Origin of the sequence: Streptomyces sp. NPDC049541 (genome assembly GCF_044465725.1) — a bacterium.
Lineage (GTDB): Bacteria > Actinomycetota > Actinomycetes > Streptomycetales > Streptomycetaceae > Streptomyces.
This window is the reverse complement of sequence record NZ_JBITLY010000003.1, coordinates 402433-631633: the sequence shown is the minus strand read 5'-3', so window position 1 is coordinate 631633 and position 229201 is coordinate 402433. Positions and strand designations below refer to the sequence as shown.

Genomic DNA, 229201 nt, shown 5'->3' with positions numbered 1-229201 from the left:
CCGCGAACGCGCTGCTGGAGCTGGGCGTTCAGGCGGGCGACCGGGTCGCCGTCTACATGCCGATGATCCCCGAGACGGCGATCGCGATGCTGGCCTGCGCGCGGATCGGTGCCGCGCACTCCGTCGTCTTCGGCGGTTTCTCGGCCGACGCGCTCGCCACCCGCATCCAGGACGCCGACGCCAAGGTCGTCATCACCTCCGACGGCGGCTACCGGCGCGGCAAGCCGTCCGCGCTCAAGCCGGCCGTCGACGAGGCGATCGGCAAGGTGGACAACGTCGGCCACGTGCTGGTGGTCCGCCGTACCGGCCAGGAGGTCGCCTGGACCGAGGGCCGCGACGTGTGGTGGCACGAGATCGTCGAGCGGCAGTCGGCCGAGCACACGCCGGAGGCGTTCGGCGCCGAGCATCCGCTGTTCATCCTGTACACGTCCGGTACGACGGGTAAGCCGAAGGGCATCCTGCACACCTCCGGCGGCTACCTCACCCAGACCGCGTACACCCACCACGCCGTCTTCGACCTCAAGCCGGAGACCGACGTCTACTGGTGCACGGCCGACGTCGGCTGGGTGACTGGGCACTCGTACATCGTCTACGGTCCGCTCGCGAACGGCGCGACGCAGGTCATGTACGAGGGCACGCCGGACACCCCGCACCAGGGCCGCTTCTGGGAGATCGTCCAGAAGTACGGGGTGACGATCCTGTACACAGCGCCGACGGCGATCCGTACGTTCATGAAGTGGGGCGACGACATCCCCGCGAAGTTCGACCTGTCCAGCCTGCGGGTGCTCGGGTCCGTGGGTGAGCCGATCAACCCCGAGGCCTGGATCTGGTACCGGAAGAACATCGGCGCCGACCGGACGCCGATCGTGGACACCTGGTGGCAGACCGAGACCGGCGCGATGATGATCTCGCCGCTGCCGGGTGTCACGGCGACCAAGCCGGGCTCCGCACAGACACCGCTGCCCGGTATCTCCGCGACCGTCGTGGACGACGAGGCGAACGAGGTCCCCAACGGCGGCGGCGGTTACCTCGTGCTGACCGAGCCGTGGCCGTCCATGCTGCGCACCATCTGGGGCGACGACCAGCGCTTCCTCGACACCTACTGGTCCCGCTTCGAGGGCAAGTACTTCGCCGGTGACGGGGCGAAGAAGGACGACGACGGCGACATCTGGCTGCTGGGCCGCGTGGACGACGTCATGCTCGTCTCCGGGCACAACATCTCGACGACCGAGGTCGAGTCGGCGCTCGTCTCGCACCCGTCGGTGGCCGAGGCGGCCGTCGTCGGCGCGGCGGACGAGACGACGGGCCAGGCGATCGTCGCCTTCGTGATCCTGCGCGGCACGGCGAACGCCGAGGACGAGAACCTCGTCGCCGAGCTGCGCAACCACGTCGGCGCCACCCTCGGCCCGATCGCCAAGCCGAAGCGGATCCTGCCGGTGGCGGAGCTCCCGAAGACCCGCTCCGGCAAGATCATGCGGCGACTGCTGCGGGACGTCGCGGAGAACCGCCAGCTCGGCGATGTGACGACGCTGACGGACTCGACGGTCATGGACCTCATCCAGGCGAAGCTCCCGGCGGCGCCCAGCGAGGACTGACGTTTCACCGGCTCCCAGGGGCGCCCGGCGCGAGAACGCGCCGGGCGCCCCTTTTAGGTAAACTAAGCAAAACTGCGTGACCCTCAAGGTGTGCCGGGAAGTCTGGTCGGCAAGCAGCACTCCCCTGCCCACCGACCGGAGGTCTCTCCCCGTGACCGCGCCCCGCACCACCGCCCCCCGCAAGGTCCTCGGACGTCTGTCCCTGCCCGAGCGGACCTTCGTCGCGGACGCGCTGCGCACCGAGACCGTCGGCGGTGTGCTGCTGCTCATGGCCGCGATCACGGCTCTGATCTGGGCGAACATACCCGCGCTGCACCACAGCTACGAGAGCGTCAGCCACTTCCACCTCGGCCCCGGCGCCCTCGGCCTGCATCTGTCGGTCGCGCACTGGGCCGCCGACGGGCTCCTCGCGGTGTTCTTCTTCGTCGCCGGCATCGAGCTCAAGCGTGAGCTGGTCGCCGGTGATCTCCGCGACCCCAAGGCGGCCGCGCTGCCGGTCGTCGCGGCCCTGTGCGGGATGGCCGTACCGGCGCTCGTCTACACCCTCACCAGCCTGAGCAGCGGCGGCTCGCTCCAGGGCTGGGCGGTGCCCACCGCCACCGACATCGCGTTCGCACTGGCGGTGCTCGCCGTCATCGGTACCTCGCTGCCGAGCGCCCTGCGCGCCTTCCTGCTCACCCTCGCGGTCGTGGACGACCTCTTCGCGATCCTGATCATCGCGGTCTTCTTCACGAGCACCATCGATCTCGCCGCGCTGGGCGGCGCGGTCGTGGGTCTCGCCGTCTTCTGGCTGCTGCTGAGGAAGGGCGTGCGCGGGTGGTACGTGTACGTCCCGCTCGCGCTCGTCATCTGGGCGCTGATGTACAACAGCGGCGTCCACGCGACGATCGCGGGCGTGGCGATGGGCCTGATGCTGCGCTGCCACCGCCACGAGGGCGAGGCGCACTCGCCGGGCGAGCACATCGAGCATCTCGTACGCCCCCTGTCGGCGGGCCTCGCGGTCCCCCTCTTCGCCCTGTTCAGCGCTGGTGTCGCCCTCTCGGGCGGCGCGCTCGGCAATGTGTTCACCAGGCCGGAGACGCTGGGCGTGGTCCTCGGGCTCGTCGTCGGCAAGGCGCTCGGGGTCTTCGGCGGTACCTGGCTGACGGCCCGTTTCACCCGGGCCTCGCTCAGCGAGGACCTCGCCTGGGCCGACGTGTTCGCGGTGGCGACGCTGGCCGGGATCGGCTTCACCGTGTCGCTGCTGATCGGTGAACTCGCCTTCGACGGGGACGCCGTACTGACGGACGAGGTCAAGGCCGCCGTACTGACGGGCTCGCTCATCGCGGCAGGACTGGCGACGGTGCTGCTGAAGATACGGAACGCCAAGTACCGCAAGCTGTGCGAGGCCGAGGAGCGCGACGAGGACCTCGACGGCATCCCGGACATCTACGAGGAGGACGACCCGGCGTACCACCTGCGGATGGCCGCGATCTACGAGAACAAGGCCGCCGAGCACCGCCGCACCGCCGAACGCAAGGCCGCCGAACGACGCGCGGTTGCCGAAGTGCCGGGCAGGGCAGGCGACGATGACGACCGTCCGGCATGATCTGACGGGACGGTACAAAAAGAGAGTGAGGGAGACCGCGATGAGCGCACCCGACGGCAGCCCGGTCGGCGCCGAACGCAGCATCGGCCAGCTGTTCGCCTCCGCGACGACCGAGATGTCGGCGCTGGTGCATGACGAGATCGCGCTGGCCAAGGCGCAGCTCAAGCAGGACGTCAAGCGCGGCGCGACGAGCGGCGGCGCGTTCACCGTGGCCGCCCTGGTGCTCGTGTTCTCCCTGCCGATGCTCAACTTCGCGCTGGCGTACGGCATCCGGACCTGGAGCGGCTGGAACCTCGCCGTCTGCTTCCTGCTGTCGTTCGCGGCGAACGTACTGGTCGCCGTCTTCCTCGCGCTGATCGGCGTGGTCTTCGCGAAGAAGGCGAAGAAGAGCAAGGGCCCGCAGAAGGTCGCGGCGTCGATGAAGGAGACGGCGGGGGTCCTGCAGAAGGCCAAGCCGCACCCGCGGCCGGAGCTGCCCGAGACCCCGGCGCTCGAGGACCGGGCCCCCGCGGCCATCGAGGCTGTGGCACGCTCGTCCTCATGACGGGTTCCTCCCCCTCCGCGGGGCAATCACCTTCGGCGCAACCCACCTCGGTCGTACGGCCGGACGCCCTGCCCGACGGGACAAAGGTGACCCATCGGGACGTGGCCGCCAACGGCGCCCGTTTCCACATCGCCGAGGTCGGCGACGGGCCGCTGGTGCTGCTGCTGCACGGCTTCCCGCAGTTCTGGTGGACCTGGCGGCACCAGCTGACCGCGCTGGCCGACGCGGGCTTCCGGGCCGTCGCCATGGATCTGCGCGGTGTCGGCGGCAGCGACCGCACCCCGCGCGGCTACGACCCCGCGAACCTCGCCCTCGACATCACCGGCGTGATCCGCTCCCTGGGCGAGCCGGACGCCGCGCTGGTCGGCCACGACCTGGGCGGATATCTGGCGTGGACGGCGGCCGTGATGCGCCCGAAGCTGGTCCGGCGGCTCGCGGTCGCCTCGATGCCGCATCCCCGGCGCTGGCGCTCCGCGATGCTCTCGGACGTCAAGCAGACCCGCGCGGGCTCCTACATCTGGGGGTTCCAGCGCCCCTGGATCCCCGAGCGGCAGCTCACCGCGGACGACGGGGCGCTCGTCGCCGAGCTGATCCGGGAGTGGTCCGGGCCGAACCTGCCGGACGAGGAGGCGGTTCAGACGTATCGCCTCGCGATGTGCATCCCGTCGACGGCACACTGCTCGGTCGAGCCGTACCGCTGGATGGTCCGCTCCATGGCCCGCCCGGACGGCATCCAGTTCAACCGCCGGATGAAGCGCCCCCTGCGGGTGCCGACCCTCCATCTGCACGGCTCACTCGACCCCGTGATGCGCACCCGCAGCGCGGCCGGATCCGGCGAGTACGTCGAAGCACCCTACCGCTGGCGGCTGTTCGACGGTCTTGGACACTTCCCGCACGAGGAGGACCCGGCCGCCTTCTCCACCGAGTTGGTCAACTGGCTCAAGGACCCCGAACCGGACCGGTGAACCGCGGCCACGCCGAGCCCTGCCGGGGGTCGCCCCCCGGGAAAGCACAGCCCGCACGAGGAGGACCCGGCCGCCTTCTCCACCGAGTTGGTCAACTGGCTCAAGGACCCCGAACCGGACCGGTGACGGGTGAGGTTCGGGTGGTTTTCCATGCAGAACCGGTCAATTGACCGAAAGACCCCGAGCCCGGTCCGTGACCGAGCCGATGCGCCCGGTATCCGGACCTGAACATGTGTCCTACGAACAGCCAATTGCCCGGCGCATAGGCCAATTGGGGGCTCAGGGGGCGGTTATCGACCTTGGGGTGGGGGCAGACGTCGGGGTATGGGCTGGACGCACGACTACAGTGACGCAGCACGCAATCGCCGCTCGGCCAGTGGCCTGAGCTCCCACCAGCGAGGCGGTGCACCGCAGATGGCGGGCACGGACCTCAGGGTGGGCATTCCGCGCATTCTGCGCCGCCGGGCCCGCTGGGTCTCGGTACGCCTGCGCCATCCTCGGGGCTGACCCGCCCCGCTCCACACAACGGCGGCTCACAGCGCGCAGCTGTCGCTGTCCACCTGCTGGTTCGCGGTACGCCCCTTGACGATGTCCTCCTGGATCTCGTCCGCGGTGAGGGCGTACCCCGTCTTGGCGTCGTCGAGGGACTTCGCGAACACCACGCCGTAGACATGGCCCTTGGGTGTGAGCAGCGGACCGCCGGAGTTGCCCTGGCGGACGGTGGTGTACAGCGAGTAGACGTCCCGGCGGACGGTGCCACGGTGGTAGATGTCCGGGCCGTTGGCCGGCAGGCGGCCACGCACGCGTGCGGCCCGGACGTCGTACGACCCGTTCTCCGGGAAGCCCGCGATGATCGCGTCGTCGCCGCTGCGGGCGTCCGTGGTGGTGAACTTCAGGGCGGGCGCCTTGAGATCGGGCACGTCGAGTACGGCGATGTCGCGGTGCCAGTCGTAGAGGACGACCGTCGCGTCGTACTTCCTGCCCTCGCCGCCTATCTGGACGGTGGGCTCGTCGACGCCTCCGACCACATGCGCGTTGGTCATGACGCGGCGGTCGCCGAAGACGAAGCCGCTGCCCTCCAGGACCTTGCCGCAGCTCTGCGCGGTGCCCATGACCTTGACGATGGAGCGCTTCGCGCGCTGGACGACGGGGCTGTTCGCGAGGGCGGGGTCGGGGGGCCGGACGTCGTTGATCGGCTCGTTCGAGAACGGGCTGAAGACCTGCGGGAAGCCGTTCTGCGCGAGGACCGAGGAGAAGTCCGCGAACCAGGTGTCGGCCTGGTCGGGCAGGGCTCGCGCGACACCGAGGAGCACCTTGGAGCCGCGGACCTCCTTGCCGAGGGTCGGCAGCGTCGTACCGGCCAGGGCCGAGCCGATCAGCCAGGCCACCAGGAGCATCGCCACGACGTTGACCAGGGCGCCGCCCGTCGCGTCCAGGGCGCGGGCCGGGGACCAGGTGATGTGGCGGCGCAGCTTGTTGCCGAGATGGGTGGTCAGGGCCTGGCCGACGGAGGCGCAGACGATGACGACGACGACCGCGACGACGGCGGCCGTCGTGCTCACCTCGGCGTTGTCGGTCAGTGCGTCCCAGATGACGGGCAGGACGTAGACGGCGACGAGACCGCCGCCCAGGAAGCCGATCACCGACAGGATGCCGACGACGAACCCCTGGCGGTAACCCACGATCGCGAACCACACGGCGGCGACCAGCAACAGGATGTCCAGCACGTTCACCGGTTCGAGCCTCGCCTCATCACTTTTCGGTCACCTCAGGTCGGCCGGGGGCCGGCCCGCCGCGCAGCGGCGACCGATCACAGTGTCCCCCGGGAAGACACAGCACGGCAGACACCCTGTCATGACCGCCAGTCGAGCGGGACCTGCTTGTCCCGGTCCCAGGGCCGCTCCCAGCCCGCATAGTGGAACAGACGGTCGATGATTCCCGCCGTGAAGCCCCAGACCAGGGCCGATTCGACCAGAAATGCCGGACCTCGGTGGCCGCTGGGGTGGACGGTGGTGGCCCGGTTGGCCGGGTCCGTGAGATCCGCCACGGGGACGGTGAACACCCGGGCCGTCTCGTTCGGATCGACGACCCCGACCGGGCTCGGCTCGCGCCACCAGCCCAGCACGGGGGTCACCACGAAGCCGCTGACCGGGATGTACAGCCGGGGCAGCACCCCGAAGAGCTGTACACCGGAGGGGTCGAGCCCGGTCTCCTCCTCGGCCTCGCGGAGAGCGGCCCGCAGCGGCCCGTCGGCCTTCGGGTCGCCGTCCTCGGGGTCGAGGGCACCGCCGGGGAAGGACGGCTGCCCGGCGTGCGACCGGAGCGAACTCGCCCGCTCCATCAGCAGCAGCTCGGGGCCGCGCTCCCCCTCGCCGAACAGGATCAGTACGGCGGACTGCCGCCCCGCCCCGTTCTCCGGCGGCAGGAAGCGGCTCAGCTGCAGCGGCTGCACCGTCTCCACGGCCCGCACCACCGGGTCCAGCCACTCGGGCAGCCCCTCCTTGCTGAGGACCACCGGCCCACCCTGCGTATTGCTCGCCTTACTCGTGCGCGTCATCGCCACCCCCGTCCTGCCGAGTCCAACGCCCCGAAGGCCCGAGATCGTTCCTGACCCCGCACCGCCGGTCCCGGGCCTGTGCCGTGCCGCCCGTCATCCGGCCCCCAGCGGCGGCGCCGGCTTGCCGCCCGCGTCCAGGTAGGACTGCGGGGGCTTGAGGCGCTGGCCGGGGAAGCCGCCCTTCTCGTACTTGAGCAGTTTCTTCGCCTTCTCCGGGTCCGTCTCGCCCTCGCCGTACGCCGGGCAGAGCGGAGCGATGGGGCAGGCGCCGCAGGCGGGCTTGCGGGCGTGGCAGATGCGCCGGCCGTGGAAGATCACATGGTGCGAGAGCATCGTCCAGTCGCTCTTGGGGAAGAGCCCGCCGACGGCGGCCTCGATCTTGTCCGGGTCGGTCTCCTCCGTCCACTGCCAGCGCCGCACCAGCCGCTGGAAGTGCGTGTCCACGGTGATGCCGGGCCGCCCGAAGGCGTTCCCGAGCACGACGAAGGCGGTCTTGCGGCCGACCCCGGGCAGCTTGACCAGGTCTTCCAGACGGCCGGGGACCTCCCCGCCGAACTGCTCCACCAGCGCCTTCGACAGCCCCATGACCGACTTGGTCTTGGCCCGGAAGAAACCGGTCGGGCGGAGGATCTCCTCGACCTCCTCGGGGTTCGCGACGGCCAGGTCCTCCGGCGTCGGGTACTTGGCGAACAGCCCGGGCGTCGTCTGGTTGACCCGGAGGTCGGTGGTCTGGGCGGACAGGACCGTGGCGACCAGGAGCTGGAAGGGGTTCTCGAAGTCCAGCTCGGGGTGGGCGTACGGATACACCTCGGCGAGTTCGCGGTCGATACGGCGGGCACGGCGGACGAGGGCGGTGCGCGACTCGTTCTTCGGCGGCCGGGCGGCCGCCTTCGCGGGAGGGGCGCCCTCGACCGCGGCGGACGCCTTCTTGGGCGCGACGGCAGCTTTCTTGACGGCCGCGGCCTTTTTCACGGCCGCTTTCTTGGCAACGGCCTTCTTCGTGGCGGCCTTCTTCACCGGAGCGCTTTTCGTCACCTTTGCCGGTTTCTTTCCGCCACCGGAGTTCTGTTCGCCCACAGCGGAATCACGACGTACAACCACCCGCCCAGCCCCCTTGGCCTGTGCTCTCACCGGCGATTTGGACACCCGGCCAGCCTAAAGCCCGGCACTGACATCCGCCCCGGCCCCGGAAGATCGGCCCCCAATTGGACCCCTGCCGCTTACCTCGGGACAGGTGTGCGGCATCCTTGTGACAGATCACACTGTTTGGACCGTCCGGCAAAATGGGGAACACGGTCCCCTGGTACCAAGGGGGAGCAAGATCCCCTGAGCAGGTCGACAAGGAGAGAACTCGTGGACGACGTTCTGCGGCGGAACCCGCTCTTCGCGGCGCTCGACGACGAGCAGGCCGCGGAGCTCCGCGCCTCCATGAGTGAGGTCACCCTCGCGCGCGGTGACTCGCTCTTCCACGAGGGCGACCCCGGTGACCGGCTCTACGTGGTCACCGAGGGCAAGGTGAAGCTCCACCGCACCTCCCCCGACGGCCGCGAGAACATGCTCGCCGTCGTCGGCCCCAGCGAGCTGATCGGCGAGCTCTCGCTCTTCGACCCGGGCCCGCGCACCGCCACGGCCACCGCCCTGACCGAGGTCAAGCTCCTCGGCCTCGGCCACGGCGATCTGCAGCCCTGGCTGAGCGCCCGCCCCGAGGTGGCCGGCGCCCTGCTGCGCGCCGTCGCCCGCCGGCTGCGCAAGACCAACGACGCCATGTCCGACCTGGTCTTCTCCGATGTTCCCGGCCGTGTCGCCCGCGCCCTGCTGGACCTCTCGCGCCGCTTCGGCGTGCAGTCCGAGGAGGGCATCCACGTCGTCCACGACCTGACGCAGGAGGAGCTGGCCCAGCTGGTCGGCGCCTCGCGCGAGACGGTCAACAAGGCGCTGGCCGACTTCGCACAGCGCGGGTGGCTCCGCCTGGAGGCACGGGCCGTGATCCTGCTCGACGTCGAGCGGCTGGCGAAGCGGTCCCGCTGACGCTCGGTCTGGACGGCGCTTCTGGGGACTCCGCCCCGGGACCCGCGCTTCGGCCGGAACGGCCTCGTCCTCAAACGCCGGACGGGCTGGTGCAGTGAGCCCATGTCCGGAAACGCGACCTCCCGAGGCCTCGACGCCCAGGGCTTCATCGAGCGCGAAGGCTCCCTCGCGCGCGTCCCGCACGCCTTCCGGCCCGTCGTGGCCGCCGCGCGCGACGGGCTGCTCGAGGTGTTCAAGACGCGGCTGGACAGCGCGTACCTCTACGGGTCCGTTCCGCGCGGCAACGCGCGCGTGGGGCGCAGTGATCTGGATCTGCTGGTCGCGCTGCGGGAGGAGCCCACGGACGCGGACCGGGAGGCCGTCCGGACCCTCGGTGAGGCCCTCGACAAGGACTTCCCGCAGATCGACGGGGTCGGCACGCTGCTGTACGGCCGGTCGCGGCTGCTGAGCGAGCTGGAGACCTACGACCTGGGCTGGTTTCTCGCCTGCCTGTGCACGCCGCTGCTCGGTGAGGACCTCGCCGAGTACCTGCCGCGCTACCGCCCCGACTCCCTGCTCGCCCGCGAGACCAACGGGGACCTGGCCCTGCTGCTGCCCCGCTGGCGGCAGCGGATCGCGGACGTCGAGGACACGGACGAGGCACGGCTGCCGCTCGTACGGTTCATGTCGCGGCATCTCGTCCGCACCGGATTCACGCTCGTCATGCCCCGCTGGAACGGCTGGACCAGCGACCTCACGGAGATGGCCGAGGCCTTCGGCGCGTACTACCCGGAGCGGGCCGAGCAGATGCGCGCGACGGCCGTCCTCGGGTACGAGCCCCGGGGCGATTCCGCGGTACTGCGGTCGTACGTGGACGACCTCGGGCCGTGGCTCGCCGAGGAGTACGCGCGCGTGCACGGCATCAAGGCGCCGCGCCCGGACTAGGACCTGTCGTTTGGATCAGCTCGGCGTCGAGGGGTCTGGCGCACGCACTCCCCCACTGCCTTAAGGGCGTGGGGCCCCCAGTGGCGTTGTCGTCACTCGCCGACGCTCCGCGTCGACTCCCTCCTCCGCCTTGCAGCAGTACCCACCAGACCCCGCTCGGGGCGGGCTGCAAGGCGAGGTTCTCTACGCCCGACCTGATCCAAACGACAGGCCCTAGATGAGCCCGTGCTCCTCCAGATAGTCCAGCTGCGCCCGCACCGACAGTTCCGCCGCCGGCCACAGGGAGCGGTCCACGTCCGCGTACACATGTGCGACGACCTCGTGCGGTGTGCGGTAGCCGTCCTCGACCGCCGTCTCGACCTGGGCGAGGCGGTGGGCGCGGTGGGCGAGGTAGAACTCGACGGCTCCCTGGGCGTCCTCCAGGACGGGGCCGTGGCCCGGCAGGACCGTGTGGACGCCGTCGTCGACCGTCAGCGACCGCAGCCGCCGCAGCGAGTCCAGATAGTCGCCCAGGCGGCCGTCGGGGTGCGCCACGACGGTCGTGCCACGGCCCAGGACGGTGTCACCGGTCAGGACGGCCCGGTCGGCCGGGAGATGGAAGCAGAGGGAGTCCGAGGTGTGACCGGGGGTCGGCACGACCCTCAGCTCCAGGCCGCCGACCGAGACGACGTCCCCGGCGCCGAGCCCCTCGTCGCCCAGCCGCAGCGCCGGGTCGAGGGCCCGCACCTTCGCGCCGGTCAGCCCGGCGAAGCGGACGGCGCCCTCCGCGTGGTCCGGGTGGCCGTGGGTCAGCAGGGTCAGCGCGATGCGCTTGCCGGCCTTCTCGGCCGTGTCCACGACGTTGCGCAGGTGGCCCTCGTCCAGGGGGCCGGGGTCCACGACGACCGCCAGGTCGGAGTCGGGCTCGGAGACGATCCAGGTGTTCGTGCCGTCGAGGGTCATCGCCGAGGCGTTGGGCGCCAGGACGTTGACGGCCCGGGCGGTGGCGGGGCCGGTGAGAACCCCGCCCCGCGGCTGGCCGGGAAGGGCTGCTGCGTCGGTCATGCGGTGTTCTCTTCCCTCGGCGTCGTCGGTCCGTCGAGCCGTCCGTCGGAGGCTCCACCGGCGGACAGGTCGGTAGGGCAGGCGGTCGGGATGTGCTTGGTGAACTCGTCGTGACCGGGCCAGGACAGCACGATCTCACCGTCCTTCAGCCGGGCCTCGGCCAGCACGGGGGTCAGGTCGCGGCCGGGTGCCGCCGCGAGGGCGTCGGCGGCCGAGGCACAGGAGGCGAGCTGGCGCAGGGTCGCGATGGTGGGCGGCATCATCGTCAGCTCGCCCTTGTCGTACGAGGCCGCCGCCTCCCCGGGGTGGATCCACACCGTGCGGTCGGCCTCCGTGGAGGCGTTGCGGGTGCGCTGGCCGTGCGGGAGGGCGGCCACGAAGAACCAGGTGTCGTAGCGCCGGGATTCGAACTCCGGGGTGATCCACCGGGTCCAGGCGCCGAGCAGATCCGAGCGCAGGACCAGGCCGCGGCGGTCCAGGAACTCGGCGAAGGAGAACTCGCGCGCGGCCACGGCCGCGCGGTCGGCCTCCCAGTCCTCACCCGTGGTGTCACCGACCACGGAATCCGCGGACGGCCCGGCGAGCAGGACGCCCGCCTCCTCGTACGTCTCACGCACGGCCGCGCAGACGATCGCCTGGGCCGCCCGCTCGTCGACGCCGAGCCGCTCGGCCCACCACGCGCGCGTGGGGCCCGCCCAGCGGACGTGCTGCTCGTCGTCGCGGGGGTCGACGCCGCCGCCCGGATATGCGTACGCGCCTCCGGCGAAGGCCATGGAGGCGCGTCTGCGCAGCATGTGCACCGCGGGGCCGCGGTCGGTGTCCTTGAGGAGCATGACGGTGGCCGCGCGCTTCGGGACGACCGGGGTGAGCGTGCCGTCCGCGAGCCCGCGGATGCGTTCCGGCCAGTCCTGCGGAAACCACTGCCCATTCGCCATGGCCGGAGGCTATCCCGTGGTGCGCGAATGTTCGAGAGGTCCCCGAGGTCAGAGCGCCGCTACGGGACGAGCTCGACCTGGATCTCGACCTCGACCGGTGCGTCCAGCGGCAGCACCGCCACACCGACCGCACTGCGCGCGTGCACGCCCTTGTCGCCGAGGACCTCGCCGAGCAGTTCGCTCGCGCCGTTGACCACACCGGGCTGACCGGTGAAGTCCGAGGCCGAGGCGACGAAGCCGACGACCTTCACCACGCGCGCGATGCGGTCCAGGTCGCCGGTGACGGACTTCACGGCGGCCAGGGCGTTCAGCCCGCAGATTCGGGCGAGTTCCTTGGCCTCCTCGGGCGTGACCTCGGCGCCGACCTTGCCGGTGACGGGCAGCTTGCCCTCCACCATCGGGAGCTGTCCGGACGTGTACACGTAGGAGCCGGACTGCACGGCCGGCTGGTAGGCGGCCAGCGGCGGTACGACCTCGGGCAGGGTCAGGCCGAGCTCGGCCAGCTTCGCCTCGACGGCGCTCATGCCTTCTCCCGCTTCAGGTAGGCCACCAACTGCTCGGGGTTGTTCGGCCCGGGCACGACCTGGACCAGCTCCCAGCCGTCCTCGCCCCAGGTGTCCAGAATCTGCTTCGTTGCGTGGACGAGCAGTGGCACAGTCGCGTATTCCCACTTGGTCATGTGGCCGACTTTAGCCGCTGCCCGCCCATCGCCCGCTGTCGCGTTGTCCACAGGCTGTCGCGTGCTTGGCACACAGACTGGTTAGGCTCGAAGACGTGAGCAGGCTCCAGGTCGTCAGCGGCAAGGGCGGGACCGGAAAGACCACGGTCGCCGCCGCTCTCGCGCTGGCCCTCGCGACCGAGGGGAAGCGGACGCTTCTCGTCGAGGTCGAGGGGCGCCAGGGCATCGCGCAGCTCTTCGAGACGGAAGCGCTGCCCTACGAGGAGCGGAAGATCGCCGTCGCTCCAGGGGGCGGGGAGGTGTATGCCCTCGCCATCGACCCCGAACTGGCCCTTCTGGACTATCTCCAGATGTTCTACAAGCTCGGGGGCGCAGGAAGAGCCCTGAAGAAGCTCGGCGCGATCGACTTCGCCACCACCATCGCGCCGGGCCTCAGGGACGTGCTCCTGACCGGCAAGGCGTGCGAGGCGGTACGGCGCAAGGACAAGGCCGGGCGGTTCGCCTACGACTACGTCGTCATGGATGCGCCGCCCACCGGCCGCATCACCCGCTTCCTGAACGTGAACGACGAGGTGGCGGGCCTCGCCAAGATCGGCCCGATACACAATCAGGCGCAGGCCGTGATGCGGGTGCTGAAGTCGCCGGAGACGGCCGTGCACCTGGTGACGCTGCTGGAGGAGATGCCCGTCCAGGAGACCGCGGACGGGATCGCCGAACTGCGCGCCGCGAAGCTGCCGGTGGGCCGGATCATCGTGAACATGGTGCGGCCCGAGGTGTTGGACGCGGAGGATCTGGAACTCGTACGCAGCGTGCCGCGTTCTTCCGTTGCCAGGTCGCTGTCGGCGGCAGGACTCGGCGGTGCGCGCCGCGGCGGGAACGCGGAGAAGCTGGTGGACCCGCTGCTGCAGCAGGCCGACGAGTACGCCGAGCGGTATGCGCTGGAGCACGAGCAGCGGACGGTGCTGGCCGAGCAGGGCCTGCCGCTGCACGAACTGCCGCTGCTCGCCGAGGGCATGGACCTGGCGGGGCTGTATGAGCTGGCCCGCGAGCTGCGGGAGCAGGGCCTGTCATGAGCCGGGGCACAGGGAGCACGAGCCGTCAGCAGCACGAGCAGCAGAAGCAGGGGATGTCATGAGTCCGGAGCCGGCCCACACACAGGACACCGCCCGCCACCACCTGACCCCCGCGCGTGTGCTCGACGTGGACCCGCTGCTCGACGACCCCGAGACGCGGATCGTGGTGTGCTGCGGCTCGGGCGGGGTGGGAAAGACCACGACCGCGGCCGCCCTCGGCCTCAGGGCCGCCGAGCGCGGGCGCAAGGTGGTCGTGCTGACCATCGACCCGGCACGCCGGCTCGCCCAGTCCATGGGCATCGACTCGCTGGACAACACCCCGCGCCGGGTGAAGGGCGTCGACGGCGACGGTGAGCTGCACGCCATGATGCTCGACATGAAGCGCACCTTCGACGAGATCGTCGAGGCGCACGCGGACGGCGAGCGGGCCGCCGCCATCCTGAACAACCCCTTCTACCAGTCGCTCTCCGCGGGCTTCGCGGGCACGCAGGAGTACATGGCGATGGAGAAGCTCGGGCAGCTGCGCGCGCGGGACGAGTGGGACCTGATCGTCGTCGACACCCCGCCGTCCCGCTCGGCGCTGGACTTCCTGGACGCGCCCAAGCGGCTCGGCTCGTTCCTCGACGGCCGGCTGATCCGGCTGCTCACCGCCCCGGCCAAGCTGGGCGGGCGGGCAGGCATGAAGTTCCTGAACGTCGGGATGTCGATGATGACCGGCACCCTCGGCAAGCTGCTGGGCGGTCAACTCCTCAAGGACGTCCAGACGTTCGTCGCCGCGATGGACACGACCTTCGGCGGGTTCCGCACCCGCGCGGATGCGACGTACCGGCTGCTGCAGGCGCCGGGGACGGCGTTCCTCGTGGTGGCGGCCCCGGAGCGGGACGCACTGCGGGAGGCCGCGTACTTCGTGGAGCGGCTGGCCGCCGAGAACATGCCGCTGGCCGGTCTGGTGCTCAACCGGGTGCATGGCAGCGGCGCCGCCCGGCTGTCGGCCGAGCGTGCGCTCGCCGCCGCGGAAAATCTTGTGGAGCCCCGCATTGTCGATCAGGACGGCGGGAAAGCTGGACTTCGTAACTCTCCCGACACGTACGGCAGTTCAGGCTCCCCCGCTCCCGAATCCCCTGCTGACGGGGCCACCGAGCCTCTCGCGTCCGAGAACCACTCCCCCGGTCCGGATCAGGAGGACGAGGGCGCCCAGGGCGTCGAGCGGCTCACCGCAGGCCTGCTCCGGTTGCACGCCGAACGTATGCAGCTGCTCTCCCGCGAGCAGCGCACGCGTGACCGCTTCACGGCGCTCCACCCCGAGGTGGCGGTGGCCGAAGTGGCCGCGCTGCCCGGCGATGTGCACGACCTCGCAGGGCTCAGGGACATCGGGGACCGGCTCGCGGCCAACCGGCCGGAGCTGCCCGAGGCTGCCGTCGACTGAGCCGAGGGGTGCCCTCAGCTCACCGCCGCGTAGTTCTCGTACACCTCGTCGTCGTCGAGCGGCAGGATCCCCACGCCGCGTTCGTACTCCAGACGAGCCGTCTCAAGGAGCCGGCGCCAGGAGGTGACGGTGGGTCGCCTGCGCAGCAGTGCGCGGCGCTCCCGCTCCGTCATGCCTCCCCACACGCCGAACTCGACGCGGTTGTCGAGCGCGTCGGCCAGGCATTCCGTGCGTACCGGACATCCGGTGCACACTGCCTTGGCCCTGTTCTGCGCTGCTCCCTGAACGAACAGTTCATCCGGATCGGTAGTGCGGCAGGCAGCCTGCGCACTCCAGTCGGTTACCCAGCCCATACCGGCGCCGTCCTCTCCCGAATCGAGGCTCCCCCACGGCGGCAGCGGCATATTCACCGCCGCCAGTTGAGGACGTTACGGAAGGTGGGCACAGCGCAACACCCCCTTCGGGCCCAATCTTGAATGGCCCGAACGGACTATGCGTAAGCGGCAGATCACCCGGGGGAGTGAGCTGGTGACATACGTGACCTTCCCGGCAGAACGGGACGGTTCAGTTGAGTCACAACGGACGCCAGGTGACACACAAGGCGGATTCGGACACGCCCCCATCAAAAAAGTTGGGGAACCTCCGGAACGATTCGGGGTCGCCGGACGTATTGATACGTGGCCCTACTGCTGTGACAGTTGAGAGCAGCTTAGGCCAAGGCATATACGCGTGTCCGGCGAATGAGAACGTAGGCTGCCCTCATGCCAAAGAAGCGCTCGGGCGGTGGCCTGTCCCCCACGCAGCAGGCCGCCAAGTTCCTCGGTGTCAGTGTGCTCGCGGGGGCCGTCCTGGCCGGTATCGCGCTGCCGGCCGTCGGCGCGCTCGGACTTGCCGCCAAGGGTTCGGTGGAGAGTTTCGACGAGCTGCCCGCCAACCTCAAGACGCCGCCCCTGAGCCAGCGCACCACGATCCTCGACGCCGACGGCGGTCAGATCGCCACGGTCTACTCACGTGACCGCACGGTGGTCCCGCTCAAGGACATGTCCCCGTACATGCAGAAGGCGATCGTCGCGATCGAGGACTCGCGCTTCTACCAGCACGGCGCGGTCGACCTCAAGGGCATCCTGCGCGCGCTGAACAAGAACGTGCAGAGCAGCGGGGTGGCCCAGGGCGCTTCCACGCTCACCCAGCAGCTCGTGAAGAACGTCGCCATCGAGGAGGCCGGCGACGACCCGACGAAGGTCGCGCAGGCCACTCAGCAGACAATGGGCCGCAAGATAAGGGAGCTGAAGTACGCGATCCAGCTCGAGGAGGAGCTCGGCAAGAAGAAGATCCTCGAGAACTACCTGAACATCACGTTCTTCGGCGAGCAGGCCTACGGTGTCGAGGCCGCGTCCCAGCGCTACTTCTCCAAGCACGCCAAGGACCTGAACGTGCAGGAGGCCGCCCTGCTCGCCGGCATCGTCCAGTCGCCCAGCCGGTACGACCCGGTCAACGACTCGACGGAGGCCACCCGGCGCCGCAACGTCGTCCTGCAGCGCATGGCCGACATGGGTGACATCTCGCAGGCAGAGGCCGACAAGGCCAAGAAGACGCCGCTGGGCCTCCACCCGAGCCAGCCGAAGAACGGCTGCATCACCGCGGTCAAGGGCGCCGGCTTCTTCTGCGACTACGTGCGCGAGGTGTTCCTCACCGACCCGATGTTCGGCAAGACCAAGGAAGCCCGGGCGAAGGTCTGGAACCAGGGCGGTCTGACGATCCGTACGACGCTCGACCCGCAGGCCCAGACCTCGGTGCAGGCGTCCATCAAGGACCACGTCTACAAGACCGACGACGTGGCCACCGCGGCCACCCTCGTGGAGCCCGGCACCGGCAAGATCCTCGCCATGGGCCAGTCCCGTCCCTACGGCTTCGGCAAGCACGAGACGCAGATCGACCTGTCGGTGAACCAGGACATGGGCGGCGGCGCGGGCTACCAGCCCGGTTCGACGTTCAAGCCGATCGTGGCCGCGGCCGCCATAGAGGGCGGTACGCCGGCGACACAGTCGTACTCCTCGCCGTACGAGATGGACTATCCGAGCCCCGTCTCGATCTGCAACGGCCGGCAGTGGCGTGACGATCCGAACAATCCGACCAAGGTGTCGAACGAGAACAAGTCGGAGCACGGCCCCTACAGCATGAAGCAGGCGACCGCGAAGTCGGTCAACACCTACTACGTGCAGCTGATCAGCGACATCGGCATCTGCCCGGTCACCGAGATGGCCAAGAAGATGGGCGTGGAGCGCGCGGACGGCGGCAAGATGCAGCAGGCCCCCTCCATCGCGCTCGGCACCCAGGAGATGTCGCCGCTGACGATGGCGAACGCATACGCCACCTTCGCCTCGCGCGGCATGTACTGCACGCCGGTCGCCATCGAGTCCATCAGCCAGCGGATCGGCGACCGGACGAAGTCGCTCCCGGTGCCCAAGACGAGCTGCACGCGCGCGATGTCGCAGAAGACCGCCGACACCGTGACGACGCTGCTGAAGGGCGTGGTCGAGGACGGTACGGGTCAGCAGGCGGGCCTCAGCGACCGCCCGAGCGCCGGTAAGACCGGTACGACGGACAACCGCTACGCGGCCTGGTTCGTGGGCTTCACGCCGAACATGGCCGGCGCGGTGTGGGTCGGCGACCCGACCCACAAGCGCCAGATGAAGCAGATCACCATCGGCGGCGTCTACCACGACCTCGTCTACGGCGCCGACACGCCGGGCCCGATCTGGAAGGACGCCATGACGGGCGCCCTGGACGGCAAGCCCGTCGAGAACTTCAACCTCGTCGACATCCCCGACGGCAAGAAGGACAAGGGCAACGACGACGGCCACAACGGTGACAACGGCGGCAACACCAACGGCGGCCTCATCGGCGGCCTGACCACCGGCGGCGCGGACGGCGGCGCGAACGGGGGCACCTTCCCGACGCCCACCTTCTCCTTCCCGGACAACCTGTTCCAGGGCACGAGCAACGGCAACGGCAACGGCAACGGGGGGCGGCGCGGCTGAGGCCACGCTCCGGAATCGGCTGACGGCCCCTGTCCCACCGGCTCGCCGGGACAGGGGCCGTCGGCCGTCCGGTTCAGCCGCGATGGTCCCAGTTGCACCGCATCGACGCTGTCGTCCCTTGAAGCGCAGAAGGCAGCTCCGGCGAACGAGCCACTGCGGTAACGAAGTTGAGCGACAAGGCAGACCCGCGCCGTGGGCGGCGGCCCTCGGTGCGGGTCTGCTCGCCCTGGCATGTCAGGGCTTCTCAGCCGGCCAGCAGCTTCTTCACCACCGCCGCGACCCTGCCGCCCTCGGCCAGGCCCGCGACCTTCGGGTTCACGATCTTCATGACGGCGCCCATGGCACGCGGGCCCTCGGCGCCGGCGGCCCTGGCCTCGCCGACCGCCTGGGCGACGATGTCGTTCAGCTCCTCGTCGCTGAGCTGCTTGGGCAGGTACTCGGCGAGGACCTCGCCCTCCGCCTTCTCCCGCTCGGCGCTCTCGGCGCGACCACCCTGCGCGAAGGCATCGGCCGCCTCCCGGCGCTTCTTCGCCTCCTTGGTGATCACCTTCAGCACCTCGTCGTCGGAGAGCTCGCGCTTCTCCTTGCCCGCGACCTCCTCCTTGGTGATCGCGGCGAGCGTCAGCCGGAGCGTCGAGGAGCGGAGCTCGTTGCGCTCCTTGATCGCGGCGTTGAGGTCTTCCTGCAGCTTCGACTTGAGCGTGGTGGTCATGGATCCGATTGTCGCAGGTGCCAAACGTCCGACGCCCGTCCATTTAAAGGGTGGTGAGGCCCGGGCGCCCAAGGGGCAGCGCGGCTCAGGAGGTCCCGCGGGTCTGACACGATGGATGTATGCGCGCTCGATACGGAGTACCTCTGGGGATCGCGGCGGCCGGTGCCGCCGGTGTGGTGTACGCGGCGGGATTCGAGGCCCGCTCCTTCCGGCTGCGACGGGTGACCGTTCCCGTCCTGCCCGTCGGCATGCGCCCCCTGAGAGTCCTCCAGGTCTCCGACATCCACATGGTCGGCGGCCAGCGCAAGAAGCAGCGCTGGCTGCGGTCGCTGGCCGGCCTGCGCCCCGACCTCGTGATCAACACGGGCGACAACCTGTCCGACACGGAGGGCGTACCCGAGGTCCTGGACGCCCTCGGCCCCCTGATGGAGTTCCCGGGCGCATACGTCTTCGGCTCCAACGACTACTACGGCCCCAGGCCCCGCAACCCCGCGCGCTACCTGCTGGAGAAGGTCCAGGGCCGGCACGGTCTGAACGGCAACCCGCCGGTGGTCGGCGCGATCCACAACCCGTGGGAGGACCTGCGGGACGGCTTCGACGCGGCGGGCTGGCTGAATCTCACCAACACGCGCGGCACCCTGAAGATCGAGGGCGTCACCCTGGAGCTGACGGGCCTGGACGACCCGCACATCAAGCGCGACCGCTACCCGCAGGTCTCCGGCGGCCCGTCCGCCGGCGCGGACTTCTCGATGGGCGTCGTGCACGCCCCGTACCTGCGGGTGCTGGACGCCTTCACGGCGGACGACTACCCCCTGATCCTGGCCGGCCACACCCACGGCGGCCAGCTCTGTGTCCCCTTCTACGGTGCCCTGGTCACCAACTGCGACCTGGACCCGGCGCGGGTGAAGGGCCTGTCCAGGCACACGGCGGAAGGCCGTACGTCGTATCTGCACGTCTCGGCGGGCTGCGGCACCAACCGCTACACGCCGGTACGGTTCGCCTGCCCGCCGGAGGCGACTCTGCTGACGCTGGCACCCAGGGAGTAACCCGGTCGCGCCACCCACATCGCGGCATATGCCCCCTTTGCCTAGCTTGGGGGCATGACCGCACCCATACCCAGGGACATACCGGACCTCCCGGCACTGCCCGGCGGGTCCCTGTTCACGCCCTCCTACGTCCCCGCCTCCGCGGTGCTGGCCCCCGTACGCCGCCCCCTCGCCGCCGTGTACCGCCTGCTGGTCGCCCTGGCGGCAGCGGCGGGCGTGACGATCGAGCTGCTCCTCGGCAGCCCGGTCCACGTCCTGAGCTACTTCGCGATCCAGAGCAACATCCTGCTGGCCCTGGTCTTCACGCTCACAGCCCGCCGCGCCTGGACGGCCCGCCGCCCGCTCCCCTCCGCCCTGACGGGTGCGACGCTGCTGTACATCATCATCACGGGGCTGGTGTACCACCTGCTGCTGAAAGGGGCCTCGCCCCCGTTCTCCATGACGGGCGGGAGCACGCCCCCGGCCGGCCTGCAGTGGATCAGCAACCAGATCCTGCACACGGCCGTCCCCGTCGCCGCGCTTCTGGACTGGCTGCTCCTGACGGCTCCCGCCCGCCTCCACCTCCGCCAGGCGCCGTCATGGCTGCTGTACCCCCTGGCCTACCTGGCGTTCTCCCTCGGCCGGGGCGAACTGATCATCCCCGGCACGCCGGGCCGCTATCTCTACCCGTTCCTGGACGTAGGCCTGCACGGCTACAAGAGCGTCCTCGGCAACGCCCTCCTCCTCGGCCTCGCCTTCTACGGCCTCGCCCTCCTCATGGTCGCCCTCGACCACATCCGCCCGAACCCCGTCCGCCACCGCGCCAAAACCGGATTTCGTCTCCAGCCACCAGTGGGCTAAAGTAAACGACGTCGCCGCGACAAGCAGGACATGCGACGACATCGGGGTGTAGCGCAGCTTGGCAGCGCGCTTCGTTCGGGACGAAGAGGTCGTGGGTTCAAATCCCGCCACCCCGACGCAGGTCAGAGGGCCAATCGCATGATCGCGATTGGCCCTCTTTCATGTCCGGGGGGCCAAACAGGGGGCCAAACGAAATTTGATCAGGCCACCGCGTCGCCCTCTTCGTCGTCCTCCGGGTCCTCCCCTTCCTGATCTTCGGCGAAGATGTCATCCATCGCTTCGGCGCCCTGCGTGATCACGGGCCGAAGCTGCTTGCGGTAGACCGCCTCTGTGGTCGCCTGACTGCTGTGACCGACCAAGAGCGCGATCCGCTCCAGGGGGATGCCGTGGTCAGAGAGCAAGGACACGAAGCTGTGCCGGAGCTCCCGCGGCGTCCACTCCGGCTTCAGCCCGGCCTTTTTCACGATGGCCTTGAAGTCACGCCGGACGTTGGCCGCATCGAGCGGCTCGCCGCTCCGGGTCGTGAAGACGCGGCCGGTTGGACTCCACTCCATCCCTCTCGATGCCCGCTCCTGCTTCTGCCATCGCATGTGCTCTTCGAGAACCTCGACCACCTGTTTCGGCAGAGCGATGGTCCGGCGGCTCTTCCTGGTCTTGGTCTCGCCGTGCTTGCGCACCGAGCGCCACACGGCGACGTGCGGCGGGATGCCATCCTTCGTCTCCAGGAACACGTGATCCCAGGTGAGGGGCCGCGCCTCTTCCGTGCGTACGCCACTCAGGAGCGAGAGCACAAGATAGGCGTACAGCCGCGACGGGCGCGCGGCTGTGAGCACGGCTTTCGCCTGCTCCAAGTTCAGCGCCTTGCTCGGTCGGCCGGGGCGCCCTTCCGGTGCGGTGACGAGTAGGGCGACATTCCGCGCGGCCTTGTCCCTGCGCTGAGCGTGCGCGATGGAGCGGCGCAGGATGGCGAGCAGATCACGCAGGCTTCGCGTGGCGAGGAATTCGGCCCTGTCGTCCAACCAGTCGTCGACGTCGTCCGCGCTGAGTTCCTTCAGCTTGGCCTTGCCAATAAACGGGATCAGGTGCTTGTTCGCCTGGCGCCTCCTTGGGCTCAGGGGCAAGGTCTTCCGCCAGGGCCTTGTACGTTGACATGCCCCTGCAGCAAGGCACCAGTCATTGCGGGATCTTCGCTGTCTGCCCGCGGCGAACTGAAGTGCCTGCCTCTCACCGCCCGCTTCAAACGGGCTGCACTCTCCGTGTTCCTCGATGGACTCGCCCCCTGCGCACGGCACATCGAACTGGCCGGCGAGCCCCGCCGCAGCACCTCCCACCTTGTCTGGGAGTTCGCCTCCCTGCCCGTCTCACTCTCCGCGCACGGATCACGGGTGAGTTATCCTCCGCGCATGCGTGGACAGTTCACCGGCTGGCCGGAGCAGGCCACGGACGTGTTGTGGCAGCTCCAGGGCGAACCGACCCACGCGACCCGCGAGCACTACCGCGCGGACCGCGAACGGCTGGTCCGGCAGCCGATGATCGCCCTGCTCAACGAGGTCGCGGACACCGACCCCCGGTACGAGGACTTCTCCGTCTGGCACTACCGCACCAACTCCTGGTGGTGGCAGCACCAGGGCGCGGTGATCCGGCTCGGCCGCAAGATCGAGATCGGTCTCCGGTTCGACCTGGACGGCCTGCGGATCCAGGGCGCCTGGTGGTACCCCGATCCCGGCCAGGTGGACATGTTCCGCAAAGCCGTCGCCTCCGAGGGAAGCGGCCGCGAACTGTCCGCCATCGTCGAGGACGTGCGGAAGAAGGGCTACGACATCTCCGGGGACGTGATGAAACGCCCCCCGCGCGGCTATCCGACGGACCACGCCCATGCCAACCTGCTGCGCCACCGTTCACTGATCGCCGCCCGCCCCCTCGGCTGCGAGGAGTGGCTGCACACCCCCGAGGCGGTCGACCGGGTCCTCTCGGCCGCCGCCGACCTGGACCCCCTGCTGATGTGGCTGGTCCGCCACGTGAAGCGCACCGCCTGACATCACCCATCGGCGTCGTCACCGGTGGAGCCTGCTCACGTCCGACACGACACCGGCCAGTGAGCGAACTCACGGCCGGCGAATGGATCTTTGCTCCGGCTTTACGTGACTCACAGTGGTGAACCACCAACCGGCGGCTAGGGTCGAATGCCCGTGCGGTCAACGGAGGGGGAGAACGCGAAGTTATGGGCGGCAAGGACGAGATACTCGACATCAAGGTCGACGACATCAAGACGGCGGCGCCCGCCTTCCACCGCGAAAGCGTTGCCCTCGCACACGCACTGACCAAGCTGAAGCAGGGCCTGGCCGCGGCGGGTAGCCCGTGGGGCGATGACGAGCAGGGCGAGAAGTTCCACAACGCGTATGGCCCGCACGTCACGCAGATCGAGCACTCCACCCAGATCCTCATCGAGGGCCTCGCCAGCATCCACACGGGTCTGGTCGACATGGCCGACAAGCACATCGACAACGAAGAACTCATCCGGGGCATGTTCGGCCGGATCAAGGGCGGCCACCACAGCACGGGTGACGGCGAGTGAGCGTCGCGGACAAGGCCCGCAAGGCCGTTCAGGACCTGACGGGCATGTGGTGGCCCGCCGCCGACGAAGACGGGCTCCGGGATGCCGCCAAGACGTGGCGGGCCTTCGCCGACGACATCGACGACATCGCCGCCGCCGCGAACAAGGCCGCTCTTGCGCTGATCGAGGACAACAAGGGCGAGTCGATCACAGCGTTCGACAAGTTCTGGCGCCGGTACTACGACCATGGCCACGGCTGGCTGAAGGACCTCGCGGATGCGGCCCGCGATATGGCCAAGGCGCTGGATGCGTATGCGGATGCCGTGCACGGCGCGAAGAAGCATCTCGAACACGAACTGGAGATCGTCGGTGCGACCCTGGTCGCCGGCACCGCCCTGGCTATCTTCACCGCCGGCATCTCCGAGGGCGCCGCGGCGGCCGCCGCGGTGGGCGTCACCGAACTCGCCGCATCCCTGGGTGTCACCGTCTCCACCGAGGTCGCAACCATCGCGGGCACCACCCTGGCCACGGCCGCCTTCGGAGGTATCGAATCGGTCACCGTGGACCTGGCGGTCGCCCAACCCATCGCCATCGCGACCGGTGAGAGCACGGGCGTCAACCTTGACGAGGTCGGCCAGGCGGCCAAGGACGGGATGCTCTTCGGCGGTCTCCTCGGCGCAGGAGCCGGCGGTGCGAGGGCCGCATCCGAAGCGGGCGGTTGGCGCGGCCTCCTCGGCAGCGACATGCCCGCTCTCACGGATCCGCGACTGCTCCTGGCCGGCATGCCGGACGAAGCCGCCCCCGCCCTGACGGCGACACGGAGCGGCGATGAGTGGCTCACCGGCGCCCGCCGGCGCCCGCGTGACATCCTCGACGATCCCGCGCAGACGAAGTGGGCGGAAGCCGCGTACGACGACTTCCGTCGGGACTCCCGCGACATCGCAGCCATCAGCCGCAACACCGAAGGCGTACCTCGGGGGAACGGAACGACAGGGTTCACGGAGGAAGAGATCTCCGCCATCAAGAAGCACGTCTTCGACACCGAGCACCCGATCGAGGACTACGAAACCGGCGAGGTCGTCACACGCAAGTTCGACGCGGACGCCGAGATCGCCGATGCCTGGATCCGCCTCCGCTCCGGCAACGCTCTGCCGGAAGACCACGTGCTGCTCGAACACGAAGTCACCGAGCTTGAGTACCTGCGCACCCACCCGGGCGCGACCTACCAGGAAGCACATCGGGTGGCCAACCAAAACTACAATTGGCAGAGCAAGGTCCCGCTCAACAAGCGGGAAGACTTCGAGAGCGAGTGGTAATGGCGTCCTTGGTCTACTTCAAGAAGCTGTCCGAACAGCCGGACTCCATTCGCTACTCCTTCGGTGAAGACCCGGCTGAAATGGACCGTACGCTCACCGTAGACACGGCCAGCCGCACCTCGACTTCCGACGACGGCATCGCCGACTACACGTTCCTCAAGGCGTCACGGAAGATCAACTCCGTGTTCGAGGAGCGTAGGCAGTGGCCGGAACGGGGTATGAGCGCCAGCTGACAGTTCGGTGATGGCAGGCGTGAACCCCGAGTTACGCGCACTGACATGGTCGACAAGCGCGGCACCGCCCCACAGCGCATCGAATCCGCCCGCGCTCTCATCGCCATCGCCGACCTGTTCCAGGTCGGCCGGCATCGCGGAAACTGATGCAGCACGACGAGGGGGAGGCCGGTCAGGGTCGGCGTGCACGTCGACGGGCGTCATGAAGTCGCTGACGCCATTCTCATGCACGGCGACTGCGCACGAGCCCCGCTCACCGTCATCTGGAACCGGTTCGGCGTCGCCACCAGCTGAGCCTGAAAGACTGTTTGACCCTGGATCCCGCCATTGGCACCCAAACCCACCGTTCCCATAGAGGCCGGAAAGAGACGTGAGCGCTCTGCACTGTCTGATGCAGCCGATAAGATTGCTAGCGCTATCAGTCGTACGGGGACAGGGGGCACTCGCGGTGGCGAGCGGCGAGCTGAAGGTCGATCTGAGCGCACTGGACAGTGTGGTCACGCAACTCAACCGAATCATCTTGAATCTGGGCGATACCACCTCCGACTCGCGCTATCAGACGTACCTGCCGGCCGGCGCACTGGGCAGTGCGGATTTCACTGAGGCGAACGATCTGCACATTGCTCACACGGAGATGAAGCAGCACCTCGAGGACATCGTCACCCATATCCACGGCTTGGTGGACGACTTCGGGACGAAGACGAAGAAGAATCACGGCGCATACCAGGACCAGGAAGCGGAGATCGCGGCGGCACTCTCGGACGGGGGTAAGTCATGAGCTCAGGCGGGAAGAAGAGCGACGGCTACGCGTACGAGTACGTCCCGGCGGCGATGTGCTACGACGAGAAGGCCACGACCCCGTTCGCCGACCTGAACATGGACCAGATGAAGGCCATGGTCATCAACGCGAAGCCGGGCGTGGTTCACGACGTGGCCCGAGGCTGGCGCAAGGTCAACGATGATCTGGTGGGCGAGGACGGCGGCGGTGGATCGCGGCAGGATTTCCTGGCAGCGGTGCACGGGGTGCTGGAGCACTGGGAGGGCGAGGCCGCCGACCGGTTCAAGGCGCGAGCCGAGGTCATCGCGAAGAAGATGCAGGACGGCGCCCAGTACGCCCAGTACACCTCCATCGCGCTGGGCAGTGCGGCCACGGTGCTGGAGACCATCAAGCCCGAGGTCGAGGCGATGGAGAAGCCGGGGACGATCTCCAGCGGCCTTGACTTCGTCGGGGACGGGTTCTCGCACGACGACAGCGGCTACCAGGCGGACAAGCGGGCCGGGATGTCCACCCAGGAGGCCCTGGACAGGAACAAGGACGACCTCTCGGCTGGCAAGGAGGCCCAGCTGAAGATGGCCGTGAAAATGGAGCAGTTGGGGGCGGCTTACGCTTCGCAGACCAGGGCCATGGGGTCATGGAAGCGCGCTCCGGTTGAAGACAATGAGGACTACCCCGGTGATCCCGGAGGCACGGCGCCGGTCCCGATCGTCGCGATCCCGACCGAGAGCGGCCCCAGGCTGGTGGGCCGGACTTCCACCGGCAGCGGCACGTCGAGCGGCTCGGGCCGGTCTACCGTCGCTGCGTCCCCCAGCATCCCCCACCGCGTTACCGGTGCAGGTACCGCTTCCTCTTCCAAGGCGTCATCGCCCTCCGGGGTCGGTACGGATGTGGACGGACTTGCGACCACCAGCCCCGGTGGCACCGGCGGCGGCCACGGAGGTGGAGTCACCGCCCGAGTCGGCGCGGGCGGCGGATCTGGAACAGGTGCCGGTTTGCCCGGTGTGCCCAGCAGCCCGGCGGGCGGCTTTGCCCGTGGTGGCAGCGGCGCAGGCTCCGAGGCGGGCAGCGGCCGCGCGGGAGTGGGCGGTGTGGCAGCCGGGACAGGGGCAGGTGCCGAATACGGCAAACAGCCCGGTGGCCGGGGCCCGCTGGCCCGTACGAAGGGCGGGGTGATCGGCGAACCCGGAGAGGCCCCCTCCACTGGGTCTGGGGCCGGTTCCGGTCTGCACGGCAGCCGCGGTGGCACGACCGAGGGCCGCAGGGCGGCGGGCCTGTCAGGCTCCGGACAGGCTGGCGTGACCGGCCAGGGCCGCGACAAGAAGAAGAAAAATGGTAAGCCGGTTCCGGGCTATCTCGTCGAGGACGAGGAGACCTGGGTGCCCAAGCGGGACGACACCACCCCGCCGCTCATCGAGTAGACACGATCGCGGCAGGACAGAAACGGGGCTCGCGTCATCCACCGCGCAGGCCCGCCCGGCGGGACGAAAGAGGGAAACACGGCATGGGTCTCACGCGGATGCTGCGCATCGCGGGCTGCACGGCAGCGGCGGGAGCAATGCTCTTCTCCACCGCGCCCACCGCATCAGCGGACCAGGTGAGGAACGACCAGTGGCCGCTCCAAGCCCTTGACGCCGACGCTGTCTGGAAGATCGCGACGGGCAAGGGCATCACCGTCGCCGTCATCGATGTCGGTGTTGACGCCTCGCACCCCGACCTGAAGGGCAACGTCCTGCCGGGCAAGGACTTCGTCGACGGTGACTCCGATGCCTCGCCAGCTGCAGGCGACAAGCATGGAACAGCCATAGCTGGCATCATCGCCGGGCACGGCCACGGCGCCAACGGTGCTGACGGCGTGAAGGGACTCGCTCCTGACGCGAAGATCCTGCCCCTGCGTGATGATGGCGGGCAGTTGGACGGCTTTGCCCCGTCGATCAGATACGCAGTGGACCATGGGGCATCGGTCATCAACATCTCACAGGCCGGAAGCTTGCCAACCTCCGGAGGCGAGGAGCAACAGGCGATTGGGTACGCGCTAGAGCACAACGTAATCGTCGTGGCGGGGTCGGGCAACGACGGTATGAGCGGCTCCGAAGGCATTAAATACCCGGCCAGTTATCCAGGTGTGGTGGACGTCGGCGCCATCAAGAAGAGCAACGAGATCTGGGAGAAGTCCAACTCGGGTCCGAACCTCCTGTTGACAGCCCCCGGCGAGCACGTCGTCTCCGCCAGCACAGACTCCGACGGCTACGGCATGGCCAGCGGTACCTCCGACGCCACCGCCTACGTCTCCGCCGCCTGCGCCCTGCTGCGCGAAAAGTTTCCCGACCTCACCGCGGGCCAGATCGTCAACCGCCTCACCAAGACAGCCGGCCTCCCCGCCTCGGCCAAGGGTCTGAAGCTCCCTGACGAGAAGTACGGCTATGGCTACATCCGGCCCCTCGCCGCCCTTCAGCAGAACATCCCGGCCGGCTCCAAGAACGGCCCGCTCACCATGCCCGCATCCAATTCCACAGCAACGCCCGAGGGCAGCACGGCGGCGTCCTCCGCGTCCGATGATTCGAGCAGTGGACTGACCACCAACTCGGTCATCGCGCTCAGCACGCTGGCAGCCCTCGGTGTGCTCATCGTGATCGGTGTGCCTTTGTTTCTGGTTCGGCGCGCGAAGCGCCGTCGGGCGTCGCAGCAGAGCCAGTTCAATCAGCAGTCCGGATACGGAAGTTATCCCCAGAATTCTTACCCCGGTTCCACTCCGTACCAGCAACAGCCGCCGTCCGACCACTATCCGCACCAGTAGTGGACGGCTGGACAAACCGCCGGGCCGCCCATCTCACTCTCGCATGCGAAGAAAGGGTGCAAATAAGACTCTGCCGCGTGTGTTGAATGTGACTGCGGTAGCTTGGAGATGCGGTCGGTGAGCGGTTGTACAGCAATGCCGCGCAGCATGTCCTCCTTAGAGTCTGCAGCAGCAGTTTTCGGCCATCGCCTCCCGCAGATGCCACTTCGGAGACCGATGACGGGGAGATGAATCGACCGCGTGACTGACGACATAATTCAGGAACTGCAGCGTTTTCAGCAGTACACCAGTCAGCTCCACGGCCTGATCGCACGGATTCAGGAGGGAATGCCGCAGAGCGCCGAGGGCGAGGACGCACAGGGAGCTGTGCGGGTGCGGGTGGGCCAGGACGGCCTTCCTGAGTCGGTGGCCGCGGTGCGGGACTGGCAGCGACGACGAGGTCCCGAACAGATCGGTGCCGCCGTCGTCGAAGCGTACGGATCGACCGTCGCCGAGTTCATGTCCGCGCAGTCCCAGGCGCTCTCCTCAAGTGACTGGCGTGAGAGGGCCGACGGGCTGCAGCAGGACATGAGCGCTCCGCGCTCCTCGGCAGACACCACCCCGCCGCCCGAGGTGTCCCAGCGGGACCTGCGGCACGTCGTGCCGCGCAGCATCGACGAAGTTGCCGAGGCCGTGATCTCGTCCTTCGACGATCTCGCCCGTCAGGATCCCGGGGCGGTGGAACGCATTCAGGCGGAGGGCTCGGACTCCACGGGGCGGGTCACCATGACGCTGTCCCTGGGCTCCCTGGCGGGGTGCACAGTGGATCCGGGATGGGCGGCCAAGCAGTCGGCGGTGGGCCTGAACCGCGCCTTCGAAGAAGCCCTGCGCGATGCCCGTTCCGCACTCACGCGGGCAGTCGAGGCCAACACCACGGGCGGAGAGAGCCAACAGCTGGACACGCTCCTGGACGAGGCACTGGCCATTCTCAGCGATCCGCGACGCATCACCGACTTCTGAGGGAAGTGATATTCCGTGTCTGACCCCACATTGAAGGTCACTACCGATGCCCTGCGTACGGACGCGAGGATGTGGGACCGGGAGAGCGAACGGATGGGGAACATCCACCGGACCGTGGAAGGTCTGCGCGTGTCCCGTGTCCAGGCGGGCCTGTTCCAGGTCCTCTTCTCGGCCTACGAAGAGGCGATCGACCAGATCTCGGCACGATGCGCCGAGGGGCAGCACCGTATGGATGAAATCGCCACGGCACTGATCAAGAACGCGAACGCCTACGACAGCCGCGAAGCGGACGTGAAGCAGTCCATCGACGGCGCGTACTGACCGAGAGAACGGAACACCATGCCCTTCAGTTCAGCTCAGTACGAAGCCGTCACGGCGAAGCTCAGCTCCGGCATGCAGGACCTGTCAGCGAAGCTCAACCAAGTCGGCCCCACGGCCGAGTCGACCGCCAACCAGTGGTACGTCCCGAACCCAGTGGCTGATGCGCTGCTCTGGGTGAGCCACAAGCTCGTCGAGCTGGGCTCCTGGGTACTCAACAAGATCAAGGAACTCCTCGAAGGAGTAGGCGCCCCGGTTGCCATGTTCTCCTATGCCATGGACTGGCAGAGCCACGTCCGGGGCCCAGCCTCTTCCGTGGCCGGCGAGACCGCACCGGAAGCACTCGTCGCCCCCAAGCACTGGTCGGGAGACGCAGCCACCAAGTACACCGCTTCGGTCAAGGGACAGCCCACCGCGGCCACCCAGATCGAGACGAGCGCCGACAAGATCGCCACAGGGCTCAACATCTGTGCCGCCGCGGGCCTCGCCTTCTATGTGGCGCTGGCCGTGATCCTCGCGAAGTACATCGCTACCACCGTTTCAGCCATCGCAGCCCTGGGATCCGTGGTGTTTTCGTGGGCTGGTGCTGCCGCCATCGTCGGAGACACCAGCGTGAACGCGGGGTTGATCTGGGCCGCTGTCGCCGCGCTGGTCGCACTCCTCGGGGTTCAGGCACAGCAGATGACGACCATCAAGGGGGAGTCGGTGGATAACAGCACGTTCCCTGGTGGTCATTGGCCGGACGCCCTGGCTTGATGCCCGGCTGCGCCTCTTCTCCGATCCGTCCAGCCACAGGAAGGCGGCAAACGCATGTACGGACCCCGTGCAGCCATGTGGGGCCTGGCGGGATGCTCCTTCTTCCTGGCCTTCACGTCCATCGCCAACTGGCCGGTGATCCTCGGCGAGGCGTTCTTCGTCGTCGGACTCGTGCTTATAGGGAGCGCGGAGGTGTACGGCGACCGCAGAAGGAAGCGCGAGAAGTTCAACCAGCAGTTCGCCAGCGTCGACGACTTCTTCCAGACGGTCGACAAAGAAGCGCTGCTCCGGATCCGCGAGGAGCGAGGGGTCGCGGTCGCGGTGCGTGAGCTGAAGCGCCAGTACCCGTCCGTTTCGTTCGCTACGGCGGCCCAACTGGTCAAGGGGCTGTGAGCCTCTTGTACTCCCTCGGTCCGATCGGCGCGTGCCGAGGCTGAACCACACGCTTGGAAGGCGTTCCAGCCTCGGCACAGTTCAGGCGGACGTGCGCCGCATCACCGTAATCATCAGCTGTGTCGGATTCCCTGAATGAAGGCCATGTAGGGGGCCGGGTCGATGAGCAGCGCGGGCCCGTGGGGATCCTTGCTGTCACGGATCGCGACGCCGGCGTACGCCGTGTCGGTGAGGTCAGCGACCTCTATGCAGTTGTTGCCGGAGCCGTCGGAGTACGACGACTTGAACCAACGCGCTCCCGCGCTGGTGAACTCGGGGGCCATGTGGGCACGGGTGTGGGTCATTTGGTGATCTCTCGCGTGAGTTGTTGGAGGAATTCGGGTGTGTCCTCCGGCGGCAGCGCTGACGCCGTGAGGGCGTTGAACTTGCGGGTGAACCGGCCGACCTCGCGTGGCTTGTCGGACACCGAGGCGGCGCCCCACGCGTTGTCCACCTGCACCGAGGTCGGCATTCCGTCGTCCAGGTGCAGGACCGTGAAGTCGTGCACGGAGAGGTATCCGCGGAGGGTCTGCGGGAGCACCTGAACGCTCACGTTGGGCAGGGACGCCAGTCTCGCGATCTCCTCGTACTGCTCCCGCATCAGATCCGTATCGCCGACGACGTATCGCAGGGCCGGCTCGTACAGCACCGCCCTCAGCCGCAGTGGATCCAGTCCCCCTGGTAGGACTGGGCTGCCCTGACCGGTCCGGCGATCAGCCGCCCAGGAGCATCACCCTCTGTGACACGTAGATCCGCAAGCGCGACCAGGAATGGCGTTGGGTAACGGATGTAGCGCAGACCCCGGCCCGGGGCCAGCTCCGTGTGGCTCAGCCGAATGTCGAACTCGTCGGCCTCCGCGGACGCGGCGCGAAACCCGGACAGGTGGCCGTTGGCTGGGAGCCATCTGGGAGCCAACCTGCTCCCCAAGCCCCTCCCAGACCACCCAAGACCACCGCACCCCAACGCCCTGAACAGGCAAAACACGAAACCGCCCGGTGTCGATCACGCCCGACCCTCATTCGGGACGAAGAGGTCGTGGGTTTAAATCCCGCCGCCCCGACAGCCAAAACAGCCGCCGTCCGAGCTAGGCCCCATACGCCCTCGCTTCAGGGACCACGCCGCATAACTTTCCACCCGGTTGCCTACAGAAGTGGGTCGGATCAAACCGAGGGCCGCGCCGCCTCCACGACCTCAGTTCTGACTGTTGCGGAATCCGATGACCACGGCACCCCACCAGCAGGCCTGAGACACGAGAGCTGTCGCGGCTCCCCGGGCGAGGAAGTGCGAGGCAGGCGCGGTGGAGCACTGCTGCGTCATGCGTCTGTTCAGGAGCCCGGCCTGGAGGCCGTTGAGCGTGAGGACGAGCACCAGACCCAGCTTGATGCGTGTGAGGGCGGAGCCAAGGTCTGGGTGGAGCATCATGCCGCTGGCCACGAGTCCGACAAGGCCCGTCCATATGGGGACGTGGAGGCGGCCCGTGCTGTGCAGGGCCTCACGCAGGGTGCAACGCCCCGTCAGACTCAGGAGAGCGTAGTAGTCGGCCACCAGGACGGCTCCGAAGCCGAGCACGAGCGAGGCCAGATGGGCAAAAAGCGCCACGGTGTGGAGGGCGGCATCCACACGCAGGTGCAGGGATATCCAGGCGCATGCCGAGAGGCCCAGGCAGGCGGCGAGTGCGGCGGCTCCGACCGTCCACCAGGTGTCGTACAGCCCCAGCCGCTGAGTGGGCTCCGTCTGAGGGGACGTAGACGACTCCGAGGGCAGTACGGACACAGATGACTCCTAGGACAATCACAGGTGAGACTTAGGCAAGGCTCACCTAACAGTGATTTCAAGTCAAGGCCGGAAAGGTGATCGGGTTCCAGTCGCGACGCAAGTGTGATCAAGGTGTGCCGCTCCCGCGACGTGCCCTTGAAGGTCGCGGCTGTACGGCAGCGAAGTACAGCAACCCCGAGGTTCATGTCGATCTCGGACCACTGTCCATCCCTGCTGCGACCTGAGATGATTCGGCCCGAATCGTGATCACGAGAGAGTCCAGGCATGCAACCTCTGAGACCAGGCAGGCCCAGCACTGTGTCCTGCCGGAGCGGGCAACTGCCGCGTATTTCGCTGATGGTCGCCGCGCTGGGCATCGTTGCCTTCTCCGTTACGGGGTGCGGCAGTTCCGATGCCGGAGGACTGCCGGTGCGAGTGGTCAACGAGTCGGCCTGGGATGCCCACGTGTTCGGTTGTCCGCAGTGCGGAAAGCTCGGCCTCGTGGTCGTAGGGGATCCTGACCGAAAGCCTGGCGAGGGCGGTGCCTTCTTTGGGTGGACCGAGGGACGCGCGTGGCCGACGACGTACAAGGTCGTTGTCCGAGGAGTGGGGTCGGTCTGCCCATTCATCGACCCCGAGCGCGGCAAGGAGAAGGGCGCAGTGGGGACCCGTGACGTCATCTACGTGGTGGACAAGGACGGGAAATGCGTCGCAGGCCCGCCGAGCCTGGACGACATCTGACATCAGCGGCTGACACCAACAGGCGCTAACAGCGGCGGTCAGCACCAGATCTCGGTGGACACTCGACCGAGGCGCCGGACTGGTCGACCGGCGTCGACCGGCGTCGACGGCTACCCGTGTTCGACCTGATGAGGACGAGGCGGACGTCCCGTGACCGGGCTACCGCTGTGTCCTGCCGCGCCGGTACCGGGCGACGGCGAAGCCCGCGAGTGCCAGCACGGCGATGGCGCCGGCTGTGGCGGTGGTGACCGCGGTGGTGTTCGGCGCGGACGACCTGGACGCCTGGGAGCAGTACGAGCCGCCTCCCGCGACGGTGATGGTCGTATGCGTCTGCTTGGGGGTGAGTCCCTTGCGGGGGGCGGCGATGTCGACGGCGTAGCTGCCCGGCTCGATCCCGCAGCGGAGCCGCCCTTCGCCCTGCCCGTAGCTGTTCTTCTGCAGGGTGACCCGCACGGGGTGGCGGAATGCCGGGGAGGTCACCGTGAAGCTGCCGTTCTCGTCGGCGGCCAGGGACGTCACGTCGACCCCTGAGGTGACCTCGACGGGCGCGCCCGGCCGCAGCGGCTCCTCGGGGGTGCTGTCGCTGTCCGTCGGGGCGAGGCTGACGGCGAGGCCCGGGTCCTCGGCCGCGTGGGCGCCGGGTGCGGCTGCGAGACCGAGGGCGGCTGCGGTGCACAGGATGCCGGCCGCGCGCAGGTGCATCCGGGTACCTCGCCTTCCTGAAAGGTGATCAGACCTGAAAGGTGATCAGGCGGCCTTCGGCGGGACCAGCATGTGTTCGCGGCCGACGGTCGTCGTGGTGTCGGTGTAGAGGGTGGTCTCGCCGTCGGACCAGCGTACGAGGAGGTCGTCGGGGTCGCCGGGTGTGTACGCGCCGGCGGTCATGACGGCGGCGTGGGTCCACAGTGTGTTGGACGGCTTCAGCTTGATCTCCGTTCCCACGCCGGAGGCGGAGGAGTCGCGGTACAGGCTCAGTCTGCCGTCGGACCAGCGCACGAGGAGGTCCCAGTCGGCGCCTCCGGTGAAGTTTCCGGCGGCGAGCTGGGTGGCGTGGCGCCAGGTGTCGTTGGGCGGCTGCAGCCGGTGTTCGTGCAGGAATCCGCGACTGTCGACGTCGGTGTAGAGGGTGGTTTCGCCGTCGGTCCAGCGGACCATGACGTCGTCGGGCGACGGGTTGGCGCTGTAGCGTCCGGCGGTGATCTGGACGGCGCCCTTCCAGACGCTGCTGGGCTTGGCCAGCTGGGTCTCCCCGGAGAAGCCGCCCTTCCCGTCCCCGGTGTACAGGGTGACTTCGCCGTCCGACCAGACCACCATGAGGTCGGAGGCGTTGTCGTCGTCGAAGTCCCCGCCGGCGATGGTCCTGGCGTGGGTCCAGGTCGAGGACTTCGCGATCCGGTGCTCGCCGGAGAAGCCGCCGTTGCCGTCCCCTGCGTAGAGGGTGACCTCGCCGTCCGACCAGACGACGATCATGTCGTTCCTGCCGTCGCCGGTGTAGTCGCCGGAGGCGGTCTTCATGGCCCCCTGCCACCGGCCCCCGCCGGTCGGGTACATGCTGTAGCCGCGCGGGTACTGGGTCGGCGTGGTGTTGTTCTGCGCGGCCTGGTAGATCTCGAGGGCCCGCTGGTCGAAGGTCGTGGAGAACGAGATGCGGTCGCTGTTGTTCTCCAGGCCGCCGCCGTAGTAGCCACCGAGGTTGCCGATGACGGTTCCGCTGCCGGTGCTCTTGTTCAGGCCGGTGATCCAGGGGCTTCCGGAGGTGCCCCCGTAGAAGCCGCCGCAGTCCATGCGCATCTGGTGGTAGCCCGGCAGTCGGCTGGTGGTGACGCCGGCGCACATGAAGGGCCGGTTCATCGGGTTGTGGCTGCCGGGGTAGCCGATGACGGTGACGTTCTGCTTGTACTGGCCGTTCACCTGGCCGAGGCGGAGCGCCGCGCCGACGGCCTTCTGCACGCTCTGCCCTTTCCCGTTGACGTCGACGCGGGCGAAGGCGTAGTCGAAGTCGGAGTAGGCATCGCGGGTGGGGTGGCCTGCGGCCTGGTACCAGCGTGCGTCACGGACCCAGTTCTGCACCGCGAAACGGCCGTAGGGAGCGGGGTTGTTCGCGCCGCCGTCGTAGCGGGGCACGAACATGCCCTTGGAGCCGCCGGAGCAGTGCGCGGCGGTCAGGATGACGTTGCCCTGCGGGCTGTCGACGACGCTCGCGGAACAGAAACGTCCCGTCAGCTGGTCGGTCGCCGGGTCCCGCACGTAGTGGAAGAACGTTCCGACCGTGGGGACACCCGCGAAGTAGACGCCGTTCTTCGGCGCGGCCGCACCCTTGACGAGGGATACGGCCTTCCCCCCGGCCGGGGCCTCGCCGCGCGGGCTGTCCGGGGTGGCCAGGGCCATCCGCTCAGGTGTCCAGAACTTCTCGGCCTCCGCACTCGTCCACGCCCTTGACCGGCCCGCGTCGGGCGCGGTCGACGCGGCCGGCACCGTCCCGGGCGCGGCGTCGGGGCGCGCGGAGGCGGGAGACGCCGCCGCAAGGAGGAGAGCGGAGACCGCTATCGCGGCACAGGTGGTGAACGTGTCACGAACGGTGGGTATTCGCACGGTTTCCTTGTCTGTCAGCGCACGTATGGCGAGAGGCGGCCGGTCTCAGCTCGTGAAGATGAAGTACTTCCACGTTCCGTAGGTCGTCGAGTTCACGTTGTCGCCCGAGGTCGTGTCGATGTAGGACGAGCGGATGCGGAAGCGGACGCCCGTCGGCGGGGTGCCGGTGAGTTCGAGGGTGTCCCGGCCGTCCGAGCCGAGGACGAGGTACTCGCTGTGCGTGGCGCGCCAGGCGCCCTGGGAGTAACCCTGCACCTCGACCCGGTACTTGCGGTTCGGGTACGGCGTCATCGTGGTGTCGAAGACGGGGTCCTTGGACTTGTGGAAGTAGCGGTACGTCTGGTTCCACGCCGTCTGGGACTTGTAGTAGCCGCTGAGCGCGGTCGAGACCTGCACCCGTGCGCCCACCGTGCTCGTGACCGTCGCGGGCGCGTAGCGGGTGTCGCCCGTGAACTTGGCGGTCAGCTTGGTGTCGCGGGTCAGGTAGAGGCTCACGGACAGGTTCCCGGAGGAGTCGACCGCGCCGGACTTGACCAGCTTGTTGGGCTTGTCGCCGCCGTACGGGTCGGCGTAGATCTCGACGGTCCGGTTCTTGTACGTCGTCCCCAGGTGCGCCGTGAACTTGACCTGGGTGTTGTACGAGTAGACCTTGCCGTTGCCGTCCAGGGTCAGGGCGGTCGCCGTCTTCGCGACGTTCACCGTGCTGGTGGCGGTCGCGCTCGCGTGGTAGTCGTCGCCCGCGTAGCCGACCGTGTACGTGACCTGGCCGCCGACCGGCGGGGTGTCGGCGAAGGAGTACGAGCCGTCGGCGCCGACCGTCGCCGTGCCGAGCGGCTTGCCGGACGGGGACTCGTCGTCCGCGCGGCGGACGGAGACGCTGGTGCCGGGCGGGAGGGACGCGTTGGAGGTCAGCTTGCCCGTGACCGTGAGCGGCTTGGCGCGCGGCGCGGTGGCCGGGGCGGTGGCCGTCAGGGTGGCGGCGGCCTTCAGCGGGTCGTCGTAGATCCGCAGCGAGTAGGTGTTGTTGCTGTCGTACGACACCGCGAACAGTTTGCTCTCGTCCGGTGCCCAGGCCAGGCCGCTGCCGGCCAGCTCGTCCGAGGCGGTGCCGCCGGTGGAACTGGGGAGGTCGTACTCCCGGGTGGGCGTCGAGGCGCCCGCCTTGAAGAGGTGGACGTCGGAGCCGTAGAGGGAGTCGGTGCCCGCGGCCACATCGCCGTTCGGCGCGATGTCCACGGCGTCGGGGTAGTTGGTGGTCTCGTACTTGCCGTCAGCCGTCAGGTCGGAGAGCTTGTAGACGGCCTGGTAGTACGGCGACCCGCTGGCCGTGACGACGTCCTTGCCGTCCGGTGTGACCGCGAGGTCGCGCAGGTTGCCGCCGCCGGTGCTGCCCGGGTCGAAGGCGTACGCGGTACGGCTCGCGGTGCCCGACGAGACGTCGTACACGGCGAGTTCGACCGGGCTCTGGCCGGGTGCGCCCGCCACCACAGTGCCCGGGGCGCCGGGCGAGGCGTCCAGGATCGGCGCCTGGTAGAAGGTGTTCCCGTCCTGGTTCAGAGCCACGACCGGGTCGGTGCCGCTCAGATCGAGCGAGCCGATGTTGCCATTGGCCGCGCCGCCGTAGCCGAACCAGAGCTTGCCGCCCGTGTAGGCCACGTACTCGGGGTGGGTGCCGTCACCCGTCGGGTAGGCGTGGGTCTCAGTGGCGGTGGCCGTGTCGATGGCCACGACGGCGTTCGCGTCGGCGACGGCCGCGTACAGGGTGCCGGAGTCGGCGGAGAGTTCCAGGCCGCGGACACCGGGAAGGGACTCGATCGTGCCGACCACGGTGCCGCTGTAGTCGGTCGCGACGACCTTGCCGCTCTTCGGGTCGCTGATGAAGACCCGCTGGTGGACGCCGTCCACGACGAGGTCACCGGTCGAGGTGACCGGCAGCACGGTGCTGGAGTCGGCCAGCGCGGGCGCGGCCGACGTGAGAGCGAGCGCGGTCGAGCCGAAGAGGACCGCGAGTGCGGTCGCGGCCGTGAGAGTGCGGGTGCGCACGGTGGTTTCGAACCCCCCGGAACGAAAAAGAGCCCCTGTGGAACTGGGGAAGTGAGCGGAGCGTAGGTCACGCCGGTGACGGCTGATGAAAGAGAGGGTCAACGGTGATCAAAAAGGCTCTGGAAGGTGATCAATCTCGCAGCGAGTCAGCCACACGATGATGGGACGGCGTCAAAAGCACTCCGCGCCGTTCGGCTCCGGTCCCTCCCCTCGTGGGGACCGGTGTCGAACGGCGCGGATCTCGGAGGCTCGGACGACGGGCCTGGCGCCGCCTCCCGTGGCTTCCGCTGAAGCCTGGCCGAGAAGGTTCGGCGCCGTGCGCTGTCGTCCTGAGCGCTGAGCTGATGGCCTGCGCGGACGGTGCCCGACGGGTTCGCCCTTGCGTCGTGATCCTGCCATTTGTGGCTTCCCGTGAGGAGATTCCGGTGCCGGTCCGGAGGCTTTCGCCGCAGGTCAGCCGTATAAAGTGAGTTTTCCGGTCCGGATGTCCAAGCGCGGGGGGAGTAAGGGGTGGAGGCCTTGGGTTCCGACTCAGGGGCGCGTACCGCCTTCGCGGAGCGGCTCGCTCTGCTGTACAAGGAGGCGGGCAACCCTCCTCTCGCGCGGGTGGCCGAGGCGGTCGTACAGCTTCAGCGGGTGGACGAGCGGGGGCGGCCCGTACGGGTGTCCGCCCAGCGGATCAGCGACTGGCGGCGGGCCAAGAACGTGCCGGCCCAGTTCGCCGCGCTCACCGCGGTACTGCACGTCCTGATCCCGCAGGCCCGCCGGGCGCGGCCGACGCCGGTCTCCGCCGGTCTGTACGACCTGGGGCAGTGGCAGCGGCTGTGGGAGCGCGCCCTGGCCGACCCGGCCGGTGACCGTCCCGCGGCGGCCGCAGAAGTGGACGAGCGGCCTCCGGCCGAGGATCCGGTCGCTCCCAGTGTGTGTCCGTACCGGGGGCTGGCCTCCTACCGGCAGGAGGACGCCCGGTGGTTCTTCGGCCGGGAGCGCAGCACCAACGCCCTGGTCGACCAGTTGCGGGCAGCGGAGAAGACCGGTGGCCTGGTCATGCTCGTCGGTGCCTCGGGGGCGGGGAAGTCGTCCCTGCTCAACGCCGGGCTGGTGCCCGCCGCTCAGAACGGCGCACTGGGCGACGACGACAGCCGTCCGAGGACGGTCGTGCAGCTCGTGCCGGGGGCGGATCCCGTCGGGGAGCTGACCCGGTGCATCCCCGAGCTCGCATCCGTCATGTCCGAGGCGGACGGCTCCGCGGCCACGGAACCCGGCACTCCCGCGTTCGCGCGCGCCGTCCGGGCTGCCGTCGCAGAGTGGGCCCGGCGCGAGGCGCCCTCCGGTGAGCGGCCGGTCCTCATCGTGGACCAGTTCGAGGAGGCCTTCACCCTCTGCGCCGACGAGGCGGGCAGGCACGCCTTCGTGCAGATCCTGCACGCCGCGGGTTCGTCCGCGGGAGCGGACGAGCCGGCCGCCCTGCTCGTGGTCCTCGGTATCCGCGCCGACTTCTACGAGCAGTGCCTGCGCTATCCCGAGCTGGCCGACGCGCTGCAGCACCGGCACATGGTGCTCGGGCCGCTGAGCACGGCCGAGCTGCGGGAGGCGGTGACCGGGCCGGCCAAGGCCGTGGGCCTCGAGCTCGAACCGGGTCTCGCGGAGCTGATCGTCCGGGAGGTGAGCGCCGACGGGCCGCGCGGGGCGCACGACGCCGGGGTGCTGCCGCTGCTCTCGCATGCGCTGCTCGCCACCTGGCAGCGGCGGAAGGCGGGACGGCTGACGCTGGCCGGTTACCGGGCCGCGGGCGGCATCCAGGGCGCGGTGGCCGCGACCGCCGAGCGGGCCTGGTCGAGCCTGGACCCGCCCGCCCGTACGGCCGCGCGACTGCTGCTGCTGCGGCTGGTCCGGCTCGGCGAGGACACCCAGGCCACCCGCCGTCGGGGGACCCGACGGCAGCTGGCGCAGGAGTCGACGGACCCCGGCAAGACGGAGGAGTCGCTGGAGGCGCTGGTCCGCGCCCGGCTGGTGACGCTCGACGCGGAGACCGTGGAGATCACCCACGAGGCGCTGCTGACCGCCTGGCCGCGGCTGCGCGACTGGATCGACGAGGGCCGAGGCGACCATCTGCTGCGCCAGCGGCTGGAGGAGGACGGCAGGGCCTGGGAGGGCTCGGGGCGCGACTCCTCGCTGCTGTACCGGGGTTCGCGGCTGGCCCAGGCCCGCACCTGGGCGAAGTCCGCCGGCGACACCTTCCTCACCCGCAGCGCGGTGGAGTTCCTGGCCGCTTCGGTACGGCTGCGCAAGCGGACCCTCGTGATGCGGCGCGGGGCGGTGTCCGCGCTGGTCGTCATGTCCGTCCTGGCGGTCGGCGCGGCGGTCATGGCCTGGCAGCAGCGCAATGACGCGGTGTTCGAGCAGGTGGTCGCGGAGGCCGACCGCGTCCAGTACACCGACCCCTCGCTCTCCGCCCAGCTGGACCTCGTCGCCCACGATCTGCGGCCGGACGACGCGGGCACCAACAACCGGCTGATCTCGATCGTGAACGCGCCGCTGGCCACGCCACTCCTCGGCCACACCGGCGCCGTCTACCTCACCTCCTTCAGCCCCGACGGGAAGGTGCTCGCCACCGCCAGCTACGACCGCACGGTCCGGCTGTGGGACGTCAGCGACCGCTCGCACCCGAAGCCGCTGGGCAAGCCGCTCACCGGCAACACCAGCTGGGTGAGCACGGCCCTCTTCAGCCCGGACGGGAAGCTCCTGGCCAGCGCCGGCGACGACGGCACCGTCCGGCTGTGGGACGTACGGGATCCCGCGCACCCCAAGCCGCTCGGCACGCCCCTGACCGGCCGCACCGGCACGATCTATCTGCTGGCCTTCAGCCCGGACGGCCGCACGCTCGCCGCTGCCGGCGAGGACCACACCGTACGGCTGTGGGACATGACCGACCCGGCCCGGCCCAGGACGATCGGTGCCCTGACCGGGCACTCCGCCGCCGTGCGGTCCGTGGCCTTCAGCCCCGACGGCCGGCTGCTGGCGGCAGGCGGCGACGACGACACGATCATGTTGTGGGACACGTCCGATCCGCATCGCCCGAAGCCCGTCGTCAGGGTGCTGAAGGGCCACACGGACACCGTGCACTCGGTGGCCTTCAGCCCCGACGGCCGCACCCTCGCCAGCGGCAGCGCGGACGACACCATCCGGCTCTGGGACGTCACCGACCCGCGCAACGCCACCGAGCTCGGCTCGCCGCTCACCGGCCACACCGGTCCCGTGTGGTCGGTGGCGTTCAGCCCGAAGGGCGGCTTGCTCGCGGCCGGCAGCGCGGACAGCACGGCGAGCCTGTGGAACGTCAGCGATCCGGCTTCCCCCTCGCAGATCGGCGAGCCGCTCGCGGGCAGCAGCGGCGAGATGTACGCCGTGGGCTTCAGCCCCGACGGCCGCACCCTCGCCACCGGCAGCGGCGACAGCAAGGTCCGCCTGTGGTCGGTGCCGACGTCGGACATGGTCGGCGCCTTCGGGGCGTTCCGCCCGGACGGGCGGGTGCTCGCGATGGCCGCCCGCGACGGACGGATCCGGCTGTGGAACGTGAGGGTTCCCGGCCGGCCCGTGGCGATGGGCAAACCGTTCATGCCCCCGGACGGCGGCCAGCGCCAGCTGGCCTTCTCCCCCGACGGCCACACACTGGCCGTGATGAGCGGCCGCCAGAAGCTGTATCTGTGGAACGTCACCGACCCGGCCCGGCCGATCCCCTACGGGACGCCCCTCGCCATAAGGACCCGCTTCACAGGCACCGACGCGCTGGCCTTCAGCCCGGACGGGCGCATCCTGGCGAGCCCCTACGACGACCGCACCATCCAGCTGTGGAACGTCGCGGACCCCTCCCGTGCCGTCAAGTTCGGCGCACCGCTCACCGGTCACAAGGGCTTCATCAACAGCCTCGTCTTCAGCCCGGACGGCCACACCCTCGCCAGCGGCAGCGCGGACGCCACCATCCGCTTCTGGAACGTCACCGACCCCCGCCGTGTCACCTCCCTCGGCAGACCGCTCACTGGACACGGCGGACCGGTCAACGTCCTCGTCTACCGCCCGGACGGCTCCACGCTGGTCAGCGGCAGCGACGACGACACGGTCCGGCTGTGGAACGTCAGCGACCCCCGCGAGGCGGCCGAGGTCGGGGGCCCCCTGACCGGTCACACCGAAGCGGTCGTGTCGCTCACCCTCAGCCAGGACGGCCGCACCCTGGCCAGCGGCGGCAACGACAACACCGTCCGCCTCTGGAACGTCGCCCACCCCTCCGAGGCCGCGCCCATCGGGCAGTCCATGAGCCCCAACGCCAAGACCGGCAACTTCCTCCTGTTCAGCCCCAGCAGCCATCTGCTGGGGGTGTCCAGCGGCTCCGACACCGTGCGGCTGTGGAACCTGGACACGGACGACGCGATCCGGCACATCTGCTCGGCCACACAGGGCGTGCTGACACCGGAGAAATGGCACGAATATCTGCCACGCCTCTCGTACAAGCCTCCGTGCGGCCCGTAGTCCGACCCGTGGAAGCCCTGGTGGCAGCCCTGGTCAACGGGGCCGACCCAGTGATACCGGCCACATCCCCGCGACGCGGCGGAACCGTCGACTCCCGTCGGGCCCGCGGCCTTGTTACGCTTGGCCACAGCCCGATCGCTGGTGCATCCCCCGTCGCCAGCGGTCGGGCATTCTCATGCCCTCCCGGCGGTCAGCCACTGGGCGACCCTGCGCACCGTGGTCTCGTCGAGCCGCTCGACGAGGACCTGCACGGCTGCATGGTCCTCCGGTGCGAGGTCGTAGAGCCCCGCCTTGCTCAGCCCGGCCATGAGCACCTGCTGCCGCCGGCCGCTCATCCGCTCCGTCAGCGTCCTCGGCTCCTCGGGGCCGGACGGTGCCTGTGGCGCAGTGGCGTTCGTGGCCGCGGTCGACACGTCGAACCGCTGCCACGCCCCGTCCTTCGGACCCCACAGGCTGACCGCGAAGTCACCGCCGCGCGCCCGCACGGTGTGGGCCATCTCGCCGAGCGCGTACTGCACGGGGGCGCGGTGCGCCGCCTCGGCACACACCTCCCAGGAGGCCGAGGAGGGCCGGTAGCACTGCGCGACCCAGCGGGGAGCCCCGGTCGGCTGCGGACTGGCGGGACGTGTCGTGGTCTCCACTGCGCTCACCCCTTCTTTCACCCGTTTGCTCACCTGCTTCCAGGCGGCACAGCAGGGGACGGTAACTGACGGACCGTCAGATATCCAGGGTAAGTCGTCCTGGGTCGGTTGTCCTGGGTCAGTTCTCCTGGGTCAGTTGTTCCAGGACTCGTCGTACGGATCCTTCGGCGTCGGCACCGGTGTCGCCGCCGTGACCCGGAAGTACGGTATGGGGCCGTTGTTGACGGGGTCCTTGGTCTGCTCGGCGGTGTAGGTCCCGGTCACCTGGAGCCACTTGTCCGGCTGCAGGACCGGCGGGATCGTGCCGGTCAGGGCGATCTTCACCGGCTGGGCGTCCGCGGCACAGCAGTTGAGGGCCATGCGCACCAGGTAGGGGGCGCCGGTGTGGTCGAGAGCGACGAAGCCGGTGATCCGGATCGGGCGGCCCGCTATGTGCCGACCGCGGTCGTAGACGGCGCGGGTCGCATAGTCGACCACGTTGAGGTCGAGCGGGCCGGAGGCGGGCAGCTTGTCGAAGCCGTACGGCTGTTGCAGGGCCGTGCCCGTGCGCATGGCGCTGTAGGAGCCGAGGGCGGGCGGGGCAACCAGGATCAGGGCGAGGAGGGGGAGGACGAGGAGCCAGGAAATGCGGGGTTCGCGGTGGACGTGACCCTCTCCATGGTCATGGGCCTCGCCGCCGTGCTCGTGGGTTTCGGCGCTCTTGCGGCTGCGCCACTCGTACCAGACCGTCGTCAGCGCCGTCACGATCAGTACCGCGCCCGAGGCCAGCAGCAGCGGTTGCAGTCCGGCCTTGACGTAGCGCAGATAGAGGTTGGTGAGTCCGGCGTGCAGCAGGGCCGCGCCGGTCAGGAACAGGATCGCCGCCTGGGCCTGCCGGTTCACAGGAGCACCGCCCCGGTCAGGACCGCGCCCGCGATGGCGAGGCAGAAGGTGGCGGGGGCGAAGCGCAGGGCGAAGCCGCGGCCGAAGGTGCCGGCCTGCATCGCGAACAGCTTGAGGTCGATCATCGGTCCCACCACCAGGAACGCCAGCTTTGCCGTCAGCGAGAACTGGGTCAGCGAGGCCGCCACGAACGCGTCCGCCTCCGAGCAGATCGACAGCAGGACCGCCAGGACGGCGAGCGCGAGGATCGCCACCAGCGGGTTCTCCGCGGCCGTGCGCAGCCAGCTCGCCGGGGCCACGGCCTTGAGCGTCGCGGCGGCCATCGCGCCCACCACCAGGAAACCGCCCGCGTGCATCACGTCGTGCCGGACCGAGTTCCAGAAGGCGGCGCCTTTGCTCGGCCCCTCGTAGTGGGAGCGTTCCGGTGTGCGCAGCCAGTCCGTGCGGCCCAGGCGCTGCCACAGCCAGCCCATCACGCACGACACGAGCAGACTGGCGACGAAACGGCCCGCGACCATCTCGGGGTCGCGGGGGAAGGCCACCGCGGTCGCCGTCAGCACGATCGGGTTGATCGCCGGGGCGGACAGCAGGAAGGCGAGGGCCGCCGCGGGGGTCACGCCCCGGCGCACCAACGCTCCGGCCACCGGCACCGACGCGCACTCGCAGCCCGGCAGCATCGCGCCCGCCATCCCGGCGACCGGCACCGCGAGGGCGGGCCGGCCGGGCAGGGCGCGCGCGAAGAACGCCGGCGGCACGAACACCGCGATCGCCGCCGAGAGCAGCACCCCGAGCACCAGGAAGGGCAGTGCCTGCACGAGCACGGCCACGAACACCGTCATCCAGCTCTGCATGACGGGTGCGGAGAGCGCTCCGCGGATGGGGCCCTGGAGCAGCACCAGCAGGAGCAGCAGCATGGTGAGGACGAGAGGGGACTTCGAGTCCTGGCTGCTGTGCCCCTGCCCGGTGCCGGTCGGCTCCTCCGGCTCCGGGGCGCCACGCACCGGCTCATGGCTGTCCGCCCCCGTAGGGGCTGCTTTGGTGATGGCCACGGGCGTGGTACCTCCGGTGGTGCGTGAGGGCGCTGGTTCCCTCCCCGTCCATACGGCGGGGAAGGGGCGTTCGTTCAGTGACTGTTCGGTGACCGCGCTCGGTCGCTGCTGGAACCACCTCTCCCGGTGAGGCACTCTTCTCACTCGTGGGGAGCGTTCCTAATCAAGGCGTGGCGAGTGGTGACGTGTCGGCGCACATGGTGGTGTGCGGTGACGACGGACTGGCGCACCGGCTGGCCGCGGAACTGCGGGGTGTGTACGGCGAGCAGGTCACGCTCGTCGTGCCGCCCGCCGACCGCGGGGTGCGACCGCCGGTGGTCGGGCGCGCGCGGGCGACCACGGCGGCACTCTTCGACCGGATGGTGAACGCGGCCGTCAGCCGGGCGAACGGCGCCGCCGCCGAACCCGTCGCGAACGCCCAGGTCGTGGAGGCCGCCGAGGCGACCGAGGAGGTGCTCGGCGCGGCGGGCGTGGAGCGGGCCGCCGCGCTGGCGCTCGTGTACGACGACGACGAGACCAACATCCGTGCCGCCCTCACCGCCCGTCGGCTCAACCCGCGGCTGCGGCTCGTCCTCAGGCTCTACAACCGTCGGCTCGGCCAGCACATCGAGGAACTCCTCGACCAGGCGGCCGCGTTGGCGACCGGCGACGACGGCTCCCCCGGCAGCGACACCTCCACCACCGTGCTCTCCGACGCCGATACGGCCGCGCCCGCGCTGGCCGCCACCGCGGTCGCCGGCACCAGCAAGGTCGTACAGACCGACGGGCTGCTGCTGCGGGCGGTGGAACGGACGCCGCTCGCGGGGCAGTTGGCCCGGCCGGGGCTGGCCACGCTGGCGCTGCTCTCCACGGACGGTGCCGACAGCGGGGGCGAGCAGGGGCCGGAGCTGCTGCCCGACGCGGCGGCGGTCCGGGCCGCGACCGGCCGCGGGACCGTCGTACTGGAGCAGGTCTCGTACGCCGGGCCCCAACTGCCTCCGGCCCGCGGGGCCGTGGCGTTCTCCTCGCTGTTCTCGCGGCGGCTGCGGTGGTCGCTGGCGGGCATGGTGGGGTGCGTGGTCGCGCTCGCGGTGGCGTTGTGGCTGGTGACGGGGGTGCATCCGCTGAGCGCGTTCTATCTGACGCTGCTCGACCTCTTCGCCATCGACAACCCCGCCATCGGGGAGCCCGTCGGGCGGCAGATCCTCCAACTCCTGTCCGGGCTCACGGGGTTGTTGCTGCTGCCGGTACTGCTGGCGGCGGTGCTGGAGGCACTGGGCACCTTCAGGACCGCGGGTGCGCTGCGGAAGCCGCCGCGGGGGCTGGGCGGGCATGTGGTCCTCCTCGGGCTCGGCAAGATCGGTACGCGGGTGCTGACCAGGCTGCGGGAACTGCACATCCCCGTGGTGTGCGTCGAGTCCGACCCGGAGGCCCGGGGGCTGGCCACGGCGCGGCGGCTGCGGGTTCCTGTGGTGCTCGGGGACGTCACCCAGGAGGGCGTTCTGGAGGCCGCCAAGATCCACCGTGCTCATGCGCTGCTGGCGGTGACCAGCGCGGACACGACGAACCTCGAGGCCGCGCTGTATGCGCGGTCCGTGCGGCCCGATCTGCGGGTCGTGCTGCGGCTGTACGACGACGACTTCGCGACCGCCGTGTACCGCACGCTGCGGGCTGCTCATCCGCGTGCCTCCACGCGGAGTCGCAGTGTGTCCCATCTGGCGGCGCCCGCTTTTGCCGGGGCGATGATGGGGCGGCAGATTCTGGGGGCGATTCCGGTGGAGCGGCGGGTGTTGCTGTTTGCCGCGATGGACGTGGCCGGGCATCCGCAGTTGGAGGGGAAGACGGTGGCGGAGGCGTTTCGGGCGGGGGCCTGGCGGGTGCTGGCGCTGGATACGAGGGTCTTGGACGGGCGGCGGGAAGGGGTGGCTGCCGGGGAGGCGTATGAGGATGTGCGGGCGGTTTCGGGGTCGGGGCTGGTGTGGGATCTGCCGGAGGGGCGGGTGCTGAAGGGGTCGGACCGGGTGGTGCTGGCGGCTACTCGGCGGGGGTTGGCGGAGCTGTCGGGGCGGCGGCCGCGGGAGCGGGCGGGGGCTTGAGCGGGGCCCTGCGGCGGCGCTGCAGGGGGAGGGTTCGCTTGCCGGCGCGGGGCTGGGCAGGGGGAGGGTTCGCTTGCCGGCGCTGACCGGGTGCCGCTCTCTTTGGGACGGGCGCCGCCCCGAGCGGCACGACTGCCCGCAGCTACGTCAGCGGCAGCGGAGCAGTGCCGCAGGCCACGGCGGCGCGGGCGCCCGCAAGCTACGGCAGCACGACCAGCCGCAGGCCACGGCAACCCCACTGCCCGCAAGCTCCGGCGGTGGGAGTGGCCGCAGGCCCACGGCGGACGAACGGCCGCTGGCCACGGCAATCCGAGAAACCGCAGGCCACGGCAAGCCGAGTCACCGCAGGCCACGGCCGACGACCGAACCACAGGCCACGGCAATCCGAGCAACCGCAGGCCACGGCAATCCCACCGCAGGCCACGGCGGACGACCGACCACAGGCCACGGCAATCCGAGCAACCGCAGGCCACGGCGGACGACCGCAGGCCACGGCGGACGACCGACCACAGGCCACGGCGATCCGAGCCACCACAGGCCACGGCGGACGACCGCAGGCCACGGCGGACGACCGACCACAGGCCACGGCGATCCGAGTCACCACAGGCCACGGCGATCCGAGTCACCGCGGCCTGCGGCGATCCGAGTCACCGCGGCCTGTGGCGGTAGGAGTGGCCGTGGGCTGCGGCGAGTGTGGTGGCTACGGCAAGTGGCGTTCCGCGAATTCCAGTTCCAGGCGGACTTGCTTGATTCTCTCGTCGACCACCAAGGAGCCGTGGCCCGCGTCGTAGCGGTACACCTCGTGGATGGCGCCGCGGGCTTCGAGGCGTTTGACGTAGTTCTCGATCTGGCGGATGGGGCAGCGGGGGTCGTTGACGCCGGCCGAGATGTAGACCGGGGCTCTGACCTGGTCGACGTAGGTCAGCGGGGACGAGGCCTCGAAGCGTTCGGGGACCTCCTCGGGGGTGCCGCCGAGGAGGGTGCGGTCCATGGCCTTCAGGGCCTCCATCTCGTCGTGGTACGCCGTGACGTAGTCGGCGACCGGGACCGCCGCGATGCCGAGCGTCCAGGCGCTCGGCTGGGTGCCGAGGCCGAGGAGGGTGAGGTAGCCGCCCCAGGAACCGCCGGTGAGGATGAGACGGTCGGGGTCGGCGAGGCCGGAGTCGACCGCCCAGGCGCGGACCGCCTCGACGTCCTCCAGTTCGATGAGGCCGACGCGGTGCTTGAGGGCGTCGGTCCAAGCGCGGCCGTAGCCGGTGGAACCCCGGTAGTTGACGCGGATCACCGCATACCCGTGGTCGACCCAGGCCGCCGGGCCCGCCGCGAAGGCGTCGCTGTCGTGCCAGGTGGGGCCGCCGTGGATGTCGAAGACCGTGGGCAGCGGGCCCTGGGCGCCCTGCGGCTTCTGGACCAGGGCGTGGATACGGCCGCCGGGGCCGTCCACCCACACGTCCTCCACCGGCACCGAGCCCGGGGACTTCATGCCGGGCGGGTCGAGGACGACCGCGCCCGTGGTCGAGCGGACCGCCGACGGTTCGGCGGCCGAGGACCAGAGGTACTCCACGCTGCCGTCGGGGCGGGCCGTCGCACCGGAGACCGTGCCGGGCGGGGTGGGGATCCGCGTCAGCGCGCGGCTCGCCAGGTCGTACCGGAACAGTTCGCTGCGGGCCTCGAAACTGTGCACGATGAGCAGGCCGGTGCCGTCCGGGTACCACTCGGCGCTCACGTCGCCGGGCAGCTCCAGGGCCAGGTCGGTCTCCTCGCCCGTCGCCACGTCCCAGACCAGGGGCTCCCAGCGGCCGCGGCGCTGGTGGCCGATGAGCAGCCGGGTGTCGCCCTCGACGGGGGCGAAGCCCAGGACCTCAAGGCCCAGCTCGGCCGTGCCGCCCTTGGTGTCGTCCAGCTCGGCGACCGCCGTGCCGTCGGGGCGCAGGACACGCAGGGCGGAGTGCATGGCGTCGCCGTGCTCGGTGTGCTCTATGGCGATCAGCGAACCGTCGTGGGAGAGGTCGCCGACGCCCGCCGACTCGCGGTGGCGGTAGATCTCCACCGGGTCCTCGCCGAAGCGCGCGAGATGGATCGTCGTACCGTCCTCGTCCGTGGAGCGGCCGACGATCGCCGTGCGGCCGTCCCGGGAGAGTGCCAGGCCCGCCGGGTAGGAGGCCTCAAGGCCGGGCGCCGCGAGCTCGTCCGCACCGCCCTCGAAGGGCTGTCTGCGCCAGACGCCGAACTCGTCGCCGTCCTTGTCGTCGAACCACCAGATCCATGCGCCGTCGGGCGAGAGCAGGCCCTCCGTCGTGCCGTTCGGACGGTTCGTGACCTGGCGTTGGCCGCCCGTGGCCCGGTCCCAGGCGTACAGCTCGTAGGTCCCCGTCGCGTTCGACACGAACAGGGAGCGCTCCGGTGCGTCCTCCGCCCAGTCGGGCAGCGACACCCGCGGCGCCCTGAAGCGCTTCTCCCAGTCCGGCATGTCCTCGTTCCGCTCCGGCGCGGCGGAGGCGTTGCTCTCAGTCATGGCCCCATAGTGCCTGTCCCCACAGACAATCCGCTGGCGAGGGCCCCAGCCTGTGGATAACTTCTACCGGGCATTTACCGAACGCACGTCCAAGCAGGTCAGGAAGGCCGATCCATGTCCTTCCCCGGCCCTTCCCCCGCCCCTGCCGACTGGCGCGAGAGCAATCGCGCGGTCCCGCCGCCGACCTCGGCCCCGGCCAGGGTCTGATGGTCCGAACCCCGCGGCCGGGGCCGCCGTGGCCGCCCCGTACCGTTGACGGCGTGTACCGGTTTCTGCTGACGCCCCGTTGGTGGGGGATCAACGTCTTCGTGCTGCTCGCCATCCCCTTCTGCATCTTCATGGGGTCGTGGCAGCTGAGCCGGTTCGAGGACCGGGTGCAGGCCCATCGGGACGCCACCGAGCAGGTCACGACGGACCGGCACGAGGCGGCGCGGCCGCTGCGGGAGCTGTTGCCGGTGAACAAGGCGACGTCCGGCCGGCAGGTCACGGCGACCGGACGGTACGGCAAGCAGCTGCTCGTGCCCGACCGGCAGCTCGACGGCAAGCGGGGCTTCTACGTGCTGACGCTGCTGCGCACCGACGGCGGCAAGGCGCTGCCGGTGGTGCGGGGCTGGCTGCCGGGTGCCGCCGACGCGGCGAAGGCGCCCGCCGCGCCGGGCGGGGAGGTCACCGTCACCGGTGCGTTGCAGGCGTCCGAGACGCCTGGGGACAACGGGGTGAGCGCGCAGGGCGGGCTGCCTGCCGGGCAGACCGCGGCGATCAGTTCGGCTTCGCTGGTGAACCTGGTGCCGTACGACGTGTATGACGCGTGGATCACGCTGGACAAGGCCGATGCCGGGATGACCGCCGTGCCCGCGACGGCGCCTGCGGACTCCGGGCTCGACTTGAAGGCGTTCCAGAATCTTGGTTACACCGGCGAGTGGTTTGTCTTCGCCGGGTTCGTGGTCTTCATGTGGTTCCGGTTGCTGCGGCGTGAGGCGGAGTTCGCGCGGGACGCGGAGATGGGGCTGGTGGCCCAGGAAGAAGAGGGCGTTGCCGTCTGAGCCTGGTCGACCCCGAGCGGCACGGTCGCCCGCAGGCTGCGGCGAAGGCTACGCCCCCGGCAGCACCCCGGTGTAGATGACCGTTCCCGCGCACGCGTTGGACACCGTCGCCGAGACCGTCGGGGAGCCGGCTGCCGTGGTGTGGGACACGACCACGCTGCCGTCCGCCGTGCCGTCCGCTGTCATCATCTGGGTGGTGACACCGCTGTCCGTGCCGGTGCTCGTCGTGCCGGAGGAGCTGCCGGCGTCGGGGGTCGGGGTCGGGCTGGGGGTGGAGCCGCCGTCGGTGGTGCCCCCGGTGGACCCGCCCGTGGTGGGACAGGTCGCCGAGGGGATCCAGGCGAACTTCACCTCGTAGGCCGCGCCCGGCTGCAGCTGCAGCCCGGTGATCTCGGTCGACGGTTCGGGCAGGCCGGCCGCCGCGTCCCCCAGTACATGCCGGGCCGTGGAGATCTTGGTGGCGTCCGCGGCGCCCTGCGCGAGCACGCTCACGGTGCCCACGCCGCCGACGGTACAGGCGGAGGTGGAGACGTTGACGACGCGGAAGGTTCCGTAGACCGCGCCCGTGGCGTCCGGCGCGGCGACGGACTCGGTGGCCGAGCCGAACTGGTCGGACCTGCACACCGGGGCACCGGCGGCGCTGGTGGCCGAGGGGTCGGTGCCGGCGCCGCCCGTGCCGGTACCGGTGCCCGGGCTCTTGCCGTTGCCCTTCGCGTCGCCCTTGCCCTTGTCCGGGGACGTGCCCGAGTTGCCGCCGGCAGTGCTCTCACTGCCGTCCGCGTTTTTTCCCTGGCTCGCCCCGCCCTGGGCCTGCGAGGCCTGGCCGGCCACGGACGGGTTGACATCGGAGCCGGTGGAGTTGGAGACGTGCACCAGGGCCGGGACGGCGGTGCCGATGAACAGTGCGGCGGCCGCCATGCCGACGACGGCCTGCCGCTTGCGGGCGCGCCGCGCGGGTACGGCCCGCCGCAGGTGGTCCAGGGTGCCGTCGCGCGGTTCGACCGTCTGCACCGCCTGGTGCAGCATCCTGCGCAGAGCCAGCTCGTCCGAGTCGAGCCCGTTCTCGGGGCTCTGGTCGTCGGGGCCGTGGTTCACAGTTCCGTTCCCAGCGTGCGTTTTCCCGTGTTCTTGCTCTTGCGTTGCCGTCGGCTCGTGCCATGCGAAGGGCTCATGGCGGTCATGGGAGTCACGTCCCTCGCCGTGCTTGTTCATGCCGGTGCCTCCATCGCGAGGCGGAGGGCCGCGATCCCGCGGGAGCCGTACGCCTTCACGGAGCCCAGCGATATCCCGAGCGTCTCGGCTACCTGCGCCTCGGTCATGTCCGCGAAGTAGCGCAGCACCAGGACCTCGCGCTGGCGGCGCTGCAGCCCCTTCATCGCCTTGATCAGGGAGTCGCGCTCCAGCTGGTCGTACGCACCCTCCTCGGCGCTCGCCATGTCGGGCATCGGCTTGGACAGGAGCTTGAGGCCCAGGATGCGGCGGCGCAGGGCGGAGCGGGAGAGATTGACGACCGTCTGACGCAGGTAGGCGAGCGTCTTCTCGGGGTCGCGGACCCGTTTGCGTGCCGAGTGCACGCGGATGAAGGCCTCCTGGACGACGTCCTCGCAGGAGGCGGTGTCGTCGAGCAGGAGGGCGGCGAGACCGAGCAGCGAGCGGTAGTGCGCGCGGTAGGTTTCGGTGAGGTGGTCGACGGTCGTACCGGCCGCCGCTGTGTCCTCGGCGTAGTCGGCGCCGTCACGCTGATTCGGTATGCGGGCGGGCCGCGCTGCGGGCATGGGCGCGATCACCGGCATGCCGCCGGGCGCGCCGGGCATGCGGGGTCGGCCGCGAACCGCGGCAGGGAAGTCGAGAACCTGAGCCACGCCAGTTGGACACGTTTCCCCCCGAGAGGGTTGTACGTGCCGGGCGTCACTTTCGCGCCATGTGCCGCAGCCGGCCGTCTCGCGCCAGGCAGCACAACTGACCGTGCGTCAAACGCCCTCATGCCTACCCGCTCTTCCCCTATATACCGAATGACCGAGACGTCCCCACGTCTCGCCGCGCATCCCTGCACCCCCCGAAGGGCGTTCGCAAAGACGCTCCCCGCCCTTCGCGCGGTTGCGGAGAGCGGGGAGGAAAATCTTCGGTTGCCGAGGGGGTCCGCAGCAAGTGGTCCGGACCATCTACCGGCTCACACTTCGTACACCGATCTTACAAAGTCCCCCCTGGGACGGGCCGACTGCTTCACGCGAACTCGGTCGCCACCAGCTCCGCGATCTGTGCGGTGTTGAGGGCGGCGCCCTTGCGGAGGTTGTCACCGCAGACGAAGAGCTCGAGCGCCGTGGGGTCGTCGAGCGCGCGCCGCACCCGGCCCACCCAGGTCGGGTCGGTGCCGACGACATCGGCCGGTGTGGGGAACTCGCCGGCCGCCGGGTCGTCGAAGAGGACGACCCCAGGTGCGGTGGCGAGGATCTCCCGGGCTCCGTCGACGGTGACCTCGCCCTGGAAGCGGGCGTGGACGGTCAGGGAGTGCGTGGTGACCACGGGGACCCGTACACAGGTCACGGCGACGGGCAGCGTGGGCAGGCCGAGGATCTTGCGGGACTCGTCCCGCACCTTCATCTCCTCCGAGGACCAGCCGTCCTCGCGCAACGACCCGGCCCACGGCACCACGTTCAGCGCGACCGGCTCAGGGAACGGCCCGGTGTTGTCGCCGACGGCCCGCCGCACATCGCCGGGGCTGGTCCCCAGCTCCGTACCGGCGACCAGGGACAGTTGCTGCCGCAGGGTCTCCACCCCGGCCCGCCCCGCCCCGCTGACCGCCTGGTACGAGGAGACCACCAGCTCACGCAGCCCGAACTCGGCGTGCAGCGCACCCAGGGCGACGATCATGGAGAGGGTCGTGCAGTTGGGGTTGGCGATGATCCCGCGGGGCCTGCGGCGGGCGCAGTGCGGATTGACCTCCGGGACCACCAGCGGCACCTCCGGATCCATCCGGAAGGCGCCCGAGTTGTCCACCACCACCGCGCCCTTGGCGGCGGCGATCGGCGCCCAGTGCGCGGACACCTCGTCGGGTACGTCGAACATGGCGACGTCGACCCCGTCGAAGGCCTCCTCGGTCAGGGCGACCACCTCGACCTGCTGACCGCGCACGGCCAGCTTGCGGCCGGCCGAGCGCGGTGAGGCGATCAGACGGATCTCGCCCCAGATGTCCGCGTGCTGGGACAGGATCTGGAGCATGACCGTGCCGACGGCTCCGGTCGCCCCCACGACCGCGAGCGTCGGGCGCTGGGACGCCGACATCAGCGTCCGGTGCCTCCGTAGACGACCGCCTCGGCGGTGTCGGAGTCCAGGCCGAAGGCGGAGTGCACGGCGCGCACGGCCTCCGGCACGTCGTCGGCGCGGGTGACGACCGAGATACGGATCTCGGAGGTCGAGATCAGCTCGATGTTCACGCCCGCGTCGGACAGCGCCTCGAAGAAGGACGCCGTGACACCCGGATTGGTCTTCATGCCGGCGCCGACGAGGGAGATCTTGCCGATCTGGTCGTCGTAGCGCAGCGAGTCGAAGCCGATGGCCGTCTTCGCCCGCTCCAGGGCGTCGATGGCCTTGCGGCCCTCGGTCTTGGGGAGGGTGAAGGAGATGTCCGTCAGCCCGGTGGAGGCGGCGGACACGTTCTGCACGACCATGTCGATGTTGATCTCGGCGTCGGCGATGGCGCGGAAGATCGAGGCGGCCTCGCCCGGCTTGTCCGGGACGCCGACGACCGTGACCTTGGCCTCCGAGGTGTCGTGCGCGACACCGGAGATGATGGCCTGCTCCACCTTCTTGTCCCCTTGCTCGATCGGCTCACTGCTGACCCACGTGCCCTGCAGCCCGCTGAAGCTGGAGCGGACGTGGATCGGGATGTTGTAGCGGCGGGCGTACTCCACACAGCGGTGGAGCAGCACCTTGGAGCCGGAGGCGGCGAGCTCCAGCATGTCCTCGAAGGCGATCCAGTCGATCTTCTTCGCCTTCTTCACCACGCGCGGGTCGGCGGTGAACACGCCGTCGACGTCGGTGTAGATCTCGCACACCTCGGCGTCGAGTGCGGCGGCCAGCGCGACGGCCGTCGTGTCGGAACCACCGCGGCCGAGCGTGGTGATGTCCTTCTTGTCCTGGCTGACGCCCTGGAAGCCGGCGACGATGGCGATGTTGCCCTCGTCGAGGGCCGTGCGGATACGGCCGGGCGTGACGTCGATGATCCGGGCTTTGTTGTGGACGGAGTCGGTGATGACGCCTGCCTGGCTGCCGGTGAACGACTGGGCCTCGTGGCCCAGGTTTTTGATCGCCATGGCCAGCAGTGCCATGGAGATCCGCTCTCCGGCGGTCAGCAGCATGTCGAACTCACGCCCGGCCGGCATCGGAGATACCTGCTCGGCGAGATCGATCAGCTCGTCCGTCGTGTCGCCCATCGCGGAAACGACGACGACCACCTGGTGGCCGTTCTTCTTCGCTTCCACGATTCGCTTGGCGACGCGCTTGATGCCCTCGGCATCGGCTACGGAGGAGCCTCCGTACTTCTGCACGACAAGGCCCACGTGCGCTCCTCGCTCGTCCCGTATGTGTCGGCTCATTTTACCGAGCGCCCGGTTACGGCCTCCGTGAAACCACATGGTGAGACCCGGCGCTCCAGCCCAGCCCCTGCCCACCTGGGACATGAACAGTCCGCAAAGTGGTTCAGGTCACCCGTTGACGCTCTGAGTAGCCGCCCGGTAACTTCGCGTCGTCGTCGCCACACCAGGAGCACAAGGCTCCATCGGGACTAGCGACGCGAAGGATTCTCCTTCCTTGACGACTGCGACCGTTTCCGAGATCCAGCACGTCACACCGGCCGACCTCTTCCTGGTCCGCCCCTTCACCCCGCACTGCGAGGTCATCCGCACCGCCGCCGACCACGCCGTCATCGGCGTCTCACCCGGCAACAGCTACTTCTCCGCACAGCGCATACACGAGCTGGCCCGCTGGGGCCTCGCCCTCTTCGAACGCGTGGACTTCGTCTACACCGATCTGCACGTGGCCGAGATGTACGAGGCCTCCGGCTATACGGCCGACGACGCGCGCCGCAAGGCGGTGAAGAACCTGCGGGGCGTACGCGCCAAGGTCCTCGCCGCCGTGGAGGCCGCCGACCCCGGCGGCACCCGGCTGAGGGCCCACGCCATGTCCGGGCTGCGCGACAACCCGGCGTACCGGGAGATCCACGAGGATCTGCGCACCCGTCTGTCCTCCGACGAGGAGTTCCGTACGACCTGCGAGAAACTCGTCGACTCCTTCCTGTCGACCAAGGCACAGGAGGTGACCGCCCGCCAGCGGGAGGTGTGCCTGGAGTACGTCACCGCGGAGGCGCCCCTCTTCCTGGACACCCCCGCCATCCTGGGCGTGCCCTCCTCCCTCAACTGCTACCACCAGCTCCTGCCGATGGCCGAGCTGCTCTACTCGCCCGGCGCGGGGCTGCGTGCCTCCCGCAACCAGGGCCACGCCATCGTCACGCCCGCCGAGGGAGCCACCGATGCCCGCTGAGACCATGCCCGCCGAGGAACTCATCGACTTCCCGTTCTCCTGGCGGGGCGACCAACTCCCCGCCGAGGTGGAGGAGTTGCGCGCCACGACCCCCGTACGCCGTGTGCGCACCATCGCGGGTGACGAGGCCTGGCTGGTGTCCTCGTACGAGCTGTGCAAGCAGGTCCTGGAGGACCCGCGGTTCAGCCTGAAGGACACCTCGGCGCCCGGGGTCCCCCGTCAGTACGCGCTGACGATCCCGCCCGAGGTCGTCAACAACATGGGGAACATCACCGGCGCCGGACTGCGCAAGGCCGTGCTCAAGGCCCTCAATCCGAAGAGCCCCGGGCTGGTGGAGTGGCTGCGGTCGTACGCCGACGAGCTGGTCGAGGGCCTGGTGCGCGAGGGTGCTCCCGTGGACCTGCGGGGCGGCTTCGCCGATCCGTACTCGGCCGGTATGCACTGCCGCATCCTCGGCGTTCCGCAGGCGGACGCGCCCGCTCTGATGCGGAGCCTGGACATCGCGTTCATGAACTCGGCCTGCCCGGTCACGGGCGCCCGCCTCAACTGGGACCGCGACATCGCGTACATGACCCAGCGGCTGGACGACCCGGCGACCACGGGCCTGATGGCCGAGCTCGCCGCCCTGCGCGCCGATCCCGACTACGCCCACCTCACCGACGAGATGCTCGCGACGGTCGGCGTGACCATGTTCGGCGCGGGCGTCATCTCGACGTCCGGCTTCCTGACCATGGCCCTGGTCTCGCTGATCCAGCACCCCGAGCTGCAGCAGGAGCTGGTCGCGGACCCCGGGAAGATCCCCGCGGCCGTCGACGAGCTGCTGCGCGTCAACCTCTCCATCGGTGACGGGCTGCCGAGGCTGGCGACCGAGGACGTACTCCTCGGGGATGTGCGGGTGGCGGCCGGTGAGCTGGTCCTCGTCCTCGTCGAGGGCGCGAACTTCGACCCGGCCGCCTTCCCCGACCCGCACACCGTCGACCTGACCCGCGCCAACTCCACCGCCCACCTCTCCTTCGGCGGCGGCAGCCACTACTGCCCCGCCACCGCCCTCGGCCGCAAGCATGCCGAGATCGCACTGGAGCGGCTCCTCGAGCGGATGCCCCGGCTGCGCCTCGCGGTGCCGATCGAGCAGCTGGTGTGGCGGACCGGGTTCATGAAGCGGATCCCGGAGCGGCTGCCCGCCATGTGGTGATCCAACCGGACTCGGCGGCCGGTCGTCTTCAACTTTCAAGCATTAGGGTGCGCCTGTGCGCGTACTTCTGGTGGAAGACGATGAGCCGGTCGCCGAGTCCCTTCGCCGCGGGCTCGTCCGGTACGGCTTCGAGGTGGAATGGGTCACCACGGGTGACGCCGCGCTGCGCCACCAGGGCCCGTACGACGTCGTCCTGCTCGATCTCGGTCTGCCCGACACCGACGGACTGGACGTGTGCAAGGCGCTGCGCGAACGCAGTGACGTGCCGATCATCGTGATCAGCGCGCGCAGCGACGAGACGGACCGCGTGGTGGGCCTGGAGCTCGGCGCGGACGACTATGTGTCCAAGCCGTTCGGGGTGCGGGAGGTCATCGCGCGGATAAGGGCGGTACTGCGACGCGTGCAGGCCCGTAGGCCGGAGGCGGCCGCGGGCGGCCCGGACCGGTACGGGCCCCGGCTGACGATCGACCGCAAGGCGGCGCGGGTGCATGTGGACGGCGTCGAGGTCGCCCTCGCGCCCAAGGAGTACGACCTGCTGGCCTTCCTCACCGAGGAGCCGGGTGCGCTGATGTCGCGGGAGCAGATCATGGAAGCGGTCTGGGACGCGAACTGGTTCGGGCCGACCAAGACGCTCGACGTCCATGTGGCGGCGCTGCGGCGGAAGTTCACCGGGGTCATCGCCATCGAGGCGGTGCGCGGGGTCGGCTTCCGGCTGGAGATCGTCAAGGACGCCGGGGCGTCATGAACCGCCGGCTCATCCGCAGTTACATCCTGCTCGTCGCCGTCGCCATCCTGCTGTTCACCGTGCCGGTGGCCTTCACGCTCACCAAGCAGTTGCGCGACGACACCGAGCTGTCCGTGCTGCGCGAGGCCAGGACGATGGCGCTGCTGCTCGGCGGCGACGACCGGATCTCGTGCGACGCCCTGGAGAAGGTGGCCAGGGCGTACGGCGACGAGACCCCCGGCGACGTCCAGGTGACCCCTACCGGCCGTTGCTCCCCGAACATCCCGAGGCCGGCCGCGAACGCGGCGCTGACCCGGGCCGTGGAGCAGAACCGGTCCACGACCGACTGGGGCTCCAACTTCATCTGGGGCAAGCGGCTCGAGGTCACCGTGCCCGCCCAGGGGCCGGCGGCCGTACGGATCGTGTACTCGACCTCGCATCTCACCCACAGGCTGTGGACGATCTGGGGCTTCCGGGCAGGCCTCGCGGTGGCGGTGCTCGCCGTCGCGGCGCTGATCGGCGCGGTCGCCGCCCGCCGGATCACCGCCCCATTGCGCGAACTCAACGTCATGGCCAGCAAGTTCAGCGACGGCGACCTCACCGCCCGCTCGCCCGTGACGGGCCCGCCGGAGACCCAGACCCTCGCCCGGACCCTGAACCAGGGCGCGGAACGCCTGGACACACTGGTCGCCTCGCAGCGGATCTTCGTGGCGGACGCCTCCCACCAGCTCCGCACCCCGCTGACGGCCTTGCGGCTGTCGCTGGACAACATCGCGGACGGCGTGGACGACGAGTTCGTAAGGGAGGACGTGGAGCAGGCGACCGCCGAGGTGGTCCGGATGAGCCGGCTGGTCAACGGACTGCTGGTGCTGGCGCGGGCGGAGGCGAAGGTGACGGCCGCGGAGCCGCTGCCCCTCGGGGAGATCGTGGCCGAACGGCTGTCGGTGTGGAGACCGGCCGCCGACGAGCGCGGAGTCACCATCGCGCTCAGGGGGAGTGGTGTCGACGGCCGGCCGTCTGTGCTGGCCAGTCCCGGTCATCTGGACCAGGTGCTGGACAACGTGCTCTCGAATGCGCTGGAGGTCTCACCGGACGGCGCCACGATCACCGTCCGGGTCGAGGAGAAGGGCGCGGAAGTGGTGCTCTCGGTCCTCGACCAGGGCCCCGGCATGACGGACGCGGAGAAGTCCCGTGCCTTCGACCGCTTCTGGCGCGGCCAGGGCCTGACCGGGCGCTCCGGTTCCGGCCTCGGCCTCGCCGTCGTCAAGCAGCTGGTGACCGACGACGGCGGGACCGTGGCCCTGCGGGACGCGCCCGGGGGCGGGCTGGAGGTCAGGATCAGCCTTCGGGCATCGCCGAGGAGTGGTGGTTGACGATCTTCCACTTGCCGTGGATCTTCTCGTACACGTAGGTGTAGCGGGCCTCGACCACCCTCTTCTTGCCGGTGGCCTTGTCGGTGAGCGTGAACTCGTAGATGCCGGTGTCGATCGCGGAGTCCTTGTCGAGGACGTCGACGATCGTCCTGACCTTCTTGCCGACCGGCTTGCTCTGCAGGAACTTGTTGAAGTAGTCGACGATCTCGGCGTGGTTGGTGCGGATCTTGTTGGAGACGGTGGGCAGGAGCACCGCGTCCTTCGCGTACAGGCTCGCGACCTTCTTCGAGTCACCGGTCTGCAGCGCCTTGTTCCAGGTGTCGAACAGGCCGGCGATCTGTGCCTTGGTGGGCCTGACCTCGTGGATCGGACCGGCGGTGGCGGCGACGGTGCCCACGGTGCCGAGGGCGACGACGGCGGTGGCGGTGACGACGGCTGCGCGCTTGGTCAGGGAACGACGGATCATCGCTGTCTCCGGTTTCGGTGCGGTTCGTGCTCTTCGACCTCCCTGCTGGGGAAGTGACTCCAGACTCGCTTTTCACCGGTTAGGGCCCGTGCAGCCTTCGTACAGCGCAGTTCCAAGGCCCATCCAACTCACGTGGAGTGACGACTTGACCACGACGGACGTCCTGCTGGCGGGCATCGTCCTGCTCGGTTCCTGCGTGCAGTGGCTGACCGGCATGGGCTTCGCACTGGTCGCCGTACCCGCGCTCGTGCTGCTGCTCGGGCCCGCCGAGGGCGTCGTGCTCGCCAACTGCGCGGCGGGGGCCATCAGCGCCGTGGGGCTGGCCGGCGGCTGGCGGCGGGTGCGGCCGTCCGCGATGGTGCCGCTGTGCGCGGCGGCCGCCTGCACGGTACCGGCCGGGGCCTGGCTGACCCGCCAACTCCCCCAGCCCGTCCTGTTGTTGGTGATGGGCGGGCTGGTGACGGTCGCGGTGCTGCTGGTGATGCGGGGTGCGCGGGTGCCTGCGCTGCGGGGCACGCGGGGTGCGGTCGCGGCGGGCGCGGTGGGCGGGTTCATGAACTCGGCGGCGGGCGTGGGCGGGCCACCGGTGTCCTTGTACGCCGTCAACGCGGGCTGGACGGTACGGGAGTTCGTACCGAACGCGCAGTTCTACGGGGTTGTGGTGAATGCGTTCTCGGTGGCGGCCAATGGGGTGCCGGAGCTGGGCGGGGCCCGGTGGGGTTGGGTCGTCGCCGCGATGGTGGTGGGGGCGGTGATCGGGCGGGGGCTCGCCGACCGGATATCGGAGGGGCGGGCCCGCCTGCTCGTGCTGTCGCTGGCACTGGCAGGCGGGGTCGCCGCCGTCGGCAAGGGGGTATGGGGGCTGTGACGGCTCAACCCTCGGGCTGAACTGCGGAAACGAACGCCTTCCAGGCGGGAGCGGCGACCTGGAGCTCGGGGCTCGCGGGGCGCTTGGAGTCCCGAACGTGGATGGCGGTGGCGAACGCTACTTCGACGCAGTTGCCGCCCTCGTTGTCGCTGTAGCTCGACTTGAACCACTTCAACTGGTCGCTCACGACTGATCCACCATCCGCTCGATGAAACGGGCCGACTCATCGGGGTCGAGAGCCCTCGTGCGGATCATGCTAAGCCGCTCGGTCACACGGCTGACAACCCCCGGATCCGCCGAAAGCTCGCTGGCGAACGAGCCTTCCGCGAAAGCGAATCGCTCATGGTCACGGGTCTCCATCAACACCATGGGACCCATGAGCGCGTCACTGAAGGCCCGCTCGAACGGGAGCACCTGCACCACCACGTTCCGCAGGCACGCCACCGCCAGCAGGCGATGCAGCTGTTCGGTGTCCGCGAGTGGACTGCGCAGGACGGCCTCGTACAGTACGAAGCTCAGTCCCACGGGCGGCTTCCGATGGTTGAGCACCGCCTGCCGTTCCATGCGGGCGGCAACGCGTTCCTCCACCGTCTCCTCGTCCAGCGGCGGGATCCGGTTGTCGATGAGCGCCCGCGCGTACCCCTCCGTCTGCAACAGGCCGGGGACGAGAGCGAGCTCGTACGACCAGATACTGGTCGCCTCCTTCTCCCGCTCCATGAAGTCCTGCGCCCGCGCAGGGAACCGCTCCCGGTTCAGGAACTCCTTCGCGCCGCTCAACATCCCCTTCGCGTCGCAGAGTTCGTCCGCGACGTCCAGGACACGCGACGTCGGCCTGCGTACGCCGCGCTCCATCGACACGATGGTGTCCGGGGAGTAGTTGGCGGCGGAGGCGAGTTGCTCGCGGCTGACGTCCGCCTTCATGCGCCAGCGCTTCAGCTGGTCACCGGCGTATCGCCAGGCCACGGGGGCTGGGAGTTGGGGCTGTTGGACCGACCCGCCACGGCACGCACCTCCGACCGGTGGGCCCGGATGGGTGTCATCCGGGTCCTTACCGAGCGTAGCTGCGCGAACGGCACCGTGTGACCGGGTCGAGCTACTTTCCGGGCTGCAGCCCCAGCGGCCCCCCGATCTCCTCCGCCATCACCCTTCCCGCCTCGAACTCCAGCGTCTCGTCGCCCATGGGTGTCTGGTCCGTGTCCAGGCCGTCCAGTTCCTCCAGGGGCTGGTTCAGGCGGACGTGGGCCACCACCGACTGCAGGGCGCGCAGGGTGGCCGAGGCCGTCGAGCCCCAGTTGGAGAAGTAGGAGAACTGCCACCACCACAGGGCCTCCGTGGTGCGGCCCGCGCGGTAGTGGGCCATACCGTGGCGGAGGTCGGTGATGACGTCGGTCAGGTCGTCGGAGATACGGGCCGGGACCGGGGCCTTGCGCGGCTCGTAGGGGTCGAAGACCTCGGAGTACACGTCGATCGGGTCCAGCAGGCGGGCGAAGTTCTCGCGTAGTTCGTCCACGTCGGCGTCCGGGCCGGTGTCCGGCTCGTAGCGCTCGTCGGGGACGATGTCCTCGTGCGCGCCGAGGCGGCCGCCGGCCAGCAGGAGCTGGGAGACCTCCAGGAGGAGGAAGGGGACGGCCGAGTCGGGCTCGTCGCCCTTCGCCACCTCCGTGACGGCCACCAGGAAGCTCTCTACCTGGTCCGCGATCTGGACGGCGAAGTCGTCCGGGTCCTGCGTCGCGTCATGCAGCGTGGCGTCAGACATCTAGGAGTCGTCTCCCCTCGAAGGCGCGGCCGAGGGTCACCTCGTCCGCGTATTCCAGGTCTCCGCCCACCGGGAGGCCGCTGGCCAGGCGGGTGACCTTGAGGCCCATGGGCTTGATCATGCGGGCGAGGTACGTCGCCGTGGCCTCGCCCTCCAGGTTCGGGTCCGTGGCAAGGATCAGTTCCGTGACCGTCCCGTCGGCCAACCGCGCGAGAAGTTCCCGTATACGCAGGTCGTCGGGGCCCACACCCTCGATGGGGCTGATCGCCCCGCCCAGGACGTGGTAACGGCCGCGGAACTCGCGGGTCCGCTCGATCGCGACCACGTCCTTCGGCTCCTCCACCACACAGATGACGGAGGGGTCGCGGCGGCTGTCGCGGCAGATGTTGCACAGCTCTTCCTGTGCGACATTGCCGCAGGTCGCGCAGAAGCGGACCTTCGCCTTGACCTCCATCAGAGCCTGCGCGAGCCGCCGTACGTCCGTCGGTTCCGCCTGCAGGATGTGGAAGGCGATCCGCTGGGCGCTCTTGGGACCGACGCCGGGCAGCCGCCCCAGCTCGTCGATCAGGTCCTGCACCACGCCTTCGTACACGGACTGCCGTCCTTCCCGGGGTTCCTTGCAAGTACGTACGGTAGTTGGCGGACGCCTCTCTTAGAAAGGCAGGCCCGGGATACTGCTGCCGCCGCCCAGGCCCTGGGCCAGCGGGCCCAGCTTCTGCTGCTGGAGGTTCTGGGCGTTCTCGTTGGCCGCCTGGACCGCCGCGACGATCAGGTCCGCGAGGGTCTCGACCGTCTCTTCGACAGATGCAGCCTCGAGGTCCACCGCCTTGGGGTCGATCTTCAGCGCGCGCAGCTCGCCGGAGCCGGTGACGGTGGCCTTCACCAGGCCGCCGCCCGCCTGCCCGTCGACCTCCGTCTGCGCCAGCTCCTCCTGCGCCCGCTGCAGGTCCTGCTGCATCTTCTGGGCCTGCTGGAGCAGCTGCTGCATATTGGGCTGGCCACCACCGGGAATCACGATCAGCTCCTGGTTTCGTACGGCTGTATGGGCGAGGTTTTCCCGCCTGGCACGAGCCTACGTGGTCCAGCCAGGCATCGCCCCAGCACTCTTTCGAGTGAGCTGTTGCCGAGTCCTATACCTGATCAAGACCCCCTTCCGGGCGGAATAGAGGTGAATTCGGGGGCTGAGCCACCCATTGGGCGGTAGGAAGGTCAGGCACATCAGGATCGGGTGTCACGCAACGTGTTCGGTCGTGGTCAGCCTCGTGATCAGTCTCGTGATCAGCGTCGTGATCAGTCGTGATCAGTAGGGAGTGCCGTGTGGGTCAGCCGGAGATGCAGCCCGAGGGTCCGGCTCAGGACGGGTGGAGCGAGGGTGCGGCCGGGCTGCGGCCGGGCGATCTGATCGGGCGCTCGTTCCCGCTCGGCGACTGGGGCGAGCCGGCCGAGCGGCTTCACGAGCTGTATCTGTGGGTGGAGCGCGGGGCGCTGCAGACGGCGGCCTGGTATCTCGCGGACCGCGTGTGGAAGCGGCGGGGTGCGCGGGCGCTGCGCACGGGGGCCGCGGTGGGTGCGGTGACCGGGGCCGCGCTGCCGCTGCTGGATCTGACCGGGGTGATCGCCGGGATGGCCGCCTGGGGGTATCTGGCGCTGCTGTTCGCGGTGGCGTGCGTGGCCGTGGACCGGTTCTTCGGTGTGACCTCCGGCTGGATAAGGGATGTGGCAACCGCGCAGGCCGTGCAGCGGCGGCTGCAGGTGCTGCAGTTCGACTGGGCCTCGGAGTGTGTCCGGGAGGTGCTGGGCCCCGCGGAGGGCACCGCGAGCGAGGCCGTCGAGCGGTGCCTTGCGGTGCTGCGGCGCTTCTCGGAGGACGTGACGGAGCTGGTGCGCGCGGAGACGGCCGACTGGATGGTGGAGTTCCGGACGGGCGGCTCGGCCCCGATGGGGATCCAGTCCGCGCCGGTCGGGGTCGCGCGCCAGGAGACGGGCAGTGCGCAGGGACGCTTCCCGCTGCCACCGGGAGCGGGCTCACGCCCGAACATGCCGCGCCAGCGGCCGCCCGAGCCGAGGTGAACCCGCACCGGGCCGGCGTTCACGACGGAGAGGGCCGGCGGGTGGTGGCCCCGCACCCGGCTCACTGCCTGGTGTACTTCAGCTTCTCCCCGTTGCTGGTGTTCTCGCGCTGCAGGCTGCCGTCCGGCAGCAGGCTGAGCTCGGTGGCGTCGCCCGGCTTGCAGTAGCCGGGATCGCCGGACGTCACGGTGGACGGGCCGATCTCCAGGGGGCCGTCGCTGCCCGGTGCCGCGGTCAGATCGGCCTGGAACACGCAGTGGTAGGTGCCGCTGCTGGTGGGGCCGTCGGCGACCAGGGACAGGACCGCGTCGCCCACCTCGCCCTGCTGGATGGTGAGTTCGCGGGTGTTCTGGCCGTCGGCGTTGGTGATGGTGGCCGTCCAGGTGCCCAGGTAGCCGGTCGGGATCGCGCCGTCCGAGGGTGCGGAGGTGGTGGGCTCCGCGGTCGTGGGCGTCGGCCGGCTCGGCTCGGGATTCGAGGCTGCGCTGCTGGTCGGGGCCGGGCTCGGCTTGTTGTCGCCCTTGTCGCCCTTGTCGCCGCCGTTCATCAGGGCGTAGACCGAGCCGCCGGCGCCGAGCGCGACGACCAGGGCGACCGCGACCAGCGCCACGGTGGAACGGCCGCTGCGGCGGGGCGGTTCCTGCGGGGCGTGCGGGGCCGGGCCGGTGTAGGACGGGCCGGTGTAGGACGGGCCGTAGGGCGGGGTGGAGCCGAGGCCGCCGGGCTGCTGGGGGTAGCCGTAGGCGCCGGACGGCTGCGGCGGGTAGCCGTAGGCCGGCTGCTGCTGGGGGTGCTGCTGCGGATAGCCGTAGGCCGGGGGTGTCTGCGCATGGACGGGCGGGGGTGTCGCCTGGCCCGCGACCATCGTGGGGAGGTGGTTCAGCGGGGCGGCGCCGCCCGGCTGCCCGGGCGGGGGCGGTCCGGCGGGGGTGCCGGCCTCCGGTGCGGAGTCGTCGGCGGCGGCGTGCTCGGGCGGGGCCTCGGGTGCCGCCTTCCGCAGCGAAGGCCCGGCGGGCGCGGCTGCCGTGCCCTCCTCCGGGTCTTCCGCGTCCAGCAACTGCACGGCATGGCGGCCGAGTTGGGCGACGAGCGCGCTCGGCAGCCAGGGGTCGCGCGAGCGGCCGCCGAGCACGGTGTCCTCGGCGCCCGTGCGCTCCAGCACCTGGTCCAGCGTCGGCCGCGCGCCCGGGTCCTTCTTCAGACAGTCCCGTACGAGGTCGGCGACGCCCTCGGGCACCCCCTCCAGGTCGGGTTCCTCCTGGGCGATGCGGAACATCAGGGCGTGCACCCCGCTGTTGGCGCTGCCGAAGGGGAGTTGTCCGGTGGCGGCGTAGGCCAGCACGGAGCCCAGGCAGAAGACGTCGCAGGCGGGCGTGATCCGGTCGCCGCGCACCTGCTCGGGGGCCATGAAGCCGGGCGACCCGACGAGCGCGCCGGTCCGCGTCAGTCCGCCGTCCGTCACCGTCTCCAGCGCCCGCGCGATCCCGAAGTCGATGACCCGCGGCCCGTCGATGGTCACGAGGACGTTGGACGGCTTCAGATCCCGGTGGATGATCCCGGCGGCGTGGATGTCCTGCAGCGCGTGCGCGAGTCCGGCCGCGAGGATGTTCACCGAGCGCTCGGGCAGCGCCCCGTGGTCGTGCCCCACGACCTGCTGCAGGCTCGGCCCGGCGACGTACCCGGTGGCCACCCACGGCACCGCGGCCTCCGTGTCGGCGTCGAGCACGGGCGCCGTCCAGTGCCCGCCGACCTGGCGCGCGGACTGCACCTCCTGCCGGAACCGCGCCCGGAACTCCTCCTGCGCGGCCAACTCCTCCCGCACCAGCTTCACGGCGACGGTACGGCCCCGGTCCGAGCGGGCGAGATACACATGCCCCATGCCACCGGCACCCAGCCGGGCCAGCAGCCGGTACGCCCCGATGCGCTGCGGGTCCCCCGCTGCGAGCTTCTCCATGGCCGCGCCGCCTTCCCCCCGTATGTGCAACAGACCGAGAATAGTGCGGTCGCGGAGGTAGTCGCCCGGAGCGGTGTCTACGGTTCCGTAACGCCGCGGGCAACCCGGCCGGCGGGCGGTGAGGCACGCGTTCGGCGACAGGCGCGGATCACGGACCGCCGGCGTCACGACCGCCGCCGACCCCGCGCCGGCGGCGCCGGTGCGGCCGGAAACCGGCGCGAGCGTGCGGTCCTGACGGGGCGCGCCGACCGTCCGGCCCGACAACCTGTCGCGGAAACCCCCGCATGCCAGACAGGAAGCCGATACCGAGCGGACGCCCAGGGCTCCTACGCTCGCCGCCATGACCCCTCAGCCAGACCCCCAGGCCGGCGCCGCCGTGAAGGCCGCGGACCGTGCTCATGTGTTCCACTCCTGGTCCGCACAGGAGCTCATCGACCCGCTCGCCGTCGCCGGTGCGGAGGGGTCGTACTTCTGGGACTACGACGGCAGGCGGTACCTGGACTTCACCAGCGGGCTCGTCTACACCAACATCGGCTACCAGCACCCGAAGGTCGTCGCCGCGATACAGGAGCAGGCCGCACACCTGACGACGTTCGCGCCCGCCTTCGCGATCGAGGCCCGTTCGGAGGCGGCCCGGCTGATCGCCGAGCGGACACCTGGCGACCTCGACAAGATCTTCTTCACCAACGGCGGCGCCGACGCCGTCGAGCACGCCGTACGCATGGCGCGGCTGCACACCGGGCGGCCGAAGGTCCTGTCCGCCTACCGCTCCTACCACGGCGGCACCCAGCAGGCGATCAACCTCACCGGGGACCCGCGCCGCTGGGCCTCCGACGGTGCGGCCGCCGGTGTCGTGCACTTCTGGGCGCCGTTCCTCTACCGCTCCCGGTTCTACGCCGAGACCGAGGAGCAGGAGTGCGCGCGGGCGCTGGAGCACCTCGAGACCACGATCGCCTTCGAGGGGCCGGCCACGATCGCCGCGATCATCCTGGAGACCATTCCGGGCACCGCGGGGATCATGGTGCCGCCGCCCGGCTACCTCGCCGGGGTGCGGGAGATCTGCGACAAGTACGGCATCGTGTTCATCCTGGACGAGGTCATGGCCGGGTTCGGGCGGACCGGTGAGTGGTTCGCGGCCGACCTGTTCGGTGTCGTACCCGATCTCATGACCTTCGCCAAGGGCGTGAACAGCGGATACGTGCCCCTCGGCGGGGTCGCCATCTCCGGTGCGATCGCCGAGACCTTCGCCAAGCGGGCCTACCCGGGCGGTCTGACGTACTCCGGGCACCCGCTGGCCTGCGCCGCCGCCGTCGCGACGATCAACGTCATGGCGGAGGAGGGCGTCGTCGAGAACGCCGGGCGGCTGGGCGAGACCGTCCTCGGTCCTGCGCTGCGGGAGCTGGCCGAGCGGCACCCGAGCGTCGGCGAGGTGCGTGGTGTCGGCATGTTCTGGGCGCTGGACCTGGTGAAGAACCGGGGGACGCGGGAGCCGCTGGTGCCGTACAACGCGGCCGGCGAGGCGAACGCGGCGATGGCCGCCTTCGGCGCCGCCGCGAAGAAGCACGGCATCTGGCCCTTCATCAACATGAACCGCACCCATGTCGTGCCGCCGTGCAACGTGAGCGAGGCCGAGCTGAAGGAGGGCCTCGCGGCGCTGGACTCGGCGCTGTCCGTGGCCGACGAGTACACGGAGTAGCCGCCCGCCGCCGATCGGATGCGGCGCCGCTACGCGGGTAACCAGCGGGAGACCGAACGCGTAAGGTGGCGTGCTCGTAGATAGGTACGTGCACGCCACCCGAACGCGACGAGGAGACGCCCGACACATGCCCGGCAGCAGCGGCAACGGCTCCGTGACCCGCAGCACCCTGCGGCAGCAGATCGCCGACGCGCTTCGCGACGAGGCTCTCGCGGGGCGGCTCCAGCCGGGTCAGGAGTTCACGGTGAAGGAGATCGCCGAGCAGTACGGGGTCTCCGCTACGCCCGTGCGCGAGGCGCTCGTCGACCTCTCCGCGCAGGGCCTCCTCGACGCCGACCAGCACCGCGGCTTCCACGTCCACGAGTACTCGCTCGCCGACTACCGCGGCATCATCGAGGCCCGCAGCCTGGTCACGGACGGCATGTTCATCGCCCTGGACCGGGAGCAGGAACGTTTTCCGCCGCACGACGAGTCCCGTGCGGTGGCCGCCCTGGCCGGGGTCCGGCGGCGCGGCGAGGAGGCGCAGCGGGCCTCGCTGGCCGGCGACCTCACCGTGCTGATCGGCTACGACCTGCGCTTCTGGCACGAGCTCGGCACCCTCTTCGGCAACCCCTATCTGGCCGACTTCCTGCACCGGCTGCGCGTCCAGTCCTGGGTGTGCGCGGTGCAGCATCTGCGCCGGCTGTCCGATCTGCGCGGCGCCCTGTGGTCCGGCCACACCGATCTGGTCGACGCCCTGGCCAAGCGGGACACCAGGACGGCGCGGGCGATCGTCGCCTCGTACAACGAGCACTCGCTGGCCCTCATCGAGCGGCTGGCCGACGAGTGAACAGGCCGGCCAGGGGCACGCCTGCCTGGGCCGTGGACCTCACCGTCGTCATCCCCGCCTTCGACGAGGAGCAGCGCCTCGGCCCCACCCTCGACACCGTCACCCGCTATCTGCGCGACAACGAGGGCCGATGGGGCGAGTGGGAGGTCGTCGTCGCCGACGACGGGTCGACGGACGGCACGCCGGACCTCGTCACCGGCCTCGAGGAGCCCCGCGTGCGGCTGGTCACCAGCCCGCACCACCGCGGCAAGGGCCACGCCCTGCGCCTGGGCGTCGCCGCCTCCCGCGGGCGGCGCGTGCTGGTCACGGACGCCGACCTCGCGGCCCCGATCGAGGAGCTGGAGCAGCTCGACAAGGCGCTCAGTGAGGGGAACGCAGCGGCGATCGGCTCCCGTTCCGTGCCCGGCGCGACGATCGGGGACCACCAGCACCCGGTGCGCGAACTGCTGGGCCGCGCCGGGAACTTACTCATACGCCGCACCACCGTGCCGGGCATACGGGACACCCAGTGCGGCTTCAAGCTCTTCGAGGGCGACAAGGCCCGCGAGGCCTTCGCCGCCTCCCGGATCAACGGCTGGGGCATCGACGTCGAGGTCCTGCGGCACTTCCACCGCGCCGACTGGCAGGTCGCCGAGGTCCCCGTCCACTGGTCCCACCGGCCCGGCTCCAAGCTGCGCCACCTCGACTACGTCCGCGTCCTCGCCGAGCTGGCCCGGCTGCGCGCCCGCTCCCTGCGCCCCACCGACCTCTTCGCCGCGCTGCTCTTCCTGCTCATGTCGATGGCCCTGTACTCGGGCCGCCTGTTCGACCCGGACCACCGCTATCTCCCCGACTCCCTCCAGGACCAGAACCAGTGGGAGTGGTTCTTCGACGTCACCGCCCACAACCTGGCCCACCTCCACAACCCCTTCTTCTCCGATCTGCAGGGCTTCCCCGACGGCGTGAACCTCATGGCCAACACGGTCATGCTCGGCCTCACCGTCCCCTTCGCCCCGCTCACGCTCCTCGCGGGCCCGGCGGTCTCCCTGAGCGTCGTGATGACGCTGGGCCTCGCCGCCACCGCGGCCGCCTGGTACCGGCTGATCGTGAAGCGTGTCGTGCGGCGGCGGTCCGCGGCCTTCGTGGGCGCCTCGCTGGCCGCCTTCGCACCGCCCATGGTCAGCCATGCCAACGCGCACCCCAACTTCGTGGTGCTGTTCATGATCCCGCTGATCATCGACCGGGCGCTACGGCTGTGCACGGGCGCCCGGGTGGTGCGGGACGGGGTGGTCCTGGGCCTGATGGCGGCCTACCAGGTCTTCCTCGGCGAGGAGCCGCTGCTGCTCGCGGCGATCGGCCTGATGCTGTTCGCGGGCGCCTACGGCCTGGCCCGCAGGGATGTGGTGAGGCAGGCCTGGCGGCCGCTCCTCAAGGGGCTCGGGATCGCGGCCGCGGTCTGTCTTCCCCTCGTCGCGTACCCGCTGGTCTGGCAGTTCGCCGGACCGCAGAGCTACACGCACATGCCGCACGGCGACAACTCGGGCAACAGCCCCCTCGCCCTGCTGTCCTTCGCCGAACGCTCCCTGATCGCGGGCGACGCGCAGCGCGCCAACGCCCTCTCCTCCAACCCCACCGAGCAGAACGCCTTCTACGGCTGGCCGCTGGTCCTGCTCGCCTTCGCGATCGTCGTACGGCTGTGGGAGCGGGCCCTGGTCAAGGCGCTGGCGGTCACCGCGGTCGGCGCGGCGCTGCTCTCGCTCGGCCCCGAGTTCCGCCTCCCGATGACGGACAAGGTCTACCCGGGCCCCTGGGCGCTCCTCGCCAGGCTGCCGCTGTTCGAGTCGGTCATCGAGGGCCGGGTCGCGATGATCTGCGCCCCGGCGCTCGGCATGCTGCTCGCCCTCGCCCTGGACCGGCTGACGGCGACCCGCAACCCGGGCAGCCAGTACCTCGGCCTGCTCGGCGTCTGCCTGGCCCTGCTCCCGCTGGTCCCGGCCCCGCTGAAGACGGTCGAACGCCCGGCGACGCCCGCCTTCTTCACCACCGGGGCGTGGCAGCCGTACGTACACAGGGGCGAGTCCCTCGTCACGGTGCCGCTGCCCGACGCCGGCGACGCGGAGGCGCTGCACTGGCAGCAGCAGGCCGGCCTCGGCTTCAGGCTCCCCGGCGGCTACTTCAACGGCCCCTACGGCGCCGACCGCACCGGGATCTACGGCGCCTCCCCCCGGTACACCTCAGACCTGCTGAGTGACATCCGCGACACGGGCGTGGTCCCCGAGCTGGACGCGACCTGGCGGGCGCAGGCCCGGAGCGACTTCGCGTACTGGAGGGCAGGAGCCCTGGTGGTGGCCCCCGGACCGCACGAGGAGGCCCTGCGCAGGGCGGTTGCGGAACTTGTGGGCCGGGACGGGACGTGGGTGGCCGGGGTGTGGGTATGGGACCTGCACCAGGCGCTCCGCTAGGTGTGCCGCGATGGGCCGTCGGTTGTCTGCGGCTCCGTCGTGGCTGGTCGCGCAGTTCCCCGCGCCCCTTCAGGGCGCGGGTGCAGCCGTACCGATTACCCTGCCTTGACCGACTTGCCGTGTGAGGAGCCTTCTTTGGCCTGTGACCTGTGGCTGGTACCGCTCGTCGACGTGTTGTGCCACACCCCCGACAATCCGTTCGCCGAGGAACTCGCGCAGTACAACAACGTGCTCGCCGCCGCCGGACTGCCTCCGGTGCCGGTGTACCAGTACATGCCGGGCCTGTCCGGCGAGGTCGCCCCGGTGGCCGGCTTCGACTACGACGCGCTGCACTTCCTGCGCCGGGTCTACCTGCTCCAGGTGTGCGGGCTGCCGGTGACCCCGGTCGACGAACTGGGCGGCGACTACGAGCAGTTGCTGGAGATGTTCGAGGCGACGGCCCAGCAGTCGCACCTCGTCTGGCACTACGACCACGCGGGCGCCTATGTCCCCGTGGACTTCCCCCAGCCCCTGTCGAACGACGAACTCCTCGCCGGCGGCGGCCCGCTGGGCTCCGCCCAGGCGCTGCTGCGTGAACTCGAGTACGTCGCCCCGTCGATCGGCATAGATCCGGCCAATCCTCCGGCGGCACCGGAACCACCGCGCGCGCCCACGGAGCTGGAGGAGCCCGCCGTCCCCGCGCCGTACGACCCCAGCCCCTTCGCCCGCGAACGCCATGTGTGGCTGGGCCTGCACGCGGCGGCGACGCGGAGTCTGGCGCAGGGGTCGATGATCGTCTTCAGCTAGGACCTAGTGCACCTGGGAGATGCCCTTCTCGACGTCTTCGAGGTTCATCAACGGGGTGTAGTCGATCCTGGCCCCCAGGTTGAGGAAGAACGGCTCGCTGATGACGGGAATCTGGGAGACGTCCTGGAGGTCGAAGACCAGGAAGGCGGTGCGTTCGCCCTCGTCGGCGGTGAAGTAGGCGGCTTCCGGCTTGATCTGCTCCACCGACGACTGGATCATTTTCGCGAGGGTGCCGTTGCGGATGGCCTCGTTCGACTTCTCCGTGTCGAAGTGCGCCCTGAGCAGTACACGCATAGCTCTCACCTTCTTCTGGTCGACGCACACGTGCACAGCTCCACCGTATGCCCGACTTGCACCCTATGCCCTGTTGTGCACTGTGGGTGCTCTCCCGTACTCCCCGGGGAGCAGACCGGCTGCATCCCCGCGCGCGACGCGGCGCGCGACCGCTGCGCGCAGGCTGGGGGCACGACGAGAGGAGACGGCGATGATCCTGGTGACCGGGGCGACGGGCCATGTGGGCGGCGAGCTGGTGCGACGGCTGGCGGCCGCCGGCCACCCGGTACGGGCGATGACCCGCCGCCCGGCCGCGGCACGCTTCCCGGCCGGCGTCGAAGCGGTGTACGGCGACGCGGACGACCCGGCGAGCCTGGATGCGGCGTTCGCAGGCGCGAGCGGGGCGTTCCTGATGTCGGCGCAGGGCGTCGGCACGGCCCCCGGGCCGACCCACGACCTCGCCCTCGCCGAGGCGGCGGCACAGGCGGGCATCCGACGCGTGGTGAAGCTGTCCGTCCTGGACGCGGGAGCGGGCGCGGGCTCCGACGTGATCGCCCGCTGGCACGCCGAGGCGGAGGCCGCGGTGACGGACCCGTCCCGGCACTGGGCGTGGACCCTGCTCCGTCCCGGCCGCTTCATGTCGAACGCCCTGCAGTGGGCGGGCCGGCTCCGCACGGGCGACGAGGTGGCCGTCCCCTTCGCGGACCGCCCGGCGGCGAGCATCGACCCGGCGGACCTGGCGGAGGTGGCGGCCCTGGCCCTGACGTCGGCAGGGTCCGACGAACACGCGGCCGCCATATACGAGTTGAGCGGCCCCGAGTCCCTCACTCCCGCGGACGAACTGGCCGTCTTGGGCAGGACGTTGGGCCGCGACCTGCGTCTGCAACCGGTCCCTGACGACGCGGCGCGTACGAGCATGACGCGGTACGGCTTCCCCCCGGAGGTCGTCGACGCCATCATGCAGCGCACACGGCAGAGCGACCGGGGTGCGGAGGTCCTGCCGACGCTGGAGAAGCTGCTCGGCCGACCGGCACGGACGTTCGCGCAGTGGGCTCAGGCGCATGCGGAGGCGTTCTCGGGATGAGGCACGCGAGGGGGCGCCCGGCGAACGGGCGCCCCCTCGGCCGGGGTGCGGGAAGACCTAGGAGAACACCGCCGTCCCGTCCTGCGTCAGCCTCCAGTTGGTGACCGCGAAGTCCGCCGGGTTCAGTGCGCCCTTGGACGTCACGTAGTCGATCATCAGCTGGCGTATCTCGTTGGTCGAGCTGTAGGCGATCTCGGCGGTGGCGATGTGCGGGTAGCCGGAGCCGCCGTTCGCGCGGTAGTTGTTGACCGCGACGACGAAGACCTGGTCGTCGGCGACCGCCTTGCCGTTGTACGTCAGGTTCTTGATCCGCGAACCCTCGGCCTGCGCGATGTCGATGTCGTACGAGACGCCGGCGGCCGTGTCGTACATGTAGTCCCAGAAGTTGTTGGCGTTGGTCAGCGTCGCGGTGTCGACCTTCGTGCCCGCCGGGACCTGGTGGTAGTACTTCGCCGCGTACTCCAGGTAGTCCTTCAGCTGGGCGCCCGTGAGCTTCTTGCCGTAGAGCGTGTTGTCGTAGATGTAGAGCCCCGCGATGTCCTTGATGGTCACGCTCCCGGCGGGGATGTCGGCGGTGCGGCTGAACGGCGCTGCGACCGAGATCAGGGGCAGCGCGGCATCGCTCGCCGACAGGCCCGCCTTCACCGACTGCATCTGGACCTCGTGGATGAAGTCCATGATGGGGACGTCCTTCCAGCAGGACTCCGCCGCCGACAGATCCTGGGTGCAGGTGCCCACGGCCGTGTTGACGTACTTGACGACGAGGTCGTGGTCGGCCTTGAGGAGCTTGGTGATCTCCGGGTCCTCCTCGACGTCCTTCGGGTTGAGGGTCTGGGCCGTCTTCTTCGTCACCTTCCACTGCCCGTGGTGCAGTTCGAGTTCGAAGTCGAAGACGGTGAGACGGTAGCCCCAGCAGTACGGCTCGGAGAGCAGGACCTCCTCGCCGGTCTCCTCGTTCTTGACGGTGTACGAGGACACCTCGACGTGCGTGTGGCCGACCAGGATCGCGTCGATGCCGGGGACCTGCTCGGCGACGAGGTTGGAGGCGTTCTCGACGTAGGGCAGCGCGTCGCCGTAGGAGGTCGACCCGTCGAGCCCGGAGTGGTCGGTCAGGAAGACGACGTCACACCCCAGCGCGCGCAGCCGGGGCACGTACTTCTTCGCCTGCTCGACGAGGCCCGGGAAGACCATCTTCCCGCTGACGTTGTCCTTGTCCCACAGCGCGATACCGGGGTTGGTCAGGCCGAGGATGCCGACCTTGATGTCGGGGGCGCCGGGGACGCAGATGCGCTTGACGGTGTACGGGTGGAAGGCCGGCCGCAGGGTCTTCGCGTCGAGGGCGTTCGCGCCGAGCAGCGGGAAGTGACACTGCTTCTCGAACTTGCGCAGCGTCTCGATGCCGTAGTTGAACTCGTGGTTGCCGAGGGCGGCGGCGTCGTAGCGCATGTGGTTCATGGCGACGGCCATGGGGTGCTTGGGCCCCTTCTTGCCGTCCTTGCCGGTGATCGGGTCGACCCGCGCGAAGTAGTACGCGAGCGAGGTCCCCTGGATGATGTCACCGGCGTCGACGAGCAGGACGTGCTCCTCGCCCTTTGCCTCGCGCTGCTGCTTGATGAGGGTGGCGACGCGGGCGACACCGACGGAGTTCCCGGCCTTGTCGCTGTAGGCGGCGTCCTTGTAGTAGTCCCAGTCGAACACGTGGCTGTGCAGGTCGGTGGTGCCCAGGATGGAGAACGACCAGGTCTTGGTGGCTGTGGGGGCCTTCTCGGGCGTACGGTCGGCGGCCTGTGCGGGGCCTGCCGCGACGGTCCCGGCCACGGCGACGGCCGCCCCGGTGACGGCCGACTTCTTCACGAACTCCCGGCGGTTCAGCGGGCTGACGGACATACGGGGCTCCTGGTCATGGAGGGGAACTGGAGGAGGGCGCGGCGGGACTACCCGCGTAGATAGTTGCGCCCCTCTAGTTACATCCGGAACCAGGAACAAGCCATGGACCGGTCAAGGAAGTCCATGACCGGCCCAACAGCTAGCGGACATACGGGATTTACAGGAACGAGTTGATCTCGATCGTCTCGTCCCGGCCCGGACCCACGCCGATCGCGGAGATCGGTGCGCCCGACATCTCCTCGAGCGCCTTGACGTAGTTCTGGGCGTTCTTCGGCAGGTCGGAGAAGGACTTCGCCTTGGTGATGTCCTCGGACCAGCCGGGCAGGGTCTCGTAGACCGGCTTCGCGTGGTGGAAGTCGGACTGCGAGTACGGGAGTTCCTCGACGCGCCTGCCGTCGATCTCGTAGGCCACGCAGACCGGGATCTCCTCCCAGCCGGTCAGGACGTCCAGCTTGGTGAGGAAGAAGTCGGTCAGGCCGTTCACCCGGGTCGCGTAGCGGGCGATGACGGCGTCGAACCAGCCGCAGCGGCGGTCACGGCCGGTGGTCACGCCCCGCTCGCCGCCGATACGGCGCAGCGCCTCGCCGTCCTCGTCGAAGAGCTCGGTCGGGAAGGGACCGGAGCCGACACGGGTCGTGTAGGCCTTGAGGATGCCGATGACCCGGCTGATCTTGGTCGGGCCGACACCGGCGCCGGTGCAGGCACCGCCCGCGGTGGGGTTGGACGACGTCACGAACGGATACGTGCCGTGGTCGATGTCGAGGAGCGTGCCCTGGCCGCCCTCGAAGAGGACCACCTTGTCCTGCTCCAGCGCCTGGTTGAGGACGAGGACCGTGTCGGCCACGTACGGGGCGAGCTTGTCGGCGTAGCCCAGCAGTTCCTCGACCACCTGGTCGATGGCGATCGCGCGGCGGTTGTAGAGCTTGGTGAGGATCTGGTTCTTGACGTCGAGGGCCGCCTCCACCTTCTGGGTGAGGATGGACTCGTCGTAGAGATCCTGCACCCGGATGCCGACGCGGTTGATCTTGTCCGCGTAGGTCGGGCCGATGCCGCGCCCGGTGGTCCCGATCTTGCGCTTTCCGAGGAAGCGCTCGGTCACCTTGTCCACCGTCACGTTGTACGGCGTGATGATGTGAGCGTTACCGCTGATCAGGAGCTTGGACGTGTCGACGCCGCGCTCGTTCAGCCCGTTCAGCTCGGAGAACAGGACCGACGGGTCGACGACGACACCGTTGCCGATGACCGGCGTGCAGCCGGGGGAGAGAATCCCGGAAGGGAGCAGGTGAAGGGCGTACTTCTGGTCGCCCACGACTACCGTGTGGCCGGCGTTGTTGCCGCCCTGGTAGCGCACCACGTAGTCGACGGATCCGCCTAGCAGGTCCGTCGCCTTTCCCTTGCCTTCGTCACCCCACTGAGCACCGAGCAGCACAAGTGCGGGCACGCGCGTACACCCCTTCCGGGCGGGGCATGTCCAAGGTCAGGGGCGTACGCGTAAGGTTCACCGCCGCGTGCACCGCGGCCGTCGTTGGCCGCAAACCGTCGGACCGGATGCCCCGGAATAGACGAAGCCCCTGGCGCAATAGCGCAAGGGGCTCTTGCACAAAGATGCTACCCGAGGAAGCGAGGCAGGACCGAGGTGGTGACTTCCGCGACTTCCGATCAGCTGTTGGTGGTCATCGATCCGGTCGCCCGGCGGACGGACGGGGAGTCGGTACGCATCGCAAAAGACGTGCTCAGCGCGGGTGCGCACACCAAGGTGTGTCTGCCGGCGGATCCGGAGGAGTTCGCCCGGGCACTGGCCCGCCGGGGGTCGCGGCGGCCGGTGGTGGTGGGCGACGACCGTGCACTGCTCCGGGCGGTGTCCGTTTTGCACCGGCGGCGGGAGCTGGCCGGATGTGCGCTGTCGGTGGTGCCGGTGGGCAGCCTGCTGTCGGTGGCCCGCTCCCTGGGGGTGCCCACGGGGGCGGTGGCTGCGGCGCGGGCGGTCCTGGACGGGGCCGAGCGGCGGCTGGACCTGCTGGTGGACGACAGCGACGGGGTGGTCCTGGGCGCCCTGCACATCCCCCCGGTGACCGGGCACGCCCCGTCGGTGGAGGCGGGCCGCCCCTGGCTGCGCACCGCCCAGTCCTTCGTACGCACGCTGGTCCCCGCCCGCGAGACCACGGTCCCGGCACCCCGGGCCGCCCGGCTGCGGGTGGAGGTCGACGGCGTCACCGTGCTGGACCTGGACCAGCCGGTGGAGGCGGTGTCGGTGACGCCGGGTGACTCGGGGGTGGCCGAGGTCGAGGTGAGGCCCCTGTCGGTGGGCGCGGAGGCCTCGCCGGTACGGGCCCAGGGGCGCACCGTGAGCGTGTCGGGGGCGGACTTCCGCTACCGGGCGGACGCGGGCGTGTGGGGGCCCGTACGGCGGCGGACGTGGACGGTGCGGGAGGGGGCGCTGGGGCTGGTGCTGCCCGGGTGAACCGGAAAACCGGGGGCGTTCCGGCGACGGCCCCGGATACGCTGCCCGGCCGTCGAGCGAAACGGGGGCCACGATGAGCCAGTACTACGAGGTGGACGGGGAAACGGTCTGGAACCCGGGGACGTTGTCGTCCCAGCTGTTTCTGGCGTACGTCCGGGTCTACGAGGACCTGCTGGAGGTTCCCTCCGGTCTCGGGCCGATGCTGAACGACGAGTGCCGGATCGACCCGCCCGCGTTCAAGGGCTTCGTGAACGCCGTCCTGGTGTGGTGGGACCGCACGGGCAGCGCCGTGATCGACACGCTCGCGGAAGGCTTCATCGCCACGCTGGTGACGCTCGCGGAGAAGGCCGGGACCGAGGTGCGGTGGCCGGAGCGGAGCGAGGTCGAGGGGCGGGCGGAGGGGGTGCGGGGGCTGGTAGCGCAGCTTCGGGGAGCTATGGCGGGCTGAGCGGGTCAGGTCTAGCCGTTGTTCCTGGGCCGGTGGAACCCGGTCATGTCGAGCATGCAGTCAAACGGGGCCGGGATGTAGATCTTCTCGCCGAACGGCTTGATGGAGCGATCCTCATAGCCCTTTGCCGAGGGGGACCCGTACACGACGGCCCGCTCCTCCTGCATGTCGAGGATCAGATACACAGGGATGCCCGCCTTGGCGTAGACGTCGACCTTGTCGGTCAGGTCGTCTTTCCTCGTGGAGCGAGATGTCAGCTCAGCGACGAAACACAGGCCTTCGCCATCCAGGTGGTTGCTCTCCGTCTCGAGGACTTGCTCGTGCACCGCGTGAATGTCCGGCCCGTACGCACATTCGTCCCCTGGGAAGACGAACAACGTGGGCGCACGGTCGATCACGTGCCCCTTGGGCAGATGCGGTTCAAGCTGGTTGCACACCAGCTTCATCACACGGTTGTAGTAGCCCTTCGACCACGGCGACACGACGATGCTCCCCCTGACGATCTCGGCCTTGTAGCCGTCGGGCACACGCAGCTCTTCGAGGAGGTCCAGGAGTTCCTCGAAGCTGCCTCCGGGCTCAGTGCCGCTTATCGTCGGTTGCTCCGCCACGAGTGTCATGATGCGCCCTCCCCTTGATGCGGACCAGCCACAACTCAGAGTAGCTGGTCACTCACACGGACGTGATCGGATTCGTCCTTCAGCGCCACCCCGGTGCCCCCCAGCTCCCGCCCCCTCCCCATCAGCCCCGCCAACTTCCCCGCCGCCCCCTCGTACGCCAGCCCCAGCGGCGGCCGGATGTTGCTCAGGCAGTTGCGGTCGGCGTCCGTCGTCACGCCCGGCACCGGCCGGTACGTCAGATACGCCCCCAGGGAGTCCGCCGCCGACATGCCGGGCCGCTCCCCGACCAGGACGACCACCATCGTCGCGCCCATCGCGGACGCGATGTCGTCACCGAGAGCGACCCGCGCCTGTTCGGCCAGCACCACCGGTGCCACGCTCCACCCCGCCAGCCGCGCCACGGTCTCCCGCACCACCGCCGCCGCATGCTCGTGCACCGCCCGGCTGGACAGCCCGTCCGCCACCACGAAGACCACGTCCCAGTCGCCGGTCGGCAGATGCGCGCGGTCCGTCGCATCCAACCGCCGTCCCAGATCAGGCCGTTGCAGATACGTCAGCCGGTCACGCGCCGCACTGCGCACCCGTACCGTCGGCATCCCGCCCAGCCCCGCCGCGACCGCCTCCGGCTCGAACGGCGAGTGCACCGCGTCCCGCGCCGCCGCGTGCGCGGTCTGGAGTTCGAGGCGGTGGCGGGTCGGCAGCGCCGAGCCCGCGCGGCCGAGGCCGATACGGGCCTGGGTGTGCCGGCGCATGGTGGCCCACAGGTCACCTACCGGTACAGCTATCTGAGTCTCCGTCATGCCGCCAGTTCCCTTCCGATCGCGGTCAGCGGATGGGACGCCACCTCGCGGATCCCGCCCCGCTCGTCCAGCAGCCCGCTCGACTCCAGCCAGGCCTCGAACTCCGGTGCCGGGCGCAGCCCGAGGACCTCGCGGAGGTACAACGCGTCGTGGTACGAGGCCGACTGGTAGTTGAGCATGATGTCGTCGCCGCCCGGCGTGCAGATCACGAAGGACGCGCCCGCGACGCCGAGCATCGTCAGCATGGTCGCCACGTCGTCGTCATCGGCGTCCGCGTGGTTCGTGTAGCAGATGTCCAGGCCCATCGGCAGGCCCAGCAGCTTGCCGCAGAAGTGGTCCTCCAGGGCCGCCCGGAGGATCTGCCGGCCGTCGTAGAGGTACTCCGGGCCGATGAAGCCCACCACCGTGTTCACCAGCAGCGGGTCGTAGCGGCGGGCCACCGCGTAGGCCCGCGCCTCCACCGTCTGCTGGTCCACCCCGTGGTGTGCGTCCGCGGAGAGGGCGCTGCCCTGGCCGGTCTCGAAGTACATGACGTTGCGTCCGACCGTGCCGCGGTCCAGGGCGAGCGCCGCCTCGTACGCCTCGTCGAGCAGGCCCAGCGTCACACCGAAGGACGCGTTCGCCGCCTGCGTGCCCGCGATGGACTGGAAGACCAGGTCCACCGGGGCGCCCCGCTCCATCAGGTCCACGCTCGTCGTGACATGGCACAGGACGCAGGACTGGGTGGGGATCGAGTAGCGGCTGATCACTCCGTCCAGCAGCTCCAGCAGGTCCCGTACCGCCTTCGGGCTGTCCGTCGCCGGGTTGATGCCGATCACCGCGTCGCCGGACCCCAGCAGCAGTCCGTCGAGCAGCGCCGCCGCCACTCCCGCCGGGTCGTCGGTCGGGTGGTTCGGCTGCAGGCGCGTCGCGAGCCGCCCCGGCAGCCCGATCGTCGAGCGGAAGGCGGTGACCACCCGTACCTTCCGGGCCACGGCCACCAGGTCCGCGTTCCCCATCAGCTTGGACACCGCCGCGACCATCTCCGGCGTCAAACCGGGGGCCAGTGCCGTCAGGGCCTGGCCGTCCGCCGCCAGCAGCCACTCCCGCAGCTCTCCGACCGTCAGCCCGGCCACCGGCGCGAAGGCGGCCGCGTCATGCGTGTCGAGGATCAGCCGGGTCACGTCGTCGCTCTCGTACGGGATCACCGGCTCGGTCAGGAAGGTCGCCAGGGGCACCTCCGCGAGGGCCCAGCGCGCGGCGACCCGCTCCTGGGCGCTGCCGGCGGCGAGCCCGGCGAGACGGTCGCCGGAGCGCTCGGGGCTCGCGGCGGCGAGCAGGCGCGCGAGGGAGTCGAAGCGGTACCGGTGGGCGCCGAGGGTGGAGGAGTACGAGCTCATGGCGGCGACCGTACGAGCCGCGTGTTGCCGACAGATTGCATCAGATTGCATCGGAGTTCTAAAGGTCTGGTTGACAAACATTTAACGCCCCGACACCCTTGACCGACTCATTCGGGCTACAGAGTTCCGGTCCAGGACAGCAACGGACCACCAGGAGAGGGGCCACCCGATGGCAGTGGATGAGGGCGTCGCCCCGGCGACGAAGACGGACGGCGACGGCACGGTCCACCGGCTCAAGCCCAACGCCGTGGGCCTGCTGGGGGTGGTCTTCATGGCCGTCGCCACCGCCGCCCCGATCACCGCGATGACGGGCAACGTGCCCTTCATGGTGTCGTCCGGCAATGGCATCGGGGCACCCGCGAGCTATCTCGTCGCAATGGTCGTCCTGGCAATCTTTTCCATCGGCTTCACCTCGATGGCGAAGCACATCACGTCGACGGGCGCCTTCTACGGCTTCATCTCCTACGGCCTCGGACGCACCGCGGGGCTCGCGTCGGGCCTCCTCGCGACCTTCGCGTACGCCGTGTTCGAGCCCGCACTGATCGGCATCTTCTCGACCTTCGCCACCGGAACCCTCAAGGACCAGACGGGACTTGACGTCCCGTGGTGGGCCTTCGCGCTGCTGATGCTCGCCGTCAACGCGACGGGCACCTGGTTCGGCGTCTCGGTCGCCGAGAAGCTCCTGGTGGTCCTGCTCGGCACCGAGGTGACGGTCCTCGCGGCGATGGCGATCTCGGTCGCCCTGCACGGCGGCGGCCCGCACGGCTTCACCTTCGGCCCGGTCAACCCCGTCAACGCCTTCAAGGGCACCAGCGCCGGCCTCGGCCTGTTCTTCGCCTTCTGGTCCTGGGTCGGCTTCGAGTCGACGGCGATGTACGGCGAGGAGTCCCGCGACCCGAAGCGGATCATCCCCAAGGCCACGATGATCAGCGTCCTGGGCGTCGGCGTCTTCTACGTCTTCGTCTCCTGGATGGCCATCATCGGCAACGGCGAGACCGAGGCCGTCAAGGTCGCCTCCTCGGCGAACCCCCTCGCCCTGTTCTTCAACCCCACCGAGCACTACGTCGGCCACTGGGCGGTCGACCTCATGCAGTGGCTGATGATCACCGGCTCGCTCGCCTGCGGCATGGCCTTCCACAACTGCGCCGCCCGCTACATGTACGCGCTCGGCCGTGAGGGCGTCCTGCCGTCGCTGAAGAACACCATCGGTCGCACCCACCCCCGGCACGGCTCCCCGCACATCGCGGGCCTGGTGCAGACGGTGGTGAGCGCCGTACTGATCCTCGCGTTCTGGGCCACGAGCAAGGACCCGGCGAACGCCCTCTACGTCCTGCTCGCCATCCTCGGCACGATGGCGATCCTGATCGTGCAGGCGGTCTGCTCCTTCGCGGTCCTCGTCTACTTCCGCAAGAACCACCCCGAGAGCCGGCACTGGTTCAAGACGTTCACCGCCCCGCTCGTCGGCGGCATCGCGATGCTCGCAGTGGTGCTGCTCCTGGTGTCCAACATGAGCGTCGCGGCCGGCTCGGAGTCCGGCTCGCTGCTGCTGAAGGCGACGCCGTGGCTGGTGGCCCTGGTCGCGGCGACGGGCATCGGCTATGCGCAGTACCTCAAGCGGCGGTCGCCGGAGCGGTACGCGCTGCTCGGGCGGACGGTGTTGGAGGAGACCAAGGAGCGGTGACTACCCGTCCCCGAACATCTCTCGGCGGTGCACCCGCCACCGCTCCATCACCCCGGCCGGACGCCGCATGGCCGAGACGCTCGCCTTCTTCTCCTGGGAGCGTGCCTGGTGCAGGTGGCCGTGGTGTGGGTGATCGGCGGGGTGGCGGTCCTGAGTCCGATCCGTCCGTCGATGAATTCGAACCTGACGGTCTCGTCCTCCCGCTCGGCGAACGCGGCGACGCTCGAACACGTCGACCGACAACTGAGACGACGCGCGTTCTGCCATAACCGTCATGGTGCCTCCCTTCGCAGGCAGGCACCAGCTTGACGAGTCGTTCACGAGCATCGCTCGGAATCGGTCGGCGATCAGTCAAACGGTGATCACCTCACCGCGACACTCAGCCCCTCCAGCCCCCGGATCACGAAGTTCGGCTTCCGCTCGGGCTCCGCCGCCAGGCTGAGCGTGGGGGCCTTCTCCAGCAGAGCCGTCATCGAGGCCGCCAGCTCGATCCTCGCGAGGGGCGCCCCGATGCAGTAGTGGATGCCGGCGGAGAAGGAGATGTGCGGGTTGTCCCGCCGGGTGAGGTCGAGCAGGTCGGGGTTCTGGAAGACCTCCGGGTCGTGGTTGGCGGAACCGAAGAGCATGGCGATCTCGGCGCCGCGCGGGATGACGGTCCCGTCGATCTCGATCTCGTCCAGCACCCACCGCTCGAAGAGCTGGAGCGGGGTGTCGTAGCGCATGAGCTCTTCCACGGCGATGGGGACGAGGGAGTGGTCCGCGCGCAGGGCGGCGAGCTGCTCCGGGTTCCGGAAGAGGGCGTACCAGCCGTTCACCGTGGCGTTGACGGTCGCCTCGTGGCCCGCGTTGAGGAGCAGGACGGCGGTGGAGATCATCTCCTGCTCGGTGAGGCGGTCGCCCTCGTCGTGGGCGGCGATGAGACCGGAGATGAGGTCGTCGCCGGGCTGCTTGCGCCGCTCGGCGATCAGGTCGTGCAGGTAGTCGGAGAACTCGACGGAGGCCTGTACGGCCTTCCTCGCGGTCTCCTCGGAGGGGTTCAGCTCGTACATCCCGCAGATGTCGGCCGACCATGGCCGGAGAGGGGCCCTGTCCGCCTCGGGAATGCCCAGCATCTCGGCGATGACGGCCACCGGCAGCGGCTCGGCGACATCGCTGAGCAGGTCTCCACCGCCGTTCTCGACCAGCCGGTCCACCAGCTCCCCGGCGAGGTTGCTGACGTACGGCTTGAGCTGCTCGACCGTCCGTGGCGTGAACGCCTTCGACACCAGCCGCCTGATCCGGGTGTGGTCCGGGGGCTCCAGGTCCAGCATCCCGTGGTCGTTGAGGGTGTGGAACGGCTCGTGTTCGGCGGGCGGGGCGGTGCGCCCGAAGTCCTCGTGCGTGAACCGGTGCTGGTACGTCCGCCCGAGCCGCCGGTCGCGCAGCAGCGCGGAGACGTCCGCGTGGTGCGGGACGAGCCACTGGTTGGTGGGCTCGTAGTGGTGCACGCGGCCCTTGGCGCGCAGCTCTGCGTAGGCGGGATACGGATCGGCCAGGAACTCCGGGTCCCAGGGGTCGAAGGCGGTCATGGACGGACGCTAACCCGGCATCCGCCCGCCTGACCAGGGATGTCAGCCCCCCGGCACGAGGTCGCGCCGGTACCAGGTGCCCGGCTCACCGCCGATGTGCGCCGGGTCGGCCGGGCCGGCCGGGACGAAACCGGCCTTGGTCAGCACCTTCTGGGACGCCACGTTCCGGTGGGCGGTGGCCGCCCGCAGCGTGCGCAGCCCGTGCCGGTCCGCCGCCAGCCGGCACAGTTCCAGCACGGTCGAGGTCGCCACACCATGTCCGGCGACATGCTGAGCAACCCGGTATCCGAGTTCCGCCGTACCGTCCTCGATGTCGACCAGATTGAACCGGCCGAGCACCGAACCGTCCTCCGCGACGAGCACATGGAAGGCGCAGATGCCGGCCTCCTGCTCGGCCAGCAAGGCGTCGAACCGCTCGGCGAACCGCTCGAAGTAGGCGTCGCCGCGGTCGGAGATCGAGGCGGCGAAGTAGGCGCGGTTCGCCAGCTCGAAAGCCAGAACCGCCGGTGCATGACCGGCCTGCAGCCGTTTCAGCTCGGGCATCTGCCCGACCCTACAGGCGGCCTACGTTCAGCGGGGGTCGCTGTCCCCAAGCGACCTGGCCGACGCGGCAACCGGCAAGAGCGACTTCGAACTGCTCGCCGGCTTCCGGGCGCCTACAGCGACGACCGCGATGAACTGGCCGTCAAGGTCTTCCGCCTGTACACCTACAGAGGCGGGCCGTACATCCACCGACTCGCCCGTGTGAGCACGGAGCTGCGCCACACTCTGCTTGTCCTCGCCGAACGCTCGCCGGCCCTGTCCCCCACATGCGGGGACGTCTTCCGCTGGGCGGCCGAGGCCGGGGCGGCACAGTGGTCGTCGATGTCGGAAACGCGCACTATCCCGGCGTCACCAACCGCGCCTCATAAGCGAACACCGCCGCCTGGGTCCGGTCCCGCAGGCCCAGCTTCACCAGGATCCTGCTGACGTGGGTCTTGATCGTCGACTCTGCTACCACCAGGCGCTCGGCTATCTCCGAGTTCGACAGGCCCTGGGCGATGAGGACCAGGACCTCTGTCTCGCGTTCGGTGAGGTCGCCGTAGGCCGCCATCGCGGAGTGCATCGGGCGGGGGGAATCGGAGAGTTTGGAGAACTCCGTGATCAGGCGTTTTGTCACCGAGGGGGCGAGCAGGGCCTCGCCGGAGGCCACCACCCTTACACCGTCGGCGAGTTGGCGGGCCGAGGCGTCCTTCAGGAGGAAGCCGGAGGCGCCGGCGCGCAGGGCCTGGTAGACGTACTCGTCGAGGTCGAAGGTCGTCAGGACCAGGACCTTTGCCGTGCTGTTGGCGGCGACGATCTCGCGGGTCGCCTCGATGCCGTTCAGTTCCGGCATGCGGATGTCCATCAGAACCACGTCGGGGGCGAGTTCGCGGACGCGGTCGACCGCCTCGCGGCCGTTGACCGCCTCGCCCACGACCTCGATGTCCGGCATCGCGTTCAGCAGGACCGAGAAGCCCTCGCGCACCATCATCTGGTCGTCCGCGATCAGGACACGGATGGTCATGCTTCACCTTCGCTCGCATGGGCGACCGGCAGGAACACCGTCACCTCGTACCCTCCCTCGTCCGTACGGGCCGCCGTCATCTCGCCGTTCAGCATGGTGACGCGCTCCCGCATGCCGGTGATGCCGTGGCCGGCACCCGGTGAGGGTTTGACCAGGGACGGCTCGGGCGGCGGGCCGTTCACTATGCGCAGGCCGAGGCCGCCGAGGACGTAGGACACCTCCACCTTGGCAGTGGCTCCCGGTGCATGGCGCAGGGTGTTGCTCAGCGCCTCCTGCACGATGCGGTACGCCGACAGCTCGACGCCCTGCGGGAGTTCCCGTACCGCTCCGGTCTGCGTCTTGTCGACGCTCAGACCCGTGGTCTCCCGCACATTGGCGAGCAGTGCGTCCAGGTCGGCGAGGGTGGGCTGCGGGGCGTCCGGGGCCTCGTAGTCCTCGGCGCGGACCACGCCCAGCACACGGCGCAGCTCGGTGAGCGCCGCCACCGCGTTCTCCCGGATCGTGGCGAACGCCTTCTCCAGTTCCGGCGGTGGGTTCTCGACCCGGTAGGGCGCCGCCTCCGCCTGGATGGCGACCACCGACATGTGATGCGCGACCACGTCGTGCAGCTCACGGGCGATCGTCGTGCGCTCCTCCAGGAGCGTACGGCGGGAGCGCTCGTGCGCGGTCACCGTCTGCTGGGCGGTCACCTCCTGGCGGGCCTCTCGGCGGATGTGCCTGAGGGAGACGGCGAGGAGGCACAGGGCGGAGACGAACAGCAGCTGCATGGTGTCCGAGCCGTAGGGGCTGTAGTGGCTGTAGCGGCCGGGGAGGAGCTCCGCCCCCGCGCCGTACACCCCCGTCAGGACCCACATCCACGCCGCCGTGCGCGGCCTCGTGCGGACGGCCACGATCGTGAGCACCAGCAGATGGCAGGCAAAGCTGCCGGGCAGCCACGGCCATGGGCTGCTCCAGTCACCGCCGACCGCGGCGGCGACGGGGGTCGCGATCATCGACAGCCAGAACGCGCCGACCGGCCGGACCATGGTCAGCAGGACCGGAGCCAGCGCAAGCAGCCCCAGAAACAGGTTGGCGGCCGCGCCGACGACGCTGCTGTTCGAGGCGATCAGCATCGCGAAGAGGCCCGCCGCCGCGATCAGCGCGTGCGGCGCCCAGGTCGCGTACTCCCGCATCCGCCCCAGCCGCCGGGCGAGCGGGCCGTCGCCGCTCGCGCGGGGCAGCGGGCGGTAGGCGAAGGCGTCGTGGAACAGGTCCTGCCGCAGCCCGCGCAGGGCGTCCGCCGCCGCCCGGGCCTCCGGGCTGCGCGGCTTGTACGGCTCGAACGGGGTGCCCGGCGGCTCCAGGTGTCCGCTGGGCTCCGGGGGCATCGGCTGCGTGTGGGGCGTCTCGGTCACGTGGAAACCGTAGGCCGCGGCCGGGGGCGCGGTCGTCACCAGTGAGAAGGGTCCTTCGGGCTCCCTCTCAGGTACTACGCGTACGGGCCGCGGGACCGACGGGTCAGTAGCCGGACGGACGCACCAGGCCCGACTCGTACGCGAACACCGCCGCCTGCATGCGGTCCCTGAGGCCCAGCTTCACCAGGATGCGGCCCACATGGGTCTTCACGGTCTGCTCGGCGACGACCAGGCGCTGGGCGATCTCCGCGTTCGACAGGCCCTGCGCGATCAGTGCGAGGACCTCCGTCTCGCGCTCGGTCAGATCGCCGACGCGTTCCTTCAGCGGGGGACGGGGTTTGCCGTCCAGGCGGGAGAACTGGGCGATCAACCGCCGGGTGATGCCGGGCGCGAGCAGCTCGGCGCCATCTGTGGTTGCGGCGGCGCTGGGCCTGAGATGGCGCGGGTTCGGTTGCCAGCGCTTGCCGGGTGCCGCCCGGACGGCCCGAAGGCGCCCCCTCAGCCGCCGCCGCTGCCCACAGGCTGCGGCGGCTGTCTGATCCGCCAGTTGCCGTCTCCGTTGCCCCCGTTTTCAGCCCCATGGTCGGGACCCCTCCAGTTTCGCCCGGCCATCGGGCTTGCCTGGAAGGGAAGTCACGGAGTGTCACCTGTCGTCCGCGTCCCGCCAGGGAGCTGTCCTGGGAGGTAGCTCTCAAGTACTACGGGTATGTAAGGGGGCGGGTCACCAGGCCAGTTGGGCGATTTCTTCCGCGACCACCGCGCAGGCGTCCGCCGCCGGGTCGATGAGGGGGAAGTGGCCCACGTCCTCCAGGAGCGTGAGGCCCACGACCTCGCCGGCCTTCGCTGCCGCGTCGGCGTACGACTCGGCGACCGCCTGCGGGACGGTGAGGTCCGTGCGGCCCTGGACCAGGGTGGTCGCGATGCCCGTGGGGAGGAGGAGCGAGGGATCCGCGTACGGGCGGCGCTCGGCGAACTTCTCGTCGCCGCCCAGCAGCTGACGCGAAGCGCCCCCGCACACGTCCAGTTTCTCGGCGACCTCGAAGTCGGCGATCGGGGCCAGGGCGACGACCCCGCGCAGCGGTGCCGGGCGGTCGATGCGCCAGGGGGCGTCGGCGGGCAGCAGATGGCGGGCCGCCCCCCACAGGGCGAGATGGCCGCCGGCCGAGTGCCCGGTGATCACCATGCGGCGCGGGTCGGCCCCCGGAAGGTACTGCCGTACGAGGGCGGGCAGCGCGTCCAGCGCGGCGGCGACGTCGTCGAAGGTCTCCGGCCAGCGCCCCGCGACAGGGCTGCCGCCCTGGGCCGGGATCGCACTCCCCCGCCGGTACTCCACACTGGCCACCGCGAAACCCCGCCGGGCCAGGAAGTCCGCGAACGGCGAGATGTGCCGGCGGTCGTACGGCGCCCGCCACGCGCCGCCGTGCAACACGACGACCAGCGGGGCGAGGGCGCCGGGCACCACGTCGGTGCGCGGGGCGTAGAAGTCGATCAGCTGGTCGGGGTGGTCACCGTACGCGGCGGTGGAGTCGGGATCGACCGCCGGGTGCGAGAACGCCGACTCCTCCTCGGCGGCGGCCCGGGCAGCTGCGGCGTCGTCCGGCATGCTCCAACCTCTCAGCGACATAACGGGATTGACGTGTGGCGGCCCAGGGAGGGAAACCGGCCGTTGGCGGGGACGGTATCAGGCCGGTGACGTGGGCCGACACGGGGATGTCACGCTCGGTGAGGGGAAACGGTTCTGTAGCCCGTGGGCCGGGCACCTCCGCGGCCGCCGAAGCCGCCCCGGACCGCCCGGCCACAAGCCTCGCGGGGCTATCCGGCGAGATCGCCGAGCGTCTGGCCCAGCACCCGCGCCGCCCGCTCCACGTCCCCGAACCCGACGTACAGCGGTGTGAACCCGAACCGCAGGACGTCCGGGTGCCGGAAGTCCCCGATCACCCCCCGCTCGATCAGCCGCTTCATCACGTCCCCGGCGTCGGCGCAGCGCAGCGCCACCTGGCTGCCGCGCTCCCGGTGGGCGAGAGGGGTCAGCGTCTCCACCCGCCCCTCGGGGACGTACGCCGACACGCACTCCAGGAAGAAGTCCGTCAGCGCCAGGGACTTGGCCCGCACCGCCTCGATCGGGACCCCGTCCCAGACCTCCAGCGCCGCCTCCAGGGCGAGCATGGACAGGATGTCCGGCGTGCCGACCCGGCCGCGCAGGGCACCGGACGCCGGTTCGTACCCGGGCCGCATCCCGAAGGGTTCCGCGTGGGAGTTCCAGCCGGGGAGCGGGGAGTCGAAGCGGTCCTGGAGGTCCCGGCGCACGTACAGGTACGCGGGAGAGCCCGGGCCGCCGTTCAGGTACTTGTAGGTGCAGCCGACCGCCAGGTCGACGCCGTGCTCGTCCAGCCCGACCGGCAGCGCGCCCGCGCTGTGGCACAGGTCCCAGACGGCCACCGCGCCCGCCTCGTGCACGGCGGCGGTCAGCGAGGGCAGGTCGTGCAGGCGGCCCGTGCGGTAGTCGACGTGGTTCAGCAGGACGGCGGCCGTACGACCGGACAGCGCGTCCGGCACCTCCGCCGGGGCCACCGGACGCAGCGTGCACCCGGTCATGCGGGCCGCCGACCCGGCGATGTAGCCGTCGGTGGGGAACGTCGTCGCGTCCACGAGGATCTCGTCCCGGCTGGTCCCGGACACCAGCCGCACCCCTCCCACAAGTGCCTTGAAAACGTTGACACTTGTCGAGTCGCCCACGACGATCTGCCCGGCCGCCGCCCCGACCAGCGGGGCGATCCGGTCGCCGATCCGCTCGGGCGCCGTCCACCAGCCGCTCTCGTCCCAGGAACGGATACGGAGCGCACCCCACTGCCTGCGTACGACGTCGTCGACCCTGCCCGGGACCGCGGCCGGCAGGGCGCCGAGCGAGTTCCCGTCCAGGTACACCACCTCGTCCAGCACGAACTGCTTGCGCGCTCCGGCCAGTTCGTCGGCGGCGTCGAGTTCCTGCGCACGTGCCGTCAGCTCAGACATGAGACCTCGCCGTCCACAGCTCGGGGAACACGTTCTTCTGCGCGCGCTTCTCCAGCCAGGCGACACCCGCCGAGCCGCCCGTGCCGGGCTTGGAGCCCATCGCGCGGCGGGTGGCGACCAGATGGTCGTTGCGCCATCGCCACACCAGCTCGGCGACGTCGGTCAGCGCCTCGCCGAGGCGGGCGAGCTCGGCGTTCTCGTCGCCCGCGTAGATCGCGGTCCAGGCGGCCTCGACGGCCTCCGACGGCTCGTACCGCCGTGAGACGTCGCGGCGCAGCACGGATGCGGGGATCGCGCAGCCGCGCCGCGCCATCAGCCGCAGCACCTCGTCGTAGAGGCTCGGCTCGGCGAGGGCCTTCTCCAGTTCGGCGTGGACCCGGGGTGCGCCGCGGTGCGGGACCAGCATGGACGCGGACTTCTCACCGAGCAGGAACTCCATCCGGCGGTACATCGCCGACTGGAAGCCGGACCCCTCGCCGAGCGCACTCCGGTACGAGTTGAACTGGGCCGGGGTCAGCTGGCCGAGCGGCTTCCAGGAGGCGTTCAGCGCCTCCAGCTCCCGTACCGAACGCTTCAGCGCCGCGACGGCGGTCGGCACGTCGTCGCAGCGCAGGGCGTGCGCCGCGGTCTCCCACTCGTGGACGATCACCGTGAACCACAGCTCCATCACCTGGGTGGTGACCAGGAAGACCATCTCTCCGGGGTCGTCGGAGAGGGTGTGCTGGAGGTGGGTGAGCACGTCCGCCTTGACGTAGTCCTCATAGGGCGTCGTGCCTGCGAAGTCGAGATGCGGGGTCTCGGGCTCCGAAGCCTCGTGGGGCTGAGCCTGGTGGGACATCGCTGTCTCCTGTTGTTGCTCCGGGTAGCGGTCCGCCCCTGCCGTTACCGACACGGGGGCCCCGGTCCCCGCCGGGCATCTTCTTCGATGGTCCGCCCGGAACGCAAGGTCCGCCCGGTCACCGCCCCGCCCGGTCGCCCGAGGGCCTGCAGTACGCTCGGGCGCCGCACAGCACCCGATCTCGCGCTTCGACGAAAGGCACGGCAGATGTCTGAGAAGAGCACCTCGTCCGAGGTGGTCTCCGTCCCGGTGGGCCGGGTGGTCGGCGGACGCGAGGAGGTCCGTGACGACGACTGGGGGAAGGTCGAGGCCGTCATCCGCCTGGACGACGAGCAGTTCGACGCGGACGCGCTCGCGGGTCTGGACGCCTTCTCCCACCTGGAGATCGTCTACCACTTCGACCGCGTGCCCGTGGCGAAGATCGAGACCGGTGCCCGCCATCCGCGGGGCAACACCGACTGGCCGATGGTCGGCATCTTCGCGCAGCGCGGCAAGAACCGCCCCAACCGCCTCGGCGTCTCCCGCTGCCGCCTGGTGCGCACCGACGGACTCGACCTGCACGTCCAGGGCCTCGACGCCGTGGACGGCACCCCCGTCCTCGACATCAAGCCCTACATGAGCGAGTTCGGCCCCCAGGGCCCCACCAGCCAGCCGGACTGGGCCACCGACATCATGAGCCGCTACTACTGATCCGGCGGCCTCCGCAGGACGCTGCTCGGCGCAGCGCAAGGCCCGCCCGATCGCACCGGGCGGGCCCGAGAGGAAACAGCGGCGGAGGCTAGCCCAGGGTCTGGGCCGCCGTCGGCGAGGAGTCCTTCAGGAACTGGGTGCAGCGCTCGTACTCCTCCTGCTCGCCGATGGATCCGGCGGCGCGGGCGAGGGCGTGCAGGGCGCGCAGGAAGCCGCGGTTCGGCTCATGCTCCCAGGGCACCGGGCCGTGGCCCTTCCAGCCGCTGCGGCGCAGGGCGTCCAGGCCGCGGTGGTAGCCCGTACGGGCGTAGGCGTACGACTCCACGACGCTGCCCCGCTCGAACGCCTCGTCGGCCAGCTGGGCCCAGGCCAGCGAGGACGTGGGGTACTTGGCGGCGACGTCCGCGGGCGCGGTGCCGTTCGCGAGGAGCTCGCGGGGCGCTGGGTCGTCGGGGAGGTGGGTCGGGGGCGGGCCCCCGAGGAGGTTCTCGTGAATCGACATGTGAACCAGTGTCGCCCCTGCTGGGGGCTGCCTACCCTCAGGCCCCCGCTGTCGGCCCTTGAAGAGCCTCGTCCTCAAACGCCGGACGGGCTGAAAGACCTACGCCCGCTGCCCCTCCAGCGGTGGAGACACCACCGAGCCGTGCGTACGGCACTCCGGGCGGCGGCAGCCCGGCGGCAGCGATCGTACGGTCGCGAGGGCCACCACCGAGCCGAGCACCAGGACGCCGGCGCAGATCAGCATCGCCCGGTGGAAGGCGTCGTCGAAGGCGGCCGGGGAGAGGTACGCCTCCGGGCCCATGCCCGCGAGCAGCGGCAGTGCGGCCACCGCGATCAGACCGGCCGCGCGGGCCGCCGCGTTGTTGATGCCGCTGGCCAGGCCCGCCCGCGCGGTGTCCACGGAGGCGAGGACGGTGGCCGTCAGCGGTGCCACCAGGGTGACCATTCCGGCGCCGAGGACCAGTACGGCGGGCAGGACGTCGAGCACGTACGAGGCGCCCGGGCCGACCCGCAGCATCAGCAGCATCCCGGCCGCGCACAGGAGCGGGCCGACGGTGAGCGGGATGCGCGGCCCGATGCGATCGGCGAGGGCGCCCGAGCGGGCGGAGAACAGCAGCATCAGGGCGGTCGTCGGCAGCAGGGCCGTACCGGCGGCGAGCGGCGACCAGCCCACGGCGACCTGGAGCTGCAGGGCGGTGAGGAAGAAGAACCCGCCGAAGGCCGCGTAGACGCAGAGCGTGACCAGGTTGACGGCTGTGAACTCGCGGGACTTGAAGATGGCCGGCGGCATCATCGGATCCGGGCGCCGCTTCTCGACCTGGACGAAGGCCACGCCCGCGGCCAGCCCGGCCACCGCCGTGACGGCGACCACGAGGGAGCCCTGCCGGGCCTCGATCAGGGCGTACGTCACCAGGGCGAGCGCGAGGGCGCCGAGGACCGCGCCGAGCACGTCGAAGCGGCCGTGCGTGCGCCCGTCGGCGGATTCGGGGACGTGGCGTACGGCGATGGGGGCGCACAGCAGCGCCAGCGGGACGTTGAGCAGGAAGACCCAGCGCCAGCCCGGGCCGTCCACCAGCCAGCCGCCCAGGAACGGGCCGACCGCCGCGCCGATCCCGCCGAAGCCGGACCACAGGCCCACCGCCCGGCCCCGGTCGTCGGGGTGGAAGGACGCCTGGATCAACGCGAGGGAACCGGGGGTGAGGAGCGCCCCGCCCACCCCCTGCAGCGCGCGGGCCGCGACGAGCACGCCCGCGTTCGGCGCGAGCCCGCACAGCAGGGAGGCCGACGCGAACCACACCACCCCGATCACGAAGATCTTGCGGCGGCCGTAGTGGTCGCCGAGGGAGCCGCCGAGCAGGATCAGCCCGGCCAGGGTGAGCATGTACGCGTTGACCGTCCACTGGAGGGCGGCGAGGTTCGCGTCCAGGTCGCGGCCGATGCGCGGCAGGGCGACATTGACGACGGTCGAGTCCAGCATGGCCATGCTGGAGCCGAGCACGGTGGTCAGCAGGATCCACTTGCCCTGCGGGGTGGCGATCCGGACGTCGGGCATGCCCCAGGTATACGCGAGCCCGGCGTCGTGGCACAGACGCCGGGCTCGTGAGTTCCCGAGAGGTTTCCCCCGGGGTTACTTGATCTTCGTGCCCGCCGAGCGCAGGTTCTGCGTGGCCTCGACGACACGGGCGGCCATGCTCGCCTCGGCCAGCTTGCCCCAGGTGCGCGGGTCGTAGGTCTTCTTGGAGCCGACCTCGCCGTCGACCTTCAGGACGCCGTCGTAGTTGCGGAACATGTGGTCGGCGACGGGACGCGTGAAGGCGTACTGCGTGTCCGTGTCGATGTTCATCTTGACCACGCCGTTCTCCAGCGCGGTGCGGATCTCCTCCTCCGTGGAGCCGGAGCCGCCGTGGAAGACGAAGTCGAACGGGGATGCCTTGCCGAACTTGGCGGCCACCCCGTCGTTCAGCTCCTTCAGCAGGTCGGGGCGGAGGACGACGTTGCCCGGCTTGTACACGCCGTGCACGTTGCCGAAGGACGCGGCCAGCAGGTAGCGGCCCTTCTCGCCGAGGCCCAGCGCCTCGGCCGTACGGATGGCGTCGTCGACCGTCGTGTACAGGGAGTCGTTGATCTCGTGCGAGACGCCGTCCTCCTCGCCGCCGGTCGGGGTGATCTCGACCTCGAGGATGATCTTCGCGGCGCGGGCGCGCTCCAGGAGCTCCTGGGCGATGGCCAGGTTGTCGGCGAGGGTCTCCGCGGAGCCGTCCCACATGTGCGACTGGAAGAGCGGGTTGCCGCCGGCCTTGACGCGCTCCTCGGAGACCGCGAGCAGCGGACGTACGTACCCGTCGAGCTTGTCCTTGGGGCAGTGGTCCGTGTGCAGGGCGACCGTGACCGGGTACTTCTCGGCCACGATGTGCGCGAACTCGGCGAGGGCGACCGCGCCGGTCACCATCTCCTTGCTGTACTGACCGCCCAGGAACTCGGCGCCACCCGTCGAGATCTGGATGATGCCGTCGCTCTCCGCCTCCGCGAAACCGCGCAGGGCCGCGTGCAGGGTCTGGGTCGAGGTCACGTTGATCGCCGGGTAGGCGAACTTGCCTGCCTTCGCCCGGTCCAGCATCTCGTTGTAGACCTCGGGAGTTGCGATGGGCATCTGTCCGCTCCTTGGTATGTGCGGGTTGGCGTGCTGCGTACTACGGCCCTGACCTAGACCTTGGGTGGTGACGTCATCGTCGGGCCCATCTTTCCAGACTTGGCCTGATGCTTTGCCCGCCGTGTCCGGCTTGTGGACAACGCGGTCGACGTACCCGGGAGTAGCTCAGTCGAGTCCGAGTTCGTCCTTGGAGTAGGCGTAGCGGTAGGGCACTCCGGCACCCTCCTGGATCTTCTCGGCGGCACCGGTCGCACGGTCGACGATCGTGGCGACGGCGACGACCTCGGCGCCCGCCTCACGCACCGCCTCGACGGCGGTCAGCGGGGAGCCGCCGGTGGTGGAGGTGTCCTCGACGACCAGCACCCGGCGGCCCTTGATCTCCGGGCCCTCGACGCGGCGCTGCAGCCCGTGCGCCTTGGCCGCCTTGCGTACGACGAAGGCGTCGACGCGCTTGCCGCGGGCGGCGGCCGCGTGCAGGATCGCGGCGGCGACCGGGTCGGCGCCCATGGTGAGACCGCCCACCGCGTCGAAGTCGAGGTCGGCGGTCAGGTCCAGGAGCACCTGTCCGACCAGCGGGGCGGCCTCACCGTCAAGGGTGATGCGGCGCAGGTCGACGTAGTAGTCGGCCTCCAGACCCGAGGAGAGGGTCACCTTGCCGTGCACCACGGCCTTGTCCTTGATCTGCTGCAGCAGCTCGCCACGTACGTCCGTCGTCATGCCTGCCAGCTTAAAGGCGGCGCCAGGTCCAGGTGGTCGAGGCCTCGAGCGGCTCCAGCGGCGTGACCAGGCGAGGGAGGGTGTTCAGGCCGTTGGGCGGACCGGTCTGGGGTTCCACGCAGACGGCCTCCTGCTGCTCGTCGTAGACGACGACCCACTCCTCGCGGCTGGTGACCTTCAGCTCCAGCTGACCGGGCCAGGTGAGGGTGACGTCGACGCCGCCGGGCATCCCGAAGCAGTCGTCCCAGGGGCCGGGGCGCGGATCGACGCGGCTGCCGGTGGGCAGATGGTCCTCGCCGCGCTCCTCCTGCCAGGCGGGGGTGAAGTCGAGCTGTACGTCCTTGCCGCCGAGGTTCCGGTTGAACCAGGGGTGCCAGCCGATCTGCGCCGGGAAGGACGAGTCGATCGTCTCCACGGACATCGTCAGGGTCAGGGCGTCGGGCGTGAGCGTGAACTGCTGGGTGACGCGCCCCGCGTAGGGCCAGGGCTCGACCAGGTCGTACGTGAGGACGGCCTCGTCGGTGTTCACGCGCGCGGGGCGCCAGGCGCCGTCGCGGACGGTGCCGTGGATGGCGTGCGGCGGGGAGTTGAGGGGCATCTGGTGGACGGTGGCGCCGTCCCGGAAGCGGCCCTCGCGGATCCGCCCGCACCAGGGGACCATCGGGAAGCAGCCGAAACGGTCGCCCTGGCGGAGCAGTTCCATGCCGCCGACGCGCAGTCCTCCGACCCGGCCGCCGTTGCCCGGCTGCACGGTCACCTCCGCGTCGCCCGCGGTCAGCGTGATGTCTTCGTTACTCACGGGACGACCCTACTGGGGCGATCAAGACCGCCGTCAGTGTCGCCTGCGCAGCAGCCGGCCCACGACGATCGCCGACGCGACCAGGACGGCCGCCGCCGGGGCCGCCCAGCGCAGGGAGGAGCCGGGGGAGACCGTCTGCGGGGCGGGGACCGGGGCGTAGCGGCCGCGGGGCGGGGCGTGGTCGACCTCCTCCGCGCTGCGGCCGATCATCGTGCGGCGGGCGTGGGCCGCTTCGGCGGGGGGTGCGCCCTCGGTGGCGTCGTCGGTGTCCCCGATGTCCGCGGCGAGCGGGTCGAGGGACGGCGGGGGAACCTCGGTGCCGTGGACCGAGGTGTGCTCGGCGGCGGGGGCGGGCGGGTCGTCGGCGTCCGGGGTCGTTTCGAAGTCGCTGGTCGCCTTGGGCTCGAACTCCTGGGTGACGAGCGGCTCGGTCTCCTCGGGTTCCTCGTGCGCCTCGGGCTGCTCCTGAGCGCCTTCGTCCCCCGCGCCCGCCGCCAGGCTCTCCACGAAACGGTTCAGCAGGCGGGTGGCGGCCGACGCGACCTGTTCGGCCGGCAGTTCGGTGAGGCGGCCGTCGGCGGAGGCCGTGCCCTCGAAGGTCAGCCGGGAGCCGCCGTCGGCCTCCTCCACGAGGAGGGTGAGGGCGAGCTTGACCGAGCCGGTGCCGCGGGTCTCGGTGGCGTCACCCTCGGCGGCGTAGGAACCGTCGTCCCGCGGGGTGATGCGGAGGGTGCCGCGGTAGGTGACGGAGTGGCTGCCGACGCGCATCTTCAGCCGTCCGGTGAGGGGCTCGGCGCCCGCGTCCTGCTGGAGCCCGGGAACCGCCCGGGCCACCTGCGCGGGGTCGGCGAGGGCCTCCCTCAGCCGCCGGGCCACAACCGGAACGAACACCTCATGCTCCATGTCGACGGAGCCTACCCAGACGTCCGCCGCATGCACCCGCGTTGGACGAAAGTGACCGCGCGTCGGTGTCGTCGCCGCCGGGCGGCACGTGGGCGCGGGCTGCACCCCGAAAGTGCTGCCGTGGCCGGCTTCAGTACCGGGGGTGGACCAGCGTCGACGCCGGGAGGCCCGGGATGCGTGCGGCCGCCGCCGCCCTGCCGTCCGCCGCGAGGGACGCCGGGGTCAGGGTCCGCGGTTGCGGGGCGTGCGGGTCGAGGCCGAGGGGCGGGGTCGTACGGGCCGAGGCCAGGACGAACCCCCAGTCGCGCGCCGCGCGGGAGGCGTCGGCCGTGCGGTCGGGGCCCGCGGCGAAGCCGGAGTCGCGGCCGCCCACCCGGTAGGGGGCGGTGTGCAGACCGGCGGCGCGCAGGGTCGCGACCACCGTCCAGAACACCCGCGGGCGGGTGGCGAACGGCCCGGCGTGCACCACCAGGCGGCCACCGGGCGCGAGGGCGCGCCGGGCGAGGCCGTAGAACTCCTGGGAGTACAGCTTGGTGCTGGCCGTGATGCCCGGGTCGGGGAGGTCGGAGATCACCACGTCGTACGTCGAGGTGGGCGCCGTACGCAGCCAGCGGAAGGCGTCGGCGGTCGTCACGCGCACGCGTGGGTCGTCGTAGGCGTGGCGGTTCAGCTTCGACAGGGCCGGGTCGCGGCGGGCCAACCGGACGACGCCGGTGTCGAGTTCGACGACGTCGACGCTCCGCACGCCCGCGTGGCGCAGCACTTCGCGGGCGGCCAGGCCGTCACCGCCACCGAGGATCAGCACGCGCGCGTGCGGGCCGTTCATCGCGGGGTGCACCAGGGCCTCGTGGTACCGGAGTTCGTCGCTGCCGACCCTCAGACGGCCGTCGAGGAAGAGGGCGAGGGGGCGGCCGTCGGTACCGCCGGTGAGGACGATCTCCTGGGTGCCGGTCTGCAGGGCCACGCGCACGTCATGGCCGTACACCGCGTGCCTGGCCGCCTGCTCGAAGTCGTCGACCAGGACGGCGGCGGCCCCGAGGAGGCCGAGCACCGTGAGGTTGGCGATCAGCAGCAGCCAGCGGGTACGGCGGCTGAGGTCGCGGCGGAACAGGCCGAGGACGAGGGTGCCGCCCGCGACCGCGTTGACCGCGCCGGTGATCAGCGCGCCGGTCAACTGGCCCAGCAGGGGCAGCAGCAGGAACGGGAAGGCGAGACCGCCCACCAGCGCGCCGACGTAGTCCGCGGCGAACAGGTCGGCCACCGCACCGCCTGCGTCCTGCCGCCGAATGCGCTGGATCAGCTCCATCAGCAAGGGGACTTCGGCGCCGATCAGCAGACCGATGGTGAGGGAGAAGGCGACCAGCAGCCAGCGGGGGCCGCTCGCCCACAGGCCGCCCCAGTCGCCGGTCCACGCGAACACCGCGTACAGGGCCATCGCGCTGCAGCCGCCGACCAGCGCGAGCGTCGCCTCGATCGCGCCGAAGGCGGCCGCGGCACGCCAGCGCAGCCGCTTCGCGGCGAGCGAGCCGATGCCCATGGCGAACACCATGACCGACAGGACGACCGAGGCCTGCGTGACCGAGTCGCCGATCAAGTACGAGGCCAGGGCGACGAGTTCGAGCTCGTACACGAGTCCGCAGGCCGCGCAGACGAAGACGCATGCGAGCACCAGGAACCGTCCGGTGCTCGGCTGGACGGGCAGCCGCGCCGGGCCCGCCCAGGGGGGCGGGGAGCCGGGTGGTGCCGGCGCGTGCGGTTCGATCACGACTGCGACGTTACGTCACTGCAACTTCACGCTTCGTCACCCACACGTGTGGAACTGGCTGACAGTTCGTTCCCGCGTGTTTGAGACCGCGTGTTCGGGTCAGGCGGCCGGCGGGCCGACCTGCGGGGCGGGAACACGGGCTCCCACCCGGGTCCGTGTCGCCACCAACTGCCCGTCCTGCGGGTACGCGTGCCAGGTCCGCCAGTGGACCTGGCCCTCGTGCCACTGGGCCAGCAGTGCGGTGAAGGCGTGCGGGCTGCCCGGAAAGACGCCCGCAAGACCGTGCGGATGGTCGGAGACCAGCGCGAGCAACTCCTGCGCGCGCCCCGCGAACGACCCCGGCGTCAGGACCTCCACCCGGGCCGCGAACTCGTACTCCCAGTCGCCCATCCGTTTGGCGACACCCAGCGGCAGCGGGGTGCTGCTGCCCGGCATGCACGCCACCGTCTCCGAACAAGTGCCCCGCTGTTCCTCCAGGAGCACCTGATGGGATGCGCCGAGGAGTCTCAACTGGAGCTTGGCCCCCGCCAGTTCGAGGTCGAGCGTGGCCAGCGCAGGAAGCGGCTCACGCCCGAGGGCCCAGGCGAGGTCGGCCGCGCGCGTGTCGGTGTATGAGGTGTTCAGGGTCGTGAGCATGGGTCGGCTCTCCGCTGGCACACAAAGAAAGGTAAGGAGGAAGGCGTGGGGGGTCCGGCACACCGGGCGACTCCGGGGGATCGGCCCGGACGGCCCGGTCGGCCCAGTCGGGAGATCAGGGAGGTCAGGAAGGTCTCAGCAGGACGTCCGAGGACCGCACCGGCGTTTTAGAGGGAATCATGAACGGTGGCGCCGTCACAGCGTTTTTACCCAACTTCGTGGGGTTTCCATCCCTCAGAGGGCTCCACTGCTCAACTGTTCAACCACGGCGTACGCCACGGCGGCCGTGGCGTACGCCGGAGCACAGGAGCACCCGCCGAGGCGTGCGCTCCGGCGGGTGCTCGACGGGTGTGACAGGGGAGTATGCGGTTCCCCCGCGGAGCTCGGCTGCCCCGTGTCAGCTGCCTCCGCCGCATCCCCCACCACCACCGCAGGACGACCCACCCCCACAGGACGAGTGACCGCCCCCGCAGGAGGAGTGACCGCCCCCGCAGGAGTGGTGCCCCCCGGAGTGATGACCTCCGGAGTGGTGCCCGCCCGAAGAGCCGGCGTCACCCCCGCCGGCCCACCAGCTGCTGCTCCCGCTGCTCCGGCCCGAGCCGCTCCGGCTCCCCCCGCCGAACGACTTCCCCCCACCCCTGCCCGCTGCCTTCACGACGACCGCCACGAACGCGATCACGACCGCCACCACGATGAAGCCGGTAACCATGGCGCCACCGTCCTTTCGAAATCCCCCGAAGCAGCCCCCCGTGGGTGCCTCGCTTCTTGCGTGCACGGGGGATGCCCGGCGGTCCCGGCGGTCAAAGCAGAGTTGAGGAACTTCAGAGCATGCGTGTACAAGACCCTGCCCGGGGCAGCAGGACCACACAGAGCCCAGTGCCCGCCCTCGCCCAGTGGAGAGCCACTCATGGCCTTCTTTGCGGTCTCCCGATCGCGGCCCCTGAAGTTCCTGTCCGCCACCGATCTGGCCATGGAGTACGAGCGTCTCGAAGCGGAGTGCGCACAGCTGGAGCAGGCGGTCAGCTCGCACGCGATCGTCGACCAGGCCATCGGTGCCGTCGTGGTGCTCGGACGGATAGCGCCGGAGGAGGCCTGGCGGGTCCTGCGTGACGTGTCGCAGCGCACCAACACCAAGCTGCGGGTCGTCGCCGAGCACCTCATGGCGTTCACGCAGGGTGCCGAGCTGCCGAAGGCCGAGCGGACCGAACTGCGGAAGGCGATCGCCCGGTACCAGTCGTGCAAGCGGTGAGTTGAGGAACTGCGCAGCCGGGGCGCAGGATGACCGGCATGACCTCCAGCACCCGCCCCCTCCTCAACCGCCGCCTCGCCGAGTTCGGGACGACGATCTTCGCCGAGATGTCCGCCCTGGCCGTGCAGACCGGCTCCATCAACCTGGGCCAGGGCTTCCCCGACACGGACGGCCCCGAGGAGGTCCGTGAGGCCGCCGTACGGGCCCTGCGCGACGGGCGCGGCAACCAGTACCCGCCGGGCCCCGGCGTCCCCGAGCTGCGCACGGCGATCGCCGCCCACCAGGAGCGCCGCTACGGCCTGACGTACGACCCCGACACCGAGGTCCTGGTCACCGCCGGCGCCACCGAGGCGATCGCCGCCACCCTCCTCGCCCTGCTGGAGCCCGGCGACGAGGTGATCGCCCTCGAGCCGTACTACGACTCGTACGCGGCCTGCATCGCCATGGCGGGCGGGACCAGGGTGCCGGTCACCCTGCGTCCGCATGAAGATTCCTTCCGCCTGGACCTCGACGAGCTGCGCGCCGCCGTCACCGACCGCACCCGCCTGCTGCTCGTCAACACCCCGCACAACCCCACCGGCACGGTCCTCACCCGTGAGGAGCTGACCGCGATCGCCGAGCTGGCGGTGGAGCGCGACCTGCTGGTCGTCACCGACGAGGTCTACGAGCACCTGGTCTTCGACGCCGCCGAGCACCTGCCGCTCGCGGCCTTCCCGGGCATGCGCGACCGGACGGTCACCATCGGCTCGGCCGGCAAGACCTTCTCCTTCACCGGCTGGAAGGTCGGCTGGGTGACGGCGGCCCCGGGGCTGGTCTCAGCGGTCCGCTCCGCGAAGCAGTTCCTGACGTACGTGGCCTCCGGGCCCTTCCAGTACGCGGTCGCGGAGGCGCTGCGCCTGCCGGACTCATATTTCGAGGCGTTCCGCGACGACATGCGGGTCAAGCGGGATCTCTTGTCGGCGGGGCTCACGGAGGCGGGCTTCAAGGTGTTCCGACCCTCGGGCACGTATTTCATCACCACCGACATCCGCCCTCTCGGCGAGAGTGACGGCTTCGCCTTCTGCCGGGCCCTGCCTGAGCGCGCGGGCGTGGTCGCGATCCCCAACGCGGTCTTCTACGACCATCGCGAGCAAGGCGCACCCTTTGTTCGATTTGCTTTCTGCAAGCGGACAAGCGTGCTGGAGGAGGCGGCATCCCGGCTCAAGTCACTGGCCGCGTAGCAGCCGAACGGTCTGGACTCCTCCGTGATGCTCGGCCCCGCACCGGAGGAGTCACGTGTCAGCAGACACCATCGCGACGCATGGCCACGATGCGGGCGAGCGCTTCGGCGACACGAAACCGCATGTCGCCTTCCTGCAGCATGGTCTCCCCTCTCACTCCGGTCGGCCTTGCGCCTGCATCGTCTGCGGTGCAGGCTGTTACGGGCCCGGCCACTTCCTTGATCCCGTGCTGGATCGGTTCTGGATATTCCGAGCCGATGTCAGGAGTGCTCAGGTGTCATAGACAGTGGAGCGATGCCCGACGTGTACGACCCACACCACCAGCTCACCGTTGTCGATTGTGTAGAGCACGCGGTAGTCGCCTACCCGCAGGCGGCGCCGGTCGGGCTGGGAGACGAGGGCCGTGGTGTTGAGCCCCATCGGGTCGTTCTCCAGCTCAGTCAGCTTGGCCAAAATACGGAGGGCCATGTCTCGCGGCACCTTGCGGAGTTCGGCCTGAGCCTCGGCTCGGAAGACGGTGCGGTACTCACTCACTGCGCGCCAGCGTCTCCCTCATGATGTCCTCGATCGGGATGCCGGGTGCCGGGTTGGTCATGCGCTCGTCGATGATCCGGTTGATCTCGCGCTCTTCCCACTCCTGGTATTTGCGCAGCACCTCGATGGACACCACGGCGGCGACCTGCTTGCCGCGCCGGGTGATGACGGTAGGCACGTCGTCCCGGTCGGCCCGCTCCACGACCTCGGCCAGGTGTGCCCGGACATCGCGGATCGACTCTATGGGCATGGGCTGCGTCATGCACCCAAGGGTACCAAGTGTCCCATGTGTACACAACAGCTCATCGTCGCTCGGGGATGCAGCCCTGCAGGCCGGGCCCTCATGCGAATGAGTGCGCGAACGAGGAGTCGCCTGGGTGACGGCGGCCCCGGGGCTGGTCTCAGCGGTCCGCTCCGCGAAGCAGTTCCTGACGTACGTCTCCTCCGGCCCCTTCCAGTACGCCGTCGCCGAGGCGCTGGCGCTCTCCGACAGCTACTTCACCGCCTTCCGCGAGGACATGCTGGCCAAGCGGGACCTGCTGGCGGCGGGCCTCTCGGACGCGGGCTTCAAGGTCTTCCAGCCCGCCGGCACCTACTTCATCACCACGGACATCCGCCCCCTGGGCGAGACCGACGAGTTCGCCTTCTGCCGCGCCCTGCCGGAGCGCGCCGGCGTCGTCGCCATCCCGAACGCCGTGTTCTACGACCACCGCGAGGCGGGCGCCCCGTTCGTCCGGTTCGCGTTCTGCAAGCAGACGGCGGTCCTGGAGGAGGCGGCCAAGCGGCTCAAGGCACTCGCGGGCTGATCCGGGGCCTGTCACGCCGCCACGCCGAGCGCCGCAAGACCGTACCCGGCCGGACGCCCAGCGCTCGCGCATGCCTGGTTCACCCTGCACTGTGCCGGTGTGACCCACGCCAGCACCCTCACTCGTTCCGCCGTCGCGGAGCCTGCCGCCCAGGGGCGTGTCCATGCGACCCGGGTGGCGGCCATGGCCACCGCGCTCGGTCTGTTCCTCGCCGTCCGGCTGCTCGGTGTCGCCACGCTGGCCCTGGTGGCCCGGGCGACCACCGGCCGGGACGCCCTCGGGCTGCTCGGGCGGTCCTGGGACTCCGTGTGGTACCTGGGGATCGCCGCCCACGGGTACGGCCGCATCCAGCACCCCCGCACGGGGGTCATGTTCAGCGACATGGCGTTCTTCCCGCTCTACCCGGCGCTGGTGCGGGCCCTGCGCGCGGTGAGCCCGCTGGGCGGGGGCGCGTCCGGGCTGGTGCTGTCCTGGACCGCGGCCGCCGTCGCCGCCTGCGGGATCTACGCCATCGGCGCCCGGCTGCACGGCCGTGCCGTCGCGTTCGCGCTGGTGCTGCTGTGGGCGCTGCTGCCGCACTCCGTGGTGCTGTCCATGGCGTACACCGAGCCCTTGCTGACCGCGTTCGCCGCCTGGTCGCTGTACGCGGTGCTGGCCGGTCGCTGGGTGTGGGCGGGTTCGCTGGCGGCGCTCGCGGGGCTGGCCCGGCCCAACGGGTTCGCGGTCGCCGCGGCGGTGCTCGCGGCGGCTGCCTGCGAGGCGTGGCGGTGCCTTCGTGAGCGCCGCAAGGTTTCCCACAGGCTGTGGACGGGCGCCGCGCTCGCCCCGACCGGGTGGACGGCGTACATCCTGTGGGTCGGGCACCACGAGGGTGATCTCCTCGGTGGCTACTTCGCGGTGCAGCGGCAGTGGGGCTCCCGGTTCGACTTCGGGCACGGCTCGCTCCAGTTCGTGAAGCACCTGCTGCTGCACGGGGACCGGTTCGTCTTCCCGATGACGATGGTGATCGTGGCGGCGGGCGTCGTGCTGTACGCCCTCCTGCTCGCCGACCGCACCCCGCTCCCCCTCCTCGTCCACAGCGGCGTGCTGCTGCTGATCGCGCTCGGCGGCTCCGGCTTCTTCGAGTCGAAGCCCCGCTTCCTGCTCCCCGCCTTCCCGCTCCTGCTGCCCCTCGCCCAGGCCCTCGTCCGTACGGCGAGAGCCCGGCCGTGGCACGCGACCGTGGTGGTCGCCGCCCTGGCCGGGCTCTCGTTCGTATACGGGGCGTATCTGGTCGTGATCGCCCAGATGCCCCTTTAGGAGGACTACTCCTCGTCGTCCCCGGGCTTCTCGTCCGCCTCGTTGATCTCCTCTTCGAGGCCGAGCTGCTCGACGAGCCACTTGTCGAACTCGATGGCGGCCCGCACCCAGCTGACCGTGGAGGAGACGAAGTGCTCCAGGCTGACGCCGGTGCCGATCAGCATCTGCGCCTCACCGATCAGCCGGACGGTGCCGTCGTCGTGGGTGTGGCTGTAGACCTTGGGCCACAGGGTCCGCCGGTTCCAGTCGTCGATAGACTCCAGCAGCTGCGGCTTCTCGTCGATCTGGTGGGGGCGGTCGTAGAACGTCCGCACCGAGAAGACCTGCTGTTCGTCCTCGCCGCGGAACATGAAGTACGTACGGAACTGCTCCCACGGCGCCGCGAGGTCACCCTCGTCGTCGACGACGTACTTGAGCTCCATCTGGTCGAGGAGCTGCTTCACGAGGTCCTGATCCGGGACGACGGGGCCCGCCGGTCCTTGGGGCTGCGGCTCGGGCTGGCCCCCGAAGTTCGGAATCGAGGACGGGTCGATGCTCACCGTGTTTTTCCCTTCGTACGGATGCCGCCATCCTCCCCCATGCGGGGAGGGGGGTGGCAAGCCGGTGCGATGATCCCTCCGTGCGTCTACCGAGAGCGTTGCGCTGGTTGCTGTGGGCCTTGTGGCTGGGATGTCTGGTGTTCGCCGTCTGGTTCTTCGTCACCGTGTACCTCGCCATGACCGAGGTATGACATGCGGCGGGATCTGGCTGGTCACAGCGTCTTGCCGGTGGCCGGCCCCACGATCAGCCCCTCCCCGAACGCGTCCACCCGGACCGTGTCGCCGTCCTTGACCTCGCCGGAGAGGATCTCCTTGGCGAGGCGGTCGCCGATGGCGGTCTGGACGAGGCGGCGCAGCGGGCGGGCGCCGTAGGCCGGGTCCAGGCCCTCCGTGGCGAGCCAGTCCAGCGCCTCGTCGGTGATCTCCAGGGTGAGACGCCGCTCCGCCAGGCGCTTGGCCAGACGGTCGATCTGGAGCTTGGCGATGCGCTTCAGCTCGGGCTTGGTCAGCGCCGAGAAGACCACCAGGTCGTCGAGGCGGTTGAGGAACTCCGGCTTGAAGGACGTCCGGACCACCTCCAGGACCTGCTCCTTCTTCTCGGCCTCGCTGGTCAACGGGTCGACCAGGAACTGGCTGCCGAGGTTGGAGGTCAGGACCAGGATCGTGTTGCGGAAGTCGACCGTGCGGCCCTGGCCGTCCGTCAGACGGCCGTCGTCCAGCACCTGGAGGAGGACGTCGAAGACCTCCGGGTGGGCCTTCTCGACCTCGTCCAGCAGGACCACGGAGTACGGGCGCCTGCGCACCGCCTCCGTCAGCTGGCCGCCCTCCTCGTAGCCGACGTAGCCGGGCGGGGCACCGACCAGGCGGGCCACGCTGTGCTTCTCGCCGTACTCCGACATGTCGATGCGGACCATGGCCCGCTCGTCGTCGAAGAGGAAGTCGGCGAGTGCCTTGGCGAGTTCGGTCTTGCCGACGCCCGTCGGGCCGAGGAAGAGGAAGGAGCCGGTCGGGCGGTCCGGGTCGGCGATGCCGGCGCGGGTGCGGCGGACGGCGTCGGAGACGGCCCGCACGGCCTCCTGCTGGCCGATCAGGCGCTTGCCCAGCTCCTCCTCCATGCGCAGGAGCTTCTGCGTCTCGCCCTCCAGGAGGCGGCCGGCGGGGATGCCGGTCCAGGCGGCGACGACGTCCGCGATGTCGTCGGAGCCGACCTCGTCCTTGACCATGGTGTCCTTGGACACCTCCTCCTCGGCCTCCGAGGCGGCCTCCAGGTCCCTTTCCAGGGTGGGGATCTCGCCGTAGAGGAGCTTGGAGGCGGTGTCGAAGTCGCCGTCGCGCTGGGCCCGTTCGGCCTGTCCGCGCAGCTCGTCGAGCTTCTCCTTCAGTTCACCGACGCGGTTGAGGGACTGCTTCTCCTTCTCCCAGCGGGCGGTGAGGCCCCGCAGCTCCTCCTCCTTGTCGGCGAGGTCGCGGCGCAGCCGCTCCAGGCGCTCACGGGAGGCCGGGTCGGTCTCCTTCTCCAGCGCCAGCTCCTCCATCTTCAACCGGTCCACGGCGCGCTGGAGTTCGTCGATCTCCACGGGGGACGAGTCGATCTCCATGCGCAGGCGGGAGGCCGACTCGTCGACCAGGTCGATGGCCTTGTCGGGCAGGAAGCGGGAGGTGATGTAGCGGTCGGAGAGGGTCGCGGCGGCGACCAGCGCGCTGTCGGCGATCTGGACCTTGTGGTGGGCCTCGTAGCGGCCCTTGAGCCCGCGCAGGATCGCGATGGTGTCCTCGACGGTGGGCTCGGAGACGAGGACCTGCTGGAAGCGGCGCTCCAGGGCCGGGTCCTTCTCGATGCGCTCGCGGTACTCGTCGAGGGTCGTGGCGCCGACCATGCGCAGCTCGCCGCGCGCCAGCATCGGCTTCAGCATGTTGCCGGCGTCCATGGCGGAGTCGCCGCCGGCGCCCGCGCCCACGACGGTGTGCAGCTCGTCGATGAAGGTGATGATCTGGCCGTCCGAGTCCTTGATCTCGGCCAGGACGGTCTTCAGCCGCTCCTCGAACTCGCCGCGGTACTTCGCGCCCGCGACCATCGCGCCGAGGTCGAGCGCGACCAGCCGCTTGTCCTTGAGGGACTCCGGTACGTCGCCCTTGACGATCCGCTGGGCGAGGCCCTCGACGACGGCGGTCTTGCCGACGCCGGGCTCGCCGATGAGGACCGGGTTGTTCTTCGTACGGCGCGAGAGAACCTGTACGACGCGGCGGATCTCCTGGTCGCGGCCGATGACCGGGTCGAGCCGGCCCTCGCGTGCCGCGGCCGTGAAGTCCGTGCCGAACTTCTCCAGGGCCTTGTACTGGCCCTCCGGGTCCGCTGTGGTCACCCGGCGTCCTCCCCTCGCCTGCTGGAAGGCCTCCTGCAGCTTCTTCGCACCGGCCCCCTGCCCGGACAGTACGTCACCGGCGGCGCCGCCCTTCGCGGCGATGCCGATGAGCAGGTGCTCGGTGGAGAGGTACTCGTCGCCGAGGTCCCTGGCCCGCTCGGCGGCGTCCGCGATCACGGCGAGCAGCTCGCGGTTCGCCTGCGGGGGCGCGACGGTCGAGCCGGTCACGCTGGGCAGCCCGGCGAGGATCTTCTCCGCTCCGGCCCGTACGGCCGCCTGGTCGGCGTCGACCGCGGCCAGCAGGTCGGTGATGTTCTCGTTGTCCTGGCCCTGCAGCAGGGCCAGGAGCAGGTGCGCCGGGGTGAGGTCGGCGTGCCCGTCGGTCAGGGCCCGCTGCTCGGCCGCCCTGAGGGCGCCCCGGCTCCGGTTGGTCAGCTCGGCGTCCACTGTCGCGTTCTCCTCCTGATGTCAGCCGTCGGCCGCGTCTCCCAGTACTGACTCAGTCAGCGTACACAAAGTTGAGTCTATTCCACTCAAGGAGGCGTCCGGGAGAGCACGGGGGCTAAGTTCCGGGACCATGGCGACCTATTCGCAGGACCCGGGTGCCCCCGACGCCGCGTACCTCGACTTCTGGCGGGAACGGCACCTGTGCACGCTGACCACCCCGCGCCCGGACGGCAGCCCGCACGTGGTGCCCGTCGGGGTCACCTACGATCCCGGCGCCGGTCTCGCCCGGGTGATCACGAACCGTACGAGCGCCAAGGTGCTGAACGTGCTGGCGGCCGGCGAGCAGGGTGCCCGGGTCGCGGTGTGCCAGGTGGACGGCCGGCGCTGGGCGACGCTGGAAGGGCTGGCCGTGGTACGGACCGAGCCGGAGCGGGTCGCGGAGGCGGTGCGGCGGTACGCCGAGCGCTACCGGCGCACACCCGGGCCGAACCCGTCACGTGTGGTGATCGAGATCGAGCTGACGCGGGCGATGGGCCTCGTATGACGACTGGGGCCGCCGTGACGCCGGGGGCCGTTTCCAGCCAGTACCCGACGGCGGCCGAATATGCCGATACCCGGAAATGTCCCGCAAAACTGCAGCGGCGTCACCGTGTTCAGGTCACGGTGACGCCGCTGCGGGGGGAAGCACCTGAGCGAACTGTTACGACGGGGGATTCGCGTCAGGCACTGCGGGGGGTGGCTGAGATGGTCCGAACTTGGGGGGTTTCCGGTTCCACCAGCCGGTGGTCTCGTTGGTCGAGATTCACAAAGATCATTCCGTACCGAATGGCACATCGCACAGGCTGCGGCGCCCCCCGAGGCCGCCGCAGACACCGGTACGCCCGTACGTCCTCGTCCTCGTCGCGCGTGACGACGACCGGCTCACCGAAGACGGTCACCATCAGCGAGTCACCGGAGTGGGGGATCGCGGTGACAAGGTCGATGAAGTGCCAGCCGGAGCGGTAGGCCGTGGCCATTTCGCGGCGGAAGGAGCGGTCGTCGGGTGGAGTGGTCACGTCAGCTCCACACACTGTCGTCCGGGTGGACAGGAGCGCTACCCGCAGCCACGGTGGCGGGCGTGGACGACCAAACACTGTCCGCGCGCGCGTCACCCTTCGCGCCAGAAAGGCCACTCAGCGTGCCGAAGGCCACAACGGCGGAGAAGGCGGCGACAAGCACCGAGCGAAGCATTCTCTTACGCATAGTCGGCTTCGTCCTCACTTGAAGGTCCCCTCTTCCCCCGTCTCGAGTAAGACGATGGCTCATTCGGGCACGTCATGGCCACACGATCGGTGCATCATGTTCCTGCATGTTCAGGACCCTGGGGGGTGGAGATTTGGAAGCAAATCGGACTAAAGCGACGCATCCCCACGCCGTGACGGAGCTGTGTGAGGAAGGGAGTCGTCTCTACGCGAACGCGCTTCGCACGGGACGTATCGCCCGCGCGGACGTGGAGCCCGCCCCTTGTCTGATGGAGTTCGCCCTGCTCCACCCTGACCCCGACGACGCGAACTGGCTGCGCCCCGTTCCCCCGGCGATCGCCCTGGCCCAGCGGCTCAATCCCATAGAACGCGAGATCACGGAACGCCGACGGCTGTCGATCCAGGTGGCCGACGCCTTCGAGCCGTTCATGGCTCTCAGTGCCCAGGTCACGGCGTCGACTCACTCGATCAGCGTATTGGAGGGCCTCGACCGCATCAACGCGGCGCTCGACCTGGCGATCTCGCAGTGCCGGAACGAGATGCTCACCGTGCAGCCGAGCCAGCGCCACCCGGAACGCAGGCTCATGGAAGCCCTGGAGCGCGACAAGCCGCTGATCGAACGAGGAGTGCGGATCCGGACCCTCTACCAGCACACGGCCCGCTACAGCCCGGAGCGGCTCGCCTGGGTGGACCACTTCGCCGACGGGAAGGCCGAGTACCGCACCATCGACGAACTGGTGGAGCGCCTCATCATCTGCGACGAGACCGTCGCGTTCATCCCCACCCGCGACGACCGGCAGGTCGCCCTGGAACTCCGTCATCCCGGTCTCGTCCGGTATCTGATCAAGGTGTTCGAGTTCATGTGGAGCCGTGCCGTCCCGCTGAGCGCCGGCGCCCCCTACGAAACCGCTCCCGACGGCATCACGGACATCCAGCACTCCATCGCCAAACTCCTCGTGGAGGGTCACGTCGACGAGGCGATAGCCCGCCGCCTCGGCATGAACGTACGCACCTGCCGAGCTCACATAGCCAAGCTGGCGACCGCCCTCGGCAGTGGGAGCCGTGCCCAACTCGGCTTTCTCATAGCTCAGTCGGGGATCCTCAACTCGGACCAGTCGATACCGGAGGGAGAGGACCACCCGTGACCGGGGCGCATGCACACGGCGTGGAGGACCTGTGTGACGCCGGGACACGGCTGTACGAGCGGGCGGTGAAGGAAGGCAGGGTCCGCGCCGAAGACGCCGCAGCAACCCCCTGCCTGCTGGACTTCGGGCTGTTGCACCCCATGGTCGAGGACCTCGACTGGCTGGAACCCGTCTCTCCTGCTCTCGCCTTGCGCCGGCTGCTGCGCACCTCAGAGGACCGGATCGCAGACGAGCGGCGGCGCGGCGAACGACTGGCGGAAACCTTCGAACCACTCCTGCGGATAGATGCCCGTGCCAGGGAAACCACAGCCACCCCGACGCTGACGGTTCTCAGCGGTATCGAGCGCATCAACGCGGCCCTCAACCAGGCCCTAGCCGAAGCCTCCCGCGAGCTCCTCGCCATCCAGCCGCACACCACCCACACCCAGTTGACTGCCGACCGCCTCGCTGCGGCGCTCGCCCGCGACCAGCTGCTGCTCGACCGCGGCGGCCGTATCCGCACCCTGTACCAGCACACGCTCCGCCACGCGCCCTCGGTCCTCGCCCGCTACGAACAGCTGGTCGGCGACGTCGAGGCGCGCACGCTGGACGAAGTGACGGATCGGCTGCTCATCGTCGACCGGGCCGTCGCCTTCGTGCCCGCGAACGCGGACCGTTCGCTCGCATTGGAGGTACGCAATCACGCCCTCATCGCCTTTTTCGTCACAACCTTCGACCGGCTCTGGCAGCTCGCCACCCCCATGTACCCCGAGGTCGTCCACCGCCCCTCTCTGAACGGCGTCACCCCGCGCCAACGCGCCATCGCCGCCCTCCTCGTGGAGGGCCACACCGACGCCGTCATCGCCGACCGCCTCGGCATGAACATCCGCACCGCCCGCGTCCACATCGCCAAACTGGCGGCCACACTGGGCAGCGAGAGCCGCGCGCAGCTCGGCTATCTCATCGGACAGTCGGGGATTCTTGACCCGGAAGGGTGACCGACGGGGCGACGTCCGCCGGGTGGCGGGGCCCGTCGAGGCCCACCTGGGCGATACGGACGCCGAGTTGGGTGCGGCTGGCCGCGCCCAGCGTCTCCGACAACCGTGCGATGTGCGCCCGACAGGTACGCACGCTGATGCCGAGCCGCTCCGCGATCACCGCGTCCTGGTGTCCCTCAGCAAGGAGCGCCGCGATGGACTGCTCCCGGTGCGAGATGCCCTCGATGCCGGTGTCGGGCAGTGGCGCGGTCAGCGGGATCGCCAGGCGCCACAGCCGGTCGAAGACCGTGACCAGGTACTCCACCAGCGCCGGGTGGCGCAGCTCCAGCGCCAGGGTGCGGTCCGCGTTCGCCGGGATGAACGCCACCGTGCGGTCGAAGAGGATCAGCCGGTCGATGACCTCGTCCAGGGTGCGGGCCTCGACCGAACCGCCCATCAGCTCCAAGTAGTTCAGCAGACCCTGCCCGTGCCGGGCCACATGCGTGTACAGGTCGCGCATCCGCACGCCCCGCCCGCGCAGCGCCAGCGCCCGGTGCAGCCCCTCGGTCAGCTCGTGCTCGGGGCGGATGCCGCCGGGCTGGACGGTGAGGACCTCCGTGGTGCACGCCTCGGTCGCCTGGTCCATGGCGGCCTGGATGCGGGAGAGCCCGTCGAGGACGCGGATCGCGGCGCCCTCCCCGACGCCCGGGCCCGCCTGCGTGGCGGGGCCGAGGCCCGCGTAGCGCTCGACGGCGGCGACCGCCGCGCCCACCCGCCGCTGGCTGGCGCTGACCTCGTCGTACACCCCGCGCAGCAGTCTGGTCATGACCTCCTGCGGGGCCGTCGGGACCAGCCAGTCCATGTCGTCGGGGTCCGGGTGCAGCAGGGCAAGCTCCAGCAGGCACGGCACCGGTTCGGCATCCCGGCGCGCCACCCGGCCCCGCCGTACAGCCCGGGAGTACACGCGGTCCCCGGCGTCGCACAGCCGGTCGGCACCGTGCGGATGCTCATCCGTCCCGTGCCCGGTCATCGCGCATCCCACCCCCGGTTCCACCGTGTGTCGCAGCGCAACTATGCGCGGCCCGGACCAGCTCCGCAACACGGCTCGGCCCGAACCGAGCGCCTGAAAACGCCCATTCGTACGGGTATTCTCCGCGCCCCGCAGGAGCGCGGGGCGTGTCCATGTGCGGCTCCGCCGCGTGGGCGCGAGCAACCACGACGGCCGCGGAAAATTGACGACGCATCCCGGCGCTTCTCGCGAAGTCTTGCGGAAATGAGCCAGTGATCACCCCGTTACACCCCGCCTCTAACGTCCCCTCATGGCGGACATATTTGACGCATACGCGTTGGCCGACGCGTGGGACGAGATGTTTGAGCGGCCGGGTGAGGTCAGGACCGCCTACGAGCCGGTGCTGGCGGCACTACAGCCCATCGAGCCGAGCGAACTGAGATTCCGGGCCGACCAGATGGCCAGAGCCTTCACGGACCGCGGCGTGACCTACGCCTTCGCGGGCGAGGAGCGGCCCTGGCCGCTGGACCTGGTGCCGCGCATCCTCGACGCCCTCGAATGGGATCTCATACAACGCGGGGTGAGCCAGCGAGTCAGGGCCCTCGAGGCCTATCTCGCCGACGCCTACGGGCACTGCCGCGCCTTCGAGGACGGGGTGGTGCCCTGGCGGCTGCTGCTCAACTCCCCGCACTTCCACCGGGCGGCGCAGGGGGTGGAGCCACCGGGCGGTGTCCGCATCCATGTCGCGGGCATCGACCTCGTACGCGACGAGGCCGGGGACTTCCGGGTGCTCGAGGACAATGTGCGGGTCCCCAGCGGGGTCAGTTACGTCATCGAGAACCGCCGGGCGATGACCCGGATCTTCCCGTCCCTGTTCGCGGAACAGCACGTGGTGCCGGTCGACGGTTACGCGCAGAAGCTGCTCGCCGCGCTGCGGGCCGCCGCCCCCGGCGGGGTGCAGGACCCGCGGGTCGTGGTCCTCACGCCGGGCCCCAGCAACGCCGCCTACTTCGAACACGCGCTGCTCGCCCGGCTGATGGGCGTGCAGCTGGTCGAGGGGCACGACCTGGTCTCCCGGAACAACCGGGTGTGGATGCGCACCACGCGCGGCGAGGTCCCCGTCCATGTCGTATACCGGCGCCTGGACGACGACTTCCTCGACCCGCTCCACTTCCGCCCCGACTCGGTGATCGGCTGCCCCGGCATCATGGGCGCCGCCATGGCGGGCAACGTCACACTCGCGAACGCCGTGGGCAACGGGATCGCCGACGACAAGCTGCTCTATACGTATGTCCCGGACCTGATCCGCTACTACCTCTCCGAAGAACCGGTTCTCCCCAATGTCGAGTCCTACCGGCCCGACGAGCCCGGGCAGTTGGAGGCCGTCCTCGACCAGATCGACCAACTGGTCATCAAGCCCGTGGACGGCGCCGGAGGCCAGGGCATCGTGATCGGCCCCAAGGCCGACAAGGACACCCTGGAACGCACTCGCAAAGCCGTCACCGCCGACCCGCGCGGCTTCATCGCCCAGCGGCCCGTCGCCCTGTCCACCTCCCCCACCCTCGCGGGCGAGCGCCTGGCACCCCGCCACATCGACCTCAGGCCGTTCGCCGTGAACGACGGCAACGATGTCTGGGTGCTGCCCGGCGGGCTGACCCGCGTCGCCCTCCAGGAGGGCAACCTGATCGTCAACTCCAGCCAGGGCGGCGGCTCCAAGGACACCTGGGTGCTCGCGGAGGGCCCCGCCGAGCAGCCGGCGCCCGAACCGGCCGCCGCGCTGCCCTCCGTCGCCCCGCGCCGGCTCGGACCCGACGGCACCCGTGCCGTCGTACAGGAAGGGGCCCAGCAGCAGTGAACGACGTGATCCTGTCCCGGATAGCCGAGGCCCTGACCTGGACCGGGCGCTATGTCGAGCGCGCCGACGCCACGGGCCGCATCCTCGACGCGTATCTGCACCGGCTGCTGGAGGACCCCTGGCGCGACGAGGACGCGGCCTGCCGCTCGCTGTACGCGATCCTCGGCATGGACGCGGGAGCCGGGCCCTGCGACATGCAGCAGGTCCTGGACCAACTGGCCTTCGACGCCCGCTCGACCGGCTCCATCGAGGGGGCGCTGGGCGCCGCCCGGCTGAACGCCCGCAGCGCCCGTGAGGCCATCTCCTCCGAGATGTGGGAGTGCCTCAACTCCACCTGGCACGCGCTGGCCGACCAGCGGATGGCGGCCCGCCGTACCGGCCCGTACGCCTATCTGGAGCTGGTGCGCCGCCGGGCCGCGCTCTTCTTCGGGCTCGCCGACTCGACCATGAGCCGGGACGACAGCTGGCGGTTCGTGGTGCTGGGGCGCAGCCTGGAGCGGGTGGACATGACCGTACGGCTGCTGTCGGTGCGCGTGCTCGACGCCGTGCACGCGCCCGACTGGCCGACGCTGCTGAGCGCTTCGGGCGCCGACGAGGCGTATGCCCGGATGTACGGCGGTTTCGGCGACACCCCGCGGGTGGCCGAATTCCTGCTCCTTGACCGGGACTTCCCGCGCTCGGCCCTGCACGCTCTCACGACCGCGGAGGAGTGCCTGACCGCGCTCGGCCGCCCCCGCCATGACCCCGCGCGCCGGCCCATCGGCAGGCTGCGCACCCGTCTCGAGTATCTGGACACGCACGCTCTGGAGAGCCAGCTGCCCGCACTCCTCGGCGACCTGCAGCAGGCCTGCATGGCGTCCGCGGACGCGGTGGCCGAGCGGTTCTTCCCGTACCAGGGGCCCATCGAGTGGGCCCAGGAAGGAGCGTGAGATGACCGCCGAACGCGTACGCCGCCTCCGCATCGAGCACACCACCCGGGTCTCCTACGCCCAGCCCGCGGCCTCCTCGCACAACGAGGTCCGCATGACCCCGCTGACGCTCCCGGGCCAGACCACCCTGGACGCACGGGTCACCGTCAACCCCACCACCTCCACCTGGTCGTACTGGGACTACTGGGGCACCCAGGTCACCGGCTTCGACCTGATGGACCCGCACGGCGACCTCACCATCACCGCCTCCAGCCTGGTCGAGACGTCCCCTCCGGGGGCGCTGCCGCCCGCGCCCACCTGGGCCGAGGTGGCCGAACGCATCGCGAACTCGCGCCTGTTGGAGTTCGCGAGCCCCACCGGCCGTACGACGGTCCCGGCGAAGCTGGTGAAGAAGGCACGGAAGGCGGCGGCCGGCCTCGACCCGCACGAGACGGCGGTCGCGGTCTCCGCCCTGGTCGCCGACCGGGTGTCGTACCTGCCCGGCGCCACCAGCGTGAACACCTCACCCGCGGAGGCCTGGGAGCAGGGCGCGGGCGTCTGCCAGGACATCACCCATCTCACCGTCGCGCTGCTGCGGGGCGTGGGCCTGCCGGCCCGTTACGTCTCCGGCTACCTCCACCCGGAGCGCGAGGCCGAACTGCACCGGCCCGTCGCCGGGCAGAGCCACGCCTGGATCGAGTACTGGGCGGGCGACTGGTGCGGCTACGACCCCACCAACCGCACCCGCGCCGACGAGTCCCATGTCGTGGTGGCCCGCGGCCGCGACTACGACGACGTCACCCCGCACAAGGGCATCTACCGGGGTGTGGCGGGCGGCCCGCCTGACGTGTCGGTGGTGTTCACACGCGTGGGGTGAGCCCGTGTCGTGCCCCTATCGGGGCGTCTGCCGTACGTACGACGCGAACCTGGCCAGCACCGGGTTCGGGTCGTCCGTGCGGTGGGCGAAGGAGACGGCGTAGCGGGGCGGATGCTCGGCGAAGTGACGGATGACGACCCCGGGCGGGCAGAGTTTGCGGGCGCGGCCGAGATCCATCACGGAGACACCGGTGCCCTCGGCGACGGAGGCGACGACCTGCTCGAAGTCCGGCTCCTCGGCGGCGAGCTGCGGAGGCCCGTCCGGCCAGACGTCGGCGACGAGTTCCTCGTACAGCGTGGGTCCCGCCTCCCGCGGCCACAGCACGACCGGCAGTCCGCGCAGATCGCGGCGGGTGAGGCGGTCGCGGGCGGCGAGGGGGTGGTCGGCCGGGAGGATCACCGCGGCCTCCTCCTCGGCGACGACGGCGGCGGTGATGCCCGGTTCACGGATGATGCCGCGCACGAAGGCGGCGTCGAGGCCGCCGTCCCGCAGCAGGCGCAGGCACCAGGACGACATGCCGGTGGTCACCGACACCTGGACGTCCTGGTGGTCCTTGCGGAAGCGGCGGATCACGTCGGTGATGCGGTCGTCGGCGCCCGAGCGGGAGTAGGCGAGGCGGAGCCTGCCGTGGGTGCCGTCGGCCACCGCCCGTACCCGCTCGCCCAGTTCGTCGGCCGCCGCGAGCAGTGGCTCGGCGCCCTCCAGCAGCGCCCGGCCTGCCGGGGTGAGGGTGACGCCCTGGGGGCCCCGGTCGAGCAGCGACGCCTTCAGCTCCTGCTCCAGCACCTTGATCTGCTGGCTCAGCCCGGGCTGCGCGATGCTCAGCTCCGCGGCGGCCCGCCCGAAGTGCCGGTGCCGGGCGAGCACCACGAAGTACCTCAGGCGGCGCAGTTCCATACGCGCATCGTAGGCACCGCGGACCGGCGGCACGGGCCGTCCCGCGCACAGTTCATGGCCCGTACACACATCGCCTGAGCAGGGCCCGATAAACAAGGCTGATCGGCGGCGAGAAAACCTGTATTGGACCTGCGCGAAGGCGCCCCGCACGCTGGGACGACATGAGTGAGCGGGGGAAGGACCAGCAGGTGCGTGCCATGACGCGGGCGGAGCGCGAGGCGTTCCTGGCCGAGCCGCACATCGCCGTCGTCAGCGTCACGGGCGAGGCCGGGCGCGGCCCGCTGTCCGTACCGCTCTGGTACGGCTACACACCCGGCGGCGACATCACGCTGATCACCGCGCTGGACAGCCGCAAGGCCGCGCTGGTGCGCCGGCACGGCCGGCTCTCCCTGTGTGTGCAGCGGACCGAACCGCCGCGCACATACGTCAGCGTCGAGGGCCCGGTGGTGGAGTTCCGCGCCCCGGCCACGCTCGACGAGCGGCGGTCGCTGGCACACCGCTATCTGGGTGCGGCGGCGGGCGACGCGTTCGTCGAGGCGAGCGCGGGGCGGACCGCCAGGTCGGTGCTGATCCGGGTCCGGCCCGAGCACTGGATCTCCCGCGGCGCGTCCTGAGCCCGTGCCGGCCGTGCCACCTCCCCGGCCACTCCCCCACACCCATCACCACCCCAGCAGAGGGGAAGCACGCGTGGCCCACCTCGTCTTCGTCGAGATCACCGCGTTGGGCGTCCAGTCCATCGCGCACGCCAAGCGGCTCGGTCACGAAGTGACCCTGCTGCGTTCACCGCTGTACGACTTCGTCACCCCGCCCGCCGAGCGCGCGCGGGCCGAGGAGCTCGCGGACCGGACCATCCACTCGGACGACCTCCAGGACGTCGACCGGCTCCTCGGGCTGCTGCACGGGCACGGCATCGGACGCGGGGACGTGGACGCCGTCCTGTCCACCCTGTCCCTGTGCGTGCTCGCCGCCGCCCGGCTCGCCGAGCGGCTCGGGGCGCGCGGCACTCCGTACCAGGCCGTCGCCGCCGCCCGCGACAAGGGCCGCTGCCGGGAGATCCTGCGCGAGACGGGCGTGCCGAGCCTGGGATTCGCGGTGGTGATCACGCTGCCCGAGGCTCTGGAAGCCGCCGCGGGCATCGGCTACCCCGTGGTGATCAAGCCGGTGTCGGGCGTCGGCAAGGCCGTCACCAGCATCGTCGAGACGCCGGACGGACTGCGCGCCCACTTCGCCGCCGCCGCCGAGGAGCTGCGGTCGATGCAGCCGGGTCTGGCGGCCGAGCTGGACGAGCGGTACATCGTCGAGGAGCTGGCGGTCGGCGAGCTGTACTCGGTCGAAGTGGCCGCGGACGGCGAGCGGTTCACCCCGCTGGTGGCGGTCGGCCGCAAGATGGGCCGCGACAACCCGGTGCTGGAGCTGGGCTGCACGGTCCCGTCGGGGCTGCCCGCGCCCGAGGAGGCCGAGCTCGGCGCGTACGCGGCCCGGGTCTGCGAGGTCCTCGGACTGGACCTCGGCATCTTCCACGTCGAAGTCATGCGTACGGCGAAGGGGTTCCGGCTCGTGGAGGCCAACCCGCGGATCTCCGGGGGCTCACTGCCGGACTCGGTGCGGATGGCCACCGACCACAACGTCTTCGAGATCCTGGTCGATCTGTTCCTGGGTGCGCCCGCGCCCGAGCACCCGCTGCCGTGGCGCCGGGCGGCCAGCCACACCTTCCTCGCCGCCGCGCAGGACTCGGTCGTGCCGGGGGACCTGTCGGCCGACTGGTTCGAGGAGTTCCGGCCGCGTCTGCACTCGGGCTGGAGCCGGGCGGAACCCGGGGCCCGGCTGCGGGCGATGAACGGCAACTTCGACACCTTCGGCATGATCCGGGTGGTCGGTGACGACGCCGACCGGGCCGCCGAGGAGGTCGCGGCGGTGCGGCGGGACATCGAGAAACGGCTCGGCTTCGCGCTGACGGCGGTGGCCGAGGCGCGGGGCGACGGCTGACATGGGCGCCTCGCGCGGCACCACCCTCGTCCGCTATCTCCTCACCGCCTCCCTGGTCCGCACCGCGAGCGGCGGCGCGGCCGTCGGCCTGTTCACCCTGACCGTCCGCACCGGCGGATCGGGCGGTGCGGCCCTCGGCGGGCTGCTCGCCGCCCTGCTGACCGCGCCGTACGTGGCGGGGCCGTGGCTCGCGGGTGTGCTGGACCGGGCCCGCGACGGGCGTCGGGTCCTGGCCGTCTCCTTCGTGGTGTTCGGTCTCGCGCTGGCCGCGGCCGCGGCGCTGCTCGGGCGCGTCCCGTTCCTCGCCGTGGCCGGGCTCGTCACGGTCGCCGGGCTGTGCGGGCCGCTGGTGACGGGCGGGCTGAGCAGCCGGCTCGCCGCCGTGGACGGCTGGGACGAGCGGGGGCGGCGCCGGGCGGAGGGCTGGGACTCGGCGACCTACGGCATCGGCAACACCTTCGGGCCCGCGGCCGTGGGCGCGGTCGGGGCAGCGCTGGGTGCGCGCGCCGGGGTGCTGTGTCTGGGCGGGGCGGCGGCGGTGGCCGCGCTCACCGTGCTGACACTGCCCGTCGGAGCGCCGGCCGCGAAGGGACGGGCAGGCCCGCTGCGGGTCCGGCAGACCTTCCGGATCATCGCGACCGTAGGCCCACTGCGCCGAGTGATGCTGGCGATGGCGCTGACCGCGCTGGTCGCCGGTGGCATCACGGTCGTGGCGACCACGCTCGGGCACCGGCTCACCGGCAGCGCCGACGCCGGCGCCGCACTGGCCGCCGTCTACGGCTTCGGTTACCTCGCCGGGTCGGTCGTGGCCGGCATCGTGCCGCTGCGGGGCGAGCCGGAGAGGACGTCGACCGTGCTCGTCGCGGTGAGCGCGGCCGCGGTGGCCTGCTGTGCCGCCGCGCCCGGCTATGCGGTCGCCGTGGTGACCTTCGCCGCCACCGGGGCGGCCAGTGCCCTGCTGTTCACGGCGACGCTCGCGGTGCGCGCCGTGTATGCGCCGGCGGAGGCCCGCGCCCAGGTGTACGTGTCCATGGGCGCCCTCAAGATGGCCGTCTCCTCGGCCGGCACCGCCCTCGCGGGCAGTCTGATGGGCCTGGGCCCGCGGACGCTGCTGGGCGCCGGCTGCGCCGTGACGGTTTTCGCGCTCGCGGGGGTGCTCGGAGACCGGCGCCTCAGCGGACGAATGAATTCCACATTGCCGCGGAGGCGGAATTCATCCCGACGCAACAATAGCCCTACATTGCCTTCCGAAATTTCTTGACGGACAGCAGTGAAACCGCAAATAATCATGTCCATGCGCAACTTCTGTCGCACTTCTCGCTGATCCTGCCGCGCCGGCGCCGTCTTGCGCCCACCCCGTCCACGGCAGTTGACAAGCATCCTCACCACCGGCTCCCCCACCAGGCGAAACCGGTAATTCCTGCTGTACCTGCACACGTGAATCCCGACCAGAGGACCAACATGGCAGCCTTGGCCGCACCCGCAGTGAATTCGGCCGCCCCTTCCCCCACGCCTTGCTCGTGCCACGCGTTCGGTCTCCGCACCCAGCACGCCCTGCAAAGCCTGCGGAAAGTATTTGCAAATCCCGGACCCGTCGCCCGGAATGTATTCGAGGACATTCTCGACCAGTGCGCGGACACGGAGTTCGGCCGCGCCCACGCACTGCACCGCGTCCGCACGGTGGACGAGTGGCGCCGGGCGGTGCCGATCCAGCAGTACGAGGACGTCGAGCCGTACATCCGCCGCGCCCGCCAGGGCCTGCCCGCGGTCCTGACCCGCAGCCGGCCGTACGCCTTCCTGAAGACCTCCGGCTCCAGCGGCACCCCCAAGCACATCCCCACCACCCGGCACTGGCGCGACCACTACCGCGGGCCCGCCCTGTACGCGCAGTGGGGCCTTTATTTCGAGGCGCTCGCGGAGGCGGACGCGCTCTCGGCGCCCGCCGCGCACATCCCGCAGGTCCTCGACCTGTCCTGGGAGCGCACCCCGGGCCGCCCCGGGCCGGACGGCGAGCAGCCCGTCTACAGCATCTCCAACCGCCCCGCGGCGGTCGGGTCCCGAGACTGGCTGCCGCCCTGGTACGACGAGCCGTGGCTGCTCGCCGAGCCGGGCGAGGGCTGGGAGGCGGCCCTGTACCGCAAGCTGCGGCTGCTCGCGGGCAGCGACGTACGGGCCGTCGTGGCCCTCAACCCGTCGAAGATCATCAGCCTCGCCGAGACGCTGGCCGGGTCCGGCGAGCGGCTGGTGGCCGACCTGCGCGACGGCACCCTGGGCGGCCGCCCGCACCCCGCCGTCACCCCGGACCGGGAGACCGCCGACCGCCTGGCCGCCGTCCTCGAAGCGACCGGCGGCGTCCCCGGCCTGACGGATCTGTGGCCGCGCCTGGACCTCGCGGTGGCCTGGAACTCCGCGTCCGCCGCCCTGTACCGGGACTGGCTGGCGGAGGTCCTGCCCGGCGTGCGGCGGCTGCCGTTCAGCACGACCGGCACCGAGGGCATCGTCACCCTCCCCGTGGACGGCCATGCCTCGGCCGGCCCGCTCGCCGTGGGCCAGGGCGTCTACGAGTTCGTCCCCGTGGACGGCCCGCGGGCGTCCGAGGGCAGCGACTCGCTCGCGCCGGACGCGGAGACCGTCCTCTTCGACGAGCTGGAGAGCGGCCGGGAGTACCGCCTGGTGATGAGCCAGGCCAACGGACTGCTCCGCTACGACGTCGGCGACGTGTACCGCGTGGCCGGCCACTACGGCGCCACCCCGCGCCTGGAGTTCACCGGCCGGGCCGGCTTCCGTGCCTCCTTCACCGGCGAGAAGCTCACCGAGACCCAGGTCCACGAGGCCGTCGTGTCCTCACTGCCCGAGGGCCTGGGCGGGCGCCCCCTGTTCACCTGCGTGCCCGTGTGGGGCGCACCACCGCGCTACCACGTGATCATCGAGGGGGCCGCCGACCTGGGCCCCTCCACCCTGGAGAACTTCGCCCAGGACATCGACAGCGCGCTGCGCCGCATCAACATCGAGTACGGCGAGAAGCGCGCCTCCCGCAGGCTCGGCCGGATCGAGGTCGTCGCCACCGAGTGGGGCGCGTTCGCCCGCGCCTCGGAGGAACGGCTGCGCGCCCGCGGCACCTCCTCCAACCAGGTCAAGCACCACTGGCTGCAACGGGACCGGGAGGTGCTGGACGCCCTGACGGAGCGGGGGCTGCTCAGGGCAGGCACGGCACCGGGACTCCGGCTCACCGCCGCCTCCGCCGAGGCCGGTGCCGTCCGATGAGCGCCCTGACCACGCGCGCCCACGACCGCGCCACGCTCGCCCTCACCGCCTCCGACGGCACCGAACTCGCCCTGCACCACTGGTCACCCGACCGCCCGCCCCGCGCAGCCGTCTTCTACGTCCACGGCATCCAGAGCCACGCGGGCTGGCTCTTCGAGACCGGCCCCGAGCTCGCCGCGCGCGGCCTCGCCGTGTTCGCCCTCGACCGGCGCGGCAGCGGCACCAGCGGCGGCCCCCGCGGTCACCTCCCCTCGGCCGCGCAGGTCACCGACGACTACGCCAGGGCCCTCGCGGCGGTGCGGGCGCGAACGCCGGGCCTGCCGCTGACAGTCGTCGGCCAGAGCTTCGGCGGCAGCGTCCTCGCGGCGCTCGTCACCGAGGGGCACACCGCCGACGCCCGCCTGGTGTTCTGCGCGCCCGCGCTGGGCCAGCAGCGCTCCCGCCACGGCAGCGGCGAGGCCCTGGCGGCCCTGCGCTCGGCGGGCGGCCTCGGCACCGCGCCGCTGACACTGGCCGACGCGGACTACACGGACGTCACGGCGTACCTGGACTTCATGGCCAACGACATCCTGATGATCCGCCAGGTCACCGCGGCCACCCGGGCGGTGATGGTGCAGCTGGAGGACGTCTACATGCGCGGCGGCACGTGGGACGCCGATCCGTCCGGACCTCCGGTGCACTTCGTGCGTCCGCAGCACGACGCGATCATCGACCTGGACACCTCCTGGCAGGTCCTGACCGGACTGACCCGGCGCGCGGCCGCCGTCGACTTCGCGGACTCGGGTCACTACGTCGAGTTCTCGGCGGCCCGGCACCGCTACTGGGACTGGCTGGCCGCGACGGCCACCGGGAGCACGCGATGAGCGGCCTGCCGTCCCCCGTCGAGGTGTTCACCGCCGAGGTCCCGATGGCCCGCCCCTTCGCCCACGCGGCGCACTCACGCCGTACCTCCCGCTCGGTCCTGGTCCGCTGCACCCTGGCGGGGGCGACCGGCTGGGGCGAGGGGGCGCCGCGGACGTACGTCACCGGGGAGAGCCTGGAGTCGGCGGTGCGGGCTCTCCTGCATGCCCGGCTCCCGGAGCTGGAAGGGGTGTTCTCCGGCTCCTTCGAGTCCGGTGTCCGGGGGCTGGCCGCCCTCGACCTGCCCGCCGCCCTCGGCACCCCCGGGCACCCGGTCCCGGCTGCCGCGGCCGCCCTGGAGACGGCCCTGCTGGACGCCTGGTGCCGGGCCCACCGCCGGGGCGCGGCGGACGCCCTCGCGTTGGTGGGCGGGGAGGTGTTGCACGCTCAGCCGCGGGTTCCGGTCTCCGCCCTGGTCGTCGACGCGACCCGTACGCCCTCGGAGCTGCTCGGCGCCCTGCCGGCCGAGGCACGCTCCCGCCTGACCCATGTCAAGGTCAAGGGCCTGCCCGACCTCAGGGCAACCCGTGAACTCGCCCTGTCGACAAGGGAGTTGACCGACCGCGCCCGCACCACGGTCTCCGTGGACGCCAACGGCGCCTGGCCGCCCGCACAGGCCCTGGAGGCGGCCGCCCTCCTCGCCGACACGGTCGACTGGCTGGAGGAACCCACCCGCCCCCGCGACTGGGCCACCCTGCACCGCATCCAGCGGGAGGCCGGCTGTCCCGTGATGCTGGACGAGTCGGCGGTCGTCCCCGCCGACCTCGACGAGGCGATCCGGCACGCGGCGGCGACGTACGTCAACGTCCGGGTCTCCAAGTGCGGCGGCCCGCTGGCGAGCCTGCGCATGCTGCGCCACGCCCGCACCCTCGGCCTGCGCGCCCAACTCGGCGTGCAGGTGGCCGAGGTGGGCCCCCTGTGGGCGGCGGGCCGACTGCTCGCGGCCCACGTCGAGGGCCTCGTAGCCGTCGAGTCCGGCCGCCAGGACGAGTGGTTCCCACCGGACCTGACGATCCCGCCGTACACCATCGACCGCACCCACCACCACGCCGCCCCCTTGCCAGGCCCGGGCTTCGGCCTGGTCCCCTCAGCCCGTCTCCTCAGGGACCACGCCCGCCCGGTCACCGAAGCGCCCCGACTGACGACAAGGACCCCCGCATGACCACCGCACTCACCACCTCCGCCCCCGCCACCCTGATCTCCTCCCGTATCGCCGCCCTCTCCCTCTCCTCCCCCTACGCCGTCCCCGCCCGCAGGCCGGGCCCGGACTTCGTGAATCTGGTCAGTGGTGCGCCCGCCGTCGAGGCGCTGCCGCTGGCGGCGATCAGGGAGGTGACGAACGACCTGCTGGCCGGTCCCGACACGGGTGGCCCCGCGCTCGCGTACGGCCCGAATGCCGGTGATCCGGCGCTGCGTTCGCTCATCGCCGCCCGCGAGGGTGTGGACCCCTCCCGGGTGCTGATCACCAACGGCGGGCTGCACGGCACGGCACTCGCGCTCCAGGCGGTCGCCGAGCCGGGTGACGTGATCGTCGTGGACGACCCGGTGTTCCCCGACACGATCCGCATCATCGAGAACACCGGCGCCGACATCCACCCCGTCCCTGTGGGCCCGCACGGCCTCGACGTCGACGTCCTCGCCGAGCGGCTGCGCGGCGGGCTGCGCCCCAAGGCCGTCTACACCGTTCCGGACTTCCACAACCCGGCCGGCGGACTGCTGCCGTACGAGAAGCGCCTTCATCTGGTCGAACTCGCCGAGCGGTACGGCTTCTTCGTCCTGTCCGACAACCCGTACCGGCACTTCGCCCCCGACGGCCGCAGCGAGCCCGACTTCCCGCTGGACAGCGACCGGGTGGTGGTCGTGCAGACCTTCGCCAAGACGCTCGGCCCCGGTCTGCGGCTGGGCTGGCTGATCGCCCCCGAGTGGCTGGCCCCGCACGTCATCAACCTGCGGCGCCGCTACGACTTCCAGAGCTCGACCCTCTCCCAGGCCATCGCCCGCACCCTGCTCGCCCGCGAAGGCTGGTTCGACCGGCTGCTCGCACACGGCAGGGAGATCTACCGGGAACGCGCCGAACTCACCGTCCGCAGCCTGCGCGAGGCAGGCGACCGGCTGGAGTTCGACGACCCCGCGGGCGGCTTCTTCGTCTGGGCGAAGGTCAGCGGCGGCCTCCCGGCCGCCGAACTGCTTGCCGAACGGGCCCGGGAGGCCGGGATCGTCTACTCCGTCGGCACCTTCTACGACCCGCTCCAGCAGGGGCGGTACGCCGACCACGTGCGGATCGCCTACTCGGCCGCCCGGCACGAGCACCTGGTGGCCGGGCTGGACCGCCTGACGACCGTCCTCAAGTCCCTGTGACCGCGCCCGTGACGCTGCGCGTCGCGCTCGGCCAGCTCGGCAGCACCGCGGACCCCGGCGCGAACCTCCTCCTCGTGGAGCGGGAGGTCGCCCGGGCCGCGGCCGCGCGGGCCCAGCTGCTGGTGCTGCCGGAGGCGACGATGTGCCGCTTCGGCGTACCGCTGCGGCCGGTCGCCGAACCGCTGGACGGCCCGTGGGCGACCCGGGTGCGGGAGCGCGCGGCCGGCGCCGGACTCACCGTCGTGGCCGGGATGTTCACTCCGGCCGCCGACGGGCGCGTCCACAACACGGTGCTCGTGGCCGGCCCGGACGGACTCCTCGGGCACTACGACAAGATCCACCTCTACGACGCGTTCGGGCACCGCGAGTCCGACACGGTCGCCCCCGGCACCGAGCCGCTGACCGTGGAGGTCGGCGGCGTCCGGATCGGCGTGGCCACCTGCTACGACATCCGCTTCCCCGGCCTGTTCACCGAACTCGCCTCGCGCGGCGCCCTGCTGACGGTCGTGCCCGCCTCCTGGGGCGCGGGCCCCGGCAAGCTCGACCAGTGGACGCTGCTGGCCCGCGCCCGGGCGCTGGACTCCACCAGCTTCGTGGTCGCCTGCGGCCAGGCCGATCCGGGCGGGACCGAGGACGGTGGTGCGGCGCCCACGGGTGTCGGCGGCAGCCTGGTCGTCTCACCGCTCGGCGAGATCCGCGCCCGGCTGGGCCCGGCCCCGGACTTCACCTGCGTGGACCTCGACCTGCGGGAGGTGGGCCGGGCGCGGCGGGCCGTGCCGGTACTGGCCGGGGGACGGCCGGTACCGGTGGCCTGAGCGCCGCTACTTGAGGCCGATGGCCGCGCACTCCGAGGCGAACTTCGACGTGCAGATCTGGGAGACCTTGTAGATGCCGTCCGCGACGACCGTCGACTTGATGTTCTTCTTCGTCAGCGCGGTCACGGTGACGAGCTGCGCGGGGATGCCCTTGTCGGTGGGGCTGTCGACGGTGTCCTGGGTGAGGGCCTCGAACTCGATCTCCTTGCCCTGCACCTTGGCCACCGCCATCTGCGCGGCCGCCGCGGCCTCCTGCGGGTACGACTTGTACACGCTCATGTACTGCTCGCCCGAGACGATCCGCTGCACCGCCGCGAGTTCGGCGTCCTGGCCGGTGAGCGGCGGCAGCTTGGTGACGCCGGCGTCCTCCAGTGCCTTGACGATGCCGCCGGCCATGCCGTCGTTGGCGGAGTAGACGGCGGCGATGTTGCTCTTGCCGATCGCCTCGATGGCCGCCTTCATGTTGGCCTGGGCGTTCTTCGGGTCCCAGTCCTTGGTGTCGTAGGACTTGGCGATCGTCACCTTGCCGTTGAGCTCGGACAGGGCGCCCGCCTTGAACTGCTTGGCGTTCGGGTCGGTGGGCGAGCCGTTCATCATGACGATCTTGTCGGAGGTGTCGACCCCGCTGCCCAGCGCCTCCAGCAGGGTGCGGCCCTGGACCTCGCCGACGAGCTCGTTGTCGAAGGAGATGTACGCGTCGATCGGGCCCTCGGCCAGCCGGTCGTAGGCGATGACCGGGATACCGGCGTCCTTCGCCTTCTTCACCTCACCGGCGATGGCGTGCGAGTCCACGGCGTCCAGCAGGATGATGTCGACCTTGTCGTCGATCATCTTCTGCATCTGGGCCGCCTGCTTGGCCGCGTTCTGATCGGCGTTCTGGTAGTCGACCTTGCCCTGCTGCCTGGTGAGGGAGGCGACCTGCTTCTTGATGATCGGGTAGTCGAAGTCCTCGTACCGGGTGTTGGCCGTCTCCGGCAGCAGCAGCCCCACGGTGACGTCGTTGCCCTTGGTGGGGCTCGCCGAGCTGCTGTCCCCCGACACGTTCAGCACGCCGCAGGCGGAGAGCGACAGAGTCATCGTGGACGCTGCCACGACGATGGCGGTACGACGCGTGGAACGCATGGAGGAGCTCACTTCTGGTGTCTTCCGGACGCGGGCGCAACGTGCGACCCAGGTGACTGAAAAGCCAACGCGGAGCGGCCCCCAGGCGTCAAGCGCAACTACTTAACGAGTGCGCAACGCAACACTCCGCCGACCATGTAAAGACATGACGGAAACGCCTCCAAAGGTTCTTTACGGACTCTCCATGCAACCGCAGGCAATCGGCAGGCAAAGATCCGTACAACCAACGCGATTGCTCACGAGTCGTGATCACGGCAGCCTGCATCAGCCGTTCCCATCCCGACCAGAGGACCGAATGAACCCAGCCAGACCCACGACCGCGGCGGCCACGTCCGCCGTCGTGCTCGCCACCGCGGCCGGTCTGCTCTCCGCGACGGCCGCTCCGGCCACCGCCGCGACCACCTGCGCCTCGCCCGTCTACATGCGCCAGTTCTTCGCGAACACGTCGTTCTCCGGCACCCCGAAGAAGACGGACTGCGACGGGGCGATCGACCAGAACTGGGGCACCGGCGCCCCGGCCTCCGGTCTGCCGAGGGACAACTTCGGCGTCCGCTGGACGGTGACGAGGGACTTCGGCTCGGGCGGCCCCTTCGCCCTGCCGGTCGCCACCCAGGACGGCATCCGCGTCCACCTGGACGGCGTACGCAAGGTCGACCTCTGGAAGAACGTGTCCACGACGGTGAAGAAGACCGTCAACATCACGATCCCCTCCGGCCGGCACACCCTCCGCGTCGACTACGTCAATTGGACGGGCACGGCGAACGTCTCCTTCGCCTACAAGCCGCGCACCTCCGCCGACGTCGACAAGGTCAGCCCCCTTGCCCCGACGGGAACTTCGGTCGCCTACGACTCCACCGCCGGCAAGGCGAAGTTCACCTGGCCGGGGAACAAGGAGATGGACCTCGCCGGCTACCGCGTCTACCGGCGGCTCAAGGGCACGCCGTTCGGCGCTGCGCCGCTTGCGACGACGACCTCGACGTCGTACACCGACACGAGCCTGCCGGTGACCGGCGGCACGTACTACTACGAGGTGCGTGCCTACGACAAGGCGGGCAACACCTCGGCGGGTTCGGCCGACCAGGGCGTGACGACCGCCGACCGGACGGCGCCCGCGCAGGTCACCGGTCTCACGGCCAAGGGCACCACGGCGGGCAACACGGTGGCGTGGGAACCCTCTTCGGCGGCGGACGTGCACCACTACGAGGTGTGGGGCGCGCCGGAGGGGCAGCAGGACCCGGACGGGCCCGAGACCGTGTTCGGGACGTCCTTCACGGACGTCACCGCCGGGACGGGCACGGCCTACACGTACACGGTGCACGCGGTCGACGGGGCCGGGAACGTCTCCCCGGTCTCCGCAACGGTGACGGCCACGCGCCCCGAACCCAGCGGCACGCCCGCCCCGACCGGGCTCACCAGCGTCCTCCACGACGACAGGACCGAGATCCACTGGGTGCTCCCCGAGGACGCCCCCCAGTACCGGGTCTACCGCCGCACCGACGGCGGCTGGACGGCCATCGCCAACCTGCACGGCGGCTGGTGGGAGGACCGCCTCGCCCCGGCGGGCAAGGCGTCCTACTACGTCGTCGCCGTGGATGCCGGCACGGGGGCCGAGTCGGCGCCCTCCGCGGAGATCACCGTCGACCGGCTCGCCCGGGCCACCCCGTTCGGCCCGGCCGCACCGCAGCTGACGCTGGTCACGGCGGGCATCCCCGCCCGGCAGGCCGTCCAGATCAACGCCGCACCCGGCGCGGGTGACGAGGGGCGGGTGCTGAAGGGCTACTCCTGGGAGATCAGCGGCGCCTGCGGCGACAGCGGCACCCTGCTGTCCGCGACCGGCTCCCTCTCCTGGACACCGCCCTACAACGGGCCTTGCACGGCCACCGTGTACGCCGTGGACCCCTACGGGCGGCAGAGCGAGCAGAGCTCGTCGCTGGAGTTCTTCGTCGGCCGCTGACACGGTCACCCGCACCGGCCGGCATACGGAAGGGGCCCGGAGGTTCGACCTCCGGGCCCCTTCCGCACACGTACCTCAGTCCTGCTGCCGCTTCGGCCGCCACACCACCAGCGCGCTGGTCTGCTGCACCTCCTGGTACGGGACCAGATCGCGGCGGTACGACGCATGCACCGCCGCCTCGCGCTGCTGCATGGCCGCCGCCGCGCCCTCGACCGCCGACTGGAGTTCGGCGACGCGCTGCTGGAGCGCGGCGACCTGGTTCTCCAGTTCGATGATCCGCTTGATGCCGGCCAGGTTGATGCCCTCGTCCTGCGACAACTGCTGGACGGTGCGCAGCAGTTCGATGTCGCGGGCCGAGTAGCGGCGGCCGCGGCCGGGGGTGCGGTCGGGCGAGACCAGGCCGAGGCGGTCGTACTGGCGCAGGGTCTGCGGGTGCAGGCCGGAGAGCTGGGCCGCCACCGAGATGACGTAGACCGGGGTTTCCTCGGTCAGCTCGTACGGGTTGCGTCGACGGCCGTCCATCTTGGTCATGCTCCCTTCGCGGCCTTGAACAGCTCCGCCCGCGGGTCCTCGCCCGCGGTCGCCTCGCGATACGCCTCGAGTGCGTCACGAGCCTTCCCCGTCAGGTCCGCCGGGACACTCACCTCGACGGTGACCAGGAGGTCGCCGCGGGTGCCGTCCTTGCGGACCGCGCCCTTGCCGCGGGCGCGCATGGTGCGGCCGTTGGGCGTGCCCGGGGGCAGCTTCAGGGTGACGGGCGGGCCGCCCAGGGTGGGGACCCTGACCTCGCCGCCGAGCGCCGCCTCCGCGAACGTCACCGGGACGGTGACGGTGAGGTTGTCGCCCTTGCGGCCGAACACGGGGTGCGCGTCCACATGCACCGTGACGTACAGGTCGCCCGCAGGGCCGCCCCGCTCGCCCGGTGCGCCCTTGCCGCGCAGCCGGATGCGCTGGCCGTCCGACACCCCGGCGGGGATGCGGACCTGCATGGTGCGCGAGGACTTGGCGCGACCCGAGCCCTTGCAGACCTCGCAGGGGTTCTCCGCGATCAGACCGCGGCCCTTGCAGTCCGGGCAGGGGTCGGTGAGCGAGAAGCCGCCGCCGGAACCCCGCGCGACCTGGCCGGTGCCGACGCACGTCGGGCACACCCGCGGGTTGCCGTTCGCGTCGCCGGTGCCCGAACAGGCCTTGCAGGGCGCCTGCGAGGACATGCGCAGCGGGACCGTCGCCCCCTCGATCGCCTCGGTGAAGCTGAGGCTGACCTCGGTGTCGATGTCCTGGCCGCGCCTGGGCTGCACCCGGGTCGTACCGGAGCTGCCCCGGTTGAACAGGCCCCCGAAGACGTCACCGATTCCGCCGCCGAAGCCTCCGGAACCCGCCTGGCCTCCGAAGAGGTCGCCCAGGTCGAAGTTGAAGGAGCCGCCCGCGCCGCCCGGCCCGGGGCGGAAGCCGCCGTTGCCGAAGAGGGCGCGGGCCTCGTCGTACTCCTTGCGCTTCTTGGGGTCGCCGAGCACGTCGTTCGCCTCGGAGATCTCCTTGAAGCGCTCCTCGGCCTTGGCGTTGCCCTTGTTGGCGTCCGGGTGGTTCTCGCGGGCGAGCTTCCGGTAGGCCTTCTTGATCTCGGCCTCGGTGGCGTCCTTGGGGACGCCGAGGACCTTGTAGTAGTCCTTCTCGATGAAGTCCTTGGTGCTCATCCCCGACGCCCCTCCTCTCTCATCGATACAGCGGTCGGTGCTGCGACCGGTTCAAGCTCAGCCCTCGTCCGGGCCACCGCTCTCCTTGTCGTCGGCCGCCTCGGTCGCTTCTTCGGCCTTGACGGTCTGGGCGCCGGGCTGCGGCTCGGCGACGGCCACCCGCGCGGGGCGGATGGTGCGCTCGCCGAAGCGATACCCGGGCTGCAGAATCGCCACGCAGGTCGTCTCCGTGACGTCCGGCGCGTACGAGTGCATCAGGGCCTCGTGGATCGTCGGGTCGAAGGGCTCGCCCTCCTTGCCGAACTGCTGCAGTCCCATCTTCGCCGCGACGGTCTCCAGCGACTCCGCGACGGACTTGAATCCGCCGACGAGTTCGCCGTGGTCCCGGGCGCGGCCGATGTCGTCGAGCACGGGCAGGAGCTCGGTCAGGAGGTTCGCGATGGCGATCTCCTTGACCGTGATCCGGTCCCGCTCCACCCGGCGGCGGTAGTTCTGGTACTCGGCCTGGAGCCGCTGGAGGTCCGCCGTGCGCTCGCCGAGCGCCGTGCGCACCTGGTCCAGCTGGGCCGTCAGACCGGCGATCTGTGCTGCGTCCCCGGCCGGGGCCGCCCCCTCCCCCGAGGAGGGGGAGGCGGCCTGCGGCTCGGCGTCGTCGGGGGTGGCGCCGGAGGGGACGTCGGGCTTCTCGTCGAAGCCCGGGGTCTCCTCCGTCACGCGGCACCGTCCTTGCGCTCGTCGTCCACGATCTCGGCGTCCACCACGTCGTCGTCGGCCTTCGGGGCCTCGGCGCCCGCGGCACCGCCGGCGGCGGCCTGCGAGGCCTGGGCGTCGGCGTACATGGCCTGGCCCAGCTTCTGCGAGACGGCCGCGACCTTCTCGGTGGCGGTGCGGATCTCGGCGGTGTCCTCGCCCTTGAGAGCGGTCTTCAGCTCCTCGACGGAGGCCTCGACCTCGGTCTTGATCTCGCCGGGGACCTTGTCCTCGTTGTCCTTGAGGAACTTCTCCGTCTGGTAGACGAGCTGCTCGCCCTGGTTGCGGGTCTCGGCGGCCTCGCGGCGGGCGTGGTCCTCCTCCGCGTACTTCTCGGCCTCCTGGCGCATCCGGTCGACCTCGTCCTTCGGCAGCGAGGAGCCGCCGGTGACGGTCATCTTCTGCTCCTTGCCCGTGCCCAGGTCCTTCGCGGTCACGTGCATGATGCCGTTGGCGTCGATGTCGAAGGCGACCTCGATCTGCGGGACACCGCGCGGGGCCGGCGGCAGACCGGTCAGCTCGAACATCCCGAGCTTCTTGTTGTACGCCGCGATCTCGCGCTCGCCCTGGTAGACCTGGATCTGCACGGAGGGCTGGTTGTCCTCGGCGGTGGTGAAGATCTCGGACCGCTTGGTCGGGATCGTCGTGTTCCGCTCGATGAGCTTGGTCATGATGCCGCCCTTGGTCTCGATGCCGAGGGACAGCGGGGTCACGTCGAGGAGCAGGACGTCCTTGACCTCACCCTTGAGGACACCGGCCTGCAGGGCGGCGCCGATGGCGACGACCTCGTCCGGGTTGACGCCCTTGTTGGCGTCCTTGCCGCCGGTCAGCTCGCGGACGAGCTCGGCGACGGCGGGCATACGGGTGGAACCGCCGACGAGGACGACGTGGTCGATCTCGTTGATGGAGATGCCGGCGTCCTTGATGACGTTGTGGAACGGCGTCTTGCAGCGCTCCAGCAGGTCGGCCGTCAGCTGCTGGAACTGGGCGCGGGTGAGCTTCTCGTCCAGGTGCAGCGGGCCCTCGGCGGACGCCGTGATGTAGGGCAGGTTGATCGAGGTCTCGGTGGACGAGGACAGCTCGATCTTGGCCTTCTCGGCGGCCTCGCGCAGACGCTGCAGGGCCATCTTGTCCTTGCCGAGGTCCACGCCGTGACCGCCGGCGAACTGCTTGACCAGGTAGTCGACGATGCGCTGGTCCCAGTCGTCACCACCGAGGTGGTTGTCGCCGTTGGTGGCCTTCACCTCGACGACGCCGTCACCGATCTCCAGGAGGGACACGTCGAAGGTGCCGCCACCGAGGTCGAAGACGAGGATCGTCTGGTCGTCCTTGTCGAGGCCGTACGCGAGCGCCGCCGCGGTCGGCTCGTTCACGATGCGCAGGACGTTCAGACCGGCGATCTCGCCGGCCTCCTTCGTCGCCTGGCGCTCGGAGTCGTTGAAGTAGGCCGGGACGGTGATGACCGCGTCGGTCACCTTCTCGCCCAGGTAGGCCTCGGCGTCCCGCTTCAGCTTCTGCAGGATGAACGCGGAGATCTGCTGCGGGTTGAAGGGCTTCCCGTCGAGCTCGATCTTCCAGTCCGTGCCCATGTGGCGCTTCACGGAACGGATGGTCCGGTCCACGTTCGTGACCGCCTGGCGCTTGGCGACCTCGCCGACGAGCACCTCACCGTTCTTCGCGAAGGCGACGACGGACGGCGTGGTCCTGGCACCCTCGGCGTTGGTGATGACGGTGGGCTCGCCGCCCTCCAGAACGCTGACGACGGAGTTAGTCGTGCCCAGGTCGATGCCGACCGCACGTGCCATGGTGAATTCCTCCAGCTGACTTGAGTGGAACGGACTCAAGTGTGCACGACACCCGGCGATGGGTCAACAGACCTGAGTCGGACCGACTCAACTCTTATCCGTTCCTTACACGCAATGGGCCGCTGACCTGCGTCGATTGCGTGGGAACGGGCCGCCGGAGGCCGTAGACAGGCACCCGAAGGAGCATGAGGACGACGACGAGTACCACCGCCCCCACCCAGTACACGGCGGACAGCGCGGTCCACCCGATGTGCATCAGCACCCCGACAAACACCCCGGCGAAGGCCCCGATTCCGGGCAGCACGGTCGCCCCCTGCGGGGTCAGCCCCAGCCGCCGCAGCCGGTGGGCGACATGGTCGGGTCCGCCGCGCAGCGGCGGCCGCCCGGCCAGCCGCCGCGACAGGACCACCAGGAGCACGTCGGCGCTCGCCAGGGCGGTGAGCGAGAACAGCACGCCCGCACTGGGGGCGAGCCCGTAGCCCGCCCGGGTGAACACGGCCGACGCGGCGAGCAGGAACCCCGTGAACAGCGACCCGCAGGCGCCGAGCCCCACGCGCGCGGGCGGCCAGTTGTGCATGAGGAACCCGGTCAGTGCGGCGGCCAGCACGCTCAGCAGCACCGCGAGCCCGTCCATCAGCTCGGCCGCCGCACAGGCACCCACCCCGAAGGCGGTGAGCACCCCGACGGTCCCCGCGAGCGCGTCCGCATGGTCGAGCGCCTTGAACCCGATGGCGACGAAGACGATCCAGCCGACGGCGAGCAGCCCGGCCGGCACCCCGGTCTCCTGGTACGGCACGACACTGGCCGCCGCTACGGCCGTACCGGCCACGAGGACCCGCGCCTTGACCCGCCCGATGTCCGCGATGAGCCCGAGCAGGGCGACGGCACCGCCCGCGATCAGCAGCCGCCCCACGCCGGCCCCGAGGGGCGCGACGCCGCTCCGGTCCATGGCCACCGCCACCGCGCAGGTGGCGAGCACCACGGCGAGACCGCCGAGCAGCGGCACGGGCCGCTGCCGCTGCCGTCTCCGCTCGACGATCCCGAGGCGCAGTGCGGGCACCCGCAGCAGTGCGGTGAGCACGGCGGCGAGCAGCAGGGCGGTGGTGGCGGCGGCGATCCCGTATAGCACGGGTCTAAGTTAGGCGCAAATGTACCAATTTGGCATGAATAACACGATCGCATCGTCGCAAGCCCGACAGCAGGCCTGGTCACAGGCCTGATCCCGGACCATTGAGGCAACCCTCAGCGACGCAGATCACCGCACGCCCGGCTACAGTGCGACAGAGGATGGGGGTAGTCTCAATCGGACTACATAAGTTACCGCTTAGTAATGACCCTCGCAGTCCCGAGGAGCCCCCAAATGCAACTCGCCGCGATCATCGTGTCGCTGGTCCTGACCGTGGTCGGCGTTGCGCTGCTCGCACGCGCCGTCGGTCAGTTCGTCCGGTACTTCAAACTGGGCCAGCCGGTGCCGGCCGGCACCCGGACCGACAACCCGTACGCGCGCAGCGTGACCCTTGTCAGGGAGTTCCTCGGCCACACGCGGATGAACCGCTGGGGCATCGTGGGCTTCGCCCACTGGTTCGTGGCGGTCGGCTTCCTGACGCTGCCGCCGACCCTGGCGCAGGCCTTCGGGCAGCTCTTCCAGGCCGACTGGACGCTGCCGGTCGTCGGCGACTGGCTGCCGCTGGAGATGTACACCGAGTTCATCGGCGTGATGACGGTCCTCGGCATCCTCGTACTCATCGCGATCCGCCTGTCGAACCTGCCCTCCCGCCCCGGCCGCAAGTCCCGCTTCGCGGGCTCCAAGTCGGGCCAGGCCTACTTCGTCGAGTACGTCATCCTCACCATCGGCCTCGCGATCTACGTGCTGCGCGGCCTGGAGGGCGCCATCCACCACGTGGACGGCTACGACGCCTCGTACTTCGCGTCGTACCCCCTGGTCCTGGCCTTCAAGGGGCTGAGCGTCAGCGCGCTGCAGAACCTGGTCTACCTGGTCGCGATGATCAAGATCAGCACCTCGTTCATCTGGATGATCGTGGTCTCGCTGAACACCAACATGGGTGTGGCCTGGCACCGGTTCCTCGCCTTCCCGAACATCTGGTTCAAGCGCAACGCGGACGGCTCGACGGCCCTGGGCGCCCTGCAGCCGATGACCTCGGGCGGCAAGCCGATCGACTTCACCGACCCCGGTGACGACGACGTCTTCGGCGTCTCCCAGGTCGAGCAGTTCTCCTGGAAGGGCCTGCTGGACTTCTCCACCTGCACCGAGTGCGGCCGCTGCCAGTCGCAGTGCCCCGCCTGGAACACGGGCAAGCCGCTCTCCCCCAAGCTCCTGATCATGTCCCTGCGCGACCACGCGCACGCCAAGGCGCCCTACCTGCTCGCGGGTGGCGGCAAGACCATGGAGGGCGAGGAGAAGGCGTCCGAGGAGCAGCTGAAGGACGTCCCCGCCGCCGCTCTCGCGGAGGCCGAGCGGCCGCTGATCGGCACCGCCGAGGAGAACGGCGTCATCGACCCGGACGTCCTGTGGTCCTGCACCACCTGCGGCGCCTGCGTCGAGCAGTGCCCGGTGGACATCGAGCACATCGACCACATCGTCGACATGCGCCGCTACCAGGTGATGATCGAGTCCGCGTTCCCGTCCGAGGCGGGCACGATGCTCAAGAACCTGGAGAAGAAGGGCAACCCCTGGGGCCTGGCCAAGAAGCAGCGCCTGGAGTGGCTCAAGGAGGTCGAGTTCGAGGTCCCGGTCGTCGGCCAGGACATCGAGGACCTCACCGAGGTCGAGTACCTGTACTGGGTCGGCTGTGCGGGCTCCCTGGAGGACCGCGCCAAGAAGACCACGAAGGCGTTCGCCGAACTCCTCCACATCGCGGGCGTCAAGTTCGCGATCATGGGCGGCGACGAGAAGTGCACCGGTGACTCCGCCCGGCGTCTCGGCAACGAGCCCCTGTTCCAGGAACTCGGCATGGAGAACGTCATGGCACTGAACATGGCGTTCGGCGAGGAGCTCGACGACGACGGCAAGGTCGTCCCGGAGTCCGCCAAGCCGAAGTCGGCGAAGAAGATCGTCGCCACCTGCCCGCACTGCCTCAACACGATCGGCAACGAGTACCCGCAGCTCGGCGGCGACTACGAGGTCATCCACCACACCCAGCTGCTCCAGCACCTGGTCGACGAGGGCAAGCTGGTCCCGGTCACCCCGGTCGAGGGCATCATCACGTACCACGACCCCTGCTACCTGGGCCGCCACAACAAGATCTACACGCCCCCGCGCGAGATCATCGCCAACGTCCCGGGCCTCAGGAACGAGGAGATGCACCGCCACAAGGAGCGCGGCTTCTGCTGCGGCGCCGGTGGTGCGCGCATGTGGATGGAGGAGCGGATCGGCAAGCGCATCAACAACGAGCGCGTCGACGAGGCCCTCTCCCTCAACCCGGACATCGTCTCGACGGCCTGCCCGTTCTGCCTGGTCATGCTCACGGACTCCGTGAACGGCAAGAAGAACGACGGCAAGGCCAAGGAGTCGATCCAGGTCGTCGACGTCGCCCAGCTGCTCCTGGAGTCCGTCAAGACCCCGGTCGACCCGGCCGGCGAGGAGGAGACGGAGACCGCGCCGGAGCCTGAGCCGGTGAAGTAGTCCGCAAGGCGACACCAGGGCGCCCCCTGTCCGGAGAAGGACAGGGGGCGCCGTGCTGTTTCCCCACCGGAAGCGCCTATGCGCCCTTGGGCCCCGCCGACTGCACCACGTCGAACGACCACAGGGTCGAGCCGGAGGCCGCCGGCTTCGGGCGCTCGGCGCCCTCGCCGCCGCCCTGGTGGGCGGACTTCATCGGCCCCTCCATCCAGGCCTGGAAGGACGCCTCGTCACGCCACCGCGTGTACACCAGGTACTGGTCGGTCCCCTCGACCGGCCGCAGCAGCTCGAACCACTCGAAACCGTCGGAGTTCTCCACGGCGTGGGCCCGCGAGGCGAACCGCTTCTCCAGCACCTCGCGCTGCTCGGTCGGCACGGTCAGCACATTGATCTTGACTACGCTCATGCCTCCATCTTGGACCCCGCCCCGCTCCGAGCGACTGTCGCCCCACCCCGAACATGTGCATCATTACCGAGGCGTTGTCGACGGTGCTGACGGGGTGGACGGTGCGCGTGCGAAGAAGCTGGGCGGCGGTTACGGCGTCGGTGAGCGGCTGTCTCCTTCTGCTCGCCGCCTGCGGCCCCGGCGGGGACACCGGAGCCGCCCGCCCCACGCCCGTCCGGATCGCGGACACCCCGGCCAAGCTGCCGATCCCTCGCGGCAAGGGCAGCAAGACCCCCGACGACTTCAACGGCGACGGCCACCGCGACCTCGTCCTCGACACGCTCGTGAAGTCCCGGAGCCACGCCGACGACGCGGGCATCGGCGTCGTCTACGGCAGCGCGCGCGGACTCACCCCGGGGGCACGGCAGTTGCTCGGCCCCGCCAGGTACGCGGCCCGCACCAAGGGCCGACTCCCCCACGTCTTCGACGCGGAGGCGAGCTGCGACCTCGACAGGGACGGCTTCACCGACCTGATCGTCTCGACCGATCCGCCCTACGACGGCCAGGGCCGCCCCCCGGTCCCCCTCCAGGTCCTCTTCGGCTCCCCCGGCGGCCTGACCCACGCCGTCACACTCACCGTGCCCGCCGTCGCCCGCTTCGGCAACGACTGGCCCGACCAGCCGGTGTGCGGCGACTTCGACGGCGACGGCGCCCAGGACCTGGTCCTGCACGCGTCCGGGGAGCAACTGAGCTATCTGCGCGGCCCGTTCAGCCGCAAGGGCACCCCGCGCGCGGCCGGTGCCCCCGTCCCGTCACCGGGTGAGGCCCCCACGGGCCCCGCGGCCGACGTCAACCGCGACGGCTACGACGACCTGGTGGTCCGTGCGGCGGAGGGCGAGAGCAAGGCGTCCGTCGTCCTCGGCGGTCCCGCCGGCCCCACCCGCACCGGCACCGTCCTGCCCGTGGGCCTCGACGTCGCCCTCGGCCGCTTCGGCAGGGGCGGCGCCCTCGACGCGGCGGTCGGCACCCTGGACGAAACGTTGCTGCGCTACGACCTCCCGACCGCCACCCGCACCAGCCTCCGCTCCCCCGGCTCCCTGCTCGACGCCGCCGACCTCGACGGCGACGGCCTGAGCGAACTCGTCTCCAGCGGCTCGGGACTTCGGGTGTTCCGAGGCCGTACGACGGGCCTGTCCACGGCAGGCACGGTGACCGTGGAACCACCGGCCCGGGGAACCACCCAGGTGCTGGCCGTCGGTGACTGGGACGGGGACGGCCGGGCGGACCTGGCCGTGCGGACCTACCGGGGCGAGACCAAGGACACGGTCGCCGTCTATCCCGGCAGGAAGAAGGGGCTCCTGACGGCGAAGCCCACGGTCACCTTCTCGACGTCGGAGTTCCTGGCAGCGGCCAACTGACCTCACATCGGCCCCAGAAGGAGGCCTCGTTCATCCGGTGTCCGTGTCGAGCCGCATCGCCTGGTCGAGCAGGGACTGGGGCACCTTCGAACGAGCCGCCAGCACCTCCACACCGATCAGCCGGCCGTCCTCGTCGAAGTCGAGGTTGATCATGCCGCCCACCTCGACGGGATCGCAGGGATACATGCGCGCGACCGCAGGCTCCGATCCCGGTTCGGCGAAGGAGATGTACGCCGCGTCCGCCTGCCCGTCGTAGGTCACCCTGACGTCCGCCATGGTCACTTCGCTTCCCGGAGACGGTTGATGTAGGCCTGATCGACGTTGGTCATGACCGTGTTGACATTGCCGTCGACGGTCTTGGCGACGAATATCTTCGAATCCGGGTCATAGTAGCCAATCTTGTACTGGTCATCATGCTTGTAGGAGAAGGGTGTTCTCTCCAGCACGGCCTGGGCGTCCTCCTCGGAGACGCCGCGCTGCTGCAGACGCTGCACGGCATGGCGCGTGAAACCGCCGGCGCCGACGGTCTCGTCGGGAGTCTCTCCCCGGGCGACCGCGTCCCAGGCCGCCTCGCTCTCCGAGGCGACCGCCTCGCCGGCGCCCTCGCCGCGGGGCACGGCCGGCTCTCCCCAGTTGCAGTAGCACTCGTCCGCGTGCTCGGAGATGCCGCAGGAGTTGTGCACCAGCACCGGGGTTCCGTCGGCCATCACGTAGTACGTGTGAAGTTCCTGGACGGTGAGGTTGTACATCTCCGCGGCCCCGGGGCGGACGGTGACCGCGTCGATACGCAGGTGGCCACCGGTGGGGGTGACGACGGTATGCCCCGGCTTGATTCGGCCGGCCGGGATCCAGGCGTGGAGGGTGGCGTCCCAGAACGGGTGGCGTGAGGTGGTGTGGAGGGTCGTCCGGTGGCCGTCGGTGCCGCGGATGGTGACGTCGACCAGGTCGTCGTCGCGGTGGACCAGCCGAGCGGTCACCTTCCGGGAGCCACGGTGCTTCCCGGTGGCCGGGTCCGCGCTCTCCACCCGGTCACCGGGTTTGATCCTGCCGATCGGTTTCGTCTTGCGATTGGCCATCAGGACCGGTGTCTTCGGATCGAAACTGCAGAAGGGAACGCCCTCCACCGCTGCCTGCATGGCGATTCCGGCAGCCAGGTCACCGAGTGACTGGCACAGGCTCACGGCCTCGCAGGGATTGCTCGGGACGTTCTTGATGTCCGTCCAGTTGTGGTAGAAGTGCTGGAATCCCTGGCAGGAACTGGTCCACAGCGAATCCTCAGCGGTGCAGCGCTCCCGGAAGTAGAGCTCGACGTTCCGCACCGGGGAGAGGTCCGCACGGTAGGTCCCATAGTTGACCATCATGTTGACGGTGGGCACGGGATGGGCCGAGTTCCACGACTTCAGAAGCTTCATCGGCGGCAGATAGCCTTCGTCTCCCGGTGCGTCGTAGCTGGTCCCGTCGTAATCCTTCGACGCGGGGTCGTTGTGCGACTTGTACGGTCCGTATTCGCCGTTGCTGCCGGAGCAGAAGTGCGGGTAGCACGACTCCAGGCCGGTCGGGTCGGCGGAGGCGACGGGGTTGTCGGCAGCGTAGGTGTAGCCGCCCAGTTCCTGCGGGTTGGTGGCCTCCAGCACGGGGTCGACGCTGATGAAACTGCCCAGTGCGGGGTCGTACTTACGGGCTCCGACGTCGGTGTAGCCGGTGCTCTTGTCCTGGGGTTTGCCGAGGTAGGAGTGGGTGGGGTCGGGCCAGGCAGTGGTGTTGGCGCCGGTGCGCGGCTGGCCGTAGGGGGTGTACTCCTCTCGGGCGACCTGCTGAGTGGTGGCGTCCATCGCCAGGGTGGCCGTGCCGTGCGGGTCGCTGAACAAGTACTTCAGCCCACCGCCCGGGAGGCTGGAGCGTACGGCCACGGGCACGCCGGTGCCGCCGTGGCTGTAGGTGCGGACGGCGCCGAGCAGGACGTTCGGAGTGGCAGTGGTGTCGACGACGATTTGGGTGTCGCCCGCGAAGAGGGTGGTCTGGCCGGGGTCTCGGCGGATGAGCTGGTTGCCGTCCGCGTCGTAGAGGTACTTGGTGGTCGTGGGACTCGCGCCCGTGGTGTTCACCTGGGCGAGATGGCTCTCGTCGTCCCAGGTCAGGGTCTGGCCGGGGCCGGTGGTGGGGGTACGGGTGTGCAGGTTGCCGTCTTCGTCGTAGGTGAAGCCGGTCGGGTTGGTGCCGCCCGTGGTGGCGGTGAGGGTGTGGGGCTGGGCGCCGGTGCGGTTGCAGCCCGCGGTGCAGCCGTCGGTGTAGGTGGTTGTGGCCGTTGCGCCGGAGCCGCCGATGGCGTGGTCGACGCTCTGGTGGCGGTTGCCGATGGCGTCGTAGCTGAAGGACTGCCAGTAGGCACCGGCCGTCTTGGCGAGGCTGGTGGAGGTCGGCGGGTTTGCGGCGCAGTTGTCGTTGGCGGTCCAGGCGTCGGTCAGCCGGTCCAGCGCGTCGTAGCCGTAGCACTGCTGGTCGGTGACGGTGTTGCCGGTCTCCGACTGCTGGTCGGTGGCGGAGGTCGGGTTGCCGGAGGCGTCGTAGGTGTACTTGGTGTCGTCGACCGCAGGACCGGGAGCCTGAGTCCGCTCGACGAGGCGGTCGCTCAGCCGTCGGGTCTGGTCGTCGTAGGAGTACGTGGCCCAGGCGGGGTTGGTGGACGCGCCGAACGTCAGCCTCGACGGTTCGCCGTAGTTCGTGTAGACGGACGCGGCGACGTAGATGTTGGCGCTGCTGCTCGTCTTCAGCGGGTTGCCCAGCGCGTCACGGCCGTAGGTGATGGTCTCGCTGCTCAGCCCCTGGGTGCGCGGGTCGGACTGCGTCGCCGGCAACTGGTCGCGCGTGGTGTAGGTGAGCGTGGTGGTGTACGTCGACGGCAGCGGTGCCTCCGACGCGGGCAGGGTGATTCTGGTGCCGGTCGGTTTGCCGAGGCTGGTGTAGCCGGTGGTCGCGACGGTGTAGCCGCCGGTCACGCCCTGGACGTAGCGGGTGGAGGAGGTCGGCAGGCCGATGCGCAGGGTGTCGTAGGTCCAGGAGGCGAACTGGAAGTCGGACTTCGCGTGGTCGGTGGCGGTGAGCTTGCGGCCCAGAAGGTCGTAGGTGTAGTCGAGTTCGACCTGCTTGGCGTCGGTGGCGGAGATCAGGTTGCCGGCGTCGTCGTACCCGTAGCTGCTGCTACCCGCGTCCGGGTCGGTCTGGGACTTCTTGCGCCCGAGCAGGTCGTGGTCGGTCTTCCACACCGTCTTGTCGGGGCCGGTGATCCGGTTCTGCTGTCCGGCCGTGTCGTAGCCGTAGGTGGTGGCCGACGTGGTGCCACCGGTGGCGGTGAAACCGGTCGCCGAGGTCCCGGTCAGACCGGGCGGGGCGGTGTACTGGTCGAGCTCGGTGGTCTGGCCGCGGGCGTTGACAACGGTGGTGGTGGCCACGCCGCCCTTGGGTGGCACGACGGTGGTCCGGTCTCCGGTGGTGGCGGTGGCGGTGGACCAGGTCCTGGCTCCGTCGTGCTCCTCGGTGACCAGGTCGGCGCGGCCCTGTCCGTCGTAGTCGGTGACGGTGGTGTCGGGGATGGAGACCTGGGAGACCGAGACCAGCTTGCTGCCGGGGCTGCCGCCCACGTTGTAGGCGTTGTTGGTGGCGACCTTCCAGCCGTGCGAGTCGTACTGGGTGTCCGAGACCGTGGTGCTGGAGTTCTCCGCCGTCGCCTGTGTCTGCAGCGGGCGCAGCATCGCGTCGTACAGCGTCTCGCTGGTCTTGTAACTGCCGTCGTCCAGGAGCGTGTTGGAGGCGACGACCGAGGGTGCCGACTGGGACAGGGTGTAGCTGTAGGTCATGTTCGCCGGCGCGCTGTTGGCCTTGATCTCGTTGGGCAGCCACACTCCGGTCTGCCGGCCGAGGGCGTCGTAGGTGAGAGAGGTGAGCAGGCCGGCCGGGTCCGTCTTGGAGACGGGCACGGCCCGTGCCGGGTCCAGGGTGTTGCCGGCCAACTGGCAGTCCTTGGACGAGGTGGTGACGGCCGAGCAGTCCACACCTGGCGTGACCTGGGTGATGGTGGTGGTGCCGGTGGGAAGCGCGCCGGTGGCGGGCGTGTAGGAGGTGAAGACGGTCTGCGCGAGACTCTTGCCGTCCGGCGAGGTGGACTTGGGGGTCCGGGTGACCTTGGTGACGCGGCCGTAGGAGTCGTACCTGGTGGCGGCCTCGTCGACGAAGGCGGTCGCCGCTGCGCCGCTCGCGGCCGACGCCTGCTGGACGAGGGTGACGTCACCGGTCCTGGGCAGGGCGGGGTTCTGCTGCCCGTCGCCGTCGTAGGCGAAGGGATTGGTGTCGTACGACGTCCTGGAGTCGGAGATCAGGGTGCCGCCGGGGTTCGCGCCGGCGGCGGAACAGTCCTGGGCCGTGGTGATGGTCTCGGCGGGCAGCACCAGGGTGGCCGGAGTGCCGGTGAGGTAGCGGGTGTAGGTGCACTTCGCGACGTTGTCGCTGTCGGCGCTCTCGCCCCGGTCGTCGACCTGCACCGGCATACCGGTCGTCGACTTGCCCAGGGTCGTGTTGTAGAAGGTGTCGGTCTCTGTCCTGCGCCAGCCGTACGAGACCGCCTGCCTCGTCAGCGTCTTGGCGGGGCGGACCATCAGCGCCGTCAGGTCGGGTAGTCCGCTGCGGCTGCGGCTGGCCGTGGGACCGATGATCGTGGGCACGCTGACGACGGCCTTGTCCAGGCTGCCCGTGGCACTCGTGTAGGTGTCGGTCTCGAAGGTCTGGCCCGCCAGGGCGTTGTCGTCGGCGACCGAGGTGGCGCCGTCCTGGCTGGTCAGGTCGGGTACCGAGCGGGTCTTGCCGCCGGGCAGGGTGTCGCCGTTCATGCCCAGGAAGTAGTACGTCTTGGTCAGCGTCCTCTGGTCGTGGACCTTGGCACCGTCGGTGAGGTGGAAGACGTTCGGGTCACCGGTGGTGACGTCCACCTCCGGGTAGCCGCGGAACTGCCCCCAGGTGCGGTTCTTGGCCTTGACGAGCTCGTTGTCGTCGTAGCGCCATCCGGGATTGCCCTTGTAGACGTAGTCCGTCTCCAGCTCGGGCTGGGTGCCGTCCTGGTAGGAGTTGTTCGGGTCGATGGTGACGACCGAACCGACCTTGTACTTGTAGAACCAGTCCATCCACGGCGCCGGCTGACCGTCCGGTGTCCAGTACACCGGGAAGCAGGACAGGGTGTTGGTGGAGGCGAAGGTCTTGGCCGCCGCGTCGTTGGGGTCGTTCGGGTCGCTCGCCGGCGCGCTGGAGCAGTCCGGGCGGTCGTAGCTGACGGTCGTCTGGGCGCCGGTCTCCGTGGTGACCGTCTGGATCCGGTCGTGGTACATCAGCGGCATCTGCGGGATCGTCCCGACCCGGTTGGGCAGCTGCAGCGGCGGGTCGAAGCTCACCGCCGGGGTCGAGGTGCTTCCCGAGGCGCCGCCCAGGGTGTCCAGTCCGGTGTGCTGGACGGAGTCCAGCCACAGGGTGGGGGCGTGGTCGCCGCCGTCGGGGAAGGACTGGATGAAGCTGTACTTGTCGACCTGCTTGGTCGCACCGCCCACCTGGATCTGGGTGGTGATGGAGGTCAGGCGCTTGCGCGTCCAGAAGCTCGGCCCGTGGTTGGTGCAGCTCGTCGAGCCCGAGGTGCAGTTGAGATCCACGGGGACGTCCGGCCAGTAGGCCGCGTTGGCCACGGTGAACTGGCTGTCCGCACAGGTGTTGCCGGACGGGGTGCCGGGGATGCAGCGCTCGGCGGTGGCGAAGAGGACCTGCTCCGGGGCGGTGCCCGAGTAGATCGTCGAGGACGTCATGCCGTAGTCGATCCGGGACAGGGTGCCGCCTCGGACGTACGACACCGCGGTGTCCTTCATGTCCGCGCCGTAGTAGCCCGTTTCGGGCGAGTAGTACCAGGCGGTGGCGTTGCCGTGGGTGTCGACGACGTAGTCCAGGTTGAACCGGTAGCCGAGCGTGCAGGAGGTGGCGGCGAAGTCGGTGCTGTCCGGGCAGTCGGACACACCGCTGTGCGCGTGGTAGACCGGCTCGGTCCACACGGACTTGGTCTCGTCATTGCCGCTGGTCCATCCCGGCAGGCGGTTGCGGCCGAAGAAGTACTGCACCCCGCCCTCGGTGACCTTGAAGTACTCTCCGTTCGCCGTGCCGTTCGTGGCGTCGGTCAGGTCCTCGATCCTGGTGCCGGCGTCGTCGGCGGCGGGGCGGAAGGTCTTGGTCGTGTCGTCGTAGACGATGTCGGTGGACTTGCCGTTCAGTGACAGGGTGAGGATCTGCCCCGCCCAGCACTGGTCGCCGTCGTTCTTCGGTGCCCCGGACGCCGAGTCGTCCTTGCAGGACTTGTAGGTGCGCTCGACGTAGTTCTCGGTCGAGGCCCAGCCGTCGCCCAGCCAGGAGGACTGGTTGTTGGTCCCCTCGGTGCGCGCGTCCTGCGTGGAGGAGCTGTAGGAGAGGTCGACGTTGGGGACCGCGCCACCGATCGCGGGTGGCACCGAGATCGGATAGCTGTAGGTGAACGCGCCCGTGTTGCCCGAGGTCGACCAGGAGCCGCCCGGCGACAGGCTGGTCGCCGAGTAGTCACCCGACGAGCCGGAGGTGCCCGAGGTCGCAGCCATGACCACCGTGGCGCCGGACGCACCGGTCGCCGAGCTCGACAAGCCGGCGGAGTCCGCCATCAGCGGTGCCGGGCCCCCCACGGTGACCTGCGCGGACAGCGGCGTGCCGGGGGCGGTGCGCACGGGGATCTGCGCCTGGCACCTGGCCAGCTTCGGCGTGGTCAGTGCGCAGGCGGGAAGCCGGACCAGGTGCAGGCGGGAGGCGAAGTCGCCGCCGAAGGCGTAGCGGAACGACGAGTCGTCCACCCGCAGCGCGATCCTGCCGCCGCCGGGGGAGGTGCGGTGCAGGGTGAAAAGGACGCCGTGCACACCGGCGGCGCGCGCGGTCTTCTGGTCCAGCACCGACACCCGCACCTGCTGCGAGCCGATGACGCCGGCCGAGCGCGGCTGAGCGTCGGCGGCGCCGAGCAGGACGGGTGTGGATCCGGCCCGCACCTGCGGCGCCCTGACGCCCGCGGGGGCAGCCAGGGCCGGCAGGGTCACCACGGCGTCGGCCGCCGCGGGAAGCTTCGCGTGCCCGGTGGGATCGAAGTGCTTGAACCGCTTGGGGGCGGAGTGCCGCTCGGGTGTGGCATGGGTGAAAGGGATCCGCTTGTCGCGCGGAACGGCGGGAGCCGTCACCTGCGGCCCCGCGGCAGGAGTCGCCGTGGCCACTCCTGCGGGCAGCAGGCCCACCACCAGGACACCGGCCGTCGCCACTGCCGTGCGACGGACCCCCTGGGTGCCCCAGACGGCCCAGCCGCGTCTCCATCTCGATGTCCGCGCCACGATGCTTCCCCTCCCCCTGCTCAAATCGCCCAACGTCCAGCGCATGTGGCGATTTGAGTGCATGACAGAGCGGAGGCGCAGCTCATTCCGGCCCCCCGCGGATCATCACGCTAGGTCCTGAGTTCGACACGGCATGCAAAGGATCTCCATAAGAAGAACAAAGGAATCACCCGGGCGGGAACGCAAGTTGCTGCACATGCGTCAAAAGCGGACCTCGAACACCCCTTGGACCGTCCGTTGTTGATGGACCCGGCTCACATCGGCCCACAGAATGCACTGCGGCGCGGGCCCACGGGGGGACCGCCTGAGACCCGCGAAGGATCCCAACCTCCATGCCCGCCTTCCGCATACGCATGCGCATGTCCCGACGCCACAGGTCCAGACCCATGGCCGTCACCGTCGTCGCGGCCCTGGCCGCCGGATCGCTGGGTGCGACGGTGCCCGCCCACGCGGCGCCCGCCGCGCCCAACCGCCCGTCCCACCCGAGCACCCACCGGCCCGCCGCGCGGCGTCTGAACGCCACCGAGTCGGCGTCCGCCCGGGCCAAGGCCACCGGCAAGCCGGTGACGGTCGATCAACTCACCGACACCGGCACGATGGTGGTGGCCAATCCCAACGGCACCTTCACCCGCACCGACTCCTCGATGCCGCAGCGCACCCGGCAGCACGGGAAATGGGTGCCGATCGACACCACGCTGGTGCGGCAGGCGGACGGGACCTGGGCGCCCCGGGCCGCCGTCACAGGGGTGACGTTCTCCGGCGGCGGCCCCGGCGCGCTGGTCACGATGAAGAGCGGCACGGACCGACTGGGGTTCTCGTGGCCCGGCACCCTGCCCGCACCGGTCATCTCCGGTGACACGGCCACGTACCCCGATGTGCTGCCCCAGGTGGACCTGCAACTGACCGCGGACGCCTCCGGCTACTCCTCGATGCTCGTGGTCAAGTCCCCCAAGGCGGCGGCCGATCCCCGTCTGCAGAGCCTCGCGCTCGGCACCACGTCGGCCAACCTCGAACTGGCCGCCACCCGCGACGGCGGTGCGCAGGCCAAGGACAAGCGCACGGGCGAGACGGTGTTCCACAGCGACACCGCGCTGATGTGGGACAGCGCCGGCCGCAGGACCGGCCCCTCCTCCCTGGCCCGCACGACCACCGACACCGCCGCACGGGCAGAGCACAAAGCGGCCGCCGAGGTCGGCAAGCATCGCGCCCAGGTCCGGGTGACCCTTCAGCACGGCAAACAACTGCTGGGCCTGGACCGGAAGTTGCTCACCGCCAAAAGCACCGCCTACCCGGTCTACGTGGACCCGGAGTGGAGCGGCAGGCCCTCCCAGCTGGACTGGGCACGGATCTCCGACAACGGATGGAACGTCTACAACTCGACGTCCACCTCGGGGTCGACCAACGCCCGTGAGGGGTGGGACAACTCCAACCCCGGCAACGGCGAGCGGGCCCGCACCTACTACCAGATGAACACCAGCGGCATCAAAGGCGCCGTGGTCACGCACGCCTCGCTGTATGTGAAGCAGCTCTCCGCCGCCTCCTGCTCGGACACCCCGGCCGCCGTCTACGGCACCGACCGACCCGCCGGCTGGAGCTCCTCCTCGCTGTACTGGGGCCACGAGCCCGGTGGGCGCACCGGCTCGCTGGGCACCAACCCCAAGAGCCACGAGGCCGGCACCTGCCCGGTCACCGACGGCGCCAACTCCTGGGTCAGCCCACCGTCACTGGAGTTCGACGTGACCTCCCGGGCGCAGAGCGCGGCGGCCGGCGGCTGGAAGAGCATGACGCTGATGGTCCAGTCACCCGACATGAACGACGCCACGCAGTGGAAGCAGCTCGCCTACGGCGGCGGCGCCACCATGTCGGTCACCTACAGCTACCGTCCCAAGCTCAAGAACGGCACCGGCACGCCCGCCATCAAGCCGTCCACCGTCAGCATGGGCAAGACGATGACCACCACGCACACCCCGACGCTCTCCGCGCGTGCGGTCGACCCCGACCTGGCCGGCGGCAGCGAACTGGTGCGCATCGACTACAACGTCTTCAACTCCTCGGGCACCCTGATCCACCAGGGCTTCGGGCCCAGTACGGACTCCAAGAAGCGGGCCCGCTACAACACCAACGGCAGTGACTGGACCACCCCGAGCCTGCCGGACGGCACCTACACCTGGAAGGCCACCGCGCAGAACGCAGCCGGTTACTGGGTCGGCCCCGGCTCCGGTGTCTGGACCAAGACGCAGACCTTCACGGTGGACACGAGCGCGCCCCCGGCCCCGACCGTGACCTCCAGTCAGTTCCCGGCCAAGCAGATCGGCGCCGCCTTCGGCGACAAGGGCACCTTCACGCTCGGCAACAACCACACCAACAACATCACCGGCTATCTGTTCGACCTGGACGGCACGCTCGGCAACACGGTCTACAGCAGCAGCGTCACGCACTGGACCACCGGTACGAAGATCGCGCCGGGCAAGGTCTACTACGTCACCTCCGACAACGGCCCCGGCACCGGCACCTCGGTCGTCAACGGCAGCGCCTCCCCCGCCTTCGCCCCCGGCACGGCGGGCCCGCACACGCTGTACGCCAAGGCCGTCGACCAGGCCGGCTCGACGTCCGTCACCCAGACGAGCTACGCCTTCTACGCCGGCACGAGCACCCCGACGTACGCCTACGGCGACAAGATGATCAGCGGCTGGACGGCGACCAACACCGACGGCACGACCACCGTCGTACCCAAGGCGACCACCACGTCCAAGGGCGGCCAGCTGATCAGCCAGCCCGCCTACAGCGGCTACGAGTTCGCCGACGGCTACCAGGCCATGCTCGCCAACAGGAGCACCACCTCGAAGGTGGCCGGCGGTGACAGCGCCACCTTCTCCTTCGACATCCCCAAGGACGGCCCCTGGAGCTTCGGGGTCAATCTGACCAAGGGCAAGGACTACGGCATCTACGGCCTGGTCCTGGACGCGGGCAAGCCCACCCAGGCCACGCTGATCAGCGGCCTCGACGCCTACAACTCCTACACCACCACCCGCTTCGTCAACCTCGGCATCCCCAAGGACACGAACGGTCAGCTCCTCACCCTCAAACAGGGCGTTCACACGCTGACCCTCACCCTGACCGGTAAGAACCCCTCCTCGACGGGCTACCAGGCCGGCATCGACGTGCTGCGCCTCGCTCCCGCGCTGACCTGTGCGATCAACAGCACCGGCAGCTGCCTGAACAACACCGCCACCAGCACCTTCACCACCACGACCAGCACCGCCGACGCCGACGGCTCAGGCAACAGCATCAACTCCGCCGATCTCACCGGCACATCCGGCTGGCAGAGCGGCAAGTCGGTGACTGTCGACGGGGCGAGCATCGCGCTGCCGAAGTTCGGCACGGGCACCTACGACAACATGCTGGCCTCCGGGCAGACGGTCACCGTGCCGGGCAGCGGCGCGGTGAACAGCGGCGGCTCCGTGGTCTTCCTCGTCTTCGCCACCGGCGGTGCGGCCAAGGGGGCCACCGGTTCCATCACCTACGCCAAGAACAACTGCATCGACCCGGCGAATCCCGCCGACCAGTCGTACACGCTGGACACCGTGCCCGACTGGATCAGTGGCCCCGCCTCCGCGGCCTCGCTGACCCTGGTCCACGAGAACCACAGCAACAACACCCAGACCAGTCCGGCTTCCGGCCCGAAGATCTACGCGGTGAGCGTCCCGCTGCAGTGCCCAGGCTCTGTCGTCAGCAGCATCTCCCTGCCGCTGTTCACCAACGGCGTCCAGGCCGGCCAGCCCACGCTGCACGTCCTGGGCCTGGGCTTGCGTCCGGTGACCGTCACCGGCAGCGGGACGAGCGCCCAGCACTGGGTCGGCACCTGGTCCTCCGTCCAGGACACCGCCAAGGTGCAGTTGTCCAGCGGCAGCACAGCCTCCGTCAGCGGACAGACGCTGCGTGTCCCGGCACACGTCAGCATCGGCACCGACGTCGGCAACGGCGTGCGCATCCACCTGTCCAACGCCCTCGGCGCCGGCCCGGTGACTTTCGACGCGGCCTCCGTCGCCCTGCAGGACGGCACGGCGGGCGGCGCCACGGCGGCCGCGGCTCCCGTGCCGCTGACCTTCGGCGCCCCCACCACCACCGCCATCACCATTCCGGCGGGCGGAGACGTCACCAGCGACCCGGTGACGCTGACGGTGCCGCAGCAGGCGACCGTCCTGGTCAGCCTTCAGGTCCACGGCTCCGTCTCCGCCATACCGGGCCACGCCGCGGCCCAGACCCCCGTGTGGGTCAGCGACGCGGCCAACCGCACCGGTGACACCGCGGCCGCCAGGTTCACGCAGACGACGTACACCGGTCTGCCGTACCTGGCCGGAATCGACGTCACCACTCCCGTCTCCGCCCCCACCGGCTCGCTGGTCCTCTACGGCGACCAGAACGTCAACGCCGACACCGCGAGCGGCGACGGGCGGCACCACCTGAGCGACGCCATCACCAACGCCATCGTCGGCGACCCCAACGGGGACGACACCGTCGACTACGGCATCCTCAACGCCGGCACCAACAGCAGCAGCCTGACCAACAACCTGCTGCCGCAGGGCACCTACAGCGACACCCCGACCAACGCCCTCAACCCGGTGGACCGCAATGTGCTGGCCCAGGGCAACGTGCGCACCGTACTCGTCTCCACCGGCGCCGCCGACCTGCTCAACTGCACCGGCACGGCCGACACCTGCGCCACCGGCGTCGAGAACGGACTGGCCGCGCTCAACAGCGAGTTGAGCGCGTACTACACCGACGACGGACAGACCTTCGTCAACGGACAGCCGGTCACCCAGAACTCCAACATCACCGTCTACCTCACCACCATCCCGCCGTTCACCGCCGCCCACGCGGGCACCGCGACGCAGGAGGCCGCACGTGAGCAGGTGAACAGCTACCTGCTCGACAACTTCCCGAGCCAGGTCATCGACTTCGCCGCGGCGGTCTCCACGGACGGCACGGCCACCTCGTCGACCGTGAAGGCGGCCGACCTCTCCACCGGCAACCCGTCGAACGCGTACTACGACGACCTCGCCGCCCGCTACCTCAACGACACCAACACCCAGGTCGTCAGCATCGCGCCGAACCTGATCGTCCCGGAGGCCACCGGCAGCGACACCCCCGACAACGAGTGGGAGCTGGCCACCGACGGCACGGACGCACGCGGCGACAACCCGTTCACCGCGGTCGGCGGCGCGACCTTCGGCTCGACCGGACCCGACGCGGTCAACGCCCCGGCCACCGCCACGCACTTCGACGGCAGCACCGGATTCCTCGAGAGCGACCACACCGCCGTCAACACCCTCACCGACTACACCGTCTCCGCGTGGGTGAAGCTCGACTCGGCGGACAACCCGGCCACCGCCATCTGTGAGGGCACCAGCCAGCACCAGGCGTTCTACATCGGATACGACCGGGGCAACAAGGGCTGGATGTTCCAGACCACGACCACCAACGACGACAGCGCCGACTTCCCCACCGCGGAAGGAGACGCGGGCACCGGCGTCCTCGGCACCTGGACCCATCTCCTGGTCACCTACACCGCCCCCGTCGACGGAGACGACGCCACGGGCACGATGTCGATCTACCAGAACGGCACCCTGATGGGGACCGCCACCAACCCCACCCCGCAGTACGACTCCTCCATGCCGCTGACCGTCGGCGGCTGCGTCAACAGCCCCGACGCGACCTCGCCGTACAACGCCTTCCCCGGCTCGGTGTCCGACGTGCGGGTCTACCCGTACGCGATGACCGCGAGCGACGCGGGCGCGAACAGCGTGATCGTCCCGGCCGGCTGGGACAAGGGCATGCCCGAGGACGAGTGGAAGCTGGCCGCGGACGGGACCGACAGCGCCTCCCTCAACCCGTTCACCGCAACCGGCAGCGCCACCTACGGCACGGACGCGCCGAGCGGGCTGTCCGGCAGCGTCGCCTTCGACGGCAGCACCGGCTTCCTCAAGAGCAAGCAGAGCGCGGTGAACACCCTCGGCGACTACACCGTCTCCGCCTGGGTGAAGATCAACTCAGCGCTGGGAACCGCCGCCCTCTGCCAGGGCACCACCACCCACCAGGCGTTCTACCTCGCCTACGACAAGAGCAACCAGGGCTGGATGTTCCAGACCACCACCAGCAACGACCCGAGCTCCGACTTCCCCACCGCGGAAGGAGACACGGGCACCGGCAAGGTCGGCACCTGGACCCATCTGGTCGCCACCTACAGGGCACCGGTCGCCGGGGACCCCAGCACCGGAGTGATGGCCCTTTACCAGAACGGCGCCCTGATGGGCACGGCCACCAACCTCAGCCCCCAGTACGACTCCTCCCTGCCCCTGACCATCGGCGGCTGCGTCAACAGCGCGGCGGCCACGACCCCGTACCTGGCCTTCCCCGGCTCGGTCGCCGACGTCCACGTCTACCCCCGGACCCTGACTGCGACGGAGGTCGGAGCACTGCACTGACCCCGCGGCAACCCCGGTGCCCCGCCGCTCCCACCAGGAGCGGCGGGGCGCACAACTCCGGCCTCCGGCCACGCCAGTCACAGGAGCCACAACAGCCACATCGACCTCAAAGCTTTGCCGAACTCACGTACAACCCTTACGGCCCGATGTGGGTCTCCTGATCGCCGACCGACCCATGAACCCGAGGACAACTCCCGGCGAACCCGGGTCGGCGCACCCCACCGACTGCGGATGCCCGCCAGGCATCCCCCGCATGCCGCAGGAGAAAACCCGCATGCACAAGCCTCTGCGACTCGCCCTCGCGACGGCCACCGCCGTCGCTCTGACGGGCGGTCTGCTCACGTTCTCGGCCGTGAACGCCACGGCCGCGGACTCCACCCACGTCCCGCAGGCCGACTTCAACGGCGACGGGATCGGCGACGTCGCCTTCTCGGCCTCCGGCGCCTATGTGAACGGCCTGAAGAACGCCGGCCAACTGGTCGTCCTCTACGGCACCTCCACCGGCCTCTCCTCCGCCAAGCGCACCACGCTCAGCCAGAACAGCGCCGGAGTCCCCGGCGCCTCCGAGGCCGGTGACGCCTTCGCCTCGGACACCGCGTACGCCGACTTCAACGGCGACGGCTACGACGACCTGGCGGTCAGCTCCCCGCACGAGAAGGTCGGCACCGACGCCGACGGCGGCACCCTCGCGATCCTCTGGGGTTCCAGCGCGGGCCTCACCGGCAAGGGCGTCACCGTGTCCGACCCGGCCCCCTCCAGCCACGACCTCTGGGGCAAGAACCTCGCGGCCGGCGACTTCGACGGCGACGGCAAGGCCGACCTGGCCGTCGGCAGCTCCGCCTCCACCATCTACGTCTTCAAGGGCGGCTTCAGCTCCACGGGCACGCCCGGCGGCCGCTACACGATCAAGCCCGCCATCCAGAGCGGCGGCGGCGCCAACGGGCCTCTCAACCTGACCGCCGGCGACATCAACGGGGACAAGCGCACCGACCTGGTCGTCGACGGCTTCGAGACGCAGACCGCCTACGGCTGGAACCGCAACTACTACATCCCCGGCAGCGCGAGCGGCCTGAAGGTCGCCTCCGCCAAGGCCCTGAAGCCCGGTGTGATCACCGCCATCGGCGACATCAACGGCGACGGCTACGGCGACATCGTCAGCGGCGCCAACTGGGACGCCACCACGTCCGACGGCACGACCGTCCCCGACTCCGCCAAGGGCGGCAAGGTCTGGGTCACCTACGGCACCGCATCCGGCCCCGGCACCTCCACCGGCATCACCCAGGACACCGGCAACGTCCCCGGCTCCTCCGAGTCCAGGGACATGTTCGGCTACGAGCTCGACCTGGGCGACATCAACGGCGACGGCTTCCTCGACCTGGCGATCGGCGTCGCCGGCGAGGACCTCGGCAGCAACGCCGACACCGGTGCGGTCACCGTCCTCTACGGCACCTCGAGCGGCCTGGACACCACGTCCGGGGCCCAGTCCTTCGCCCAGTCCACCCCGGGCGTGCCGGGCGACGACGAGGACGGCGACATGTTCGGCATCGACCTCAAGCTCGACGACGTCACCGGCGACGGCAAGGCGGACCTGACCGTCGGCTCCGCCGAGAACGGCGGCGACGGCGCGGTGACCTACCTGCCCTCCGACGGCACGAGGATCACCGCCGCCGGCTCCCGCGCGATCACCCCGAACACCTCGGGCGTCTCGACGACCGGCACCCCGTACTTCGGCGCCAACTTCGCGGACTGACCCGCCCCCCAGCAGGAGCCGGGCCCTCACCCTCGGGCCCGGCTCCTCCTTCTCCCTAAGGGGTCCCCTTACCGTCCCCTTAAGGGATGTCACAGCTCGGCAGCAAACCCGGGCCCGAACCACCGGGCCCTGCACCTCGATCTCCAGGACCAGGTACGTTCGAAGACGTGGCTGGATTCAGGATCGGACGCGGCGCCCGGAACAACGGCGCTCCGCAAACGCGACCGCAACAACCCCCGTACGGACAGCAGGGCCCGTCGTACGGCCGACCCGCGGCACCGCAGTACGGGAACGGCGGCGGCCAGTGGCCGCAGGGCAACGGCGGCGGATACGGCGAGCCGGAGTACTTCGGCGACGGCGGCGCGTACGCACCGCAGGGCGGCCCGGACCCGTACGCGGCCAACAACCCGGGCCACACCCAGGCGTTCACGGTCGGCGAGGACCCGTACACCCAGGGCGGCACCTACCGCGCGGGCTCGGCCCCGGCGGCCCCGGCGGGCCCCCGCCTGCACTGGAAGGACCTGCTGAGGGGCATCGTCCTCTCCCCCGCCCAGACCTTCCTGCGGATGCGGGACTACACGATGTGGGGCCCGGCCCTCATCGTGACCTTCCTCTACGGCCTCCTCGCGGTCTTCGGCTTCGACGGCGCACGCTCGGACGCGATCAACGCGACCTTGGCGAACGCGGTGCCCATCGTCCTGACGACGGCCGTCGCACTGGTCCTGTCGTCCTTCATCCTGGGCGTGGTCACCCACACCCTGGCCCGCCAGCTCGGCGGCGACGGCGCCTGGCAGCCCACGGTCGGCCTCTCCATGCTGATCATGTCCCTGACCGATGCGCCCCGGCTGGTCTTCGCCATGTTCTTCGGCGGCAACGCGACCTTCGTGCAGGCCCTGGGCTGGGCGACCTGGGTCGCGGCGGGCGCGCTGCTGACGGTGATGGTCAGCCGCTCCCACGACCTGCCCTGGCCGAAGGCCCTGGGCGCCTCGGCGATCCAGCTGATCGCCCTGCTGTCGATCGTGAAGCTGGGCACGTTCTGAGAGCCCTAAGACCTCCTACGACACGAAGGGCTCCCGGCGCACTGCCGGGAGCCCTTTGCGTACGTGGCCGTCACATGACTACCGGACGTCCACGAAGTCACCGGCCGCGTTGACCGCCGGAGTCGTCGCCGTGCCCGCGAAGCTGTAACGGAAGTAGCCGTCGGTGGCGGCGGTGACGGTGGCCCTGAGGCCGCCCGTCGAGTTGGTCCTGACCGTCTTCACCGTGGTGTAGGTGCTGCTGCCCTTCTTGCGGAACTGCAGCTTCACCGGCTGGTTCGCGTAGCCGTGGTACAGGTTGTCCTCCCAATTGGCCCGGGAGAGCTTGCCGGTGACCGTGAGGGTCTTGCCCTTTTTCACCGGCTCCGGCGAGGCGTTGACCGTCAGCGTCGAGGCGCGCTGCACCTTGAAGGTGGTGGCCGCGTCCCGGTGGATGTAGTCGAAGTCGTTGGCGGAGACCAGTGTGCCGAGCTTCCAGGTGGCCGCCGCGTTGTTGTCGACGAAGCCGGTCGCCGCCTCGGGGTCGAACGTCAGCGTGCCGGAGCAGGTCGACGTGGTGTCGCTCACCTTGACGCAGGTGATGTCGCCGTCGTCGTACCAGATCTGCGCGAAGTTCGGGGTCGGGCCCTGAGCGTGGATGTACGTGGTCTTCTTGATGCCCGAGTCGTCCGACGCGGTCACGGACACCTTGACGGTCACCACCTTGGTGGTGCCGACCACGACCGGCTTGCCGCCGTTGACGACGACCTTGTCGATCGTGATGTTGCCCGAGCCGCCGTCATCCGCCTGCGCGGCGGTGGCACCGGCCACCCCGGCAACCAGCGCGAGACTGGTTCCGAGCAGGGCAAGGCGCGCGGTTGTACGCATGGATGGTTCCCCCACTGAATCTTGATCGGTCAGAGGGAGCCTATGGCGTTGGCCAAAGCTTCACCAGGCGGTTGTTTCCACAACTCCCCGCTCAGAGCGCTTCCTTGTTCTCCTTGGCCGCCTCTCCCGACTTGTGCACCGGGGGCAGCACGCTCCACGGGAAGTTGATCCAGGCGTCGGTGCGCTTCCACACGTACTCGCACTTCACCAGCGACTGCGACTTCTCGTAGACGACGGCGGAGCGGACCTCGGCGACGGTGTCGAGACAGAAGTCGCGCACCAGCTTCAGCGTCTTGCCCGTGTCGGCGACGTCGTCGGTGATGAGCACCTTCTTGTCGGAGAAGTCGATGGCGTTGGGAACGGGAGCGAGCATGACGGGCATCTCGAGGGTGGTGCCCACGCCCGTGTAGAACTCGACGTTCACCAGGTGGAGGTTCTTGCAGTCGAGGGCGTACGCGAGCCCCCCTGCGACGAACACGCCGCCGCGCGCGATGCTGAGCACGATGTCCGGCTCGTACCCGTCGTCGGCGATGGCCTGCGCGAGCTCGCGCACGGCCTGCCCGAATGCCTCGTAGGTCAGGTTCTCCCGCGCACCGCTCACCGCGCCCACTCCGCTCACACCTGGGTCCGGTGGAAGTTGAGGTAGGACCGGGAGGCGGTGGGACCGCGCTGCCCTTGGTACCGGGAGCCGTACCGCTCGCTCCCGTACGGGAACTCGGCCGGCGAGCTCAGCCGGAACATGCACAGCTGGCCGATCTTCATGCCCGGCCACAGCTTGATGGGCAGAGTCGCGAGGTTGGAGAGCTCCAGCGTCACATGCCCGGAGAAGCCGGGGTCGATGAACCCGGCGGTGGAGTGGGTGACCAGGCCCAGCCGCCCGAGCGAGCTCTTCCCCTCGAGCCGCGAGGCAAGATCGTCGGGAAGCGTGATGACCTCGTACGTGCTGGCGAGGACGAACTCCCCGGGATGCAGGATGAACGGCTCGTCGCCCTCGGGCTCCACCAGCCGCGTCAGGTCGGCCTGCTCCACGGAGGGGTCGATGTGCGGGTAGCGGTGGTTCTCGAACACCCGGAAGAACCGGTCCAGCCGCACGTCGACACTCGAGGGCTGCACCATGGATTTGTCGTAGGGATCGATCACCACCCGCCCGGCGTCGATCTCGGCCCGGATGTCCTTGTCTGAGAGAAGCACGCCCTGAGGATACGCAAGGCGCGCGGACCGGCCACAATCCAGCCACCCGCGCGCCCGCTACCGCTCTGCCCGGCCCCTAGTGCTTCTGCCGCTCCAGGGTGACCGGCACCACACTGCGGAGCCGGGCACACCGGGGGCAGCGCAGGAGCCTGCCGGGGCCGAGCCGCTCGGCCTGCTGCATCGGGAACGAAGCGGTGCTGAACACGTGCCCATCGGCACAACGGACGACGGTGCGCTCCATCAAGTCCAAGAGTCCCTTCCCCAAGAGCCGCGTCCGGCTGCTGATCACCTGACGACAAATGCCACATTACGGGATCAAAGGAACGACTCTCCAGGGGGCTCTCCGACCTCCCCCGGACCCTCACCCACCCCTCCACGGTACGCCCCAACTCCGGCCCCCCGCAGCCTCATCGCCCCCCGAAACGCACACGGGCCCCACGGCTTCAGCGCCGGGGGCCGGGGATGAGGTAAGGTGACGATGCGTTCGGACACCGACTCCGGTCGGCGTCTTACGCGGGTGTAGTTTAATGGTAGAACATCAGCTTCCCAAGCTGAGAGCGCGAGTTCGATTCTCGTCACCCGCTCCAGATTGAAACCCCAGGTCAGCGGCCTGGGGTTTGTTTGTTATCTAGTCCAATTTGAGGGTGGCGTGCCCTCTGCGTGCCCTAAGGTGACCCCAAGGGGACGCCTCAGAGGCATTCGGCGGTCGCTTTGGGCAACGTGACTCCCGGGTGCCTCTCCCTCCTGTGAACTACCTGGGCAGGAAGTACGCCCCGCAGGCAGACCCGCGAGCAGTCACCGAGGACCAGGTCGCGGGCATGCCCGAGATCCTCGCCACCGCGGTACGCGAACTGGTCGCGGAATACGAGGCAAAAGAGTCCCCGGAGGCCCTCTGCGCCCGGGACGCCGACAAGCTGGAATGCATGATCCAGGGCATCGAGTACAAGGCCCAGGGCTACGAGAACGCACAACGCTGGATCGACAACAGCCGCCGACGACTCACCACGAAGTCCGCCAACGAGCTCGCCGACGCGGTGCTTGCGACCGAGTCTCTGGACTGGCTGCGCGCAACCCTCGGGGAGACACAGAGCTGACCTCGTCCGACGGATCCGGCACTCAACCCTCGGTGGCCCCGACCGGGTCGCCCGAGCGACATCGCTACCCGAACCGCAACCCGAACATCACTACGCTGACCGGCGGGATGCCCCGGCGAAGAGGGAGACCATGACGTACGACGGCGACCGCATCAAAGCGCTGCTGGACGAGGGCATCAGCGACAAGGTGTACCCCGGCGCCGTGTGGGCCATCGGCGACGCCAACGGCATCCACGCCCAGGGCACCGCCGAGGACCCAGTTCCCGGGATGCGAGCTCGCGCACGAGACACTGCTGCGCCATTGGCCCGAGACGCGGGAGGCCATTGCCGAGGTCCACGCGCGTCAGGCCGCCGACCGGCGTAATAGATTCAACCGTCGCCGACACTGGAGCCGGGCTCGACATCGGCCACCCGCAACGGGGTGCCCTTGGGAGCAGCCAGGAACTGAGGTTGCCGCCGAGCGCCTTGTGCTTCTGGGAGAACCACAGTTCGTTTCCGTGGTCACGGCCGGTTGGTGGCAGGCCGGTCCGTATCGACTTCGCCTTCAACGCGACGCAGGGCTTGCTCGCCGCAATCACGGCTGCGTAGGGCCCCGCCCGTCCTGATCACGGGCAATCTCTTCGTCTTGCTAGCCCTGTTCGCCCCAGTGCGGGCCAGGCGACAGGGCTCGACGCGGATCAACCGTCACTCGGCTGCCTTGAACATCGAGGAACAAGAGCGCAACCGCCGTCCCGGCTGCCTCCGTCCTCGTCTGACAGCGCGGCTCAACCCAGCATCACCCGCGCCAAGGTGCTGTTCAGTGCGGCTACTTCACGCCAACTACGGTCAGCAGAGCGCAGGTGGCGTCGAGATCACGCCCACCACGCCGTCGCCGACGGGATGCACTCGGCTGTCGTGCGCGCGGTCAAGCCCTCCACCACCGATGAGCCGGGCTCCTCGGACGCCGCAACGGGCGCGTGCTGCGGCGTCGCCGCCTGCTGCACCTCGGACGAGCAGGCCACCGATCCCGCCACCACAGTGGCGGAAGCCAAGGCCGCCTCTGGGTGCGGTTGCCAGGGATGACCAAGAGGCTCACCCGCCATTGGTCTTGGGCGGGTTGGCCTGCAAGGTCGGCTGGGTCGCGGTTCAGCAGGCCATATTGCGAACGTGCGTCAGCTCTGTGGTGGATTTTCTGCCGAATGTGACTTGCGGTGCGACCGGAGATTCACCGTTCGTCTCACGGCTACCGGAGTACCGCAAGCGGACGCCACTCGATCATCAGTGTCGAGGACATGACGACACCCCTTGCCGGCAGTGCCTTCGACTTGCTCCGCCGCGACGCCGTACCCGCCCAGGGGGCCCTGCGCCGGGCCTACGCATTCCCCAACGGCTCGGCTGTGCGCACAGTGGCTTCGGCAGAGGGCGTGATTCGTCGTCTGAGAGGGGGTGTGCAGCGACCTGACCTGTAGGAGTCCTTCGGTCCCACCCTCGTCCGCGAAGACGCCGCCGCCCCGACCATCACCGCTCCGGCAAACGCGCCCAGGCCGGAGCCCGACTCATCGCGGCCGACTACAACCTGGGCCCGCGCCAACCCCGGCGACGGCACCGCAGCGAAGCGCACTCCCGGCGCCCAATGGCGCAAGGCCGAACGCCTGGGCGAGAACGCAGTGCTGCCCTCCGGTGACCTGAAGGGCCACGAGGTCGCCGTGCCCGGTGATCGCAACGCACAGTGGCCAAGGCCGCTGCTCCTCATGCGGGGCTGCACACCCGCCGGTACGGGGCGTCAGGAACATAGGTCTGCCACTGGGCCGGGCCCAGGCCGGACCCGCCCGTGCGGGCGCACACCCGCGACAGGGCGTGGGCGGGGTCGAGGTCGTATCGCTGGAGGGGTACATGGGCGCTGCCCGCGTACAGGGTGGTGCCGCGGGCGTCGAACGCGAGGGTGTACACCGCGTCCCCGGACGTGGTGAGCAGCCCGCCGATCGGTTGCCCGGTCGGCACGTCCCACAGTTGCAGGCCGCCGTTGCTCCCGCCGACCGCCAGCGTGCGCCCGTCCGGGCTGAAGGCGAGGGCCAACACCTCTTCGGGCCGGCCGACGAGCGGGGGGTTGAAGGTATTGGGCAGCACGCCGAGCCGGTGGCGCAGTTCGCCGTCCCACAAGGTGACACGGCCGGTCTGGTCGCCTGCCGCCAGGCGGGAGCCGTCGGGGGCGAAGGCCAGTGCGCCGAGCGGGCTTCCCGCGGCGAGATCCAGCGCGCTCGCCCGCCAGGACGGCGGCCGAGCCACGGTGCCGTCGCCCGCGAGCAGCCGTCCGTCGCCGCGGAGCGTCGGCTGGTCCCCGGCCGGGTCGCCGCGCAGCACCTTGATGCGTCGTCGGCTGCGGGTGTCCCACACCTCGCGGAAGGATCGGTCGTCGTCGCCCATGCGCGTGAGATGGAGGGTGCGGCCCCCTGGGCCGAGCGCGGCCTCGTCCACCGAGGCCCCGGAGAGGTCGAGTGTGGTGACGACGTGCTCGTGCGGCACGTCCCAGATCGTGAAGGACTCGGTGCCGAGCGTGTGCCCGGCCGCTGTGACGCCGTACCCGAAGCGGGTGCCGTCCGTGCTGAACACGAGGAGGAGATCGATGTCCTCCTCAGGAATCGACGGCATGCGGGCCGGCAGCGGCGGGAGGGTGCTCAGGATGCGCCCGTCTGCGGTGCTGCACAGGCGGAAGAGGTAGCGGTCATGGGTGAGCTCGGCGGTGGCGAAGGTACGGCCGTCGGGGCTGAGCACGACGTCCGTCAGTGCGTTCGGGCGCCAGGCGGCGGTGACGGCGGCGCCGAGGTCGAGGGTGTGGATCGTTCCGCCTTCCAGATAGCGCAGGATGTGGCCGTCCGGGGCCAGGGGCTGAGCGAGGCCGAGTTCCTGGTTGTCCAGGGAGGCCCGGAACACGGGCCCGTCCGGGTCGGTCAGCCGCCACACCTGTACCTCCTGCGGCGTGGCCAGGGCCAGGAAGGCACCGCCCGCGGTGAAGGCCACGTCTTCCGCGCCGGGGGCATCCAGGTCGGCGATCCGGTGGCCGGACCTCAGGTCCCAGACGCGCACCCCCTGTTCGGTGACGGCAGCCATCCGGTCGGCGTGGATGGTGAGCTCCGTGGTCCCGACGCGGCACAGCCGGTCCTGCTGCCAGGCACCCGTCAGCGGGCGGTTCGCCCTGGTGTCCCACAGGCTGGGCGACCGCCCGGCGGGGCAGGCCGCCGCGTATCGTCCGTCCTCGCTGGCGGCGCTGCCCGTCGACTCCGGCGCCGGCGCCTCGAACAGAGTCCGGCCGTCCGTGACCGAGCCCAGCCGGAGCCGTTCGCCGTCGGTGACCAGATAGGCGCGGCCGTCGTCCGTCAGGTGCACGTCCCCGTTTCTGGGAAGCACTGCGGAGGCGGCGGTCCACCGGCCGAGGGAGGTGTCCCACAGCCGTGTTCCGTCGTCACGGCTGATCGCGAGCACGCGCGCGTGCGGGCCGGCCGCGGTCACCACGCCCTGCGGGAGTCTGCCTTGCCCGGTACGGCGATGGGAGGCCACGTCCCAGCGTCGCCAGGTGCCCCCCGCGACGCTCACCAGCGTGCGTCCGTCATCGGTGAGCAGACGGTCGGGCGCGTCACCGGGTGTCGGGTCGGTGAAGGTGTCCGACTGGGGCTGGCTGAGGGAGCCGAGCAGTGCCCGGCGGGTCTCGGGCAGCCGGGCGATCCGCCAGGACGCGGCGCCGAGCACCAGCGCGGCGCGCGGATCGGTGGTGCCCAGCCCTTCTGCGACGGACGCCACCCGACGGGCCGCTTCCTGGACCCGTTGGCGCACGTTCTCGTCGTGCTCGCGCCACATGACGAGGGCCGTCAGCAGCGCGATCGCCAGCACGGCGGACAGCGACCCGGTGAGTATCCGATGGCGACGGCTGATGCGTGCGGCGTTCCGGCGCTCAGCCTCTCTCACTTCCTGCGAGGCGGTGAGGAAGTCGCGCTCGGATGCGTTCAGAGCCGAATCGGTCGCTGGGTCCGGGAACAGTTCCGCCGCCCGGGCCAGCTGCGCGCCCCGGTACAGGGCGCCGGAGCAGCGGCCGTTCTTCAGCCAGACGCGGGCCGCCTCCGAGAGCGCCCGGTGATCGCGCAGCCGCTCCCGGTCCGTCTCGATCCATCCGTGCAGCCGCGGCCAGCAGCTGATCAGCGCCTCGTGCGCCAGCTGCAGCCCGTTCTCGTCGGCGGTCAGCAACCGCGCACGGGTCAGCCGCTCCGCCACCACCTGCGCGTCCGGGCACGGTGACAGCTCCCCATGACTGACCGGTCGCCGGGTGTCGGGTGTGCCCTGCCCCGGTACGACCATCCTCAGCAGCAGGTGCCGGGCCGCCCGCGCCTGCTCGGGCGACAGGGTGCCGTACACCTCCTCGGCGGTCGCGGCGATCGCACCGTGCAGTCCGCCTGCCGCCTCGTAGCCGTCGAAGGTCAGCATCCGGCCCCGGCGGCGGCGCCAGGTCTCCTGCAGGACGTGCGAGAGCATCGGCAGTCCGCCCGGCTCGGCCAGCACCTCCTCCACCAGCCTGGCGGTCAGCGCACGCTCCACCAGATAACCGGCGGCCTGTGCCGGTCCCACCACCGCCTCGCGCAGTTCTTCGGCGGTCATCGGACACAGCAGCAAGCCCGACTCGTTCAGCGCCTGCGCGAGTGCGGGGTGTTCGGCGCAGCGGGCGTAGAAGTCGGCGCGTACGGCGACGAGCACGCGCACTCTGCCGCCCGGTTCGCGCGCGGCGAGCAGCATCTCGATGAATTGGGAGCGCTCCCGCAAGTCGTCGCAGAGGGTGAAGACCTCCTCGAACTGGTCCACGAGGATCCAGCTCTCAGGTTCGCCCGGGGCAGGACTCAGCAGGTGCCCGTACGTCGTCGCCGGGCTGGCGCCAGGGGTCAGGATCCGCAGTGCGGCCGGGGCCGGCCGTCGGGCGAGTTCCTCGCGCAGCCGCGGCACCAGGCCGGCGCGCAACAGGGAGGTCTTGCCGCTGCCCGAGGGCCCGAACAGCACCGCGAACCGGTGCTCGCACACCAGCTTTCCCAGCTCATCCAGCATCCGGTCCCGGCCGAAGAACAGGTGCCGGTCCTCCGGCTCGAACCGGGCCAGACCGCGGTAGGGGACCGGGGTCGTCTCCCGGGGTTCGCCCTGTGCCGGGCCGTCCTCCTGCTCGGCCTCCCGCCGGGCCTCCTGCCAGCGAGGCCGCCAGGTGGCCGGGTCGCCCCCACAGGCCCGCACATACGCCTCGACGACGGGGAGCGCGGGCAGCCGTTCCCCGGCGGCGGCCTGTGACAGCGTTGTCGCGCCGCAGCCGACCGCCTTCGCCATTGTCCGGTACGCGGGGCTGCCGGCGGCGCTGCGCAGCTGCCGCAGCTCGTGAGCGAACCGCGCTATGGGCCCGGCCGACGGGTCCACCGGCCTTTCGGGGCGCCCCATCTCGTACCTCCGTACATCAGGCGAAAACGACATCGAGCGATATCAGCAGCCATGACCATAAGAGGTCGGTCATGACGGCTGAGTTAATCAGGAGTGACGAGCGACGACTCCGATCAACCACACGATGTTGATCCGGCCGGTGGACGGGCCTTCGGATCAAATTTCGCGCTGCCAATGTCGGTGCAGCAGGCCGGACACCCCTGGCCCACCGACCACGCAGACGGAGAACACGCAATGTCTCGAGCACGCCTCATCCGCAGGATCAGCACCTCGGCCGTACTCCCGGTCGCACTCGCCTCAGCCGTCCTCGTCGCCGGGGTGGGCGGCAGCGTCACCACGGGGGCACAGCACACGACGCTCGGCGGGAACGTCCGGCTGGCGAACGCCGTGGTACCGACCGACGGCTTCAGCTACGACCTGAACGGCCTCTACGGCAGCAACGCCGCCGACGCGTACAACGGCATCATCAGGGACATCCGCGGCCGGCTGCGCAGCGGCAACCAGTACGGGAGCATCGCCCGGACCGAGAGGGGCAACGACTTCTTCGACCTGACGTTTGCGGTGGGCCAGAACAGCGTCACTCTGGTCTTCAACGCGCGGAACCTGTACGTGACCGGCTGGCGGAACAACCAGACCGGCAGGTACATCCGGCTGGGCGAAGGACCGACCAATCTCCCGGGGCAGAACGGTCCTACGGAGAACCGGAACTGGCTCAACTACGGCGACATGGAGCAAGCCGGTCAGATCGACCGCAGCACCCAGGGCATCACCATGGCGTCCATCCAAGGCGCGGTCAGCGACTTGGCAAACGGCAACTGGCGGGACAGTGCGCGGGGCCTGCTCGTCCTCGTCCAGGCCTTCGCCGAGGGCGCCCGCTACGACTTCATCTCCTACCGGATCCAGCAGGCGATGCGCAACAGCGGCATCTTTTACTCGGGGACCTGGGACGCCGTCAGCGCCAACGGCCGGGGCGATGAGTTCCACGTGTCGGGCCTGGCACTGGAAAACAACTGGGAGGCCCTGTCAAACGCCGTCCAGAACTACACAAACCGCGGCATTCCTATCAACTTCGCGATCGGCGACGGGCGGTTCACCACCATAGCGGCGCTCGACGCCCAGATGGCCGTGTCGCTGACCTGGTCGTAGGGCAGGAGGGCTCTGCCCCCGGTCGCGGTTCTCCCGGCGGGGGGGGGGGGGGGGGGGGGGGGGGGGGGGGGGGGGGGGGGGGGGGGGGGGGGGGGGGGGGGGGGGGGGGGGGGGGGGGGGCGGGGGGGCGGCGGGGGGGGGGGGGGGGGGGGGGGGGGGGGGGGGGGGGGGGCCGCGGCCCCCCCGCGCCCCCCCCCCCCCCCCCCCCCCCCCCCCCCCCCCCCCCCCCCCCCCCCCCCCCCCCCCCCCCCCCCGTCCTGAGCGTTCCCTGCCCCGCCGGAACCGCCCGAGGACAAGTGGGTCCGTGGAGGGTGGTTCTGTTGATCAGAGCATCTCCAGTGCCCTTGGCGCCGAGCAGACCGCCCCCTTGGAGCGCCGTGCCCATAGCGTGCCCTTGAGAGCGGAAAAGCAGGGTCAAGAGCGGTGCGAACCGACCCGCCCAGCAGCGAGGGAGATGGCGTCTGCCCAGGTCAGAGACGTAGCGCCCGCCCAAGCGCCGTCGCTTCCCAAGCTGAGAGCGCGAGTTCGATTCTCGTCACCCGCTCCATGATGGACCCCCAGGCCAGAGACCCGGGGGTTCTTTGTTGTCCAGGCAGATGGGCGGGGGCCGCAATTTCTGCGGTGAGCCGGAGTTGGTCGGCCGCCCGGTGGGCCGGTCGCCCCGTGCGAGCGCCCCGTCACCCTCGCCATGGCCGGCGTCTCCCACTGAGCCAGAGGAACGGCAAGTACCGGCTTGGTCGAACCGCTCATCGACGATGAGGCGTTGCACTCAGCCCTCGGTGCCCCGGCCGGGTCGCCCGAGCGACGTCGCTACCCGAACCGCAACCCGAACGTCACTACGCTGACCGGCGGGATGCCCTCGGCGAAGAGGGAGACCATGACGTACGACGGTGGCCGCATCAAAGCTCTGCTGGACGAGGGCGTAAGCGACAAGGTGTACCCCGGTGCCGTGTAGGCCGTCGGCGATGGCGCCGGAACCTCGGCCCACGGCACCACCGAGGTCCTCGCCCCCGACGAGCCGGGTGTGCCGATGCGCGCCGACACCGTCTTCGACGCCGCCACATGAGGTTCGCGCACATCGTCCCAAGGTCTGCCACCGGGTGAAATAGCCGCACCTCGCCGATCCCTGCCGTCGGCGAAAGCATCCGTATCCGCGCGTCGTGGCCATTGCAGTCCGCGCACCTCCAGCCACCGGCCTGCCCGGCGACCGCGGCCCGGGCCGCCAGATACTCCTGGTACTCGACAGCCGCACTGGCGTCGATGGCGACGTGCTCCTCAAGCGCCCTGGCGCGCAATTGCCCGGGATTCAGCGCCCCGTGTCCAGCACGTCCCGGACCGTACGACAATTCAGGGCCTGATCAAGCACTCGCCCGAATGCCGCACTGATCTCCGTCCCGTCCGATTCCGACCGCAGGGCCCATACGATGTTCGGGCCTCCCGGCGCACCGGAGTCCCTCCGAGGAGGGAGCGCCGCGACACGAGCGGTTATGCAGAGACCCAGTGGGTCAACGGCCACATTCCGATCCATCACGGCTTCGCCACGATTTCTCCATCTTGGTTGAAACCGCGATTAGGCTTCGCAGGTGTCTCACCAGTCCATATCACCCGTGTCCGGACGCCGGCGCTTCCTTGCCGCATATCGATCGGGGATGAAACGACGCTTCCTCGGCGCGCTCGTCTCCCTCGCCGTGCTTGGTGGCGCCGTGGCCGCCGTTGTGTTCCTCACCGGCGTCGATTCGCCGTCTCGTACGCCTGACGACGGGATCGGGGCGCTGGCAACTGCGCCGGGTTCGGACGCCTCTGCGGCGGATGGCGGCCGCGAGCGGGAACTGAGGTTCGGGCTCTCGTTCGGCGACACCCTGACCTGGATGACGGACGCGGAACTGGCCAAGGCGATGGATGACGCTGAAGAGTTGGGTGTCCGCTGGCTGCGGGTGGACCTGTCGTGGCGGACCATCCAACCCGACTCTCCGAGCCAGTACCTGTGGGAGCGCTTCGACCGTGTGGTGGACGCGGCTCGCGCACACGGACTGGACGTCCTGCCCACGATTTCCTACACCCCGCGCTGGGCCGCCGACCCGAACTGCGCAAGCACAAGCCAGACGTGCCCGCCCGCCGACAACGGCCGATTCGCCGAGTTTGCGCGGCAGGCCTCCGAGCGGTACGCGCCCATGGGCGTCCACACCTGGGAGATCTGGAACGAGCCCAACATCAAGCCGTTCTGGCAGACCGGCCCCGACGCCGGCCGCTACGCCGCGCTGCTGACCACGACCGCTCCCGCCATCCGCTCCGCCGACCCCGGTGCCTACCTGCTGCTCGGCGGGCTCGCCGCCGTGGACACGATCCCGTCCAGGCAGTACGTGTCCCACAAGACGTTCCTCGCCGAGCTCGGTCGGCTCGGAGCTTTGAAGCAGGTGGACGCCATCTCGTACCACCCGTACACCTATCCCCTGCTGCCCAGTACCAAGACCGCGACCGGTACGCGCTTCGAGGACATCGATCGCACCAAGGACAATCTCGTCGCCATCCTTGCGCGGTACGGCGAGCGGGGCATGCCGATCTGGCTCACCGAGACCGGCGCGCCCACCTGGTCTCAGGGCAAGGCGGCGGACACCACGTCCGCCCAGGGCACCGCGCACGTCACGCCGCGGCTGCAGGCCGAGATCGCCAGCGACACGGTGACCGCGGCGGCGGCGATCCCCTCGGTGGACGTCGTGTTCTGGTTCTCGTACCAGGACGTAGCGCCCGAGAGTGCGACCAGCCGCAAGTCGCAGCACTACGGGCTGACGTACCACGACGGCCGACGCAAGCCCGCCTTCGACGCCCTGAAGCAGGCCATCCGCGCCTACCAGGAGAAGCCAGAGAGGAAGGAGAAGCAGAGCTAGAGGGTCCGGAACAGCTCCAGGTACCGCGCGGTCAGATGCGGCCAGGCGTAGCGCTCCTCAGCCGTACGCCGGCCCGCCGCCCCCATCCGGTCGGCGAGGTCTCCGTCGGCCAGCAGCTTGGTGCACGCCGCGGCCAGGGCGTCCGGGTCACCGGGGGGAACCAGCAGGCCCGTCTCGCCGTCGGCGATGACGTGGGGGATGCCGCCAACGTCCGAGCCTACGACGGGTGTTGCGCAGGCCATCCCCTCCACCAGCGCCATGCCGAAGGACTCGGCTTCGGTGAGTGACGGCAGGGACAGGACGGATGCCGTGCGCACCGCCTCCGTCAGGGCCGTGCCGCTCAGTGCGCCGGGGGTCTCCAGCCGGTCGGCGACGCCGAGTTCGTCCGCAAGCTTACGCAGGTCGGGCAGAGCATCTCCGTCGCCGACCAGGCGCAGCCGCGCCTCAGGTATGTCGCTCGCGAGCCGCGCGAAGGCGCCGACGAGCACGTCGACACCTTTCCACGCCGAGGAGCGGTCCATACGGCCCACGTAGACGATCGTGCGGGCCCGCCGCGAAGCCGGCTCGCCCGGAGTGAAGCGGTCGGTGTCGACGCCCGGCGTGATGCGTACGGCGTGGGGTTGGCCCTCGGCCAGCGATACCGGCGACACGGCGACCAGGCGGCGGGCGCGGCTGAAGACCCGGGGCAGCAGGACCTTTTCGTACAGGCCGATCAGTCGGTCTGCGAGGGCGCTGCCAGGCTCGCCCTTGTGCATCGAGCCCGCGTGGTACGTCAGGACGGTCGGCCGGCGGCCGGCCCCGGCGATGGCAAGGTCGCCCAGTCCGGGCACCGGCGCATGCGCGTTGACGACGTCGGCGCCGGTCCGCCGCAGCCAGCGGCGCAGTTGCAGGGGCCACAGGGGGCTGAGGGGAGTGTTGGACAGCTTCAGCCAGGCACCAAGCCTTATGACCCGGACGCCGTCCTCAGTGGTGACGCGGGTGCGCAGTCCCCCGTCGAGGCGCGTGGTGATCACCACTGCGCGCAGACCGGGATCGGCAGCGACGGCGGCCGCCAGGCGCGCGGTGTACTGCTCCACTCCGCCGATCTTCGGTGGGTAGTACGGGGTGACGATCGCGATCGTGCGGCGGCTGGTCACACCGCCTCCCGCAACCGGGCAGGCAGGGATCGGGCGCGGGCGACGTAACCGGGCAGGTTCGCGTCGAGGATCCTGCGATACGCGGCGGGATCCTTCAGCAGCGGTTCCACCAATGACCACAGCCTGTCGTGGGTGACGTCGGCGATGGGCAGGACCCATTCGCCAAGTCCCAGGTCGGCCATGATTCCGCGGGTCTTGTGCTCGTACTCGATGGCCACGCACGGGACATCACTGGTGAGCGAGAAGATCACCGAGTGGAAGCGGGTGCCGATGAGCAGGATGCACTCGTCGTAAAGGCCCTTGAGGTCGCGGTAGTCGACGACCTCGTCGACCATCAGCGGGCCACTCGTGCAGTATCCGGCGATCCTGCGCTCGCAGATGCGATCGTCGTCGCCGAGGTAGTCGGTGCTGACCTGGGGGATGAGAACCACGCGGACGCCGGTGGCCTGGACGGCGTCGATGGTACGGGCGAGTTCTTGTTCGTATCGGTCTTGGGCGGCAGGGGCCAGCCAGCGGCGGGCGGTGACACCGACCAGCCGCTCGTTCGGGCCGACGCCGAGCCGGGCCCGCCAGTCGATCCGCCGCTCGGGCTCGAAGGCGAAGCCGGCGTCCACGGCCCGCTCGATGCCGTCGGCCGGGATACCGCACGCCCGCAGTTCACCCACGCTGACGTCCTCGCGCGCGAGCACCGCGGCCGAGCGGCGCATGACCCGGCCGACCAGTCGACGCTGGGCGGCGGCCGGGAACGGGCCGAAGGACTGCGGGGCCCAGACCACCGGGACACCCGCCTTCTGTGCCAGCAGCGCCGGGAGCAGCACGAAGAACACGTTCTGGTATCCGTCGAGGCCGGGGCGGGCCAGAACGTAGCCGCCCCCCATGGAGACCACCAGGTCCGCCCGCATCACGGCGTCCGCCTCGCGTCGGGCCTCGGCGGGCAGCACGCACAGCACCGTGCGGGCAAGCAGCCGGGGCAGCGCCACAGCGGCGGCGCCCGCCAGGCCCAACAGCGCCTTGCGCAGAAGGCGGCGAGGCAGGGTGACGGTGCCGTCGGCGACGTAACGGCGGATGGAGCCGATGTTCCGCACAGCCTCGAATTCCGGGTGCACGGCCGCGTCCTCCATCCCCGCGATCACCACGTCGGCATCGGGGAAAGCCTCTTGTACGTGGCGAAGGCAGACGGAGAGCAGTGCTGCGTCGCCTGCGTTCTCGCGGACGTACGCATTGATCACCACGATGTTCAAGGGGCGGGCCTCTCGGACTGGGAGCGGGGCCGTCGGAACGGCCCGGTGGGCTGGGACGGGACGGCCGGGTAGGGGGCGGCGGCCCCGAATGCAGAGGGGTCGGCGTATGGGCGGCGAGTGAACTCGTCGGGATGCCCCGGCCAGGCTTCGGCTGTCTCGGTCACGGCCGTGTCGTAGGGCCCGGTGAGGGCGCCGGGCGCCTCATCAACTGGTGCCGTCGAGAGGGAAGTGCTGTTTCGCGACGTCGCCTGCCCCCGTACCAGGCTCACGGTGGCGAACACACCGGCCACGGCGTTGCCCACGGCCCATGCGTAACCGACCCAGACCAGTCCACGGTCGGCGAAGGCGATACTCAGGCCGATCGAAAGGGCGGCCATGATGGCGTTGGCGCCGATCAGGTGGCGCATGCGCTGGGCCAGCTTCAGTGCGAAGCAGGCCCAGGTGTTCAGGGCGACGGGCAGGGCGGCGATTGCCAGGACTGTCAGCAGGGGCCGCGCGTGCTCCGCGTACCCTGCGCCGAACATCTGCAGCAGCAGTCCCCCTCCGACGACCACCACCGCGGCGGCGGGCACCTGCACGGCAGCGATGATCCGTGCCGAGCGCAGCATCAGCTCGCGGAACCGCGATTCCTGGTGGGAGACCTCGGCGAAGACGGCCTCACCGACCGCGGTGGAGACGGCGTTCAGCATGGCCGCGATCTGGAAGGCCACAAAGAAGTAGCCGGCCTCGGCGGCGCCCAGCTGGTGCAGCACGATCAGCGGTGTGGCCAGCACCGGCGCCAGGTTGACCAGGTTGGAGACGTGGCTGGCCACCGAGAAGCGGAACTTCTCGCGCAGCCGGGTGCCGCGGGTGCGCAGGTCCGCACGGAAGCCGAGGCGCCGCCTGAGCACCAGCAGGGCGACGACCACCGTCACCACGTAGCCCACGCCCGCCGAGGCGACGATGCCGAAGACGCCGAGTCCGGTGAGGAGGGCCGGGATGGCGACCTTGGAGGCTCCCTGGGTCAGCCCGTCGATCAGGACGTTGTACTCGGGGATGCGTGCCGCGTTGAAGACCGACTTCACCAGCATGCTCGCGGCCGCGCAGCCACAGAAGGCGGCAAAGGCAGCGGCCGACATCCAGTCGTCGCGGACGAACTCCAGCTTGGCGCCGTACAGCGGCAGCCCGAGCAGGTAGATCCCGCCCGCTGCGCATCCCACGATCCCGACCAGCAGCAGGGCTTGACTGATCTGCGCGTTGCGCGCCTCCCGCCCGGCCGGAAATCGGATCAGCGTGTTGTTGAGCCCCAGCAGGCTGAACGTGGCCAGCAACGAGGTCGCGGAGATCAGTGAGGTGGCGAGGCCGACCTGGGAAGCGGTGTAGAAACGGGCGACCACAACCCAGAACACGAAGCTCAGGCCGGCCGTGACGACGGTGGAGACGAGCAGGAAGAAGGAGCTGCGGTAGATGCGGTCGCCCGTACGGCGGTGCCGCCCGCGATCCTGCGTGGCAGGGGCCGAGGCGGTGACGTCCGTCATGGGCGTTCACCGGGCCCGCGGTAGTGGGCCAGCAGGGTCTGGACGTGGTCGTCCCAGGCGAACGCCTTCTCCGCATAGGTGCGGGAGTACTCGCCCATACGGGCCCGGCGTTCCGGGTCCGCGGCCAAGGCGCTCAGTTCGGCGGCCAGGGCGGGCACTTCGCGTGGCAGCAGGGACAGCTGGTCGCGGTCCAGTTGGTAGGGGGCGTAGCCGGGATCGTCGGTGGTGACGACCGGCAGCCCGGACGCCATCGCCTCCTGCACGGTGAGGGGGAAACCTTCGGCGGTCGAGGGGAGGGCGAAGACGTCGCAGGCGCGATAGGCGTCGGCGACGGCCTCGTGCGACAGGGCACCCAGGTGGTGAACGCCGGGGAGACCGACGAGGGCAGCGCTGTCGCCGCCCCCGGAGAAGACCAGGTCGTACCCCGCGTCGGGGGTGTGGGCGGCGAGGAGCAGGTCGTACCCCTTCTTGGGGACGAGCCGTCCCGCGAACAGGACCAGGACCCGTTCGGCGGGCAGACCGAAACGCTCGCGGGCAAGCATGCGTTCGGCAGCGGAGGCGGCCGGCCGGAAGCGGACGGTGTCCACACCGTTGGCCAGGTGGTGGGCCCGGTGTTCCCGCGCGCCGTATGCCCGTACGAACCGGGCGACCGAGGCGTTGAGGGTGAACACCGCGCGGGCACCCCGCAGCAGGGTCCGGCCGGCCGAGCCGTACACGGCGCGTTGGACCGCCCGGACCAGGCCGGAGGGGTGCTCGACGACGGCCACGTGCTGGGTGAGGACGTAGGGGGTGCGGGTGAGACGCGCGGCCAGGCCGGCGGCCCAGGAGCTCAGGTAGAGGCAGTCATGGATGTGCACTGCGTCCGCCCGGCGCGCCAGGCGCAGCGCGGCGGTCAGGAGCGCGGGCGAGAACAGCGGGAAGGGCACCCCGGCCCGGCGTTCGGTGCCGTTCCACGCGGCCACCCGCACTACTCGTACGCCTTCCTCAGCGGTGACCGAGGAGCGGTCGCCGCTGGTGAGCACGGTGACGTCGGCGCCTTGCGCGGACAGCCCCTGCGCCTCCCGGTGCACCACGTTCTCGATGCCGCCGACATGCGGCGGGTAGTAGTGGCTGACCAGCAGGACCCTCAGCGGTCGTGCGCTCATCGGTAGATCACCGCTCCCCCGTTGCTGTAGATGAGATCCCGGGAGTCAAGGACGTCCATCGGGTACCGGTACGTGATCAGGTCGCCCCCGTAGAACACGGTCACGTCGCCGGTGCGGGTGGGCGTGGTGCCCAGCAGCACGTAGGAATCCGTGCGCAGGGCGGCCGGGGACACGTCCGCGAGCGTCGGATGGGTCAGCAGCGCCTGCAGCCGGCTGTAGCTGAACCGGTCGGTCTGCACCAGTCCGCTGCCCTGTTCGGTCAGGCGCGCGTCGAGCCAGAGCGCGGCCCTCCGCTCCTCGGTGTGGGGGTAGTAAATGGCGTAGTACTGGCCGGAGTCGGACAGCTGCAGCTGCGCCGGATAGCCGCCCAGCACCTTCGGCACCACCCCGGACAGATCGAGCAGCAGCGCCGCCAGCAGCGCACAGGCCAGCGGCACGGTGCGGCGGCCGGCCCAGCGCAGCGCCCACAGGGTGGCGGTGGCGAGGAAGGGCGCGAAGAAGAACAGCCCCTGCTGGAAGGCGCGCAGCAGGCTGTAGTCCACGGACAGCTGCGGTACGAGGGTGAAGATGGCGACCATGCACCAGGCGCCGGCGGCGATGGTCACCTGGTCACGCACGGGGCGGAACGCGGACCGGCGAGCCCACAGCGCCACCACGAACCCGGCCATCGCCATCACCTGGAAGAACAGCGCTGCGACCTGCCGGAGCCCGCCGTTGAGCCCGGGCACGCTGATGCCGAGCCCGTCGAGGGCCCGGCCGACGGCAGTGAGCTTCATGGCCTGAACCGGGACGACAGGTGTGGACAGACCGTCGACCTTCTTCAACGGCAGGTAGTCCCCGCTCGCCCGCTCCGCCGCGGTCTGCTTCAGCAGGTCCGCCTTGTACTCCTTCAGACGCTCGGTGGCGGGCACTTTGGCACCACCGAGGATGCTGTAGGCGGTGTCCGAGGAGCCCGACTCCGACGTGCCGCCGAACACGGCCGCCGCCACCTCGTGGAGGGTGCGTTGAGCCTGACCGCCGGTGTGGGTGAGCGGGCCCGCCCACAGCAGGGCCAGCACGGCGGGTACGACCACCACCCACCAGGTGAGGAAGGAGCGCATCCGGTCCTCGCGCCGCCTGCGCCGCGAGCGGTCCCGGCCCCGCCGGGACACCAGCCTCCACGCCTTGTCGAGAAGGAAGGAGACCGCAAGGGTGCCGACGACGACGTAGGTGGTGGAGTAGTGCGACAGCACGATGCCGCCGAGCAGAACCACGAACACGATCCGGCGAAGCAGTAGGGGTCCCCGCGAGTCGGTGAGCACCACCATGGCGCAGCCCAGCAGCAGGAAGGCGATCTCCTGACGGCCGAGGTAGGGCATGTCGGTGAAGAACGTCGGGAAGACGATGAAGTACACCGCCGACATCAGCGCGACCACGCGCGGGGCGACATTGCGCACCGCGCGGTGCACCAGCACCGGAGTGAGCGCGAACAGCAGCGGCAGGACGACCTTGAAGATCGCGGTCTCGGGCAGGGTGGTGAGCTGGAAGACGCTCACCGGCAGCAGGGTGATGCTCAGACAGGCGTTGTACGGATCGGTGTACGTGCTGATGTCCCAGTGCTCGCCGCCGAGGGCGAGCCGGAAGTACAGGAACTCCTTCTGGATGTCGTGGCCGGTGATGTACTGCCCGCGCAGCGAGGTGAGCAGCAGGAGCGCGGCCGAGGCGCAGTACAGGCCGAACTCCAGGACGGGCACCGGGTAGCGGCCCCGGCGCAGCAGCAGAAGAGCGATCAGTGCCGCCACGACGACCATGGCCACCGTGCTGACGGCGCCTCCCAGGCCGTTGTTGAGCCGGATCGGACCGGCCACGGCGAGGACGAGGGCGATCCCGCCGAAAGCGGCGACCGGCCTGACGCCCCGGATGGCGAACAGCCCTCTCCAGGATGGACGCTGGGGCCGTGTCGGCTCTGGTGCGAGCACGCCGAGCACGACGAGGGCGGCGGCAGAGGCGATCGTCAGCACGAGCCGGGTCAGCGGCCGTTCGACGCCGAGCGGCGGCAGCGCCGTGTTCACGGTGAGCGCGACGGCGATGTCCGTCATCACCGTGAAACCGATCGAGAGCAGCAGCACTGCGGTCCCGGTGGTCACGATGCGCATGGCCACGCCCCGCCACAACAGCACGGGGACGCCGAACAACAGCCACAGTCCGGCCAGGGTGTGCAGCGCGGCGGGCGACTGCGGCAGCAGTTCGACGACGGTTGCGGGAGCAAGGCTGAGCAGAAGGGCGAAGCGCCGGTGGAACAGGGGGCGGCGGGCAGCTCGACCGGGCCGGGCGGAGTGTTCGTCGTCGGCGGGCGGGTGCCGGTCCGGCTCGGTGATGCGCAGGGCCAGCGTGTCCTTCGTCGTCACAGGCCCGCCTTGGCATAGACGTCCTCGACCAACCGGGCGACGGTCTCCCACGAGTAGTCGCGGGAGCGTTCGGCGCTGGCGCGGGCCAGCCGTGCCCTGAGTAGGTGATCGCCGGCGAGGGTGTCGATCGCCTCGGCCAGGGCGGCCGGTTCGGGCGTGGCCAGCAGGCCGGTGTCCCCGACCAGCTCCCGGGTGCCCGGTACGTCGGTCGCGACGACGGGCAGCCCGGCTGCCATCGCCTCCAGCACGACCAACGGCATGCCCTCCTTGTCGGACGGCAGCACGAAGGCATCCGCGTCGGCATACGCCTTGATGAGGTCTTCGCCGAGTAGTCCCCCGCTGAACTCGACATTTCTCAGGCCGAGTCGGCCGGCCTGTTCCTCCAGCCGCCCCCGCAGTTCACCGTCGCCGACGATCCGCAGCCGTACGTCCTGGCGTGTCAGGTGAAGGGCGTCCAACAGCCGGGCTACGTTCTTCTGGACTCCGAGCCGACCGACGTACAGCAACTTCAAAGGTCCAGGTGCGGGCTCACGGGCAGGCATGAAGTACGCCTCGGCCACGCCGTTCGGCACGACGTGGACGCGATCGGCGGGCACCCTGTAGGTGTCCGTGAGGAAAGCTGCCTGGGCGTCGGTCAGCGCGATGACACCGGCTGCGGACCGCAGGACGCGGCCGAAGACGTGCTCCTTGTAATGCGGAAGGAGAGCGCCCAGCCGACCGGAAGCATCCACGTCAAGGTGGAAGTGCAGCAGGAAGCGGGTACCTCGCAGCCGGGCGGCCAGGGCGACCATCTCCGGCAGCAGGGCGTGAGCACAGTGCAGGTGCAGCACCGCGTCGCGTGGCAGCCGGGTCAGGTGCGCGGCCAAGCCCGGGGCGACGGCCGTGTGGGCAACCTCTACGGCACGGTGCCGGTACACCGCGACTCCGTCCTCCCGAACGGCGCGCGGCGCGTCGGCTGAGCCGAGGGCGGTGGTCAGGACCCGTACGTCATGCCGCTTGGCCTGCTCCCGCGCCAGGTTGGAAACGACACGCTCAAGACCACCCAGGTGCGGGGGGTAGTAGGGAGTGATCTGGACGATGGTGCGCATGAGGCTTCCCGTGGGGTGGGCTGGTGCGGCTCCTGAGAGCGGGCGAGTGGTCGGTGAACCGGCGGCTGAGCGCGGGGCCATCAGCGCAGATGCATTCGGAGCCGCTGAGGATGCCCCGGCAGTGTCACCTCGACGAGATCCACGTGGCGTTTCACGCCCCCCTTGAGACGCAGCCTCACGTCGACACCGACCAGGGCACCTGGCTTGGTGGTGACCGTTTCGGTGTCAGCCGCCAGATGACGGCCCGTGGAGTCCTGGACCCAGGTCCGAACGGAGTGCCGGCCGCCGCTATCGCCGTGCTCGACGAGTTTCAGCGGTACGACGAGTTCGTCGCCGTCGAAGAACGGCTCCTTGCCGAAATACAGCTCGATGTAAGCCTGCTGCCGCTCGGTGAAGGAGTCCCGCAGCACGGACTGAACCTCGGGGACCGCCCATGCGGCACCGCACAGCCCGAGCACGGCCAACACGCCGAGGACCGGTCCGAGCACCCGTCGCAGCGATACGCCACCAGCCGACCGTGCCGCGGCGAGCCCGTGGGATCCGGCGCCGTCCGGCTGCTGTGACCGCTCAAGGCGCTGGCCCCGGCGGCCCAGGCCGACGGCGGCGGACTGCAGGGCCTTCTGCTCCCCTGCAGCCCGCCACTCCGGTCCGTCATCGAACGGCGGTGTGCTCACGCCATTTCCAGAGGTACCTCATCGGAGGCGCGCTGTGTCGGCATGCTCTGCAGCGTCCTGTGTCCGCTGAGCTGCTCCCCCTTGCCAGTGCCCAGCTCGGACACGAGCCTCGTCTTGGCGTTCAGTTCCTCCACGGCGGTCACCGCCCGCTCGGCAGCCTGGGCGGCCCGCTCGGCGGCGGCGTTGGCCCGGGCCACCTCCGCCACCGGGACCATGCGCGTGGGCGTGGTGCGGAGTCGGTTGTCGCGGAGCTTGTGCTGGAACAGCTGGCGCAGGTTGGCGACCCCGTCGGGCAGCGCGTTCAGCTTGACCTCGCCGCCGCGGACCCGGTACTCGATGGGTACCTCGAGGCAGCGGAAGCCGGCCCGGGTGGCCGCGTTCTTGATCTCCTGGGAGAAGGCCATGCCGGGCGAGCGGACGTCGATCGCGTGCCACACATGACGCTGGAAGATCCACATACCCGACTGCGAGTCCCGCAGCCCGTTGCGGAACAGGGTCCGGCTGAGGGCGCTGAGTGCGTGGTTCGCAACCGTGTGGGACGGCTTCATGGCGTGCCGGTTCTCGACACCGAGCCGGTTCGTGGTCATGAACTCGACGTTCCGCGCGTCCATGATGTGCAGCAGATGCGGCAGCGCGTCGAACGGGTACGTGCAGTCGGCGTCGCCCGTGGCGATGACCTCGCCGCCGGCCGCGTCGAAGCCGGCCTGGTAGGCGTTGCCGTACCCGCGCATCGGCTGCGGGACCACCGTGGCGCCCAGCGACCTGGCCACCTCCGCGGTGGCGTCGGTCGAGGCGTTGTCGACGACGATGACTTCGACCGTCCAACCCGCTTCGGCGAGTTCACGGTGCGGGATGGACTCCATCACCGTCGGCAGGTTCTCAGCCTCGTTGAGGGCAGGAATGACGATGGACAGAGATCTCACAGAAGGCCCCCCAGGACAGGCGCAGACGTTCGCGAGACATCACCGGGAACCCGGGCCCCCTTGCCCGCTCCCGACAGCGCCTCGACCCATGCCTTACGACACGAGCCCCCTCCGCACCGCGGGACTCCCACGCCCGTTGCGCACACATGTACGTCAACAGAGTGATGCCCCTTTCAATTACTTCACATGACACTAACTTATCCTCACTTCGCTCATACATCTCCTTGACTCAGTTGTTATCGACGCCTCTCGGGTGTTACCGGTGGATACACCCAGGGGCGGCCACCCCGCCCATAACGGGATGACCGTCGGCCAACTAGGGCTGCCCGTCTACTTGCCGTGCGGACGACAGCCAACCTGACGCCCAGTCACGAGCGGCGCGCGAAAGCGAAGCCAGGCCGCTCCAGCACACCTGTCGTCGCATGACACTCCGGCAAAGCGGTGTGTGCATTCGCGAAGGACGCCCGGCCCAGGTAGCAGAAGCAAGCCGAGCCTGGCATCTCGACCATCGCGCCACGCCGTCGTCGCCGGTCAACTGCTCACACCTGCGCGCGGAGGCTTCAAGGTGACCCGACGTCTCCTGGTGAACGCGCCAGGCGCGGTTGCATAGGAGTGATGGATGGCGCGCGGGCCGAGGATTGCGCCCTGGTCGCGCTTGACGTCCTGAGCAGAACGAGGGACCGGTCGGGCCAATGAGAGCCAGCCGAGATCGTCGCCGGCTCGCTCGCAGTGCCCTGCGGAGAGGTAGGCCGTGTGGCCCCCTGGACATGCCTGGTCGGCAGGGGCGGCAGGGGCAGGGGCGGCAGGACGACGATGGCGGGCGGAGGAGGCGCGGGGCGCCAACGCTCGACGCATGCCCCGAGGGTGGACAGGTGACCGGCTCTGCTCAGGGTCCGAGGGCGGCACCGACGCCCCGAATGCCTACAGAGAGATCTGCTCCGGTCGGTTCTCCGTCGAACTCTGCTGGCCAGCCCCCAAGAGGGACATGGGAGGCGGAGATCGGCGACTTCTTCGACATCAGGACACCCGCATACCGCTTCACCGAAAACCGCTACCTGCGACCAGCGTTCGAGCCCACAAAGGCGCCCCCGAGGCCCCTGATGACCTGGTGGCTACTCCTCGACAGCTTCTCCACGCTGGCCCGCTACCAGCCCCGCAAGTGGTCCGAAGCCTTGGACATCGACAAGTCCCCCGGCGCGGCGGCCCTGGAGTACGCCCTGGACATCGCCCTCGGTGTCAGCCCCCATCTCGTACTCGAGGAACTGGACCGGAAACCAGTGCTTCTTGCCCAGACGATGACCTTCTGAGGCCAGCAGGGCACATCCAGCAGGCCAAGGCCACCCTCCGGACACACAGCCCACCTCTGACCGTCCACGTGGCCACAGGAGTGTGCATCTGTAAGCCGACATGTCGGGGACAATCCCACCCCGGGGGCGCAGCACCACAACGGACCGGTTGAGCTCCCGCACAGCTTCCCCACACGGGCTGGTGCTCAAAGCGTGCCCATAAGACCGGACAACCACGGTAAGCAGCGGCGCAATGCCAGCACTCGAAGCCGCGCTGAGGGCAACGTTTCTGCAGGTCAGAAGCGACTCCGCAGTCTGAGCGCCGTCGCTTCCCAAGCTGAGAGCGCGAGTTCGATTCTCGTCACCCGCTCTTCTTGAAGCCCCAGGTCAGCGGCCTGGGGTTTGTGTTTTCCCGACGGTTGTCCAGCAAGTTCCGGTCCATCAGGCGCACGAATATTGGGCACGCAGAGGGCACGGGTTCCGGACGGCAGCAGCCGTACGCGCAGCGCCTCCAGTCTCGGAAGTCTGTCTTGACCTGGGGATTCGTAGTTTGGGCCGGCGCCTCTCCGCGTCAGGAGACCTCAGCCCGCGTCCCTCCGCAGGTCTGAACGTCGTTATGTGTACAGCGGCGGTGATGCTGACCGAAGTCCCTGAAGTCCGCATCACGGGTGCGGCGCGTGCAACCCGGGTTCTCTGTCGCAGGCCATGCGTTGGAGATACGTGTCCTGCCTTGCCCATTGCGAGTCCACCGACTTGAAGTTTCCGGTGCGAACACGCGGCGATCGCCGACTCTGAGTGCGGGGACCTTCCGCGGCCTGTACGCGTGGAAGCCGCACCGTCCGTTCACGGACCGGCCAACCGGCTCGGCAAGGTCATTCGCCTTGAACAGGTGTTAGGATCCGCCCGCTTGTTCGGGGGGATGGGGCCCTCCGTCGGGGAGGGGAAGCAAGTGACTCGTCGTGCCTTCGTGCGTGGCTCCCTTGGCACGCTGATCGGATTGGCGCTCTCTGTGTCCGCCGTGCCGCTGGTGGTGCCCGCGCATGCGGAGACGGCAACGGAGATCGTCGTTCCGGCCACCATGCGCGCGACTCCGCGTACCGCGTATCTGCAGAGCGCGGGGGCTTCCGGCTTCCTTGAGTACCGCTCCACCGCCGAGGGGTCCGGCCTCTGGTGGACCAGCTACGACGGCAGCCGCAAGCCGGTGGAAGGCGGCGAGCGACTCGAGCCGCGCACCGCGGGCGTGTACGGCACCGGTTCGGACGTCGTCGCCCTTCGCCCGTCCCAGAGCAGTGGTGGGCAAGTCCTGCTCCGGGACATGGGAACCGGTACGACGGAAACCGTGGCCATCCCGGCGGGCCAGAGCTATCTCCAGACGTACGGACGTACTGTCCTGACCAGCACGTCGACAGGTGGGGAACGAACTGGGCTGTTCCTGCTGCGCGACGAGAACGGCAGCACGGTGCAGAAGCCTGTCACCGGACTCCCGGATGGGGTGGTCTTCCCCTTCTATCCCAGGGGTTCGGCCTCCGGCATCCTCGTCAACTACTACGGTCCGGACCGTAGCCTCCAGTACGCCTGGGTGGACGCGGAGACCGCTGCCGCCACGATCTTGCCGCCGCTGGTGGCGGGCACGGACACCGTGGTGGGATCCGACTACCTGGTCAGCTGGTACGGCACGTCCCGGGTGCGGGTGTACGCCCAGGGTGCCTACGAAGCGCCCACTCACGAGGTTGCGTTCCCCCACGCCTCTGACAACAAGATCCTCGGCGTCGTCGGTGACGCGCTCGTGGTCGCGCGGCGCACCGACTCCTCCGTCTGGAGTGTGTCAGCGCTGCCCTTCGACGGCTCCGCGGAGTTGCCCCTGTTCAAGCGGGCCGATCCCGCTGCCGTCACGACCCCCGACGGCGGCCTGGTCCTCGCCGGCGGAGAGTCCTCGCTGGACTACGGCATCGCCAAGGTCCAGGCGGGGGCCGACGGTCTGCCCCTGGTCCGCCGGATCGTGGACCTTCCGCCCGTGCCCAGCGGGATCGAGTCGCTCGATCTGAGCGGCGGTGAGCTGATGACCTACGAGTCCGGCGACGGGGCGACGCACCTGTACAGCCGCTCGCTGACCACGGCGGACGCTCTGACGGTGGGCACGCGCACGGACCGGGGGGCCACCCCGAGGTGCGGGGTCATGGCCGGGGACTACGGGAGCTGTCCCGACCTGATGGGAACGGGCGACGGCCGGGCGGTCATGAGGAACACCGCCGGGGAGGTGTCCGTCCTGGACCGGGGTCAGCCTCTTCCCGGCACCTTGGTGACCTCCGGCCTCCAGGACCACCATGGCCTCGTGGACGTCGCGGGCCGGTATGCGGCCTGGTATGGGCCCACGCCCGCGGGAGAGGGCCTGGCGGTGGCGGATCTGGATACACGGAAGGTCGTGCTCACCCGTACGGGCGCGGCCGGTACGGTCCCCTCCGCGCTGTGGGGGGAGGCACTGTGGACGGCGGCCGGGGACGGCACCGTCACGGCCACAGAGGTGCGTTCGGGTAACACGATCACGTCGTTCCGGGTGGTCGGCAGCGGCTGCGCGGTGGGCGGCGTCCAGGCGGTGGGACGCTGGGTGTACTGGTCCGGCTCGTGCGAGTCTCCTCAGGGCAGCGTGCAGAAGGCCTTCGTGTACGACACCCGTAGGAAGACGCTCATCGCCGTGCCCACGGGCGGACAGCCGCGCCTGGGCGACGGTTTCCTGGTCACGCGTGACTCCGCGTCCGGAGCGCTGACTCTCACGGACGTCACGGGCGGCTCCGCGGTGAGCCGGACCCTGGCGGCCAAAGCCGGAAAGTGGGACGTCGATCCGTACACCGGCCTGGTCGGTTACGTGGACCCGGCCTCCCAGGACATCCACGTCCTCCGGAGTGGCGTCCCCGCGACGGACATCGCGGTCCTGGGAGCGAGGACGGAATCCTCGGTCGACCTGGTGGACTCGTCGTCCTCGTGGGACGGCACGTGGTGGCTGTCGAAACCGGCCGCGTCGTGGACGCTGGTGCTCAGGAACAAGGCGACCGGGGCCACCGTGCGCACCCTGTCCGGTGGCGCCGCGCACGACGCGGTCCGTACCTACTGGAACGGCAGGACGTCGACGGGCACGTATGTGCCGAACGGCACGTACAGCTGGACGCTGACGGCGGACCCGGCCGACAAGCTCGGTGCGTCGGCGACGGCGTCCGGCACACTGAAGCTGACCGGTGGTGCCGCGGTGAGACGCGACCATGTCGGGTCCGACGGCATCGGTGACCTGCTCACGCTCACTTCCCAGGGCGCACTCTCCTTCCATCGTGGCGACGGCGCCGGGAAGTTCTCGACGAAGACCTCGGCTTCGGGCTGGCCGGCCTCGATCACGGTGGTGCCGTTCGGAGACCTGAACGGTGACCGCTGCAATGACGTGCTCGTGCAGTTCAGCAGCGGTGCGCTGCGGGCGTACCGCCCGGGGTGCGGCAAAGCCCTGACGACATCCACGCCGTACACCACACTGGGCACTTCGGGCTGGAACCAGTACAACGTGCTGACCTCGCCGGGCGACATCAGCGGTGATGGCCGGGCGGACCTGATAGCCCGCCAGGCGTCCACCGGTGACATCTACCTGTACAAGGCCACAAGCAGCGGAAAGCTCTCGGCACGGGTGAAGATCTTCTCCAAGTGGGCCGGTTACAAGAAGATCACCGGCGTCGGCGACCTCAACGGTGACGGGTACGGAGACCTGCTGGCGCAGGACACGTCGAACAGGCTGTGGCGCTATGTGGGCACGGCGACCGGCGGCTTCAGGGCGCGGGTCAAGGTGGCCGACAACTGGGGTGCCTCCTACAACGTCGTGGTGGGCGTCGGCGACATCACCGGGGACGGGAGGGCGGACCTCGTCTCCCGCGACACCTCCGGCAAGCTGTGGCGCAACAACGGCGACGGCAAGGGCTCCTTCGGTCCCCGCAGCGGGATCGCCATTGGGTGGCAGGGGTACAAGGCCCTGTACTGACCGCCGCTCACCGAGGCCGTGCAGTCGCACCGGCTCCGCTCACTCGCCCCGCGCGTCGACCAGCCCGGGAGGGCAGAGAAGCGAGAGAGGCGCTTCGCAGCCATGTGGGTGCCTGAGCGCCGTCGCTTCCCACGCAGATTGTTCTTGCGGATCCTGCTCCCCGACCGCGGCCAGGCGTGTCGGCCCCTTCAACAGGCTCAACTGACCCTGGCTCTCTCTATCAGGTCGATCACGTAATGAACGACTGGGAGCCAGTCCCCTCGGACGGCGCTCCGCCGCCGAGTCCACCGCCCTCCTCCAGCCGCCGCAGGACACCTGCCCCACCGTCCCGCGGTCGCGGCGATCTGCGAGAACGGCAGCGTCCACAACGCCAAGGCCGTGACCGGCGGTGCCGACCGGCCCGGATCTATGCAGTCAAACGCCAGCCTGCGCGACCGCGCCTCGGTCCGGTCCTCAGTGAGGTCGCCCGTCCACGATGCCAGCTGATCAGCCGGCAGGTCGACCGGCCGCCTTCCATCACTTAAGATATAAGCGATGGCATCAAAGATATAAAGAGAGGTAGTCGATGAGCCGAACCGTGATCGACCTCGACGACCAGCTGGTCGCGGACGTGGCCAAGGCCCTCGGTACCAGCACCAAGAAGGAGACGGTGAACACCGCCCTGCGTGAGGTGCTGGAGAACCGGCGGCGAGCCCTGGCGCTCACCCGCCTGCGGACGTCGGCAGAAGAGGGCGCCTTCGACCTCGATCTCTTCGAGGACAAAGGAAACTACCGTCGGTGAACGCCGCGCAATACCTGATCGACACCAGCGCGCTCGCCCGCCTGCTGCGCGGCGACGCCGAGCAGTACGGATGGGACCAGGCGACCGCCGCCGGGCTCATCGCCACCTGCCCCATCACCGAGTTGGAATTCTTCTACAGCGCGCGTTCCGCCGCCGACCGGGCACAAGGCATGGAAGACATGCGCCTGCTCTTCGGCTGGGTGCCGGTTGACGACCGTGCCTACGACCGCGCCTGGCGGGTCCAGGAGGTCCTCACCCAGCGCGGACAGCACCGCAGTGCCGGAGCCGTCGATCTCGTGGTGGCCGCCACGGCCGAGTTGCAGGGACTGACGCTGCTGCACCGTGACCGGGACTTCGAGTGCATCGCCGCCGTCACTGGTCAGGCGCTCCAGTGGTACGGCCCCGAAGCCGGGAAATGAACCACCGGCAAGCGTCGACCGTTTCCCAAGAACCCGCGACCGTCGGCCTTGCAACGTAAAACGGGCTTCACCCAGCTCTGTGCACGTGCGAAGGCGTTACCCAACTGGACGTCCGACCGAGCCCCGCCCAACACAGCGACCATCCGTGCACGCGCTCTGCCCACCGGTCTTCGCGCCACGTGCCCATAGCGTGCCCGTAAGAGCGGACAACCACGGTAAACAGCGGTCTGATCAGGCCGCGCGCAATGGTGCCAGCACGACGAATCAACGCAGGTCAGCGGCCATCCGGCCATGCAAGCGCCATCGCTTCCCAAGCTGAGAGCGCGAGTTCGATTCTCGTCACCCGCTCCATGATGAACCCCCAGGTCAGAGACCCGGGGGTTCTTTGTTGTCCAGGCCGATGGGCGGGGCCGCAAGTTCTGCGGTGAGTCGGAGTTGGCAGGCCGCCCGGTGGGCCGGGGCGCCCGTGCAAGCACCCCGTCACCCTCGCCATGGCCGGCGTCTCCCACTGGGCCAGAGGAACGGCAAGCAGTGGCTTGGCCGAACTGCTCGTCGACGATGAGGAGTTGATGAGGAGTTGCGGCACGTCCGGCAACGGGTGGTGACCAGGCGAACACGATGGTCTCCCGTCATGAGTCCATCGGCCGACTCACCGTCTCGTCGGCCGTCCCCTCGGAGGGGGCGGCCGTCCGATCTCGTCGACAAGGCTCCGCCGCGATGCCGTGGTGCGGAGCTTCGCGGCAGCGGTGGAGCGACTGCGCGCAAGGGCTGAGTCCGGGGTCAGCAGCCGCGCACGTCCTTCGTCAGCACCCCTTGCTCGGTCGCGAGCGTGTGGTCATAGCACGCGCCGGGAGCCCGGAGCCGGTAGCGCTCGCTGGTCGTGGCCACCGCGTGCCGGTCCTCGCGGGCGACGCCGAGGGTGAAGGTGGCGTCTCCCTGGTAGGTGTCGTCGATGCGGGTGGCGCCGAGGTGCGCCCGGTCGGCGACGGACATGATCACGCGCAGTCGGTTGGCGCTGTCGATGGTGGCGCGGCCGTCGAGCGTGTAGGTGCGGTCGGTGCGGGAGACGTGCCCGTTGGTGGTCACGGTCTGGTCGTCGGTCCACGTGCCGGTCTGGTCGTCGGTGTTCTCGTCCGGCGTCCACTGGTGGTCGATCGCGCTCGTGGCTGTTCGCTCGACCGTCGTCGTGATCCGGCCGTGGGAGGTGTCCAGGTAGCCGGTGACCTTCAACCGGTCCTTGCCGGCGGTCACCAGGTGGCGCAGCGAACCGTCGGTGTAGGTGTTGCTCACCGCCGGATCCGCCTTCTTGTACGACGTCACGGCGCCCGTCACCACCGACTTGTGTGCGTCCTGCCACACCAGGATGTTCGTCGGCGCGCTCCACCCCGTCTGGCCGCTCGGCACCCCGACCACCGACACGTCGACCTTGTGTGCTCTGCCGTCGTTGAGCAGGCCGGCGAACGGCGTCAGGTCGAACTCCAGCGGCCGTACGTCGAAGGCGTGTGGGGCGGGGATCACCGACCACAGATAGGGCGACCAGCCGCCGGTCCACACGTTCGGATACGGCGAGGCGATTCCGGCGACCTTCCCGTCGATGCTCACCTGCACCTCGCGGTACGGGCCGTCGTCCCCGCCCTGGCAGGAGTACGACGCGGACGGCGTGACCACCGAGTACCAGAACTCCTCACAGCCGCCGCCCGAGCCGGTGGCGTACACCTCGGCGAGAATCCGCGTGGAGTTGCGTGGAGTGGTCAGCGAGGCGCCGGTCGTCACGCTGTCGCCGTCGCTGAGGGGGATGACCCGGTCGGGGGCGGAGGGGGTGCGGCCGGGCTCGGGGGCGTAGAAGGTGAGGGTCACCTTGACGTCGAGCACGCCGGTGTAGGTGTCGTTGACAACGTTGCCTATGAGCATGTCGACCGACTGTGCGCTGCTCAGCGTCTTCTCGTACTCGGTCACGTCCTTCTCGACGGACCAGTTGATCCCGTCCTGCGAGGGCTCGGGCGTCGATGTACGGAAGACCTGTACGCCTCCGATGTCCAGATAACCGAGCCGGTCGTATTGCCGTCCCTTCACGCTCCCGTCCATCCGCAGGACGACCTTGGACCAGCGGCCGGGGGTGCCACAACTGGTGGGCGGCGTGTAGGTGCCGGTGTAGGGGGTGAAGTCCTTGAACTGCGCCTGGGCGATCGTGACCGAACACGACCTGGTGTGTGGCGTCGAGATGGCCGGGGCGGCGGTCACCGGGTCGTGGTAGTCGGTCCCGAACTCCGTCGGCACCGTGTCCGCGGCGGCTGTTCCCAGGGACAGGCCGAGTGCGGCAAGGGCGCCGGTCAGCACGGTGGCCGTCCGTCTCGGACGGATCAGGAATCTCATGGGTTTCTTGTGTCGCATACGGCGCAGTGAACAGGCATGTGACAGCCCCGGCCAAGAGGAGATGGAAAGGTGTTGACCGATTCCTGTCCGTTCACCGACCGAGCAGCAACACACCCGCAACTCAGTCACCGGGGAAGCCCGGCTCCCGAGGGTCACCTGGTGGGTCCCCTCCGGACGGAGTTAGCGGAGCCCGCGACGCCGGAGGCATCCCCGCCTACGGCAACCAGCGCACCGCCTGGGACGCCGGCGTCCTCCACGACTACGAGAACCCGGAAAACCGCTGATGCCGAGCCGCGCGTCAACGCGGATGCCGGCGCGTGCCCGCTGCCCGAGGAGGAGCATGTGGCTGTCGCGGTCATGGAAGGCCTGCCGTACCTCCAGCACACTTCTTCGACCTGATCACCTCGTCCTGTTCCCGAAGCTGCGCCGAACAGCCGACGGCAGTCCGGACGCACCGCACCACACCGAAGCGGCACTCGCAACACCGCGCTACGACCCCGACGATGCCGCCGAGCGACACGGCACCGAGGCCGTGCCCAATCCGTGCCCCTGAGACCGGGCAACTACGGGCATTCGCATCTTGGCCCAGACCGTGAACCCAGCAACCGTACGGAGTCTGGACGCCATCCACCTGGCAACCGCTCTCCGCGTCCGCTCCCAGCTCACCTCCTTCGTCACGTACGACAGACGACTGGCCGATGCCGCCCAAGCAGCCGGTCTGACCGTGGACATGCCCGCCTGAGACATCGCCCGAGCAAAGCACCAGGCCACCACTCAACTCGCCTTCGTCGGCACGCCAGTCGACGTCCCACTGAAAACGCCCGCACCTGCCTCGCTTCACCCGCGTGCCCCATCCGTGCCCTTCAGAGCGGACGACAACGGTTACCAAGGGTGCGTTCCCGGCCCGGCCGCGGAAACCACCGATGCAGAAACGCCGCCCGCTCTCGGTACTCCTCGCCTGCCTGCGCGTGGGAGGAGGCCACGTACAGATCGGGAGGTCCTCCCGGTTCGCGGACACAGGTCACGAGAAGACGCCGGTCCGTCATGTGCGGGGCGGTGGCCGGGGTCTTGGGCTGCGGGCGGTGTTGTCAGTTCGGGCGGTGCCGTCGGATCGGTCGGCCCGGCCGGTGGGAGTCGTCGTCGCGACGGTTACGGCGACCTGCGGTGCCGCTCACTCTCGCCCAGCCGTGGGCCTTCCGCCGAGCCGCCGCGGCCGGGCCCGGGACAGGTTTCCCGGAGCGGCCGTAGTGGAAGGCGGCCATGCGGTCACTGTGCTGCGAGTTGAGCAGGTGGATGAGCAGCACTCCGAGGGCGATCATGGCAAGGATCACGGTCACGGTCACGAACGTCTCCACGGTCCTCACCTTCCCATCGGCTGATGCGGCATCGCGGCGGTCACGGTCGGGATCGGGGGGCGTGCGGCCGGATCGCGGGCCTCATGGCCTCCTTCGGAGTCCCAGACCTCCACCACCGACCGGTCGGCCGCGTCCACCGTCCGCAGACGCGCCGCCTCCTCCATCAACCGGCTCGCGGTCGACGTGCCCAGAGGGTCGCTCGCGGCGGCCATCAGCCAGGCGGCCGAGACGGAAGCCGTCTGTGGCGGGACCACCAGGAGGTTCCAGCGGCCCGTGCGGTACGAGAGCAACATCAGTTCGTGCGGGTCCTGCTCGGCCAGGAACCAGCCCACCTTCACCACGTGCCCGGCGACGGGCACCTTGCGCGGAACGACCGGCCAGTGGGTGGGATTCACCGTGACGCGGGTGATCCGCCCCCACAACGGATCCAGTACGGCGGCCAGGGAGGGGAGTTCGGCCCCGAGGTCGCGGGAGCGGGGCCACCATGCGCCGTCCAGAAGAGCCGGTGCGGGACCGGCGGGAGCCAGCGACAGACGGAGAGAGGACGAGGAGAACGAACGGTCGTCGGCTTCGGCTGTCGGCGGGAGGGAAATGGTCGCAGTCATGGCGCGAACCCTGCCCCGGGCCGACCGCAACCGGCCCGGCGTATTCAATCGCCGAAAACGACACGAGCCTGGAAGCCGGTGCGCGAAATATCCTCGGTGATTTCAGCCTACTCCTCGGACAGGCCCAACGGATCGTACGGCCAAGGGAGAAGCGGCCCCACGCGCCTGCGCCCGGGACCTTCGCCCCAAGGCTGCGGTCTGAACCGGCGGATCGTCTCGGGTGACTTCGGCACCACGGGCGTCCCGGCCCTCCCGGCACCGACGGCGCTCCGGCCCGCGGGCCGGCCGCGGCTGACTGGCGGCGCTTCCCGCTGAGGAGCTCGACCTGCGGCGGGCGGTCCCGTCCGCTCGGCTCCTTCGGGGAGTAGCGTGAACCCACCGGGAGCATTTCGCACCTCGGCTCCGATGCCGGTGTCGTTCCCGGTGAGCGACGACGCCGGGCCACTGCCCCGCACGGCAGTCCGGAGACGGGTTTGCGCCATGTCCGCGACCACCTCTCGTCCCCCGCTACGAGCCGTTCCCTTCAGGGCCCCGACGGCGCGCCTCGCGCTGAGGTCCGAGGGGTCCGAAGGCCCATCCGCAGGGCGCGCCGAACTGGACGGCGCCTGGTGGCCCCGTTCACGTGACCTGCCGGGCGAGCTCTCCGCCTTGGCGGACGTGCTGGATCCGTTGTGGGGGCGGATCACCCGTATCGCGCTCGACCCCCGCCACTGGCCGGTCCTCCCGCCCAGGCTCGTCGTCAACGGCCAGGTGGTGAACGTCGGTTTGTTCACCTCTGAGCTGGATCGGCACCGGATCGTTCTGCTTTCCTACTCCGCGGGTCGCTGGAACCTCCTCGTGATCCCCCCGGAGACCGACGCCCCCTCGGCCGCACGGCTGATGGCCACCGCGAGCGCCGACGCCGGCCCGTCGATGACCGCGACCGCGCTCATGACGGCGGAACGGGCGCACCACGGAAGCAGGGACGGGGCCGGTAAGGACGGAGGGGGTGCTGCCCTCTCGTCACACGGCCGGAGTCAGCGGCGCGCTGTGCGGATGTGAGGACGGGTGGCGTGCTGCGGAAGGCGCGGGGTCTGCGGACACCGGGACACGAGACACCGGGCCGGGCCGGAATTCCGGCATACGAAAGTCCTGGTCCCCTCCACGGCACACAGGCAGGCCCGACGAAACCGCTGGCCGTGGGCCCGGTTCGTGAGCTGCTCGTGGGCAGGTCCTCGTGGCCCGGCCGGAGTAGAGTGAATTCCCGGGAGTCAGTCGGTGACCTGCGGCCTTCTCCCTGCCCGGGGCGACGGGTTCGGAACCCGGCACGAGTGGCGGCGACCATGGCAACACTGCACGAGCGGAAGACCTACCGCGAAGCGATCATGAAGACCCTCTACGAGGGCATGGAAGGCAGCGGCCTCCCTGACGTCTCCGGGGCCAGGCTGCGCGACGATCTGGCGATCCCCGAGCAGGATCTGGCCGCGGCCTGCACCTATCTGGTGGAGGAAGGACTCGTCACGGTCCGCTGGGCCCATGGAGACACACCTGCGACAGTCATGCTGACGCATCAGGGGATACGGCTCATGGAGGCCGAGGAGGAGGACCGCGGCTGACCGGAGCGGGTACGCCGATGCCGTCGCACCGCCGGGGGAACGCGCAGGCAGGAGCACAGCACGATCCGTTCGGCCGACGTCCGCGACTGGCGCGACCATGACGTGGTCGGCCCCGGCGCAGGATCGGCATGACGTACCGGCCGGAAGCAGGCGGCGGACGACCTGAGCCGTCGCCTGGCAATTCGGCTTCGAGCTCTTCGTCGCCGACGCACACCGGGCCGTGCGCGCCTTCTTCGCGATGCGCAGGTCCTCGGGCCGGCCATGCGAGAGGGTTCCTCTCGGGGGACCATGGGGTGACAGAGGTGTCGGTTCCCTGATGCTGATGCGCCCGCGGCCTTCGGAGGGAGGCCGCCATCACTGGAGGGCGGCCTGGTGCAGAACGCGGTGCCCGGTGCGGGAGGTGAGGAGCCGTCGCGGCCGGCGGCAGCCGCGTCGGGTTTCTGGCGCCAGGTCGTCGAGCAGCTGAGCACGGCCCTGATGGTGATCGATCGGGCCGGACGGATCCTCGCCGTCAACCCGGCCGCCGAACGGCTGCTGGGCCGAGCCGCCGCCGCGATGCGCGGCAAGGACGCGCACGAGTTGCTGCACCGGGACACGGACGGCGGCGCACTCCTGCGGGAGCAGTGCCCGCTCCTGCATGCGCTGGCCACGGGAGCCGCCGCGCGCGGTGAGGGCGACAACTATCTGCGCGATGACGGGCGCCTGGTCACGATCTCCTGGTCCGCTTCCCCTCTCACGGTCGGCGGCTCGTACAAGGGCATGGCCGTGCTGTTCACCGACATCACGGGCGACCGCAGCGCGGGCCGGGAGCGCGCGGCCTACACGAGTGCTCTGGAGGACCTCACCGAGCGGCTGACACTGGTCGCGGAGATCACCGACGTACTGGGCCAGACCCTGGAGACCGACGAGGCCCTCGCCCGGCTGGGCCGCCTGCTGGTTCCCCGCCTCGCCGACTGGGCGGCGGTGGACCTCCGGACCGGTTCCGGGAAGGTCCACCGGGTGGCGGTGACCGGTCCCACGGGCCGGGACGCCGGGCTGGAGGGCGGACGCGAGCGCCTACCCGGGACGGGTGCGGCTGACCGCTCACCTCTTGTCCAGGTGCTGCAGGGAGGCGATCCCGTGCTGCACAACGAGCGGGACACGGCGGAGACGGCGGCACCGCCCGTCTCGCCCCTGGCTGCCCTCCACAGCCACTTCCTGCGGACGGTGCACGCGACGTCCGCCATCACGGTCCCGCTCGGCTCGAAGCGGCAGGTCACCGGCGCCCTGACGCTGGTGCGCACCGACCCGGCGCACCCCTTCGACACCGAGGACCTGGAAGTGGTGAGCGACATCGGCCGCCGGGTCGGCCTGGTCATCGACAACGCACGGCGGTTCGGCCGCCAGCGCGCCGTCGCCGAGGCCATGCAGCACAACCTGCTCGCCCCGCTGCCCCAGCCCGGCCGCCTGCGGCTGGCCGCCCGCTACCAGCCCGCCCCGGCCGGTTCCCAGGTCGGCGGCGACTGGTACGACGCGTTCGAGCTGAAGGACGGCACCCTCATGCTGGTCATCGGAGACGTCGTGGGCCACGACCTGACCGCGGCGGCCGGGATGGCGCAACTGCACGGCATCCTGCGCGCACTGGCCTGGGACCACACCGGGCTTCCCGGCGCCGTCGTCGACCGTCTCGACGACGCCATGCCCGCCATCACCACCGTCCCCATGGCCACCCTCGTCCTCGCCCGGGTCGAAGGCCACCCGCAGGCCGGACCGTGGACACTGCGGTGGACGAGCGCCGGACATCCGCCGCCCCTCCTCCTGACCCCCGGAGGACACGCGCAGTACCTCGAAGCCGGACAGGGACTGGTCCTCGGCGCCCCCGTGGGCACCGGTGAGGGCCGGCCGAACGCCACCCAGCCCCTGCCACCGGGCTCCACCCTGCTGCTCTACACCGACGGCCTGATCGAGATCCCCGGCAGCGACCTCGGCACCGGCCTGGACCGGCTGCGCCGCCATGCCCTGGCGCTCGCCCACGCGCCACTGGACACGCTGTGCGACCAGCTGCTCGCCCGTATGCCGCCCGGCAGCACCGACGACGTGGCCCTGCTCGCCCTGCGTCTGCCGATGCCGTGACCGAGGACGGGTGCTGGGACGGGTGTTCAGGCTCCGAGGACCAGAACACGGAACGGGCCGTGCGGGAACGGGGACGTGCGGGGCGCGTCGCCTTCGACGTACCGCCACCCCCAGGACCGCAGCGCTTCGGCGGTCCTGCTGTCGGAGCGGCTCACCAGCATGACGCCGAGCGCGGCGCCATGGTCGGTGAGCAGCCGCTTCTGCAGGCGCCGGGCAAGGTTCCAGGGACGGTCCTGGTTCTCTCTGCGCACCTGGGGCGGAACGAGTATCACGGAGATCACCAGGAGGCGTCCGGAGGCGGCGGCGCGCAGCAGGCTCCCGGGAAGGTGTCCGTCGAGCCCCTCCCACCAGGGCCCGTCGCCGCGCACGGGGAAGCCGTAGGCGCACCCGGTCAGCTCGGTGGACTCCGCGATCACCAACTCGAATCCCGGTCGCCGCAGGTCTGCCGCCAGCCGTCGCAGGAAGGCGCTGCGGGCCTGGTTCCACGCCCAGGGGCCACCGCCCGAGGTCTGCGCGTACAGGTCGCCCAACTCCCCCATGCGGTCCTCGATCTGACCTCGGGTCAGCTCACGGACGCGTTCACCCGCGCGGGGCGACGAGCCTCGCTCCGGCCCCGGCCGACGCTGCTTGGGGGTACCTCGCCGGTCCGGGCCGACGTGCCCCCCGAGGAGCTCGGTGGTCGTCGGCGGAACCGACACGTTCACGGTCATGGGGCTCGCCCTGCCCCGGGCACGGACGAACCCGGCCCGGTGTCGTCGCTCGCCGAGGGCGGCAAGGGTGTCGGAGCCGGTGCGCGAGGAACTCTCGGTGTCTCCACCGTACTCCCGGCCGCGCATGCCCCGCGGTGGACGCTGTGGCGGGCGGTGCCCGGACCGGTGGGGCGGTTGCAGCGGGGCCGTCTGCCGCCGCCGGCCGGGGACAGCACCACGCGACGGAGTACGGTGGAGGCACTGAGGGCATGTCGCACACCGGCTCCCGCGCCGGTCTCGTCCTCGGCGAGACACACTCGCCGGAAGACCCGCTGAACCCCGGGGTCTCCCGAGACAGGTCGGCATGATGGCCTCGGCCCCTGACCCTTTCACGGCTCTCCCACAGCGCTCCTCGGCGCCTCCTTCCTCCCCTCCCTCCCGGCCTTCTCGCCCCTCCCGCCTTCGCCCGAGCGGGCAGCCCGGCGCCGCGCGGGGCCTTTCCGCCACCGGCTCGCGGCCGGAGCCCGACCCGCGCAGGGCCGTCCTGCTGTTCTTCACCACCGGCGCCGTCGCCCCTTGGCACAGCGGTCCGCTGTACCCGGCCGACTGACCGTCAGGACGCGACCGCGCCGGACACCCCCTTGGCATGGCTGCGTTCCTCGTGCTCACCCCGACGGAGCGGCCGCCGACGACACATCACCGTCGGAGAGCCTCACGACCACCGCGACTGCGTCCGAGGACGGTGCCGACCACGTGGCCGGCACCGGGCCACGCACAAGAGACCGGCCGCCACGAGGCGTTGAGGCAGCGTCGCCCGGCTCACGGCGCCGGCACGCACACAGGGGACGGAGACGACATCCATGCCGGAGTCGACCGCCACGCCTGACCCGAACCAGCCGCTCCATCAGCACCTGAAGGAACCCTCATGACCGCCACAGCGCCACCGCTCCCGCCCACCAGCCCTCACCTCCGTCTGCGCCTGGCCCCCGACAGCCCCCTGCCGCGCCGCCTCGACGGCGTGTGGTGGCCCCGTTCCTACGACCTCCTGGCGGAGCTTCCCGAGTTGCTCGCCGGGCTGCCACCCGCCTGGGGGCACATCGCCGGCATCACCGTGAACGGAGCGGCCTGGTCCGCGGCACCGGGCCGGATGCTCGTGTGCAACAAGGTCGTACGACTGCGCAAGACCGTCGCGCGGCATGCCCTGGACACCGTGGTCCTGCTCGCCCCCGGTCACGGCCGCTGGGACCTTCTGGTCGTGCCACCGGACACCACCGAGGAGGATGCCGAGCCGCTCATGACCGGCGCGCTGAGCTCCCCCGCCTGACGTCGGCGGGCTCGCCGGGCGCCCGCGCGACCGCGCAGGACGCCGGGCGGCGCATGCTTCCCGCGGGCTCGTGCGACGGGCGTCGACAGGCGTCCGACACCGCCGCACAAGACGCCCTCACCGACACGTGCAACCGCTCCCGACCCCGGCTGCCCACTGGCGCTCCGCCGAGCCGAGCAGCCCGGATCTGCCGGCTCCGCAGGAGTGAGGCACTCGTCCGGTTCCGGCGCACCGTGCAGGAGCACGACGTCCGGACGAGCGGAGGCTTCCGGCCCGCGGTCCCGGGTCGGCCCGATGGTGGCGGTGAGGGTGTCCCTCAGGGCGCCGCGCTCCCGGTCCCGGTGTCGATGAGGATCTGTTCCGCCCGGGTGACGTTGTCGGGCCGCACAGCCTGGGCCATGGCGGCGTGCGCGGCCTCGGGTGTCGCGTTCGGCGGAATCACCAGCAACGAGAAGATGTCCTCTTCCCCCCGGGTGATCAGAACGGTGTCGTCACCGACGGCGAAGGAGTCGATGTGCACCACACGGTCGTCGACGACGATCCGCGTCGGGAGCCCTTCCCAGCCCGCGGCATCCAGCCCTACTCGGGTGACGGGACCGAGGTGTTCGGCGAGGGCCGTCACGAGGGCGGGCAGCTCGGCACCGATGTCCCGGGACCGCGGCCACCACGCCCCGTCGAGGATGCCCTCGCGCGACTTCGTCGTCTTCAGCCGGAGCAGTGCGCTCCCGGGCCGCAGGTCGGAAAGATCAGCACTGGGCAGATGCCGTGAACCAGGGGGTGTGTCGGAGTCGACCATCAGGAACCTGCCCGTCTTCGAGGTTCGGCGTCTCCGGCGAACACGGGATCGGAAGGTGCCTTCACCACGTTACTCCGCGTGGTGAAGTGAAACCGCGTCTCCGGCAGTGGGATCACCGGGAAGGGCACCACAGAAAACCTGGATCCCGTGAAGGTCGTTCCATTCCAAGCAGCGTGTACAAAAACGGTGTCCTGGGGTAATAGTCGAACTGTCGTCCTCGCAATTCCGCTCCGGCATCAGCGACCCGGGCGGGAGACCCGCGGTCTGGGATGTGATCACGATGGACAACCCGCTGAACGGCACACCCGTACGCACCGGAGTGCACACGGTCCCGGGACGAGAAAGCCTCCTGACCAAGATCAGCGATCTGCAGACGGAGATCGGTCAGCTGCAGGAGGCCATCGTCTCCCACACCGTCATCGACCACGCGATCGGCGTGGTCATCACCCTCGGCGGCCTACGTCCCGACCAGGGCTTCGAAGTCCTCCGAGAGGTCTCACAGCACACCAACATCAAACTGCGGCAGATCTCCGAAGAACTCGTGAACTGGGTCCACGGCGAACAACTGCCCGACGAGATCCGCAATGCTCTGGACAGGGCGCTCGCCGCCGCGCGGTCCCGTTGAAGGCACGGCTCTGCCGTCCGCTGTCGCAGCCGGACGGCAGGAGCGGGCGGACGAATTGAACGCCGGCTCACTGCCGAACCGGCACGCGACGCGACCTCCGCCCACCGTGTCCCCGAGCGCCTCCAGCCGAAACGCCCACCCCCAGGACTACCGCCACCGATTGTCGAGCGGAGCTTCAGCAACGGGCGGAGCTTCGGATACAGGCACTCACGCTCACCGGGAGCGACCCGGTGGCGACCGAAGGCAGCCGGCCCACGGGGGACCGACGGCCCCGTTGCGCAGTACACGGACCCGCGACTGCCGAGACCCCTCGCCCCGCTCAGCAGGTGTACGTCATGGCCGGCGCACTACGGCGCCCTCCGCACCCCACCCCGCGCTCCGCCTCCGCCTCACGCCCCACAGCGCCGTGCCGCGCCCCGTCGACAGGGCGCGGTGGCCTCGCTCGTACGACCCGCCGACCGAACCCCCCTCGCTGCTCGCCGGACTGCCGCTCGCCTTTGCCACCTGGTCAGGGTCCGGGTGAACGGCACGGCGTGGTCCGACGCTCCGGGCCGGATGCCCCTCTGCAACCAGGCCGTACGACTGCGCAGGACCACCGCGAGGAGGGGCGGAGCGCCGGAGTACGGTCGAAGATCCGGTCCACTGATCCGTGACGAGACGACGAGGTCGCCATGCGGCAGCCCACGGAAGCACCCCGGGAAGGGCATGCCGACGTACGCATCGTCGCGCCCCCCGAGGTCGCCCGGCGCGTCGCGAAGGTGCTCCGTCGTTGCTTCACGGCCACCGAGCAGCGCAGCTATCCCGCGGGCGCCGGGGGAGGAAGGCGCCTCGAACTCGTCGTGGACACGACGCGGGCAGCGGAACCGGCGCGGTCCTGGCTGGAGACCAGCCGCTCCCGGGAGCAGACAGCCGGCTGCCGCGCGCACAAGCGGCGACAGGGCCGTCGGCGCGATGGCGTCCCGCCGGGTGGTGCGGCCGGTCAACGGACCGGAACGCGCAGGTCACGCCGGGGACTTCGCCGGACGGGTACTCCCGGCGCCCGGCCGGGGCACTTCGCGTGCCGCACCTGAGCGGAGATCACCGCGATGCGGGTGGCGGAGGGCACAGCGCATGATCGTTTGCACCACCTCGCGGGACGCGACCGCCGGCGCAAGCGCCTTCCGACGGCCGCCGCCGGTCGTCCGATCCTCGGCGGCGGCCGTCTGAGACTCCCCACGCGGCCGAATCCCCCCTTCACGGGCGCGCGATCGGGAGCCGTGTGCCCCGCATCGGACCGTGCGACGGCACGCGGGAGGCACCGCACCGGTCTCGCGACGAGGGGAAGCAGGACTGTCGAGCACAGGAGCCAGCCCACCATGGGCAACGAAAGCCGACTGCTCTGCAGAGGCTGCGAGGTGGTCCTTGCCCAAGGGCTGGGGGCACGGGCAGCCACCGGGCTGCCGAACCGCGTGCGTTCCGACGGAATCCTGTGCACGGCGGAGTACCGCAAGCCTAGGCGGACTCACCCCGGGTGAGAACCCCTGCGAGCGATGGATAATGTCTCGGACGGCCCGGCTGTCGACGCACCGGGGCGGAGTAGCGTGGAGCGAACCGGGAGTTGCCCGTACGCCGGCTGCCCGTCGGCGTCGTTCTCGGCGCACCACGACACCGGTCCGTCGCACGGCGGCCGGGGACAGGGACCGCGACATGAACGCGCCCATCGGTCAATGCGCCTCGCCCGACCGGATACCGCCCTCCTCGCTTCGGCCGGCCCGTCTCACCCTGCGCCCGCCGGCCTTCCCGCCCGGCCCCGTGAGCGGCGCCTGGTGGCCCCGTTCCGACGACCTGTCGGCCGAACTGCCCGCTCTCGTCGAGGCGTTCGACAGGTCGTGGGGGCGGGTGACCCGGATCGCCGCACACCGCAGCGCCTGGCCTCAGGCACCGTGCGACCTGCCCGTCACCGGCCACACGGTGCGGGCTGCGTGGTTCACGTCCGGTTTCGACCCGCACGCCATCCGGCTCTTCGCCTACGGCGTCGGACGCCGGGACCTGCTGATCGTCCCGCCCGGTACCGGGACGGCCACGGCCGGGCGACTGATGACGGCCGCCGCCGATCCCGCGCTCCGCCTCACCGCGAGCGCGCTCCTTCTGGACGCGGGAAGAAGTCGCCCGGCGCGTGACATCTGACCTTCGCGGTGCCGCGTCGGCGACACCCGGTCCATCCGCTTCCGGTTGGCGATCACCTGCACGGGGCATCAGCACCGGGCAGGCCCGGCGGGGGAGAGCATGCCGGGCACCGGCGAGCGGCCACGGCCATGGTGGTCGGGTGGCCCAGGAGGGGAAGTGATCCGCCATGCGTACGCATCGGCGTACCCATCGGCGTTCCGCAGGAGTCGAGTACCTGCTGCCCGACGAGGCCGAATCGGCGGGCATGGCACGAAAGTTGACCTCGCAGTTCCTCGCCCGGCCCGACCGCCGGGCGGCGGGGCTGGACGCCGAGCACATCGGCGACGCGACCCTCATCGTCTCCGAGTTGGTCACCAACGCCACTCGGCACGGCGGCAGCTGCCGTCTGCGCCTGCACGTGTCGGACACCCAGGTGACCGTCGAGGTCTACGACGGCAGCCCCGGCCGACCCGGTGTGCGGCCGTTGACGACCTGGGGTGAGAGCGGGCGGGGCCTCGCCATGGTGCGGTGCCTGGCGCAGCACTTCGACATCGATCCGGTCGACGGGGGCGGCAACAGAGTGCGCGCGGTACTGGCGCTGTGACGGCCGGGGCGTCACTCCTCGGCCCGCTCCTTCCCGTCCGGGCGTAGCCTGAACGTATCGAGGGCTGTTCGCGCTGCGCGACCGGCGGTGCCGTTCCCGGCGAGTGACGAAACGGGCTGCCGTCCTCGGCTCCCGGGACGGCCTGGACACCAAGCACGCGGTGGACCGGCTGACCAGGCACCTGCTCGGCAGCGGCGTCTGCGCCGCCGCCCTGCACGGCGGCAGGTCCCAGCCGCAGCGCACCCGCACCCTCGCCCAGTTCAAGAGCGGGCAGGTGACGGCGCTGGTGGCGACCGATGCCGCGGCCCGCGGCATCCATGTCGAGGGCCTTGATCTGGTCGTCAACGTGGATCCGCCGGGTGACCACAAGGACTGTCTGCACCGCGGCGGCCGTACCGCCCGCGCCCGTGAATGCGGCAGCGTCGTCACCCTGGTGACGCCGGGCCAGCGGCGCGAGGTGAGACGGTTGATGACCTCGGCCGGCATCGCCCCGGCGATCACCGCGGTGTGCTGAGGCGGAACTGAGCCGCATCACCGGCGCCAAGACCCCGACCGGCGTCCCGCGAAAGACGCCTCGGCCGACACCACGCGGCAGTAGGCTCGACGCGCGGTAGCCCTTGGCCCCGGCCCTCTCCGTGCAGTCCGTTCCGCGCAACAGAGGCTCTGCGCACACTGAAGCTCCAACCGGACAGAGGAGATGGGGCGCATGTGCGCTCATCCCGACCCGCCCGAGCCTTTCCCGACGCCCGAACTGTTCGACGAATGCCGGATGGTGCACGCCCACGGCGAGCTGGACCTGACCTCCGTGGCACCCCTGGTGCACGCCCTGGAGGATGCCCGCACCGGATGCGGGCGCGTCTTCCTCATAGTGGACCTCCGCGAGGTGACCTTCGCGGACGGAAGCATCCTGCGCCCGCTGTGCGAGGCGTGGGACGACTGCCGGGCCCGGCGGGGCTGGGTCCGCGTCGTCCACAGCAGCCGGGGCATAGACCTCGTCCTGCTCGGCGGCGGCGTACTCGGCCGTTTCCCGGCCTATGCCAGCGCCCAGGACGCCTGGCGCGGAACGCCTACGGCAGCGCGTGACGCAGCATCCGCCCCCACATCGACGCGTACTGCCGGCGAAGAGGCCCCGTGACGTACGGCAGTCCGTGCCGGGCGCAGATCTCCCGCACCCGGGGCGCGATCTCGGCGTAGCGGTTGCCGGGCAGGTCGGGGAAGACGTGGTGCTCGATCTGGTGGCTGAGGTTGCCGGTGAGTACGTGGAAGAGGAAACCGCCGCCGATGTTCGCCGAGCCCTGGATCTGGCGGGCTGGTCGCCGCGGTCCGCAAGGTCATGCTCGGCGCCGCCTGGCAGCGGAGCAGGGTTCATTTCCTGCGCAACGTCTTCAGCGTGATCGACCGGGACTCCGGCGAGATGGTCGCCGCTCTCGCTGTCCCCCGCCATCAGGCCCAGGACCTCGCGGTTGCCGTCCTCGGTGATGCCGGTGGCGACCACCACGGCGCGCGAGACGATCTGATGGTTCACCCGCGCCTTGCAGCAGGTCGCGTCCAGGTAGACGCAGGGGAAGCGGACGTGATCCAGCGGGGACGTCTGCCCAGGTCAGAGACGTAGCGCCGATCCAAGCGCCGTCGCTTCCCAAGCTGAGAGCGCGAGTTCGATTCTCGTCACCTGCTCCACGATTGAGGCCCAGGTCAGAGACCCGGGTCTTCTTGCTGTCCGTGGTGACCAGCAGTCGCGTACCAGATTCGTGCCAGATGCTTGATCGTCGGGGCGGGTGGGCTCTCGTTCTGGCACGGATGCAGCTTCCTGCACTTGCTCCCGCGCCTTGCGTACGGTCGAGTCGAGCCCCGCTGCAGCTTCCTGCTGTCGGCCTCGATCACCAACGAGTCGCCGACGCTGCGGACCCAGACCTCCTTCTCGGGAGCCTCGGTCAGCAGGATCGCTGCTGCGGCCCAGGTCTCCTCACACACCCGGGTGTCAGACCCTTCCGCCATGCTCTGTCCATGCTGATTGCGACCAACGGCCGGGGCCACGCGGTGAAGAGCCCCTCGGAGCCGGCCATAGGAACGATGCTCGCCGACCTGGATCAGGGCGATCACCTGATCCTTGAACGGCAGGACGAAAACCAGGACGGCCACTGGTACATCCAGGTCTGGTTCCGCGACAAGGACACCTACCAACTGGAGTACCGCGACGGCGTTCCCGCGGAGCACCACCAGACACACACGGGGTCGCAGGACAAGGTCCTGCAAGCACTCCTCAGCTGGGTGGCCGGCAAGCCCGCCTGGCAGGAGGGCTTCATGTGGACCAACATCGGCCACTGGTTCACGCCGGACACCGAAGGCGAGGACGATCCGACCGCCTGACCCTGCGCCGCCGCCCACGGGATCAGGTCGCCGGAAGCTGGTACGACAGCACGTACGCGTCGGCAGCCATGACCGTGTCGCACACCTCGACGGCACGGCCACTTGGTCTCGAACCGAAGCTGAGTGTCCAACTGCGTGACAACGCACACGAACACCGGCGGACAAGCGCGGACGAACACGAACCATCAGCGCAGGTGGGCGTCGCCCCGGCCCAAGGAAGCGCCCCCACTCACGTTGCATCGGGAAAACGTGCTGACCCGCATGTCTGCCAGGAGTCACAGCTCGGTGATCTCTCAGGGCCTCAACGCAAGGCAGGAATCGTCCAGGTCCGACTGCACGCCGCGCTGTCGGACCGTCGAAAGTTCAAGCCTCCAGAATGTCCTCGCCCGCGTCACCTTGGGCGTGTGTCAGTTCTGGTCGGACGCGTCGCCGTAGACGTTGCCGGGGCTGATCACCCGGGTGATGGCCCGGCCGAGCAGGGTGCTGGGATTCTCGCCGTTCGAGAGGATGTCGGTGTTGAGCAGGATCACCATCGTCGCCTTCTGGGCGGGCAGGTAGACCGTCAGGCTCTGGTACCCGGGCAGGGAGCCGGCGTGGCCGATCCACCCGTGGTTGATGTCGATGCCCAGCCCGTAGGCGTCACCCGGCGCGCCGGTGGGCTGTGCGTCGAGGCGCTCCGCCTGGGTCTGCGGGGTCAGCAGCCCGCCTGTCGCGACGTTCTTCGCCCAGGAGCGCATGTCGTCGAGGTTCGAGATCATCGCGCCGGCCGCCCAGCCCCAGCTGGGGTTGAAGTCCGTGGCGTCCCCCACCGTGCCGTCCGGCGTCTGGTCGGTGTAGCCGTGGGCGCGCGGCCGCGGGAACTCCGCCGCCTTGGGAAGGAAGGTGTGGTCCAGGCCGCTCGGCCGCGTGATCAGGTCCCGGATCACGTTCCTCAAGGGACGGTGGGTGACCTTCTCGACGACCAGGCCGAGCAGCACGGTGTTGGTGTTGGAGTAGTCGAACTGCGTGCCCGGGGGGAACAGGTTGGGGTGCTCGAAGGCGATGCGGAGCAGCTCACGCGGCGACCACTGGCGATGCGGCTCGGTCGCCAGCAGGTGCTGGAAGCCCTCGTCCTTGGTGTAGGCGAACAGGCCGCTGCGCATGTTCGCGAGCTGACGCAGCGTGATGTGCTCTCCGTCGGGCACTCCGTCGACGTACGCGGAGATCGGGTCGTCCAGGCCGACCTTGCCGCGGTCGACGAGCTGGAGCAGCGCGGTGACGGTGAAGGTCTTGGTCTCGCTGCCGATCCGCATGTTCAGGTCGGTTCGCATCGGGGCGCAGTCACGAGTGTCCGCGACGCCGAAAGCCCGCACGTAGCGCGGCTGTCCGGGCTTCCAGACGCCTACGATCACTCCAGGGACACCGGCGTCGGTGGCCGTCTGCTGGATCACCCGGTCCAGTTTCGCCGCGGTCGCTTCCCAGGGCTGCGACGCGGCGACCGATTCCCTGGAAACCGGTACGGCCGCTGCGGGAGTGGCAACCGGGGGCAGGACGGCTGCCACGCAGGCAGAGATGACCATCGCGATGCTGACCAGGGCGGTTCGGCCCGTCCGGATGCACATGCGTTCTAGGTAAGTCCCTCCCGTTCTTGGCCCGAAGCGCCACGCCGCCACCCAGCGCGCATTCATCCGAACGCCCAGGGCCCGCGCATGCCGACGGTCACCGCAGACCGAGGACGATCCGGCTGGTGCTCTTCGTGCCGTTGGCCCACCGGCACGGCATCGAACTGCCCCCTGCGCATACGTGCAGCGCCCCGAAGCGCCCGTGGGGCGAGGGCTCGGTGATCGATGCGGCTGGACGGGTGCAGTTCGGCACCCCCGCGGCTCACTGCGGCCGGGAAGGCCGCTGGTCACGCGCGTAAGCCGCGAGACGCGGCGGAGTAGAGTCGAAGATCCGGTCCGCTGATCCGTGCCCAGATGACCCGAGGTCGCCATGCAGCAGCCCGAGCAAACCCCCTCGGAAGGCCACGCCGACGTACGCATCGTCGCGGCCTCCCCCGAGGTCGCCCGTCGTGTCGCAGAGGTGCTCCGCCGTTGCTTCGCGGCGACCGAGCAGCGCAGCTATCCCGCGGGCGCCGGGGGAGGGACGCGCCTCGAACTCGTCGTGGACACGACGCGGGCGGCGGAACCGGCGCGGTCCTGGCTGGAGACCAGCCGCTCCCCGGGAGCGGACAGCCGGCGCGAGTGAGGCGACGGCCGGCGGCGGTCCGTTCGGCCTGTTCGAGGAGTAGCGTGAGGTCATCGGGAGCATTTCGCACACCGGCCCCGATGCCGGTGTCGTTCCCGGTGAGCAACAACGCCGGACAACTGCCCACGCGCAGGGAGTCCGGAGACGGGTCCGCACGATGTCCGCGACCACCGGCCGTCCTCCGCTGAGCGCCATGTCCTTCAGGTCTCCGACCGCCCGCCTCGCCCTCAAACCCCTGCCCCCATCCCCGGGACACGTCGAGCTGGACGGCGCCTGGTGGCCCCGCTCACGTGACCTGACACAGGAACTCACCCCGCTGGCCGACGTGCTGGACCCGCTGTGGGGCCGGATCACCCGGATCGCCGTCAATCCCCGCTACTGGCCGATCATTCCGCGCAGGGTCTTTGTCAACGGCCATGTGGTGAAGGTCGGTTGGTTCACCTCGGAGCTGGATCCGCACAAGATCCTGCTGCTGTCCGGCACGTCGGGCCCCTGGAACCTCCTGGTGGTTCCCCCGGAGACCGACGACACGGCTGCCGCCCGGCTGATGGCCGCCGCGAGCGACGGCACGGGGCCTCGTTCGACCGCGTCCGCCCTCATGGCGGCGGAACAGCCCGACGGCACGGCCTCGTCGTACGACACCGGGGCCGGCCCGGTGGACCGGCCGGCGGCCGGCATGTGACGGCCTGCTCCCCGCCCGGCCTTCAGTGCCCCGGTGACCTGTGTGAGCCGCCCGGCAGCCGGTCACGGGCCGGGTCAGGTCCGACCGCCCGCGGCGGCTGACATGAGCGGTTCCGCGGCCTCGTCGGTCGTGTCCGGCGGCACGACCAGCAGGTCCCAGCGCCCCCGGCCGGGGGGCGAGCAGGACGACGGTGCGCGGGGCGGATGCCGCCGGTGTCCTGCGCAGCCGTACGACCTGGTTGCAGTGGAGCATCCGGCCGGGCACCGCGGACCACGTCGCCCCGCTGACCGTGACGCTGGTGATGGAGCCCCACGCGCGCGGCAACCCGGCGAGCAGTGGCGGAAGTTCGGCGAGGAGGTCGTACGAACGAGGCCACCACGCGCCGTCGATGGCCCGGGGCAGGTCCCTGCGCGGGGCCAGACGCAGGCGTAGGGCGGGCTGGGAGGGAAGCGGGGGTTGCAGTGCGGTGGTCATGACGGCTCCTGCCAACTGCCTTGAACGATGGGATGGTTGACGTCGGGCACGACGGGCCGCGACCCGGTCCGGCGGCGGCCGGCGCGCGTCGTGCAGCCGGCAGAGGCGTTCGAGGCGGCGGATGACGGCGGCCGAAGGGCCGGCCGTCCGCGGTCGACACCGTGCCGGGCGGTGGGGTCGGCGTGGTGGAAGGGGGGCGGGCTCTCTCACCGAAGGAGCGCGGGGCCGGCGGCCGCAGGCTGGTGGCCCGGTCGTGGTGCCTGCGGCGACAGGGGCGCCCCCCGCATCATGCGGCTGCCCGTGATCGTGTAGAGAACCACGGCGAACAAGATGTCGACGGACCACGATCACTGCCGTCACGGGCACGTAGAGCCGCTCCCCGCCGGCCGCCGCGGGCGGGCAACGGGCCGTCCGGCGGGAAGAGGGAGGAGCCGTCGTGGTCCTGGGGCGGCGATGTGGTGACCGACGGGGTCGCCGCGGTGGACCTGGGTGACACGGAGGGGCTCCTTGACCTCGGCGGAGGCCACTGGGACGCAGGTGCGGCCGGGGTCACGGGCTGCCCGTGGTGGATGGGTGGTGTACTGGAGACGACCTGTCAGATAGGCACGACACACCCTCGTTGTCCCCACCGTACTCCCCGGGCCGGGAAGCACTCGGAGACCGCTGGTCGGGCCCCGGGCGGGGTGCGCTCGGGCCGGTGCCGCGTTGACACGGATCGTCGCGGGACATTGACTGGCGGGACGGCGCAGGGCCGTGATGGCAGGGCCGATCGGGCTTCAGGCAGCCTGAAACAGGCCGCCGAGAAGGCCAAAGGCGTCTTCGGGCGGCGCCCCCCATCACCACGGGAACGGTGGATACGACGATGTACGACCAGACACGCGCCCAGCAACCCGCCGACCGGCCCCCGGGCCTCGCCGGGCGCCGCGCCCCGGGCGTGGAACCGCTGCTCCCGACCGACGAACGGGACAGGATCGTCCGGCGCCTCGGACACGCCGTGAACACCTTCGCGGACGCTCCGGGCGAGGCCCTGGAGGAGGCGGAGAACGCCTTCGACGAAGCCACCGAGGCGCTGGTGAACGCCCTTACGGAACGTCGGCGCCTCCTGCGCGCGGGCTGGCAGGACCGGGACCCCGAGACGCAGTCCGCCGAACTCCGGCTCGCGCTGCGGGAGTACCGGGAGATCACCGGGCGGCTGCTGCGCGCCTGAACCGGGAGGATGCTGCGCGCACGAACGGCCACAGGTCCGCCGGCGCAAGCGCCTTCCGACGGCCGCCGCCGGTCGTTCGATCACTGCCGGCGGCCGTCCGGGACTCCCCGGGCGGCCCACCGCCGCCCGGTCCACAGAGTGCGCGCGGTTCTGGCCCTGCGACCGGCCTGACCGGCCCGGGCGTCGCTCCTCGAACCGCTCCTCCCCGTCCCGGCGTAGCCTGAAGGTACCGAGGGCTTTTCGCGCAGCGCGACCGGCGGTGCCGTTCCCGGCGAATGACGAGTCGGGCAGCCGCCCTCGGCTCCCGGGACGGGACCGCACGATGGAACCCAGAAGCACGCCTGCCGAAGCCCCACCCGCGGACGGCGGGCACACCTACCGCATGCCCCTGCCCCGCCTGGCCCTCACCCGGGAAGTCAGCCACGGCCCGCTGGACGGAGCCTGGTGGCCGCGCTGCGACGCGCTTGAACTGGAACTGCCCTCGCTCGTCGCCGCGTTGGAGCCCGACCGGTTCACCACGGTGGCCGTCACCGTGGACGCCGCTCAATGGCCCGACGCACCGCACACGGTGATGTCACCCGGCAGAACGATCACCGTGGAACAGACTCGATCCGCGGACGAAGAGAATGTCATCACCCTGGACTGCGACACCGTCGGGCGCTGGGTGCTCCTCGTCGTCCCGCCCCAGGAGCCTCCCGACGAAGCATCCCGGCTGATGACCGCCGCGGCCGACCCCGCGCTCCACCTCGGCGCGAGCGCGCTCCTGACCCGCTGATCGGCAAATATCTGTCGCCTCGAAGAGAGAATTAGACACGGGGGAGGAGGAATATTCCTCTGGCCACCCGGCTCAGCGGAATTACTCGCGACGGGCGGCCCGGCGCGCCGTGCTACTGTCGAGACAGGTTGCAGTTGTGGTTGCCAAAAGGGTTCATTTTCCGACGGCTGATCATCGCGGCGACACGGAGGGCGCACAGGGCGAACTCCGAGCACCGTTTCCGAAGGAGAAATGACATGGCTACCGGCACTGTGAAGTGGTTCAACGCCGAAAAGGGCTTCGGCTTCATCGAGCAGGACGGCGGCGGCGCCGACGTCTTCGCCCACTACTCGAACATCGCCACCCAGGGCTTCCGCGAGCTGCAGGAAGGCCAGAAGGTGTCGTTCGACATCGCTCAGGGCCAGAAGGGCCCGACCGCCGAGAACATCGTTTCGGCCTGACCACAGCACCGACGCATACTTCGCAGCTGGGGCCCGCACCTTGGGGTGCGGGCCCCAGCTGCATTCTCAGGGGAAATCCCCCCTGTCGTCTTCGGCTCGTTCTCGATATTCTCCGCGCTTCATCGTGCTGCGGGAATTCCTTGATACGCGCCCGCATCGAGGAAGATTCCACATGAACAGAGCACCCGTTTCACGCGCTCAACGCACTCGGCGAACCACGCGCGCCACCCGCCCTTACGACCGTTTCGAGGGCTCCGCCGCACACCGCTCCGGCGCCCGGCGCCGCCCCAACGGCCACGACAGCCGACAGGCCGCGCCCCGCGGCGAGTTCGCGCTGCCCAGGACGATCGAGCCCGCACTGCCCGCCGTCGAGTCGTTCTCCGAACTCGCCCTGCCGACGCCGCTGTTGGCCGCGCTCGGCCACGAAGGCGTGAGCGTGCCGTTCCCGATCCAGGCGGCGACCCTGCCCAACTCCCTGGCCGGCCGTGACGTACTCGGTCGCGGCCGCACGGGTTCCGGCAAGACCCTCGCCTTCGGCCTCCCGGTGCTGGCCCGGACGGCGGGACGGCGAGCCGAGCTGCGACAGCCGCTGGCCCTGATCCTGGTGCCCACCCGCGAACTCGCCCAGCAGGTCACCGACGCGCTCACCCCGTACGCCCGCGCCGTACGCCTGCGGCTGGCCACCGTGGTCGGCGGAATGTCGATCGGCAGGCAGGCGAACGCACTGCGGGCCGGGGCCGAGGTCGTCGTCGCGACACCGGGGCGGCTGAAGGACCTCATCGACCGCGGCGACTGCCGACTGGGCGAGGTCGCCATCAGCGTCCTGGACGAGGCGGACCAGATGACCGACATGGGGTTCATGCCCCAGGTCACCGCCCTCCTCGACCAGGTGCGTCCCGAAGGCCAGCGGATGCTCTTCTCCGCCACCCTCGACCGCAACGTCGACAAGCTGGTCCGCCGCTACCTGAGCGACCCGGTGGTCCACTCCGTCGACCCGTCGGCGGGCGCCGTCACCACGATGGAGCACCACGTGCTCCATGTGCATGAGGCGGACAAGCACCGCACGACCACCGAGATCGCAGCGCGCGACGGCCGGGTGATCATGTTCCTGGACACCAAGCACGCCGTGGACCGGCTGACCAGGCACCTGCTCGGCAGCGGTGTCCGCGCCGCCGCCCTGCACGGCGGCAGGTCCCAGCCGCAGCGCACCCGCACCCTCGCCCAGTTCAAGAGCGGGCAGGTGACGGCGCTGGTGGCGACCAATGTCGCGGCCCGCGGCATCCATGTCGACGACCTCGACCTGGTCGTCAACGTGGATCCGCCGGGTGACCACAAGGACTATCTGCACCGCGGCGGCCGTACCGCCCGCGCCGGCGCGTCCGGCAGCGTCGTCACCCTGGTGACCCCCAACCAGCGCCGTGACATGAGCCGGCTGATGGCCTCGGCCGGCATCAACCCGACGATCACCGCGGTGCGCTCCGGGGAGGCGGAACTGAGCCGCATCACCGGCGCCAAGACCCCGTCCGGTGTCCCGGTCGTCATCACCGCGCCGACCGTGGAGTCTCCTCGCCGGGCCGCATCCGGTGGGCCGACCTCGGCCCGGAGCCGACGGGGGCGCATCCCCCGGGGCCGGTCCTCGGGGAAGCGCCGCGCAGCATGACAGGTCGCCAGTCCGTCGCGCTCAAAGGAATCCGCCCGTACCGCAGGAGGCAGCCGTGACACCGCTTCAGACGCATCGAAACCCGACCACTCCCGACGCCGTGGCCCGGGTCGACCACCTGTACGCGACCGAGGTGCGGGTGTTCGACGACATGACCGTGGAGGTGGCCCTGTCCGTCATGGCCGGTGCCGGTGTGGACCACCTGCTCCTGTGCGACGGGGACGACGAGCGCACCGGCTCGGTCACCCGGGCCGAACTCGCCGTGCACCGCGACAGTTCCGCCTACACGGACCACGTCCGGCTGCGGGACGTCCTCGGCGCACCGTGCCCGGCCGTCAGACCTTCCACCTTCTCCCTGTGAGGCACCATGCGCTGTGTCATCGCCCGCTACCCGTTCGAACTGACCAAGCCCGGAGTGCTGGATGCGATGGCGGGGGTCAAGCCCGAGATCGTCACCGGTGATTCCGTGACCATCGGCCGCCGCCGCTATCCCGTGATGCAGGTCGGCGAGGTCATCACCCGGCAGGACCGCCGCGACTTCAGCGGCCGCGAGGTCCTCCGGGCCATGGTCCTCCTCGGCTTCACCTGCCACGCCCGTCCCGAGGCCGCGCCGATGGATGCGGGTGCCCGCAGCCCCCTCCAGGCCGCCTCGGAAGCGCTCGGGAGCCCCGGCCTCCAGGACGCGTGATGCCGTACGGCGGACGGCCTTCGTCCGCTGCCCCGTCCTGCAGCGATCGAAGCACACCGGATGGCCGCAGGTTCTGCGCCACCGCTCGCGCCGCACCCGTCGGCGCGGATACGGCGTCGGCCCGGCGCGGGTGCGGTGACCTGCGCGGGCGGGCGGCGCGGAGAAGGGCCGCCGCGTCACGGATCGGCCGGACCACGGCGGACGTACGGGAGGGTCAGCCGAGCGACCGGTCGACGGAACCGTACGACAGGCCGGGCGTGGGCGGGGGCTGCTGAGGTGCGGTCCGGCAGGTGAAGCCGAGACGGACCAGTGCCCGGACCATCTCCGCGGCGGTGAAGTCGCGCGGGTCCTGGCGGGTGATCACCACTCCCACCTGCTTGACGGGGTACATCCGGCCCCCGATGACGACACATTCCCCCGTCACGGGCTCGGGCAGGACGTTCTCCATCGACATCTCCACGGCCGCCTTGGACAGGTCGAAGGGATAACGGGCGATCACACAGCGCATGGTGCCTCACCAGGGTCGGGACGGATCCGGGACGGGTGGAACACGAGAAGGGGCAGTGCGGTCGACGCGAGTGCCGGCCGAGAGCAGGGAGGGGGCCCACGCCCGCCGGTCGCTGGTCGCCACCCGCCGGTCAGCGGAGCACCAGGAATCGGCCGGGAGCGAGATGCGACGCCCCGCAGGCCTCGGCCGACAGGCAGCGCCAGCCCCAGGACAGCAGTGCTTCGAGTGTGTCCGCGTTGTCACGGTCGACCAGCGTGACACCGAGCGCGGCCGGGTGATCGCTCAGCAGCCGCTTCTGCAGGCGCCGGGCGAGGTTCCACTCGCGGCTCTGGTCCTGCGTGCGTACCCGTCGCTCCACGAGAATGTCGGCGATCGCGAAGAGCCTGCCGAAGGCGGCGACGCGCAGCAGGCTCTCCGGGAGGTACCCGTCGAGACCGTCCCACCAGGGCCCGTCGCCCCGCACGGGGAAACCGTAGGCGCAGGCCGTGAGGCCGATGGCGCCCGAGGGGCCGGCGGTCTCCGCCACCAGCAGCTCGAACCCCGGCCGCCGCATGTGGCCCGCGAGCCGTCGCCGGAACACGGCCGACCGGTCCTGGTTCGACGCATCCGATGCCCGCACCTGGCTGGACGAGGTGTGCGTGTACAACTCGCCGAGCTCTCGCATGCGGTCGTCTATCTGGCGCCGGGTCAGAGGGCGGACGAACTCGCCCTGCTCGGGTGAGGGCCCCTGCCGGTGCCGCTGCGGCGGCGCCTCGGTAAGCGCTGGTTGTCGGCCGGGGATCCCCAGGCGGGCGGTCTGCGGGCGGTCCGGCGTGTTCACGGTCATGGGCGAACCCTGCTCCGGGTCCGGACGGGTCCGGCCCGGCGTCGTCGTTCGCCGAGAACGGCACCGGCGCGTGAGCCGGCACACGAGGTGCCCTCGGTGCCTGCGAGCCTACGCCCACCGACGTGGCCGGAGAGTGCACATCCACCTGGCAGGACTCGAGAGCCGGCCAGGGAGCGGCCTCGGCGGAGAGTGTGCACGAGCGGAGCACCCCCGGGTCGGCCGGGTCACAGAGCCGAGGGCGGGGTGCTACGGCTGCAGCGGCCATCCCCCTTCGGCAGTCGGCTCGCGGTTGCCCCTTGCGTGATCAGCAATGAGCCCTCATTATCAGGAATCCTGATATTTTAAGTTTGTAGCGATGGGGTCCAGTCATGTCATTCAGGCCCAGTATCCAAGCCAGAGGGGTTCAGCTGTTGCTCGGCCGAGTGATGAGCCGAGTGCACAAGGATCTGCGCTTCACCGACATCCCGAAGCGCACGGAATCCATCCGGGTGGAGACCGGCGCCGGCCCGGTGACGTGCACCGTCTACCGCCCGCCGGCCACGGCCGCCGCCCCTGCCCCCGTGTACGTCAACTTCCACGGCGGTGGGTTCGTGATCGCCCGCCCCCAGCAGGACGACCACATCTGCCGCTACATAGCCGCCACGGCCGGCTGCGTGGTGATCAACGTGGACTACGCCGTCGCCCCACAGCGGCCGTACCCCGTGCCCGTCACCCAGGCGTACGACGTCACCGCCTGGGTGGCCGAGAACAGCGCCGCAAACAACTGGGACGGTTCGCGTCTCGCCGTAGGCGGACACAGCGCCGGTGCCAACCTGACCGCCGCGGTCTGCCGCACCGCTCGGGACCGCGGCACCTTCACGCCCCGCCTCCAGATCATCGACTCCGCACCGCTCGACCAACTCGCCGACCCGGCCACCAAGCAGTCCCCCATCGCCAAGCCCCTGCTTGCCCCTCAGCTCATGCGGGTCTTCACCGCCGCCTACGTCCCTGATCCCGCCGACCTCACCCATCCACTGGTGTCGCCCGGACTGGCCGACGACCTCGCCGGGCTGCCGCCCGCCCTGGTCATCACCGCGGAGCACGACCGCCTGCGCGGCGAGGGCGATGCATACGCCAAGGCCCTGGAAGCTGCCGGCGTTCCGGTCACCCACCGTTGCTTCGAGGGCGTCGACCACTACTTCACCCACACCGGACCGGTACCGGCCGGGAAGGAAGCCATCGATCTGATGGCCACCACCCTGCGCACGGCACTCACCGCCTGACCTCTGACAGGGGCCGACAGCCCTTGTGACAACACGCTGCCTTGGTGACACCTATCGTCCTTCGGCTCACGGGAAGCCACGACTTGCTTCCCGGCAGGCCCTTACGGAAACCGGCTCTGCCCACAGCAGAGCCAGGCGCCCAAGTCCGCCGCCCCGGGGTGCGCAGACGTGTAGGGAGACGGTCAGCGCGGTCAGGACACGGGTCTGGTCGCCGAGGGCGGCCAGAGTCTGGGCGCGCTGTATGGCAGGGCTCCGGCCGGGTAGCCATTCCAGGAGGAGCGCGGGAAACGGCGGCCTTGGCTGACCGCCCTCGCAGATCGGACCGGAGTCCGCCACTTTCCCTATGGCCAGGGCGAGTTGCCCCGGACCCCGGTCGGCTTCCCGCAACAGCCGCTGTAATTGTGTGTGGGGTGTGCGCGGCGTGACTGCCTCCCGGGCAGGCAGTAGGTGCTCCAGCGAAGCCTGAGAACGTGGTGCCTGCCTCCACCGCCGTGCACCGCCGCAAAGGCCGCCACTGCGATGGTGGGTTGACCGCTCGGGATCCTGCGTCAGAGCGGGAGGTCGTCGGGGAGTACCCGGAACGCCTTGTGCCGGCCCAGCGGGCGTACGGCCCGGAAGTCTCGTCGATCCAGGGTGAGAATCGCGTCCGTGTCGTAGTCGGCGGCAAGCGCCACGTTCACCGCGTCGGCGAGGTCGAGGTCAAGCGCGCGGTAGCGGACACGGACGGACTGGGCTGCGCCCAGGTGGCCCTCCGTGATCTCCGGCAGGACGACACGACCCCGGCCGATCCAGCGCCGCAGGTCGTCGACCGCGCTGACGGCAGCCTCCCTGCCGAGCTCGCGCGTCGCCACGTGATCCAGTTCGGCCAGCAGGAGCGGGGACATGACCAGCAGGCCCGCCGCCATGATGGCCTCGTTCGCCGCCCGGTGTTCCGGATGAGCCGAGTCCAGCGCTGCCACCAGGCCGGACGTATCGGCGATGACGATGATCACGCGGCGGATCCGGAGCCCGAGCCGGTCTCACTCCGGACGGCATCGGCGACCGTGTCGCGGACCTCCGACTTGGGCAGCGTGCGCCCCGGCCCCTCGAAGGTGCGTGAGAACAGCGGCTCGTCCCAGACCCGGTTCGCCATGGCTGCAAGGTGGATGCCCTGGCGGATGATCTCGGCCTCGCTTATGCCCCGGCGCTTGGCGGCCTCCTTGATGATCGCCAGGTCCTCGGGGTCGGCGTAGACGTTCGTGCGCTTCATGGACATGTACCAAGGCTAGTCCATGTACCGGATTGATGTATCCAGCCTTCCCATGTCGTGTTTGCGGCCCTCTCACCCACGCCGCCTGCAATCCGGCCCGCACGACCACCTCAAGGACCAGGTATCTGCACTGGTCAGGGCCATCGCGAGCCGCCCGGCGGGTGGCCGACCTTGGTCGCGGACGCCGTGGCCGGGGGCGCGAAGGTCCTGGTCGGCGGCGGTGAACCGGACGGCGGTCCATCCGGCAACCGTCCTCACCGATGTCCCGAGGGACGCGGACCTCTACCACGCGGAGGCGTTCGGCCCGCTCTGCATGATCGAGACCTTCACCGACGGCGACACCGCGGTGGTCCTCGCCAACGACACCGACAACGGCCTGACCTGCGGCATCATGACGGAGAACGCCACGCACGGACTGACGGTGGCGCGCCGGATCCGTACGGGCATCGTGCACATCGACGACCAGTCGGTGGCCGACCAGCCGCAAGCCTCGTTCGGTGGAGCGAAGGCATCCGGGTACGGTCGCTTCGGCGGCCGTGGGGTGTCGAAGCGTTCCCCAGCACCCGCTGGGTGACCATCGCCACGCAGCAAGCGCACTACCCCTTCTGAACCGGATCGGAGTGCCGGGGCCCACTGGGCGATCAAGGGGTGATCGGCGAAGCCCGGACCACCGGACGGCCTGTCGGGCACGTCGCCACAGGGCTGGGAACACGCTGCCTCTTTCTCGCGTCGGTGGCACATGCTTGGCACGTCACTCGTCGCCCGGCCGAGGTGTCCCAGCCCCATCCGGACGACGCGTGAGGGAACCGCTCCGTGACCCTCGCCCATGATTCGGAACGGTTGCCCGCGCGGATGGGTCCGGATACGGACGGCCGCCCACGGGGCGAGGCACTGCGCCGGCACTGCCGGCGGGGCCCGGTCAGCCGTCGGTTGCCGCCGCGCGCACAAGAAGGTTGCCGTGATCGGGGAGGAAAAACTCCCGTCGAGAAGTTCCCGGCTCGCGGCAACCTTTGCGGTCCCTGCGACCACAAGGGAGTGGATCCTGCCAGCCCGGTGGCCGGAACCACCCGTCCCCTCGTACACGGCTCGCAAGGAGAGCGTTTACCCATGAGCAACCCCGCGAACGGCAGGCGCCGCGGGCGTCACCGCCGTCGTCTGAGCGCCACAGCTGTGGCGCTCGGTATGTCCCTCACCGTCGGGTCGTACTTCGTGTTCGTACACGGGGACTCCCAGGCCGCGACGATCGAGGGCGGTGCCTACTACAGGCTGGTCTCGGTACACAGCGGTCAGGTGGTGGACGTCAACGCCTTCTCCACCGCCGACGGCACCCGGATCCAGCAGTGGGCCGACCAGGACACCGCCAACCAGCAGTGGAAACTGAAGCCCACCGGGGACGGCTACTACGAGCTGGTGAACCACAACAGTGGCAAGGTGCTGGGCATAGCGGGCGACTCGACCAGTCAGGGGGCTGTCGCCGAGCAGCAGACGGACCGCTCCTCCGCCTCCCAGCAGTGGCGAATCGGCGATGTGAAGGGGTCCGACGCCGTCACCTTCACCTCCCGCAAGAGCGGTCAGGTCCTGGACGTCAGCGGCAACTCCACGGCCCAGGGCACGCAGATCATCCAGTGGCCCGGGCGGGGTGGCGCCAACCAGCAGTGGAAGCTGGTGAGGGTGCCGGGGGCCGGCGGCGCACAGGGCTCCGGCTCGTACGTGTGGCACAACGCCCCGGTGGCGGGCGGCGGTTACGTCACCGGCCTGATCTTCAACCAGAAGGAGAAGGGCCTGCTGTACGCGCGCACCGACATGGGTGGCGCGTATCGCTGGGACACCGGGGCCGAGCAGTGGATTCCGCTCACCGACTGGGTCGGTCAGAAGGACTGGAACCTGCTGGGCATCGAGTCGCTGGCCACCGACCCGGTCGACCCGGACCGGCTCTACCTCGCGGCCGGCACCTACACCAACGAGTGGGCCGGCAACGGCGCGATCCTGCGCTCCACCGACCGGGGTCGCACCTTCAAGCGCACCGATCTGCCGTTCAAGCTGGGCGGCAACGAACCCGGCCGCGGGGCGGGCGAGCGCCTGGTGATCGACCCCGCGAACCATGACCACCTGCTGCTGGGCACCCGCAAGAACGGCCTCTGGCGCAGCACCGACGCCGGTGTGACCTGGAGCCAGGTCTCCTCGTTCCCGGTCAAGGACGGCGCGAGCTTCGGCACCGGCATCTCCTTCGTGACCTACGGCCAGGCCGGCAGCAACACGATCTACGTCGGCGTCGCCGACAGGTCCACCAACCTGTACCGGTCCACCGACGGCGGCAACACCTGGCAGGCCGTCCCCGGGCAGCCCACCGGCCGGTTCCCGCAGCACGGTGTGCTCTCCCGTGACGGCTCGCTGTACCTCACCTACAGCAACGCCCCCGGGCCCAACGACGTGACGGCGGGTTCGGTGTGGAAGTACAACACCTCCGGCGGGGCATGGAAGAACATCTCGCCGTCCCAGGGCGGTTACGGGTTCGCCGGTCTGGCCGTCGACCCGCAGAAGCCGTCCACGGTGATGGTCACCACGCTGGACCGCTGGTGGCCGCAGGACGAGGTCTACCGCAGCACCGACGGCGGTGGGACCTGGAAGACCCAGTCCGACAGGTCCGTGCGAGACGCCTCCATCGCCCCGTACCTCGGCACCGGCATCGGGCACTGGATGACCGCGCTGAGCATCGACCCGTTCGACTCCGGGCACGTGATGTACGGCACCGGCAACGGCATCTGGGCCAGCAAGGACGCCAACGCGACCGACAACGGCGGCACCAGCCACTGGTTCATCGGAGCCCGCGGGCTGGAGGAGACGGCGTACTACGACGCGGTATCCCCGCCCGGCGCCGCCGCCCTCATCACCGCGCTGGGCGACCAGGGCGGCTTCGTGTACGACAACCTGACGAAGGAGCCGACCGGGCGGCTGACCAACCCGACGATCTACAACAGCACCTCCGTCGACTACGCCCAGTCCAACCCCTCGCTGGTGGTCCGGGTCGGCCGGGGCGGTGCGCAGGACGGTGCCCTCTCGACCGACGGCGGCCACACCTGGAACGGCTTCAAGGGCGAGCCGGTGCCCAGCGGGGACAGCGGCCACATCGCGATCGCGGCCGACGGCTCCAGCTTCATCTGGACCGAGGCCGGCCAGGCCCCGTACCGCTCCACCGACCGGGGTGCGAGCTGGTCGAAGGTCAACGGCCTCGGCAACGATGCCGTGGTCGTCGCCGACCGGTCCTTGGCCAACACCTTCTACTCGCTGAACAACGGCACGCTCTACGCCAGCACCGACGGCGGCGTGAACTTCACCGCCCGCTCCGCCAACCTGCCGGGAGGCAAGCTGAGCGCCGTCCCCGGCGTCGCGGGCGACCTGTGGCTCGCCGGCGACGGCACGGGTCTGCTGCACTCCACCGACGGCGGCCGCAGCTTCACCAAACTGTCCTCGGTGGAGTCCGCCTCCGCCGTCGGCTTCGGCAAGGCCGCACCGGGCACCTCGTACCAAGCGCTGTACCTGATCGGCACCGTCAAGGGCGTCGCCGGCGTCTTCCGCTCCACCGACAAGGGGGCGAACTGGCTCAGGATCAACGACGACGCGCACCAGTGGGGCAACTTCGCCGGCCAGCGCATCATCACCGGTGACCCCGACACCTACGGCCGGGTGTACGTCGGCACCAACGGACGCGGTCTCCAGTACGGCGACCCCTCCTGAGATCCCGGCCTCCTGAGCGGGGCCGCAGGCCCAACGGCCTGCGGCCCACCGTGGTTGGCGGACCGCGCGTCGCCTTCACCACTCCGCCTGCGGCGCAGGTCAAGCTGTGATGGGTGAACGAGGCTCGGCAAGCACAGCACCTTTCCGACCTGGGCTCGTCTCCGGAAGCCGGCTTCCCAGCAGCCCCTGAGAAGCACTGCCCGCACCTCCGAGCCGCCGGCGTGCCCATAGCGTGTTTTCCGGTCAGTCGGCTCTCCGCCGCTCCCTGAATCGGGTGGCGGCTGCGGCGAGGTCCACGATCGGGGCCGGGTAGTCCAGGCCCGCCCGGGTGGCTGGGTCGAGGTGAACGACGCGGTGGACCGCAGTGGCGTCGAGGTGGCTGAGCCCGGGGAGCCAGCGGCGCACGTACTCCCCGCGGGGGTCGTACCGGCGTGCCTGGACGAGCGGGCTGAGGAGCCGGTTCGGGCGGGTGTCCGTGCCGGTCCCGGCGACCCATTGCCAGTTGAGCTGGTTGTTCGCCACATCGCCGTCGACAAGGAGGTCCAGGAAGTGGCGCGCTCCCGTCCGCCAGTCCAGGTACAGCGTCTTGGTGAGAAAGCTTGCCGCGAGCAGGCGGGCACGGCCCGGCATCCAGCCCTCGTGGCGAAGCTGTCGCAGGGCGGCGTCGACGAGGGGGTAGCCCGTGCGGCCGTCCTGCCAGGCTTCGAACTCCTTCGTGGCGCGGCGCCAACGATCACGCCGGGGCCGGTAGTCGTGGTCGGCAGCGTCGGGGCGGGCCGCCAGGACCTGGTGGTGGAAGTCCCGCCAGGCGAGCTGGCGGACGAAGGCACGCGCACCGGGATCGTCCCGGGCGCGGGCCCGGTGCAACAGTTCGGTGGGTGAGAGGCAGCCGACGTGCAGAGAGGGAGAGAGCCGGGAAGTCGCGTCGGCGGCCAGGTCGTCATGCCGCTCGCCGTATGCGGAAAGCGGGCCTGCCAGCCATGACCGCAGCCTGCGGCGGGCCTCGGATTCCCCGCCGACGGGCAGGCCCGGCGAGGTGGAACCCGACGCGAGGGACTTCGCGCGAGGAAGGCCGGCCGAGCCCACGTCCGGTAGCCGTACGGCGTCCGGTGCCGGCAGGACGCCGCGCACGAAGAGGTTCTCCCATCGGCGGAAGTAGGGGGTGAAGACGGCGAAGTGGTCCTTGCCCGCCGGCGTCAGCGCTCCCGGCGGTACGACCGTCAACGAGGCGTCGTGGACGCGTGGTTCGCGTCGGCCGCCGGCCAGCTCCGTGCGCAGCCGGTCCTCGCGCCGTGCCGCGTAGCGGCTCACCCCGCCCGCGATGTGCACCACGGCTGCCCCGGTCTCAGCCGCCACCCGGAAGGTCTCCTCGATCACGTCGCCGACGCGCACCACCAGCCGGCCGCCCCGGGCCCGCAGGGCCATGTCGAGATCGGCCAGGCTGTCGGCGAGGAACGCCGCACGGTTGGGTCCGGTGAAGCCGGTGCGGCGGATGCCGCTGTCGACGACGAAGAGCGGGACCACATGTTCCGCGTCCTTCACAGCGGCCTGGAGGACCGGGTTGTCGTGCACCCGCAGGTCGGCGGTGAACAGGGCGACCGAGACGCGCATGGTTCCTCGAGCCCCCTCAGTGAGTACGGGCCGGTTCGGGGGCGGTCGATTCGGCCGCGGCGGCAATGTTGCGGACCATGCCGCCGAAGACCGCGGCGTGGAAGGGGGCCACGCCCCACCAGTAGGCGTGCCCGGCCAGGCCGTGCGGATGGAACAGGGCCCGCTGCCGGTACACCGTGCGCCCCTGTGGATCCCGGTCGACGGCCATCTCCAGCCAGGCCAGGCCCGGCAGCCGCATCTCCGCGCGCAACCGGAGCAGCCGGCCCGGCTCGATCTCCTCCACTCGCCAGAAGTCCAGGCTGTCGCCGACCCGCAGCCTGGTCGCGTCCCGGCGGCCCCGACGCAGGCCGACACCGCCCACCAGGGTGTCCACCCAGCCCCGCAGGGACCAGGCCAGCGGCGAGGAGTACCAGCCGTTCTCGCCGCCGATCGCCTCCACCACCCGCCACAGGGCCTGCGGCGACGCCGCGACCGTACGCTCGCGGTGATCCGTGTAGAGGCTCCCGCCCGCCCAGTCGGGGTCGGTGGGCAGCGGGTCGCTGGGGGCGCGCGGAGACGAGGCCGAGGACCACCTGGTGGCGACGTCCGCGTCCTGCACACGCCGCAGAGCCAGCCGGATCGCCCGGTCCAGACCGACCGGCCCCTCGGGTGGGTCCGGCACGTAACGGACGATGTCCCGCTCGGCGCAGACCACCTCGTGCCTGAGCGACTCGACCAGCGGGCGCGCGAGAGCGCCCGGCACCGGGGTGACCAGACCGACCCAGAGGCTGGACAGCCGGGGGGTGAGCGGCGGAACCGGGACGATGACCCGTTTCGGCAACCCGGCGACGACGGCGTACCGCCGCATCATCTCCTCGTACGTGACGATGTCCGGTCCGCCGATGTCGAAGGCGCGGTTCACGTCGTACGGCAGCGTCGCACACCCCACGAGGAGGCGCAGTACGTCGCGGACGGCGATGGGCTGGATGCGGGTGCGCACCCAGCTCGGGGTCACCATCACGGGCAGCCGCTCGGTCAGGTACCGCAGCATCTCGAACGAGGCCGAACCCGAGCCGATGATCACGGCCGCCCGTAGTACGGCGGTCGGCACGCCCGAGGCCAGGAGGATGCGGCCCACTTCGGTGCGGGACCGCAGATGGGGTGACAGTGCGTGTTCGGGTACTCCGGAAGGGCTGAGTCCGCCGAGGTAGACGATCCGGCGGATTCCGGCGGAACGCGCCTGCTCACCGAAGATCCGGGCGGCGCGCCGGTCGGTCTCCTCGAAGTCCCGACCGGTGCCCAGCGCGTGCACCAGGTAGTACGCGACGTCCATGCCCTCCATGGCCGCGCGCACGGCGCCCTCGTCCGTCACGTCCCCGCGCACGGCCTCTGCCCGCCCGGCCCACGGATGATCCCGCAGCTTGCCGGGCGACCGGGCCAGGCAGCGCACAAAATGCCCGGCGGCCAGCAACTCCGGCACCAGCCTTCCCCCCAGGTAGCCGGTGGCGCCGGTGACCAGACAGCGCAGCGGCCGGTCGTCGTCGGTCATGCCGGTCGCACGCATGCCTTCCGAGTGCGCCTTGTCCCGCGACGGAACGCGGACCGGGGCGCAGGAAACGTCATGGCTCTCATGTCCTCCTGGGAGGTGCCTTCTGAGGGGCGCTGTCGCTGTTCCCTGACCCCATGCTTGGGGCCGCGGACGAACACCGCAACCTCGCCGTCCCCGGCCGCCGCCGCCATGCAGCGAGGTGGGTGAGGACGGCGAAGACGGGGGTACGGCAGGGACGTGCCCCACCGGGATCTGGCGGCTTCCTCGGACACGCTCATCAGCATGGGAGGGGGCAGCGCGGCCAGGCTCGCGTCCATGGCGCTGTAGGCCAGCACCAGGTCGGCGAAGACCCGGTAGTAACGGGCGGCTTCGGCGTCGTCGAGGCCGGCCCTGCGCATGCAGTCCAGTTTGCGCTCCACGGACCGGAACTCGTTCTCCCGCTGGGCGGTGCGCGCGGCGGCCAGGGCCCCGACCCGGGGATGGCGGAGGAACGCCTCGTGGGTGTGGATCGCGATCTGCATGAGGGCGTGGGCCCAGTCGTCCGTGGGCGGCGGGGTGCTGGCCAGGGCCTCCTCGTGCAGGGCGTCGATGAGGGCAAGGAGCAGTTCGTCCTAGTTGCGGAAGTGCCGGTAGATCGCCGTCGGATGGGCGGACAGCTCACGGCCGAGGGCCTGGAACGTCAGCTTCTCCATACCGGAGGAGTCCGCGACCCGGAACGCCGCCTGGACGATCAGCTCCTGGCTCAGGGTGCCTCGCGGCAGCCGGCTCCGGCCGCCCTCTTGGTCGTCCTGGCACGGCTCTCGGTCATGCTTCCTTCCCCACGTCGATCGCTCCCATGATCGCGTACCTGGCCATGGCGTCAGCCGGCCACCGCCGAACCGTCCGCGCGCGGAATCGGTGGCCGCCGCCAGGTGCGGTCGGCCGTCCCCGGGGGCCCGCCATCGGCGAGGGCGACTGAGTAAGCGCGGCGCCGACACCGCGCGAGTGCGGTTCCGAGAAGCCCTCTCACTCCTGGGCGGTGGCGTCAGCCGAGGCGCCACCGCTGGTTGCTGCCGCCGTTGCAGTGGGCCTCGGTACGTCCGCGGCGGCGAGCGGTGGCGCGGGAGCCGTGAGTTTCGGGTGGTCGACGTCGGGGAGCCAGTCACGCTGCGGTGTGTAGTCCAGCCAGCGCCGAGTACGGCCGGCCTCGGTGAAGCCTCGTAGCAGGGTGTCGAGTCCGAGGTGGCGGGAGGATTCGCGCCAGGCCAGCGACCACGCGTACAGCGGTGTCGGGTCGACGAGGGGGATACAGCGCAGGCCCGCGTGGTCCGGCAACGGCGCGTCGGCGGGGAAGAGGGTGAAGGCGTCGGGCTCGGCACGGATGTGCCGCACAAGATGGTCCAGGCCCAGATTGGGGCCGTCGTGCCGGCGCCGTATCAGGAACTCGTCGGCGAAGCGGCGCAGGAAGTCGAGGCGGGTCAGTTCCGCCGGGGACCAGAGCACGCTGTCGCACAGGTCCGCGGGGCGCAGTACCTCGGCGGCGGCCAGTGGGTGGGACGGGCCGACGACCGCGTCGACGGGCTCCAGCCGTACCAGCCGCTGGGTGAGGCTCGCGTCCCGGCCGTCAGGGAGCGGGTGCACCCGGCCGAATCCGAGATCGGTGTCGCCGCGCAGCAACGCCTCCGCCACCGACGGCCAGTCCCGACCAGGACTCGGCTCCCACCGCACCGGGCCGAGTGCCTGTATCGCGTCGGCGACCGTGCGCATCGGCGCGTACAGATGCCCCCAGGTGTCGATCCGTACGACCGGTCCGGCACCTGTCACCGTCGCGACGGCGCGATCGCCCGCAGCGAGCACCTCGAGTGCGGCCGGCAGAAACCGCTCCCCCGCCTCGCTCAGCCGGACCCCGCCCTGGCGCTGGAACAGTTGCACGGACAGCAGCTTCTCCAGCCGCGCTATGCGCTTGGACAGCGCCTGTTGGCTGGTTCCCAGTTCTTCGGCGGCCCGCCCGAAGTGCAGGGTCCGGGCTGTCGCGGCAAAAGCGCGGACCAGCGCGAGATCGAGGTCCATGCCGTTGACCTTATGCGACAACCGGGCGTTGTCGACCAGGCGGATTCGTTGTTGGCCGAGTCACCGCTCCGCCCGGTCGGATGGTCCCCGAAGACACCGCCACCCAGGGGATGATCACGATGAAAGCCTTCGTACCGACCGGAGATCCCGCCGAGCCGGTCGTGCTCGCCGATGTCGCGGAGCCGACCCCTCGCCCCGACGAAGTGCTGGTGAAGGTCGAGGCCTTCTCCGTCAACCGGGGCGAGACGTTCAAGCTGGAGAAGCCCGCCTCCGGCGACCGGCCGGGCAAGGACATCGCGGGGCTGGTGGTGCAGTCGGCCGCCGACGGCAGCGGACCGTCCGGGGTCACCCGGGTCGTCGGTCACCCCATGGAAGGCGGCTGGGCGGAGTACGTGGCCGTGCCGACCGACGCGCTCGCCGAGCTGCCGGACAGCGTCTCCGCGGTCCAGGGCGCGGCGCTGCCGCTCGCCGGGCTCACCGCGCTGCGGCTGCTGCGCGCCGCCGGACCCGTGCTGGGCCGGCGGATCCTGCTGACCGGCGCTTCCGGGGGTGTGGGCCACTTCGTCACCGAGCTCGCGACCGCCGCCGGGGCCCAGGTCACGGCCGTGACCAGGAACGCCGAGCGCGGCGCGCGGCTCGCGGAACTCGGCGCCACCGATGTCGTGCACCACGTCACCGATGCTCAGGGCCCTTACGACATCGTGCTGGAGTCGACCGGCGGGCCGGCCCTCTCCCTCGCGCTCGCGCGGCTCGCCAGGCGCGGCACGGCGATCTGGTTCGGGCAGGCCGGCCGCAGGCCGGCGACGCTCGACTTCTTCGACTTCTTCAGCGGGCCCGAATCGGCTTCCCTCCGTCATTTCCACTACCTCGACGCGGACAGCCGTCTCGACGAAGATCTGGCGACCCTCGTCCGGCTGACCGCCGAAGGCCGACTGCACCCGGAGATCGGCCGGGTCACCGACTGGGCCGACACCGCGACCGTCCTCGCCGACCTGCGCGACCGCCGGATCCGCGGCAAGGCCGTCCTCACGCTGCCTTGAACCTCGCCACCCTGTCCTGAATTTCACTCTTTGTACTAAATCTCCCTGAAACGACCGGCGCCAAGACCGGCCGAAGGAGCAGAATCATGAACACCACCGACCCCAGGGCCGTCGTCATCCGCTATGTCGAGGCCGTCCGCGACGGCGACGGCGATGTCATCCACGACAGCTTCCATGCGGACGCGACCTGGCACTATCCGGGCGACCTGCCCGTCTCCAAGGTGTGGCACGGACGCGACGCGATCATCAACGAGTTCCTCGGCGGCATGGGACCTGCCTTCGTCCCCGGCACCCTGGAAATCGAGCTGGTCAGCACCATCGCCGAGGGCGACCGCGTGGTGGCCGAATGGACCGCCAGGGCCACGACCGTACGCGGCGACGCCTACGACAACCGTTGCCTCGGCATCTACACGGTCCGCGAGGGCAGGATCGCCTCGGTCATCGAATACGCCGACACCCGGCACGTGGCCGCAACTCTCTTCCCGGACGAGGACGCCCACCCTGCCGCCGGCACCCGGTGAGCCCCCACGCCGTGCCCGTGGGTTCAGCGGAGCAACCAGGTCAGCACCGTCGTCGTCAGGAACACGATGACCGCCGCAAGCCAGACCATCAGGCGGGTCGGGCCCGAAGGCCCGACCGGCGGCCACTCCTCTTCCTCCCGTGACAGCAGCGCATCCGCGAACGCCTGTGCGGTCTGCGGGCGTTCGTCGGGGTCTATGGACAGCGCGGCCTGGAGGAGGGTTTCGATGCCGTCGGGAACCCCCAGCTCCATGGGAAGCGTCGGCAACGACGACGCCGACGCCTGGCGCGTCACCGGGACCGTGCGGCCGCCCGACCCGAACGGCTTGCGTCCGGTCAGCAGCTCGAACGCGACGACACCGAGGGCGTACACATCGGCTCGACCGTCGAACCCGCCGGTCTGGAAGGCCTGTTCGGGCGCCATGTACGCGGGAGTGCCGGTGGTCACTGTCAGCCCCGACGCGTCGGCCAGCTGCTTCGCGCTGCCGAGGTCCGCGACGAGTACGGCGGCAGGCGTACGGGCGGTGTCGAGCAGCAGGTTCGAGGGCTTGATGTCGCGGTGGATGACGCCCGCGTCATGGAGCACCTGGACCGCGTACCCGGCCTCGGCCGCGAGCCGCAGCGCCTCCGCCGGCCCGCAGTTCCCGGTCTGCTCGGCCAGCGTGCCGCCCCGGACGTGGTCCATGACGAAGTACGGCCGGTCGTCCTGGACGCCGACGTCGTGAACGCGCACGACACGGGGGCTGGAGATCCTGCGGAGCAGCCTCGCCTCCGCCAGGAAGCGCTGTCGTACATCGGCGTTCGACGCCCAGTTGTCGGCCAGCACCTTGACCGCGACGTCGGTGTCGAGCTCGGGGTCGTATGCCTTCCAGACGGTGGCGAACGAACCGGCTCCCAGCCTGTCCTCGAGGAGATAACGACCTAGCTTCTGCATGTGGCAACATTTTTCCGGGGCGATGGGGCGAGGCGGAGACAGCCGACCGTGGTCGGCCGTGGTCGGGAACTTCCCTGCGACCCGGTGGGGGCCTGGGTCGGACGATAGCGGGGGGACAGCAGCGTGCTCGCGGAGGATGAGCTGACGCATCTCGTGGCGTCTGCCCAGGCAGGTGACCGGGCGTCCCTGGACCGCCTCCTCGTCAGGCTTCGGCCCACCGTCCTGCGCCGCTGCTCCCGGTTCCTTCCGCACCACGCCGACGCCGAAGAGGCCGCGCAGGACGCCCTGTTCTCCATCAGCACGCATCTGCACGAGTACAGCGGGCGGGGCTCGTTCCTCGGCTGGGTGACCGTGATCGCCTCGAACGCCGCCAGGGCCACGTATCGCTCGATGCGCCGGCGCGCGGAGGACAGTCACGCGGTCGTTCCCGACGGCGTCGACCCTCGGACGACGAGCGTCATCGCGGGGACCCGCCTGGACCTGATGGAGTCGCTGGCCGCACTGGAGGAGCGGCACCCGGCCCTGGTGGAGTCCTTCGTGCTCCGCGATCTCGGCGACCTGACCTATCTTCAGATCGCCGAGATCACCGGTGCCCCTCTGGGCACGGTCAAGGACCGTATCCATCAGGCTCGCCGCTTCATGCGGGACCGCCTCGGCGGTGGCTTCTGAGACGCCCCGGCTTCCCGCCCTCACCTGCTCCCCTGCGGCCTCGGACGGTCGTCGTCATCCTGGCGGCTGCCGTCGGACTCGGCCTGTTGACCGGCCGGTTCGCCCTGCCCGCGCCCTCTGCCGAGGGCACGTCGAAGACGAGGCCGGGCGCCGCGGCGTCCTCGCCGGGCAGCGGCTCTCCGGCTCCGCGGCCCGCGAGCGGGCCCATGACGAAGCAGCACTTGCTGACCGCGGCCGAGTTCAGGGAAGTCGGTGTCTCCCGGCAGATCTACGTGCGGGACCGCGTCGGAGACGGCAACTACGCCAACGCCACCTGCACCGGCGAGAAGACCCTCGGCGAGACCCTGGGAGCGTACGGCGCACACTTCCGCGGGCTGGTGACGAGCAAGAAGACCGCGGGCGGCGGCGACCCCACCCAGGCGGCGAACATCGGCGATCAGGTCGCGCGCGAAGTCGCCGACGACGCCGGAAGCCGGGCACTGGCCCAGAACTACGCCGAACGCCTGCTGTTGGAGGAGGTGCCGTGCCAGAGCGAACCGGCCACGCACTGGGTCTACGGGCCGGCGCACAGGGTTGACGTCGCCGCGGACATCACCGCGAGTTGGATGGGTGTCTACAGCGGCGAGCTGAACACCACGGGGACCGCTCCACGAGGCAAGGAGCCCTGTGGAGGCGTCGCCGTACTCCGCAACGGCTCTCACTACGGGGTCCTGGAGGTCGATGCCTGCCTGGGCTCGGCTGCGATGACGCGGATCGTCCGTGCGGCCGTGACACGGCTCTGAGACCGCCCTGCCCCTCGATAGACGTGACGTGGATCACATCGATCGGGGCAGATCGCCGTCCAACATCTCCGGCACCTCCGGCATCTCCCAGACGTACGACGACGCCAGCCGCGTCGTCACCAGACAGGAGATGAGATGTTCGACAACCAGGCAGCCCGCAGGAAGTTCACGCGTCGCGGTCGCACCACGGGAGTAGCCGCCTCGGTCGGTGCCGCCCTGATAGCGGTCGGCATCGGCGCGCTTCCCGCCGTCGGAGCGGACACGAGTGCTGCGAGCCGTACGGCGACCGCCGCTGCCGGACCCGGCCTCGGCTCCGCCGCCCTGATGCAGAGTGACGACTTCTTCCAGCAGGGCCTGGTCCCGGTCCGCGCGACGGTGGACCTGACCGGGAAGCAGGCTCTGTCGGCATGCTCAGGCGAGGAGACGATGCGAGAGCTGACCAAGGGGAAGGCCACCGCCTATGCCGACGTGACCTGGACCTTCGACACCAGGGGCACCTCGCTGACCGAATCCGCCGCGGACGGTTCCACCGCCACCTCGGCGGCCTCGTACGAGAAGCAGCTCGACAAGCTGGTGCGCGGCTGCCAGGACGAGCCTCGTGGTCACTGGTCCTACGGCAAGGGGCACGCGTTCACCGTCAAGGCCGGTGAGGGCAGGTGGTATCCGGCCTTCAACGGCGACGGCAAGGCCACCGGCGGCGTTGCCGTGATCCGCAGCGGCCACAGGTTCGGCATCGTCGAACTCACCGGTCAGCCCAGCGACGACCCCGGCTACCTGGCGGGCATCGCCGCCGCCGCCGTCAACCGGCTGGCCGACTGAGGCCCGGTACGGCGCGAAAGCCGCGCCCACGGAGAGCAATATCTGTTCCCGTGAAATGAGAAATAGGTGCGGGGTGCGGCGAGTATTCCTCGACCGCCCGGCGAAGCGGAATTGTCAACCACGCAAGGCCGATCGCACCGTGCTACTGTCGAAGTCAGTTGCAGGTGGGATTGCCAGAAGGTTTTTCCGACGGCTGATCATCACGGCGACACGGAATACGCACCGAGCGTATTCCCGTACACCGCCTCCGAAGGAGAAACAACATGGCTACTGGCACCGTGAAGTGGTTCAACGCGGAAAAGGGCTTCGGCTTCATCGAGCAGGACGGCGGCGGCGCCGACGTCTTCGCCCACTACTCGAACATCGCCACCCAGGGCTTCCGCGAGCTGCTGGAAGGCCAGAAGGTGTCGTTCGACATCGCGCAGGGCCAGAAGGGCCCGACGGCCGAGAACATCGTTCCCGCCTGACGCACGCGCACCGGCGCACACTTCTCAGCTGGGGTCCGCACCTTCGGGTGCGGGCCCCAGCTCGCTTCCTACCCGGGTGATTCGCCCCGGGTATTTTTCGTCCTGTTCTCACGATTCCCCGCGCCGCTCATCCTGCTGCGGAAATTCCGCAGTGCCTGCTCGCATCGAGGAAGGTTCCGCCCACCGGTCACGGAAACCGAAAGGCTGCACCGGCCGGAGACGGCGTCTCACCGGTCGAAGTGGACGAGATCTCCTACGGTCCAGGCACTGACGTCCTTGATCGCGACTCGGTACATGCCACCCGTCTCCGGGATCCCGAGGCTGCCCTGCAGGATCCGGGCGAGATGGAAGTGCAGATGCGTGGGCGCCTCGCCACGACCGGACCGGTCGCCTCCCGGCGGGCGGGCGAAGACGTCCGAGAACGGGCCGAGACGGTCCGAGTCCTTCAGGACCTCCGCCACCCGCTCCCTCCACACGGCCTCGGGAGCCAGCCGGCCGGTGATGACGGCGCCGCCGACGACCACGGTCAGCGACATCTGATTGCTTCGCTCGGACTCCACCGCGGCGGAGATGGCGACGAGCAGCTCATCAGGGTTCGACATGACAGCAAAGCTTATGCGCCCACCGGTACCCGAAACCCCCCGCGGGGCCGAAGTGGTTGCGCGCGCGACCGGCAGGCGGCTTCCGCCCACCGGTGAGTCCGACCGGTCAGGGCCGGCCATCGC

At 70.3% G+C, this 229201-nt stretch carries 196 protein-coding genes, 2 tRNA genes and 12 pseudogenes (1 of these 210 cut by a window edge); 108 read left to right on the top strand and 102 right to left on the bottom strand.

Translation table 11 applies throughout. From position 1 onward, the window contains the following. From acs to ACIBW9_RS15200, 5 genes are all read left to right on the top strand, one after another. Positions 1-1595, top strand: the 3' portion of a protein-coding gene (gene acs / locus ACIBW9_RS15220; protein WP_398954990.1) for an acetate--CoA ligase. The gene continues 364 nt to the left of window position 1, outside the view; the window shows 1595 of its 1959 coding nt (coding positions 365-1959); its start codon lies beyond the left edge, outside the window; its stop codon occupies positions 1593-1595. A 151-nt stretch (positions 1596-1746) separates the two neighbouring features. Next, the gene (gene nhaA / locus ACIBW9_RS15215) at positions 1747-3183 is read left to right on the top strand and encodes a Na+/H+ antiporter NhaA (RefSeq protein WP_398954988.1); all 1437 of its coding nucleotides are present in this window, start codon (positions 1747-1749) and stop codon (positions 3181-3183) included. A gap of 40 nt (positions 3184-3223) precedes the next feature. Further along, positions 3224-3727 carry a phage holin family protein gene (locus ACIBW9_RS15210; protein WP_398954986.1) on the top strand — a complete coding sequence of 168 codons (504 nt, stop codon included), beginning with the start codon at positions 3224-3226 and terminating at the stop codon, positions 3725-3727. Next, positions 3724-4692 (top strand): alpha/beta fold hydrolase, encoded by a 969-nt coding sequence (locus tag ACIBW9_RS15205; protein ID WP_398954984.1) that lies wholly within the window; start codon positions 3724-3726, stop codon positions 4690-4692. Before ACIBW9_RS15210 ends, ACIBW9_RS15205 begins: the two co-directional genes overlap by 4 nt. Positions 4693-5016: 324 nt before the next feature. After that, positions 5017-5199 carry a hypothetical protein gene (locus ACIBW9_RS15200; protein ID WP_078912721.1) on the top strand — a complete coding sequence of 61 codons (183 nt, stop codon included), beginning with the start codon at positions 5017-5019 and terminating at the stop codon, positions 5197-5199. Between the two features lie 26 nt (positions 5200-5225). Here ACIBW9_RS15200 and ACIBW9_RS15195 read toward each other — a convergent pair whose 3' ends face one another. From ACIBW9_RS15195 to nth, 3 genes are all read right to left on the bottom strand, one after another. Continuing rightward, complete coding sequence (locus tag ACIBW9_RS15195; protein WP_398954982.1) at positions 5226-6425, bottom strand: MarP family serine protease; 1200 nt, start codon at positions 6423-6425, stop codon at positions 5226-5228. A gap of 119 nt (positions 6426-6544) precedes the next feature. Continuing rightward, positions 6545-7249, bottom strand: a complete 705-nt coding sequence (locus ACIBW9_RS15190; protein ID WP_398954980.1) for an NUDIX hydrolase — start codon at positions 7247-7249, stop codon at positions 6545-6547. Between the two features lie 93 nt (positions 7250-7342). Further along, positions 7343-8284 carry an endonuclease III gene (gene nth, locus ACIBW9_RS15185; protein ID WP_398954977.1) on the bottom strand — a complete coding sequence of 314 codons (942 nt, stop codon included), beginning with the start codon at positions 8282-8284 and terminating at the stop codon, positions 7343-7345. Between the two features lie 318 nt (positions 8285-8602). On the opposite strand from nth, the gene ACIBW9_RS15180 reads away from it, so the two are divergent. Together ACIBW9_RS15180 and ACIBW9_RS15175 are read left to right on the top strand one after the other, a co-directional pair. Then, complete coding sequence (locus ACIBW9_RS15180) at positions 8603-9277, top strand: Crp/Fnr family transcriptional regulator (protein WP_115906767.1); 675 nt, start codon at positions 8603-8605, stop codon at positions 9275-9277. A 102-nt stretch (positions 9278-9379) separates the two neighbouring features. Further along, entirely contained in the window at positions 9380-10201 is an 822-nt protein-coding gene (locus ACIBW9_RS15175) for a nucleotidyltransferase domain-containing protein (protein ID WP_398954975.1), read from the top strand. Between the two features lie 213 nt (positions 10202-10414). Here ACIBW9_RS15175 and ACIBW9_RS15170 read toward each other — a convergent pair whose 3' ends face one another. The 4 genes from ACIBW9_RS15170 to ACIBW9_RS15155 are packed head-to-tail and all read right to left on the bottom strand — an operon-like array spanning position 10415 to position 12859. Then, on the bottom strand, positions 10415-11245 hold the full coding sequence (locus ACIBW9_RS15170) for an MBL fold metallo-hydrolase (RefSeq protein ID WP_398954973.1): 831 nt from the start codon (positions 11243-11245) through the stop codon (positions 10415-10417). Then, entirely contained in the window at positions 11242-12180 is a 939-nt protein-coding gene (locus ACIBW9_RS15165; protein ID WP_398954971.1) for an NUDIX hydrolase, read from the bottom strand. Before ACIBW9_RS15165 ends, ACIBW9_RS15170 begins: the two co-directional genes overlap by 4 nt. A 59-nt stretch (positions 12181-12239) precedes the next feature. Continuing rightward, entirely contained in the window at positions 12240-12704 is a 465-nt protein-coding gene (locus tag ACIBW9_RS15160; protein WP_115906770.1) for a RidA family protein, read from the bottom strand. After that, on the bottom strand, positions 12701-12859 hold the full coding sequence (locus tag ACIBW9_RS15155; protein ID WP_003967454.1) for a DUF4177 domain-containing protein: 159 nt from the start codon (positions 12857-12859) through the stop codon (positions 12701-12703). The genes ACIBW9_RS15160 and ACIBW9_RS15155 overlap by 4 nt, the downstream gene beginning before the upstream one ends. 95 nt (positions 12860-12954) lie before the next feature. On the opposite strand from ACIBW9_RS15155, the gene ACIBW9_RS15150 reads away from it, so the two are divergent. Continuing rightward, positions 12955-13932: an ArsA family ATPase gene (locus ACIBW9_RS15150; RefSeq protein WP_398954968.1), complete on the top strand. Its 978-nt coding sequence runs from the start codon at positions 12955-12957 to the stop codon at positions 13930-13932. A 58-nt stretch (positions 13933-13990) separates the two neighbouring features. After that, the gene (locus ACIBW9_RS15145; protein WP_398954966.1) at positions 13991-15358 is read left to right on the top strand and encodes an ArsA family ATPase; all 1368 of its coding nucleotides are present in this window, start codon (positions 13991-13993) and stop codon (positions 15356-15358) included. Positions 15359-15372: 14 nt separating this feature from the next. Here the strand turns inward: ACIBW9_RS15145 and wblA are convergent, their stop codons facing one another. Beyond that, positions 15373-15711, bottom strand: a complete 339-nt coding sequence (wblA, locus tag ACIBW9_RS15140; RefSeq protein ID WP_185124443.1) for a transcriptional regulator WblA — start codon at positions 15709-15711, stop codon at positions 15373-15375. A 408-nt stretch (positions 15712-16119) separates the two neighbouring features. Between wblA and ACIBW9_RS15135 the strand changes: the two genes are divergently transcribed. Beyond that, on the top strand, positions 16120-18399 hold the full coding sequence (locus ACIBW9_RS15135) for a transglycosylase domain-containing protein (protein WP_398954964.1): 2280 nt from the start codon (positions 16120-16122) through the stop codon (positions 18397-18399). A 244-nt stretch (positions 18400-18643) separates the two neighbouring features. Here ACIBW9_RS15135 and ACIBW9_RS15130 read toward each other — a convergent pair whose 3' ends face one another. Further along, complete coding sequence (locus tag ACIBW9_RS15130) at positions 18644-19111, bottom strand: GatB/YqeY domain-containing protein (RefSeq protein ID WP_115906774.1); 468 nt, start codon at positions 19109-19111, stop codon at positions 18644-18646. Between the two features lie 119 nt (positions 19112-19230). Here ACIBW9_RS15130 and ACIBW9_RS15125 point away from each other — a divergent pair, with 119 nt between their 5' ends. From ACIBW9_RS15125 to ACIBW9_RS15115, 3 genes are all read left to right on the top strand, one after another. After that, the gene (locus tag ACIBW9_RS15125) at positions 19231-20157 is read left to right on the top strand and encodes a metallophosphoesterase (RefSeq protein ID WP_398954962.1); all 927 of its coding nucleotides are present in this window, start codon (positions 19231-19233) and stop codon (positions 20155-20157) included. Between the two features lie 54 nt (positions 20158-20211). Further along, a complete protein-coding gene (locus ACIBW9_RS15120; RefSeq protein WP_398954960.1) occupies positions 20212-20997 on the top strand; it encodes a Pr6Pr family membrane protein in 786 nt (261 codons plus the stop codon). A gap of 42 nt (positions 20998-21039) precedes the next feature. Further along, positions 21040-21113 (top strand) — tRNA-Pro (locus tag ACIBW9_RS15115). Positions 21114-21197: 84 nt separating this feature from the next. Here the strand turns inward: ACIBW9_RS15115 and xerC are convergent. Beyond that, positions 21198-22118, bottom strand: a complete 921-nt coding sequence (gene xerC / locus ACIBW9_RS15110; protein ID WP_398954958.1) for a tyrosine recombinase XerC — start codon at positions 22116-22118, stop codon at positions 21198-21200. A 282-nt stretch (positions 22119-22400) separates the two neighbouring features. On the opposite strand from xerC, the gene ACIBW9_RS15105 reads away from it, so the two are divergent. The 11 genes from ACIBW9_RS15105 to ACIBW9_RS15055 all read left to right on the top strand — a co-directional run bounded on the left by ACIBW9_RS15105 (position 22401) and on the right by ACIBW9_RS15055 (position 31138). Further along, positions 22401-23033 (top strand): DUF2461 family protein, encoded by a 633-nt coding sequence (locus tag ACIBW9_RS15105; RefSeq protein WP_398954956.1) that lies wholly within the window; start codon positions 22401-22403, stop codon positions 23031-23033. A 185-nt stretch (positions 23034-23218) separates the two neighbouring features. Next, complete coding sequence (locus ACIBW9_RS15100; protein WP_398954953.1) at positions 23219-23572, top strand: WXG100 family type VII secretion target; 354 nt, start codon at positions 23219-23221, stop codon at positions 23570-23572. Further along, complete coding sequence (locus ACIBW9_RS15095; protein ID WP_398954951.1) at positions 23569-24867, top strand: hypothetical protein; 1299 nt, start codon at positions 23569-23571, stop codon at positions 24865-24867. The genes ACIBW9_RS15100 and ACIBW9_RS15095 overlap by 4 nt, the downstream gene beginning before the upstream one ends. Positions 24868-24875: 8 nt before the next feature. After that, a complete protein-coding gene (locus tag ACIBW9_RS15090; RefSeq protein WP_398954949.1) occupies positions 24876-25100 on the top strand; it encodes a hypothetical protein in 225 nt (74 codons plus the stop codon). 448 nt (positions 25101-25548) lie between these two features. Then, positions 25549-25878 carry a hypothetical protein gene (locus ACIBW9_RS15085; protein WP_398954947.1) on the top strand — a complete coding sequence of 110 codons (330 nt, stop codon included), beginning with the start codon at positions 25549-25551 and terminating at the stop codon, positions 25876-25878. Then, positions 25875-27296, top strand: a complete 1422-nt coding sequence (locus tag ACIBW9_RS15080; protein WP_398954945.1) for a WXG100 family type VII secretion target — start codon at positions 25875-25877, stop codon at positions 27294-27296. The genes ACIBW9_RS15085 and ACIBW9_RS15080 overlap by 4 nt, the downstream gene beginning before the upstream one ends. An 83-nt stretch (positions 27297-27379) precedes the next feature. Then, complete coding sequence (mycP, locus tag ACIBW9_RS15075; protein ID WP_398954942.1) at positions 27380-28672, top strand: type VII secretion-associated serine protease mycosin; 1293 nt, start codon at positions 27380-27382, stop codon at positions 28670-28672. A gap of 240 nt (positions 28673-28912) precedes the next feature. Next, positions 28913-29671, top strand: a complete 759-nt coding sequence (locus ACIBW9_RS15070; RefSeq protein WP_398954940.1) for a hypothetical protein — start codon at positions 28913-28915, stop codon at positions 29669-29671. 15 nt (positions 29672-29686) lie between these two features. Beyond that, a complete protein-coding gene (locus ACIBW9_RS15065) occupies positions 29687-29992 on the top strand; it encodes a type VII secretion target (RefSeq protein ID WP_398954938.1) in 306 nt (101 codons plus the stop codon). Positions 29993-30010: 18 nt separating this feature from the next. Continuing rightward, on the top strand, positions 30011-30745 hold the full coding sequence (locus tag ACIBW9_RS15060) for a hypothetical protein (protein WP_398954935.1): 735 nt from the start codon (positions 30011-30013) through the stop codon (positions 30743-30745). Positions 30746-30799: 54 nt separating this feature from the next. Next, the gene (locus tag ACIBW9_RS15055) at positions 30800-31138 is read left to right on the top strand and encodes a hypothetical protein (protein WP_398954933.1); all 339 of its coding nucleotides are present in this window, start codon (positions 30800-30802) and stop codon (positions 31136-31138) included. Between the two features lie 113 nt (positions 31139-31251). On the opposite strand, the gene ACIBW9_RS15050 is transcribed toward ACIBW9_RS15055, so the two are convergent. From ACIBW9_RS15050 to ACIBW9_RS15040, 3 genes are all read right to left on the bottom strand, one after another. Continuing rightward, positions 31252-31482: a DUF397 domain-containing protein gene (locus ACIBW9_RS15050; protein ID WP_398954931.1), complete on the bottom strand. Its 231-nt coding sequence runs from the start codon at positions 31480-31482 to the stop codon at positions 31252-31254. Beyond that, positions 31479-31835 carry a Scr1 family TA system antitoxin-like transcriptional regulator gene (locus tag ACIBW9_RS15045; protein WP_398955234.1) on the bottom strand — a complete coding sequence of 119 codons (357 nt, stop codon included), beginning with the start codon at positions 31833-31835 and terminating at the stop codon, positions 31479-31481. The genes ACIBW9_RS15050 and ACIBW9_RS15045 overlap by 4 nt, the downstream gene beginning before the upstream one ends. 533 nt (positions 31836-32368) lie before the next feature. Next, positions 32369-32950 (bottom strand): hypothetical protein, encoded by a 582-nt coding sequence (locus tag ACIBW9_RS15040; protein ID WP_398954929.1) that lies wholly within the window; start codon positions 32948-32950, stop codon positions 32369-32371. A gap of 339 nt (positions 32951-33289) precedes the next feature. On the opposite strand from ACIBW9_RS15040, the gene ACIBW9_RS15035 reads away from it, so the two are divergent. Continuing rightward, positions 33290-33673: a hypothetical protein gene (locus tag ACIBW9_RS15035; protein WP_398954927.1), complete on the top strand. Its 384-nt coding sequence runs from the start codon at positions 33290-33292 to the stop codon at positions 33671-33673. A gap of 159 nt (positions 33674-33832) precedes the next feature. Here the strand turns inward: ACIBW9_RS15035 and ACIBW9_RS15030 are convergent, their stop codons facing one another. The 3 genes from ACIBW9_RS15030 to ACIBW9_RS15020 are packed head-to-tail and all read right to left on the bottom strand — an operon-like array spanning position 33833 to position 38308. Beyond that, entirely contained in the window at positions 33833-34375 is a 543-nt protein-coding gene (locus ACIBW9_RS15030) for a hypothetical protein (RefSeq protein ID WP_398954925.1), read from the bottom strand. Between the two features lie 45 nt (positions 34376-34420). Continuing rightward, the gene (locus ACIBW9_RS15025; protein WP_398954923.1) at positions 34421-36265 is read right to left on the bottom strand and encodes a trypsin-like serine peptidase; all 1845 of its coding nucleotides are present in this window, start codon (positions 36263-36265) and stop codon (positions 34421-34423) included. Between the two features lie 45 nt (positions 36266-36310). Further along, positions 36311-38308, bottom strand: coding sequence for an Ig-like domain repeat protein (locus tag ACIBW9_RS15020; RefSeq protein WP_398954922.1), 1998 nt, complete (start codon positions 38306-38308; stop codon positions 36311-36313). Between the two features lie 510 nt (positions 38309-38818). Between ACIBW9_RS15020 and ACIBW9_RS15015 the strand changes: the two genes are divergently transcribed. Next, positions 38819-42832, top strand: a complete 4014-nt coding sequence (locus ACIBW9_RS15015; RefSeq protein WP_398954920.1) for an AAA family ATPase — start codon at positions 38819-38821, stop codon at positions 42830-42832. A 173-nt stretch (positions 42833-43005) separates the two neighbouring features. On the opposite strand, the gene ACIBW9_RS15010 is transcribed toward ACIBW9_RS15015, so the two are convergent. The 3 genes from ACIBW9_RS15010 to ACIBW9_RS15000 all read right to left on the bottom strand — a co-directional run bounded on the left by ACIBW9_RS15010 (position 43006) and on the right by ACIBW9_RS15000 (position 45404). Further along, positions 43006-43482: a hypothetical protein gene (locus ACIBW9_RS15010; RefSeq protein ID WP_398954918.1), complete on the bottom strand. Its 477-nt coding sequence runs from the start codon at positions 43480-43482 to the stop codon at positions 43006-43008. 123 nt (positions 43483-43605) lie between these two features. After that, positions 43606-44355, bottom strand: coding sequence for a TIGR03943 family putative permease subunit (locus ACIBW9_RS15005; RefSeq protein ID WP_398954916.1), 750 nt, complete (start codon positions 44353-44355; stop codon positions 43606-43608). Then, entirely contained in the window at positions 44352-45404 is a 1053-nt protein-coding gene (locus ACIBW9_RS15000; RefSeq protein ID WP_398954914.1) for a permease, read from the bottom strand. The genes ACIBW9_RS15005 and ACIBW9_RS15000 overlap by 4 nt, the downstream gene beginning before the upstream one ends. A 197-nt stretch (positions 45405-45601) precedes the next feature. Between ACIBW9_RS15000 and ACIBW9_RS14995 the strand changes: the two genes are divergently transcribed. After that, positions 45602-47479: an NAD-binding protein gene (locus tag ACIBW9_RS14995; protein WP_398955233.1), complete on the top strand. Its 1878-nt coding sequence runs from the start codon at positions 45602-45604 to the stop codon at positions 47477-47479. Between the two features lie 700 nt (positions 47480-48179). Here the strand turns inward: ACIBW9_RS14995 and ACIBW9_RS14990 are convergent. Next, positions 48180-49994 carry a prolyl oligopeptidase family serine peptidase gene (locus ACIBW9_RS14990; protein WP_398954912.1) on the bottom strand — a complete coding sequence of 605 codons (1815 nt, stop codon included), beginning with the start codon at positions 49992-49994 and terminating at the stop codon, positions 48180-48182. Positions 49995-50254: 260 nt separating this feature from the next. Here ACIBW9_RS14990 and ACIBW9_RS14985 point away from each other — a divergent pair, with 260 nt between their 5' ends. Next, positions 50255-51037, top strand: coding sequence for an SURF1 family protein (locus ACIBW9_RS14985; protein WP_398954910.1), 783 nt, complete (start codon positions 50255-50257; stop codon positions 51035-51037). Positions 51038-51085: 48 nt separating this feature from the next. Here ACIBW9_RS14985 and ACIBW9_RS14980 read toward each other — a convergent pair whose 3' ends face one another. The 4 genes from ACIBW9_RS14980 to ACIBW9_RS14965 form a co-directional block, all read right to left on the bottom strand. Next, positions 51086-52132, bottom strand: coding sequence for a hypothetical protein (locus tag ACIBW9_RS14980; RefSeq protein WP_398954908.1), 1047 nt, complete (start codon positions 52130-52132; stop codon positions 51086-51088). A 113-nt stretch (positions 52133-52245) separates the two neighbouring features. After that, positions 52246-52851: a SigE family RNA polymerase sigma factor gene (locus ACIBW9_RS14975; RefSeq protein WP_123966511.1), complete on the bottom strand. Its 606-nt coding sequence runs from the start codon at positions 52849-52851 to the stop codon at positions 52246-52248. 409 nt (positions 52852-53260) lie between these two features. After that, on the bottom strand, positions 53261-54319 hold the full coding sequence (locus ACIBW9_RS14970; RefSeq protein WP_398954906.1) for an aspartate-semialdehyde dehydrogenase: 1059 nt from the start codon (positions 54317-54319) through the stop codon (positions 53261-53263). Beyond that, on the bottom strand, positions 54319-55596 hold the full coding sequence (locus tag ACIBW9_RS14965; RefSeq protein WP_344405972.1) for an aspartate kinase: 1278 nt from the start codon (positions 55594-55596) through the stop codon (positions 54319-54321). Before ACIBW9_RS14965 ends, ACIBW9_RS14970 begins: the two co-directional genes overlap by 1 nt. Before the next feature lie 250 nt (positions 55597-55846). Between ACIBW9_RS14965 and ACIBW9_RS14960 the strand changes: the two genes are divergently transcribed. From ACIBW9_RS14960 to ACIBW9_RS14945, 4 genes are read left to right on the top strand one after another with little or no spacing between them, the layout of a single operon-like run. Continuing rightward, on the top strand, positions 55847-56575 hold the full coding sequence (locus tag ACIBW9_RS14960) for a tRNA-dependent cyclodipeptide synthase (protein ID WP_398954903.1): 729 nt from the start codon (positions 55847-55849) through the stop codon (positions 56573-56575). Beyond that, positions 56565-57767 carry a cytochrome P450 gene (locus ACIBW9_RS14955; protein ID WP_398954901.1) on the top strand — a complete coding sequence of 401 codons (1203 nt, stop codon included), beginning with the start codon at positions 56565-56567 and terminating at the stop codon, positions 57765-57767. Before ACIBW9_RS14960 ends, ACIBW9_RS14955 begins: the two co-directional genes overlap by 11 nt. Before the next feature lie 55 nt (positions 57768-57822). Then, a complete protein-coding gene (locus ACIBW9_RS14950) occupies positions 57823-58512 on the top strand; it encodes a response regulator transcription factor (protein ID WP_398954899.1) in 690 nt (229 codons plus the stop codon). After that, positions 58509-59864 carry a sensor histidine kinase gene (locus ACIBW9_RS14945; RefSeq protein WP_398954897.1) on the top strand — a complete coding sequence of 452 codons (1356 nt, stop codon included), beginning with the start codon at positions 58509-58511 and terminating at the stop codon, positions 59862-59864. Before ACIBW9_RS14950 ends, ACIBW9_RS14945 begins: the two co-directional genes overlap by 4 nt. Here the strand turns inward: ACIBW9_RS14945 and ACIBW9_RS14940 are convergent. Then, entirely contained in the window at positions 59830-60330 is a 501-nt protein-coding gene (locus ACIBW9_RS14940; protein ID WP_398954895.1) for an SgcJ/EcaC family oxidoreductase, read from the bottom strand. The genes ACIBW9_RS14945 and ACIBW9_RS14940 overlap by 35 nt on opposite strands. Positions 60331-60475: 145 nt before the next feature. On the opposite strand from ACIBW9_RS14940, the gene ACIBW9_RS14935 reads away from it, so the two are divergent. Further along, positions 60476-61198, top strand: a complete 723-nt coding sequence (locus ACIBW9_RS14935) for a TSUP family transporter (RefSeq protein ID WP_398954893.1) — start codon at positions 60476-60478, stop codon at positions 61196-61198. A 4-nt stretch (positions 61199-61202) separates the two neighbouring features. On the opposite strand, the gene ACIBW9_RS14930 is transcribed toward ACIBW9_RS14935, so the two are convergent. The 5 genes from ACIBW9_RS14930 to ACIBW9_RS14910 form a co-directional block, all read right to left on the bottom strand. Beyond that, positions 61203-61385 carry a DUF397 domain-containing protein gene (locus ACIBW9_RS14930; RefSeq protein WP_398954891.1) on the bottom strand — a complete coding sequence of 61 codons (183 nt, stop codon included), beginning with the start codon at positions 61383-61385 and terminating at the stop codon, positions 61203-61205. Continuing rightward, complete coding sequence (locus ACIBW9_RS14925) at positions 61382-62161, bottom strand: helix-turn-helix domain-containing protein (protein ID WP_398954889.1); 780 nt, start codon at positions 62159-62161, stop codon at positions 61382-61384. The genes ACIBW9_RS14930 and ACIBW9_RS14925 overlap by 4 nt, the downstream gene beginning before the upstream one ends. A 130-nt stretch (positions 62162-62291) precedes the next feature. Next, positions 62292-62954, bottom strand: a complete 663-nt coding sequence (locus ACIBW9_RS14920; protein ID WP_115906811.1) for a DUF5063 domain-containing protein — start codon at positions 62952-62954, stop codon at positions 62292-62294. Continuing rightward, positions 62947-63546, bottom strand: coding sequence for a recombination mediator RecR (gene recR, locus ACIBW9_RS14915; RefSeq protein ID WP_099930378.1), 600 nt, complete (start codon positions 63544-63546; stop codon positions 62947-62949). The genes ACIBW9_RS14920 and recR overlap by 8 nt, the downstream gene beginning before the upstream one ends. 60 nt (positions 63547-63606) lie before the next feature. Then, complete coding sequence (locus tag ACIBW9_RS14910; protein WP_398954886.1) at positions 63607-63969, bottom strand: YbaB/EbfC family nucleoid-associated protein; 363 nt, start codon at positions 63967-63969, stop codon at positions 63607-63609. A 302-nt stretch (positions 63970-64271) separates the two neighbouring features. Between ACIBW9_RS14910 and ACIBW9_RS14905 the strand changes: the two genes are divergently transcribed. Continuing rightward, entirely contained in the window at positions 64272-65024 is a 753-nt protein-coding gene (locus tag ACIBW9_RS14905) for an SLATT domain-containing protein (protein WP_398954884.1), read from the top strand. A gap of 61 nt (positions 65025-65085) precedes the next feature. On the opposite strand, the gene ACIBW9_RS14900 is transcribed toward ACIBW9_RS14905, so the two are convergent. Then, entirely contained in the window at positions 65086-66978 is a 1893-nt protein-coding gene (locus ACIBW9_RS14900) for a protein kinase (RefSeq protein WP_398954882.1), read from the bottom strand. 340 nt (positions 66979-67318) lie between these two features. Between ACIBW9_RS14900 and ACIBW9_RS14895 the strand changes: the two genes are divergently transcribed. From ACIBW9_RS14895 to ACIBW9_RS14880, 4 genes are all read left to right on the top strand, one after another. Then, complete coding sequence (locus ACIBW9_RS14895; protein WP_398954880.1) at positions 67319-68674, top strand: aspartate aminotransferase family protein; 1356 nt, start codon at positions 67319-67321, stop codon at positions 68672-68674. A 127-nt stretch (positions 68675-68801) separates the two neighbouring features. Beyond that, a complete protein-coding gene (locus tag ACIBW9_RS14890; protein ID WP_398954878.1) occupies positions 68802-69503 on the top strand; it encodes a GntR family transcriptional regulator in 702 nt (233 codons plus the stop codon). A gap of 32 nt (positions 69504-69535) precedes the next feature. Then, the gene (locus ACIBW9_RS14885; protein ID WP_398954876.1) at positions 69536-71944 is read left to right on the top strand and encodes a dolichyl-phosphate beta-glucosyltransferase; all 2409 of its coding nucleotides are present in this window, start codon (positions 69536-69538) and stop codon (positions 71942-71944) included. 135 nt (positions 71945-72079) lie between these two features. Then, positions 72080-72730, top strand: coding sequence for a hypothetical protein (locus tag ACIBW9_RS14880; protein ID WP_351472506.1), 651 nt, complete (start codon positions 72080-72082; stop codon positions 72728-72730). Between the two features lie 3 nt (positions 72731-72733). On the opposite strand, the gene ACIBW9_RS14875 is transcribed toward ACIBW9_RS14880, so the two are convergent. Next, the gene (locus ACIBW9_RS14875; protein ID WP_398954874.1) at positions 72734-73024 is read right to left on the bottom strand and encodes a hypothetical protein; all 291 of its coding nucleotides are present in this window, start codon (positions 73022-73024) and stop codon (positions 72734-72736) included. A gap of 190 nt (positions 73025-73214) precedes the next feature. On the opposite strand from ACIBW9_RS14875, the gene ACIBW9_RS14870 reads away from it, so the two are divergent. Then, entirely contained in the window at positions 73215-74087 is an 873-nt protein-coding gene (locus ACIBW9_RS14870) for an NAD(P)H-binding protein (protein ID WP_398954872.1), read from the top strand. 57 nt (positions 74088-74144) lie between these two features. On the opposite strand, the gene ACIBW9_RS14865 is transcribed toward ACIBW9_RS14870, so the two are convergent. Together ACIBW9_RS14865 and ACIBW9_RS14860 are read right to left on the bottom strand one after the other, a co-directional pair. Next, a complete protein-coding gene (locus tag ACIBW9_RS14865; protein WP_398954870.1) occupies positions 74145-75974 on the bottom strand; it encodes a bifunctional metallophosphatase/5'-nucleotidase in 1830 nt (609 codons plus the stop codon). 157 nt (positions 75975-76131) lie between these two features. Further along, the gene (locus ACIBW9_RS14860; protein ID WP_115906819.1) at positions 76132-77415 is read right to left on the bottom strand and encodes an adenylosuccinate synthase; all 1284 of its coding nucleotides are present in this window, start codon (positions 77413-77415) and stop codon (positions 76132-76134) included. Between the two features lie 195 nt (positions 77416-77610). Here ACIBW9_RS14860 and ACIBW9_RS14855 point away from each other — a divergent pair, with 195 nt between their 5' ends. Together ACIBW9_RS14855 and ACIBW9_RS14850 are read left to right on the top strand one after the other, a co-directional pair. Then, complete coding sequence (locus ACIBW9_RS14855) at positions 77611-78435, top strand: diacylglycerol kinase family protein (protein WP_398954868.1); 825 nt, start codon at positions 77611-77613, stop codon at positions 78433-78435. A 73-nt stretch (positions 78436-78508) separates the two neighbouring features. Next, the gene (locus ACIBW9_RS14850) at positions 78509-78883 is read left to right on the top strand and encodes a DUF6086 family protein (RefSeq protein WP_398954866.1); all 375 of its coding nucleotides are present in this window, start codon (positions 78509-78511) and stop codon (positions 78881-78883) included. A gap of 11 nt (positions 78884-78894) precedes the next feature. Here the strand turns inward: ACIBW9_RS14850 and ACIBW9_RS14845 are convergent, their stop codons facing one another. Genes ACIBW9_RS14845 through ACIBW9_RS14835 form a run of 3 tightly spaced genes read right to left on the bottom strand, consistent with a single transcriptional unit; the run spans position 78895 to position 81679 of the window. After that, positions 78895-79500 (bottom strand): Uma2 family endonuclease, encoded by a 606-nt coding sequence (locus ACIBW9_RS14845; RefSeq protein ID WP_398954864.1) that lies wholly within the window; start codon positions 79498-79500, stop codon positions 78895-78897. A gap of 35 nt (positions 79501-79535) precedes the next feature. Continuing rightward, positions 79536-80300, bottom strand: a complete 765-nt coding sequence (gene eutC / locus ACIBW9_RS14840; protein ID WP_398954862.1) for an ethanolamine ammonia-lyase subunit EutC — start codon at positions 80298-80300, stop codon at positions 79536-79538. Then, a complete protein-coding gene (locus ACIBW9_RS14835; protein WP_398954860.1) occupies positions 80297-81679 on the bottom strand; it encodes an ethanolamine ammonia-lyase subunit EutB in 1383 nt (460 codons plus the stop codon). Before ACIBW9_RS14835 ends, eutC begins: the two co-directional genes overlap by 4 nt. 169 nt (positions 81680-81848) lie before the next feature. On the opposite strand from ACIBW9_RS14835, the gene ACIBW9_RS14830 reads away from it, so the two are divergent. Next, positions 81849-83360 carry an APC family permease gene (locus ACIBW9_RS14830; protein ID WP_398954858.1) on the top strand — a complete coding sequence of 504 codons (1512 nt, stop codon included), beginning with the start codon at positions 81849-81851 and terminating at the stop codon, positions 83358-83360. Between the two features lie 362 nt (positions 83361-83722). Here the strand turns inward: ACIBW9_RS14830 and ACIBW9_RS14825 are convergent, their stop codons facing one another. The 8 genes and pseudogenes from ACIBW9_RS14825 to ACIBW9_RS14790 all read right to left on the bottom strand — a co-directional run bounded on the left by ACIBW9_RS14825 (position 83723) and on the right by ACIBW9_RS14790 (position 91718). Continuing rightward, positions 83723-84928 (bottom strand): cytochrome P450, encoded by a 1206-nt coding sequence (locus ACIBW9_RS14825; RefSeq protein ID WP_398954856.1) that lies wholly within the window; start codon positions 84926-84928, stop codon positions 83723-83725. A 42-nt stretch (positions 84929-84970) separates the two neighbouring features. Continuing rightward, entirely contained in the window at positions 84971-85471 is a 501-nt protein-coding gene (locus ACIBW9_RS14820; protein ID WP_398954854.1) for a GNAT family N-acetyltransferase, read from the bottom strand. A 337-nt stretch (positions 85472-85808) separates the two neighbouring features. Then, positions 85809-86474 carry a response regulator gene (locus ACIBW9_RS14815; protein WP_398954852.1) on the bottom strand — a complete coding sequence of 222 codons (666 nt, stop codon included), beginning with the start codon at positions 86472-86474 and terminating at the stop codon, positions 85809-85811. Further along, on the bottom strand, positions 86471-87868 hold the full coding sequence (locus ACIBW9_RS14810; RefSeq protein ID WP_398954850.1) for a histidine kinase: 1398 nt from the start codon (positions 87866-87868) through the stop codon (positions 86471-86473). The genes ACIBW9_RS14815 and ACIBW9_RS14810 overlap by 4 nt, the downstream gene beginning before the upstream one ends. Before the next feature lie 103 nt (positions 87869-87971). Next, positions 87972-88274 (bottom strand): annotated as a pseudogene (locus ACIBW9_RS14805) (response regulator transcription factor); the annotation flags it as partial. A gap of 315 nt (positions 88275-88589) precedes the next feature. Continuing rightward, positions 88590-89471 carry an alpha/beta hydrolase gene (locus tag ACIBW9_RS14800; RefSeq protein ID WP_398954847.1) on the bottom strand — a complete coding sequence of 294 codons (882 nt, stop codon included), beginning with the start codon at positions 89469-89471 and terminating at the stop codon, positions 88590-88592. Positions 89472-89680: 209 nt separating this feature from the next. Next, positions 89681-90880 (bottom strand): kynureninase, encoded by a 1200-nt coding sequence (kynU, locus tag ACIBW9_RS14795; RefSeq protein ID WP_398954845.1) that lies wholly within the window; start codon positions 90878-90880, stop codon positions 89681-89683. Further along, complete coding sequence (locus ACIBW9_RS14790; protein WP_398954843.1) at positions 90873-91718, bottom strand: tryptophan 2,3-dioxygenase family protein; 846 nt, start codon at positions 91716-91718, stop codon at positions 90873-90875. Before ACIBW9_RS14790 ends, kynU begins: the two co-directional genes overlap by 8 nt. Before the next feature lie 207 nt (positions 91719-91925). On the opposite strand from ACIBW9_RS14790, the gene ACIBW9_RS14785 reads away from it, so the two are divergent. After that, on the top strand, positions 91926-92408 hold the full coding sequence (locus ACIBW9_RS14785) for an SAM-dependent methyltransferase (RefSeq protein WP_398954841.1): 483 nt from the start codon (positions 91926-91928) through the stop codon (positions 92406-92408). 88 nt (positions 92409-92496) lie between these two features. Here ACIBW9_RS14785 and ACIBW9_RS14780 read toward each other — a convergent pair whose 3' ends face one another. From ACIBW9_RS14780 to ACIBW9_RS14745, 8 genes are all read right to left on the bottom strand, one after another. Further along, the gene (locus tag ACIBW9_RS14780; RefSeq protein ID WP_115906844.1) at positions 92497-92910 is read right to left on the bottom strand and encodes a DUF3151 domain-containing protein; all 414 of its coding nucleotides are present in this window, start codon (positions 92908-92910) and stop codon (positions 92497-92499) included. Positions 92911-93009: 99 nt separating this feature from the next. Beyond that, positions 93010-94461, bottom strand: coding sequence for an MFS transporter (locus tag ACIBW9_RS14775; RefSeq protein WP_398954839.1), 1452 nt, complete (start codon positions 94459-94461; stop codon positions 93010-93012). A gap of 75 nt (positions 94462-94536) precedes the next feature. Further along, positions 94537-95559: a class II fructose-bisphosphate aldolase gene (gene fbaA / locus ACIBW9_RS14770; RefSeq protein WP_389072221.1), complete on the bottom strand. Its 1023-nt coding sequence runs from the start codon at positions 95557-95559 to the stop codon at positions 94537-94539. 165 nt (positions 95560-95724) lie between these two features. Further along, entirely contained in the window at positions 95725-96276 is a 552-nt protein-coding gene (gene pyrE, locus ACIBW9_RS14765; protein ID WP_398954837.1) for an orotate phosphoribosyltransferase, read from the bottom strand. 10 nt (positions 96277-96286) lie between these two features. Next, a complete protein-coding gene (locus ACIBW9_RS14760) occupies positions 96287-97075 on the bottom strand; it encodes an aldose 1-epimerase (protein WP_398954835.1) in 789 nt (262 codons plus the stop codon). 33 nt (positions 97076-97108) lie between these two features. Continuing rightward, the gene (locus ACIBW9_RS14755; protein WP_398954832.1) at positions 97109-97978 is read right to left on the bottom strand and encodes an SRPBCC domain-containing protein; all 870 of its coding nucleotides are present in this window, start codon (positions 97976-97978) and stop codon (positions 97109-97111) included. A 130-nt stretch (positions 97979-98108) separates the two neighbouring features. Next, positions 98109-99743, bottom strand: a complete 1635-nt coding sequence (locus tag ACIBW9_RS14750; protein WP_398954830.1) for a polyamine aminopropyltransferase — start codon at positions 99741-99743, stop codon at positions 98109-98111. Between the two features lie 99 nt (positions 99744-99842). Beyond that, positions 99843-100379 carry a DUF2617 family protein gene (locus ACIBW9_RS14745; RefSeq protein WP_398954828.1) on the bottom strand — a complete coding sequence of 179 codons (537 nt, stop codon included), beginning with the start codon at positions 100377-100379 and terminating at the stop codon, positions 99843-99845. 907 nt (positions 100380-101286) lie between these two features. On the opposite strand from ACIBW9_RS14745, the gene ACIBW9_RS14740 reads away from it, so the two are divergent. Together ACIBW9_RS14740 and ACIBW9_RS14735 are read left to right on the top strand one after the other, a co-directional pair. Next, a complete protein-coding gene (locus tag ACIBW9_RS14740; protein WP_398954826.1) occupies positions 101287-101628 on the top strand; it encodes an ANTAR domain-containing protein in 342 nt (113 codons plus the stop codon). A gap of 29 nt (positions 101629-101657) precedes the next feature. Beyond that, a complete protein-coding gene (locus ACIBW9_RS14735; protein WP_398954825.1) occupies positions 101658-102848 on the top strand; it encodes a pyridoxal phosphate-dependent aminotransferase in 1191 nt (396 codons plus the stop codon). A 270-nt stretch (positions 102849-103118) separates the two neighbouring features. Here the strand turns inward: ACIBW9_RS14735 and ACIBW9_RS14730 are convergent, their stop codons facing one another. Together ACIBW9_RS14730 and ACIBW9_RS14725 are read right to left on the bottom strand one after the other, a co-directional pair. Beyond that, positions 103119-103382: a type II toxin-antitoxin system RelE/ParE family toxin gene (locus ACIBW9_RS14730; protein WP_398954823.1), complete on the bottom strand. Its 264-nt coding sequence runs from the start codon at positions 103380-103382 to the stop codon at positions 103119-103121. Then, complete coding sequence (locus tag ACIBW9_RS14725) at positions 103375-103644, bottom strand: type II toxin-antitoxin system Phd/YefM family antitoxin (RefSeq protein ID WP_005483715.1); 270 nt, start codon at positions 103642-103644, stop codon at positions 103375-103377. Before ACIBW9_RS14725 ends, ACIBW9_RS14730 begins: the two co-directional genes overlap by 8 nt. Positions 103645-103750: 106 nt before the next feature. Between ACIBW9_RS14725 and ACIBW9_RS14720 the strand changes: the two are divergent. Next, positions 103751-104188: pseudogene (locus ACIBW9_RS14720) on the top strand (aminotransferase class I/II-fold pyridoxal phosphate-dependent enzyme); the annotation flags it as partial. 99 nt (positions 104189-104287) lie between these two features. Next, positions 104288-105487 (top strand): mannosyltransferase family protein, encoded by a 1200-nt coding sequence (locus ACIBW9_RS14715; RefSeq protein WP_398954820.1) that lies wholly within the window; start codon positions 104288-104290, stop codon positions 105485-105487. A 5-nt stretch (positions 105488-105492) separates the two neighbouring features. Here the strand turns inward: ACIBW9_RS14715 and ACIBW9_RS14710 are convergent, their stop codons facing one another. Continuing rightward, positions 105493-106026, bottom strand: a complete 534-nt coding sequence (locus ACIBW9_RS14710; RefSeq protein ID WP_115906855.1) for a YbjN domain-containing protein — start codon at positions 106024-106026, stop codon at positions 105493-105495. 212 nt (positions 106027-106238) lie between these two features. Then, positions 106239-108836 (bottom strand): ATP-dependent chaperone ClpB, encoded by a 2598-nt coding sequence (gene clpB / locus ACIBW9_RS14705; protein ID WP_398954818.1) that lies wholly within the window; start codon positions 108834-108836, stop codon positions 106239-106241. A gap of 130 nt (positions 108837-108966) precedes the next feature. Between clpB and ACIBW9_RS14700 the strand changes: the two genes are divergently transcribed. Then, positions 108967-109380, top strand: coding sequence for a pyridoxamine 5'-phosphate oxidase family protein (locus tag ACIBW9_RS14700; protein ID WP_398954816.1), 414 nt, complete (start codon positions 108967-108969; stop codon positions 109378-109380). Between the two features lie 175 nt (positions 109381-109555). Here ACIBW9_RS14700 and ACIBW9_RS14695 read toward each other — a convergent pair whose 3' ends face one another. Next, positions 109556-109891, bottom strand: a complete 336-nt coding sequence (locus tag ACIBW9_RS14695) for a hypothetical protein (RefSeq protein WP_099934290.1) — start codon at positions 109889-109891, stop codon at positions 109556-109558. Between the two features lie 293 nt (positions 109892-110184). Here ACIBW9_RS14695 and ACIBW9_RS14690 point away from each other — a divergent pair, with 293 nt between their 5' ends. Beyond that, positions 110185-111222, top strand: a complete 1038-nt coding sequence (locus ACIBW9_RS14690) for a helix-turn-helix transcriptional regulator (RefSeq protein WP_398954813.1) — start codon at positions 110185-110187, stop codon at positions 111220-111222. Next, positions 111219-112199 (top strand): LuxR C-terminal-related transcriptional regulator, encoded by a 981-nt coding sequence (locus ACIBW9_RS14685; protein ID WP_398954811.1) that lies wholly within the window; start codon positions 111219-111221, stop codon positions 112197-112199. Before ACIBW9_RS14690 ends, ACIBW9_RS14685 begins: the two co-directional genes overlap by 4 nt. On the opposite strand, the gene ACIBW9_RS14680 is transcribed toward ACIBW9_RS14685, so the two are convergent. After that, on the bottom strand, positions 112162-113208 hold the full coding sequence (locus ACIBW9_RS14680; RefSeq protein ID WP_398954809.1) for a LuxR C-terminal-related transcriptional regulator: 1047 nt from the start codon (positions 113206-113208) through the stop codon (positions 112162-112164). The genes ACIBW9_RS14685 and ACIBW9_RS14680 overlap by 38 nt on opposite strands. Positions 113209-113497: 289 nt before the next feature. Here ACIBW9_RS14680 and ACIBW9_RS14675 point away from each other — a divergent pair, with 289 nt between their 5' ends. Genes ACIBW9_RS14675 through ACIBW9_RS14665 form a run of 3 tightly spaced genes read left to right on the top strand, consistent with a single transcriptional unit; the run spans position 113498 to position 116827 of the window. Beyond that, on the top strand, positions 113498-115042 hold the full coding sequence (locus ACIBW9_RS14675; RefSeq protein ID WP_398954807.1) for a circularly permuted type 2 ATP-grasp protein: 1545 nt from the start codon (positions 113498-113500) through the stop codon (positions 115040-115042). Further along, positions 115039-115971, top strand: a complete 933-nt coding sequence (locus ACIBW9_RS14670; RefSeq protein WP_398954805.1) for an alpha-E domain-containing protein — start codon at positions 115039-115041, stop codon at positions 115969-115971. Before ACIBW9_RS14675 ends, ACIBW9_RS14670 begins: the two co-directional genes overlap by 4 nt. Position 115972: 1 nt before the next feature. Beyond that, complete coding sequence (locus ACIBW9_RS14665) at positions 115973-116827, top strand: transglutaminase domain-containing protein (protein ID WP_389072268.1); 855 nt, start codon at positions 115973-115975, stop codon at positions 116825-116827. A 15-nt stretch (positions 116828-116842) separates the two neighbouring features. On the opposite strand, the gene ACIBW9_RS14660 is transcribed toward ACIBW9_RS14665, so the two are convergent. Further along, complete coding sequence (locus ACIBW9_RS14660) at positions 116843-117724, bottom strand: LysR family transcriptional regulator (protein ID WP_398954803.1); 882 nt, start codon at positions 117722-117724, stop codon at positions 116843-116845. Between the two features lie 161 nt (positions 117725-117885). Between ACIBW9_RS14660 and ACIBW9_RS14655 the strand changes: the two genes are divergently transcribed. From ACIBW9_RS14655 to ACIBW9_RS14620, 8 genes are all read left to right on the top strand, one after another. Further along, on the top strand, positions 117886-118338 hold the full coding sequence (locus ACIBW9_RS14655; protein ID WP_398954801.1) for a pyridoxamine 5'-phosphate oxidase family protein: 453 nt from the start codon (positions 117886-117888) through the stop codon (positions 118336-118338). Between the two features lie 73 nt (positions 118339-118411). Beyond that, positions 118412-119710, top strand: a complete 1299-nt coding sequence (locus ACIBW9_RS14650) for an ATP-grasp domain-containing protein (RefSeq protein ID WP_398954799.1) — start codon at positions 118412-118414, stop codon at positions 119708-119710. Between the two features lies 1 nt (position 119711). Then, positions 119712-120971, top strand: a complete 1260-nt coding sequence (locus ACIBW9_RS14645) for an MFS transporter (RefSeq protein ID WP_398954797.1) — start codon at positions 119712-119714, stop codon at positions 120969-120971. Positions 120972-121171: 200 nt separating this feature from the next. Further along, positions 121172-122974 carry a GH3 auxin-responsive promoter family protein gene (locus ACIBW9_RS14640; protein ID WP_398954795.1) on the top strand — a complete coding sequence of 601 codons (1803 nt, stop codon included), beginning with the start codon at positions 121172-121174 and terminating at the stop codon, positions 122972-122974. Then, positions 122971-123837, top strand: coding sequence for an alpha/beta hydrolase (locus ACIBW9_RS14635; RefSeq protein WP_398954793.1), 867 nt, complete (start codon positions 122971-122973; stop codon positions 123835-123837). Before ACIBW9_RS14640 ends, ACIBW9_RS14635 begins: the two co-directional genes overlap by 4 nt. Then, a complete protein-coding gene (locus tag ACIBW9_RS14630; RefSeq protein ID WP_398954791.1) occupies positions 123834-125036 on the top strand; it encodes an enolase C-terminal domain-like protein in 1203 nt (400 codons plus the stop codon). The genes ACIBW9_RS14635 and ACIBW9_RS14630 overlap by 4 nt, the downstream gene beginning before the upstream one ends. Next, the gene (locus tag ACIBW9_RS14625) at positions 125033-126232 is read left to right on the top strand and encodes a PLP-dependent aminotransferase family protein (RefSeq protein WP_398954789.1); all 1200 of its coding nucleotides are present in this window, start codon (positions 125033-125035) and stop codon (positions 126230-126232) included. Before ACIBW9_RS14630 ends, ACIBW9_RS14625 begins: the two co-directional genes overlap by 4 nt. A 14-nt stretch (positions 126233-126246) precedes the next feature. Further along, positions 126247-127047 (top strand): carbon-nitrogen hydrolase family protein, encoded by an 801-nt coding sequence (locus ACIBW9_RS14620; protein WP_398955231.1) that lies wholly within the window; start codon positions 126247-126249, stop codon positions 127045-127047. Between the two features lie 6 nt (positions 127048-127053). On the opposite strand, the gene ACIBW9_RS14615 is transcribed toward ACIBW9_RS14620, so the two are convergent. Further along, positions 127054-128169: a sugar ABC transporter substrate-binding protein gene (locus tag ACIBW9_RS14615; RefSeq protein WP_398954787.1), complete on the bottom strand. Its 1116-nt coding sequence runs from the start codon at positions 128167-128169 to the stop codon at positions 127054-127056. A gap of 295 nt (positions 128170-128464) precedes the next feature. Here ACIBW9_RS14615 and ACIBW9_RS14610 point away from each other — a divergent pair, with 295 nt between their 5' ends. Then, positions 128465-130123 (top strand): PA14 domain-containing protein, encoded by a 1659-nt coding sequence (locus ACIBW9_RS14610; protein WP_398954785.1) that lies wholly within the window; start codon positions 128465-128467, stop codon positions 130121-130123. 75 nt (positions 130124-130198) lie between these two features. On the opposite strand, the gene ACIBW9_RS14605 is transcribed toward ACIBW9_RS14610, so the two are convergent. From ACIBW9_RS14605 to ACIBW9_RS14585, 5 genes are all read right to left on the bottom strand, one after another. Next, positions 130199-130645: a heat shock protein transcriptional repressor HspR gene (locus tag ACIBW9_RS14605; RefSeq protein WP_344406058.1), complete on the bottom strand. Its 447-nt coding sequence runs from the start codon at positions 130643-130645 to the stop codon at positions 130199-130201. Between the two features lie 5 nt (positions 130646-130650). Continuing rightward, positions 130651-131817, bottom strand: coding sequence for a molecular chaperone DnaJ (gene dnaJ, locus ACIBW9_RS14600; protein ID WP_398954783.1), 1167 nt, complete (start codon positions 131815-131817; stop codon positions 130651-130653). 57 nt (positions 131818-131874) lie between these two features. After that, complete coding sequence (gene grpE, locus ACIBW9_RS14595) at positions 131875-132531, bottom strand: nucleotide exchange factor GrpE (protein WP_390694732.1); 657 nt, start codon at positions 132529-132531, stop codon at positions 131875-131877. Continuing rightward, positions 132528-134372, bottom strand: coding sequence for a molecular chaperone DnaK (gene dnaK, locus ACIBW9_RS14590; protein WP_266957944.1), 1845 nt, complete (start codon positions 134370-134372; stop codon positions 132528-132530). The genes grpE and dnaK overlap by 4 nt, the downstream gene beginning before the upstream one ends. Before the next feature lie 94 nt (positions 134373-134466). Next, positions 134467-135501, bottom strand: a complete 1035-nt coding sequence (locus ACIBW9_RS14585; protein WP_398954780.1) for an MraY family glycosyltransferase — start codon at positions 135499-135501, stop codon at positions 134467-134469. Between the two features lie 231 nt (positions 135502-135732). On the opposite strand from ACIBW9_RS14585, the gene ACIBW9_RS14580 reads away from it, so the two are divergent. Next, positions 135733-138015, top strand: a complete 2283-nt coding sequence (locus tag ACIBW9_RS14580; protein ID WP_398954779.1) for a (Fe-S)-binding protein — start codon at positions 135733-135735, stop codon at positions 138013-138015. A gap of 76 nt (positions 138016-138091) precedes the next feature. On the opposite strand, the gene ACIBW9_RS14575 is transcribed toward ACIBW9_RS14580, so the two are convergent. After that, positions 138092-138418 carry an antibiotic biosynthesis monooxygenase family protein gene (locus ACIBW9_RS14575; RefSeq protein WP_398954777.1) on the bottom strand — a complete coding sequence of 109 codons (327 nt, stop codon included), beginning with the start codon at positions 138416-138418 and terminating at the stop codon, positions 138092-138094. Between the two features lie 53 nt (positions 138419-138471). On the opposite strand from ACIBW9_RS14575, the gene ACIBW9_RS14570 reads away from it, so the two are divergent. After that, positions 138472-139815, top strand: a complete 1344-nt coding sequence (locus tag ACIBW9_RS14570; RefSeq protein WP_398954775.1) for an FG-GAP repeat domain-containing protein — start codon at positions 138472-138474, stop codon at positions 139813-139815. Between the two features lie 30 nt (positions 139816-139845). On the opposite strand, the gene ACIBW9_RS14565 is transcribed toward ACIBW9_RS14570, so the two are convergent. Both ACIBW9_RS14565 and ACIBW9_RS14560 read right to left on the bottom strand, forming a co-directional pair. After that, positions 139846-140091, bottom strand: coding sequence for a DUF2283 domain-containing protein (locus tag ACIBW9_RS14565; protein ID WP_398954773.1), 246 nt, complete (start codon positions 140089-140091; stop codon positions 139846-139848). A gap of 2 nt (positions 140092-140093) precedes the next feature. Continuing rightward, the gene (locus ACIBW9_RS14560) at positions 140094-147164 is read right to left on the bottom strand and encodes a polymorphic toxin-type HINT domain-containing protein (RefSeq protein ID WP_398954771.1); all 7071 of its coding nucleotides are present in this window, start codon (positions 147162-147164) and stop codon (positions 140094-140096) included. Positions 147165-147619: 455 nt separating this feature from the next. Here ACIBW9_RS14560 and ACIBW9_RS14555 point away from each other — a divergent pair, with 455 nt between their 5' ends. From ACIBW9_RS14555 to ACIBW9_RS14545, 3 genes are all read left to right on the top strand, one after another. Beyond that, complete coding sequence (locus ACIBW9_RS14555) at positions 147620-153718, top strand: LamG-like jellyroll fold domain-containing protein (protein WP_398954769.1); 6099 nt, start codon at positions 147620-147622, stop codon at positions 153716-153718. Positions 153719-153992: 274 nt separating this feature from the next. Further along, on the top strand, positions 153993-155468 hold the full coding sequence (locus tag ACIBW9_RS14550) for a VCBS repeat-containing protein (RefSeq protein WP_398954767.1): 1476 nt from the start codon (positions 153993-153995) through the stop codon (positions 155466-155468). An 86-nt stretch (positions 155469-155554) separates the two neighbouring features. Next, complete coding sequence (locus tag ACIBW9_RS14545) at positions 155555-156508, top strand: YIP1 family protein (RefSeq protein ID WP_398954765.1); 954 nt, start codon at positions 155555-155557, stop codon at positions 156506-156508. A gap of 78 nt (positions 156509-156586) precedes the next feature. Here ACIBW9_RS14545 and ACIBW9_RS14540 read toward each other — a convergent pair whose 3' ends face one another. From ACIBW9_RS14540 to ACIBW9_RS14525, 4 genes are all read right to left on the bottom strand, one after another. Beyond that, positions 156587-157372, bottom strand: coding sequence for a calcium-binding protein (locus ACIBW9_RS14540; RefSeq protein ID WP_398954763.1), 786 nt, complete (start codon positions 157370-157372; stop codon positions 156587-156589). Between the two features lie 91 nt (positions 157373-157463). Then, positions 157464-157973, bottom strand: a complete 510-nt coding sequence (locus ACIBW9_RS14535; protein WP_398954761.1) for a phosphoribosyltransferase — start codon at positions 157971-157973, stop codon at positions 157464-157466. A gap of 14 nt (positions 157974-157987) precedes the next feature. Then, positions 157988-158563 carry a dCTP deaminase gene (gene dcd / locus ACIBW9_RS14530; RefSeq protein ID WP_123966424.1) on the bottom strand — a complete coding sequence of 192 codons (576 nt, stop codon included), beginning with the start codon at positions 158561-158563 and terminating at the stop codon, positions 157988-157990. 76 nt (positions 158564-158639) lie between these two features. After that, entirely contained in the window at positions 158640-158768 is a 129-nt protein-coding gene (locus ACIBW9_RS14525) for a hypothetical protein (protein WP_398955254.1), read from the bottom strand. 308 nt (positions 158769-159076) lie between these two features. Between ACIBW9_RS14525 and ACIBW9_RS14520 the strand changes: the two genes are divergently transcribed. Together ACIBW9_RS14520 and ACIBW9_RS14515 are read left to right on the top strand one after the other, a co-directional pair. Then, positions 159077-159150 (top strand) — tRNA-Gly (locus ACIBW9_RS14520). A 159-nt stretch (positions 159151-159309) separates the two neighbouring features. Continuing rightward, positions 159310-159657 (top strand): annotated as a pseudogene (locus ACIBW9_RS14515) (HD domain-containing protein); the annotation flags it as partial. Positions 159658-160508: 851 nt separating this feature from the next. On the opposite strand, the gene ACIBW9_RS14510 reads toward ACIBW9_RS14515, so the two are convergent. After that, on the bottom strand, positions 160509-160688 hold the full coding sequence (locus ACIBW9_RS14510) for a hypothetical protein (RefSeq protein WP_398954759.1): 180 nt from the start codon (positions 160686-160688) through the stop codon (positions 160509-160511). A gap of 432 nt (positions 160689-161120) precedes the next feature. On the opposite strand from ACIBW9_RS14510, the pseudogene ACIBW9_RS14505 reads away from it, so the two are divergent. Beyond that, a pseudogene (locus ACIBW9_RS14505) lies at positions 161121-161360 on the top strand (mobilization protein); the annotation flags it as partial. Positions 161361-161385: 25 nt separating this feature from the next. On the opposite strand, the gene ACIBW9_RS14500 reads toward ACIBW9_RS14505, so the two are convergent. Further along, entirely contained in the window at positions 161386-165096 is a 3711-nt protein-coding gene (locus ACIBW9_RS14500; protein WP_398954757.1) for a hypothetical protein, read from the bottom strand. A 234-nt stretch (positions 165097-165330) separates the two neighbouring features. On the opposite strand from ACIBW9_RS14500, the gene ACIBW9_RS14495 reads away from it, so the two are divergent. From ACIBW9_RS14495 to ACIBW9_RS14485, 3 genes and pseudogenes are all read left to right on the top strand, one after another. Continuing rightward, the gene (locus ACIBW9_RS14495; protein WP_398954755.1) at positions 165331-166242 is read left to right on the top strand and encodes a ribosome-inactivating family protein; all 912 of its coding nucleotides are present in this window, start codon (positions 165331-165333) and stop codon (positions 166240-166242) included. A gap of 877 nt (positions 166243-167119) precedes the next feature. Further along, positions 167120-167305 (top strand): annotated as a pseudogene (locus ACIBW9_RS14490) (serine hydrolase); the annotation flags it as partial. Between the two features lie 586 nt (positions 167306-167891). Then, on the top strand, positions 167892-169127 hold the full coding sequence (locus ACIBW9_RS14485; protein ID WP_398954753.1) for a cellulase family glycosylhydrolase: 1236 nt from the start codon (positions 167892-167894) through the stop codon (positions 169125-169127). On the opposite strand, the gene ACIBW9_RS14480 is transcribed toward ACIBW9_RS14485, so the two are convergent. The 8 genes from ACIBW9_RS14480 to ACIBW9_RS14445 form a co-directional block, all read right to left on the bottom strand. Next, a complete protein-coding gene (locus tag ACIBW9_RS14480) occupies positions 169124-170263 on the bottom strand; it encodes a glycosyltransferase family 4 protein (protein WP_398954751.1) in 1140 nt (379 codons plus the stop codon). The genes ACIBW9_RS14485 and ACIBW9_RS14480 overlap by 4 nt on opposite strands. After that, positions 170260-171495: a polysaccharide pyruvyl transferase family protein gene (locus ACIBW9_RS14475; RefSeq protein WP_398955228.1), complete on the bottom strand. Its 1236-nt coding sequence runs from the start codon at positions 171493-171495 to the stop codon at positions 170260-170262. The genes ACIBW9_RS14480 and ACIBW9_RS14475 overlap by 4 nt, the downstream gene beginning before the upstream one ends. Before the next feature lie 5 nt (positions 171496-171500). Then, on the bottom strand, positions 171501-173021 hold the full coding sequence (locus tag ACIBW9_RS14470) for an oligosaccharide flippase family protein (RefSeq protein WP_398954749.1): 1521 nt from the start codon (positions 173019-173021) through the stop codon (positions 171501-171503). Next, positions 173018-174166, bottom strand: a complete 1149-nt coding sequence (locus tag ACIBW9_RS14465; protein ID WP_398954747.1) for a glycosyltransferase family 4 protein — start codon at positions 174164-174166, stop codon at positions 173018-173020. Before ACIBW9_RS14465 ends, ACIBW9_RS14470 begins: the two co-directional genes overlap by 4 nt. Then, positions 174163-176553, bottom strand: coding sequence for a DUF2206 domain-containing protein (locus ACIBW9_RS14460; RefSeq protein WP_398954745.1), 2391 nt, complete (start codon positions 176551-176553; stop codon positions 174163-174165). Before ACIBW9_RS14460 ends, ACIBW9_RS14465 begins: the two co-directional genes overlap by 4 nt. After that, positions 176550-177641 carry a glycosyltransferase family 4 protein gene (locus tag ACIBW9_RS14455; protein ID WP_398954743.1) on the bottom strand — a complete coding sequence of 364 codons (1092 nt, stop codon included), beginning with the start codon at positions 177639-177641 and terminating at the stop codon, positions 176550-176552. The genes ACIBW9_RS14460 and ACIBW9_RS14455 overlap by 4 nt, the downstream gene beginning before the upstream one ends. 80 nt (positions 177642-177721) lie before the next feature. Further along, on the bottom strand, positions 177722-178315 hold the full coding sequence (locus tag ACIBW9_RS14450) for a hypothetical protein (RefSeq protein ID WP_398954741.1): 594 nt from the start codon (positions 178313-178315) through the stop codon (positions 177722-177724). Further along, entirely contained in the window at positions 178312-179238 is a 927-nt protein-coding gene (locus tag ACIBW9_RS14445; protein ID WP_398954739.1) for a glycosyltransferase family 2 protein, read from the bottom strand. The genes ACIBW9_RS14450 and ACIBW9_RS14445 overlap by 4 nt, the downstream gene beginning before the upstream one ends. A 692-nt stretch (positions 179239-179930) precedes the next feature. Between ACIBW9_RS14445 and ACIBW9_RS14440 the strand changes: the two genes are divergently transcribed. The 4 genes from ACIBW9_RS14440 (at position 179931) to ACIBW9_RS14425 (ending at position 185736) form a co-directional block, all read left to right on the top strand. Next, the gene (locus tag ACIBW9_RS14440) at positions 179931-180545 is read left to right on the top strand and encodes a YaaC family protein (protein ID WP_398954737.1); all 615 of its coding nucleotides are present in this window, start codon (positions 179931-179933) and stop codon (positions 180543-180545) included. A 976-nt stretch (positions 180546-181521) separates the two neighbouring features. Further along, complete coding sequence (locus ACIBW9_RS14435; RefSeq protein WP_398954735.1) at positions 181522-184536, top strand: FG-GAP-like repeat-containing protein; 3015 nt, start codon at positions 181522-181524, stop codon at positions 184534-184536. A 565-nt stretch (positions 184537-185101) separates the two neighbouring features. Then, on the top strand, positions 185102-185317 hold the full coding sequence (locus ACIBW9_RS14430; RefSeq protein ID WP_398954732.1) for a type II toxin-antitoxin system VapB family antitoxin: 216 nt from the start codon (positions 185102-185104) through the stop codon (positions 185315-185317). Further along, complete coding sequence (locus ACIBW9_RS14425) at positions 185314-185736, top strand: PIN domain nuclease (protein ID WP_398954730.1); 423 nt, start codon at positions 185314-185316, stop codon at positions 185734-185736. The genes ACIBW9_RS14430 and ACIBW9_RS14425 overlap by 4 nt, the downstream gene beginning before the upstream one ends. 780 nt (positions 185737-186516) lie before the next feature. Here the strand turns inward: ACIBW9_RS14425 and ACIBW9_RS14420 are convergent. Further along, positions 186517-188127 (bottom strand): peptide-N4-asparagine amidase, encoded by a 1611-nt coding sequence (locus ACIBW9_RS14420; RefSeq protein ID WP_398954728.1) that lies wholly within the window; start codon positions 188125-188127, stop codon positions 186517-186519. A gap of 173 nt (positions 188128-188300) precedes the next feature. On the opposite strand from ACIBW9_RS14420, the pseudogene ACIBW9_RS14415 reads away from it, so the two are divergent. After that, positions 188301-188393 (top strand): annotated as a pseudogene (locus ACIBW9_RS14415) (flavodoxin family protein); the annotation flags it as partial. 308 nt (positions 188394-188701) lie between these two features. Further along, the gene (locus ACIBW9_RS14410) at positions 188702-188851 is read left to right on the top strand and encodes a hypothetical protein (protein ID WP_398954726.1); all 150 of its coding nucleotides are present in this window, start codon (positions 188702-188704) and stop codon (positions 188849-188851) included. A gap of 346 nt (positions 188852-189197) precedes the next feature. Here ACIBW9_RS14410 and ACIBW9_RS14405 read toward each other — a convergent pair whose 3' ends face one another. Beyond that, positions 189198-189464 carry a hypothetical protein gene (locus ACIBW9_RS14405; protein ID WP_398954724.1) on the bottom strand — a complete coding sequence of 89 codons (267 nt, stop codon included), beginning with the start codon at positions 189462-189464 and terminating at the stop codon, positions 189198-189200. A 5-nt stretch (positions 189465-189469) separates the two neighbouring features. Next, on the bottom strand, positions 189470-190069 hold the full coding sequence (locus ACIBW9_RS14400; RefSeq protein WP_398954722.1) for a DUF5994 family protein: 600 nt from the start codon (positions 190067-190069) through the stop codon (positions 189470-189472). Positions 190070-190618: 549 nt separating this feature from the next. Here ACIBW9_RS14400 and ACIBW9_RS14395 point away from each other — a divergent pair. From ACIBW9_RS14395 to ACIBW9_RS14385, 3 genes are all read left to right on the top strand, one after another. Then, on the top strand, positions 190619-191110 hold the full coding sequence (locus ACIBW9_RS14395; protein WP_398955226.1) for a DUF5994 family protein: 492 nt from the start codon (positions 190619-190621) through the stop codon (positions 191108-191110). Between the two features lie 281 nt (positions 191111-191391). Further along, entirely contained in the window at positions 191392-191664 is a 273-nt protein-coding gene (locus ACIBW9_RS14390) for a hypothetical protein (RefSeq protein ID WP_099930279.1), read from the top strand. Positions 191665-192036: 372 nt separating this feature from the next. Next, entirely contained in the window at positions 192037-193776 is a 1740-nt protein-coding gene (locus ACIBW9_RS14385; protein ID WP_398954720.1) for a SpoIIE family protein phosphatase, read from the top strand. Between the two features lie 26 nt (positions 193777-193802). Here the strand turns inward: ACIBW9_RS14385 and ACIBW9_RS14380 are convergent, their stop codons facing one another. Beyond that, positions 193803-194486, bottom strand: coding sequence for a hypothetical protein (locus ACIBW9_RS14380; protein ID WP_398954718.1), 684 nt, complete (start codon positions 194484-194486; stop codon positions 193803-193805). Positions 194487-195390: 904 nt separating this feature from the next. Here ACIBW9_RS14380 and ACIBW9_RS14375 point away from each other — a divergent pair. Then, a complete protein-coding gene (locus tag ACIBW9_RS14375) occupies positions 195391-195789 on the top strand; it encodes a DUF5994 family protein (protein WP_398954716.1) in 399 nt (132 codons plus the stop codon). A 316-nt stretch (positions 195790-196105) separates the two neighbouring features. On the opposite strand, the gene ACIBW9_RS14370 is transcribed toward ACIBW9_RS14375, so the two are convergent. After that, entirely contained in the window at positions 196106-196585 is a 480-nt protein-coding gene (locus ACIBW9_RS14370) for a DUF5994 family protein (RefSeq protein ID WP_398954714.1), read from the bottom strand. 280 nt (positions 196586-196865) lie between these two features. On the opposite strand from ACIBW9_RS14370, the gene ACIBW9_RS14365 reads away from it, so the two are divergent. The 6 genes and pseudogenes from ACIBW9_RS14365 (at position 196866) to ACIBW9_RS14340 (ending at position 201094) form a co-directional block, all read left to right on the top strand. Then, positions 196866-197210 carry an ANTAR domain-containing protein gene (locus ACIBW9_RS14365; protein WP_398954711.1) on the top strand — a complete coding sequence of 115 codons (345 nt, stop codon included), beginning with the start codon at positions 196866-196868 and terminating at the stop codon, positions 197208-197210. A 671-nt stretch (positions 197211-197881) separates the two neighbouring features. After that, positions 197882-198106, top strand: a pseudogene (locus ACIBW9_RS14360) (hypothetical protein); the annotation flags it as partial. 790 nt (positions 198107-198896) lie between these two features. After that, complete coding sequence (locus tag ACIBW9_RS14355; protein ID WP_398954709.1) at positions 198897-199376, top strand: DUF5994 family protein; 480 nt, start codon at positions 198897-198899, stop codon at positions 199374-199376. A 166-nt stretch (positions 199377-199542) separates the two neighbouring features. Continuing rightward, positions 199543-199959 (top strand): ATP-binding protein, encoded by a 417-nt coding sequence (locus ACIBW9_RS14350; protein ID WP_398954708.1) that lies wholly within the window; start codon positions 199543-199545, stop codon positions 199957-199959. Between the two features lie 124 nt (positions 199960-200083). Continuing rightward, positions 200084-200546: pseudogene (locus ACIBW9_RS14345) on the top strand (helicase-related protein); the annotation flags it as partial. A gap of 119 nt (positions 200547-200665) precedes the next feature. Beyond that, the gene (locus ACIBW9_RS14340) at positions 200666-201094 is read left to right on the top strand and encodes an STAS domain-containing protein (protein ID WP_398954707.1); all 429 of its coding nucleotides are present in this window, start codon (positions 200666-200668) and stop codon (positions 201092-201094) included. Here ACIBW9_RS14340 and ACIBW9_RS14335 read toward each other — a convergent pair. Next, on the bottom strand, positions 201027-201242 hold the full coding sequence (locus tag ACIBW9_RS14335; protein ID WP_398955224.1) for a fatty acid desaturase family protein: 216 nt from the start codon (positions 201240-201242) through the stop codon (positions 201027-201029). The genes ACIBW9_RS14340 and ACIBW9_RS14335 overlap by 68 nt on opposite strands. 50 nt (positions 201243-201292) lie before the next feature. Here ACIBW9_RS14335 and ACIBW9_RS14330 point away from each other — a divergent pair. Next, positions 201293-201370: pseudogene (locus ACIBW9_RS14330) on the top strand (hypothetical protein); the annotation flags it as partial. 9 nt (positions 201371-201379) lie between these two features. On the opposite strand, the pseudogene ACIBW9_RS14325 reads toward ACIBW9_RS14330, so the two are convergent. Beyond that, a pseudogene (locus tag ACIBW9_RS14325) lies at positions 201380-201526 on the bottom strand (transposase); the annotation flags it as partial. A 437-nt stretch (positions 201527-201963) separates the two neighbouring features. On the opposite strand from ACIBW9_RS14325, the gene ACIBW9_RS14320 reads away from it, so the two are divergent. Next, positions 201964-202326 carry a hypothetical protein gene (locus ACIBW9_RS14320; protein WP_398954704.1) on the top strand — a complete coding sequence of 121 codons (363 nt, stop codon included), beginning with the start codon at positions 201964-201966 and terminating at the stop codon, positions 202324-202326. Positions 202327-202733: 407 nt separating this feature from the next. On the opposite strand, the gene ACIBW9_RS14315 is transcribed toward ACIBW9_RS14320, so the two are convergent. Further along, positions 202734-203927 (bottom strand): serine hydrolase domain-containing protein, encoded by a 1194-nt coding sequence (locus tag ACIBW9_RS14315; RefSeq protein ID WP_398954703.1) that lies wholly within the window; start codon positions 203925-203927, stop codon positions 202734-202736. A gap of 370 nt (positions 203928-204297) precedes the next feature. Between ACIBW9_RS14315 and ACIBW9_RS14310 the strand changes: the two genes are divergently transcribed. Continuing rightward, positions 204298-204552, top strand: coding sequence for a hypothetical protein (locus ACIBW9_RS14310; protein WP_398954701.1), 255 nt, complete (start codon positions 204298-204300; stop codon positions 204550-204552). 193 nt (positions 204553-204745) lie between these two features. Then, the gene (locus ACIBW9_RS14305) at positions 204746-205234 is read left to right on the top strand and encodes a DUF5994 family protein (protein ID WP_398954699.1); all 489 of its coding nucleotides are present in this window, start codon (positions 204746-204748) and stop codon (positions 205232-205234) included. A 228-nt stretch (positions 205235-205462) separates the two neighbouring features. Here the strand turns inward: ACIBW9_RS14305 and ACIBW9_RS14300 are convergent. After that, positions 205463-205708, bottom strand: a pseudogene (locus ACIBW9_RS14300) (DUF5994 family protein); the annotation flags it as partial. Positions 205709-206570: 862 nt separating this feature from the next. Here ACIBW9_RS14300 and ACIBW9_RS14295 point away from each other — a divergent pair. The 6 genes from ACIBW9_RS14295 to ACIBW9_RS14270 all read left to right on the top strand — a co-directional run bounded on the left by ACIBW9_RS14295 (position 206571) and on the right by ACIBW9_RS14270 (position 210478). Continuing rightward, a complete protein-coding gene (locus ACIBW9_RS14295) occupies positions 206571-206915 on the top strand; it encodes a hypothetical protein (protein ID WP_398955222.1) in 345 nt (114 codons plus the stop codon). Positions 206916-207237: 322 nt separating this feature from the next. After that, a complete protein-coding gene (locus ACIBW9_RS14290) occupies positions 207238-207690 on the top strand; it encodes a DUF5994 family protein (protein WP_398954697.1) in 453 nt (150 codons plus the stop codon). A 236-nt stretch (positions 207691-207926) separates the two neighbouring features. Continuing rightward, positions 207927-208130 (top strand): cold-shock protein, encoded by a 204-nt coding sequence (locus tag ACIBW9_RS14285; protein ID WP_138054044.1) that lies wholly within the window; start codon positions 207927-207929, stop codon positions 208128-208130. 172 nt (positions 208131-208302) lie between these two features. Beyond that, positions 208303-209790 carry a DEAD/DEAH box helicase gene (locus tag ACIBW9_RS14280; RefSeq protein ID WP_398954695.1) on the top strand — a complete coding sequence of 496 codons (1488 nt, stop codon included), beginning with the start codon at positions 208303-208305 and terminating at the stop codon, positions 209788-209790. Positions 209791-209845: 55 nt separating this feature from the next. After that, positions 209846-210151 carry a hypothetical protein gene (locus ACIBW9_RS14275; protein ID WP_398954693.1) on the top strand — a complete coding sequence of 102 codons (306 nt, stop codon included), beginning with the start codon at positions 209846-209848 and terminating at the stop codon, positions 210149-210151. A 6-nt stretch (positions 210152-210157) separates the two neighbouring features. Further along, complete coding sequence (locus ACIBW9_RS14270; RefSeq protein WP_398954691.1) at positions 210158-210478, top strand: SCO5918 family protein; 321 nt, start codon at positions 210158-210160, stop codon at positions 210476-210478. A gap of 214 nt (positions 210479-210692) precedes the next feature. Here ACIBW9_RS14270 and ACIBW9_RS14265 read toward each other — a convergent pair whose 3' ends face one another. Both ACIBW9_RS14265 and ACIBW9_RS14260 read right to left on the bottom strand, forming a co-directional pair. After that, complete coding sequence (locus ACIBW9_RS14265; RefSeq protein WP_398954689.1) at positions 210693-210986, bottom strand: SCO5918 family protein; 294 nt, start codon at positions 210984-210986, stop codon at positions 210693-210695. Positions 210987-211116: 130 nt separating this feature from the next. Continuing rightward, positions 211117-211812, bottom strand: coding sequence for a hypothetical protein (locus ACIBW9_RS14260; RefSeq protein WP_398954687.1), 696 nt, complete (start codon positions 211810-211812; stop codon positions 211117-211119). A 425-nt stretch (positions 211813-212237) separates the two neighbouring features. On the opposite strand from ACIBW9_RS14260, the gene ACIBW9_RS14255 reads away from it, so the two are divergent. Continuing rightward, positions 212238-213074, top strand: coding sequence for an alpha/beta hydrolase (locus ACIBW9_RS14255; protein ID WP_398954685.1), 837 nt, complete (start codon positions 212238-212240; stop codon positions 213072-213074). 548 nt (positions 213075-213622) lie between these two features. On the opposite strand, the gene ACIBW9_RS14250 is transcribed toward ACIBW9_RS14255, so the two are convergent. Both ACIBW9_RS14250 and ACIBW9_RS14245 read right to left on the bottom strand, forming a co-directional pair. Then, complete coding sequence (locus ACIBW9_RS14250) at positions 213623-214066, bottom strand: PIN domain-containing protein (RefSeq protein ID WP_398954683.1); 444 nt, start codon at positions 214064-214066, stop codon at positions 213623-213625. Continuing rightward, the gene (locus ACIBW9_RS14245; protein WP_398954681.1) at positions 214063-214329 is read right to left on the bottom strand and encodes a CopG family transcriptional regulator; all 267 of its coding nucleotides are present in this window, start codon (positions 214327-214329) and stop codon (positions 214063-214065) included. The genes ACIBW9_RS14250 and ACIBW9_RS14245 overlap by 4 nt, the downstream gene beginning before the upstream one ends. Before the next feature lie 143 nt (positions 214330-214472). Between ACIBW9_RS14245 and ACIBW9_RS14240 the strand changes: the two are divergent. Together ACIBW9_RS14240 and ACIBW9_RS14235 are read left to right on the top strand one after the other, a co-directional pair. Continuing rightward, positions 214473-214932: pseudogene (locus ACIBW9_RS14240) on the top strand (aldehyde dehydrogenase family protein); the annotation flags it as partial. Between the two features lie 498 nt (positions 214933-215430). Further along, the gene (locus ACIBW9_RS14235; protein WP_398954679.1) at positions 215431-218058 is read left to right on the top strand and encodes an RICIN domain-containing protein; all 2628 of its coding nucleotides are present in this window, start codon (positions 215431-215433) and stop codon (positions 218056-218058) included. A gap of 243 nt (positions 218059-218301) precedes the next feature. On the opposite strand, the gene ACIBW9_RS14230 is transcribed toward ACIBW9_RS14235, so the two are convergent. The 4 genes from ACIBW9_RS14230 to ACIBW9_RS14215 form a co-directional block, all read right to left on the bottom strand. Then, positions 218302-219669, bottom strand: coding sequence for a cryptochrome/photolyase family protein (locus ACIBW9_RS14230; RefSeq protein WP_398954677.1), 1368 nt, complete (start codon positions 219667-219669; stop codon positions 218302-218304). Between the two features lie 16 nt (positions 219670-219685). Next, positions 219686-221212: an SDR family oxidoreductase gene (locus ACIBW9_RS14225; RefSeq protein WP_398954676.1), complete on the bottom strand. Its 1527-nt coding sequence runs from the start codon at positions 221210-221212 to the stop codon at positions 219686-219688. Continuing rightward, positions 221194-221718: a TetR/AcrR family transcriptional regulator C-terminal domain-containing protein gene (locus tag ACIBW9_RS14220; RefSeq protein ID WP_398954673.1), complete on the bottom strand. Its 525-nt coding sequence runs from the start codon at positions 221716-221718 to the stop codon at positions 221194-221196. Before ACIBW9_RS14220 ends, ACIBW9_RS14225 begins: the two co-directional genes overlap by 19 nt. Positions 221719-222202: 484 nt before the next feature. Next, the gene (locus tag ACIBW9_RS14215; protein ID WP_398954671.1) at positions 222203-223246 is read right to left on the bottom strand and encodes a LysR family transcriptional regulator; all 1044 of its coding nucleotides are present in this window, start codon (positions 223244-223246) and stop codon (positions 222203-222205) included. Between the two features lie 119 nt (positions 223247-223365). Here ACIBW9_RS14215 and ACIBW9_RS14210 point away from each other — a divergent pair, with 119 nt between their 5' ends. Both ACIBW9_RS14210 and ACIBW9_RS14205 read left to right on the top strand, forming a co-directional pair. Continuing rightward, positions 223366-224286 (top strand): zinc-binding dehydrogenase, encoded by a 921-nt coding sequence (locus tag ACIBW9_RS14210; RefSeq protein ID WP_398954669.1) that lies wholly within the window; start codon positions 223366-223368, stop codon positions 224284-224286. An 86-nt stretch (positions 224287-224372) separates the two neighbouring features. Then, a complete protein-coding gene (locus ACIBW9_RS14205) occupies positions 224373-224807 on the top strand; it encodes a nuclear transport factor 2 family protein (RefSeq protein ID WP_398954667.1) in 435 nt (144 codons plus the stop codon). A 23-nt stretch (positions 224808-224830) separates the two neighbouring features. Here the strand turns inward: ACIBW9_RS14205 and ACIBW9_RS14200 are convergent, their stop codons facing one another. Further along, positions 224831-225739 (bottom strand): serine/threonine-protein kinase, encoded by a 909-nt coding sequence (locus tag ACIBW9_RS14200; protein WP_398954665.1) that lies wholly within the window; start codon positions 225737-225739, stop codon positions 224831-224833. A 123-nt stretch (positions 225740-225862) separates the two neighbouring features. Here ACIBW9_RS14200 and ACIBW9_RS14195 point away from each other — a divergent pair, with 123 nt between their 5' ends. The 4 genes from ACIBW9_RS14195 to ACIBW9_RS14180 all read left to right on the top strand — a co-directional run bounded on the left by ACIBW9_RS14195 (position 225863) and on the right by ACIBW9_RS14180 (position 228476). Then, a complete protein-coding gene (locus tag ACIBW9_RS14195) occupies positions 225863-226408 on the top strand; it encodes an RNA polymerase sigma factor (RefSeq protein WP_398954663.1) in 546 nt (181 codons plus the stop codon). Between the two features lie 206 nt (positions 226409-226614). Beyond that, positions 226615-227190: a hypothetical protein gene (locus ACIBW9_RS14190; RefSeq protein WP_398954661.1), complete on the top strand. Its 576-nt coding sequence runs from the start codon at positions 226615-226617 to the stop codon at positions 227188-227190. A 135-nt stretch (positions 227191-227325) separates the two neighbouring features. Beyond that, positions 227326-228009: a hypothetical protein gene (locus ACIBW9_RS14185; RefSeq protein ID WP_398954659.1), complete on the top strand. Its 684-nt coding sequence runs from the start codon at positions 227326-227328 to the stop codon at positions 228007-228009. Positions 228010-228272: 263 nt separating this feature from the next. Continuing rightward, positions 228273-228476, top strand: a complete 204-nt coding sequence (locus tag ACIBW9_RS14180) for a cold-shock protein (RefSeq protein WP_028799214.1) — start codon at positions 228273-228275, stop codon at positions 228474-228476. A gap of 227 nt (positions 228477-228703) precedes the next feature. Here ACIBW9_RS14180 and ACIBW9_RS14175 read toward each other — a convergent pair whose 3' ends face one another. Further along, positions 228704-229078, bottom strand: coding sequence for a hypothetical protein (locus tag ACIBW9_RS14175; protein ID WP_398954657.1), 375 nt, complete (start codon positions 229076-229078; stop codon positions 228704-228706). Positions 229079-229201 lie beyond the last annotated feature (123 nt).

Excerpts from the sequence above, each read along its gene's own strand:
- ACIBW9_RS15210 (WP_398954986.1), top strand. The coding sequence starts at position 3,224 with ATGAGCGCACCCGACGGCAGCCCGGTCGGCGCCGAACGCAGCATCGGC.
- ACIBW9_RS15205 (WP_398954984.1), top strand. The coding sequence starts at position 3,724 with ATGACGGGTTCCTCCCCCTCCGCGGGGCAATCACCTTCGGCGCAACCC.
- ACIBW9_RS15200 (WP_078912721.1), top strand. The coding sequence starts at position 5,017 with ATGGGCTGGACGCACGACTACAGTGACGCAGCACGCAATCGCCGCTCG.
- ACIBW9_RS15190 (WP_398954980.1), bottom strand. The coding sequence starts at position 7,249 with ATGACGCGCACGAGTAAGGCGAGCAATACGCAGGGTGGGCCGGTGGTC.
- ACIBW9_RS15175 (WP_398954975.1), top strand. The coding sequence starts at position 9,380 with ATGTCCGGAAACGCGACCTCCCGAGGCCTCGACGCCCAGGGCTTCATC.
- ACIBW9_RS15170 (WP_398954973.1), bottom strand. The coding sequence starts at position 11,245 with ATGACCGACGCAGCAGCCCTTCCCGGCCAGCCGCGGGGCGGGGTTCTC.
- ACIBW9_RS15165 (WP_398954971.1), bottom strand. The coding sequence starts at position 12,180 with ATGGCGAATGGGCAGTGGTTTCCGCAGGACTGGCCGGAACGCATCCGC.
- ACIBW9_RS15160 (WP_115906770.1), bottom strand. The coding sequence starts at position 12,704 with ATGAGCGCCGTCGAGGCGAAGCTGGCCGAGCTCGGCCTGACCCTGCCC.
- ACIBW9_RS15155 (WP_003967454.1), bottom strand. The coding sequence starts at position 12,859 with ATGACCAAGTGGGAATACGCGACTGTGCCACTGCTCGTCCACGCAACG.
- ACIBW9_RS15145 (WP_398954966.1), top strand. The coding sequence starts at position 13,991 with ATGAGTCCGGAGCCGGCCCACACACAGGACACCGCCCGCCACCACCTG.
- wblA (WP_185124443.1), bottom strand. The coding sequence starts at position 15,711 with ATGGGCTGGGTAACCGACTGGAGTGCGCAGGCTGCCTGCCGCACTACC.
- ACIBW9_RS15135 (WP_398954964.1), top strand. The coding sequence starts at position 16,120 with ATGCCAAAGAAGCGCTCGGGCGGTGGCCTGTCCCCCACGCAGCAGGCC.
- ACIBW9_RS15130 (WP_115906774.1), bottom strand. The coding sequence starts at position 19,111 with ATGACCACCACGCTCAAGTCGAAGCTGCAGGAAGACCTCAACGCCGCG.
- ACIBW9_RS15125 (WP_398954962.1), top strand. The coding sequence starts at position 19,231 with ATGCGCGCTCGATACGGAGTACCTCTGGGGATCGCGGCGGCCGGTGCC.
- ACIBW9_RS15120 (WP_398954960.1), top strand. The coding sequence starts at position 20,212 with ATGACCGCACCCATACCCAGGGACATACCGGACCTCCCGGCACTGCCC.
- ACIBW9_RS15105 (WP_398954956.1), top strand. The coding sequence starts at position 22,401 with ATGCGTGGACAGTTCACCGGCTGGCCGGAGCAGGCCACGGACGTGTTG.
- ACIBW9_RS15100 (WP_398954953.1), top strand. The coding sequence starts at position 23,219 with ATGGGCGGCAAGGACGAGATACTCGACATCAAGGTCGACGACATCAAG.
- ACIBW9_RS15080 (WP_398954945.1), top strand. The coding sequence starts at position 25,875 with ATGAGCTCAGGCGGGAAGAAGAGCGACGGCTACGCGTACGAGTACGTC.
- mycP (WP_398954942.1), top strand. The coding sequence starts at position 27,380 with ATGGGTCTCACGCGGATGCTGCGCATCGCGGGCTGCACGGCAGCGGCG.
- ACIBW9_RS15060 (WP_398954935.1), top strand. The coding sequence starts at position 30,011 with ATGCCCTTCAGTTCAGCTCAGTACGAAGCCGTCACGGCGAAGCTCAGC.
- ACIBW9_RS15055 (WP_398954933.1), top strand. The coding sequence starts at position 30,800 with ATGTACGGACCCCGTGCAGCCATGTGGGGCCTGGCGGGATGCTCCTTC.
- ACIBW9_RS15050 (WP_398954931.1), bottom strand. The coding sequence starts at position 31,482 with ATGACCCACACCCGTGCCCACATGGCCCCCGAGTTCACCAGCGCGGGA.
- ACIBW9_RS15035 (WP_398954927.1), top strand. The coding sequence starts at position 33,290 with ATGGTCGCCGCGCTGGGCATCGTTGCCTTCTCCGTTACGGGGTGCGGC.
- ACIBW9_RS15030 (WP_398954925.1), bottom strand. The coding sequence starts at position 34,375 with ATGCACCTGCGCGCGGCCGGCATCCTGTGCACCGCAGCCGCCCTCGGT.
- ACIBW9_RS14995 (WP_398955233.1), top strand. The coding sequence starts at position 45,602 with ATGGTGGTGTGCGGTGACGACGGACTGGCGCACCGGCTGGCCGCGGAA.
- ACIBW9_RS14990 (WP_398954912.1), bottom strand. The coding sequence starts at position 49,994 with ATGACTGAGAGCAACGCCTCCGCCGCGCCGGAGCGGAACGAGGACATG.
- ACIBW9_RS14975 (WP_123966511.1), bottom strand. The coding sequence starts at position 52,851 with ATGCCCGGCGCGCCCGGCGGCATGCCGGTGATCGCGCCCATGCCCGCA.
- ACIBW9_RS14970 (WP_398954906.1), bottom strand. The coding sequence starts at position 54,319 with ATGTCGGCGTCCCAGCGCCCGACGCTCGCGGTCGTGGGGGCGACCGGA.
- ACIBW9_RS14955 (WP_398954901.1), top strand. The coding sequence starts at position 56,565 with ATGCCCGCTGAGACCATGCCCGCCGAGGAACTCATCGACTTCCCGTTC.
- ACIBW9_RS14945 (WP_398954897.1), top strand. The coding sequence starts at position 58,509 with ATGAACCGCCGGCTCATCCGCAGTTACATCCTGCTCGTCGCCGTCGCC.
- ACIBW9_RS14940 (WP_398954895.1), bottom strand. The coding sequence starts at position 60,330 with ATGATCCGTCGTTCCCTGACCAAGCGCGCAGCCGTCGTCACCGCCACC.
- ACIBW9_RS14920 (WP_115906811.1), bottom strand. The coding sequence starts at position 62,954 with ATGTCTGACGCCACGCTGCATGACGCGACGCAGGACCCGGACGACTTC.
- ACIBW9_RS14900 (WP_398954882.1), bottom strand. The coding sequence starts at position 66,978 with ATGGAGAAGCTCGCAGCGGGGGACCCGCAGCGCATCGGGGCGTACCGG.
- ACIBW9_RS14895 (WP_398954880.1), top strand. The coding sequence starts at position 67,319 with ATGACCCCTCAGCCAGACCCCCAGGCCGGCGCCGCCGTGAAGGCCGCG.
- ACIBW9_RS14890 (WP_398954878.1), top strand. The coding sequence starts at position 68,802 with ATGCCCGGCAGCAGCGGCAACGGCTCCGTGACCCGCAGCACCCTGCGG.
- ACIBW9_RS14875 (WP_398954874.1), bottom strand. The coding sequence starts at position 73,024 with ATGCGTGTACTGCTCAGGGCGCACTTCGACACGGAGAAGTCGAACGAG.
- ACIBW9_RS14870 (WP_398954872.1), top strand. The coding sequence starts at position 73,215 with ATGATCCTGGTGACCGGGGCGACGGGCCATGTGGGCGGCGAGCTGGTG.
- ACIBW9_RS14865 (WP_398954870.1), bottom strand. The coding sequence starts at position 75,974 with ATGTCCGTCAGCCCGCTGAACCGCCGGGAGTTCGTGAAGAAGTCGGCC.
- ACIBW9_RS14850 (WP_398954866.1), top strand. The coding sequence starts at position 78,509 with ATGAGCCAGTACTACGAGGTGGACGGGGAAACGGTCTGGAACCCGGGG.
- ACIBW9_RS14845 (WP_398954864.1), bottom strand. The coding sequence starts at position 79,500 with ATGACACTCGTGGCGGAGCAACCGACGATAAGCGGCACTGAGCCCGGA.
- eutC (WP_398954862.1), bottom strand. The coding sequence starts at position 80,300 with ATGACGGAGACTCAGATAGCTGTACCGGTAGGTGACCTGTGGGCCACC.
- ACIBW9_RS14835 (WP_398954860.1), bottom strand. The coding sequence starts at position 81,679 with ATGAGCTCGTACTCCTCCACCCTCGGCGCCCACCGGTACCGCTTCGAC.
- ACIBW9_RS14830 (WP_398954858.1), top strand. The coding sequence starts at position 81,849 with ATGGCAGTGGATGAGGGCGTCGCCCCGGCGACGAAGACGGACGGCGAC.
- ACIBW9_RS14825 (WP_398954856.1), bottom strand. The coding sequence starts at position 84,928 with ATGACCGCCTTCGACCCCTGGGACCCGGAGTTCCTGGCCGATCCGTAT.
- ACIBW9_RS14820 (WP_398954854.1), bottom strand. The coding sequence starts at position 85,471 with ATGCCCGAGCTGAAACGGCTGCAGGCCGGTCATGCACCGGCGGTTCTG.
- ACIBW9_RS14815 (WP_398954852.1), bottom strand. The coding sequence starts at position 86,474 with ATGACCATCCGTGTCCTGATCGCGGACGACCAGATGATGGTGCGCGAG.
- ACIBW9_RS14800 (WP_398954847.1), bottom strand. The coding sequence starts at position 89,471 with ATGCCGGACGACGCCGCAGCTGCCCGGGCCGCCGCCGAGGAGGAGTCG.
- kynU (WP_398954845.1), bottom strand. The coding sequence starts at position 90,880 with ATGTCTGAGCTGACGGCACGTGCGCAGGAACTCGACGCCGCCGACGAA.
- ACIBW9_RS14790 (WP_398954843.1), bottom strand. The coding sequence starts at position 91,718 with ATGTCCCACCAGGCTCAGCCCCACGAGGCTTCGGAGCCCGAGACCCCG.
- ACIBW9_RS14785 (WP_398954841.1), top strand. The coding sequence starts at position 91,926 with ATGTCTGAGAAGAGCACCTCGTCCGAGGTGGTCTCCGTCCCGGTGGGC.
- ACIBW9_RS14780 (WP_115906844.1), bottom strand. The coding sequence starts at position 92,910 with ATGTCGATTCACGAGAACCTCCTCGGGGGCCCGCCCCCGACCCACCTC.
- ACIBW9_RS14775 (WP_398954839.1), bottom strand. The coding sequence starts at position 94,461 with ATGCCCGACGTCCGGATCGCCACCCCGCAGGGCAAGTGGATCCTGCTG.
- fbaA (WP_389072221.1), bottom strand. The coding sequence starts at position 95,559 with ATGCCCATCGCAACTCCCGAGGTCTACAACGAGATGCTGGACCGGGCG.
- pyrE (WP_398954837.1), bottom strand. The coding sequence starts at position 96,276 with ATGACGACGGACGTACGTGGCGAGCTGCTGCAGCAGATCAAGGACAAG.
- ACIBW9_RS14755 (WP_398954832.1), bottom strand. The coding sequence starts at position 97,978 with ATGGAGCATGAGGTGTTCGTTCCGGTTGTGGCCCGGCGGCTGAGGGAG.
- ACIBW9_RS14745 (WP_398954828.1), bottom strand. The coding sequence starts at position 100,379 with ATGCTCACGACCCTGAACACCTCATACACCGACACGCGCGCGGCCGAC.
- ACIBW9_RS14740 (WP_398954826.1), top strand. The coding sequence starts at position 101,287 with ATGGCCTTCTTTGCGGTCTCCCGATCGCGGCCCCTGAAGTTCCTGTCC.
- ACIBW9_RS14735 (WP_398954825.1), top strand. The coding sequence starts at position 101,658 with ATGACCGGCATGACCTCCAGCACCCGCCCCCTCCTCAACCGCCGCCTC.
- ACIBW9_RS14725 (WP_005483715.1), bottom strand. The coding sequence starts at position 103,644 with ATGACGCAGCCCATGCCCATAGAGTCGATCCGCGATGTCCGGGCACAC.
- ACIBW9_RS14700 (WP_398954816.1), top strand. The coding sequence starts at position 108,967 with ATGGCGACCTATTCGCAGGACCCGGGTGCCCCCGACGCCGCGTACCTC.
- ACIBW9_RS14690 (WP_398954813.1), top strand. The coding sequence starts at position 110,185 with ATGTTCAGGACCCTGGGGGGTGGAGATTTGGAAGCAAATCGGACTAAA.
- ACIBW9_RS14680 (WP_398954809.1), bottom strand. The coding sequence starts at position 113,208 with ATGACCGGGCACGGGACGGATGAGCATCCGCACGGTGCCGACCGGCTG.
- ACIBW9_RS14675 (WP_398954807.1), top strand. The coding sequence starts at position 113,498 with ATGGCGGACATATTTGACGCATACGCGTTGGCCGACGCGTGGGACGAG.
- ACIBW9_RS14665 (WP_389072268.1), top strand. The coding sequence starts at position 115,973 with ATGACCGCCGAACGCGTACGCCGCCTCCGCATCGAGCACACCACCCGG.
- ACIBW9_RS14660 (WP_398954803.1), bottom strand. The coding sequence starts at position 117,724 with ATGGAACTGCGCCGCCTGAGGTACTTCGTGGTGCTCGCCCGGCACCGG.
- ACIBW9_RS14655 (WP_398954801.1), top strand. The coding sequence starts at position 117,886 with ATGAGTGAGCGGGGGAAGGACCAGCAGGTGCGTGCCATGACGCGGGCG.
- ACIBW9_RS14645 (WP_398954797.1), top strand. The coding sequence starts at position 119,712 with ATGGGCGCCTCGCGCGGCACCACCCTCGTCCGCTATCTCCTCACCGCC.
- ACIBW9_RS14640 (WP_398954795.1), top strand. The coding sequence starts at position 121,172 with ATGGCAGCCTTGGCCGCACCCGCAGTGAATTCGGCCGCCCCTTCCCCC.
- ACIBW9_RS14635 (WP_398954793.1), top strand. The coding sequence starts at position 122,971 with ATGAGCGCCCTGACCACGCGCGCCCACGACCGCGCCACGCTCGCCCTC.
- ACIBW9_RS14630 (WP_398954791.1), top strand. The coding sequence starts at position 123,834 with ATGAGCGGCCTGCCGTCCCCCGTCGAGGTGTTCACCGCCGAGGTCCCG.
- ACIBW9_RS14625 (WP_398954789.1), top strand. The coding sequence starts at position 125,033 with ATGACCACCGCACTCACCACCTCCGCCCCCGCCACCCTGATCTCCTCC.
- ACIBW9_RS14615 (WP_398954787.1), bottom strand. The coding sequence starts at position 128,169 with ATGCGTTCCACGCGTCGTACCGCCATCGTCGTGGCAGCGTCCACGATG.
- ACIBW9_RS14610 (WP_398954785.1), top strand. The coding sequence starts at position 128,465 with ATGAACCCAGCCAGACCCACGACCGCGGCGGCCACGTCCGCCGTCGTG.
- ACIBW9_RS14605 (WP_344406058.1), bottom strand. The coding sequence starts at position 130,645 with ATGGACGGCCGTCGACGCAACCCGTACGAGCTGACCGAGGAAACCCCG.
- dnaJ (WP_398954783.1), bottom strand. The coding sequence starts at position 131,817 with ATGAGCACCAAGGACTTCATCGAGAAGGACTACTACAAGGTCCTCGGC.
- dnaK (WP_266957944.1), bottom strand. The coding sequence starts at position 134,372 with ATGGCACGTGCGGTCGGCATCGACCTGGGCACGACTAACTCCGTCGTC.
- ACIBW9_RS14580 (WP_398954779.1), top strand. The coding sequence starts at position 135,733 with ATGCAACTCGCCGCGATCATCGTGTCGCTGGTCCTGACCGTGGTCGGC.
- ACIBW9_RS14575 (WP_398954777.1), bottom strand. The coding sequence starts at position 138,418 with ATGAGCGTAGTCAAGATCAATGTGCTGACCGTGCCGACCGAGCAGCGC.
- ACIBW9_RS14570 (WP_398954775.1), top strand. The coding sequence starts at position 138,472 with ATGTGCATCATTACCGAGGCGTTGTCGACGGTGCTGACGGGGTGGACG.
- ACIBW9_RS14565 (WP_398954773.1), bottom strand. The coding sequence starts at position 140,091 with ATGGCGGACGTCAGGGTGACCTACGACGGGCAGGCGGACGCGGCGTAC.
- ACIBW9_RS14555 (WP_398954769.1), top strand. The coding sequence starts at position 147,620 with ATGGCCGTCACCGTCGTCGCGGCCCTGGCCGCCGGATCGCTGGGTGCG.
- ACIBW9_RS14550 (WP_398954767.1), top strand. The coding sequence starts at position 153,993 with ATGCACAAGCCTCTGCGACTCGCCCTCGCGACGGCCACCGCCGTCGCT.
- ACIBW9_RS14545 (WP_398954765.1), top strand. The coding sequence starts at position 155,555 with ATGTCACAGCTCGGCAGCAAACCCGGGCCCGAACCACCGGGCCCTGCA.
- ACIBW9_RS14540 (WP_398954763.1), bottom strand. The coding sequence starts at position 157,372 with ATGCGTACAACCGCGCGCCTTGCCCTGCTCGGAACCAGTCTCGCGCTG.
- ACIBW9_RS14500 (WP_398954757.1), bottom strand. The coding sequence starts at position 165,096 with ATGGGGCGCCCCGAAAGGCCGGTGGACCCGTCGGCCGGGCCCATAGCG.
- ACIBW9_RS14495 (WP_398954755.1), top strand. The coding sequence starts at position 165,331 with ATGTCTCGAGCACGCCTCATCCGCAGGATCAGCACCTCGGCCGTACTC.
- ACIBW9_RS14485 (WP_398954753.1), top strand. The coding sequence starts at position 167,892 with ATGAAACGACGCTTCCTCGGCGCGCTCGTCTCCCTCGCCGTGCTTGGT.
- ACIBW9_RS14470 (WP_398954749.1), bottom strand. The coding sequence starts at position 173,021 with ATGACGGACGTCACCGCCTCGGCCCCTGCCACGCAGGATCGCGGGCGG.
- ACIBW9_RS14465 (WP_398954747.1), bottom strand. The coding sequence starts at position 174,166 with ATGAGCGCACGACCGCTGAGGGTCCTGCTGGTCAGCCACTACTACCCG.
- ACIBW9_RS14455 (WP_398954743.1), bottom strand. The coding sequence starts at position 177,641 with ATGCGCACCATCGTCCAGATCACTCCCTACTACCCCCCGCACCTGGGT.
- ACIBW9_RS14440 (WP_398954737.1), top strand. The coding sequence starts at position 179,931 with ATGAGAGCCAGCCGAGATCGTCGCCGGCTCGCTCGCAGTGCCCTGCGG.
- ACIBW9_RS14430 (WP_398954732.1), top strand. The coding sequence starts at position 185,102 with ATGAGCCGAACCGTGATCGACCTCGACGACCAGCTGGTCGCGGACGTG.
- ACIBW9_RS14420 (WP_398954728.1), bottom strand. The coding sequence starts at position 188,127 with ATGCGACACAAGAAACCCATGAGATTCCTGATCCGTCCGAGACGGACG.
- ACIBW9_RS14400 (WP_398954722.1), bottom strand. The coding sequence starts at position 190,069 with ATGACTGCGACCATTTCCCTCCCGCCGACAGCCGAAGCCGACGACCGT.
- ACIBW9_RS14390 (WP_099930279.1), top strand. The coding sequence starts at position 191,392 with ATGGCAACACTGCACGAGCGGAAGACCTACCGCGAAGCGATCATGAAG.
- ACIBW9_RS14380 (WP_398954718.1), bottom strand. The coding sequence starts at position 194,486 with ATGACCGTGAACGTGTCGGTTCCGCCGACGACCACCGAGCTCCTCGGG.
- ACIBW9_RS14375 (WP_398954716.1), top strand. The coding sequence starts at position 195,391 with ATGACCGCCACAGCGCCACCGCTCCCGCCCACCAGCCCTCACCTCCGT.
- ACIBW9_RS14370 (WP_398954714.1), bottom strand. The coding sequence starts at position 196,585 with ATGGTCGACTCCGACACACCCCCTGGTTCACGGCATCTGCCCAGTGCT.
- ACIBW9_RS14365 (WP_398954711.1), top strand. The coding sequence starts at position 196,866 with ATGGACAACCCGCTGAACGGCACACCCGTACGCACCGGAGTGCACACG.
- ACIBW9_RS14355 (WP_398954709.1), top strand. The coding sequence starts at position 198,897 with ATGAACGCGCCCATCGGTCAATGCGCCTCGCCCGACCGGATACCGCCC.
- ACIBW9_RS14350 (WP_398954708.1), top strand. The coding sequence starts at position 199,543 with ATGCGTACGCATCGGCGTACCCATCGGCGTTCCGCAGGAGTCGAGTAC.
- ACIBW9_RS14340 (WP_398954707.1), top strand. The coding sequence starts at position 200,666 with ATGTGCGCTCATCCCGACCCGCCCGAGCCTTTCCCGACGCCCGAACTG.
- ACIBW9_RS14320 (WP_398954704.1), top strand. The coding sequence starts at position 201,964 with ATGCTGATTGCGACCAACGGCCGGGGCCACGCGGTGAAGAGCCCCTCG.
- ACIBW9_RS14315 (WP_398954703.1), bottom strand. The coding sequence starts at position 203,927 with ATGTGCATCCGGACGGGCCGAACCGCCCTGGTCAGCATCGCGATGGTC.
- ACIBW9_RS14310 (WP_398954701.1), top strand. The coding sequence starts at position 204,298 with ATGCAGCAGCCCGAGCAAACCCCCTCGGAAGGCCACGCCGACGTACGC.
- ACIBW9_RS14305 (WP_398954699.1), top strand. The coding sequence starts at position 204,746 with ATGTCCTTCAGGTCTCCGACCGCCCGCCTCGCCCTCAAACCCCTGCCC.
- ACIBW9_RS14295 (WP_398955222.1), top strand. The coding sequence starts at position 206,571 with ATGTACGACCAGACACGCGCCCAGCAACCCGCCGACCGGCCCCCGGGC.
- ACIBW9_RS14290 (WP_398954697.1), top strand. The coding sequence starts at position 207,238 with ATGGAACCCAGAAGCACGCCTGCCGAAGCCCCACCCGCGGACGGCGGG.
- ACIBW9_RS14285 (WP_138054044.1), top strand. The coding sequence starts at position 207,927 with ATGGCTACCGGCACTGTGAAGTGGTTCAACGCCGAAAAGGGCTTCGGC.
- ACIBW9_RS14280 (WP_398954695.1), top strand. The coding sequence starts at position 208,303 with ATGAACAGAGCACCCGTTTCACGCGCTCAACGCACTCGGCGAACCACG.
- ACIBW9_RS14270 (WP_398954691.1), top strand. The coding sequence starts at position 210,158 with ATGCGCTGTGTCATCGCCCGCTACCCGTTCGAACTGACCAAGCCCGGA.
- ACIBW9_RS14265 (WP_398954689.1), bottom strand. The coding sequence starts at position 210,986 with ATGCGCTGTGTGATCGCCCGTTATCCCTTCGACCTGTCCAAGGCGGCC.
- ACIBW9_RS14260 (WP_398954687.1), bottom strand. The coding sequence starts at position 211,812 with ATGACCGTGAACACGCCGGACCGCCCGCAGACCGCCCGCCTGGGGATC.
- ACIBW9_RS14255 (WP_398954685.1), top strand. The coding sequence starts at position 212,238 with ATGAGCCGAGTGCACAAGGATCTGCGCTTCACCGACATCCCGAAGCGC.
- ACIBW9_RS14245 (WP_398954681.1), bottom strand. The coding sequence starts at position 214,329 with ATGTCCATGAAGCGCACGAACGTCTACGCCGACCCCGAGGACCTGGCG.
- ACIBW9_RS14235 (WP_398954679.1), top strand. The coding sequence starts at position 215,431 with ATGAGCAACCCCGCGAACGGCAGGCGCCGCGGGCGTCACCGCCGTCGT.
- ACIBW9_RS14230 (WP_398954677.1), bottom strand. The coding sequence starts at position 219,669 with ATGCGCGTCTCGGTCGCCCTGTTCACCGCCGACCTGCGGGTGCACGAC.
- ACIBW9_RS14225 (WP_398954676.1), bottom strand. The coding sequence starts at position 221,212 with ATGCGTGCGACCGGCATGACCGACGACGACCGGCCGCTGCGCTGTCTG.
- ACIBW9_RS14220 (WP_398954673.1), bottom strand. The coding sequence starts at position 221,718 with ATGCAGATCGCGATCCACACCCACGAGGCGTTCCTCCGCCATCCCCGG.
- ACIBW9_RS14215 (WP_398954671.1), bottom strand. The coding sequence starts at position 223,246 with ATGGACCTCGATCTCGCGCTGGTCCGCGCTTTTGCCGCGACAGCCCGG.
- ACIBW9_RS14210 (WP_398954669.1), top strand. The coding sequence starts at position 223,366 with ATGAAAGCCTTCGTACCGACCGGAGATCCCGCCGAGCCGGTCGTGCTC.
- ACIBW9_RS14205 (WP_398954667.1), top strand. The coding sequence starts at position 224,373 with ATGAACACCACCGACCCCAGGGCCGTCGTCATCCGCTATGTCGAGGCC.
- ACIBW9_RS14200 (WP_398954665.1), bottom strand. The coding sequence starts at position 225,739 with ATGCAGAAGCTAGGTCGTTATCTCCTCGAGGACAGGCTGGGAGCCGGT.
- ACIBW9_RS14190 (WP_398954661.1), top strand. The coding sequence starts at position 226,615 with ATGACGAAGCAGCACTTGCTGACCGCGGCCGAGTTCAGGGAAGTCGGT.
- ACIBW9_RS14185 (WP_398954659.1), top strand. The coding sequence starts at position 227,326 with ATGTTCGACAACCAGGCAGCCCGCAGGAAGTTCACGCGTCGCGGTCGC.
- ACIBW9_RS14180 (WP_028799214.1), top strand. The coding sequence starts at position 228,273 with ATGGCTACTGGCACCGTGAAGTGGTTCAACGCGGAAAAGGGCTTCGGC.
- ACIBW9_RS14175 (WP_398954657.1), bottom strand. The coding sequence starts at position 229,078 with ATGTCGAACCCTGATGAGCTGCTCGTCGCCATCTCCGCCGCGGTGGAG.